203 protein-coding genes and 1 pseudogene (1 of these 204 cut by a window edge) are annotated in these 230686 nt (G+C 45.4%); 96 read left to right on the forward strand and 108 right to left on the reverse strand.

Annotated elements, in window-relative coordinates:
* From ACJJI8_RS17310 to ACJJI8_RS17320, 3 genes are all read left to right on the forward strand, one after another.
* On the forward strand, positions 1-104 hold the end of the coding sequence (locus ACJJI8_RS17310) for a carboxymuconolactone decarboxylase family protein (RefSeq protein ID WP_444933140.1). 463 nt of this gene lie to the left of the window's left edge; only the last 104 of its 567 coding nucleotides appear in the window; its start codon lies beyond the left edge, outside the window; its stop codon occupies positions 102-104.
* A gap of 140 nt (positions 105-244) precedes the next feature.
* A complete protein-coding gene (locus ACJJI8_RS17315) occupies positions 245-1015 on the forward strand; it encodes an SDR family oxidoreductase (protein ID WP_444933141.1) in 771 nt (256 codons plus the stop codon).
* Positions 1006-1563, forward strand: a complete 558-nt coding sequence (locus ACJJI8_RS17320) for a thioredoxin family protein (RefSeq protein ID WP_444933142.1) — start codon at positions 1006-1008, stop codon at positions 1561-1563. Before ACJJI8_RS17315 ends, ACJJI8_RS17320 begins: the two co-directional genes overlap by 10 nt.
* Positions 1564-1729: 166 nt before the next feature.
* Here ACJJI8_RS17320 and ACJJI8_RS17325 read toward each other — a convergent pair whose 3' ends face one another.
* The gene (locus tag ACJJI8_RS17325) at positions 1730-2266 is read right to left on the reverse strand and encodes a lipocalin family protein (protein WP_413665728.1); all 537 of its coding nucleotides are present in this window, start codon (positions 2264-2266) and stop codon (positions 1730-1732) included.
* 217 nt (positions 2267-2483) lie between these two features.
* Here ACJJI8_RS17325 and ACJJI8_RS17330 point away from each other — a divergent pair, with 217 nt between their 5' ends.
* The 12 genes from ACJJI8_RS17330 (at position 2484) to ACJJI8_RS17385 (ending at position 17965) form a co-directional block, all read left to right on the forward strand.
* Positions 2484-3743, forward strand: coding sequence for an FAD-dependent oxidoreductase (locus ACJJI8_RS17330; protein ID WP_444933143.1), 1260 nt, complete (start codon positions 2484-2486; stop codon positions 3741-3743).
* A 253-nt stretch (positions 3744-3996) separates the two neighbouring features.
* On the forward strand, positions 3997-5166 hold the full coding sequence (locus ACJJI8_RS17335; protein WP_444933144.1) for a Gfo/Idh/MocA family protein: 1170 nt from the start codon (positions 3997-3999) through the stop codon (positions 5164-5166).
* A 198-nt stretch (positions 5167-5364) separates the two neighbouring features.
* The gene (locus ACJJI8_RS17340) at positions 5365-6426 is read left to right on the forward strand and encodes a sugar phosphate isomerase/epimerase family protein (RefSeq protein ID WP_444908366.1); all 1062 of its coding nucleotides are present in this window, start codon (positions 5365-5367) and stop codon (positions 6424-6426) included.
* 56 nt (positions 6427-6482) lie between these two features.
* Positions 6483-7805 carry an MFS transporter gene (locus ACJJI8_RS17345; RefSeq protein WP_444933145.1) on the forward strand — a complete coding sequence of 441 codons (1323 nt, stop codon included), beginning with the start codon at positions 6483-6485 and terminating at the stop codon, positions 7803-7805.
* A gap of 56 nt (positions 7806-7861) precedes the next feature.
* Positions 7862-8869, forward strand: a complete 1008-nt coding sequence (locus ACJJI8_RS17350) for a LacI family DNA-binding transcriptional regulator (RefSeq protein WP_444897240.1) — start codon at positions 7862-7864, stop codon at positions 8867-8869.
* 70 nt (positions 8870-8939) lie between these two features.
* Positions 8940-9650: a 3-keto-disaccharide hydrolase gene (locus ACJJI8_RS17355; protein ID WP_444933146.1), complete on the forward strand. Its 711-nt coding sequence runs from the start codon at positions 8940-8942 to the stop codon at positions 9648-9650.
* Positions 9651-9653: 3 nt separating this feature from the next.
* Positions 9654-9872, forward strand: a complete 219-nt coding sequence (locus tag ACJJI8_RS17360) for a twin-arginine translocase TatA/TatE family subunit (RefSeq protein WP_108733294.1) — start codon at positions 9654-9656, stop codon at positions 9870-9872.
* Complete coding sequence (locus ACJJI8_RS17365; protein ID WP_444933147.1) at positions 9869-10780, forward strand: sugar phosphate isomerase/epimerase family protein; 912 nt, start codon at positions 9869-9871, stop codon at positions 10778-10780. Before ACJJI8_RS17360 ends, ACJJI8_RS17365 begins: the two co-directional genes overlap by 4 nt.
* A gap of 251 nt (positions 10781-11031) precedes the next feature.
* Complete coding sequence (locus tag ACJJI8_RS17370; RefSeq protein WP_444933148.1) at positions 11032-12828, forward strand: GMC oxidoreductase; 1797 nt, start codon at positions 11032-11034, stop codon at positions 12826-12828.
* 1 nt (position 12829) lies between these two features.
* On the forward strand, positions 12830-13525 hold the full coding sequence (locus tag ACJJI8_RS17375; protein ID WP_413665737.1) for a gluconate 2-dehydrogenase subunit 3 family protein: 696 nt from the start codon (positions 12830-12832) through the stop codon (positions 13523-13525).
* A gap of 159 nt (positions 13526-13684) precedes the next feature.
* A complete protein-coding gene (locus ACJJI8_RS17380) occupies positions 13685-16441 on the forward strand; it encodes a TonB-dependent receptor (protein WP_444933149.1) in 2757 nt (918 codons plus the stop codon).
* Between the two features lie 423 nt (positions 16442-16864).
* Positions 16865-17965 (forward strand): SagB/ThcOx family dehydrogenase, encoded by a 1101-nt coding sequence (locus ACJJI8_RS17385; RefSeq protein WP_444933150.1) that lies wholly within the window; start codon positions 16865-16867, stop codon positions 17963-17965.
* Between the two features lie 179 nt (positions 17966-18144).
* Here ACJJI8_RS17385 and ACJJI8_RS17390 read toward each other — a convergent pair whose 3' ends face one another.
* Positions 18145-18807 carry a TetR family transcriptional regulator gene (locus tag ACJJI8_RS17390; protein ID WP_444927753.1) on the reverse strand — a complete coding sequence of 221 codons (663 nt, stop codon included), beginning with the start codon at positions 18805-18807 and terminating at the stop codon, positions 18145-18147.
* A gap of 272 nt (positions 18808-19079) precedes the next feature.
* On the opposite strand from ACJJI8_RS17390, the gene ACJJI8_RS17395 reads away from it, so the two are divergent.
* The 3 genes from ACJJI8_RS17395 (at position 19080) to ACJJI8_RS17405 (ending at position 24250) form a co-directional block, all read left to right on the forward strand.
* A complete protein-coding gene (locus ACJJI8_RS17395; protein ID WP_444933151.1) occupies positions 19080-20264 on the forward strand; it encodes an efflux RND transporter periplasmic adaptor subunit in 1185 nt (394 codons plus the stop codon).
* An 11-nt stretch (positions 20265-20275) separates the two neighbouring features.
* Positions 20276-23458, forward strand: a complete 3183-nt coding sequence (locus ACJJI8_RS17400) for an efflux RND transporter permease subunit (protein WP_444933152.1) — start codon at positions 20276-20278, stop codon at positions 23456-23458.
* A 423-nt stretch (positions 23459-23881) separates the two neighbouring features.
* On the forward strand, positions 23882-24250 hold the full coding sequence (locus ACJJI8_RS17405; protein ID WP_444933153.1) for a hypothetical protein: 369 nt from the start codon (positions 23882-23884) through the stop codon (positions 24248-24250).
* Positions 24251-24675: 425 nt separating this feature from the next.
* Here ACJJI8_RS17405 and ACJJI8_RS17410 read toward each other — a convergent pair whose 3' ends face one another.
* Positions 24676-25269 carry an FMN-dependent NADH-azoreductase gene (locus ACJJI8_RS17410; protein WP_444933154.1) on the reverse strand — a complete coding sequence of 198 codons (594 nt, stop codon included), beginning with the start codon at positions 25267-25269 and terminating at the stop codon, positions 24676-24678.
* Between the two features lie 101 nt (positions 25270-25370).
* Between ACJJI8_RS17410 and ACJJI8_RS17415 the strand changes: the two genes are divergently transcribed.
* On the forward strand, positions 25371-26303 hold the full coding sequence (locus ACJJI8_RS17415; protein ID WP_444933155.1) for a LysR family transcriptional regulator: 933 nt from the start codon (positions 25371-25373) through the stop codon (positions 26301-26303).
* Between the two features lie 37 nt (positions 26304-26340).
* Here ACJJI8_RS17415 and ACJJI8_RS17420 read toward each other — a convergent pair whose 3' ends face one another.
* Entirely contained in the window at positions 26341-27222 is an 882-nt protein-coding gene (locus ACJJI8_RS17420) for a putative selenate ABC transporter substrate-binding protein (RefSeq protein ID WP_444933156.1), read from the reverse strand.
* A 372-nt stretch (positions 27223-27594) separates the two neighbouring features.
* Here ACJJI8_RS17420 and ACJJI8_RS17425 point away from each other — a divergent pair, with 372 nt between their 5' ends.
* The gene (locus ACJJI8_RS17425; RefSeq protein WP_444933157.1) at positions 27595-28422 is read left to right on the forward strand and encodes an alpha/beta hydrolase; all 828 of its coding nucleotides are present in this window, start codon (positions 27595-27597) and stop codon (positions 28420-28422) included.
* Between the two features lie 122 nt (positions 28423-28544).
* On the opposite strand, the gene ACJJI8_RS17430 is transcribed toward ACJJI8_RS17425, so the two are convergent.
* Together ACJJI8_RS17430 and ACJJI8_RS17435 are read right to left on the reverse strand one after the other, a co-directional pair.
* The gene (locus ACJJI8_RS17430; RefSeq protein WP_444917111.1) at positions 28545-28964 is read right to left on the reverse strand and encodes a DUF1097 domain-containing protein; all 420 of its coding nucleotides are present in this window, start codon (positions 28962-28964) and stop codon (positions 28545-28547) included.
* An 81-nt stretch (positions 28965-29045) separates the two neighbouring features.
* Complete coding sequence (locus ACJJI8_RS17435) at positions 29046-29855, reverse strand: SDR family oxidoreductase (RefSeq protein WP_444933158.1); 810 nt, start codon at positions 29853-29855, stop codon at positions 29046-29048.
* A 58-nt stretch (positions 29856-29913) separates the two neighbouring features.
* Here ACJJI8_RS17435 and ACJJI8_RS17440 point away from each other — a divergent pair, with 58 nt between their 5' ends.
* Both ACJJI8_RS17440 and ACJJI8_RS17445 read left to right on the forward strand, forming a co-directional pair.
* The gene (locus ACJJI8_RS17440; protein WP_444913738.1) at positions 29914-30804 is read left to right on the forward strand and encodes a LysR family transcriptional regulator; all 891 of its coding nucleotides are present in this window, start codon (positions 29914-29916) and stop codon (positions 30802-30804) included.
* 436 nt (positions 30805-31240) lie between these two features.
* Entirely contained in the window at positions 31241-32272 is a 1032-nt protein-coding gene (locus ACJJI8_RS17445) for a M12 family metallo-peptidase (RefSeq protein WP_444933159.1), read from the forward strand.
* A 79-nt stretch (positions 32273-32351) separates the two neighbouring features.
* On the opposite strand, the gene ACJJI8_RS17450 is transcribed toward ACJJI8_RS17445, so the two are convergent.
* Positions 32352-33197, reverse strand: a complete 846-nt coding sequence (locus ACJJI8_RS17450; RefSeq protein WP_444933160.1) for a mechanosensitive ion channel family protein — start codon at positions 33195-33197, stop codon at positions 32352-32354.
* 240 nt (positions 33198-33437) lie between these two features.
* A complete protein-coding gene (locus ACJJI8_RS17455) occupies positions 33438-34187 on the reverse strand; it encodes a flavodoxin family protein (RefSeq protein ID WP_444933161.1) in 750 nt (249 codons plus the stop codon).
* Positions 34188-34440: 253 nt separating this feature from the next.
* Here ACJJI8_RS17455 and ACJJI8_RS17460 point away from each other — a divergent pair, with 253 nt between their 5' ends.
* Both ACJJI8_RS17460 and ACJJI8_RS17465 read left to right on the forward strand, forming a co-directional pair.
* On the forward strand, positions 34441-35031 hold the full coding sequence (locus tag ACJJI8_RS17460) for a hypothetical protein (RefSeq protein WP_444933162.1): 591 nt from the start codon (positions 34441-34443) through the stop codon (positions 35029-35031).
* 299 nt (positions 35032-35330) lie between these two features.
* Positions 35331-36011 carry a GlcG/HbpS family heme-binding protein gene (locus ACJJI8_RS17465; protein WP_444933163.1) on the forward strand — a complete coding sequence of 227 codons (681 nt, stop codon included), beginning with the start codon at positions 35331-35333 and terminating at the stop codon, positions 36009-36011.
* Between the two features lie 235 nt (positions 36012-36246).
* On the opposite strand, the gene ACJJI8_RS17470 is transcribed toward ACJJI8_RS17465, so the two are convergent.
* Positions 36247-36618 (reverse strand): VOC family protein, encoded by a 372-nt coding sequence (locus tag ACJJI8_RS17470; RefSeq protein WP_444897266.1) that lies wholly within the window; start codon positions 36616-36618, stop codon positions 36247-36249.
* A gap of 542 nt (positions 36619-37160) precedes the next feature.
* Here ACJJI8_RS17470 and ACJJI8_RS17475 point away from each other — a divergent pair.
* Complete coding sequence (locus ACJJI8_RS17475; RefSeq protein WP_444933164.1) at positions 37161-37343, forward strand: macro domain-containing protein; 183 nt, start codon at positions 37161-37163, stop codon at positions 37341-37343.
* Positions 37344-37423: 80 nt separating this feature from the next.
* Here ACJJI8_RS17475 and ACJJI8_RS17480 read toward each other — a convergent pair whose 3' ends face one another.
* Positions 37424-38419: a tyrosine-type recombinase/integrase gene (locus tag ACJJI8_RS17480; RefSeq protein WP_444933165.1), complete on the reverse strand. Its 996-nt coding sequence runs from the start codon at positions 38417-38419 to the stop codon at positions 37424-37426.
* Positions 38420-38626: 207 nt separating this feature from the next.
* On the opposite strand from ACJJI8_RS17480, the gene ACJJI8_RS17485 reads away from it, so the two are divergent.
* Positions 38627-39685, forward strand: coding sequence for a DNA-binding protein (locus ACJJI8_RS17485; RefSeq protein WP_444933166.1), 1059 nt, complete (start codon positions 38627-38629; stop codon positions 39683-39685).
* Between the two features lie 261 nt (positions 39686-39946).
* Positions 39947-41644 carry a BCCT family transporter gene (locus ACJJI8_RS17490; RefSeq protein ID WP_444933167.1) on the forward strand — a complete coding sequence of 566 codons (1698 nt, stop codon included), beginning with the start codon at positions 39947-39949 and terminating at the stop codon, positions 41642-41644.
* 30 nt (positions 41645-41674) lie between these two features.
* Here ACJJI8_RS17490 and ACJJI8_RS17495 read toward each other — a convergent pair whose 3' ends face one another.
* A complete protein-coding gene (locus ACJJI8_RS17495) occupies positions 41675-42586 on the reverse strand; it encodes a M15 family metallopeptidase (protein ID WP_444933168.1) in 912 nt (303 codons plus the stop codon).
* A gap of 287 nt (positions 42587-42873) precedes the next feature.
* Between ACJJI8_RS17495 and ACJJI8_RS17500 the strand changes: the two genes are divergently transcribed.
* Positions 42874-44541: a BCCT family transporter gene (locus ACJJI8_RS17500; protein WP_444933169.1), complete on the forward strand. Its 1668-nt coding sequence runs from the start codon at positions 42874-42876 to the stop codon at positions 44539-44541.
* Between the two features lie 55 nt (positions 44542-44596).
* Here ACJJI8_RS17500 and ACJJI8_RS17505 read toward each other — a convergent pair whose 3' ends face one another.
* The 11 genes from ACJJI8_RS17505 to ectA all read right to left on the reverse strand — a co-directional run bounded on the left by ACJJI8_RS17505 (position 44597) and on the right by ectA (position 57549).
* Positions 44597-45310 (reverse strand): TorF family putative porin, encoded by a 714-nt coding sequence (locus tag ACJJI8_RS17505; protein ID WP_444913749.1) that lies wholly within the window; start codon positions 45308-45310, stop codon positions 44597-44599.
* Between the two features lie 63 nt (positions 45311-45373).
* Positions 45374-46591 (reverse strand): BCCT family transporter, encoded by a 1218-nt coding sequence (locus ACJJI8_RS17510; protein ID WP_444933170.1) that lies wholly within the window; start codon positions 46589-46591, stop codon positions 45374-45376.
* Between the two features lie 123 nt (positions 46592-46714).
* Positions 46715-48388 carry a choline dehydrogenase gene (betA, locus tag ACJJI8_RS17515; protein ID WP_444908328.1) on the reverse strand — a complete coding sequence of 558 codons (1674 nt, stop codon included), beginning with the start codon at positions 48386-48388 and terminating at the stop codon, positions 46715-46717.
* Positions 48389-48400: 12 nt separating this feature from the next.
* Positions 48401-49864 (reverse strand): betaine-aldehyde dehydrogenase, encoded by a 1464-nt coding sequence (gene betB, locus ACJJI8_RS17520; RefSeq protein ID WP_444908327.1) that lies wholly within the window; start codon positions 49862-49864, stop codon positions 48401-48403.
* A 529-nt stretch (positions 49865-50393) separates the two neighbouring features.
* Positions 50394-51812: a sodium/proline symporter gene (locus ACJJI8_RS17525; protein WP_444908326.1), complete on the reverse strand. Its 1419-nt coding sequence runs from the start codon at positions 51810-51812 to the stop codon at positions 50394-50396.
* Positions 51813-51879: 67 nt separating this feature from the next.
* Positions 51880-52797: a TPR end-of-group domain-containing protein gene (locus tag ACJJI8_RS17530; protein WP_444908325.1), complete on the reverse strand. Its 918-nt coding sequence runs from the start codon at positions 52795-52797 to the stop codon at positions 51880-51882.
* Positions 52782-54212, reverse strand: coding sequence for an aspartate kinase (locus tag ACJJI8_RS17535; protein WP_444897279.1), 1431 nt, complete (start codon positions 54210-54212; stop codon positions 52782-52784). Before ACJJI8_RS17535 ends, ACJJI8_RS17530 begins: the two co-directional genes overlap by 16 nt.
* 62 nt (positions 54213-54274) lie before the next feature.
* Complete coding sequence (gene thpD, locus ACJJI8_RS17540) at positions 54275-55192, reverse strand: ectoine hydroxylase (RefSeq protein WP_444897280.1); 918 nt, start codon at positions 55190-55192, stop codon at positions 54275-54277.
* 24 nt (positions 55193-55216) lie between these two features.
* Positions 55217-55621 (reverse strand): ectoine synthase, encoded by a 405-nt coding sequence (locus ACJJI8_RS17545; protein ID WP_444933171.1) that lies wholly within the window; start codon positions 55619-55621, stop codon positions 55217-55219.
* Positions 55622-55732: 111 nt separating this feature from the next.
* Positions 55733-57028: a diaminobutyrate--2-oxoglutarate transaminase gene (gene ectB, locus ACJJI8_RS17550; protein WP_444933172.1), complete on the reverse strand. Its 1296-nt coding sequence runs from the start codon at positions 57026-57028 to the stop codon at positions 55733-55735.
* Positions 57029-57039: 11 nt separating this feature from the next.
* Positions 57040-57549: a diaminobutyrate acetyltransferase gene (gene ectA, locus ACJJI8_RS17555; protein ID WP_444893869.1), complete on the reverse strand. Its 510-nt coding sequence runs from the start codon at positions 57547-57549 to the stop codon at positions 57040-57042.
* Between the two features lie 449 nt (positions 57550-57998).
* On the opposite strand from ectA, the gene ACJJI8_RS17560 reads away from it, so the two are divergent.
* From ACJJI8_RS17560 to ACJJI8_RS17585, 6 genes are all read left to right on the forward strand, one after another.
* Entirely contained in the window at positions 57999-58550 is a 552-nt protein-coding gene (locus ACJJI8_RS17560) for a MarR family winged helix-turn-helix transcriptional regulator (protein WP_444933173.1), read from the forward strand.
* Positions 58551-58708: 158 nt separating this feature from the next.
* Positions 58709-59773, forward strand: coding sequence for an FAD-dependent oxidoreductase (locus ACJJI8_RS17565; RefSeq protein WP_444933174.1), 1065 nt, complete (start codon positions 58709-58711; stop codon positions 59771-59773).
* A gap of 210 nt (positions 59774-59983) precedes the next feature.
* Positions 59984-60193 carry a cold-shock protein gene (locus tag ACJJI8_RS17570; RefSeq protein ID WP_108733254.1) on the forward strand — a complete coding sequence of 70 codons (210 nt, stop codon included), beginning with the start codon at positions 59984-59986 and terminating at the stop codon, positions 60191-60193.
* A gap of 429 nt (positions 60194-60622) precedes the next feature.
* Positions 60623-61336, forward strand: coding sequence for a response regulator transcription factor (locus ACJJI8_RS17575; protein ID WP_444933175.1), 714 nt, complete (start codon positions 60623-60625; stop codon positions 61334-61336).
* Positions 61323-62576: a sensor histidine kinase gene (locus ACJJI8_RS17580; RefSeq protein WP_444913053.1), complete on the forward strand. Its 1254-nt coding sequence runs from the start codon at positions 61323-61325 to the stop codon at positions 62574-62576. The genes ACJJI8_RS17575 and ACJJI8_RS17580 overlap by 14 nt, the downstream gene beginning before the upstream one ends.
* Before the next feature lie 86 nt (positions 62577-62662).
* Positions 62663-63472, forward strand: coding sequence for a MipA/OmpV family protein (locus ACJJI8_RS17585; RefSeq protein WP_444933176.1), 810 nt, complete (start codon positions 62663-62665; stop codon positions 63470-63472).
* A 160-nt stretch (positions 63473-63632) separates the two neighbouring features.
* Here the strand turns inward: ACJJI8_RS17585 and ACJJI8_RS17590 are convergent, their stop codons facing one another.
* Genes ACJJI8_RS17590 through ACJJI8_RS17605 form a run of 4 tightly spaced genes read right to left on the reverse strand, consistent with a single transcriptional unit; the run spans position 63633 to position 64513 of the window.
* On the reverse strand, positions 63633-63782 hold the full coding sequence (locus ACJJI8_RS17590) for a hypothetical protein (protein ID WP_444913760.1): 150 nt from the start codon (positions 63780-63782) through the stop codon (positions 63633-63635).
* A gap of 8 nt (positions 63783-63790) precedes the next feature.
* The gene (locus tag ACJJI8_RS17595; RefSeq protein ID WP_444935174.1) at positions 63791-63958 is read right to left on the reverse strand and encodes a VOC family protein; all 168 of its coding nucleotides are present in this window, start codon (positions 63956-63958) and stop codon (positions 63791-63793) included.
* The gene (locus ACJJI8_RS17600; protein WP_444933177.1) at positions 63921-64205 is read right to left on the reverse strand and encodes a VOC family protein; all 285 of its coding nucleotides are present in this window, start codon (positions 64203-64205) and stop codon (positions 63921-63923) included. Before ACJJI8_RS17600 ends, ACJJI8_RS17595 begins: the two co-directional genes overlap by 38 nt.
* A complete protein-coding gene (locus ACJJI8_RS17605; protein WP_444933178.1) occupies positions 64205-64513 on the reverse strand; it encodes a carboxymuconolactone decarboxylase family protein in 309 nt (102 codons plus the stop codon). Before ACJJI8_RS17605 ends, ACJJI8_RS17600 begins: the two co-directional genes overlap by 1 nt.
* A 381-nt stretch (positions 64514-64894) precedes the next feature.
* On the opposite strand from ACJJI8_RS17605, the gene ACJJI8_RS17610 reads away from it, so the two are divergent.
* Positions 64895-65536, forward strand: a complete 642-nt coding sequence (locus ACJJI8_RS17610) for a CatA-like O-acetyltransferase (RefSeq protein ID WP_444933179.1) — start codon at positions 64895-64897, stop codon at positions 65534-65536.
* A gap of 144 nt (positions 65537-65680) precedes the next feature.
* Here the strand turns inward: ACJJI8_RS17610 and ACJJI8_RS17615 are convergent, their stop codons facing one another.
* The 7 genes from ACJJI8_RS17615 to ACJJI8_RS17645 form a co-directional block, all read right to left on the reverse strand.
* Complete coding sequence (locus ACJJI8_RS17615; RefSeq protein WP_444933180.1) at positions 65681-66238, reverse strand: PepSY-associated transmembrane domain-containing protein; 558 nt, start codon at positions 66236-66238, stop codon at positions 65681-65683.
* Between the two features lie 58 nt (positions 66239-66296).
* Positions 66297-68330 (reverse strand): TonB-dependent receptor, encoded by a 2034-nt coding sequence (locus ACJJI8_RS17620; protein ID WP_444933181.1) that lies wholly within the window; start codon positions 68328-68330, stop codon positions 66297-66299.
* Positions 68331-68448: 118 nt separating this feature from the next.
* Positions 68449-69807: a sensor histidine kinase gene (locus ACJJI8_RS17625; RefSeq protein WP_444933182.1), complete on the reverse strand. Its 1359-nt coding sequence runs from the start codon at positions 69805-69807 to the stop codon at positions 68449-68451.
* Complete coding sequence (locus ACJJI8_RS17630) at positions 69804-70502, reverse strand: response regulator transcription factor (RefSeq protein WP_444933183.1); 699 nt, start codon at positions 70500-70502, stop codon at positions 69804-69806. The genes ACJJI8_RS17625 and ACJJI8_RS17630 overlap by 4 nt, the downstream gene beginning before the upstream one ends.
* A 91-nt stretch (positions 70503-70593) precedes the next feature.
* Positions 70594-71016: a hypothetical protein gene (locus ACJJI8_RS17635; protein ID WP_444927801.1), complete on the reverse strand. Its 423-nt coding sequence runs from the start codon at positions 71014-71016 to the stop codon at positions 70594-70596.
* The gene (locus ACJJI8_RS17640) at positions 71000-71803 is read right to left on the reverse strand and encodes a CLCA_X family protein (protein ID WP_444933184.1); all 804 of its coding nucleotides are present in this window, start codon (positions 71801-71803) and stop codon (positions 71000-71002) included. The genes ACJJI8_RS17635 and ACJJI8_RS17640 overlap by 17 nt, the downstream gene beginning before the upstream one ends.
* Positions 71804-71908: 105 nt before the next feature.
* A complete protein-coding gene (locus ACJJI8_RS17645) occupies positions 71909-72790 on the reverse strand; it encodes a LysR family transcriptional regulator (protein ID WP_444933185.1) in 882 nt (293 codons plus the stop codon).
* A gap of 122 nt (positions 72791-72912) precedes the next feature.
* On the opposite strand from ACJJI8_RS17645, the gene ACJJI8_RS17650 reads away from it, so the two are divergent.
* Genes ACJJI8_RS17650 through ACJJI8_RS17660 form a run of 3 tightly spaced genes read left to right on the forward strand, consistent with a single transcriptional unit; the run spans position 72913 to position 74424 of the window.
* The gene (locus ACJJI8_RS17650) at positions 72913-73587 is read left to right on the forward strand and encodes a type 1 glutamine amidotransferase domain-containing protein (RefSeq protein WP_444933186.1); all 675 of its coding nucleotides are present in this window, start codon (positions 72913-72915) and stop codon (positions 73585-73587) included.
* A gap of 58 nt (positions 73588-73645) precedes the next feature.
* Positions 73646-74098 (forward strand): DMT family transporter, encoded by a 453-nt coding sequence (locus tag ACJJI8_RS17655; protein ID WP_444933187.1) that lies wholly within the window; start codon positions 73646-73648, stop codon positions 74096-74098.
* Positions 74099-74130: 32 nt separating this feature from the next.
* Complete coding sequence (locus tag ACJJI8_RS17660; RefSeq protein ID WP_444933188.1) at positions 74131-74424, forward strand: putative quinol monooxygenase; 294 nt, start codon at positions 74131-74133, stop codon at positions 74422-74424.
* A 139-nt stretch (positions 74425-74563) separates the two neighbouring features.
* Here ACJJI8_RS17660 and ACJJI8_RS17665 read toward each other — a convergent pair whose 3' ends face one another.
* From ACJJI8_RS17665 to ACJJI8_RS17675, 3 genes are all read right to left on the reverse strand, one after another.
* Entirely contained in the window at positions 74564-75085 is a 522-nt protein-coding gene (locus tag ACJJI8_RS17665; protein WP_444913061.1) for a MaoC/PaaZ C-terminal domain-containing protein, read from the reverse strand.
* 81 nt (positions 75086-75166) lie between these two features.
* On the reverse strand, positions 75167-76015 hold the full coding sequence (locus ACJJI8_RS17670; protein WP_444933189.1) for an HpcH/HpaI aldolase/citrate lyase family protein: 849 nt from the start codon (positions 76013-76015) through the stop codon (positions 75167-75169).
* A gap of 8 nt (positions 76016-76023) precedes the next feature.
* Positions 76024-77337 (reverse strand): acetyl-CoA hydrolase/transferase family protein, encoded by a 1314-nt coding sequence (locus ACJJI8_RS17675; RefSeq protein WP_444933190.1) that lies wholly within the window; start codon positions 77335-77337, stop codon positions 76024-76026.
* Between the two features lie 529 nt (positions 77338-77866).
* On the opposite strand from ACJJI8_RS17675, the gene ACJJI8_RS17680 reads away from it, so the two are divergent.
* Together ACJJI8_RS17680 and ACJJI8_RS17685 are read left to right on the forward strand one after the other, a co-directional pair.
* Positions 77867-79237 carry an NAD-dependent succinate-semialdehyde dehydrogenase gene (locus ACJJI8_RS17680; RefSeq protein WP_444933191.1) on the forward strand — a complete coding sequence of 457 codons (1371 nt, stop codon included), beginning with the start codon at positions 77867-77869 and terminating at the stop codon, positions 79235-79237.
* 28 nt (positions 79238-79265) lie between these two features.
* Positions 79266-79664: an NAD(P)H-binding protein gene (locus ACJJI8_RS17685; RefSeq protein ID WP_444933192.1), complete on the forward strand. Its 399-nt coding sequence runs from the start codon at positions 79266-79268 to the stop codon at positions 79662-79664.
* Between the two features lie 85 nt (positions 79665-79749).
* Here the strand turns inward: ACJJI8_RS17685 and ACJJI8_RS17690 are convergent, their stop codons facing one another.
* Positions 79750-80784, reverse strand: a complete 1035-nt coding sequence (locus ACJJI8_RS17690; RefSeq protein ID WP_444932638.1) for an IS481 family transposase — start codon at positions 80782-80784, stop codon at positions 79750-79752.
* Between the two features lie 971 nt (positions 80785-81755).
* On the opposite strand from ACJJI8_RS17690, the gene ACJJI8_RS17695 reads away from it, so the two are divergent.
* From ACJJI8_RS17695 to ACJJI8_RS17710, 4 genes are all read left to right on the forward strand, one after another.
* Entirely contained in the window at positions 81756-82067 is a 312-nt protein-coding gene (locus ACJJI8_RS17695) for a hypothetical protein (RefSeq protein ID WP_444933193.1), read from the forward strand.
* Positions 82068-83191: 1124 nt separating this feature from the next.
* Positions 83192-83731, forward strand: coding sequence for a hypothetical protein (locus tag ACJJI8_RS17700; RefSeq protein WP_444933194.1), 540 nt, complete (start codon positions 83192-83194; stop codon positions 83729-83731).
* Positions 83732-83836: 105 nt separating this feature from the next.
* Positions 83837-88723 carry an RHS repeat domain-containing protein gene (locus ACJJI8_RS17705; protein WP_444933195.1) on the forward strand — a complete coding sequence of 1629 codons (4887 nt, stop codon included), beginning with the start codon at positions 83837-83839 and terminating at the stop codon, positions 88721-88723.
* Positions 88724-88733: 10 nt separating this feature from the next.
* On the forward strand, positions 88734-89090 hold the full coding sequence (locus ACJJI8_RS17710) for a hypothetical protein (protein WP_444933196.1): 357 nt from the start codon (positions 88734-88736) through the stop codon (positions 89088-89090).
* Between the two features lie 531 nt (positions 89091-89621).
* On the opposite strand, the gene ACJJI8_RS17715 is transcribed toward ACJJI8_RS17710, so the two are convergent.
* The 3 genes and pseudogenes from ACJJI8_RS17715 to ACJJI8_RS17725 form a co-directional block, all read right to left on the reverse strand.
* Positions 89622-90248 (reverse strand): anaerobic ribonucleoside-triphosphate reductase activating protein, encoded by a 627-nt coding sequence (locus ACJJI8_RS17715; protein ID WP_444933197.1) that lies wholly within the window; start codon positions 90246-90248, stop codon positions 89622-89624.
* Positions 90241-92514, reverse strand: a pseudogene (locus ACJJI8_RS17720) (ribonucleoside triphosphate reductase). Before ACJJI8_RS17720 ends, ACJJI8_RS17715 begins: the two are co-directional and overlap by 8 nt.
* Before the next feature lie 188 nt (positions 92515-92702).
* Positions 92703-93593, reverse strand: a complete 891-nt coding sequence (locus ACJJI8_RS17725) for a LysR substrate-binding domain-containing protein (RefSeq protein ID WP_444933198.1) — start codon at positions 93591-93593, stop codon at positions 92703-92705.
* Positions 93594-93715: 122 nt separating this feature from the next.
* On the opposite strand from ACJJI8_RS17725, the gene ACJJI8_RS17730 reads away from it, so the two are divergent.
* The 3 genes from ACJJI8_RS17730 to ACJJI8_RS17740 all read left to right on the forward strand — a co-directional run bounded on the left by ACJJI8_RS17730 (position 93716) and on the right by ACJJI8_RS17740 (position 95972).
* Positions 93716-94408 (forward strand): FMN-dependent NADH-azoreductase, encoded by a 693-nt coding sequence (locus ACJJI8_RS17730; RefSeq protein ID WP_444933199.1) that lies wholly within the window; start codon positions 93716-93718, stop codon positions 94406-94408.
* 563 nt (positions 94409-94971) lie between these two features.
* Complete coding sequence (locus ACJJI8_RS17735) at positions 94972-95580, forward strand: HD domain-containing protein (protein WP_444917155.1); 609 nt, start codon at positions 94972-94974, stop codon at positions 95578-95580.
* Positions 95581-95600: 20 nt separating this feature from the next.
* Positions 95601-95972: a VanZ family protein gene (locus ACJJI8_RS17740; protein ID WP_444917156.1), complete on the forward strand. Its 372-nt coding sequence runs from the start codon at positions 95601-95603 to the stop codon at positions 95970-95972.
* A gap of 9 nt (positions 95973-95981) precedes the next feature.
* Here ACJJI8_RS17740 and ACJJI8_RS17745 read toward each other — a convergent pair whose 3' ends face one another.
* Positions 95982-98414, reverse strand: a complete 2433-nt coding sequence (locus ACJJI8_RS17745) for an ATP-dependent DNA helicase (RefSeq protein ID WP_444933200.1) — start codon at positions 98412-98414, stop codon at positions 95982-95984.
* On the reverse strand, positions 98405-100066 hold the full coding sequence (locus tag ACJJI8_RS17750; RefSeq protein ID WP_444933201.1) for a VRR-NUC domain-containing protein: 1662 nt from the start codon (positions 100064-100066) through the stop codon (positions 98405-98407). The genes ACJJI8_RS17745 and ACJJI8_RS17750 overlap by 10 nt, the downstream gene beginning before the upstream one ends.
* 269 nt (positions 100067-100335) lie before the next feature.
* Between ACJJI8_RS17750 and ACJJI8_RS17755 the strand changes: the two genes are divergently transcribed.
* Positions 100336-101481, forward strand: a complete 1146-nt coding sequence (locus ACJJI8_RS17755; protein ID WP_444933202.1) for a hypothetical protein — start codon at positions 100336-100338, stop codon at positions 101479-101481.
* 36 nt (positions 101482-101517) lie between these two features.
* On the opposite strand, the gene ACJJI8_RS17760 is transcribed toward ACJJI8_RS17755, so the two are convergent.
* Positions 101518-101949: a hypothetical protein gene (locus ACJJI8_RS17760; RefSeq protein WP_444913070.1), complete on the reverse strand. Its 432-nt coding sequence runs from the start codon at positions 101947-101949 to the stop codon at positions 101518-101520.
* A gap of 441 nt (positions 101950-102390) precedes the next feature.
* On the opposite strand from ACJJI8_RS17760, the gene ACJJI8_RS17765 reads away from it, so the two are divergent.
* The 14 genes from ACJJI8_RS17765 (at position 102391) to ACJJI8_RS17830 (ending at position 115697) form a co-directional block, all read left to right on the forward strand.
* On the forward strand, positions 102391-102822 hold the full coding sequence (locus ACJJI8_RS17765) for a hypothetical protein (protein ID WP_444913780.1): 432 nt from the start codon (positions 102391-102393) through the stop codon (positions 102820-102822).
* 166 nt (positions 102823-102988) lie between these two features.
* A complete protein-coding gene (locus tag ACJJI8_RS17770) occupies positions 102989-104104 on the forward strand; it encodes a 4Fe-4S dicluster domain-containing protein (protein WP_444933203.1) in 1116 nt (371 codons plus the stop codon).
* Positions 104101-104589 (forward strand): cyclic nucleotide-binding domain-containing protein, encoded by a 489-nt coding sequence (locus tag ACJJI8_RS17775; RefSeq protein WP_444893901.1) that lies wholly within the window; start codon positions 104101-104103, stop codon positions 104587-104589. The genes ACJJI8_RS17770 and ACJJI8_RS17775 overlap by 4 nt, the downstream gene beginning before the upstream one ends.
* Positions 104579-105388 carry an FAD/NAD(P)-binding protein gene (locus tag ACJJI8_RS17780; RefSeq protein ID WP_444933204.1) on the forward strand — a complete coding sequence of 270 codons (810 nt, stop codon included), beginning with the start codon at positions 104579-104581 and terminating at the stop codon, positions 105386-105388. Before ACJJI8_RS17775 ends, ACJJI8_RS17780 begins: the two co-directional genes overlap by 11 nt.
* Complete coding sequence (locus ACJJI8_RS17785) at positions 105364-106182, forward strand: NADH-quinone oxidoreductase subunit B family protein (RefSeq protein ID WP_444933205.1); 819 nt, start codon at positions 105364-105366, stop codon at positions 106180-106182. Before ACJJI8_RS17780 ends, ACJJI8_RS17785 begins: the two co-directional genes overlap by 25 nt.
* A 43-nt stretch (positions 106183-106225) precedes the next feature.
* Positions 106226-107590: a Ni/Fe hydrogenase subunit alpha gene (locus ACJJI8_RS17790; RefSeq protein WP_444933206.1), complete on the forward strand. Its 1365-nt coding sequence runs from the start codon at positions 106226-106228 to the stop codon at positions 107588-107590.
* Complete coding sequence (locus ACJJI8_RS17795) at positions 107526-108047, forward strand: hydrogenase maturation protease (RefSeq protein ID WP_444933207.1); 522 nt, start codon at positions 107526-107528, stop codon at positions 108045-108047. The genes ACJJI8_RS17790 and ACJJI8_RS17795 overlap by 65 nt, the downstream gene beginning before the upstream one ends.
* On the forward strand, positions 108010-108282 hold the full coding sequence (locus ACJJI8_RS17800; RefSeq protein ID WP_282932830.1) for a hydrogenase/urease maturation nickel metallochaperone HypA: 273 nt from the start codon (positions 108010-108012) through the stop codon (positions 108280-108282). Before ACJJI8_RS17795 ends, ACJJI8_RS17800 begins: the two co-directional genes overlap by 38 nt.
* The gene (gene hypF, locus ACJJI8_RS17805) at positions 108272-110587 is read left to right on the forward strand and encodes a carbamoyltransferase HypF (RefSeq protein ID WP_444933208.1); all 2316 of its coding nucleotides are present in this window, start codon (positions 108272-108274) and stop codon (positions 110585-110587) included. Before ACJJI8_RS17800 ends, hypF begins: the two co-directional genes overlap by 11 nt.
* Complete coding sequence (locus ACJJI8_RS17810) at positions 110587-110811, forward strand: HypC/HybG/HupF family hydrogenase formation chaperone (RefSeq protein WP_444893906.1); 225 nt, start codon at positions 110587-110589, stop codon at positions 110809-110811. Before hypF ends, ACJJI8_RS17810 begins: the two co-directional genes overlap by 1 nt.
* Before the next feature lie 11 nt (positions 110812-110822).
* Positions 110823-111950, forward strand: coding sequence for a hydrogenase formation protein HypD (gene hypD / locus ACJJI8_RS17815; RefSeq protein WP_444933209.1), 1128 nt, complete (start codon positions 110823-110825; stop codon positions 111948-111950).
* Entirely contained in the window at positions 111916-112953 is a 1038-nt protein-coding gene (gene hypE, locus ACJJI8_RS17820; RefSeq protein WP_444933210.1) for a hydrogenase expression/formation protein HypE, read from the forward strand. Before hypD ends, hypE begins: the two co-directional genes overlap by 35 nt.
* 176 nt (positions 112954-113129) lie before the next feature.
* On the forward strand, positions 113130-114941 hold the full coding sequence (locus ACJJI8_RS17825; RefSeq protein WP_444933211.1) for a hypothetical protein: 1812 nt from the start codon (positions 113130-113132) through the stop codon (positions 114939-114941).
* 129 nt (positions 114942-115070) lie between these two features.
* Positions 115071-115697 (forward strand): LysE family translocator, encoded by a 627-nt coding sequence (locus ACJJI8_RS17830; protein WP_444933212.1) that lies wholly within the window; start codon positions 115071-115073, stop codon positions 115695-115697.
* Between the two features lie 348 nt (positions 115698-116045).
* On the opposite strand, the gene ACJJI8_RS17835 is transcribed toward ACJJI8_RS17830, so the two are convergent.
* Positions 116046-116630 (reverse strand): hypothetical protein, encoded by a 585-nt coding sequence (locus ACJJI8_RS17835; protein ID WP_444933213.1) that lies wholly within the window; start codon positions 116628-116630, stop codon positions 116046-116048.
* A 196-nt stretch (positions 116631-116826) separates the two neighbouring features.
* Between ACJJI8_RS17835 and ACJJI8_RS17840 the strand changes: the two genes are divergently transcribed.
* From ACJJI8_RS17840 to ACJJI8_RS17850, 3 genes are read left to right on the forward strand one after another with little or no spacing between them, the layout of a single operon-like run.
* Positions 116827-117144, forward strand: a complete 318-nt coding sequence (locus tag ACJJI8_RS17840; RefSeq protein ID WP_413661967.1) for a hypothetical protein — start codon at positions 116827-116829, stop codon at positions 117142-117144.
* A 4-nt stretch (positions 117145-117148) separates the two neighbouring features.
* Complete coding sequence (locus ACJJI8_RS17845) at positions 117149-117421, forward strand: hypothetical protein (RefSeq protein ID WP_108733205.1); 273 nt, start codon at positions 117149-117151, stop codon at positions 117419-117421.
* Between the two features lie 21 nt (positions 117422-117442).
* A complete protein-coding gene (locus ACJJI8_RS17850) occupies positions 117443-119026 on the forward strand; it encodes a PepSY-associated TM helix domain-containing protein (protein WP_444933214.1) in 1584 nt (527 codons plus the stop codon).
* Positions 119027-119278: 252 nt separating this feature from the next.
* Here the strand turns inward: ACJJI8_RS17850 and ACJJI8_RS17855 are convergent, their stop codons facing one another.
* The 6 genes from ACJJI8_RS17855 to ACJJI8_RS17880 all read right to left on the reverse strand — a co-directional run bounded on the left by ACJJI8_RS17855 (position 119279) and on the right by ACJJI8_RS17880 (position 123647).
* Complete coding sequence (locus ACJJI8_RS17855) at positions 119279-119848, reverse strand: carboxymuconolactone decarboxylase family protein (protein WP_444927832.1); 570 nt, start codon at positions 119846-119848, stop codon at positions 119279-119281.
* A 112-nt stretch (positions 119849-119960) separates the two neighbouring features.
* Complete coding sequence (locus ACJJI8_RS17860; protein WP_444933215.1) at positions 119961-120875, reverse strand: SMP-30/gluconolactonase/LRE family protein; 915 nt, start codon at positions 120873-120875, stop codon at positions 119961-119963.
* Between the two features lie 159 nt (positions 120876-121034).
* Positions 121035-121736, reverse strand: coding sequence for a cytochrome c biogenesis CcdA family protein (locus ACJJI8_RS17865; protein WP_444933216.1), 702 nt, complete (start codon positions 121734-121736; stop codon positions 121035-121037).
* The gene (locus ACJJI8_RS17870; RefSeq protein ID WP_444913085.1) at positions 121729-122139 is read right to left on the reverse strand and encodes a thioredoxin family protein; all 411 of its coding nucleotides are present in this window, start codon (positions 122137-122139) and stop codon (positions 121729-121731) included. The genes ACJJI8_RS17865 and ACJJI8_RS17870 overlap by 8 nt, the downstream gene beginning before the upstream one ends.
* Positions 122140-122422: 283 nt before the next feature.
* On the reverse strand, positions 122423-122911 hold the full coding sequence (locus ACJJI8_RS17875; protein WP_444933217.1) for a hypothetical protein: 489 nt from the start codon (positions 122909-122911) through the stop codon (positions 122423-122425).
* 367 nt (positions 122912-123278) lie between these two features.
* On the reverse strand, positions 123279-123647 hold the full coding sequence (locus tag ACJJI8_RS17880) for a putative quinol monooxygenase (RefSeq protein ID WP_108733199.1): 369 nt from the start codon (positions 123645-123647) through the stop codon (positions 123279-123281).
* Between the two features lie 509 nt (positions 123648-124156).
* Between ACJJI8_RS17880 and ACJJI8_RS17885 the strand changes: the two genes are divergently transcribed.
* Positions 124157-125295, forward strand: a protein-coding gene (locus ACJJI8_RS17885) for an IS3 family transposase (RefSeq protein ID WP_444933218.1) whose coding sequence is annotated in 2 segments (ribosomal slippage) — positions 124157-124406 and positions 124406-125295 — 1140 coding nt in all. Because the reading frame shifts where the segments join, the coding sequence is not laid out codon by codon here.
* 35 nt (positions 125296-125330) lie between these two features.
* A complete protein-coding gene (locus tag ACJJI8_RS17890) occupies positions 125331-126188 on the forward strand; it encodes an urea transporter (RefSeq protein ID WP_444933219.1) in 858 nt (285 codons plus the stop codon).
* 21 nt (positions 126189-126209) lie between these two features.
* On the opposite strand, the gene ACJJI8_RS17895 is transcribed toward ACJJI8_RS17890, so the two are convergent.
* Positions 126210-126695 carry an SRPBCC family protein gene (locus ACJJI8_RS17895; RefSeq protein WP_444933220.1) on the reverse strand — a complete coding sequence of 162 codons (486 nt, stop codon included), beginning with the start codon at positions 126693-126695 and terminating at the stop codon, positions 126210-126212.
* 288 nt (positions 126696-126983) lie between these two features.
* Between ACJJI8_RS17895 and ACJJI8_RS17900 the strand changes: the two genes are divergently transcribed.
* The 5 genes from ACJJI8_RS17900 (at position 126984) to ACJJI8_RS17920 (ending at position 130208) form a co-directional block, all read left to right on the forward strand.
* Positions 126984-127343, forward strand: a complete 360-nt coding sequence (locus tag ACJJI8_RS17900) for an ArsR/SmtB family transcription factor (protein ID WP_444913089.1) — start codon at positions 126984-126986, stop codon at positions 127341-127343.
* A 206-nt stretch (positions 127344-127549) separates the two neighbouring features.
* Positions 127550-128023, forward strand: a complete 474-nt coding sequence (locus tag ACJJI8_RS17905) for an SRPBCC domain-containing protein (RefSeq protein ID WP_444933221.1) — start codon at positions 127550-127552, stop codon at positions 128021-128023.
* A gap of 105 nt (positions 128024-128128) precedes the next feature.
* Entirely contained in the window at positions 128129-128779 is a 651-nt protein-coding gene (locus tag ACJJI8_RS17910) for a dihydrofolate reductase family protein (protein WP_444917180.1), read from the forward strand.
* Between the two features lie 230 nt (positions 128780-129009).
* On the forward strand, positions 129010-129492 hold the full coding sequence (locus ACJJI8_RS17915) for a VOC family protein (RefSeq protein ID WP_444933222.1): 483 nt from the start codon (positions 129010-129012) through the stop codon (positions 129490-129492).
* A 164-nt stretch (positions 129493-129656) separates the two neighbouring features.
* Complete coding sequence (locus ACJJI8_RS17920) at positions 129657-130208, forward strand: dihydrofolate reductase family protein (RefSeq protein WP_444933223.1); 552 nt, start codon at positions 129657-129659, stop codon at positions 130206-130208.
* A gap of 76 nt (positions 130209-130284) precedes the next feature.
* On the opposite strand, the gene ACJJI8_RS17925 is transcribed toward ACJJI8_RS17920, so the two are convergent.
* The 4 genes from ACJJI8_RS17925 to ACJJI8_RS17940 form a co-directional block, all read right to left on the reverse strand.
* Complete coding sequence (locus ACJJI8_RS17925) at positions 130285-130692, reverse strand: DUF427 domain-containing protein (protein WP_444933224.1); 408 nt, start codon at positions 130690-130692, stop codon at positions 130285-130287.
* Between the two features lie 523 nt (positions 130693-131215).
* Positions 131216-132205 (reverse strand): hypothetical protein, encoded by a 990-nt coding sequence (locus tag ACJJI8_RS17930; RefSeq protein ID WP_444933225.1) that lies wholly within the window; start codon positions 132203-132205, stop codon positions 131216-131218.
* Between the two features lie 600 nt (positions 132206-132805).
* The gene (locus tag ACJJI8_RS17935; protein ID WP_444933226.1) at positions 132806-133699 is read right to left on the reverse strand and encodes a serine hydrolase domain-containing protein; all 894 of its coding nucleotides are present in this window, start codon (positions 133697-133699) and stop codon (positions 132806-132808) included.
* The gene (locus tag ACJJI8_RS17940; RefSeq protein WP_444933227.1) at positions 133681-134226 is read right to left on the reverse strand and encodes a serine hydrolase; all 546 of its coding nucleotides are present in this window, start codon (positions 134224-134226) and stop codon (positions 133681-133683) included. Before ACJJI8_RS17940 ends, ACJJI8_RS17935 begins: the two co-directional genes overlap by 19 nt.
* A 323-nt stretch (positions 134227-134549) precedes the next feature.
* On the opposite strand from ACJJI8_RS17940, the gene ACJJI8_RS17945 reads away from it, so the two are divergent.
* Positions 134550-135446: a TlpA family protein disulfide reductase gene (locus ACJJI8_RS17945; RefSeq protein ID WP_444933228.1), complete on the forward strand. Its 897-nt coding sequence runs from the start codon at positions 134550-134552 to the stop codon at positions 135444-135446.
* Between the two features lie 117 nt (positions 135447-135563).
* On the opposite strand, the gene ACJJI8_RS17950 is transcribed toward ACJJI8_RS17945, so the two are convergent.
* Entirely contained in the window at positions 135564-136457 is an 894-nt protein-coding gene (locus ACJJI8_RS17950) for a LysR family transcriptional regulator (protein WP_444886208.1), read from the reverse strand.
* Positions 136458-136659: 202 nt separating this feature from the next.
* Here ACJJI8_RS17950 and ACJJI8_RS17955 point away from each other — a divergent pair, with 202 nt between their 5' ends.
* Together ACJJI8_RS17955 and ACJJI8_RS17960 are read left to right on the forward strand one after the other, a co-directional pair.
* Positions 136660-137322: a peroxiredoxin-like family protein gene (locus ACJJI8_RS17955; protein ID WP_444933229.1), complete on the forward strand. Its 663-nt coding sequence runs from the start codon at positions 136660-136662 to the stop codon at positions 137320-137322.
* A gap of 108 nt (positions 137323-137430) precedes the next feature.
* Positions 137431-137997 (forward strand): carboxymuconolactone decarboxylase family protein, encoded by a 567-nt coding sequence (locus ACJJI8_RS17960; RefSeq protein ID WP_444933230.1) that lies wholly within the window; start codon positions 137431-137433, stop codon positions 137995-137997.
* Positions 137998-138235: 238 nt separating this feature from the next.
* On the opposite strand, the gene ACJJI8_RS17965 is transcribed toward ACJJI8_RS17960, so the two are convergent.
* Complete coding sequence (locus ACJJI8_RS17965; RefSeq protein WP_444908253.1) at positions 138236-139129, reverse strand: enoyl-CoA hydratase/isomerase family protein; 894 nt, start codon at positions 139127-139129, stop codon at positions 138236-138238.
* 290 nt (positions 139130-139419) lie between these two features.
* Between ACJJI8_RS17965 and ACJJI8_RS17970 the strand changes: the two genes are divergently transcribed.
* The 5 genes from ACJJI8_RS17970 to ACJJI8_RS17990 all read left to right on the forward strand — a co-directional run bounded on the left by ACJJI8_RS17970 (position 139420) and on the right by ACJJI8_RS17990 (position 143993).
* Complete coding sequence (locus ACJJI8_RS17970) at positions 139420-140829, forward strand: S41 family peptidase (protein ID WP_444908252.1); 1410 nt, start codon at positions 139420-139422, stop codon at positions 140827-140829.
* A 206-nt stretch (positions 140830-141035) separates the two neighbouring features.
* Positions 141036-141464 carry a hypothetical protein gene (locus ACJJI8_RS17975; RefSeq protein ID WP_444908251.1) on the forward strand — a complete coding sequence of 143 codons (429 nt, stop codon included), beginning with the start codon at positions 141036-141038 and terminating at the stop codon, positions 141462-141464.
* A gap of 96 nt (positions 141465-141560) precedes the next feature.
* A complete protein-coding gene (locus ACJJI8_RS17980; RefSeq protein WP_444908250.1) occupies positions 141561-141959 on the forward strand; it encodes a hypothetical protein in 399 nt (132 codons plus the stop codon).
* A gap of 54 nt (positions 141960-142013) precedes the next feature.
* A complete protein-coding gene (locus ACJJI8_RS17985; RefSeq protein ID WP_444908249.1) occupies positions 142014-142415 on the forward strand; it encodes a hypothetical protein in 402 nt (133 codons plus the stop codon).
* Positions 142416-142739: 324 nt separating this feature from the next.
* On the forward strand, positions 142740-143993 hold the full coding sequence (locus tag ACJJI8_RS17990) for a tyrosine-type recombinase/integrase (protein ID WP_444933231.1): 1254 nt from the start codon (positions 142740-142742) through the stop codon (positions 143991-143993).
* Between the two features lie 150 nt (positions 143994-144143).
* On the opposite strand, the gene ACJJI8_RS17995 is transcribed toward ACJJI8_RS17990, so the two are convergent.
* The 28 genes from ACJJI8_RS17995 to ACJJI8_RS18125 all read right to left on the reverse strand — a co-directional run bounded on the left by ACJJI8_RS17995 (position 144144) and on the right by ACJJI8_RS18125 (position 169255).
* Entirely contained in the window at positions 144144-146294 is a 2151-nt protein-coding gene (locus ACJJI8_RS17995) for a hypothetical protein (RefSeq protein ID WP_444933232.1), read from the reverse strand.
* Positions 146295-146459: 165 nt separating this feature from the next.
* Complete coding sequence (locus ACJJI8_RS18000; RefSeq protein WP_444933233.1) at positions 146460-146939, reverse strand: CesT family type III secretion system chaperone; 480 nt, start codon at positions 146937-146939, stop codon at positions 146460-146462.
* 282 nt (positions 146940-147221) lie between these two features.
* Positions 147222-147842, reverse strand: coding sequence for a type III secretion system stator protein SctL (gene sctL, locus ACJJI8_RS18005; RefSeq protein WP_444933234.1), 621 nt, complete (start codon positions 147840-147842; stop codon positions 147222-147224).
* On the reverse strand, positions 147821-148552 hold the full coding sequence (locus ACJJI8_RS18010; protein WP_444933235.1) for a SctK family type III secretion system sorting platform protein: 732 nt from the start codon (positions 148550-148552) through the stop codon (positions 147821-147823). Before ACJJI8_RS18010 ends, sctL begins: the two co-directional genes overlap by 22 nt.
* A gap of 12 nt (positions 148553-148564) precedes the next feature.
* Positions 148565-149167, reverse strand: a complete 603-nt coding sequence (sctJ, locus tag ACJJI8_RS18015) for a type III secretion system inner membrane ring lipoprotein SctJ (protein WP_444913821.1) — start codon at positions 149165-149167, stop codon at positions 148565-148567.
* Positions 149167-149490 carry a type III secretion system inner rod subunit SctI gene (gene sctI, locus ACJJI8_RS18020; protein WP_444933236.1) on the reverse strand — a complete coding sequence of 108 codons (324 nt, stop codon included), beginning with the start codon at positions 149488-149490 and terminating at the stop codon, positions 149167-149169. The genes sctJ and sctI overlap by 1 nt, the downstream gene beginning before the upstream one ends.
* A gap of 12 nt (positions 149491-149502) precedes the next feature.
* Positions 149503-149868, reverse strand: coding sequence for a tetratricopeptide repeat protein (locus ACJJI8_RS18025; RefSeq protein WP_444933237.1), 366 nt, complete (start codon positions 149866-149868; stop codon positions 149503-149505).
* 8 nt (positions 149869-149876) lie between these two features.
* The gene (locus ACJJI8_RS18030) at positions 149877-150125 is read right to left on the reverse strand and encodes an EscF/YscF/HrpA family type III secretion system needle major subunit (RefSeq protein WP_226648311.1); all 249 of its coding nucleotides are present in this window, start codon (positions 150123-150125) and stop codon (positions 149877-149879) included.
* Between the two features lie 283 nt (positions 150126-150408).
* A complete protein-coding gene (gene sctD, locus ACJJI8_RS18035) occupies positions 150409-151818 on the reverse strand; it encodes a type III secretion system inner membrane ring subunit SctD (RefSeq protein ID WP_444933238.1) in 1410 nt (469 codons plus the stop codon).
* Between the two features lie 27 nt (positions 151819-151845).
* On the reverse strand, positions 151846-153693 hold the full coding sequence (gene sctC, locus ACJJI8_RS18040) for a type III secretion system outer membrane ring subunit SctC (RefSeq protein WP_444933239.1): 1848 nt from the start codon (positions 153691-153693) through the stop codon (positions 151846-151848).
* Positions 153674-154051: a type III secretion system chaperone family protein gene (locus tag ACJJI8_RS18045; RefSeq protein ID WP_444933240.1), complete on the reverse strand. Its 378-nt coding sequence runs from the start codon at positions 154049-154051 to the stop codon at positions 153674-153676. Before ACJJI8_RS18045 ends, sctC begins: the two co-directional genes overlap by 20 nt.
* A gap of 298 nt (positions 154052-154349) precedes the next feature.
* The gene (locus ACJJI8_RS18050) at positions 154350-154817 is read right to left on the reverse strand and encodes a type III secretion system chaperone (RefSeq protein ID WP_413662007.1); all 468 of its coding nucleotides are present in this window, start codon (positions 154815-154817) and stop codon (positions 154350-154352) included.
* 31 nt (positions 154818-154848) lie between these two features.
* The gene (gene sctU, locus ACJJI8_RS18055; protein WP_413662008.1) at positions 154849-155898 is read right to left on the reverse strand and encodes a type III secretion system export apparatus subunit SctU; all 1050 of its coding nucleotides are present in this window, start codon (positions 155896-155898) and stop codon (positions 154849-154851) included.
* Positions 155898-156695 (reverse strand): type III secretion system export apparatus subunit SctT, encoded by a 798-nt coding sequence (gene sctT / locus ACJJI8_RS18060; protein ID WP_444913828.1) that lies wholly within the window; start codon positions 156693-156695, stop codon positions 155898-155900. Before sctT ends, sctU begins: the two co-directional genes overlap by 1 nt.
* Before the next feature lie 23 nt (positions 156696-156718).
* Positions 156719-156973, reverse strand: coding sequence for a type III secretion system export apparatus subunit SctS (gene sctS / locus ACJJI8_RS18065; RefSeq protein WP_226648317.1), 255 nt, complete (start codon positions 156971-156973; stop codon positions 156719-156721).
* Between the two features lie 51 nt (positions 156974-157024).
* Complete coding sequence (gene sctR / locus ACJJI8_RS18070; RefSeq protein ID WP_413662010.1) at positions 157025-157687, reverse strand: type III secretion system export apparatus subunit SctR; 663 nt, start codon at positions 157685-157687, stop codon at positions 157025-157027.
* The gene (sctQ, locus tag ACJJI8_RS18075) at positions 157677-158729 is read right to left on the reverse strand and encodes a type III secretion system cytoplasmic ring protein SctQ (RefSeq protein ID WP_444927866.1); all 1053 of its coding nucleotides are present in this window, start codon (positions 158727-158729) and stop codon (positions 157677-157679) included. Before sctQ ends, sctR begins: the two co-directional genes overlap by 11 nt.
* Positions 158726-159829: a hypothetical protein gene (locus tag ACJJI8_RS18080; RefSeq protein WP_444933241.1), complete on the reverse strand. Its 1104-nt coding sequence runs from the start codon at positions 159827-159829 to the stop codon at positions 158726-158728. The genes sctQ and ACJJI8_RS18080 overlap by 4 nt, the downstream gene beginning before the upstream one ends.
* Positions 159830-159837: 8 nt before the next feature.
* Entirely contained in the window at positions 159838-160305 is a 468-nt protein-coding gene (gene sctO, locus ACJJI8_RS18085; RefSeq protein ID WP_413662013.1) for a type III secretion system stalk subunit SctO, read from the reverse strand.
* 151 nt (positions 160306-160456) lie between these two features.
* Positions 160457-161863 (reverse strand): type III secretion system ATPase SctN, encoded by a 1407-nt coding sequence (sctN, locus tag ACJJI8_RS18090; RefSeq protein ID WP_444913832.1) that lies wholly within the window; start codon positions 161861-161863, stop codon positions 160457-160459.
* Positions 161864-161873: 10 nt separating this feature from the next.
* Positions 161874-163997: a type III secretion system export apparatus subunit SctV gene (gene sctV / locus ACJJI8_RS18095; RefSeq protein WP_444933242.1), complete on the reverse strand. Its 2124-nt coding sequence runs from the start codon at positions 163995-163997 to the stop codon at positions 161874-161876.
* Positions 163998-164371: 374 nt separating this feature from the next.
* Entirely contained in the window at positions 164372-164767 is a 396-nt protein-coding gene (locus ACJJI8_RS23155; RefSeq protein ID WP_507021827.1) for a hypothetical protein, read from the reverse strand.
* 3 nt (positions 164768-164770) lie between these two features.
* On the reverse strand, positions 164771-165148 hold the full coding sequence (locus ACJJI8_RS18100; RefSeq protein WP_444933243.1) for a hypothetical protein: 378 nt from the start codon (positions 165146-165148) through the stop codon (positions 164771-164773).
* Positions 165132-166259 (reverse strand): TyeA family type III secretion system gatekeeper subunit, encoded by a 1128-nt coding sequence (locus ACJJI8_RS18105; protein WP_444933244.1) that lies wholly within the window; start codon positions 166257-166259, stop codon positions 165132-165134. The genes ACJJI8_RS18100 and ACJJI8_RS18105 overlap by 17 nt, the downstream gene beginning before the upstream one ends.
* 35 nt (positions 166260-166294) lie before the next feature.
* Entirely contained in the window at positions 166295-167077 is a 783-nt protein-coding gene (locus ACJJI8_RS18110; protein WP_444933245.1) for a hypothetical protein, read from the reverse strand.
* On the reverse strand, positions 167068-167970 hold the full coding sequence (locus ACJJI8_RS18115) for a helix-turn-helix transcriptional regulator (RefSeq protein ID WP_444933246.1): 903 nt from the start codon (positions 167968-167970) through the stop codon (positions 167068-167070). Before ACJJI8_RS18115 ends, ACJJI8_RS18110 begins: the two co-directional genes overlap by 10 nt.
* A 74-nt stretch (positions 167971-168044) precedes the next feature.
* Complete coding sequence (locus ACJJI8_RS18120) at positions 168045-168785, reverse strand: hypothetical protein (protein WP_444933247.1); 741 nt, start codon at positions 168783-168785, stop codon at positions 168045-168047.
* A 275-nt stretch (positions 168786-169060) separates the two neighbouring features.
* Positions 169061-169255: a hypothetical protein gene (locus tag ACJJI8_RS18125; protein WP_444933248.1), complete on the reverse strand. Its 195-nt coding sequence runs from the start codon at positions 169253-169255 to the stop codon at positions 169061-169063.
* 2450 nt (positions 169256-171705) lie between these two features.
* On the opposite strand from ACJJI8_RS18125, the gene ACJJI8_RS18130 reads away from it, so the two are divergent.
* Positions 171706-172068: a hypothetical protein gene (locus tag ACJJI8_RS18130; RefSeq protein WP_444913839.1), complete on the forward strand. Its 363-nt coding sequence runs from the start codon at positions 171706-171708 to the stop codon at positions 172066-172068.
* Positions 172069-173212: 1144 nt separating this feature from the next.
* Here the strand turns inward: ACJJI8_RS18130 and ACJJI8_RS18135 are convergent.
* The 3 genes from ACJJI8_RS18135 to ispG all read right to left on the reverse strand — a co-directional run bounded on the left by ACJJI8_RS18135 (position 173213) and on the right by ispG (position 178287).
* Positions 173213-174802 carry a bifunctional AfsR/SARP family transcriptional regulator/alpha/beta hydrolase gene (locus ACJJI8_RS18135; protein WP_444933249.1) on the reverse strand — a complete coding sequence of 530 codons (1590 nt, stop codon included), beginning with the start codon at positions 174800-174802 and terminating at the stop codon, positions 173213-173215.
* A gap of 362 nt (positions 174803-175164) precedes the next feature.
* Positions 175165-176199, reverse strand: a complete 1035-nt coding sequence (locus ACJJI8_RS18140) for an IS481 family transposase (protein ID WP_444932638.1) — start codon at positions 176197-176199, stop codon at positions 175165-175167.
* 975 nt (positions 176200-177174) lie between these two features.
* Positions 177175-178287, reverse strand: coding sequence for a flavodoxin-dependent (E)-4-hydroxy-3-methylbut-2-enyl-diphosphate synthase (gene ispG / locus ACJJI8_RS18145; RefSeq protein WP_444933250.1), 1113 nt, complete (start codon positions 178285-178287; stop codon positions 177175-177177).
* 1111 nt (positions 178288-179398) lie between these two features.
* On the opposite strand from ispG, the gene ACJJI8_RS18150 reads away from it, so the two are divergent.
* Positions 179399-179824, forward strand: coding sequence for a hypothetical protein (locus ACJJI8_RS18150; protein WP_444933251.1), 426 nt, complete (start codon positions 179399-179401; stop codon positions 179822-179824).
* 553 nt (positions 179825-180377) lie between these two features.
* Here the strand turns inward: ACJJI8_RS18150 and ACJJI8_RS18155 are convergent.
* The 5 genes from ACJJI8_RS18155 to ACJJI8_RS18175 form a co-directional block, all read right to left on the reverse strand.
* Positions 180378-181289 carry a helix-turn-helix transcriptional regulator gene (locus ACJJI8_RS18155; protein WP_444933252.1) on the reverse strand — a complete coding sequence of 304 codons (912 nt, stop codon included), beginning with the start codon at positions 181287-181289 and terminating at the stop codon, positions 180378-180380.
* Between the two features lie 329 nt (positions 181290-181618).
* A complete protein-coding gene (gene sctE, locus ACJJI8_RS18160) occupies positions 181619-182854 on the reverse strand; it encodes a type III secretion system translocon subunit SseC family protein (protein WP_444933253.1) in 1236 nt (411 codons plus the stop codon).
* On the reverse strand, positions 182841-183371 hold the full coding sequence (locus tag ACJJI8_RS18165) for a SycD/LcrH family type III secretion system chaperone (protein WP_444933254.1): 531 nt from the start codon (positions 183369-183371) through the stop codon (positions 182841-182843). Before ACJJI8_RS18165 ends, sctE begins: the two co-directional genes overlap by 14 nt.
* 13 nt (positions 183372-183384) lie before the next feature.
* Entirely contained in the window at positions 183385-183693 is a 309-nt protein-coding gene (locus ACJJI8_RS18170; RefSeq protein ID WP_444933255.1) for a hypothetical protein, read from the reverse strand.
* A 36-nt stretch (positions 183694-183729) separates the two neighbouring features.
* The gene (locus ACJJI8_RS18175; protein ID WP_444933256.1) at positions 183730-185001 is read right to left on the reverse strand and encodes a hypothetical protein; all 1272 of its coding nucleotides are present in this window, start codon (positions 184999-185001) and stop codon (positions 183730-183732) included.
* 1293 nt (positions 185002-186294) lie between these two features.
* On the opposite strand from ACJJI8_RS18175, the gene ACJJI8_RS18180 reads away from it, so the two are divergent.
* From ACJJI8_RS18180 to ACJJI8_RS18195, 4 genes are all read left to right on the forward strand, one after another.
* Entirely contained in the window at positions 186295-187368 is a 1074-nt protein-coding gene (locus tag ACJJI8_RS18180) for a hypothetical protein (RefSeq protein WP_444933257.1), read from the forward strand.
* Between the two features lie 539 nt (positions 187369-187907).
* The gene (locus ACJJI8_RS18185) at positions 187908-188594 is read left to right on the forward strand and encodes a hypothetical protein (RefSeq protein WP_444933258.1); all 687 of its coding nucleotides are present in this window, start codon (positions 187908-187910) and stop codon (positions 188592-188594) included.
* 1088 nt (positions 188595-189682) lie between these two features.
* Complete coding sequence (locus ACJJI8_RS18190) at positions 189683-190036, forward strand: hypothetical protein (protein WP_444933259.1); 354 nt, start codon at positions 189683-189685, stop codon at positions 190034-190036.
* Between the two features lie 135 nt (positions 190037-190171).
* Positions 190172-190972: an OTU domain-containing protein gene (locus ACJJI8_RS18195; RefSeq protein WP_444933260.1), complete on the forward strand. Its 801-nt coding sequence runs from the start codon at positions 190172-190174 to the stop codon at positions 190970-190972.
* A 173-nt stretch (positions 190973-191145) separates the two neighbouring features.
* Here ACJJI8_RS18195 and ACJJI8_RS18200 read toward each other — a convergent pair whose 3' ends face one another.
* Positions 191146-193167 carry a hypothetical protein gene (locus tag ACJJI8_RS18200; protein ID WP_444933261.1) on the reverse strand — a complete coding sequence of 674 codons (2022 nt, stop codon included), beginning with the start codon at positions 193165-193167 and terminating at the stop codon, positions 191146-191148.
* A 1174-nt stretch (positions 193168-194341) separates the two neighbouring features.
* Here ACJJI8_RS18200 and ACJJI8_RS18205 point away from each other — a divergent pair.
* From ACJJI8_RS18205 to ACJJI8_RS18215, 3 genes are all read left to right on the forward strand, one after another.
* Positions 194342-196252 carry a histidine kinase gene (locus ACJJI8_RS18205; RefSeq protein WP_444933262.1) on the forward strand — a complete coding sequence of 637 codons (1911 nt, stop codon included), beginning with the start codon at positions 194342-194344 and terminating at the stop codon, positions 196250-196252.
* 228 nt (positions 196253-196480) lie between these two features.
* Positions 196481-197542 (forward strand): hypothetical protein, encoded by a 1062-nt coding sequence (locus tag ACJJI8_RS18210; RefSeq protein WP_444933263.1) that lies wholly within the window; start codon positions 196481-196483, stop codon positions 197540-197542.
* Positions 197543-198485: 943 nt separating this feature from the next.
* The gene (locus tag ACJJI8_RS18215) at positions 198486-199166 is read left to right on the forward strand and encodes a hypothetical protein (protein ID WP_444933264.1); all 681 of its coding nucleotides are present in this window, start codon (positions 198486-198488) and stop codon (positions 199164-199166) included.
* Between the two features lie 155 nt (positions 199167-199321).
* On the opposite strand, the gene ACJJI8_RS18220 is transcribed toward ACJJI8_RS18215, so the two are convergent.
* The 3 genes from ACJJI8_RS18220 to ACJJI8_RS18230 form a co-directional block, all read right to left on the reverse strand.
* On the reverse strand, positions 199322-199939 hold the full coding sequence (locus ACJJI8_RS18220) for a hypothetical protein (RefSeq protein ID WP_444933265.1): 618 nt from the start codon (positions 199937-199939) through the stop codon (positions 199322-199324).
* Positions 199940-200122: 183 nt separating this feature from the next.
* Positions 200123-201337: a hypothetical protein gene (locus ACJJI8_RS18225; protein ID WP_444933266.1), complete on the reverse strand. Its 1215-nt coding sequence runs from the start codon at positions 201335-201337 to the stop codon at positions 200123-200125.
* 1712 nt (positions 201338-203049) lie between these two features.
* Positions 203050-203772, reverse strand: coding sequence for a hypothetical protein (locus ACJJI8_RS18230; RefSeq protein ID WP_444933267.1), 723 nt, complete (start codon positions 203770-203772; stop codon positions 203050-203052).
* 1116 nt (positions 203773-204888) lie between these two features.
* Here ACJJI8_RS18230 and ACJJI8_RS18235 point away from each other — a divergent pair.
* On the forward strand, positions 204889-205959 hold the full coding sequence (locus ACJJI8_RS18235) for a hypothetical protein (protein ID WP_444933268.1): 1071 nt from the start codon (positions 204889-204891) through the stop codon (positions 205957-205959).
* A 252-nt stretch (positions 205960-206211) separates the two neighbouring features.
* On the opposite strand, the gene ACJJI8_RS18240 is transcribed toward ACJJI8_RS18235, so the two are convergent.
* From ACJJI8_RS18240 to ACJJI8_RS18250, 3 genes are all read right to left on the reverse strand, one after another.
* Entirely contained in the window at positions 206212-207852 is a 1641-nt protein-coding gene (locus ACJJI8_RS18240; RefSeq protein WP_444933269.1) for an OTU domain-containing protein, read from the reverse strand.
* A gap of 704 nt (positions 207853-208556) precedes the next feature.
* Positions 208557-208787, reverse strand: a complete 231-nt coding sequence (locus ACJJI8_RS18245) for a hypothetical protein (protein ID WP_444913867.1) — start codon at positions 208785-208787, stop codon at positions 208557-208559.
* 87 nt (positions 208788-208874) lie between these two features.
* Positions 208875-210803 carry a VCBS domain-containing protein gene (locus ACJJI8_RS18250; protein ID WP_444933270.1) on the reverse strand — a complete coding sequence of 643 codons (1929 nt, stop codon included), beginning with the start codon at positions 210801-210803 and terminating at the stop codon, positions 208875-208877.
* 879 nt (positions 210804-211682) lie between these two features.
* Here ACJJI8_RS18250 and zigA point away from each other — a divergent pair.
* A complete protein-coding gene (zigA, locus tag ACJJI8_RS18255; protein ID WP_444933271.1) occupies positions 211683-212888 on the forward strand; it encodes a zinc metallochaperone GTPase ZigA in 1206 nt (401 codons plus the stop codon).
* Between the two features lie 100 nt (positions 212889-212988).
* On the opposite strand, the gene ACJJI8_RS18260 is transcribed toward zigA, so the two are convergent.
* From ACJJI8_RS18260 to ACJJI8_RS18270, 3 genes are all read right to left on the reverse strand, one after another.
* Positions 212989-214215: a S8 family peptidase gene (locus ACJJI8_RS18260; RefSeq protein ID WP_444933272.1), complete on the reverse strand. Its 1227-nt coding sequence runs from the start codon at positions 214213-214215 to the stop codon at positions 212989-212991.
* A 746-nt stretch (positions 214216-214961) separates the two neighbouring features.
* Positions 214962-217007 carry a S8 family peptidase gene (locus ACJJI8_RS18265; RefSeq protein ID WP_444933273.1) on the reverse strand — a complete coding sequence of 682 codons (2046 nt, stop codon included), beginning with the start codon at positions 217005-217007 and terminating at the stop codon, positions 214962-214964.
* A gap of 615 nt (positions 217008-217622) precedes the next feature.
* Positions 217623-218111 carry a hypothetical protein gene (locus tag ACJJI8_RS18270; RefSeq protein ID WP_444933274.1) on the reverse strand — a complete coding sequence of 163 codons (489 nt, stop codon included), beginning with the start codon at positions 218109-218111 and terminating at the stop codon, positions 217623-217625.
* Positions 218112-218372: 261 nt separating this feature from the next.
* Here ACJJI8_RS18270 and ACJJI8_RS18275 point away from each other — a divergent pair, with 261 nt between their 5' ends.
* Complete coding sequence (locus ACJJI8_RS18275) at positions 218373-218906, forward strand: Dps family protein (RefSeq protein ID WP_444933275.1); 534 nt, start codon at positions 218373-218375, stop codon at positions 218904-218906.
* A gap of 66 nt (positions 218907-218972) precedes the next feature.
* On the opposite strand, the gene ACJJI8_RS18280 is transcribed toward ACJJI8_RS18275, so the two are convergent.
* From ACJJI8_RS18280 to ACJJI8_RS18295, 4 genes are all read right to left on the reverse strand, one after another.
* Positions 218973-220007: an IS481 family transposase gene (locus ACJJI8_RS18280; protein ID WP_444913809.1), complete on the reverse strand. Its 1035-nt coding sequence runs from the start codon at positions 220005-220007 to the stop codon at positions 218973-218975.
* A 228-nt stretch (positions 220008-220235) separates the two neighbouring features.
* Positions 220236-220538: a GNAT family N-acetyltransferase gene (locus ACJJI8_RS18285; RefSeq protein ID WP_444935175.1), complete on the reverse strand. Its 303-nt coding sequence runs from the start codon at positions 220536-220538 to the stop codon at positions 220236-220238.
* Positions 220448-220693 carry a hypothetical protein gene (locus ACJJI8_RS18290; protein WP_444933276.1) on the reverse strand — a complete coding sequence of 82 codons (246 nt, stop codon included), beginning with the start codon at positions 220691-220693 and terminating at the stop codon, positions 220448-220450. Before ACJJI8_RS18290 ends, ACJJI8_RS18285 begins: the two co-directional genes overlap by 91 nt.
* 394 nt (positions 220694-221087) lie before the next feature.
* A complete protein-coding gene (locus ACJJI8_RS18295) occupies positions 221088-224051 on the reverse strand; it encodes a DUF3857 domain-containing transglutaminase family protein (protein ID WP_444933277.1) in 2964 nt (987 codons plus the stop codon).
* An 829-nt stretch (positions 224052-224880) separates the two neighbouring features.
* On the opposite strand from ACJJI8_RS18295, the gene ACJJI8_RS18300 reads away from it, so the two are divergent.
* From ACJJI8_RS18300 to ACJJI8_RS18315, 4 genes are all read left to right on the forward strand, one after another.
* Complete coding sequence (locus ACJJI8_RS18300; protein ID WP_282932855.1) at positions 224881-225237, forward strand: helix-turn-helix transcriptional regulator; 357 nt, start codon at positions 224881-224883, stop codon at positions 225235-225237.
* A complete protein-coding gene (locus tag ACJJI8_RS18305; RefSeq protein WP_444933278.1) occupies positions 225231-226529 on the forward strand; it encodes a type II toxin-antitoxin system HipA family toxin in 1299 nt (432 codons plus the stop codon). The genes ACJJI8_RS18300 and ACJJI8_RS18305 overlap by 7 nt, the downstream gene beginning before the upstream one ends.
* Positions 226530-226847: 318 nt before the next feature.
* Entirely contained in the window at positions 226848-227459 is a 612-nt protein-coding gene (locus ACJJI8_RS18310; protein WP_444893936.1) for a hypothetical protein, read from the forward strand.
* Positions 227460-227750: 291 nt separating this feature from the next.
* Positions 227751-228434: a VOC family protein gene (locus ACJJI8_RS18315; protein WP_444933279.1), complete on the forward strand. Its 684-nt coding sequence runs from the start codon at positions 227751-227753 to the stop codon at positions 228432-228434.
* Positions 228435-228526: 92 nt separating this feature from the next.
* Here ACJJI8_RS18315 and ACJJI8_RS18320 read toward each other — a convergent pair whose 3' ends face one another.
* Positions 228527-230671 carry a TonB-dependent receptor gene (locus tag ACJJI8_RS18320; RefSeq protein ID WP_444933280.1) on the reverse strand — a complete coding sequence of 715 codons (2145 nt, stop codon included), beginning with the start codon at positions 230669-230671 and terminating at the stop codon, positions 228527-228529.
* Positions 230672-230686 lie beyond the last annotated feature (15 nt).

Here is a 230686-nt window from a genome sequence, read left to right on the forward strand (position 1 = left end):
CTTTAAAAGTTATGTCCAATTATACAAATCACATTGCCGAGACCGCCCTAGATAGTGCCTTTGCAGTTAATGAGTGGACTCCCGAAGGAGAGACAGTGGCCTGATTTCTGGCCTGGGCTTGATTGGCCATCCAGCCCTCACTGAGGAGACTTGGGGTGGCCATCAACAATTCGTAGCGGAGCCCGCAACTGTGTTGCGAATTGAAATTTGAATTTATTCGACTTAAGTAACTGAGGTATACGAAATGACTCTTCAAGCTAGCAATATCACTGCATTAATCACAGGGGCAAATCGGGGGATCGGCAAGGCCATTACAGAGGGACTGTTGGATGCGGGCGCGGTCAAAGTGTATACCGCTGTTCGCGATCTAGCCTCGGTACGGCAGCTCGTCCAAAAATATGGCGAAAGGGTCGTCCCCATTGAATTTGATCTTTCACGTGAAGAAACCATTCAAAGCGCTGTAAAGGTTGCCGGTGATGTTAATTTGGTTGTCTCAAATGCGGGCGTAGTGAAGCTATCGACCCCCTTGGACGATGATGCTGTGGAAAGCTTCAAGTATCAAATGGAGGGCAATGTTTACCCACTGATAAACCTGGCCAAAGCGTTTGGCCCTGTTTTGAAATCTAATGGTGGGGGTGTCTTTGTCCAAATGAACTCACTGGCATCCATCAAAAATTTTCTCCCATTTACCGGTTACTCCGGCTCAAAGGCGGCTGCCTTTGCAGTAACTCAGGGTTTGAGGGAAGTCTGGGCGGAGCAGGGGACTCAAGTTATCAGTGTTATTGCTGGTCCAATCAAGACGGATGTGGCCGACTCCGCAGGCATGGGAGAGGGCGCCCCTCCAGCGAGCATCGTGTTCGATGGCATTATGAAGGCACTAACAACGGGTGATTTTTTTGTTTATCCAGATGAGATGGCTCAAGAGGTCGCAAAAATTTACGCTCCCTTTGCCAAGAGCGTACTTGAGATCGAAAGCCAACTTAGAACCCAAGAGAGGATCGGGCAATGTTACTAGATACACCAGTATGTGATTTCGGATGGAAAGCCCCAGACTTTACCTTGAAAGACCCTGACGGCAAGAGCTTTCGAATGTCGGACCATCTGGGAAGCAAGGGGCTGTTGATTGCATTTATCTGCAATCACTGCCCCTATGTTCAGGCGATTGCAAATCGTTTAGCTGAGGATGTGCGAGAACTACAAGGGCTGGGAATTAATGTTCTGGCCGTTATGTCAAACGATTATCGCGATTACCAGATTGACAGTCCTCCTTATATGGCGAAGTTTGCCCGAGACCATGGGTTTACTTTCCCCTATTTGGTTGATGAAGATCAGTCCGTAGGGAGAGCTTACCAGGCGGTATGTACACCGGACTTCTTCGGGCTGAATAAGGATGGAGAGCTCCAATATCGAGGCAGAATCGATGATGCGGGAATGGGAAACCCGGCAGGCCGAACCAGGGAGCTGGTCAATGCAATGAAGTTGATCGCAGAGACTGGGGCAGGGCCGGAAAAGCAGCTGCCAAGTATGGGGTGCTCTATTAAATGGAGTGGTAACTATAACTGATATGGGTTGTTAGCTGACGGGAATGCTCTGGCGAACATAAAGCACACAAAAATATAAGAAAATACATTAATATAATGAGTTAACCTATTGATTATAAAGAATTAATGAAAAGTTAATGTAGCTTGTTAAGTGGCGGGTGCCAGAAGTGTGACACCCGCTTTCTTGTTTACTCAGTAAGCTGGCGGGTCATGATGATGTGGTCAATGTTGTAACCATGCTTTGTAACTGCCAGGTCTAGTAGATAATCTGTAATAGCTTCATCCAGCTGGGGAGTGCGGCTTAACAGGTAGAGGCTGGAGCGGTCCGGATCACCAACGAGTGACCACTGATAGCCAGGATCTAGCTCTAGTATCCAGTAGTCGCCGGCAGCTTTACCCTCAAAGAAGGTGATAGCGAGTTTACTGTTCGTCTCATCAATGGGGACTCCAGTACCCTGAACACTGATCGGGAACCCATATTTTGGGTGTAAGATTCGACAAAAATTGAAAACGCTGATAGATCCATCATCATTAAGGCCGTAGTCCGCTGTTACCGCAGTACAAGCCGGCTGGAAAATTTGCGGTAGCCGGGCAATCTCATACCACTTGCCGAGATACTGATTCACATCGACATAGGGAACCGTTTCCAGTTCATCATCTGCCAGAACGGCCTGGGTACTGAGTGCAAACAGTACAATTCCTATACCTCTCAATAAGCTCTTCATTTCCTTGCTCCTTGTGTTCGCAGTTTTTTAGGCCGCCAGCTTCATAGCTGAGCGACAATCTCTTTACGAGGATATAACTGGAACGGATTAACCAAGTTCTGTGTTTAATCTGAATTTCAAAAAAGTGTCACCTAGGTGAATGAGCTGAGGTCTCAAAAGTTGACAGAAGGCCAGCCTTTGCTAAGTGGTGATAGATAGGATTTGTTTGAGGCTGACCATGGCTAAAACGGTAGACGTAGACGTCCTGGTATTAGGGGGCGGAATTCAAGCGATTTCATTGTTGCGAGAGCTATCAACAGATTTTTCTGTGCTGGCAATAGATCAGGGGTTAGACAATGCTGAGTCGTTACACTTTCATGGCTATTTCTCCTCAGGCTGGAATGCGGCACACCCAAGTGCGGCCAAGGCTTACTTAAAGGCCGCACAGTTTTGGCGCACACAACTGGAGAGAGATGGTGTTGATAGCCACATAACAGATTTCTATGCCGCGCTTCCCCGAGAATTTTTAGATACTGTCGAGCCCAACTGGATTGCGGCGGGTATTCCAGTGGAAGAGGTGCCGATACCAGCTCCACTGGTAACAACTAGCTTGCCATCGCATCAATGCTTTCGATTTGCTGATGACCTCATGTTTGACGGCGCTGAAGCCTATCGTCGTTTTAGTGCTCCTGTTAGCGAGAAGTTGGTGAAAGGGAGTATCCGAAAATTCGACAAAGATAGTGGTGGCGTGACTGAGGTCTCTGCCGATATCGGTGGTAGTTCCCACCAAATAAAACCCCAGTTGGTTCTCTCAGCATGCGGGGCGGGCAATGCAGCAATACTCGAAAGTCTTGGAGTGCCAGCTCAAGGTGTGCGTGATAGCCAAGTTGTTCGGCCCCTACATATGTTGCTGGCTAAGGGTGCTAATACCCCTCCAATCTCAGCCTTCCTGATGGACATGGTAGTGGCATATCACCCGCTGGAAAGTGGAGAGGGACTTTGGATACTCACCCTCAATCCAGAGCACCCCAGATTTCGCTCTGGTGTGGTTGACATGAGGGTGGCCCCGCCCATAGAGAGGGCGTTAATCCGGGATACCCTGGATAGATTGGCAAATTGTATGACCGGGTTTGAGGATTGGGCAGCCGGCTGCCATTGGGGTGTTTACGCAGGTTGGAAAACTGACGCTCCAGGGCCGGATGGGGATGCTCTTGTGCAGTTAAACTATCCGCGTCCATACCACATCCACAGCTTTGATATAGCCAATTTCTTGGCGGTTTGGCCGAATCACTGGGGGCTCGCCGTGGAAGCTGCAAAGGAAGCCGGGAAATGGGTTCGCTCAAAAGCTAAGTCTCGGCATCCTCAACCTGAAGCGATAGGTAGCTTGCTGTCGCAGTCAGTTGGTCATCAAGCTATTTGTAATAAATGGCAAAGCGACGAGCTGAAGTGGCACTCTTGGGCTGAGTTTGTCCAGAAAATGGGCTTGCCAATCAGGTGATTTGCTTAGTATTTCAGCGTCGAGCCATCAGTCTATGAGTCCAATAAGGCGATATTAACAGCGTATTTCACTTGCAAAGACATTTTTTTTCTGTATCTTAAATTGAAATGTAACCGGTTACATTCTGTTTCAAACGGTGGAGTGCTACGAAAACTGCGATCTGGAAACAGCGTGTCCGCTTACAAAACACGGAAATAAAAATAAATAGGCTGTTTATTCAACTGGTTCTTTGAGTGGCCCGAGGGGATGGGGTTTGGTTAAAAAAATAAGAATGGGCATGGTTGGCGGTGGAGAGGGTGCTTTTATTGGTGCAATCCATCGGATGGCAGCAGCTCTCGACGGTGAGATAGAGCTAGTCGCCGGCTGCTTTAGTAGCGATTCCGAACGCAGTCGTAAAACTGGTGACAAGCTGGGGCTTCACCCGGACCGGATTTACCAAAGCTATCAACAGATGTTCCAAGAGGAATCCCGTCGCAGTACTGATGATCGAGTTGAATTTGTATCTGTAGTAACTCCCAACCATCTCCATTTACCCGTTTCTATTGCTGCGTTGCGGGCGGGATTCCATGTCCTCTCCGACAAGCCAGCCGCCTCCACTTTGGAAGAAACACTTGAGCTTAAAAAGGAGGTGGAGCAAAGCGGGCATCTTTATGGTTTGACCCACACTTATGCTGCTTACCCTCTGGTTATGCAAGCGAGAGCAATCCTGGGCAGGAGAGAGTTGGGGTCTATTCGACGAGTTACCGTTGCCTATCCGCAGGGGTGGCTGGCACTAGCCGGTGATTCCACGGGAAGTAAGCAGGCGAGTTGGCGAACAGATCCTGCACGTTCGGGAGAAAGTGGCTGCTTTGCGGATATAGGCACCCATGCTCATCATCTGGTGGAGTTTTTTACTGGTCAGCATATCTCTGAAGTCTGCGCAGACGTGCAAGCGGTAGTTGATGAAAGAGCGTTGGATGATGACGGTGCAGCGCTATTTAAATTAGATCAGGGCGCCCGAGGAACACTTACAGCCAGTCAAGTCTGTGGAGGAGAGGGGAACAACCTGAATATCAGCGTTTACTGTGAAGACGGTTCGCTGTTTTGGGAGCAGGAAGCCCCAAACCAATTGCTAGTAAAGCGCAGGGGGCAGCCTGTGGCGATTTGGAAAGCCGGTGCGGATTGTGAGTATCTGGATGGAGATGTCAGGTCTTTCTGCCGGACACCTCAAGGACACCCGGAGGGCTATATAGAGGCCTTCGCCAATATCTATCGCGATTTTGCTGGTCAAGTCCGAGGCCGCCGGAAGGGGTTAGTTTCAAAGAACAGTCCCGCCGTTGGGAACATTGATGCAGGTGTTCGCGCGATGGCATTTGTGCGCGGTGTGCTGGAGAGCAGTCGCGCAAAATCCTCATGGGTTTCCCTGGCGCCTTATTGGAAGTGAGTGGCTAGGTCTAACCTCACAGAATTTAGGTATCTCTGGCAGGGTGGGCGTCCGGCAGCTAGTACGGCACAGGGAGGTGCCGGTGTCGGCCTGCGGCCAGTTACCTTTTGAAGAGTTTTCTCAAAAGGTGCAAACCAATCGCTTGGAAAGGGTTGGTTACAGAATTAATAAGTACAGCAGTAAAAAGGATAACAATAAATGAAGGCACCCAGAATTCAGGGGCCCGGAATTTTTCTCGCCCAGTTTCTCCCATCGAGCGAACAGCCAGCTTCGCTTGAATCTATGGCTCGTTGGGCATCAGACCTGGGGTACAAAGCCATCCAGGTTCCCACTTGGGACAAGCGGATTTTCGACCTTGAGCTGGCCAGTAAAAGCCAAGCTTACTGTGATGATGTACTGGGAATCTGTGAGGAGGTTGGGGTACAGATTTCTGAATTGTCTACGCATTTGCAGGGGCAGTTGGTCGCAGCTCACCCAGCCTATAAGGAAATGCTGGATATTTTTTCTCCAGAGGCAGTACGCGGAAACTTGCAAGCCCGTGCAGAGTGGGCGAGCAATCAGTTAGTTCTTGCAGCTCGGGCCAGTGCCAACCTGAAGCTCAAATCTCATGCAACTTTCTCCGGCGCTTTACTCTGGCACACTTTTTATCCATGGCCCCAGCGCCCAGCGATGTTGGTTGAAGAAGGTTTTCGCGAACTGGCCCGTTTGTGGCGTCCGATATTGGATGCGTTTGACAGCGCGGGGGTCGATGTCTGCTATGAGCTGCACCCCGGTGAAGACCTGCATGATGGCTTGACCTTCGAGCGGTTTCTTTACGAGGTGGAAGATCACCCTAGAGCCAACATCTTGTATGACCCAAGCCATTTGCTTTTGCAGCAAATGGATTACCTGGCCTTTATCGATATCTATCACGAGCGAATCAAGGCTTTCCATGTGAAAGATGCGGAGTTTCACCCGAGTGGAAGGGCTGGAGTATACGGCGGTTACGCCCCCTGGATTGACCGCCCCGGTCGCTTTCGCTCCCTGGGGGATGGTCAGGTAGATTTTCGTGGGATTTTTAGCCGACTGACCCAGTACGGTTACGATCGCTGGGCGGTATTGGAATGGGAGTGTTGCATTAAGGATCAACAGCAGGGGGCCAGCGAGGGTGCACCATTTATTCGAGAGCACCTGATAACCGTGGCTGACAAAGCTTTTGATGATTTTGCCGGTGCTGAAACAGATCGCGCTCGCAATCGTAGGATTTTAGGGCTGGACTAATTTTTGCCAATCCCAGTGAACAACGAATAACAATAAATCATGCGGAGACTGGATAGATGAGTACACAGACAAAGGCTTTGCACAGGAACGTCTTCCTGGTAGGAAATCTGTCAATCTTTATGATTGGTCTTGGGTTTGCTGTGAGGGCTTCGATCGCCGGCAACTTACAGTCGGACATTTATGATCATATTGATCTTGCCAACTCCACCGCAATGGTTGGAGAAGCGCTTGGATTTACCTTTACAGGGTTTGCCCTAACCCTGCTATTTGGCAGCGCATTGGTAGACTTGGTCGGTATCAAACGGATGTTAATGCTCTCATCAATAGGCTACGTGTTGGGCAGTCTGCTTATTATTGCAGCATCCTTAGTAACCCCCGGGGAGGGCGTTGAGAACTTGGTTCTTGCGGGGCTGTTACTTACCGGTTTGGGCTGGGGGGCAGTGGAGGCTGCCAGTAACCCAATGGTTGCAGCGGTTGACCCTGAAAATAAAACTCAGCGGCTAAATGTACTACATGCCTGGTGGCCTGCCGGGATTGTGGTGGGCGGATTACTAGGGTTAGCCATTTCTGCGTTTGAACTTCCCTGGCAGTTGAACCTGATTGTTTTGGCCCTACCGGCTGTGGTCATGGCGTGGCTTGTGTCCAGAACGGAATTCCCGGTAACTGAACGGGTTTCCTCTGGCATCAGTTATGGCGAGATGTTTAAAGAAGTTTTCAGGCAGCCGATGTTTATCGTGCTATGGATCTGTATGTGGCTAACCGCTGCAACAGAGCTGGCTCCAGGGCAGTGGGTTGACCTGACGCTCTCTCGAGTAGTCGGTATGAAGGGCATTCTCATTCTGGTTTATGTCAGCATGTTGATGTTTGTAATGCGCCACTTTGCCGGACGGCTGGCCAAAAAACTCTCTCCCATTGGACTCTTGTGGCTGAGTAGTTTACTTGCAGCTGTTGGCCTCTATTGCTTAGGAATGGCGAGAACCCCGGTAACTGCATTCTTAGCGGCAACAGTTTGGGGCATCGGCGTCTGCTATATGTGGCCTACCATGCTCGCTACGGTATCCGAGCGTTTTGTGCGCGGTGGCGCACTGTTTTTGGGGCTGCTGGGGTTTGCTGGGGGAATGTCTATTCAGTTCGTACTGCCGAGACTTGGAGAAATTTTCGACAACGCCAAGATTGAGGCTGCCGGTGGTTTGGAAGCCTTTGAAAAGTTAACGGGCGATGAACTGGATGCTGTGTTGGCAACTGCCTCTATCGAATCATTCCAGTCATTGGCCGTGGTTCCCCTTATCTTGCTGCCGATTTTTGCGTTTATCTGGATTTGGGATCGTAGGCAGGCTGCGAGCAAAGTGCAAGGTGTCACTGCAGTAGGCAACCAGTAGGCGTTTTCCATTTGTGCGAAAATAGTCGACTACTAACAACAAAGTAACGGAAAAGTATGTCAAATATTCGCGAAGTTGCACGTCGCTCCGGTGTTTCCGTCGCGACCGTGTCCAGAGCCCTGAAAGACCCGCAAATGGTTTCTCCGCGGACCAGGGAGCGGGTGCTGAAGGCGGTGGAAGAGGCCGGTTATCGGCCCAATATGTTGGCGAGAAACTTTAGTTCCGGTAAGTCATTTGCAGTGATGGTTCTGGTTCCAAATATCGCCAATCCATTTTTTTCCAAAGTCATCCGAGGGATAGAAAAGGCAGCTCAAGACCAGGGTTACTCCGTTTTACTGGGAGATACCAAGGGCGAACCAGCTCATGAGCAGTTCTATGCGGGAATGGCGCTGACGAATCAGGCAGATGGGCTTATTCAACTGGATAGCCGCTATCCATTTGCAGAGAAAGATGCAGCTTTAGCAGCGTCGATTCCAATGGTAAATGCGTGTGAGCGCATTGCTGAAGACGACCGCTATCCGGTTGTTGAACTGGATAATTCCGGCGCGGCGCAAGCCATGGCTCGCCATTTGATCGAGCTGGGTCACCGCCGGATCGGCATAGTGACAGGCCCACTTAATAGTCCGATTGTGCGTGATCGCCTGGCCGGTTTTGAGGAGGAGATGCAACGGCACGGTCTCGAGTTGAATTCTGACCTGGTTGTAAACGGAGAATTCACTATGCCGTCTGGTGCGGAGGGTGCAAAAAAACTGCTCTCTTTAGCCTCTGCGCCTACCGCCATTTTTTGTATGAATGATGAAATGGCTATTGGCGCTGTTCATCAAGCGAAGGAAATGGGTTTGCAGGTGCCTGCGGATGTGTCGGTGGCGGGCTTCGATAATATTGAGTTTTCGCAATTTACGGACCCACCCTTGACAACAATTGACCAGCCCGCAGAGAAGCTGGGCAGATATGCGATGGAAACCTTGCGCCGCATTATTGACGGAAAACCGTTAAAAGCGAGTCGAACTATTTTGCCCTTTGATTTAGTGGCAAGGGGAAGTACTGCCCGCTATCAGGATTAATAAAGTACGGATGTAAAACCATCTCGGCGAACTGATTAGATAAACACCAATTCATGTGGAGATAACAACGATGAAAAAATTCACTGAGACAAAATTTTGCACATCTATATTGGCCTCTGCAGCACTACTAGTCACACTAGGGGGTTGTGAACGGATGCCGGAAAAGTCCGGTATACAAGCGGATAAGGACTGGAGGCATTTATTCGACGGTAAAACGTTGCAGGGTTGGACCGGTACCAATGGCTCTCATGTAGGAGAGGCCTGGCAGGTCGTTGATGGCAACCTGGTGCTCACTGCTGGTGGAGCAGGGGATATCGTCACTGCAGAGAAGTTTTCTGATTTTGAGCTGGAACTGGAATGGAAGATATCTGAAGGCGGCAACAGCGGCATTATTTATCGGGTAGCTGGTGGCAATGCACCAGTCTGGATGTCAGGTATGGAATACCAGGTACTTGATAACAGTGCTTTTCCCGAACTGGAAAAACTGAGCCACAGCGCGGGATCAGTCTTCGACTTGTATGCACCCAGCGAAGATGAGGTAAAGCCGGCGGGAGAATTCAATAAAACGCGTATTCGAGTGGAGAATGGTCGGGTTGAACATTGGCTGAATGGAAGCATGATTGTCAGCTATGAACTCTGGTCTGAAGATTGGGATACACGTCTTGCCAACAGTAAGTTTTCCTCTTACCCCGATTTTGCCCGTAGTGAGAGCGGCTTTATTGCTTTACAAGACCACGGCGACAAAGTGTGGTACCGCAATATCAGAATTCGGGAGCTGTAAATCATGGGTATTTCAGGCGTGGGTATTTGGCAGGTACTTATTGTTCTTGTGTTAGCGGTTCTACTATTTGGTAGTGGCAAGATCCGCCGCCTGGGAGAAGACCTTGGAGGAGCGATTAGTGGTTTCCGCCGCTCATTGCATCAAAGCGATAAGGATGGCACTAGAGAAGATTCCCCTGGTAACTTGTCTGGTAATCTACTCCAAGCTGGGGAGCGGGAATGAAGCGTAGAAATTTGCTACAGGTTGGTGCCGGCTTGGCTGCAGCTGCTTTTACCGCACCCTTGTTTGGCAATAGTGGACGAATCATTACCAATACCCCGGGCGGCCCTGTGAAAATTTCCCTGGCCCAATGGTCCCTGCATCGGCAATTGCGAAGTGGCGCCCTCAAGGTATTGGATTTCCCCATTAAGGCAAGAAAGGCATTTGCAATTGACGCGGTAGAGTATGTCAATCAGTTTTTTGCCGATAAGGCCAGGGATCAGAATTTTCTTTCAGCGTTGAAAGTGCGTGCAATAGATCACGGGGTTAAAAGCCTTTTGATTATGGTTGATGCAGAAGGTGATCTTGGCAACCCAAATACTAGCGAAAGACAACAAACGGTAGAAAATCATTTCCAGTGGGTTGAAGCTGCTAAATATTTGGGTTGCCACTCTATCAGAGTGAATGCTGGCGGACAGGGTAGTAGCAGGGAGGTTAGTTCTGCTTGTAGAGATGGGCTGAGAGCCCTCTCAGAGTTTGCCTTGGACTTCGGCATCAATATCGTGGTGGAGAACCACGGTGGCTATTCCTCAAACGGACTTTGGTTATCCCAGTTATTACAGTCAGTGGATATGCCGAACTGTGGAAGTTTGCCAGACTTTGGAAACTTTGGTGACTACGACCGCTACTTGGGAGTAGAGCAGTTGATGCCCTTTGCCCGCGGAATCAGTGCAAAGAGCTTTTCATTTGATAAGCAGGGAAATGAGACCAATACGGATTTTGCCCGGATGCTGCGGATAATTCAAAAGGCGGGTTATAAGGGGTATATCGGTATTGAGTATGAAGGCGCCGGCGATGAAGACTGGGGGATCAAAGCAACGAAAGAGCTTTTGCTGCGCTTGTCGCGACAGGGTGAGCTATATGGTAAGTAAGTAATAATTATTTGGTTAAAATGTAACCGGTTACTCTCATTTTTTGATCAAAGTGTTTAGGGATTTCTAGGTTCGTTAAAAATATTCATAAAAATTAATCTTTTTGGTTAAAAAAACATAAGTTAGACATTAGATGTAACGGATAAGTAAAAATTTTTGAAAAAAAATGTAACCGGTTACAGATTTATCTTATAAGTTATTTAAAATTAAACGAGTAAAACAAAAATAATTGATGAAGTAGGAGAGAGGCGATGCCGAATGATGACTTCGAGAAGAAAGAGTATGACGCACTGATTGTTGGGTCTGGTGCTGGCGGCGGTATGGCTGCCTATGTACTAGCCACTGCAGGGCTAAAGGTTCTACTGCTGGAGGCGGGGAGATCCTATGACCCGGTTAAGGAAACCCCAATGTTTAACCTCCCAAAAGATGCGCCTTTGCGTGGGGGGAGCACACCGGAAAAGCCGTTCGGTTTCTATGATGCAACGGTTGACGGAGGTTGGCAGGTACCCGGCGAACCCTACACTCAGGGCTCCAGAGAAAGAGGCCGCCGTTTTGACTGGTGGCGTGCTCGTATGCTGGGTGGCCGTACGAACCATTGGGGACGGATTTCCCTGCGAATGGGTGAGTATGATTTTAAACCCTACTCAAGGGATGGGCTCGGTTTTGATTGGCCGATCAGTTACAACGATCTCGCTCCCTACTACGATAAAACCGAGATGCTCATTGGTGTTTATGGCACTAACGAGGGGTTAGAAAACACTCCTGACTCCTCCGAAGGAGTGCTGCTGCCACCCCCGAAGCCCCGTGCCTATGAACTTCTGGCCAAAAAAGCGTGCGATAGGCTGGGGATCCCTGTAATTCCCTCTCACCTGGCTATTCTCAGTGAGCGTCTGGATCACGAAAATATTCCGCAGAAATTATTCCCAAACAATAAATTGGCTCAGGACGTCACCCGGGAATCAATGAAATCTCGCGCAGCCTGTTTTTGGGCCACGCCCTGTGGGCGCGGTTGCTCAATTAAGGCGAATTTCCAGTCCACGACTGTACTACTGCCACCGGCATTAGCGACGGGCAACCTGGATATCATTACTGATGCCATGGTGCGTGAAGTTACCATTGATAAAAAAGGTAAGGCAAACGGGGTTATTTATATTGATAAAGATACCCGTCAGGAAAGATTTGCCAGTGCCCGCGCTGTGGTTGTTGCAGCCAGTGCAGCTGAAACTTCGCGCATTCTCCTTAATTCCAAAAGCACTTTATTCCCCGATGGTATCGCCAATGGCAGCGGTGCCGTAGGGAAATACCTGATGGATACAGTGGGAGCTGGTATCGGCGGGCAGATTCCCGCTTTGGAAAGTATGCCTGCCCACAACGAGGACGGCGCATCGGCGATGCACATGTATATGCCCTGGTGGTTGTACAAGGAACAATTACGTGGTGACTTGGATTTTGCCCGTGGTTACCACATTGAATTCGGCGGTGGTCGCAGTATGCCGGGCGCAGGTGCTTTCGGCGGTATGGGTGATTTTACCAGTGGCGCTTATGGCAAAGACTTGAAAGAAGCCTGCCGGCGTTACTACGGCTCCTTTGTGTGGTTTGACGGTCGCGGGGAAATGATTCCCAATGAGGACAGCTACTGTGAAATTGATAAGGACCAGGTAGACCAATGGGGCATCCCGGTGTTGAAGTTCCATTGGAAATGGAGTGACCAGGAATTGAACCAGGCCGCTCACATGCACAAAACCTTTGCTGAAATCATTGAAGGCATGGGCGGTAAGGTCACCTCTACCGTGCAAACCGACGGTGCCAAGGCAATTATCAACGGCGGTGCGATTATTCACGAAGTCGGCACCGCGCGCATGGGCTCAAATCCGAATGATTCCGTGCTCAATCCTTACTGCCAGTCCTGGGAAGTACCGAATCTCTTCCTTACTGACGGCGCACCCTTTGTCTCCAATGCTGATAAGAATCCAACCCTGACCATTATGGCGCTGGCCTGGCGCACCTGCGACTACATCGTGGACCAGTTCAAGAAGAGGAATATCTGATATGAGCGAGGAAAAAACCAATCTGGGTCGGCGCAACGCCCTGCGTTTGATTGCTACCACCGCTGCTGCAGTTCCAGTCATTGGCTGTTCTGAGAAAGTAGCGCAAAAAGTTGTAGTGAAAGAGGAGGTGCCCGCGGCTGAACCGGTAGTAAAGAACCTGGATGCCCCGAAGCAGACTCTGGCCAGGGGCACGCCGACAGATCCGGATCTCCTTAATCCCGTTGTGCCTTGGGAGATGCAGCTTGAAATGGGTGAGTTAGCGGTATTGGCAGCACTTTGCGACGTCATTATTCCCGCGGATGAAACTTCTCCGAGTGCCTCTTCAGTAGGGGCCCATCACTACATCAACGAATATGTCAGCGCCCCATATTCCAATAACAAAGCAGATCTTGTCACGATTCGGGGAGGGGTTGTTTGGCTGGAGGGTGAGTCCAAGCGCAGATTTGGAGGTTCCTTTGTCGATCTGAATGAACCTCAAAAAGTAGCCATCTGTGAGGATATCAAGTGGACTCGCACGGCGAAGCCAGAGTTCCAGGCTGGTGCTCGTTTCTTTGCCAAAGTTCGAGTTCTCGTGTCCACCGCTTTCTATACCACCGAGGAAGGTATGGCGGATATCGGTTATGTGGGTAACCGACCAATGGCGAGTTTCCCTGGAGCACCCCCTGAAGTCCTCAAGCGACTTGGCTTGGATAGCTAAAGACGCTTTTTGCTTTAGCGCTATACGCACATATAAAAATATCGAGACAGAACTGGATCGATAAGAGTAGGGCATATTCCGGTGGCCCGGCAAATGATATGTCGGGCTTTTAGGGTGAACGGAAAGCTAGAAAAAAATAATAAAAGAGAAATTTGAGCAATGAGAGAAATACCCTTAAATACAAATCGCCAGCTAGATCTATTGCGGACCTCCGTAAGTGTTCTAGTGTTGTGCAGTGTTGTCGGTATGGCAAATGCCCAGAGCACCAGTGAATCTGATACAGAGAGTCTGGTGCTGGAGGAGGTAGAGGTATTGGGTATTCGCCGGAGCATGGAGAAAAATCTCGATGTAAAGCGTTTTTCCAATGCGGTGGTAGACTCAATCACCGCTGAAGATATGGGTAAATTCCCCGATAAGAATGTTGCAGACTCTTTGCAGAGGGTTCCGGGAGTATCCATCGTTCGAAGCGGCGGCGAGGGTGCCGAGGTAAGTATCCGAGGAACTGCACCTGAGCTCACTTTTACCCAGCTAAACGGAAACTATATAGCCACTCCCGGCGATGATCCATCCCGATCATTTTCCTACGCATTGCTACCTTCAGCGATGATCTCCCGAGCGGATGTGTATAAAAGTCCAGAAGCAAAACTGGATGAAGGCGGGATAGGTGGTACTGTAATTTTACACACCCGCAAGCCACTGGACCTGGATTCCGGGGAGGGCATGTTATCCATTGAGAGTACTTATGCTGATGTTACTGGGGAGTACGAACCTCAGTACACCGGTTTTTACTCATGGAAAAATGATCAGGAAACCTTTGGCGTATTGTTTGGATACTCAAAGCAGGATCGTCAGAACCGGGTAATTAGCACCTCGGTAGAAAACTGGGGTTGGCAGGGAGATGAGTCCCCCCAGACTGGCGTAGAGGCCAGGGGGCCGATGGTGGATATCGACGGTAATGAATACCGGGATTTCTATGCGCCGCGAGCCGTTGTCGGTAGTGTCTTGGAAGAGGAGCGGACCCGGGATGGCATGCAGCTAAGTGCCCAATGGCGTCCGGTAGAACAGCTGGAATTTGGTGTCAATTATTTCCGCTTTGAGCTAGGCGGCAACTCAGAGAATTATCGTATCGTATTTCCTGAGTGGAACTACGGGGATGCAATAGCGCCGGGCAGTCTCAAGTTTGATGAAGATGGTGATACTCTTCTCGGCATTGGTATGCTCGATCGGGGCCAGGCAGAGTTACAGTCTCCACAGGTAGCTGGTGACTACACTCGAGCGGAATATGTTTCGGATACGCTGGATTTCAATATCAGTTACGAGGGAGATGGATATAGTGCTCGGTTGGTAGTCGGTAATACCAATGCAGAGGGCGGCCCCTCTGAGAAATTGTTTGCATCAGTCAATTCCCGTTATGGCACTGCAACCGATTGGAGCTGGGATCTCAGCAGTGGTACTGCTGAAATTGATACCAGTGCAGATCTGGGAGATCCCAACACTTATCCTTTATATGACTGGTTCTCATCCCATTGGACCAGCAGCGAGGACGAGGAGAGTTACTACCAGCTGGACGTTTCCATCGATATGGATTATGCCTGGCTTACCTCCCTGGATGTTGGGGTTAAGTACCGGGACCATGAGATAAACCGCCGCATCACCAAACAATCCTGGGATGATGATAATCCTCCCTGTCCAACGATTAACTGGGGTGATGTTGATGGAGCTTGTTACCCCTGGTGGCCAAGTGATTCATTCCACACTGACCCCGATGGTGTGCCCGACACAATCGATATCCTTTCAAACGGCCCTCTCGATAATATTATCGGCGGTGTGAATGTGCCAAATTTCGCTTATCTGGAGTTTGATAAGTTAAAAGAGTTTCTATACGCAACCTATGGTGACCCTAGGGTAATCGTCGAGAAAAATCAGGTTTACCGGGTTGGTGAGGAAATTACGGCTGCTTATGTACAGCAGAATTTTGCCTCGGCAGTCCTGCGCGGAAACTTTGGTATTCGAGCAGTCCAGACCAAGCAGTATGCGAGCACCTACGACAATATTGATGGGGTGTTACAGGACGAACCCAATATTCGTGACAGCAGCAATACTGATATTTTACCTAGTGCTAATATCGCTTGGGATATCTCCGATGAACTGGTTATGCGCGCAGCTCTCGCTAGAGTCGTAGCGAGAGTGGAATACGATAATCTCGGTGGTTCTGAAGTGATCCACGCTCCTTTGCCCGGCTCAACAGTCAGTCAAGGGTATGCAGGCAACTCTGAATTGGAGCCTTATAAAGCTGATCAGTTTGATTTGGGGCTGGAGTGGTATTTCGATGATGCCTCTGCTGCAGGACTGACCTTGTTCAGAAAAGATATTGCTTCGTTTGTAATCAACGGCAGTTCTATGGTGACAAGGGATATCGATGGTGTTACCCGGGCAGTGTCTATGTCTATGCCGGTCAATGGCACTGATGCTACCGCACAAGGTGTAGAACTGTTTGTTCAGTATGCCTTTGATAATGGCTTTGGAGTCTATGCAAACTATACCTTCACAGATACGGAGCTAGCTGAGATTGACTCTGAAGGTATCAAAACCAAAACAGAAATTGCCGGCACTTCAAAGGACCAGTACAACCTATCCCTTTACTATGAAAATATCGACTTTAGCATTCGCGCTTCTTACAATTATCGCAGTGACTATGCAGACGGATTCCACAATGGCATGAACACTTTCACTGATGAATACGATCAGTTGGATGTTAATGCATCTTATCGCTTGATGGATAACCTGACGTTGACCGCCTCAATAATCAACCTTACCGAAGAGAAGGTGGATAGATATTGGGGTGAGGAAAACAGGGTCTGGGGCTCCTCATATTCAGGCCGACGAGCTTATATGGGGCTGACATATAGTTTCTAACCTCATTGCTACCCAGTCACGCGGACACAGGGACGTGTCCGCACCTTTCTGTAAATTTTTAATTTCATATCAGCGTACTCAGTTTAGGCGCAATTGAGTATTTTATTAGCTCTCATATATCAATTCGATCTAGGAAATGTGTGCATTTTATACTAGTACTCAGTTAAAGGAGTAATTTAAAGTAGTTTGAATGGAGGGAAATATCATGAAAAGGGTATATATAGAAGACGCAACACCCTATGCTCTGGGAGTTTGTGTCACAGTCTACACTACCTGTTAATAGAAGGTAGTTTTTCACAAAAAGTGAGATGGCCCTTGAAAATGAGGGACGTCTCACTCAGGGCTAATACAGACAAATCAAGAATTTAGCGATTCTGCCTTTCTAGTTTTTTTACTACTTCTAGTAAATATGATGGTTAAGCGATGATGAAAGGCGCTGCTTTATTAGATAATTTCTTTCTCTATTTCAGTGAAAATGAAGTCATCTTGTGGGATGTTGTTCATCACGATCAGTGGGCTTTGGATAAAGAAACCCTCATAAATATTCTGGATAAATTTTATTCCGATGTGCAGACAGGAGAAACTAAGGCAGCAGATTTCCTTCAAAGTAATGGAGCCTTCATCAGTGGTGATTTAGCTCGGAAACAATGGGGTTGGGATGTACTATCCTGGTTTTACCATTATGGCACCAAGCTTTCGTTACCGCCCTCGACTGAGGGCAAAGAGGGGGCTAGTGAAGATCCCAGGGTATCTTGGGTAGGACAGTATGTTGACTACTGTAAACAGGTGCCGGAAAAGGCTAAAGGCAAGTACAATTATCCAGAAGTGGATATTCCACTGAATAGCTTTCCTACCACCAATCAGTTGGAGTCTGTGTTTGGGACCCGGTTTTCTTCACGAAAATTTGTACCGGGTACCACTTTAAAACGTGAGCTTTTGGAAAAAATACTCTTTCATTGTGTAAAATTTCGTACTTCTCCGTTTGTTGAAAAATTTTATAAGGCCCACTCAGAAAAAATAAATTATTTTGGATATTTTCGCAGCAGCCCTGCTGGCGGCGCCTTACAAGCTACAGATATATACCTGATAGTGCACTCGGTACAGGGGATTGATCCCGGTATTTACCTCTATAATCCGATTGATCATGGATTAACCAAAGTCGGCGATGCTGTTAGCCATGATAAGATACGTCGTTTGTTGGTAGGTCAACCCTATGCCGAGGGTGCCGCAGTTAATATTTGCTTTGTATGCAAATTTAATCGTTTCTGGTCTAAGTATCGTCATTCTCGTATCTATCGGATGGCTTACCTTGAAGCGGGTCATTTATCTGAGAATATATTTCTCTACGCTCATTCCCTAAAACAAGACGTGTTTATAGCCGGCGCTTTTTATGATGAAGAGTTTGAGAGCCTATTGAAGCTGGATAAGGATAGCGCCATGGTCTTTTTTATGGCTATTGGGGAAGGAGAGCATGCCTGTTTCCCGGTAGAGTACTTGCCTTCTGATTCAACAAAATTGGATTAATGAGTAATAGTTAAATGTTTTGCCTGAAAAAAGAAGTTTGACATTGCGGTAATCGATGATTTCAGGGCCAAAATAACCAGTTTGGGACTTCCAATGAGCATAAAAGAGAAAAGGTACTTATGGTGAGGTGAAAACTGCAAAGCAGTATGCCCCACCGAAGTAGATAAGGATAGGGTGCGTTAGTGCAGGGTGTGGACCAACCGTGAACTTAAGCGCATGGTGGGGGAGAAGCGGATCATATCGATTAGAGAGTCGATATAGCGTTCACCGAGTTCGCCGATATCTTCAATTCTTGAGGATAAGAGCCAAGTTTCAATCACACCGAACAGGCCACCGTGTAACATCTGCATCGCGAGGTCTGTATCAAGATCTTCGGGCAGTTGGCGCTCGGATACTGCGAGGGCAATCAGTTGTGCCATTCGCTCAAGCCCGCGGGTGCGCCCTTGCTTCATACGCAAGTGGGCTTCATTGTTCTCGGTAACCTTTTCTTCACAGGGATGGAAGATAATCTCAAGTACCTGCTGCCACTCTGGGTTACAAGCAATTTCCTGAAACAGCCACACCCAGCGGGTTCGCAGTGTACCGAGGGGATTGGCGTTGAGTTGCTCGCCGGCGTTATTACAAAGTTGTTCGCCGGGTAGTACCATGCGTTCTGTCAGAGCGAGCAGCAAACCGGTTTTGCTGTGAAAGTGGTCGGCAACAGCACCGCAACTAACTCCAGCCAGCTTTGCGACTTCGGAAAGGGAAGGGCGACACACTCCATATTCATGAAACACATTGAGCGCGGCGTTTAATATACGCTCACGGGTGGTCAAAATTTGCTCATCTCTGCGTTTGGTCATAAGGAACAGCGGCTTCTTTAATCAATTATTAGTTTCACTCTGGCTCATTTTTGCAGCGTTTAACCGCAAGTGTGCAAAGGGGTTTTATGTGCAAACCCTTGAATATACTGGGTGAAAGTGCATGTTAGATGAAAATTGCACGATTATGAACAGTTGATCCTGTTTCCTACGTACTCATAAAATGCCACGCTACTTTACTCAGATTTCCTTGTCACTTAAAAATTCCGCTAACTGCCAATATTTTGTCCGCGCAGTCATTTTTAGAGGTAACCATGTTAAAAGCCCGAGCTCTCACCAGCCTTTTGGTCGCTTCCGCATTGTTGGCGGGGTGTAACGAGGAAGCTTCGGCTCCACCGGGAATGGCCCCCCAAGTGACCGTAGTCACACTTCAGCCGGAATCCGTCACTCTTACCAGGGAGCTGCCGGGGCGGACTTCCCCCTTTAAAGTGGCTGAGGTTCGTCCGCAGGTTAATGGCATCATAAAACGCCAGTTGTTCCGTGAAGGTGGCCAAGTTAGTGCAAATCAGCCACTTTACCAGCTAGATGACGCTCTTTATCGTGCTGACGTCGATAGTGCCAGAGCAAATTTTCAAGGCGCAAAGGCGGCTATGAACATCGCTCGCCTCAAAGCCGAGCGTACTGCGAACCTGGTGGGTAATGGTGCTGTTAGCACGCAGGAAAATGATGCTGCGGAAGCCGATCTTCAGGAGGCCCGAGCCGATGTAGCCGCAGCTCAGGCGGAGCTGCACAGGGCGGAAATCCAGTTGGAATATGCAAGGGTCACCTCTCCGATTACAGGCCGAATTGGCAAATCTACAGTTACTCAAGGTGCTCTGGTAACGGCCAATCAAGCCGGAACTTTGGCTACTGTGCAGCAACTAGATCCGATCTATGTTGAGGTTACCCAGTCGGCAGCTGAGCTTGTTAGCCTTCGCCGAGCGCTTCAAGCGGGCACATTGGCCGACGCCACTCATCTACCTGTGACAATCCTATTAGAAGATGGCAGCGAATTTGAACACCAGGGCAAGCTGGAGTTTGCCGAAGCCAGTGTCAACCCCTCAACGGGCAGTGTGTTGTTGCGAGTAGTTGTTCCAAACCCGGATACCATGCTGTTGCCGGGTATGTATGTACGCGCAATTGTCGGTAGTGGTGTCCGTAAAGACGCAATTCTGGTACCTCAGCAAGGAATTGCGCGGGACCCTAAAGGCAATACCTCAGCCATGGTTGTTAATGAGGAAAATGTGGTTGCCCAGCGATCTGTGCGGGTTAGTCGTACGATTGGCAATCGCTGGCTAGTGGAAGATGGGCTCGAGGCCGGGGACCGGGTCGTAGTCGCCGGGCTTCAGAAAATTCGCCCGGGAGCCCCGGTACAGGCCAGCGAGCGCGAAAATGAGCAGCTGCCGGCGGCTGAAGGTGATCAACAGGCTGGCGAAGCGCCTGCACAGCAGGGGTCTTAAGGGTAGGGGTTATGGCAAGTTTTTTTATCAATCGGCCCATCTTTGCCTGGGTGCTGGCAATTATCACGATGCTGGCAGGTGTACTATCCATCGGCAAGTTAGCAGTAGAGCGCTACCCGGATATTGCCCCTCCATCGGTGAATATTGAAGCAAATTATCCAGGGGCTTCAGCCAAGGTGGTTGAGGACTCGGTGACCCAAATTCTTGAGCGTAATATGAAGGGGCTGGATGGCCTCCTTTATATGTCTGCCACCAGTCAGTCTAATGGCGGCGTTTCCATTTCACTGACCTTCGAGAATGGAACTGATCCAGACACGGCCCAGGTCCAGGTACAAAACAAAGTACAACTGGCAATGCCGCTGTTACCCCAGGAAGTTCAGCTGCAAGGTGTGAATGTTAGTAAGTCTCGGGGCGGCTTCATGATGGTTGCCGGTTTTGTTTCTGAAGACGGCAGCATGAATCGCAATGACATTGCAGACTATATCAACTCGGCCATCGTTGACCCGATAAGTCGAGTACCGGGAGTCGGTAATGTTCGAGTGTTTGGCTCCAAGTACGCCATGCGGATTTGGCTTGATCCCAATAAGCTCAACACTTATGGCCTCGCGCCTAGTGATATCGCTGACACAGTACGAGCGCAAAATGCTCAGGTTACAGTGGGGAGCCTTGGCGCTGCGCCAGCAATCCCGGGACAGCAGTTGAATGCAGCGATTACTTCCCAGGGACGCTTGCAAACCCCTGAGCAGTTCAGAGATATTATCGTCCGAGCCAATGGGGACGGTTCTCTGCTTCGGCTTGGAGATATTGCCCGTGTTGAGCTGGGAGCTGAGAGCTATGAGTTCATTTCCCGCTATAACCGTCAGCCCGCTTCAGGTATCGCTATTAGCTTGGCGACCGGGGCTAATGCTTTAGAAACTGCGGATGCAGTAAAGTCCAAGCTGAAGGAGCTGGAAGTTTACTTCCCGCGTGGCCTCACTTCGGTAGTTCCATTTGATACGACGCCATTTGTCGAGGTCTCGATTAAGGGGGTTATCAGTACCTTGATTGAGGCGATCGTGTTGGTATTCCTGGTGATGTACTTATTCCTCCAGAATTTCCGCGCCACTTTAATCCCAACGATTGCAGTGCCAGTAGTGTTGATGGGCACTTTTGCCGTACTGGCTGCGCTGGGCTTTTCGGTGAATATGCTCACCATGTTTGCCATGGTGCTTGCTATCGGCCTCCTCGTAGATGACGCCATCGTAGTAGTGGAGAATGTCGAGCGCGTGATGCAGGAGGAAGGGCTATCACCGAAAGAGGCTACCAAGAAGTCGATGCGGCAGATTACTGCGGCTCTGATCGGAATTGGCGTGGTGCTATCGGCAGTGTTTGTACCTATGGCATTTATGGATGGTGCTACCGGTGTGATCTATCGTCAGTTCTCCGCTACCATTGTTGCAGCTATGACGCTGTCAGTGTTGGTGGCGATTATCTTGACACCAGCGCTGTGTGCAACCTTGCTCAAACCGATTTCTAAGGGTGAGAGTCACGGAGAAAAAGGATTTTTTGGTTGGTTCAACCGAAACTTTGAAAAGGGTAGTCAGCGTTACCAGACCGGGGTACAAGGTATTCTTAAACGCAGCGGCCGATTTCTGTTGTTGTTTGCAGTGCTCTCCGCCGCAATGGCCTTTCTGTTTCTGCGTCTACCGAGCTCTTTCCTGCCGGATGAGGACCAAGGCGTGCTCTTTTCTATGGTGCAGGCGCCGGTGGGCGCAACCCAGGAGCGTACTATGGGCTCCATAAAGAAAGTGGAAGACCAATTTCTGGATAACGAACAGGGCACCGTTAAGTCTGTATATTCCGTGCAAGGCTTTAGTTTTGCCGGTAGCGGACAGAATACCGGTATTGTTTTCGTCAATATGGAAGATTGGTCCCAGCGGGAAGAGGAAACGCAAAGCACCGTTTCGGTCGCTATGCGCGCGATGGGCGCCCTGATGCAAATTAAAGATGCGATGGCTTTCGCTTTTGCACCTCCGCCACTCCCTGAGTTGGGTTCTTCTGGTGGTTTCAACTTCTACCTTCAGGATAATGGCAGTTTGGGCCATGAGGCATTAACTGCAGCCAGGAACCAGTTTCTGGGAATGGCCGGACAAAGTGAACTTCTGGCGAATGTTCGCCCCAATGGCCAGGAGGATACTCCGCAATTTCGTGTGAAAATTGATAATGCGAAAGCAGCAGCGCTTGGCTTGTCTATCGACGATATTAACAGCGCTTTGAGTACAGCATGGGGCGGTTCATATATTGATGACTTTATCGATCGCGGGCGGGTAAAACGCGTGTATATGCAGGCTGATGCTCCCTTTAGGATGGTCCCGGAAGACTTCCAATTGTGGTCAGTGCGTAACGATAAAGGCGATATGGTACCGCTATCATCCTTTGCCAGTTTTGGCTGGGAATACGGTTCCCCCCGCTTGGAGCGCTATAACGGCGTTCCCTCAATGCAGGTTAATGGGCAGGCTGCAGCCGGAGTCAGCTCTGGTGAAGCAATGGAAGAGGTTGAGCGCCTAGTGGCGCAGCTACCCGCTGGTTTTGGTATGGAGTGGAGTGGTCTCTCATATCAAGAGCGCTCTGCTGGAGCACAAACCCCATTGCTGTATACCTTGTCCCTTTTGATCGTGTTCTTGTGTTTGGCTGCTCTCTATGAAAGCTGGACAGTACCGACGGCAGTACTATTGATGGCTCCGCTGGGAATCCTGGGTGCGGTACTTGCAAATAGCCTAAGGGGTATGGAACGCGACATTTACTTTCAAGTCGCGATGCTGACAACAGTGGGGCTAACCAGTAAAAATGCCATCCTGATTGTGGAGTTTGCCAAACAGAACCTGGAAGACGGTATGGAGTTGGTAGATGCCACGATGCGAGCTGTACGGGACAGGTTACGCCCGATCTTAATGACATCTCTCGCTTTTGGTTTGGGGGTGTTGCCCTTAGCCATAGCAACCGGAGCTGGCTCAGGTGCCCAACGGGCAATCGGTACCGGTGTGTTCGGCGGCATGATTGTTGGAACTCTACTGGGAATCTTCTTTATCCCACTGTTCTTTGTTGTGGTGCAGCGATTGTTTGGCAAGAGAGTCCATAAGCAGGAAGTGGAGCTGGCTAAACAAGGTATCTCGTCGGAAAAGAACGAGAGAGCAGAAGCGGCCGAAGCGCTTTAACAGAGCTTTAACTATAAAGTAAATAAAGCCAGGCCAGGTTAAAGGGCCTGGCTTTTTGCTTTATGGCCCCCCGTTGACCACAAAATCCCTGAATAGGGTGCTGCTGCGAGTCTCAAGATACAAAGTGAACCTCTTTTAGTTCCAGCACCGCCAAGAAGTCATTGTTTTAAATTATTCGCTGAAGTAATGAAACATCAGCAATGATTTAAATCAAGAAGCCGAATAGTGTTTGGAGTCAAAATGCTAATCCCTGGCAAGGTGAGTAGCTATCCATACGTGATTGAACCTCACTTCTAAGCTAGATAGAGCGCAGTATAGAAGCCTGATATGGACGTTCATAGACTATTACGTCTATGGAGCATGCGAGGAAGCACCGATATTGCATAAATGTTATTAACAGCTAATTTAAGGTGAAGAGTCGGGATGGATTTAAAAGTTAAAGAAGGTCAAGTGTGGAAATATGATAATCGAGAGGGCGAGGAAGATTCGCGGGCTATCATATTAAAAATTGAAGAGTCTAAGGACGATTCAATGGTGGTACATGTTCAGATTTCAGGCATTAAAATTAATAACCCTAATAGTGGAGAGGTCATTGAGGAAATTACCCATATGCCGTTTTCAATTGAGGCGCTAGGGGCAAGCATATCTGAACTAATGGGGGAGTGTGAGATACCTGATTATGAGGACGGCTATAATTCATGGAAACGTGAATATATTAATGGCAATGCTGGCGTGTTCTCTATTTCTATTGGAGAGTCAGTGAAGTATATGGATGATGCGGTGAACAGCTAAGCAATAGTCTTTTTACTACATATCAATGACAAACATTCTTTTCATGTTAACCGCCTCAGACTTAGAGTCCCTATTCAGAACCGAGGGAGATTGACGCTTTGGGGCGTTTCGAGATAGTTGCTTTCCACTTGTTCATTAAATGTCCACTGTTTCTAATAGTACCGTTGACAGATTCATATGAATACTAGTGCTGGGGTAGGTTGAATATGCTTGCTTATCGCTTCATATGTTATGAGTGATCGCATTGCTATCAGGGTGTAGCTATCTATAAATAAATACACTTGCCGAGATTTTTATTAAGATCTCTAGTTTTGCTAGTCGGGCAATGTATATTTTAACTGACTGCCTATTTGGCCTGATTGTGGCAGGAGGAGCGGATACTCCCCCCAAAAGCCACGTATTAAATGTTTCGTAAATCCATTATTTCACACAATTTCAGCAATACGCTTCTTTGCAGCTGCTAACGCCTTCTCTTTTGCTTCATTTCCCATTGCCAAGCCTTCAGCATAGACAAACTCCACATCAGTAATACCAATAAACCCCAAGAACTGTCGAAGGTAATTACTTTGGGGATGATCGTCACCATAAACACCACCCCGTGAAATGAAGATGATGGCCTTTTTGTTCCTTAATAAGCCCTCAGGGCCGTTTTCGGTATATCGGAATGTTACCCCGGCACGTGCAATAAAGTCGAAGTAGGTGTGCAAATTAGACGGGACGTTGAAGTTATACATCGGGATACCTAGCACCAGCAGATCTGCCGATGATATCTCCTCTATCAGCTTGTCCGAAAGTTCTGCAATTTCACTTTGCTTGTTTGAACGGCTATCAGCTGGCGTGTTGTGGGCTTGAAAGTGCTCCAGGCTCAGATGAGGTACAGGCTCGGATACCAAGTCACGATGGATGATTTCATCATCCGGGTTATTAGCCTTCCAGCTCGCTATGAAATTGTCCGTAAGTTGAGATGACTGGCCGTTCTCTTGAAAGAGGCTGGACTTAATGTTGAGTACCTTTGCCATGACTGCTTCCTCGTAACTAACTTTGTATGAAGCTATTGAAACATTCATTAAATTGATTAAAAATTAGAATTATTTGCTTATTTCTATCTAAAAATTCGATCATGAGCCAACAGTTGACACAATTAGCAAACCCAAAGATCACTCTTGAGCAGTGGCGTTGCTTGATAGCGGTAGTTGAAGGGGGAGGGTATGCAAAGGCCGCCGAGCTTCTGCACAAGAGTCAGTCCTCGGTAAGCTATTCAGTGCAGAAGTTGGAATCACTACTGGCTGTAGCGGTTTTCACTATTAGTGGGCGCAAGGCGATTCTGACTCCCGCAGGTGAGATGCTTTACCGGCATGCAAAGCAATTGCTGGAGGATGCCTCTGCAATAGAGCAGGCCGCTGGCCGGGCGTCTGCTGGGTGGGAGTCCCAGATTGCGATTTCTGTAGAGGTGCTATTCCCAATATGGTTGCTACTGGACTGCCTTGCGCTATTTGGTGAAGAGAGCCCCCAGACCCGTATTGAAGTCCATGAAATGGTGATCAGTGGTGCTTTGGAGGCTTTAAATGAAGGGCGGGTCGATTTTGCGATCAGTCCTAGAATCCCCCAGGGCTACAACGGTGAGTTACTACCGGCTCCTGCCCGGCTTGTTCCCGTGGCGCACCCCAGCCATCCCCTACATAAGTTGGATCGCCCGTTGACAATGAAAGATCTCCGTAATCACCGGCATTTGGTGGTTCGGGATACTAACCCCCAGCGCGGAAGTAAAACGCTTACGGTTGACGTCGCTAAGCGATGGACGCTAAGCAGCATGTCTTCTTTGATCAGAGCCGCCTGTCAGGGGTACGGTTTCTCTTGGTTACCGGAAGATAAAATTCTTAATGAGCTTATTGAGGGAAGTCTTAAACCGTTGCCCCTTGAAGGAGGAGGTAAAAGAGAGGTCCCTATGTATCTGATCTTTCCTAACCGGGATGATATCGGCCCCGGCGCACTGAGATTGGCAACTATTATCAGGGAGCGTTTGCAGGATCTGTCTTCCCCGGAGAGTTCTTAAGTAAGAACCAGGTCGGTCGGCAGGGCCAACAGCTCGCTTACTCATTATTCAACAAGCTAATTTCGTGAGCGGTCTCGACGATTGGCTGGTACATTGAGTTGTCGGCTTTGATAAACCCTTTGCGGGGAAATGCGGCAAGTAGTTTAGGGTCCCGCATATTCAAAATCGCCTGCTGGACCTTGTCTAAGAAGCCGTTGCCCCAGGTTTCATCGACATCCCCACGAATTGTCCAGTTGTAATCTGGGTATCCTGGGGTTTTCCAGATTACTTGCACCTTGCTTTCATCCACTTTGCCGGCTTTCTTTTCATTTTCCCACACCTTGTGATTTAGGGCGCCAACCTGATACTTCCCAGATTGCACAAGATCCAGGGTATTGGAGTGGTCACCTCCAAAGCCCACACGGCTGAACACCTCGGCAGGGGGCTTACCAAACGCTTTTCGAATAAAGTATTCCGGCATTAGACGTCCAGAAGTGGAGTGCTCTGAGCCAAAAGTAAATGTCATACCTTCAATACCACGGGGGAAGTCTTTTGAGGGAGTGAGTTCAGTACTTTTATTCGCAATAAAATAGGAGGTGAATTTTTGATCTCCTTCTCCCTGGGCAATGGCCTTAGCGCCAGGCTCTGCAATACGGGCTTGCACCCCGGTAAATCCGCCAAACCAGGCCAATTGGACCTTGTTATTTTTAAAGGCTTCAACCGTATCGCTGTAGGACTTCACCGGTAAGTACTTAACTTCAACCCCAAGCGCGTCGGACAAATACTTTGCAACTTTGCCAAAGCGTTTTTGTAAGCGCTCCGGGTCCTGGTCTGGAATGGCAGTGAAAACAAAAGGTTTTGGGTTTTCTTGAGATGATACGAAGGGTACGCCGCACAATATAACGAGGCTTAGAATAAACACGGTTAAACGCTTTAACATTCTTTTGGTCCTCTGCGGATCTGTAGTTCAAAATTTGTAGGATAAAACTAAAAGTTTAACTATAGGCGTTATATATAGATCAGAATGTTTGGAAGAAACTGTATTTCTCTGTTTGGGCTAGCAAAATTGAGATGGCTTTCTACCATTTATCCGCAATATCTGAGTTGTTGAAATAATTGACACATATTTAGGCCTCTACAGGTGTTTATTATTATAGGGTCTCTTCCTTTGTAGGATGCTTTCTGTGCTAAATAGGCCCGCCACACAAGCCAGGGGAGTTACGGGGTTGTTTGGAGGCTCCTTAGGCTCTAGAAAGAACCTTTAGTGTAAAATAGGCAGTTTATGCCAGCACTTGCGGAGTCGAAACATAGAATGAGTGAGTATGATGATCAGTTTAATCTGCGCAAGCGGCACCCATTTGGTAGAGTCCATCTGCTAATCAATGAGCTACAAAGCTATTTGGCCACGCAAACCCTGAGAAACTCACTGGATATCAGCTACGGAGATAGCCCCGGTGAAAAGGTTGATATATTCCCTGCTAAATCTCCTAATGCACCGGTTTTTGTGTTCATCCACGGTGGGTATTTCCGGGCGCTAGATAAAAAGCAATACCGGTACATTGCCAAGCCCTTTGTAGAGGCCGGGTGTACAGTTGCTTTGGTCAACTATGATTTGGCGCCCGCCGTCAGTGTTAAAGAAATTAATGAGCAAAATATAAAGGCATTCTTATGGATATATAAGAATATTGATCGCTGGAATGGCAACCCCAGTAATATAGTGGTCTGTGGTCACTCTGTTGGGGCCTTTCTTGTCGCTAAAATTTTAGAATTTGAGTGGACACCTGAAGTCCGTAGCTCTATTAGCGGCGCTATTATGTTAAGCGGGCTCTATGATTTAACAAAGATGAGGCAATCTTATCTCAATGAATCTCTGCGTTTATCAGAAGATGACGTTACTAATTTGAGTCCCATTTTTGGCGATATTAGATGTTTCACCAAAACGATTGTTGCAGTAGGTGATGATGAGACTGCGGAATTTATTGATCAGTCAAAAAGATACTGTGGGAAGCTACAGCAAACGAAAAGCCCGTGCGAATATATACTTTTGAAAAATAAAAACCACTATACTGTATCGCGTATGTTAAGCAGTAGAAATAATGATCTAATGAATAAGATACTGGATATCTGCGGTGTGAATTGAGAGAGGGTATGACTTAGCGCTCAATTTATCTAGTTTTGAATATATGTTGGGATTAGTTCTAATCAGGGAGCCTCTTAAGGCCCTCAGGGATAATGCTGAATTATGCCGAGACTCCCTGACTATCAACTAGCTTTAGTTTCTCCAGCAAGAGATTGTAGGTAGGAGCAGCAATAGCCAGCGATTAACCCTAAAAACCAGGCAATGATATTACCTACAAGTGGCAGTCCTCTTAGCGATACCACCACAAATGCAACGGAGAAAACTGTAACTACAAAGGCAATGCCGCCTACCACTGGCTGCAAAAGGGTATTGACTATAGCTGCTGTCATTCCCATCAATATCCCTAGAGCAATACAAACCCCGCTGGAGATTGCACTTGAGGCAGAATTTGGTTGGGTAAAGAAAGCAACCCATCCAACAAACATGGCCCAGGGAGGAAGTTCTAGCATATAGCAAGTAAATGCTGCTGCACTGGCTACGGTCGCAGCGATAAGGGTGTCCCTGATGTATTTACCCCATAGTACCGGTGATTGAGCGGTCATTGGCTTTTTAGTCCTAAATCATCCCAGCTCGCATAACGCTTAGCTGAGGAATGTTAAATAGAAGGGTGATTGCTTGTGAGGCTAGACAAGTCCACCATTGGCTCGTATGACCTGTCCATTGATCCAGCCACCTTGCTCACTGACTAAAAAGGCAATGGTATTTGCAATATCTTCAGGCCTGCCCAAGCGCTCAAGTGGCGACATTTTGGCAAGAGTATTCACCATTTCATCGGTCTTCCCCGACAGGAATAGCTCGGTAGCGGTGGGCCCTGGGGCGACGGCATTCACAGTGATATCTCTCTCCCGCATTTCCTTGGCGACTACCTGGGTCAGAGCTTCAACAGCTGCTTTGGTCGCCGCATATACGCTGTAATTCGGCATACACAAGTCGACGACACTCGAGGATAAGTTGATAATGCGGCCGCCTTCTTGAAGCCTTGCGGTGGCTTCACGCATGACATTGAAGGTGCCCTTAAGGTTTACAGCTACCTGACGATCGAAATCATCTTCTTCACATTCTGCCAGAGGGGCTAGCTTCATAATGCCCGCATTATTGATGACACTATTGATTCCGCCAAAAGTGACTTCTGCCGAGTTGAATAGGCGCGAAACCGCCTGTTGATCACTGATATCGGCTTGGGCAGTAACCGCCTTGCCACCCTCGGTTTCAATGCGGTTTACCAACTTTTCGGCAGCTGAAATATTACTTTCAAAGTTCACCAGAATGGTAAAGCCATCCTTTGCCAGGCGAGAGGCGATCGCCGCGCCTATGCCACGGGAAGCTCCTGTTACCAGTGCCACTTTCTCCATAATGATCTCCGTAGTGATTACTGGAGCCGCCCTTGCAGCTCCCTGATTTGGCTGTATTTCCATACTATTCGTGTTATTCATGTAGATAATCCGGCTAAAATGGAATCTATTGTTCCAAATAAACAAACAATAGGGCGATATGGATAAGCTGGATGCGATGCGCTTGTACGTGCGGATTGTGGAGCGGGGCAGTTTTACAGCCGCTTCTACTGATCTTGGTATTCCGAGGTCGACATCGACTCAGGTCATCAACCGGCTGGAGAAGCGGCTGGGAGTCAGGTTGTTGCAGCGATCGACTCGCAAGGTCAGGGCAACACTGGATGGGGAACTGTATTATCAGCGCTGTATTTCAATACTTGCGGACGTAGAGGAAGCAGAAGGGGCATTTACAGGTTTATTGCCAGGCGGTGAGGTGCGGGTAGATGTACAAGGGACTATTGCCCGTCATTTTGTTATGCCGCAACTCCCCCAATTTTTTGCCCAGTTTCCTGACATTTCTTTGGTAATGAGTGAGGGGGATCGATGGGTGGACTTAGTCCAAGAAGGGGTCGACTGTGCTATTCGCTATGGACACTTGGCAGATAGTGAGCTGATTGCCAGGCGTTTAACCATGCTGGAACGGCTTACATGCGCATCGCCGCAATACCTGGAACACTACGGCCACCCAAGCTCTTTGGAACAACTGAATGGTCACCGTGTTGTAGCGCTTCGTTCTATAACGACTGGGAAGTCTACGCCGCTCTCTTTTTGTCTTGGCGATAGGGTAGAGACGTTGCAAGTTCCGGCGCAATTGACGGTAACTGGGACAGAGAGTTACTTAGATGGCGTTAAGCGGGGGCTCGGATTAGCTCAGTTTCCAAAGTTTCATGTAGAAAAAGAGTTGGATGCAGGAAATTTAGTTGAAATATTGCCCAATTTTCGCCCGCCCAGCGAGCCGGTATCGGTTGTGTTCACCCAGAATCGCTTTTTATCTCCCAGGGTTAGGGCATTTATTGAGTGGCTAAGTAAAATATTTTCAGTTTCCATTTAAAGGATTGTGATTAAGCTTTCATTTGAATTTAATTTTCCAAAAAGTTATCTGCTCTTCAGATAGTAACTTGTCAAAAATTTGCGAAATTAAATTATCGGTAGGCGTAAGAATATTTTTTTAGTTAAGAATCATATAGAGTAGCCGCGCACTGTGGATTTCAATAAGTATTTCTATTCAGTCTTTTAAAGGCTGCATTAATAGATTTATTTTTATCTTTAGTGCGGATCTTTCTAAATTGATTTTCCGAGAAGCAGATACAGGGAGTATGTCTGTGAAAAGTTTTAAAATTCTTGCGCCTTTCGTGTTGCTATTTTCTACATTTGGCGCTCATTCAGAAGAAAATGTGCATGTTGTTTTTGAAGCTTCCATGAGTAAAAGTAGATCAAATATAATCTCACATAAAACTAAAAAAAGTTTAAATAATAAGATTTTTAGCTTGAAGCCCGGTAGTACCCTTGAGGTTCCCAGTGAGTTCGGCAAGCAACGGTTTACCTTGCAAAATATTCGCTCAACAAAAAATAGGGCTTCACTATCTGCATTTTCTGAGGATGGAAAAGGGTTTATCACCTTAGCCGAGAACAACGGTAGAATTGTTGGCTCAATACAATCTGAAGGTAGGCTCTACAAAGTGAGACCTGCCGGAAACGGTGCGGTTACAATCGCTGAGGTTCCAGACAATTCACTTGTCGACCATGATAGTAACTACTTTGAAGAAATGGATTTTACTTCCAAGGTTGGTGCGCTAAACACAACCTCAGGAATTGCGACTACTGACTCTGGTGGAAAAATAACCGTTATAGTTGCTTATACCGATGCCTTTGAGGCAGACGCCGGTGATGTACCCGCCTACATGGATTTATTGGAAGAGGAAACCAATGTTTCATTTGCCAATAGTGAAGTCAATACCTCGGTAGAAATTGTTCACGCTTATAGAACCAGCTATGCAGAAAGCGGTAGCTTCTATGTGGACCGCGAGTACTTTTCGAATGACGCATATCCAGAAACTAAAGAACTATACGAACTTAGAGACTTGTATAGTGCAGATGTAATGATTGTTTTAACCGGCAATGATTTGTACAGCGGATCATGTGGACTGGCTAAGACGATCTACGCATCGGAATCAACAGCCTTTGCTTTCGCAAGGGAAGGGTGCGCAACGGGGTACTTCAGCTTTGCCCATGAAATTGGCCACCTACTGGGAGCCCGACATATTATCTACAGTGATTCGAATATGGAGCCGTTTGAATATGGCCACGGCTACTGCAATACCACCCCTTCAACTTGGAGGAGTGTGATGGCCTACAATTGCCCGTCGGATCGAGGCGGCCCCAGAATTCAGCAGTGGTCCAACCCGGATATCACAATAGATGGAGACCCTACAGGCACCTCCAACCTTGAAGATAATGCCCGGGTTATCCGTGAGCGCGCCTGGGAGGTTGCCAACTTCCGGGTCGATGGGGAAAGTTAACGGCAAATTTATAAAGTAGCCGCTAGCAATGCAGAACTGCTAGCGGCTTCAATCGGCGATACCTTTTAATACGACTGCGTTAAGCTTTAGACTCTACATCCCTGGTCTTCTCGAACCAAAAGTTATAGAAGTCTTCAGTCACCAGCTGTTCGATATTGGTGGCTTCCTCTCGGGGGCAAAAGACGGTTACCGTGGTTACATCGTGGCCAAGTTCATTCGTTGTGATACAGACTTTGGCATCAGGCCCCGACAGCTCAACGCCCATGCGATTCTCAATCAGGTTGCAGTAGCGTTCGGCAACTTCACGGAAGGACTCGCAGTGTTCTTTAAGTCGCTCAGAGATAAACTTCTTGGCCTCAAATGGATTCATTCCTTTGCTTTCCCGGGTAATCGAAAAGGTATGCTCGATATACCGGCGCATAAAGTTCAGGTTCTTTACCGGTTGGGTAAAGAAGGCATTGTTAGGGATATACAGAGTTGTTCCTGTATAGCCATTGCCCAAACCGTGCGGATCGATTTCCAAAAGGGTGGTGCTTAGCCAGTCACTATCGGTGACTTCACCAAATTGATTGCCGACTTTAATCCAGTCTCCCACAGTAAACGAGCGCATGTTTGCCTGATACAAGCCACCAACGAGGCACTGCACCCCCTCTCTAAGTGCCAATACAATTGCCACAGAGAAAGCGGCAATGGATAGGGCAAAGTCCCGGAGTTCGCTTACCCAAATTGCCATCAGGCCAACAACCAACAACAAGTTGCCAAGGTTATGTACGGTATTTATACGGCGGCGCTTATCCGCTTTTTGCCAACTACTTCGTGCTATTACTAGCGTGAGCAGACCACGTAATAACATCACTACTGAGATCAGGCATATAGTGATAAATAATTTGCTATCCAGGATATGCGCTAAGAACTCTGGTTTCATTCGGGACAGGGACCTCACAGGAATTACTGGACCACCAATTCATATGGCAACGCCTAGCACCCCTTTATGGAGGTAAGAGTGCTATGCCGGTCAGGTGGGTGTTAATGGGAGCAAAGAAGGCGGGAATTTATCCCTGGTGCTACACCTTGTAAATAGGATTTTGTAAATACGGATAGACTTGGCCAAACAGCAACAAATTTAGGCTGCTTAGCTCTATAAAGTTAAAAATGCAGGATGTTTCTATCGATAATCAGGGTTAGGGAAGTCGGGCTTACAGCCGGCATCCCAGGCGGAGCGCTGGTTGCCATGGGCGGGAATGCCCCCAGCTTCTTTTATCATTCGCGCCATATGCATCAGATTCCAAGTCATAAAAGTGGTGTTGCGATTGGTAAAGTCGTTTTGTGGACCACCGGAACCGGGGTCAAGATACGAGGGGCCGGGGCCAGCTTCTCCCACCCATGCCGCATCTGCCTGGGGAGGGATAATATAGCCAAGGTGTTGCAGAGAGTAGAGAATATTCATGGCGCAGTGCTTTGCGCCATCTTCATTGCCGGTGATAAGGCAACCGCCCACCCGGCCGTAGTATGCGTACTGGCCTTTAGAGTTCAGGTCAGCTGAGTTCGCATAGAGCCTTTCTATAGTTTGGGTGCAGATAGAGGATTTCTCTCCCAACCAGATCGGCGTGGTTATAACCAGGATATCTGCGTCTTCAACCCGGCGATAGAGCAGTGGCCACTCATCAGTGTCCCAGCCATGCTCCGTCATATCCGGGTAAACACCAAAAGCGATGTCGTGATCAACAGGGCGTAAAACCTCAACTGAGACTTTGTTGCGCTCCATGATTTCCCTGGATATGCGAATTAGACCGTCTGTATGGGAGAGTTCAGGCGTAGGCTTTAGAGTGCAGTTGAGGAATAGCGCCTTGAGGTCGGAGAAGTCCGACTTGCTAGACTTGCAGTCTTCAATTTGTTTCTGATTTAGCTTCGTCATTTAAGGCCTCCTTGCCACAATTTAGATAATAGCCTGAGTTCTAATCCCGTGATTTCAACGAGGATACGTTGAACTTTACCCAAATAGATCTGCGACACGGTGTTAGTCCATATAACTTACGGGGATCAGGCTTCGACTTATCCATCCAGGGTCCGCTAGGGAGCGTTACTATTGGCGTGATTCGGCTTGCCCCGGGATTATCTAACCGTAAAGCTGCGCCTATATTTGACTGACTACTATCTTGGAAGTCACCATGAAAATAATCAATCAGCTATTACTCCTGTTTCCCTCAGTGCTTCTGACTCTTGTTGCTACTCACGCCAATGCCCAATCGGAAGCTAAAGATTCCTTGGAAGGAGTCTGGTGTGCAATTGAAGGTGAGTCGTTTATTTTTTACGAGCACAGTCCAGACGCCTTTACCTTAGAAAAGGAGCAGATTTGCCGAACTTTTAAAGTTCTCAAGCAAACAGGGGTGGGTGGTGGTGGTCGCTATCTTGAGGTAACGAAGAAGCCGGATGTTAAACACCAACTAACTGCAGTTGAAGAGAAGGTGAATGAGACCACTATAGCTAAAGATATCGGCATCTTTGCCTATATGAAGAGTGGCAATAGAATTCAAGTGGTAGCTGTTGATGTGTCCGATGAGAGCGTTACAAATTTGACCCTCGATGGCAGTGGCACTATGCGAGGTTTTATCGAGGAGGTTACTGCTGATAGTACCGCTAAGAAGGGTCATGAAGCTCATGTTGGTGTGTTGTTCTTTCGGAGGACTTCCTCGTCAATACCCGAGACCTTTGATCAGGACTGGGAATCAATCTTCAATGAGACCCATATCAAGCAATAAGTGCTTGGGCCTAATGATACTGCCGGGGATACGATGTCATTACCACAACTAAACAATTCAGCAAATTAGCTAAAGATCGTAATTCTATTAAGGCGGTATCGTCGATACCTTTGCGAAAGGCGACCTAGTGCGATTTTTCATGCCTACTCTAGCCAACCATTAAAGACATTTATTAGGAGTGTTAAAAATATAGCTAAAACCCAAGGGCATAATTGATTCTATATTAATCTAACCTAGTATTATCAACGGCCCATCACTCTCAGCAAGAAATGAAGATATAGATTATGCAGGTTAATTCAATGGAGTTACCAAAATATTCCGAACTTAAGGCGGTGCTAAAAGATGTCGTAAAAGAACAGAATGGCGGTTTTAGCTTAAATATGTGGGCAACGGTAGTTGATAGAGATGGAATTGTTAGAGCTGTTGTATTTTCCGGCGAAGATAGAGGCGACCAATGGCCCGGTAGCCGCGTCATTTCAGCGCAAAAAGCAAATACAGCAAATGCTTTCAGTCTGCCAGGCCTACCCTTATCGACAGCAAACCTTTTTACAGCTGTTCAGCCTGGTGGAAGTTTGTATAGTTTACAACATAGCAATCCAGTTGATACCAATGTTGCTTATGGCGGGCTACCCAATGATATTGGTACAGAACACGACCCAATGATTGGTGAGAAAATTGGAGGCGTTAATGTTTTTGGTGGTGGTTTAGCGCTGTACAAAGACGACGGCAAGCTTCTTGGAGCAGTTGGGGTAAGTGGTGATAGTTCATGTGCGGACCATAATGTTGCGTGGAAAGTTCGTCATATGCTCAAGATGGACTACATACCTGAAGGGGTGAGTCCTAGCAAGGACGATAACATCGCCAATGACATTGTGGGTGGTGTTAGCGCTGGTGGTTGGGGGCACCCTGCCTGCTCGCCTGAAGCAAGTGACATTGCCAAAAAACTACCTAAGACACATCCGACTAGATCTAAAAACTAAATTACTTTAGAGCAATTCAGGTAATGAACTGACTTGGCTCTCCATATGTACTTAAGTTGATCGGCTAGTCGCCGATATCTACTAGTGTAAACTGATGAAAAAATCTAGCTGTAAGGGTGATAAATAGGCTACCGATCCAATCAATACTAATAAACAAGAGCCTCTTTTATTGCAACTGTAAACGGGAGATAAGATGGTGGCGACGCCTATAGGCGCCGCAAACGGGTAGGGGGATCTATTTATTAGTCGTACTATTAGTGAACTCCCGAAGCTGAATATGATTGCCTTCAGGGTCAGCTATATTGCAGGCTTTGAATATTGGATTTGACCACTCTCCGTCAAGGGATTTGCCACCTAACTCTATTGCTTGGTGCCGTGCCTTTGTAAGGCTTTGTACTGCTATAAATACTTTGACTGTATTAAAATTTTCTTCGGGAAGTTCAATAGGGGGAGTATGCACAACAATATTGAAACCCTCTCCGCCCAAACTAACCAGTTCGTTTGTTTTATGAAGTACAGACAAGCTGAACATATTTATATAGAATTTTGACAATTCATTGATATCATTTGCGTATACAACGACACCAAATTTTGCGGGTCCGCTCATGTTTCCTCTTTACTCATACTTAAATTCTTCGTAGCGATAACTTCTATGTTAAGTTATCAATAGTTATTTTTAGCAACAACAAATTAGATAAGGCTTTTCAGTGTGGCTCAGCTCAGGGCAGCTTGGTGCATATTATATTGATCTAGTGTCAATTAGTTGAGAGTTGTTAATCAATCAAGAAAGTTGAAACTGCGCTAGAGCGTTTGCCTTTCGTTCCACTGTATACGCGTTGAAGACTGCTAAGGCGTTTTGGATTTCTGGAGGTCGAGGATGAATGTAGTAGAAGGTGATTTAATCAAAATGGCACTTGAGGGCCATTTTGATGTCATTGTTCATGGGTGCAATTGCTAGTGCCAAATGGGAAAGGGGATAGCCTTAACTATTAAGAAGCTTTTCCCTGAAGCCTACAAGGCGGACTTGGGTACAGAAAAAGGCTCACGATTTAAGCTGGGTACGTATTCAAGTGCTTACATATCACAGTTAGAGGCCAGCTTTACGGTCGTCAATGCTTACACTCAGTTTCACTGGAGAGGAAAGGGGTAATGGCGGATTATGAGGCTATACGCAGTGTATTCACCAAAGTTAAGAAAGATTTTCCGGGGAAGAGGATTGGGTATCCTCTAATAGGTGCGGGGCTTGCCGGTGGAGATTGGGAGGTAATTTCCAGCATCATAGAAAATGAACTTGAAGGCGAAAATCACACACTTGTTAAGTTTGTGCCGTAACAAGCCCCCAGGCTGATTACTTCCGCACATATACCGCCCGCCTGAAAGGCGGGACTTGCCAGCAGGTCAATAACAACTTCTTAAGATAATAGTTCCGACATCTTCTTCATCAAGATAGCTGAGGCGTTGTCGGTAAACTGTTGCCCCTCCTCAATATACTCCCAGACAGTGGCGTCACTCTTCCAGCCACCTTGCTTCTTGATTAGCTCAAAGCCAACTTTTTCTCGCGCAGCAGAAGTAGACAGGCCTCGGCGAAAGCTGTGGCTGCTGAGTTCGGCAACAAAGTCAAAACCGCAGGCTTCCCCGAGATTTTTCAGTAGATCGTTGATAGCTGTGGGGTTTAGCTGTCGACTTTGCACCGTATCCCAGCGATTGACTGACCGAAATACAGGCCCAGCTCTAATGCCACTAACATCCAGCCAGGACTTAAGTGCTCGTGCGGGACAGATTTCAGGGGTGCCGTAGGGAAGGGCGCGCATCATACCCTGACCACTTTGATCCGTTTTTGATTTGGGCAGGCGAATGATCAAGCCTTCCTCCTCCCATATCAGGTCTTCAACCTGGATCGCCACCAACTCACTACGCCGGAAGGCACCGAAGAAACCTACCAGCACCAATGCCAAGTCACGGGTCTTCTTCTTGGAATCTGGTTGAGAGCGCAACTGTCGGGTGAGGGTGGCAATGTGTTCGAGGCTCAGCGCCTTGGCTTTTTGCTTGGGTTTTCCGTGGGTGCGGCGAATGCCGCGCATGGTTTTCTGTACCAGTGGTTCAGCGACTGGGTTGGCAATGCCTTGATAAAGGTGCCACTGGCCTATGGCGGTTAGGTGCAAATCCAGGGTGCGCGGGTTCAATTGCTCGGCTCGACTCAATAGATAGCTAACCAGTGAATGGCTATCGACGGGGAGTCGGCCTCCCCATTTCTCGAACTGGCGAATGGCAGACCGATAGGCTTTGCGAGTGCTGTCTGAAGTCGCTGCTCGCAGGTACTTCTGAATGTCACCCTCAGTCAGAAGTGCTCCAGCCCCGCTAGATGTACTACCGAGCGGGGATTGAGCTTGGATTTTGGTTGAAGCCATAGGCTATTTTCTCATGAATTCTGCGTCACCCGGAAACCACTATTTGTACTGAGGGTACGTTAAAGGGGGATTCCCTTACTTTTATAACCTTCGATAAGAATCATTATCGAAGGTTAGTTAGGTTAATTCAAGAATTGGTTTATTTTTATATGTTATGTATTATTACGTAATACGTAATTTGGTACAAAATAATCTGAGGGAAGGTTAATGGCGCGCACAGGGGTCACCTATCTGGACATTTTTGAGGCAGCAAAGGCGATTAAGGCCCGGGGCGAGGAGCCGACAGTTGATAGGGTGCGCGCTCATCTGGGGACAGGGAGTAAAAGTACAATTGCGCCGCTTCTAAAGCGGTGGAAAAGCGAGAGTTCCAGCAGCATTGATGTCAGCGGCTTACCTAAAGATTTGGTGGAGGCGCTGAAAGGGCTTCATCAGCGTATCCAGGGGGATGCGGACCAGAGAGTGGAGCAGGTTCAGCAGGAATTTGAAGCTAAAGAGCTGGAGATAACAGAGAGACTAAATGAAGCTCAAGAGACCAGTAGCAAGCAAACCGCATTGATTCGCGAGCTGGAGCAGAAGCTTTCAGCTTCTGAAAGTGAGAAGCGCCGCCTCAAAGTTACCCTGGGTGAAGCTCAGTCAGAACTGGAAAAAAGTGAGTTTCAATTGGAGCAGGCCTCGGTTCGAGTTGAGGAGCAGAAGGCCTCAATTGAAGAGATGAAGCAGGAGAATCGCGATGTGCGCGAGCACTTTGAGCACTTCCAGCAGCGAACAGCTACAGACCGGCAGCACGAGCGAGATCAGTTTCGATCTTCCAGTGAGCAACTTAAGGGGCAGGTGGCTTCACTGGCGGAGCAGCTCGGGCTAGCGGAACAGAAGCTTTCTGAGCAGGGCCTTCTGTATAAGCAGGGGCAGGCATTAATTACTGAACTCAATCGGGAAAAGCAGGAGTTGCGTGAAAATATAGGCGCCGCTCAAGCCGAAGCAGCAAACTATAAGCGGCAGGCTGAAGAGCAGGCAGCAAGCGCTGAATCCCAATCTTCTGAAATTACACGATTACAGGATGAGGTTACCCGCCTCCAGAGCAGCGGTGTAGGACAAGCTAAAGAGATTCAGCTTCAGCAAGTATCTTTGGAAAGACTGGATGCGGAACTGGGCGCTACAAAAGACCGGATAGAGGTCTTGTCAGACGAGAATCGTATCCTTCTTCAGGAGAAGGCAATGCTGCAAGGACAGTTTGCTCAACTGGAAAAATCTTTGGGTAAGCAGTAGTTCAGAACCCGGCAGGCTGGGGCGGTCGTCAGTTGATAGCCCCAGTTCAATTGGTTGTCGCACCTAAACAGATGTGACAGCAGTAAAATTGAAATACGTTGACTAGCTGGTACTATTGGAGATAAGTAAAAGCAAATTTAGCTGTAGTTAACCTACCTATCCTTATATAAGCTCTATTCACTAACGCCGCATAATAAAGTTCCTTATATAAAGTCCCACTTGCTTTTATTTGCCGCGGTTTGCAAGGCATTTGGGAGGCAAGTGTTGTCCAGTCATTTTAGAGAGATCATCGATAAACCCACTTTTTTTGGTTCATTGGCGCTGCTTCTGGCAGTGACAATCCCTTTGGTACTGTTCCCGGAAGTGGGTGCCGCCTGGGTTTTAGCCGCTAAAGGTTTTGTTACTGACAAGCTAGGGGTTTTCTATCTCGCACTGGGTGTCGGGGCAATCCTCTTTATGGTCTATATCGTGTTTAGCGATATCGGCCAGATCAAGCTGGGGACGCCTGAAGAGGACCCAGAGTTCTCCACGATATCCTGGGCGTCAATGCTTTTTTGTGCGGGTATCGGTGCTTCGATTCTCTACTGGTCTATGGTTGAGTGGATCTACTACTACCAGACTCCACCGTTCCAGGTTGAAGGAGGCACTCCCGAGGCTGCACGCTGGGCTGTTGCCTACGGTATTTTCCACTGGGGTCCGCTGGCATGGTCGATCTACCTGATTCCCGCTTTGCCGATCGCTTACTTCTACTACGTTCGAAACCATAGCGTGCTGAAAATTAGTGAGGCGCTGATGCCCGTTTTGGGGGAGCAGCGCGCCCAGGGCGGACTCGGCAAGCTGATCGACGTGCTGTTTATCTTTGGTATGTTGGGCGGCGGTGCTACGACCTTGGGAATTGCTGCGCCGCTGATCACTCAGGGGGCTCATGAACTCTTGGGCGTGCCCACCGGGCTGGGAACCCAGGTTGTAGTGCTGATGATATGCACGGCAATCTTCGGCTATAGCGCTTTTGTTGGGCTTAAGAAGGGTATCCGCGCACTTTCCAACCTAAATATGTGGTTGTCTATTGTACTCCTTCTGTTTGTTTTCCTGGTTGGCCCCACCTTATTTATGTTGAACACCGGCTTGGATGCCCTAGGTCGTGTCTTGGATAACATCTTCCATATGGCTGCCTGGACTGAGCCATTTGCAGAGTTTGAGCAGTTCCCGGATACCCATTTTCCCCAAGACTGGACCATCTTCTATTGGGCGTGGTGGTTGGTTTTCGCTCCCAGTGTCGGCTTGTTTATTGCGCGTATCTCGCGGGGGAGAACCATTAAGACCATGGTGGTTGGCTCCATTTTTTATGGCACCTTAGGCTGTTTCCTGTTCTTTATGGTGCTGGGGAATTACGGCGTCTACTTACAGTTTTCCGGTGAGCTGGATGTGGTTGGGATGCTAAATGAGCAGGGCGCAACTGCCGCAATTTTTGCCACACTCAAGACACTTCCCGGCAGTAAACTGGTGATTCTGGTATATACGGTGCTCGCCCTCATCTTTACTGCAACTACATTCGATTCCATCTCATACATTCTTGCTGCTGTTGTGCAGAAAGAGGTCGATGAAGAGCCGGCTAGATGGAACCGCCTGTTTTGGGCATTTGCGCTTTCACTGATGCCGATAACGCTGCTGTTTTTGGGCGGCCTGGATACACTGCAAACTGCCAGCGTGATCGGTGGTGTGCCGCTTTTAGTTGTTGCTTTGCTGCTGTGCATATCGATTGTGAAAGCCGCTCACTTTGACCTGCGCTACCAGCCGAGCTACGAAGAGAAGGAAATCTATATTGAAGAGTTTCCAGAGGATGATCCCTGGACAGAAGAGGGCAACTGGGAGGTTCCAGCCCAGGCAGAGCACGGCGTATCCCACGATGACAAACCCCATATAGAGGGCGATCCTGGAAGCCATCCATCTCGACTTTAATAGTTGGGCAGCAGGAGGAGGCCGAAGCCTTCACTCCTGCTCCCCATCAAATTCTGATACCACTTTATCGACACAATGTTTTCTGAGGAGAGTAGCGTTTTTTATCGAGTTGCTCTCCTCAAAACAGCGATTCAATTGCTGGGTATATCGGTTAAATAGTTGTTTTGCACTCTCCTTTGGCAAAGTTACAAGGCGGTTAATGAACTGACGGGAGCCAACCTGGAAGTGCATATAATCAATCGGGACATTCCAGTCTCCACCCCAGACAGCGAAGCCATGCCTGGCAAAGATTGTGGTTACATCTTCAGACATCCCCATGCGGGTTGGCTTTCCCGGACGAAACTTTGCCCGGTTTAAATATCCCTCTGTTGCATCCTTAGGGATTACTTTGGCCCGGGTGTGTTTATCAATATACAGGTAGGGGTTTTGTAGGGGGTTAATATCAATAGCGACACCATAAGCGTGCTCAGACCATCTACTCCCACCTGTAATGGGACGCGAATCAAAGGCCAGCGTGTTGTTTCGATCATCTGCCATTCGCTCTTGCAGGGTAAAATATTCGACAGGAATGGCTGACTGTATTGGAAAGCGAGATCGGGAGATCTCACCAAATAAAGACAGGACGTTCTCGGCAACGATATCAAGCACAACAACGGCGCCTCTGCGGTATAGATCAGCTTCGATGCCAACATTATCCTGAGCAGGGGGATCTAAGAGAGGCGTATAGTTGAAGACGACTCTTTTCAGCCTTTCACAGCCAATAGGGGAATTGTTCCGAAGAACCTGCCGGAGCTTCATCAGCTCACAGTCTTCTTGGGAAATGTCGTAAATCCCTACCTTTGCTTCAGGTTCAAAATCATTAACATTGATATTCCTATCTTGGTCCTTGGTGCATGCAAATAGCACCAGGCCCGCAATGGCGGCGATAGCCTTCTTATACATATCGCTTCTCGGTATTCCTTTGGGAAAGCCCCGTTTCAAATAGTATTTGAGTATGCACATCCTGTTCACTCTTGAATTGCATTTGGCCTGTTAAATCAGCACTCAAAAGGATGCTAATCACGTCATGCTAGCGGTTGGTAAATGGCAGTGCAGTGCTCGCCTTAAAGATTGGCGTCTTTAGTTTCAGCAACTTTGTTCCGGCTGGTCAAAAAATAGCCAGACTGTAATTGATTTAGCTCCCAACTCCTTCCCGTTTTGTAAGAACATCTTTTCAGAAGGAACCCTTGTTGAATAAGGGAACAAAGGATCTCATAGACAAGCCCACCTTTTGGGGCTCTTTTGCATTGCTACTAGTGGCGACAGTGCCCTTGATCCTCTTTCCCGAGGAGGGTTCTTTATGGTTATTGGCAGCTAAAGATCTGGTAACAGAGAAGTTGGGGGTCTTTTATCTCCTGCTTGGCCTAGGTGCGATGTTATTTGTGCTGTATATCGCCTTCAGTGATATCGGCAGGATAAAGTTGGGAGGGGGGAAAGAGGGCCCCGAATTCTCAACTCTATCCTGGGCTGCCATGTTGTTTTCTTCCGGTATTGGCGCGTCGATTTTATACTGGTCGATGGTTGAATGGATCTATTACTACCAGCAGCCACCGTTTCAGGTTAAAGCGAGCTCAGCGGAAGCCGCACGCTGGGCAGTCTCCTACGGTATCTTTCACTGGGGACCGCTGGCTTGGTCTATCTATCTGATCCCCGCACTGCCAATTGCCTATTACTACTATGTGCGTAAACGCAAGGTTCTAAAGTTAAGCCAAGCGCTCGCGCCAGTATTGGGTGATCGTAGCGTGGGCGGGCCCATTGGTAAGCTTATCGATACTTCCCTGGTATTTGGCATGTTAGGGGGCGCGGCTACACGGCTTGGTATTGCGGCGCCGCTGATTACTTTGGGATTGCATAAGCTATTTGGGGTTCCTACTGGGGTGGGATTTCAGGTTGGGGCACTGATATTTTGTGCGCTATTGTTTGGTTACTGTGCTCTTGTCGGCGTAAAGCGCGGCCTTAGTGTCCTATCAAACTTTACAATTTTTCTCTCACTCGTCTTGCTGCTCTTCGTGTTTATCGCGGGACCAACACTATTTATGCTCAATAGTGGGTTGGATTCCCTGGGTAGAGCGCTGCATAACTTCTTGCAAATGGCCACTTGGACTGAGTCCTTCTCTCATTTTAAACAGTTCCCCAATACTCGCTTCCCCCAGGACTGGACCGTCTTCTATTGGGCTTGGTGGTTGGTTTTTGCTCCGAGTATTGGCTTATTTATTGCGCGTATCTCCGGAGGGCGGACTATCAAGGCGATGATTCTTGGGGCACTATTTTTTGGAACTTTTGGCTGCTTCTTGTTTTTTATGGTGCTAGGCAACTACGGCGTTTACTTGCATTTTTCGGGCGAGCTGGACTTGGTGCAAATACTGAATCAGCAGGGGGCCAATACCGTGATCTTTGCCGTTTTGGATATGTTGCCCGCGAGCCAGTTAGTTGTGTTGCTGTATACGCTGATTGCACTGGTTTTCACGGTCATTACTTTTGACTCCATATCTCATATTCTTGCCGCAGTTGTGCAGAAAGAGATCCATGGTGAGCCGCTTCGGTGGAATCGAATTTTCTGGGCCTTCGCGCTGGCAGTAATGCCTATTGCTTTGTTGCTTATTGGAGGGTTGGAAGCATTGCAGGCGGCAAGCATTATCGCTGGTGTCCCTTTGCTGCTAATTGCCCTCTTGCTTTGTATCTCAATGGTTAAAGTTGCCCGACATGATTTGAGTTTGCACCCAGTAATCCTTGAAAGGGAAATTGTTTTGGAGGGGGTGGTTGAGAAAGGTGCCTGGAGTGGGAATACTGAATCAGGACAAGTTGTGTTGAGATCTGCAGAGAAGACTGGCCAGGACGGAAAAGAAGAAACACCCTAAGAGCAGACCAGTAAGATATGTCGGGGCTATCTAAAGCCCCGGCTGCACTCATAGTTTAAAGGCTAAAAGTGCGGGCAACAGAGAAGACAATTCGCTCGTCAGCAGTGCCCGAGTCGAGATTGGTATTCTCAGCGGCAACATTGAAATCAAAACCTTCCAGGGAAGTCATATACTCCACTCGATAGTGGTTGTAAGATTTTTTGCCTTCCCAGGTCCATTTGTCTTTATTGACGCTGGTAGAGCGGTCAACACTGAAGCGAACATTATGCCCCTCGGCAAACTCAAAGGTATGCGCCAGCATCATAATGTAATGACCACCGCCCGTGCCAAAGTAATCCCAGCTATACCAGCCATTGACTTCTGATTCGCCTAGAGTAGAGCTGTAGCCAAGCTTGGCATAAGCTTCCGGATAGGCGTAGTCATCAGAGAGATCATCATCGCCGTGATAGGTGTAATAGGCGATGCCGGTATCCAGGCTCACTTTTTCATTGAGCTGCATAAATTTACCGGCATAGAAGTCCCACTCCAGGTTGGTGTCGTCATCGCCACCGAAGTCTACGTTGGAAGCCCAGGTGCCGATATACCAGCCGCTATCAAAACCGTAGTCCAGACTGGCTTGCAGTGCTGGGTCGTTTTGAGTCTGGCTGACACCGTTAAAGGTGTAGTCAGTAGTCAGGTTTACAGTAGAGGACAGCTCCGCTTGGGATTGTTGGGCAAGCACCAGCAGGGAAGCGCAGGTCAGTGCAGAAAGTTTCAAAGTTGATTTCATTGTTCAATTACCACTTATTTATATTTTGTAGCCCCCGCCAAACCAGGCGGGGGATTTCAACAGTTAGCTCGCCAGTTCGATCTTGCTAAAGTCGATCTTGTTTTCTTTAGGCGAGGAGTCGATAGCTGCTACTGCCCTGAAGCGTTTCACCAGGATGTAACCCAGGCAGCAGAAGAAAATGCCAATTACCAGAGCGCCGATCCACTGGATTTGCAGGAAGTTGAGCTTGAACAGCAGGGTGAGCAGGCTCATCGCAACCAGGTTCAGGACGAAGTATTTCCACTTGCCCAGACGCTCAACGGTCATGCCCAGGTTGTCGGTGTAGAGGCGAATCAGGGAATCCAGCGAGTTGATCACGAAGGTAACACCCACAATCACCATAGCTAGGTTGTAGAAGCCACTGGTATCCAGGCCTTGGCTGGAGTAGTAGTAGAGCACGGTGAACCAGAGCGCGATGGGGATGGATGGGAATATCAGCATCGCCGCCAGTACTTGGTAAGTGCGCAGGCCGCCCACAAAGCGGGAGGTAAACTGGCCAATCATAATGCTCCAGGCAAACCACCAGAACAGGTAGAACTCGTGGTAGTCATTCAGCGGCAGCACGAACTGGTGGATATTACCGAAGTAACCGCCGAGCAGCGCAAAGGTGGAAGCGAAGTCGCCAACGCTACCGTTCTCACCGGTAAAGGCGCCTACCCACATTACCGCGATCAGGCCAATAAACATCCAGGTAGTCGCCAAGCTGAGGAAGCGCACATAGCGCAGGCTGGTGGATGAGTAGACCGCAGCGGCGATCACGGCAAATACGATCAGGTAGAAGGTACCAACAATGGTTTCACCATCGCCAACCTGTGGCAGATACCAGGGCAGGTTGCTAAGCAGCAGGTAGGCGGTAAACGCGCAGGTACCGATAATCACTACATTGTTGATCAGCTTTACCAGGCCGATCTCAAAGAATTTAACTTTGGGCTCGATAATGCAGAAGTAAAAACAGGTGAGGAAGTAGAAACCCCAGATCAGGAAGGCCCAAAAACCAAACTCAATCGCGAGTGCGTTGGTGAAGCCGTATTCTGGGTTTGCGGTTAGGTCTGCGTAGCCACCGAACTCGGTGAGGGGGAACATGATAAGGCCTACATCGAGGCCGGAGGTGAAAAGGATCGCTATAAAAGTGAAGGTTTTGACCGGGGTCACCCCGACCATCTTCACATTTCCCCATTTAATCAGCGAGAAAATTATTGCCGTGAAGGTAAATAATAATCCCGCAGAAAGCCAAGCTGTCATGCTGAGTCTCCAGCTAGTTATTGGTATGCCGGCGCCCCTCAAGGGCGTTGCTGTGCGAGATTTGAGTATCCCCGTCGTGTTTGAAGGGGGCAGTCAAATCTCTGCCAGAGCGCCGACGAAAAATCAGCTAACTGAGCGCGCAGGGCGGCCAGGTCGCTGAGTGCTGGTAGCTTTGGTCGCTACCGGTGCCTCGGAGGGCGCCAATACTGGGCGCCCTAAAATCAGGTCAGCAGCCCGCTCCGCCACCATAATGGTGGGCGCATTCAGGTTGCCGTTGGGAATGGTCGGAAAGATGGAGGAATCTACAACTCTCAAGCCCTGCAATCCGTGTACACGGGTTTCCGGGTCTACCACTGCCATTGCATCAGTTCCCATCTTGCAGGAGCAGGATGGGTGGTATGCACTCTCGACGGATTCCCGTACGAAAGCGTCAATTTGTTCATCAGTCTGGATATCGGTGCCGGGCTGGATTTCATCGCCCCGGTACTCGTCGAAAGCCGGCTGATTGATAATCTCGCGAGTTAGTCGCACACAAGCACGGAAACCCTCAATATCCTCTTTCTCCTGTAAATAATTAAACAGGATGGAAGGGGATTGCTTGGGATCACTGCTCACCACTTTGACTCTGCCGCGACTCTTGGGCTTGTTGTGCCCGATATGCACCTGGAAGCCGTGGCCGTCGAAAGCTTCGCGGCCGTCATAGCGCATGGCTGCTGGCAGGAAGTGATATTGCAGGTCCGGCCACTCCACATTTTCTTTGGAGCGAATAAAACCGCATGACTCGAAATGGTTGGTGGCTCCGAGACCATCCTTCTTCAGTATCCAACGAGCGCCGATCAGGAATTTATTCCACGGATCGAGCTTGCCATTCAGGGAAATCGGTTGGTTGCAGCGGAACTGGAAATAGAACTCCAGGTGGTCCTGCAAGTTTTGGCCGACGCCGGGGAGTTCGTGTTGGAGTTCGATACCAGCTTCTGCCAGTGTGTCGGGATCTCCGATTCCGGAGAGCTGAAGAAGGTGAGGGGAGCCGATGGGACCTGCGCTGAGGATGACTTCCTGCCGCGCCTTGAATTCCAGGATCTTTCCCTTGCGTTCAAGTTTGATTCCGACTGCCCGTTTACCTTCCAGAATCACCTTATGCACAGTGGCGTGGGTCAATACCGTCAAATTGGGGCGCTGCATTGCCGGCTTCAGGTAAGCGTTGGCGGTAGACCAGCGCTTACCATCTTTTACCGTCATATGCATGGGGCCAAAGCCCTCTTGCTGCTCACCATTGTAATCTGCGGTGTAGTCGTAGCCAGCTTCTTTGCCAGCTTCGATAAAGGCTCCATAAAGGGGGTTGGCCATTTCATTGCCGTTATTGACCCCCAGAGGACCTTCGTCGCCACGGTAATCGTCACCGCCGAAAGCCCAGGTCTCAGAGCGTTTGAAGTAGGGTAGGCAGTGCGCATAGTCCCAGCCTTCGGCGCCGTGCTGTGCCCACTCATCAAAGTCTTTGGCGTGCCCGCGCACGTAAACCATCCCGTTAATCGAGGATGAACCCCCGAGCACCTTGCCTCTGGGGCAATGCATGCTGCGGTTGTCCAGGTAAGGCTCTGGCTCGGTCATAAACTGCCAGGCGTACTTCTCAGTATTCATGGGGATGGACAGCGCGGTGGGCATCTGGATAAAGATGCTGCGATCGCTGCCTCCTGTCTCTACCAGGAGGACTTTTTTATCTTCCTGGGCAGACAGGCGGTTGGCCAGAACGCAACCGGCAGAGCCGGCGCCGACAATGATGTAGTCAAACTCACTCATACAGGGTACCGCTTAAAATGGACTTTCCAGTGGTGCCAGGCCCACATACACCGCTTTTAGCTGGGTATAGTGCTTCAGGGTCGCAAGTCCATTTTCGCGTCCGATTCCGGATAACTTGTATCCGCCCACCGGCATTTCTGCCGGGGAAGCGCCGTAGGCATTAATCCAGCAGATACCCGCTTGCATCTGGTGGATCACACGGTGGGCGCGAGTGATATCACGGGTAAATACGCCGGCGGCCAAGCCCAATCGGGTATCGTTAGCGCGGCGGATCACTTCGTCTTCATCATCAAAAACCAGTACCGACATTACCGGGCCGAAGATCTCTTCGCGGCAGATGGTCATATCGTCATGACAGTCGGTGAATACGGTGGGAGCAACGAAGTAACCGTTAGGTGAATTTTCTGGTGAAAGGGTGTGACCGCCGCAGAACAGGGTCGCGCCTTCCTCTTTACCCTTGCTGATGTAGTCCATTACCAGTTGCTGGTGCTTGGCAGAAATCAGGGCGCCGAAGTTGGTGTCCGGATTCATCGGATCACCGGCAATAATATTTTGCTCAACACGGTCTTTCAGACGAGCGAGGAACTGATCGTGGATGCTGCGGTGTACAAATACCCGGGTACCGTTGGTGCAGATTTCGCCCTGGGTGTAGAAGTTGCCCAGCATGGCAGCAGAAACGGCTTGCTCCAGGTCGGCATCATCAAAGATCACCAGCGGGGACTTGCCACCCAGCTCCATGGTAACTTCTTTCAGGTTGGAAGCTGCTGCGGCCATCACTTTCTTGCCGGTACCCACTTCGCCGGTAAAGGAAACCTTGGCGATATCCGGGTGGTTAGTCAGCCAGGCACCCACGGCGCCATCACCCTGGATTACGTTGAACACACCAGGAGGCATGCCCGCTTCAATAAAGATTTCAGCCAACTTCAAAGCACCTTTGGGGGTCTCTTCGGAAGGCTTGAAGATCATGGCGTTACCGCAGGCCAGGGCCGGGGCGGCTTTCCAGCAAGCGATTTGTAAGGGGTAGTTCCAGGCACCGATTCCGGCGCAGATGCCCAGGGGCTCGCGGCGGGTGTAGTAGAAGTCCTCACCGACTTGCTGCTGATTGCCTTCAATGCCTGCAGCCAGGCCGGCAAAGAATTCGATGGAGTCGGCCCCAGTCACTACGTCCACAACACTGGCTTCCTGCCAGGGCTTGCCGGTATCAGCCACTTCGATAGCTGCCAGTTCGTCGTTGCGCTCGCGCAACAGTGCTACTGCTTTCAGCAGGATGCGACTGCGCTCGACCGGCATCATCGCTGACCACTGGGCAAAACCGCGCTTGGCGCTCTCAATAGTTTCTGCCAGTACCTTTTCGTCGGCAACCTCAACCTGATAGCTGACTTCGTTGGTCGCCGGGTTATATACATCAAAGCACTCGCCGCTCTCATTCGACAGGTAGCGGCCGTCTACAAAATTCCGTTGTTTGTCCAGTGACATCTGTCTCTCCATACTGCTTTAACAGAGGGTCAGTCGGTTGTTCGTTGGCGATGGACTTGAAGGGCGCAATGGGCCGATCGTGAAGGTCCAGTCATCATAAAAAAGGGCCGGTCTGACGAAGACATTTGTCCCTAATCGTCAGATTCCAGCCCGGGCTCGATAGTCGTTTATCGAGCGATATGACACAAAATGTAACATATTTTTAATTTGAACTCTAATTGTTAGCACTCAATGCAACAAAGCTGGCGGATTCGTAGGAGGATTTATTTTTCAGCGACTACAGAGTTAATCCGTATTTTCAAGGGTTAAAAGTGGGCTGGGTTGGGCCAAAAATCTCATTTGAACTCTATAAAAAGCACTGTATGAATTTTGCTCAACCCGGCTATCTCGGGGTCAAGTCAGGTGCCCGAAAGGCGGGGACTTCGGGCGGCAGGAGATAGGATTTGTCGCTTTTGGGGGAGGAGGCTCTAGCTGGTGAAGGTCTGGCAGGTGGGGAGGCACTACCTCCCCAGAATTACGTTGAGTGAATTTAACTGTTTGCCTCGCGTAAAGTGGAGGTTTGGCGGTTCAGGCTGGCCAGATATAGCACTGCTAACCCAGCTGCAATACCCGGCAATCCCTCATAGATCACGCCGTGATACCCCAGTAGCCGCCAGGTAATCGCTGCTGTAAAGCCGATAATCACTGCTGCGATAGCGGTTGCCTGGGATGGCTTACCCCCAAAACACAATACCAGGAGTAGGGGGCCAAATGCGCTGGCAAGTCCCGACCAAGCAAAAATAACCAGGCTGAACACACTTTGGCTGTTGGCGAGCGCCAACAGCAATGCGCCGCCAGTTATCGCAACTGTGACAAGCTTGAGAAACCAGGTTTTTTCAATCTTGTGCGGAAGAATATCGTGGGTAATGGCTGCGGAGCAGCTGAGAAGCAGGGAGTCTGCGGTGGACATGGTTGCGGCAAAGATACCAGCCAGGATCAGCCCAACAAAAACAGGGGGCAACAAATCCATAGCCATGGTGGGAAGAGCAAGCTCCGCATCAAAGCTCCCTGTGTCAGCAATAAACACTCTGGATAGCAGGCCGACCCCGGTGGCCATACAATAGAAAAGGATGAACCACAGATAGTACCAGGCCCTTGCCCGGTTCATCTTGCTGGAATCCTTCAGGGTCATAAATCGAACCATAACGTGGGGTTGTCCAATCACAGACAATCCAGCAAACCCCCAACTGATCACAAAGAGTATAACCCCGCCCCAGCCCGCAAAGGCGAGCCCCTCGGGAAACCAATGGGTAAAACCTTCAATAGCCTGCATTTGTATCGCCGCACTGGTGATGCCACCCAAGTTGGCAAGGGCGACGGCTAGAAGTGCTGCCATAGCCCCCATCATAACGATGGATTGGGCCGCATCAGTCCAAATGGACGCGCGGATGCCGCCAGCTAAACAATAGAGGCATACAAGCACAGCTCCAACTACAGCACCGGACCAGAGAGGCCAATCCAGCAGTACGTGCAGGGCTTTGCTGCCGGCAACCATTTGGGCAGAGGCATAAGTTAGTAAAAACAGCAGGGAAATGATGCCGATCAGGCGCTGCAGGGCTGAGTACTTCTGTCCGTGCCAGTTACTGAGAACACCTGCGTAGCTGACTTCACCACTTGAACTGGTAGCGGTCCTCAATCGCTTGTGTACATAGAGGGAAGCCAGAAAATCACCGGCAATCCACCCCACCATCAACCAGATTGAGGCCAACCCAGTGGTGTAGGTATAGCCGATAACCCCGATAAACATATAGCCGCTATTGTTCGTTGCCACGGCAGACAACCCCACCAGCCAGGGGGAGACACCACTGCTGGCAAGGTAATAGTCGGCTTTGGTTTGACGGCTGAACATCGCAGAAGAGAGGCCGACCAGAGTGAACAAAAGTAAAAAACCAAGAAATGAATAGATCATCGGCAATCCTAATATTTTTATCCCGTATTATTTTATGGGTTGGTCTTCAGAGGTTATCCGAATATTTCTAGCTCCCCTTGCCACCACTTTGCGGCGAGGGAGTATTGGCAATAACCTGGTCGAGTTCCTCAAATACTTCACTTTCCGCTAGAGGCTGTAAGGCACTATCAACCAGAATTTCATCGCGGTAGCTTTCCCGCCTTTTAATGGCTTCCGCCAGATAACGCAGCGCTTCATCAAATTGACCCATGGCAGTATGGGCGCATGCCAGTTGGTAGAAGGCATGGCTGTTATCTGGATCAATACCCAGGGCCTGGTGACAAAGATTGGCGGCCCACTGGGGTTCATTAAGCTCCAGCACTGCATCAGCTTTATAGGTAAGGGCTTCTACATCCTCGTGGCGGAGGCGCAAAATCTCGTCGTAAATGGCAATTTTATTGGCCACTGAGGATTCCTGTTGAGCGCGCAGCCACAGGGACTGTACTTCCTGGGTTAGCTCGATTTCCTCGCGGTTTTCTTCAATATGTTGTGTTTTCTGTTGAAGCTGCTTCTCTATAACTTCCAAGCGCTTTTCGTATTCCTGGACCAGCTTTGAGATCTCCTCATCGGCCAGGGAGTGTACCCGCTCTTTAATGTCCTGGAATGACCGCCAGCCAACTAAAACCAAAATTGAAGTGGCGGCGGCTATCAAGTAGAAAAAGTAGGTAACCGTATCGGTTGCGTAGGCTACGGCTCGATCGACAGAGTTGTGTTCACGATCGACAATTTGCTGAATCAATTCCTGCTTGGCATTAGCCTGATCGATTCGCAGCTGCTTAATTTCGTCGAGCATATAGCGCTCGACGAAGGGTGTGTATAAGGGCTTCTCAAGGGTGTCGACCTCGCTTTGCGCACTGTCTTTTTTCTTTTCTTCCGCTTCCTGGGAAATAGAGGTGGCGGAAGTAAATAAAAAGAGCAGGGCACAAAGGCTCAGGATGCGAGGCATATCGCCGTCCCGTGATTGTAAATTTCTACCAGTGCCTCGTGTAGTGTCCGAACGGCTGCGTCATAGTCTGGCTCGTTAACGATGAACTGCATATCCACATGACGCAGGGACTGGTGCATGGCGAGCACGCGGATATTGCTTTTGGACATCGACTGCACCGCTTTGGCCAGCACGCCGGGGATTTGCATATCGCTACCGATGGCTGAAACTATGGCGACTTTGCGCTGGTTCAGTTCGGCTTCGGGAAAATGCTCTTCCAATGCAGCCTGAATCCGCTTGATTGTTTTCAAGTTGGTGGAGAGGAAATGGGTAAGGGTATTGGCATTAGTGTTTTTGGAAATAATATGAGCTTTGAAGCGCTTGATCACCAGTAGCACTTCGCGATCATAATCGTGGATGCTGCCCGCCATATCCTGGTCAAACAATTCCAGGGCGTAAACCCCTTTACAGCCTGCAATAATTTCCACTCGTGGAGAGTCGCTGATGTAGTCACCAGTAATCAGGGTGCCGGCGTGTTCGGGCTCGAAGGTATTTTTCACCCTGAGAGGGATATTTTGTTGGCGCAGCCCCTTGGCGGCTTTGGGGTGAATCGCTTCCATCCCCAGGTTTGCCAGTTGGTCGGCCACATCGTAGTTGGTGCGGCCGATGGGCACTGCATTTCCCTCTCCCACCAGACGGGGATCTGCACTGCTCAGGTGAAACTCTTTGTGAATCACCGCCTCTTTTGCCCCGGTGAGGACGGCGAGACGACTGAAAGTCATCTCGCTATAGCCCCGATCAAACGAGATCAGCAGACCCTTATCGCTATGGGCATAGCCGGTAACAATAGGCAGCTGTTTGCTTAAGTCGATAGTGGCAAAGGCATCCCGGATACGCTCATCCAGGGGAATGTGCTTGTTGGTGCGCCAACCAGTCAGATCGACAAAGCAGGCATTTACACCATCCCGCTGCAACAGTTTTGAAGTGTTCCATGCGCTGTGGGCCTCACCGAGGCTGGCTAACATCTCCCTTACCGTGCCCAAGTGGGCGTCGAGGGAGAAGTGGCCGTGCTGACAAAGGCTTTGCAGGTCTCTCAGGCATTTTTTCGCGCTCTCCAGCCTTTCATCCAAAAACAGGTTCGCTTCCGCGAGAAGATCGCCATGCCCGAAAAGACGTTCGTTGATTTGCCGCAGTGCTGCCCGAAGCTCATCAAACTTAACCAGCCAGCTATCGTCCTCAATACTGCTGGAGAAGAGGGCATAGATACCTGGTTGACCACTTTTCTTGTGCTCTAGAAGCAAGTCAGTAATGCCGCCGTAGGCAGAGACTACAAAAACACGATTGTAGATCCCCTTGGAGTCACCTTTGATAATATTGTCCCGGACCGCTTCGTAGTCCGTCATAGAGGTGCCGCCAATTTTTTCTATCGTATGCATCGTCTCTTACTGGTCCTTCTTTCTCTTAAAAACTGGGTGAGTGCTTTGAATTGAGATTTGCTTCAGATAGTAGAAATTGATTTCCTCGCGCAGATGTATTCCGGCCTGGGAGGCAAGCCGCAAAACGGAGCCTCCACCTTGTTGCTCAGGGCATTAAAAACAAAAAACAAATTAGACCTCGGGTCGGGGCTGATATTGCTGCTGGAGCCATGCATTAAGTTACAGTCAAACACAACAATGCTTCCTGGCTTGCCTGTAACAGCTGATATTCCGCCATTGGATACCAGGGACCTCAAATGGCTATCTGAGGGAATACCAAGTTCTTGCTTTTTCAGTGAGCTGAGGTAGTTCCGTTTTGGTGTTTCCCCATCGCAAGCAATGTAATGGTGGTGGGACTTGGGAATCAGCATCAATGGGCCATTAAAATGATGATTCTCTGTTAAGGTAATGGAGATGCTGAGTGCCCGCATACGGGGCATGCCGTCCTCGACATGCCAGGTTTCAAAATCGGAGTGCCAATAAAAATCTTTCCCGCGAAAACCAGGTTTGTAGTTCGCGCGAGACTGATGGATATAAACCTCATCACCCAAAATACATTTCGCAATACTTGATAGCCGTTGATCCCTGGAAAGCCGGTTAAAAATTTGGCTGCTTTTGTGGATACGAAAGACTGAGCGCACTTCGTTACTTTCAGGCTCGGTGATAATTTCTTCCGACTTGTCAGTGTGTCTGCGCTGTTTAATCTCCGCCAGCTCTTGCGTAAAAAGGTTAATCTCCGCCTGGGAAAACATATTCTCCAGTACAACAAAGCCCTGTTCTGCATAGCGCTTGAGTTGCGATGGTGCCAGTGGGGAGAGGGACTGGCAGTCCCCATACACAATTGGATCTTTGCGCACCCTGGTACCACCCAGAAGGCCCGGTTTTCGGGAGGGGTAGCAATCTTCCCTGGTAACACTTGAGCTATCTGGAAGGTACTTCATGGATACTGCCCTATGACTGACTAATTATTCATCAATCTTGTCAGCCTCAAGTTCGTAGGCTCCCTCAGCATTGTGTACTTCCTTGCCATTCAAAGGGGGGTTAAATACACAGGCCATAGTCATTTCTTCAAAGGCTCTTAAAATGTGCCGGTCATGCTTATCGAGAATATAGATAGTTCCAGGTTCGATAGGGTGCTTCTTGCCATCCTCAAGAGTTTCTACCTCACCTCTGCCGGAAATGCAGTAAACCGCTTCCAAATGGTTTTGATAGTGCATTTGGAAATCAGCATCTGCATAAATAGTGGTGATATGGAAAGAAAAGCCCATTTCATCATCTTTAAGCAGGAGTCGGGTGCTCTCCCAGTTGCCATCCGGTGAAACAACCCGGCGGCCGGATTTTTTAGCTTCCTGTAAACTTCTGACAATCATTGGTATTTCGCTGTTTCGTGTGTGTTCGAGTCTGGCTGGTCAGCAATATTCTTAGTTTGCAGCCTGCACAGTTGGGTCTTTTACGTGAACCTTTTCAGAGGCCCTTAAAGTCTAGCAGGCTTCAAAAAAGACTCTTTCCTCAGGCATATCCCGCTCTCCGGCACAGACTTCCCGGATAGCGGATTCAATAATGTCGATCCCTTTTTTAAGGTTTTGATCAGTGATAATCAGTGGGCAAAGGAGCTTAACGATCTGGTCATCGGCTCCGCTGGTTTCAATAATCAGCCCCTGCTTGAATGCCAGTTTAGTGATCTTTCCTGCAAGTTCGCCGCTGATGCAGTCGATACCCTGAAACATCCCCCGGCCTTTGGTGGTGAAGTTACCCTCACCATACCGGCTGACAATTTCATTCAAACGCTCGGAAATGTATTTGCCCTTGCGTTTAATCTCCCGTGAGAAGTTTTCGTCAGACCAGTAATGATCGATAGCGGCTTTCGCAGTTACAAAAGCCAGATTGTTGCCACGGAAAGTGCCGTTGTGCTCACCGGGCTTCCACTGGTCCAGTTCTGGTTTCATTAGCACCAGCGCAAATGGCAGCCCATAGCCGCTGAGGGATTTGGATAGCGTAATGATATCGGGTTCGATACCGGCCTCTTCAAAGCTGAAAAAGTTGCCCGTGCGGCCGCAGCCAGCCTGGATATCATCGACAATAAAAAGTAAGCCGTGTTTTTTACAGACGGACTGAAGGTTTCTTAGCCACTCGATACTGGCCGCATTGATACCGCCTTCCCCTTGAACTGTCTCAACAATCACTGCTGCGGGGGAGTTAATGCCGCTGCTGGAATCTGAGAGCACTTTATCGAGGTATTCGGTGGTATCGATATTTTTGCCCAGGTAGTCGTCAAAGGGCATGCGGTGTGTACCATTGAGGCTGACACCGGCAGCATCCCTGTGATGCGAGTTGCCGGTGGCAGCCAGCGAGCCAAGGCTTACGCCATGGAAACCGTTGGTAAAGGTGACGATGTTCTGCTGCCCGGTTACATTGCGGGCAATTTTCATCGCAGCCTCTACCGCATTCGTCCCTGTCGGACCGGTAAACTGCACCACGTACTCCATATTCCGCGGCTTGAGAATTTTCTCATTCAGTACCTGTAGGAATTCACCCTTGGCCCTGGTGTGCATGTCGAGGCCGTGAGTAATTCCATCGGCCTCGATGTAATCTTGCAGTGCCTGCTTGAACAGCGGGTTGTTGTGCCCGTAGTTGAGCGTGCCGGCACCCGCCAGGAAATCCAGATACTGATTTCCCTCCTCATCCCACATCAGCTCGCCTTTTGCGCGATTGAAGACTCGCGGAAAGGAGCGGGCATAGCTTTGCACTTCTGATTCAATCTCATCAAAGATCTTCATGATTTTCTCTTTTATGGTGTTTCTTCGAGGGCGAAAGGCCCGATGCGGACAAGGGTTTCGGAGTCGTGCAGCCCATCAAAGTGGGCTTGAGAGTCCATCCAGGGTGAGGAGTGAAGATCGACCGATAATTTATCGGCGACACTGTGGAAGAGCGCCCAAGAGGGCAGGTTGTGTTCTGTAATGGTGGTCTCGATAAATCTGACCGAACCACAGTGAGGGCGCTCAAGGATGTGACTTATCATCCGGGAGGCCAGTCCAAGCCCCCGGGCTTTCTCGTCGACGGCCACCTGCCAGACAAAGAGGGTGTCTGTACGGTCGGGGATGATATACCCGGAAATAAAGCCCAGCAGCTCTCCATCAACCTCTGCGGCGACTGAGGTGTTGGCGAAATGGCTGCAGTGGAGGAGGTTGCAGTAGCTGGAGTTTGTATCCAGGGGAGGGCAACGCTTGATCAATCGGTAAGTGGCCATCCCATCTTCAATCAATGGACTGCGCAACAAAATATTTTCTGAGCTAGACAAAAAACCTTCCCAACCGACTAAATATTTTTTCACCTCTAAATATTTACCTGCACAAGTGTTGAGCAAATGGCGTAAATATAGCTTCTAAGAGGCATTTTTATGTCGGGTTACTAGTAAAAATGCTTTGAACGCTAAATATCGTACACAAATTAAATTCAAAGTCCAGGATGCTTGAGGCGAATCAAGTCACAATATTTGACCTAGAAATGCCTGGATATGTGGGATATACAGCCTATAGGCAGGTAAAAATAATATTTTGAGGTCTATAAATTTTTCTGTTGAGCATATCTGCTGAACGATCGCCTGGGTATAAAATAGACAGTTTTGTGGTGAAGCCTGGCGCTCTTGTGGGGGTGATGTTTCGCAGTCGAGTTATAAGCGCTTAGTGATTGAGGGGTAGGGCGATATAATTCCGGCAATCACCCTGACTCCATGATTGAGAGGTAACTTTGAACAGTATCGAACAAGTGCTAGTGGCCCTGCGGCGGGTAATAAGAGCCACGGACCTGCACTCCAAGCACCTGGCTAAAACCACCGGCTTAACCGCCCCGCAGGTGTTGTTGCTACAGGCTATTCGCAATAAGGGTGAAGTGACTATTGGCGAACTTGCAAATGAGGTTAGCCTGAGCCAGGCAACAGTAACCAATATTTTGGATCGCCTAGAGAAGAGGGGGTTTGTTTACCGCCAGCGCTCCCAAACCGATAAGCGCAAGGTGCACGCCTACCTCACGGAAGAGGCTACTGAAACGCTGCGCGACGCTCCCATCCCGCTTCAGGACCAGTTTGCTCGCCAGTTTGGCGATCTAAAAGACTGGGAGCAAAGCATGATTATTGCTTCACTACAGCGCGTTGCCCAAATGATGGACGCTCAGCATATCGATGCCTCCCCAGTACTGGATATCGGTGTTCTGGATCGCCAGGGTGCCTCAATGGATAAGCCCGCAACGGCACTGGGCTACAGTGACATCCCCGACTCCTCCGACAGAGATAAAAGTACTTAAGTAGCGACACCGGAGAAGAGGGGCTATGCACACATTTAGCGTGTATAACCCCCCTCTACAGCGGTAGAAATTTGTCTAAGCTTGCAGCAGCAAGCTCCCTGTAGCGATCGAGGCATTCTGTGTCGACCGGTTGAGCTTTCAGGCTACAAATTGTATCGATGGACATCCTTGTGATTGGTGCCGGTCCGACCGGATTGACTGCTGCAGTCGCCCTCACTTCCGTGGGGCTGAAGTGCCGTATTGTTGAGCGCAAAAACAGCCCCTCTGAACTCTCTCGCGCTGTTGGCATTATGCCAGCCACCATTGATACCCTTCGGGAGCTGGGCGCCGCAGCCCCCTTTCTTGCAGAGGCAATGCCCCTGAGGAAAATGCACATATTGCGCGATGAGAGAACCCTGGTTTATATCGACAACAGCGGGAATGAGTTTCGCGATAGGGTGCCTCTCGGGTTGCCGCAAAATCGGACCGAGGGAATCCTCAGGGACATTCTTGCCGAGAGGGGCGTCGAAGTTGAGTACGGGGTCTCAGTCACTAACATCACAACCACCCCAGACAAGGCGGCCGTCAATTTCTCAGACAATACCAGCGCCTCTTTTGATTGGGTGATTGCCGCAGACGGTATACAGTCCGCCGTGCGACAGCAGCTGAAAATACAGTACCCTGGCATTGATCTGCCCAATAAGTGGTCAATTGCGGATGTGGATTTGAGAGGAAGCTTCGATCCGGAAGAGATTGCCTTGGACCTGTACGGCGGGGAAGGTGAGTTCACCTTGGTACTCCCTATCGAACGGCGACGCGCTCGCATCGCATCATCAACCGAAGATGCCCTGGCAACCCTCAGGCTGCCGATAGAAATCGCCGACATCCGAAGGACAGCAGCCTTTAAAATCTCCATCCGACAGGCAGAAACTTACCGAAAGCACCGGGTGTTGTTGGCTGGAGACGCAGCCCATTGCCACTCTCCAGTGGGAGGGAAGGGGATGAATCTGGGCATGGCTGATGCCATAGCCGCAGCATCTGCTATCGCTAACGGTGCGGTCGATAGCTACTCTACCTCCCGGCATGAGGCAGGGGAGTCCGTGGTTAAGAAAACAGAGCTGGCGAGAAAGCTGATCTCCTCGAGCAATCCTTTGGCAAAATCGGCATTGTGGCTATCGGCCCACTGCATCGCCTCAGTGCCTCCGGTTCATCGCGCCTTTATGCGGCAGTGGACGGCGGTCTGAGTATCAATTTCGAGGGTGAGTTGAGGCAAAAGTGGACATAGGTGACAGGCTAGTGCTACTATTCGTCCGCCGGTTTAAAAGCCATTTTTTATTGCAGTTTACCTCGTAGTTTTAGTCATAATCCTTCGTTCGGTCTCGTTTAAAATAATACTTTTTGCCCGCACAACTCCATTCAATTGGAGCGCAATTGTTCAATCAAGGATATCTATTATGTCTAATACAGTTACTGGTACCGTTAAGTGGTTTGACGAAGGGAAAGGTTTTGGCTTCATCGCCCAGGAATCCGGTCCCGACGTTTTTGCTCACTTCAGCGCAATTTCCGGTGGCGGTTTTAAAACCTTGGCCGAAGGCCAGAAGGTAGAGTTTACCGTGACTCAGGGCGCTAAAGGCCCACAAGCAGAAAACATTGTCTGCCTGTAAACTTTAGGCTTCGCCCCCAATAAGGGGCGAGACCGTCCACTTCCCCAGCCAGGCAAGTGCTGGGGAGGTATCCCCCTTGGTACAACCTCTCTTTCTTTGTAGTGACAGCCGAGCTTTTTAGGTCTATCACGCATTTTCGAATCCCTCCCAGCTTTCTTAACTCGACGACAGATCTACCTGGATCAACTCAATCCAAATGAAGGGTGTAGTACCAATAAGGGTCGCCAGAGGGCAACTTTTTGCAAGAGCCTCTGAAGATTTGATAGGGTCATTTCTTGTCAAGCGCGATGGCCCCGACATTTTTAGATATGGCAGTAGCTGTCACAGGCAAGCTTCCCATAGGTGATCAGTAAGTGGGCAATCTTACACTTATTTACTTTCCGTTTACCCAGTGGCTTTTATTATTCCAGGTCTATCAAGAACTTTTGAGTGACTAGATCAATGGGGCCTGACTGCAAAACGCCATTATTGGTACTCTTAGCTGAAGACAATCACGCACTGGCGGCCAATGTTATCGAGAGCCTCGAAGAGTACAATATTCGATGTGACTACGCCGATAATGGGATAATGGCCACTGAGCTGACCTTAAAGCATGACTTCGATGTGATCGTACTTGATGTCATGATGCCGGGTAGAAGTGGTTTCGAAGTGAGCTCTAAGTTGCGCAATGCAGGAAGCTCGACACCAATATTGATGCTGACCGCGCTGGACCAATTGGACGATAAACTTGCCGGTTTCCAATCTGGAGGGGATGACTACCTGGTTAAACCCTTCGAAATGCTTGAGCTGGTCGCACGGATTCGGTCTCTATCAATAAAACGACGCGTTACCCAAACCCGGTATAAAGTTGAGGACCTGGAAGTTAATTTAGAGACCCATGAAGTCACCAGGCAGGGGAAATCTATAAATCTGCCCCCAATCTGTTGGGAATTGCTCGTGTTTTTGATGCAACAGAGTCCAAAGCTGGTTACTAAAGAAAAAATTGAACAGCATTTATGGCAGTTTCTTTCCCCCGAATCCGACGTAATCAAAGTACATCTGTATCGGTTGCGGCAGGGAATTGATAAGGGGTTCAGTTTTCCACTACTGCACACGATCAGAGGGAAGGGCGTTATCCTGGGGAAGCGTGATGAAAGCCTTTGATCGCTCCATTCGCAGAAAATTTTTCTTTCACTATATTTGGATTCTTGCCGCAATTGTGGCGTGCAGTGCAGTTGTCGTCGAGAGATCCAAAGTGAAAATGGTTAAGCACGCTTTAGGTGCGACACTGATATCTGTAGCTGAAAAACGTATCATTGAGGCCGGAGGGGTTATTGATGACCCTTTTTTTGCCCAGTTACAAACATATGATGAGTACAGTTCACTGCCAAATACGGCAAAGCGCGTGTTAGAGGAAGCTGACGGCGAAGAAAAAAGGGTGCACTTTAGCAAAGACTTAATTGATGATCGCTACTATTTAGCAATTATGCCTTATGCTGAAAGCGCACTTAAGACAACTTACTACGTGCTAGAAATAGAAGAAGCTGCAATACCCAGCAAGTACAAAAAGGTAGAAATTGAAGTTCTTATCGGTATCTTACTAGCCCTTACTTTAGCATTAAGTGTGCCTCTTATTCTTGCAAGACAAGTGATATCGCCATTAAAAGACCTGGAGAAATTTGCGCAAAAGAGCCGGCATAAGTTGACTCCGATCCCGGAATCTTTAAAGCAAAGGAAGGATGAATTTGGTCGTGTAGGACGAGTACTGCAAGAGTCGCTACAGCAGGTATGGAATCATCAAGAGCAGGAAAGGCAATTTCTACAGAATGCGAGCCATGAATTGAGAACCCCCTTGGCAACCATTGGCAGTGCCTTGCATGTGGTGAAGGTAAGGCAAAAAAAAGGTAAGCCAATCGATACTCAACTGGAGCAGATTGAGCGCTCCTATGAGCAGATGACCCAGCTAACACAGGCACTTCTACTGCTATCTCAAAGCAAGGTAAATCTGGAATCAACAGAATTTGATTTCAGTAATATGATTCAAACTCGAGTTGAGCAGCTCAAATACCTCTTGGGTCAGCGAGATGTACAGGTTCATCTCAATTCGGATAGTTTGGTCAACTTGAAGCAAGTACAAGTGCTATTGGATATCGCCATAACCAATCTGCTCAGAAATGCCTTTGAGCATACCCTTGAGGGAATTATCGATATTGATTTTGATGCAAATGGAATCCGGGTTCAGAACCCCATACTGCCGGAACAGCAGGTGCATTTTGACAGGGGGGAAGGGCAGGGTTTTGGTTTAGGCCTTCATATCCTGAAGCAAGTGGCCGATCAGCAGCAATGGGTCTTTTCTTACAACAAAAATGAACAATACTTAACCGTTAACCTGGCCTGGGCATGAGTTTATTTACCTGGCGTTTACCTTTACCGGCATAGAATCCACTCCAGAAATAACGGAACTTCAACCAGTTCAAATTGGGATTCAATATGTCTAGTTTGCGAGATCAAAACCATAAGAGTTCTCTGCCATTAACTTTGAGTATGTGCACCGCGCTGGTGAGTTCGGCATTAACCAGCCTAGCTTTTGCAGATGAAGTTACCCAGAAGCCGCCAAAGCAGGATGAGACGGCACTTTCTGTAGGTATTGGGACCTTTAGCGTTGAGTCAATCTACGTTGATGGAGAGGACCAAAACAACATATTTCCATTGATCTCAGCCCGCTACAAGCGCTTTTACTTTCAGGGTTTTGAGTTGGGTGCTGACCTGTACCACGACGATAAACTTCGAGTGAAGTTTGGCATTGGCGGTGACCTGGCGGGCGATAGAGACAGAGGGGACAGTGATAAGCTCAGCGATATGGAAGAGCTTGACCTGGCGATTCTTGCCAACTTATCAATGAACTATAAAAGCCCTGTAGGCCTTTGGAAGGTTGGCATCTCACAAGATATCAGTGATACCCACGACGGATACAGTCTATCGGCTGGATATAGTCTGCCTTACAAGCACCAAAAGTGGATCATCAAACCCGACTTCACTATTAGCTGGCAAAGTGATAGTGCGTTGGATTACTACTATGGCGTGGACCTAAATGAAGTAACTCAAGATAGGGCAGCGTATGAAGCAAATGCAGATATCATTACCCGGTTAGGTATACAAGTGGGATACAACATTAGCCCAAACCTTATTCTTATGGGGGGCGTATATCAAACCTGGTATGGCGATGAGATTAGTAATAGCCCAATCGTGGACACTGATAGCTCAAGACGTACGTCATTAATGGTGAGTTATAAATTTTAACTCTTCTTACGATATTTGATGAGTGTAGATTATTTAGACTAGCCGGCTTATCAATACCAAGTAGAAGTTACAGGCCGAGGCAAGAGCCCCTGCCTGTAACCAAAACCTGTTTGCAGTACAATGTACACGATACCCACCGAGTCATAGCAAGAAGGCCTCTCTATTTAGCATCCCAATAGCAGGGACTACCGTATTTCTCCTTAAGGAAATCAATAACAACACGTACTTTGGGAGCCAGGTTATCCGTAGGTAAGTAGAGTGCATTGATAGTCTGGTTTTCTGCCGATGAAGATGCGCGGTAGTCAGTCAAAATAGGAACTAGCTTGCCCCAAGGGCCACGAAATATACCCAGGTCTCTCCTTCAGTTGGCCCTTCAGTCATCACTGTAGGAGCACCGAGTACCTCTATATTCTGTTTCTTGAGGTATTCAACCGCAGCATCAATATCTTCAACATAGAATGCTAAATGATGCCCCCTTATTTCGATCTATGTTGTCGGCATACTCGAATATTTCTAGATTGATGCTGTTAGCATTCATAACAGCAATTTGCTTGATCTCTACACGAGGATTTACATTAAGGTGATCCGTCATCCAGGTATCGCCTGAGGCAAATGGCCCAAACGTATAAGCCAACTCAAAGCCAAAGTGTGTACTAAAGAGCTCAACGGCCAATTCAACATCGGGGACGGTTAATCCTATATGATCTACTTTTTTAAGTCCGGGGATCCCCATTAGATATCTCCTCGATCATGGCGAAGCTTATTCAGTCCGCCCATGGTGGTAGCCCCTTTATTGAAGCCCGTATACATTGAGGCAAAAACAATCAATTCCTCAATCTCTTCATACGTTGCCCCTTGTTTGAGCGCCATTTGGTCAATAGCGATAGTGATTAGTGCTTTGGTTTTCTGATCTAGAAGTGGCTTTCCCCATACCTCACCCGCGACTCGTACAGCTAGATCTCCCCATACCGGGTTGATAGACTTAAGTCCCTCGATCAATGCTTGATCATCCAAAACGGCATTTTCGTATTTGGTAGTCATAGTTAATAGTCCTGGTTATCTAGATGATATTTCGCTGTAGAAACTGGAAGTTATTATAGAGAGTCGTATCCTTCTTAAAACTTATAAGCAGGAACATCACTTTTGCAAATTATGCACAGATGATCGCTGTTTATGGGGTGGCACAGTCTGTTGTTGGGACCTATTTTAGTGCCCTAGCAGGGGCGAAAGAGGTATATGGTAGCGTTGCTAAAATGGTATTAGCCTGAAGGGAAGAGCGTTTTGATATGGCGATTACAGCATGTTATCTAATATCTTTAAATATATTCCAGGTATCCCAACTAGATAAAATCTACTAGCAACACAAGTACTGCTTATAATCTACCCTAAACTATGAATATCCATTGAAGGCTCGATATTCATATGTCCATGACTCCTATAGATATCGAACGCTGGAATAGAAAGGCCCACTTTGATTTTTTTATGAGCAGTGCAGGGTCAACTCGGATAGGCTTAACCCAGCCGGTCGATGTGACAAATCTGGTATCTTTCTGTAAAAAGAATACACTTCCTTTTTATTACAGCCTTATTTTTCTTGTCACTCAGGTGGGAAATGAAATAGCGGGTTTCAGGCATCGTATCGTCAATGGCCAGCCCATTGAGCATGACATGCTGCACCCTTTATTTTCTGATTTAGGGGATAATGAGTTATTCAAGCTCGTTATGGCAAGAATGGAAACAAATCTGACAAAGTTCGTCCACAAGGCAAGGAAACTTTCACAGGCACAATCTGAGTACCTCCCCGTAGAAAATTTCATCAGCCGCCATGATATCTTGAATATCAGCTGCTACCCCTGGGGTGACTTCTCTGGTCTACAGGTAAAGCCTGTACAGAAAGAAGATTGTGATCCAGGAATACCGTTTATTTTCTGGGGTAAATACCATCGCCAGGAGGGCCGCCTTGTCACCTCGATGTATATTGAAGTTAATCATTGCTTTCTGGATGGCATCCATCTTTATCAATTTAAACAGCAGTTGGAGGATAAGATTCGTCAACTAGCTTAAAATTTTTAAACTGGATCTAGGAGGCTCTGAGTAATTCCGTGAACCCGCTCTTAAAGTTGCTTGTCGCGGACCTTTAAAAGCTATAGAGATACTACATAGTTACTCAGAGGCTACCTAGCTAAAATTCCTTCAAACGGTGAAGTTTCAGCCCCCAATAAAAAAGGCAACTACCAGTGCAATAAGCCCGAGAGAAGTAAATTGTATAGAAGTCTTCCTGAATTTTGGCACCGCAAAAGCAACCACTAATCCACTAATCAAGCTAAATAGCAGGCTCGCACCAAGCATAATGGATGAGAACCAGAAGAGGGGACCGGCATGACCTTTATGAATCAGCAGAAATTGATGCCATAGATCATGTTCTTTTACATGAAGTATCGCTGATTGCTTATCCTGGCTTGGCTCCAAATAGACTTGGCGTTTGTAGCCATACCAGCCAATCCACTCATCCTCCAAATAGAAATCTGCCGGCAATGATACTTCTGTGGGCTGAACAATCGGAGAGATGGTATCCAGAGTCTCTTGCTCATTGCTGGGTAAGCCCTTGGGTAGAGAAACTGTGTACTCAAATTGTTCGTCGACGCCCCCCTCTATATCAAATAGGTAGAGCACGCCCGTGGCGATATACAAAATGGCAATGGGTAGAAAAAAGCAGGAAAAATAGGTGTGGAGCTTGATCCACAGTAAACGGTATCTGGATTTCATAGGCAACAAAGGGCGCAATGCAAGTGCATTGCGCCCTGATAGTAAATCAAGTAAAAAATTAGAAGCGGTAGTCTACGGATAGACGGATGTCCCGGCCTGCTTCATAAATTCCGGATACGATACCCCAGCCAGAAATATTTCTATAATCGGCTACGCTGGAGTGATCACGGTACTGCTCGTTAAATACGTTTTGAACAGCTAAATTCACATTCAGTCGATCGTCTGCCAAAGGTTCCCAGTGCAAGTAAAGGTCATGCACATCGTAACCAGACTTATCTACGGTTTGAGTGCTATCGATCCAGCCAAGTTCCACTGCGCGGTGTAAAACCTCAATATTACTCAGGTCATCAACACGAGTGTAGTTCCAGCCCAGTTCTAACTTAGGCGTAATTGCATAGTTAGCGTTCAGGTTATAGGTGTCGCCACGGGCATTCGCCAAGCCATTGTGTTCATAGGCCTCTACAGTATTCCCATTAAGCTCTGAATCATTATGGCTAAAAGCCGCGCTCAGCGTTAAATTATCCCATGCGTAAGAAGCACTGAGTTCAAAGCCGTCGGTTTCCAACTCACCGACATTTTCGTAGTAAGTACCACCTCCGAGCTGATCGAGAATAACGTCATCGATCGTACTGCGGTAGACAGCGGCTTTTAACTCAAGTCCATCCTGGCTGTATTCCAATCCCAGCTCAGTATTGTCGACGGTTTCTGTATCCAGATCAGGGGCAAGTTCTGCCGATTCCAGCGTAAACCCATCTCCAACTTCCTTACCGCGCATCGCTGTTGCGTGGCCTAGGGTGATGGTGATCGCATCGGTCAAAGAATAACTCATACCAATATTGGGGCTGAAACCCTGGCTATCAGTCTTTTCGTCGTAGTTAATCTGCTCCAGCTGGTATTCATCGTAGCGCAGGCCAAAACTCAGTAACAGTGCGTCTGTTGCCTGCCAATGATCCTGAATATAAGCCCCAAGAACCTGGCCTTCCTCACGGAAGGTGCGTGTATCTGGATAGTAATCCCAAGTATCAAGCTCTTCGAGGTAACGGCTCTCCACTTCATCCTCTCGTGCCTCTACGCCGTAAGTGATGGTATGCTGGCCGATACTGCTGGTATTGCGCAAATCAAAGCCGACGGATTCCACCGAGGCGCCGTACTTGCCCCATCGATCGAATATACTCTGCACCATCTCTGATTTGGTGTGATAAACCGTTGTTTCCAGATTAATCAGCGCAGAGGGGGAAAACTGATGATTGACGACAAATGTCTGGCGTTCAGCGTCCATTGGGTAGAGAGTTTGCTCCTGAGTGGCAGGCCAGTTGGGACGCTGTCCGAGCTCTCCAGATTCATCACGCTGTTCGAAGCTGAAGCTCAGCTTTTGATTTTCAGACAAGTCGCCACTCAATTTTATAAAGGCGAAATCCTGTTCGGAAGCTGAGCCATTGATGGTATCACCGTCGCCATCTTCCATATTGTCGCGATCAACCGTCACAAATGACCCAAGCAGCCCCCAGTTGTCAGTGATCTTTCCATAAACTGAAGCACTGGCTTTCTCGCCATCATTACTAAAGAAGGAGCCTTTCACTATTGCGCCAAACTGCTCATCCTCATCGAGTAGGTCATCCGCGTCTTTGGTCTCAAAGCGGATAGCACCGCCAATGGCGCCAGCACCACTGGTAGCTTCGCCGGCTCCAGATTGCACTTCAACTTTCTGCAGCAACTCAGGTTCTATGGAGACTCGGCCAATATGATGGAAGAGAGTACCGGTCTGTGGAGCGCCATCAACGGTAATGTTAAGGAGCGTGTCTTCCATGCCACGGATATAAACTTTTTGCGCAATACCCACCGATCCACCAACAGATACGGACGGAATCTGACGGAAGACATCACTAAGATCATTTGCCTGCTGCTTATCGAGTTCTTCAGGCGTAATCTCAGTATCAGTCGCCACGCCGACAACTACTACAGTTTCCATCGCGGCTTCAGCGTTATCTTCTTGCTTTTGTACTTCTTGTGCCTGGCTGATGCCAGAGGCCAGGGCACTGGATACCATCAAGGGGAGTAACGCGTATTTATTGTGGGAAATATTGCGGGCCATTGGCTGTCCTTCACAGAGTTACCTATTTGCTAATGCGAATTATTCCTATTGGCAACTGTGAAGTACAGCAGTGTTGCATTTGTTACATTTAGTTGCATCAGTGTGTTGGAGAGTTACCTTATGCAGGCTCCAAAGATTGAGTGGGGAGAGTGACTCTCATACACAATCCTCCTACAGAGCGGTTGGAGGCTTCTATGGTTCCGCCCACGCTATGTAGCTGGCGTCGCGCCAACGCCAGGCCCAGCCCAAAATTTTTCGATTTTGATGTGCGAGACTGATCTGCTCGGAAGAAAGGCTTAAAGATACTGTCCAGTAGTGCTTCGGGAACTCCGGGGCCAGAGTCTTCAATATCAATAACAAATCTATTTTTCGTATTTCCCTCCAGAAGGACATGAACGGCTTGTCCCTTCGGGGTATAGCGCATGGCGTTACGCAAGATATTTTCCAAGGCTTGTCCCACTGCCTTGTGATTAGACTGTCTTATTTCAGCCGAGTCTGGCAAATGAGTGCAGATAGTGCGATCGGGAAATTCGAAACGGGCATCCTCGACAATCACATCGATAAGGTCGACCAGATCCAAGTCTTCGATACCTATAGAAGGCTGTTCGTTATCCAGCCAGGCTAGGGTGAGTGTATCGTCTACCAAACGCCTGATATGAGTAGACTCCCGCTGAATCCTCTGGATATTTTTATCATCAGCGTGACTTGCACCAGCTCCCTCTATCGCAATATCCAGTCGGGTGAGTGGAGTTCTCAGTTCGTGAGATAGATCCGCGATTAGCTGGCGCTGGTTGACGATTTGCTCGCCTATTCGAGTTGCCATTTGATCAAAAGTTTTGGCTAATTCAGAAATCTCATCGTCACGATTTCCCAATTGGCGGTGCACTCGAACATCAAAGTTTCCCCGACTAAACTCACGTGTTGCCTGCTCTAGTTTGCGCAGCGGGTGCATAATATGGCGATAGAGCATCACGGAAACTAAAGCTAAGATTCCCATTGGTAGGAGTATTTGCAGCAAGAGTCGCGTTGTTTTCCAGTAGCTGCCAGGGCGCATCCTATCGGGAAGAAGTACTAAGAGGCTGGTTTGCTCGGTTGCAAAAGGAATTTCCATCACCGGGTTTTCTTCAAAATACAGGTGGACCTTCCAATCCACATCCCGGCCGAGGTTATAGCCGATGTAACGATGTTCATTTCCCGTCGCACCAGCTACATGGATTAACTCATACTGGGTAACTGTGGCCCAGGTGTTTTCCTTCTCCTGTAATTCTTTTAACCACTGTTCCAATTCCCCCTCGTTGCCGGAGAGAAACCGCGCTTCCGCCTCCTTTCCCCACTCTTTCAATTCCTCTCGATGAGATGCCTCCAGCATACTCATCTGCTCCTCGGTGCGAATAGTCAGGGAGTTGATCAGGTAAAAGAGAGAGACAATGCCCGCAGTAATCAGAAGGCATAGTTTCCAAAAAAGTTTGCGGTTCATTTCAAACAGTACCCTCTGCCATGCACTGTTTGTAATCGGTCTCCACGCCATCCTGCTCCAGTCAGCTTGCGCCTGATTCGACTCAAGTGCATGTCCAAACTGCGGTCATAGGCACCCAGAGTACGGTTGAGAACTTGCTGTGAGAGATAGGCTTTGCTCAATACCTCTCCCCGGTGAACCGCTAACTCCCACAACAATTTAAACTGGGTAGCGGTAAAATCAATTGCAAGATCGCCGGTGAATGCTTGCTGAGCATTCAAATCGAGTTGCAGGTTGTCGATTTCTGTATGGTGGACGGTCTCCATCATCGCTGGTTGACTGCGGCGCAATAGCGCCTCAACTCTCAGTAACAGTTCGGTCTTGTTAAATGGCTTCGCCACATAATCATCCGCTCCGTGACGAAAACCGGCGATTCTCTCCTCTTCAGCGCCCTTGGCAGTTAGGATGATGACCGGAACCTGACTGGTTTTGCGTAAAATTTTGAGTAGAGAAATACCGTCCATTTCCGGCAGCATCAAATCGAGCAAAACTAATTGAGGTTGTTGCCTGGCAGCTTCCAGCAATGCGGTATTGCCATCAAAGCAAGCGTTGACCTGGTATCCTGCGCTTTGGATCATTTCGCAAAGTTGGTCGTTGAGACCGCGATCGTCTTCAACGATAAGGATGTTGGATTGTGTGGAAGGTTTTTGGCTCATGAAGACATTGGCTGTATGCAAACTGGTTGTGGAGCAAATTACCACAATGAGCAAAGCCTAAATATAGTTAGTTGAAGAGATGAGTATTTGTTCAATCATAGCGCTGGGCTGAACTGCTGATGAGCTCCAATAACTTGGCATTGTATGCTTGAGCATAAAATTTATTGTGTTCGTGCTGCTCGCTATCCAAAGCGTAATCTTCAATATGGAAGCCGGTTCCACATAAGAAAAAAGTTTCCTGAGGTCTGAACTCAGCATACTTACCTTGCAAGTCTTCTTCTAGTATCCCGGGCGCTACATGACCAACCCCTGGAGAATAAACATCCACGAACTTAGCCCGTTTATGAATAAAATCATCTTCCGCATCAATGAATCCACGCTCCGCTGACAGCACGGGATCGCTGGCTATTGCAATCAATTCATAGCTTTTTGAAAGTTCAGCCCATCCCCAAGCGACTACACCAGCGAGAAGGCCCGTGCCCAGAAGAAAGGTATTTCTAAGAGTTGACGTCAATGTCTCCACCTGTGGAAGCCCTAAGGCTTCGTCCTAAATAGGAAAAATAGGCTGTGAAAGCCTGGTTAATTCTTTTGCGTTGCTGCCCCTGTGGATACAGTCCCAACTTTGCCTCTTGACTAGCCTTTGAGCCAGCAACCAAAAAATTATTGTTGATACTGGCATCCTGAATAAATGCTTCGAAAGCCCGAGCACTCAGCTCTACAGGCTCACTGTAATAGACAGAACCATTAGCTTTATCGGCACTGACGGAAGCAGTCACCATGTCACTGGGGTTATTACCACTCTCATCCAGCATCACAGTTTTAAAGCACGCAAAAAGTAAGTCATTGAGCGGGTGGGGTACTGGAGTTGCATTCCGCAACCAGGCCTCTGAGGCATACATGGTACTGGGCGTATCACTGAACGCTTTTTGCGCCAAGTAATGATCAAATGCATGAAACCATTCATGGGCAATGGAGCCAGGCCCCGCATTCTTGGCAAGAGAAAAGCTCCGGGCAGTAGGGTCATAAAAGGCAGCCATCCCCGGGCGCCCGCCGATTCCATATTGAAAAGACAATGTACCTCGGAGGGATACCAACGCTTCCGGTCCTTGAAGAATGGTCATTAGATCAACAAGTGCATCATAAAAAAGTCCTGCGGCCCGATCGCGCTCCTCGCGAGTGACCCATCGGCCAACAGCAATCGAGCGAAAGCCGAATCGCTTCCTGACATCCACAAACGAAACGGGTTGTCGTTGCTGGGTTGCAGTGTGACCACTGCGATAAAATGCCCTGGTCAGGACCATAATCAATGCCAGTCGATTGGAGGAGGGTGGATATTAATCCTCTGGATTGAAGGCTTGCAAGAAACGGGGAGTGCTTCTATTCCTGTCAACGAATCCAACTGCTTTCTATTCCACCCAGTCAGAAAAGTAATCAACCAAATAGTCAATCGCCATTCGCGCTCGCATCGGCAAAAAGCGACGATTCTGATACACGATCCAGCTACTGGCGCCGCGCCCACAAAAAGATTCCAAGATGGGCTCCAGTAAGCCCTGTTGAATTGAACCACTGAAACTGCTTTTGGGCATATAAGCTATACCCAGGCCTTGTTCGCAAGCTTTAACGATCGCATGGGCATTATTCGTTCTCCAGCGCCCACTAACCTTTACGCTTACAGGCTCCCCATTCAGGTCAAAAACCCATTCATCATTGTTAGCTACCAAGCAACTCTGCGTTTTTAGTTGATCGGGGTGATTGGGAATACCATTTTCTTTCAGGTAACTCGGGCTTGCGACGGCCATCATTTGGCGGTCGGCCAGTTTACGAGCAACTAAGCCGGAATCCTCAAGGCGACCATAGCGTATGGCAAAATCAATCCCATCCTCGACGAAATTGACCATCCTGCTATTGAAGTCCATGTCGATTTTCAACCCCGGGTGTTTCAAGCCAAACTCCATCAGGGCAGGGGCAACATATTGCTCAGCAAAGATACCAGCACCGCTAACTCTTAGTGTTCCATTGAGCTGAAACTGTTGCTGGCTAACCTGCTCATTCGCCTGTTGCAGGCAAATCACTAATTCTTTACACCGCTGGTAATAGGCGGTCCCGGCCTGGGTCAGACTTACCTGACGTGTTGAGCGGGCCAAAAGAGATGAGCCCAAGCGCTCCTCCAGGCGGGAGACCTGCCTACTCACATGGCTAGTACTGCAGCCGAGTTGCTTGGCAGCCGCTGAGAAACCTTGGCTTTCTGCCACCGCTACAAACTCGACTATACCGTCAAAATTTTCCATGTTTCTCAATCTCGATTATTGCCACTCTGCAAAGGTATTTAACAGATTTCACGTATTATCAGCAAAAGAGGGACAATCTACAATCCCTCCCCAATGAATACTGACCAACAGAGGAAAGAAACATGAAGAAAGTACTTATTCCAGTGACAAACCACGCCACCCTTGGTGAAACTGACCAGGCAAATGGCACCTACTCACCTGAGTTGACTCACGCGATTCATGTATTTATGGAGAGTGGAGTCGACTATGACATCGCCTCCATTGAAGGGGGTAAAGCACCAATCTATGGCACCGATATCGAGGGTGACGATGTCAATCAAAAAGTACTAAATGATTCTGAATTCCAAAATCGTATCAATAACACCATTCCTGTGAGTCAATTGAATATTTCTGACTATGATGCGGTCTTTTATCCGGGCGGATTTGGTCTGCTTTCTGACTTGGTAACTAATGAAGATTTCGCAAAGTTGAGTGCCAAGCACTACGAAGAGGGCGGTATCTTAGCAGCAGTATGCCATGGCCCTGCCGGTTTCCTGCCTATCACTCTCAGTAATGGTGAGAAGCTTCTGGCCAGCAAATCCGTAACTGGTTTCACCCGTGAGGAGGAGATCGACTTCGGCACTATTAATGATATTCCGTTTTTGCTGGAAGAATCTCTGGCAAGGGGAGCTGCACTTTATAGCAAAGTACAGCCATGGCAGGAATTTGTTATTGAAGATGGGCGGGTGATTAGTGGCCAGAACCCAGCGAGTGCCCACGGTGTTGGCGTTGCCATTGTCAAGCAACTGGCTAACTAAGTGACCTTCGCAGCCGACCCTCCTGGGTCGGCTGCGATTCTGAGTAGAGGTATCCCAAGTGCAAAATGCGATTATCTACCCATCTCTAATGCTTATTGCAGGCATCGGCATACCGGTAATGGCAACACTAAATAACGGACTGGGTATCAAGCTTGGTAGTTCAGCCCTGGCAACTACACTGCTATTTCTCGTTGGACTTGTAATCTCCGCAGCCTATCTCTTGAAAACGGAGGGGTTACCCAGTGCTGTTTTTAGCAAAGATATTGCCTGGTACTTTTACTTGGGTGGGATTCTGGTGGCTTTCTATATATTGAGTGTGACTTGGGTGTCGCCAAGGTATGGTGTGGGTAATGCAGTATCTTTCGTTCTTCTGGGGCAGCTGCTCGCCATCAGCGTTATCGACCATTTTGGGTTACTGGGTGCGCAGCAAACCAGCTTGGATACCAAGCGCCTTATCGGTCTTGCCATGATGGTTGTTGGCGTACTGTTGGTAGTGAAACGCACTTCTTAATTTCAGAAAAAATGGTTATGTACTGAGAGCATATGGCAAATTTAATCGTTATGGCAAAAGTCACAGTCCGCCCACAATATACTTCTCAGGCATCAGCACTGTTGATCGAGCTGGCATGTAAGTCAGAACAAGAGTCTGGCTGTTTATCATATAAAATTTTACCCTCACTGGATGAAGACAATGTTTTCACTACACTAGAAGTTTGGGAGTCTTCTGAAGCTGAAATGCAGCATTGGAATACAGACCACTTAAAAACCATCATTGCAAAGCTGAATCCACTTCTTGCTGCGGAGGCAAGAATCGAAAAATATTCAGAGGTTCCCTAGCACAGCCGTTATTTTATGTTGCGACTTTTTGTATTCTCACTTTTATAATATCCATATCTTCTTTTTCATTGAAGTGAGTCTAATCGGACATCGGCTTAAAGAAGCGCATATACACCTATGAGATAACCTATCCACTAGTCTACTTTTTGATCTCATAATTAGGAGCGTGGCCTTTCTTATAAACCAGAACTGTTCGCTGAAAGCTCATAAAAGTATCTCCTCGCTGATTAATACCACGGGTTTCTACGCTAACAATACCCTGTGTTGGCCTAGACTTGGATTCACGCTTAGAAATGACCTCACTTTCTGCATAAACCGTGTCACCTTCAAAAACAGGTTTAAGCAGTTTAACTTTGTCCCACTCAAGATTGGCAACAACTTTCTTGCTAATAGTATTTACTGTCATACCCGTGACAATAGCCAATGTCAGAGTACTATCTACTAATGGAAGGTTCCATTCAGTGCTCTCTGCGTAATGGGCATCAAAATGGAGTTGCGCCGTATTCATAGTTAACAGGGTCATCCAGGTATTGTCTGTTCGCGTCAATGTCCTACCTGGACGGTGCTCGATAATGATACCTTCTACAAAGTCCTCGAAGTAGAAGCCAAAATCTTCGCGATATCGATTGTTGTCAATCTGTTTATAGGGGTTAAATTCCATCAATATTGCCTCCTTGATTGAGTGGCTGTAAGTTCGCCTGGTTATGCCCACAGCACTTGTGGATTTTTGCTGGAGTATCCTTTAGCTAAGATTATTAAAGTTTGAGATTATTTGCTGGGCCTTAGAGTAGATCGGGATATCTATCATTCGGCCTTCATATTGGCAGGCTTTACCTGAGGATTCATTGTAGATACGAACGATTTCCTTTGCTTCCTTATACTGATCTAGTGTGGGTCTAAAAGATATCTTGATAGTTTTTACTTGTTTAGGGTGAATAGCTGCCTTGCCACTAAAGCCAAGCGATTGAGCCTCATTGAGTTCATTAACTAGTCCACCTTCATCCTTAAAGTTAAAACAAGGGGAGTCATAGCAAGCTATCTGTTTGAGTGCGGCAGCTTCGACCAATTTCATGCGCGCCCATATCAGTGCTTGTGGGGTGCATTCACAATTCAGATCGGCTGCATAATCAGCGGCCCCAAACATCAAACCTTGCAACTTTTCAGAGCTACAGTTAACGATATCATATAAATTGGATGCTCCCTGAGCGGTTTCAATTAAGGCTATAATCGAAATATCCTTATAGGCTTCGCTCAAGAGCTCACTGATAAGGTTGATATCATGTTGAGATTCTGTTTTCGGATAAAGCACCACATCTATAAATGGCTTTTTATCAATAATTTCAGCCATATCTTTTATTCCATTGATCGTTGACAAACTATTTATCCGAATTGCACTTATAACACCATTCGAGCTTGGCCTTGAATAAAAATCGATCGCGATATCCCTGGCACTATCTTTGTCCTCCACTGGTACGCTATCTTCGAGATCAATGATTATTCCATTCGCCCCAACTTCAGACGCCTTAGCAAATCGTTCCGGTTGGTTTCCAGGGGTGAATAACAATGCGGGGAAAAGCTTTAAGTTGTTCATTTTATCGCTCAAATAAAGTTCTGCTCTTTGGCCTGCTCCAATAAGCTCTTACGGAATTTAGGGTGTGCGATTTCAATCAAGGCGAGGGTCCGCTCTGTGGTTGATTTTCCCATAAGTCTGCAAGCTCCGTACTCGGTTACCACGTAATCGATATCTAACCGAGAGTCTGTGGTTATAGAATTCAAACGTGGAACTATCCTGGAGGTATTACCACGCTGTGCCGTTGAGCTACTGGCCAGAATAGTCTTCCCATTTTTTGAGTAGTAAACTCCCCTCACGAAATCCAGTTGCCCACCAACACCGGAGAATTGATGTCCAATGAATTCCGCATTGACCTGTCCACTGAAATCAATCTCAATAAATGAGTTGACTGAGATCATATTATCGATCTGGGCTATTATTTGGGGTTCATTCACATATGACACGGGCAGACAGAACATAGATGGATTGCCATCTATAAAGTCAAATAGTTCTTTGTCTCCAGCTGCAAAAGTGAATACGCTCACATGAGGGTTAATTGTCTTTCGGGCATTAGTTACTGCTCCAGACTTAATAAGCTTAATCATACCCGGTGTTATTACCTCGGTATGAATGCCCAAATCTTTCTTTTTAGTTAGTTGTTCACACACTGCATTCGGAATAGCGCCAATACCCATTTGGATAGTTGCGCCATCAGGTATTAACAGAACAATGTAGTCACCAATTTTTCTATCTAAATCGGTAATCTCTTTTGGAGATTCCTCCGCTAATTCCATATTGTTTTCAACAATGGCATCCACTTCACTAATGTGCAACAAGGTGGCCCCCGCTGTACGTGGCATATTTTCATTCACTTCCACAATTAATCGATTTGCGTGGCGCGACAACTCAATAGCATAATCACCATTAGTGCCAAAGTTGAAATAACCATGCTTATCCATCGGCGCCACAGTTACCAGGAAAGCATCTATTTTAACTTGCTCTCTGATTATTTGAGGATATCGACTAAAAGATATAGGGACATAGTTAATATATTTTTCCCCTTTTGAAAATCCAGCATTTGCTAATTTAACTTCGTCTTTAGTTAGCATTGAAGAGTAAGGCCTAACCCGGTCCATTAGATCTTCTTGAAAGATGGTTTCCGTTGCGACCTTTCCACAACGCATATAATAGACTTTTAAATGTGTAATAAATCCATTTCGAATATGCTTCTCTAGTGCTGAAAGTAGGGCTGGTGGGCTAGCGGTGCGCATACCGATAGAAATAACGCTATCGTCTGGGATTAAATTAACTGCTTCTTCAGGTGTTAGCTGTTTCTTTTTATACAGGGCGTTGTTATCCATAGCAGATTAACCGATTATTTGGCCACACTGTGATCCTTGAAGCGGCTGCTGTCGCTCTTATGGTCCTATTACAAAGGCGTTAATAAGCAAAAAACTTCATAGAGCTGCAATTAAGCACTCATAAGGAAGTAAGAGCTACTAAGCCCTGCGATTATAGTTTGCAAATCAAAACTTGTTTCAAAAGGGCTAGTGACTTAACGATGAATATCATGCAGCTTGTTTGAGCAGATTCGATTTTATGCAGTCGGTATGCTCTAAAAGCTCCGCAGTTGATCTTTATGCCAAGGTGGTATTCGTAAAAGCACCTAAATCTCTTAATGGTTTTCCATTAGCTTTATAGTGCTGTTCACCAAAGATTACTGCTTATCAGCTGTCTTTAAGAAAGAATGATATGACTTTAGCTGATTCATCAAGCAGTGGTATGCCAAACCTCAGCAACTACACTTTTGCAAACACTCGTAGATGCCGCACTGGTACTATTCCAAATAGTTCTTTAGCGGTTCCCAAAGCAACCGTTGGAAGTCTATTTATGACAAAATCAAAACGTCCACTGATTTCCGTCAACCCCTTGAACGGTAAAACTCTGAAGACTTATCACGAAATGTCACAAGAGGATCTCGACAAGGCGATCGGTCTCGCAGACAAAGCCTTTGTAAGCTGGAGAAACCGAAGTTTTAGTGATCGAGCAGCGATACTAAAGCGTGCAAGTAATCTATTTGAGGAGCGATCCGAAGAACTTGCCCGCCTAATGGCGTTAGAGATGGGTAAGAAGCTCAGTGATGGTCAAGGTGAATTGGCACTTTGTGCTGAAATTTTTGACTACTACGCCGAAGAGGGCGAAAAAATCTTAGCTCCACAGCAGCTTTCCACCCGCGAAGGGGAGGGCACTTTAGTCTTCCAGCCCTTAGGAGTGGTCTACGGCATCCAACCATGGAACTTTCCCTTCTACCAACCGGCTCGCTTTACCGCCGCCAACTTGATCGCCGGCAATGTTGTACTTACTAAACATGCCTCTAATGTTCCCCAGTGTGCCGAAGCCTTCGCACAGCTGTTGTTTGATGCAGGGGTACCGGAAGGAGTCTATACCAATCTACCGATTACATCCGGTGGAGCAGCCTCCATTATTGATGACGATAGGGTCAAAGGAATCTCTTTTACTGGCAGCAATGCCGCCGGGGCAATGGTTGCAGAGCAAGCCGGCCGCAATGTAAAGAAAACTGTTATGGAGCTGGGTGGTGTTGATCCATTTATCGTGCTCGAAGATGCGGATATGGATTTAACGATACAGCGATTTGCGGAGGGAAAGCTGGGCAATTGCGGGCAGATATGTTTGGCTGCGAAGAGAATCATTCTAACGGAGCCCATTGCTGAAGAATTCCTAGACCGCGCTACCAAGCTGTTCCAAGCGCTGAAACCCGGTGATCCTCTTGTAGAAAGCACAGATTACGGTCCGTTATGTACCGAGAAGGCTGCTGAGCAACTGGAGGATCAAGTCAGCAAGTCCGTTAAGGCTGGCGCCCAACTGCTAGTGGGAGGTAAGCGCAATGGCGCATTTATCGAGCCGGGTATATTAACTGAAATACCCGCTGGTTCCCCGGCAGCAGTAGAGGAGTTGTTCGGCCCCATCGCTTGTGTTTGGGTGGTTCCCGATGAGGAGGCAGCGGTTAAGCTGGCCAATGATAGCCCCTTTGGTCTGGGTGGTTCTGTCTATACCCAGGACCATGAAAGGGGGCGCCGTGTCGCGGAACAATTGGAATGTGGTACTGCCTTCGTGAACCATGCCGCTTCAAGCTACGCCAGTATGCCTATGGGAGGAGTGAAGAAATCCGGCTATGGCCGGGAGCTGGGAGAACTAGGTATTAAAGAGTTTGTCAATCAAAAGCTGATACGGTACTTCTAAGTAGCGCAATATAGACATGGGCAGAGCAATGAAAGTACTTGTGGCGGGTGCTAACGGTGCAATCGGTCAAATCCTTGTGGGTAAACTTGTCGGTAAGGGGCACGAGGTAACCGCTATGGTCCGCACGGAATCCCAGCAAGATAATTTGCGTAGTACAGGTGCGCGCCCCATTCTTGGAGATCTGACAAAGAAGGAGTCCCTAAACAATGTGGTAAAGGGGCAAGATGCAGTCATTTTTGTTGCGGGCTCCAAGGGTAAAGCATTGGAGTCTGTGGATCGGGATGGTGCTATCCATCTTTGTGATGCAACGAAAAGCGCGGGTATATCGCGCTTTATTCTATTGAGTTCCATTTTTGCCGGGCGAAAGGAGCAAGGGCCTAAAGAGCTTCAACTCTACCTCAAAGCCAAACAGATTGCGGGTGAGTAAATCGGAAAGAGTAACTTTATATGTAGTAGTTCAGACTTGATCTGACAGTTACCGGTTTTTCAGGAGGTGCTCTGTCAGGTCAAATTCAGTTTACGAGCTTTTCCTTCCAGATGCTTTTTCCATCTTCAAGAGTGGCTAACGGTGTTCGACCGCAACACTTCTTACCCTGATGGGTTCTCTCATTATTGTAATATGTGAGCCACTCGTCCAGATCCTTTTGTAACTCTTCTATTGATCCATAGATCTTGCGGCGTAATGAAGGTTGGTAGAACTCTTGTAGAATAGTTTTATGGAAGCGCTCACAGATCCCGTTAGTTTGTGGATGTCTGGCTTTTGTCTTGGTGTGTTCTATTTCGTTCACACTTAGATATAACTGGTAGTCGTGCTGTTCCAATTTGCCACAATACTCTGTACCGCGATCAGTTAGGATACGCAGCACCGGTAGATCATGTAAGGCATAAAACGGTAGTACACGGTCATTCAGGAGGTCTGCCGCAGTGATTGGCGTTTTGGTGGTGTACAGCTTGCAATGAGCCACCTTCGCATAGGTATCGATATAGGTTTGTTGGTAGACACGTCCGACGCCCTTAAAGGTTCCTACATAGAAGGTATCCTGCGAGCCCAGATAACCAGGGTGTTGAGTATCAATTTCACCACAGGCTTCATCATCATGCCGTTTTCTCTCCAAAGCCTGAACCTGTGACTCCGTGAGGATCAGTCCCTCCTCAGCGACCTTGGCCTCAAGTGCCTTTAATCGCAATTTGAAGTTAGCTAGGTCATGCCGTAACCAGATACTCCGAACGCCACTAGGGGACACAAATACACCGCGTTTACGCAGTTCATTGGAAACTCGAACCTGCCCATGGGCAGGCTCTTGGAGGGCATAAGTTAACACTGCCTCTTCAATGACTGTGTCAACACGGTTCTTGTGGTTGGGTACACGCCGGTTCTTCTCAAGAAGGGCGTCCACGCCACCACTTGAAACGGCTTCCTTGTACCGATAGAAAGTGTCTCTCGATACACCCAGCATCTTACATGCTTTGGAGATATTTCCGAGTTCTTCTGCCAGATTTAGCAATCCGGTCTTGTGTTTGATGATGCGATCATTAGTATGGATCATGGGGTTTATCCTTGGTTTTGCTTTTAGGTTTAGGCACCTTCATCAAAACCGGTAAACCCCTCTTTTTCAAGAGGATGTGTCAGATTTGGTCTGAACTAATACACTTTATATATGTTCAGGTGCTCACTTGAGTAAGTCACCAGTATTCTCTTCGCTACCGACCCCCGCCAACGCTCCGTGTCTCTATCACCAGAAACACCCTTTGAGTAAAATTTAAGATGCTCTAGTTAAGGGTTATGAGGTCTTTAATCGCAATCGAGGTTTCAAATTCTAAACTCATGTGAAGTCAGAATCATTGATATTAAATGGATTTTAAGGCCAATAGTTTTATAAATATGGTGTGCCTCAATCATTACCGCACAATACTCATTATGAGCCACCTTTGGTCCCGCATAGATGAATTAACAATATTTTTCAGTGCATTCATAGTGAAAGTATTACATAAGCTGTTCTGATCATTTCTATGGCTTTTGCTCACTTAAGGAGCCTCTGAATAACTACGTGTTACCTCTGGCTTGCAGAGCGGTTCACAATCAAGGCGCTGCTTTGCAGGAATCTATACCTTTCAAGAAGTCGTAGCGCGGAGTGTGAATCGCTCTGCAAGACCAGCAGAGATATTACGGAGTTATTCAGAGACTCCTTAGATTAACAAAAGTCCAGACGAATATGAAAGAATGACCACATAAGATGAATATAAGATAACGTCTACTTAAAAAAAGGGGTGCTGCCGCAATGCTCCCATTTTGCACAAAATGCGGACAGCTTAGCGGGTCTTCTAGCTGTAGAAAGTTGAAGTTCAGCCTCCCCCCTAGATGACTGGTTAAATATTAGGCACAAATGAGTATCCTGCGTGAATCTAAGTTAGTTTTCACTACTTAATATGTGCTGTTTTAATGTAAGATTACAATGTGAAAAGGTGCGCGAGTTTTTCTACCACCCCAGCAATCTAAATAGTATTTGGAGGAGTAATAATGAAATATGCAATATCAATAATTTTTTCCTGTTTTTTGGCAGTCTCAGCAGTAGCGGAACCAGCTTACACAGGTGATGCAGTCCCATCATTTCTTCATATTTTTAGTGAAAGCGGTCATGCTTACGTGGATCACCAGTCAGGCTACTGTAATACAGATAGATTTGTCTTGTATACAAGCCATGAAAAATATGATGCCGTTTTTTCTATGTTACTTTCGGCTCAAATGGCTGAGAAAGAAGTTATGATTCGATTTGATGGTTGTGTTAATGATGGAGATTTTGGGAAAATAATTGGTGTATATTTGAAGTAGAATATACGAATTCGAGAAGCTGGTAGTTTCTAGTGGTCCATCCGGTTAATTCTATAGCGATTGTTTTGCACGCTCTACAAAAGCGATGGTTTGACCGGAGGGCTTTGTCCATTTAAATGGTTTTACAGCTTCAGCATTGTGAGCCTCGATGAAGCAAAACTAGGATACCCACAGATTAAAAGATGACGTCGGAAATAGTACAGGCCTTTCACTTTAAAGGCCATTTCTCCTGGTCTAGTTCGGACGATGTGAAATGCTGAAAATTAAGCTTTAGGTTTAATTGCGTAACTTTAGTTAAACCGGAAGGAATAGCATCGAAGCTTGGGAGGGAATTAGTAGGGTGTTGCCGAATGGAAACCTTGGCAATTACCTATGCCATGTACCCAGCGTTTATTGAGCTGAATACATGCCTGTCGCACAGCCCCTGCTGATCCCATCAGGCTTTTAAAGCGGCTTTCAAAGTTCCAATTTTAATAGAGCCCATGTTTGGTTGAGGTGCCCAGCCGTTCAAGGACAGGGAGCGTGTTTTGAGAAGTGGCACCGCGCTTTTTGGGGGCAAAATGTCGGCTAGCCCAATCTACTAGCGCCAAATACTGATCTAGCTGAAAGGGTAGCCCTCTCAGTATATTCAAACGCTCAGCGCCGACAAATGGAAGTAGATTTTTGGGTTGCTCAACTTAGGCTGCCACAAGAATACGCTGTTGAACTGAAGTGTAATCAGACTCTTGAAGCATCTTCGCGATATTCGCATGGATCAGGTCGAGGTCTACATGGGCCAGATATTGGGTATCTAGAATCGGTAGCTAGTGGATTGGGCCTACTTTTAAGTCAGCGGCCACACTGAAAACTTCACAGCAGCAAGCTAACCAGAGCTTCCATAATTTTCTTATCAGTGCGTATATCTAAATGGATACCAAAAGTGGAATAGATCTCTTCGTCTTTAATTTTCGTGTCCTTATTATTGTCCGAACCTAATGAAAGGCTACAAATATAATTCTTAACTAAGGGGGCAAGACAGGTTTGACAAGTACTCCTATTCCTAATCCAGACGTTTTGGTTGCTGTGCATCTTTGGAGTGTGTTCTAATTGCGCGTTTTTTTGTATTATTCAAGGAATGACTCTGTATGTTAACTGTTTTTAAGAATAAAGTTTTTGGCTCATTTTTAAGGTTGAAGTATTTCAGCCTTATAAACTTAGTTTTTTTACTCCATGCAGCACCTAGCTTTTCTTACAGCCTCGATCAATCCTATCAGCTATACGCAGACGGTAGCACATATTATTTGAAAACAGATTCCATATGGGTGCCAATTGGGGTGGAGATTATGGTGATTATACCTGCCTATAAGGATGGGCAGGTACTTAAACTAGAAAAAGTGAATGGAAACTGGGTCGTCGAGTCTATTTCAATTTCTATCTTTAATGCCGTCGCCCCATCGCTATTGAGCGGGAATCGAATTCAATATGTTGATACAAACACTGATGGCCATTTAGATATACAGGTCTCCTTGGGGGGGGCGGATGGAACAGTCATTCTGCTTAATGACGGTACATCATCGGTTTTCACTGCCTCTAAACCAGAACGGCGCGTAATATTTATTCATACCGACTTGTTGGGCTCTCCCGCAGCAGAAACTGATGTTAATGGTCAGGTTTTGAGTCGTTAAATACTCTATAGAATAACTTTTATTTGAGCCTAATGTTTTACAGATGGCCTCACAGTAATTGGGGTTACTATCGAGAATATTATGAATTTAATGGGAATACTTTGAATGAAGAAATCTGGAAAACTGATCAGTAATACTGTACCACTGACACTATATATTTACTGTTCTTTGTTTTTGTCAGGGGTTATTATTAGCCTAAATACTTACGCCATGACCGAAGATGAGCTGGCGACGGTGCTTTTCCCTGTGGGTGATAATGTTGAGCCCTTGACTTCTGAGGTTTTTAACGAGCAACTAGATTTACAATCGGGAGCTGTCACTTTTACAAGAAGTGATGTAAAACTCCAGCCTTTAGGAGATTTATCAGTCGCTTACAATATCTCCTTTGGTGTTAGCTATGGAGCCGCGTACGGCTGGGCCGAAGATATACCCAGAATAGAGTCCAGTGTTGCAGAATGGGTGGTAGGCTTATCAGCAGATGCTAAACCCGATGCTGTAACTAATGGGAATTTTTGTTCAACAAGCTTCCGCAATCCATACGAATTAGCATACGATCTTAATGAAGATAGTAACCTCCCGTTTGCCACGCCTCCTACCTTACATATTCCGGGATTGCTGCGAGAGCGTCTTTTAATTAATGACAACCCCAAGAGCCCTACCGACTCTCCTTTTATCACTAATAGTGGCTGGCGTGTAGAGTGCTACGACTCCCCCAACTCAAATATCAATGGTTTTTTAGCGACTTCCCCTAAAGGCACAAAATACTATTTCGACATTTATAGCCAAAGGCCGGCCTTGATTAAAATGAATGATGAGCTTAGGCCATATATTCAGCATCCTGACTTTCTAGATGCGGGAAACGGTATTTACTCAAGAAAAATGTACCATATGCTCTACATCAGCAAGATAGAAGATCGATTTGGTAATAACGCAATATACGATTATGACATCCGCTACCGCAAAGATTTTGATGCAGATCGAAATTACTTTCAGGTAAACCAGTTAAGCAGTATCACACAGAACGATGGTCAGAAAATTGACGTCAATCTTGTAAACGGACGAAAGACTGTTTCCGCTAACAATAGGCAGTGGCAATATTATTACTCTAGTAATAGTTCAATCTCTAATTCAGCATTTAAAGTGCTTTTGCCGAATGGGCAAGAGTGGACCTATCGTACAGCAGGACCGGAGAATCCCTATCTATATTTTTGGCTAACGGGTATATCTGGGCGATATAGAGGTTGTAATGCAATAACCGAAGATAAATATATTAACGTCGAGATTGAAGCCCCTGGAAATCTGATCGGATTATTTTCCTTCAAACCAACAATCATATCGTTAGCAAACTATAAGCGGCGCCCATTTATTGATGACGAGCTTGACCGATGCCATATGTCGATGGCACTAGATAAGAAAGAGATTAATTACGATACAAATAAAAGCTACACATGGTCCTATCAGTACTCAAACCATAAAGGCGAGTTTCAGGAGATGTTTAATTATGTGCCAACGATAACAGAAGCGGAAAAATTACAGGGAGATGTCCCTGATAATGTTGATCGATATCTCAGCGGTCGAACAACGGTAACAATGCCTGATCTTAGCTATGTAAACTATTATACCAACCGTGATAGGTTATCTAACAATTTTGGTTCAGTTATTGCCCTTCAAAATTATTCTGCGCCAAATAACGGCTCATCAAAACTGCTTCGCGAGGTGCAGCTTGACTATCAGTTAATCCCGGCTTCTGGTTCTAGATGGTGGTTGCAACAAAATCCCGATGAAAACGGATACCGCTTAAAATCCAGAAGAACTATCGAAGGTGATGAATATTTAACAGAGTTTGAAGATTTTAGCTTTTTTGGCACACCACTAATTCGTTATGAGCAACATAAAAATCAATCAGGCTCGACCGTTCGAGAAAAACATACTAAATATAGCTATTTAAATGACTATAACAACTGGGTACTGGATCAATTCGTAAGCAGCTCTGTAAGTAGTAATGGAAATTCTTACACCGAGACAGATAAGCTAATCTATAGCACCTTTAGCTATGCTAATCGCTATACCAGCCAAAAGCTGCCAAGCAAGCAGTACAAATTTGGACAACTCGTCAAAACCTATAAATCTTATGATGCCCAGGGAAATTCAAACCGTGTTGAGTTTAACGCGCCGCTAGCTTTTGGTACTGGCAATCGTTTTATAGAATACAGCAATTATAAACGCGGCATCCCACAAACAATTACCCTACCTCGCCGAGAGGCGACAGGTGAAATGACATTATCGAGAACGGTTAACGATAATGGTTTATTTACTAGCATTACAGATTTTAATGGCGTTACCACACAATATAAATATGACGAAATAGGGCGCCTATTAGCTAAGGATTTAGACGATGATACCGATTACAATTACAGCTGGGCGGACACGCTATATCAGTGGGATGATGATACCAATACGAGAACTGTAACACGTTGTAAATTGAATGCTTCGCAGAACGGATGCATTAATGGAACCACCGCATTAGTAACACAGCAGGATTATGATGGCTTGATGCGTTTGACAAATACAGAAGCGGAAAATAGACGTCAGACTAAGGCAAGTGAAAATACTATTTATAAAAGCTACACTTACGATTTTAATAATCACGTATTATTTTCTTCGTTTGACAGTTATGGCAGCGTCGAAACTGGAGGCACGACAAATACTTTCGACGCCTTAGGTCGCCTTAAATCCACATCTAATACAGGCCTGGGAACCATTACATATGTTTACCCATCTGGAAATATTGTTGAAATAACAGATGCGGAAAATAATACCACAACAACGACCTTCTCTGCTTATGGAGAGCCGTCCTATGAGAGAGCAATAAAAATTGAATCTCCGGAAAGTGTCGTAACTGATATCAATATTGATATCTTTGACTTGGTAAAATCTATTACTCAGTCTGGACCGGGTAAAACCTCAAACACTATAATAAGCCAAACCGAGAATCATTATTATGACACCTATAAACAGCTGTGCCTGGTTACTAGAAAAGATATTGGAAGTACAGCATATAGCAAAAACGCACTTGGCGAGAATCTCTGGACGGCTCAGAATATCGACTCAAATCACAGTAACTGTTTAAGTAGTCAACCTAGTGATGCAACTCTTTATGGTTATGATAATTTAGGAAAACTTCATTCAGTTGATTACTCTGATAACTCACCAGACATGCTTTACCAACGCGATAATAATGGAAATGTAACGTTAATTGCTGCTGGAGCGGTAGGCCATATTTATAGCTACAATAACCTCAATTTTCCTGAAGATGAAGTTATAGATATAGAAGGCGATGTAAGTTTTAATATTGATTACACCTATGATTCCTTAGCTCACCTTTCTTCAATAACTTATCCTGATGCCAGTCAAGTGAGTTTCTCACCCAATGGCTTTGGGCAAGCAACTCACGCAGTTCGGCAAGCAGCAAACGGCTACAGTGCATTTACCTATGTAGACGATGCAGTGTATTATGCGAATGGATCGATCAATAGCTTTGATTTTAGCAATGGCCTTAGCCATAAAACCACACTTAATAGCGCTCAAATTCCAAGTAATATTGAAGACTCTAGTGGCAATATTAAAGCGCTTGATTATAGTTACTTCTATGACAACAACCTTAATGTTACTCGTTTGTTAGATAATATCGATACTGCTTATAGTCTAACTGACTTAAACTATGACGGGCTTGACCGACTGACAAAGACTTATGGGAATAGTGGCATCGGCAATAGTACTATACGCTATGATGGCCTAGGAAATATCACCTATTATCAAAGTAAAAACAGTACTCTAGATTATACTTATAATACTAGCCTGAATCGCCTGAGTTCAGTCATTGGCAGTGGCTCAGCTTCTAAGAGTTACAGCAGCTTTCAATATGATTCACGCGGTAATATCGTCAACAATAGTCACCGAAACTTCACATATAATCTAGCCGGTCAAATGACTACATCTGATTCTAATAGTTATCTTTACGATGCTTACAATCGACGTGTTAGAACGGTAGATAGTGAAGGCACAGGTTATAGTATTTACAATAGGAGTGGTGTACTACTTCACCGATACACGCCTGCAGGTGGTATCAATTACATTTATCTTGGAGACAGACTCGTCGCAAAAGATGGTGCTATTGCCGATAATTCTGGTAAGCAACATTACCGGCCTTATGGAAAAAGTATTGAAGGTGAAGTGGATGATGTCGGCTACACAGCTCACAAATTTGATGCCGATCTCGATTTGTCTTATATGCAAGCTCGATATTATGACCCCAATCTAGGTAGGTTTTATTCGAATGATCCGGTAAATGCTTTAACGTTTATTCAACAAGGAAATATTCATGGATTTAATCGTTACGCTTATGCAAACAGTAACCCCTATAAATATACTGATCCGGATGGGATGGCACCTAATAGAGCGGGTGTTACCACGATAGCCAATCTAAAATCTGAAATAATAGGGTATGAAATAGCAGGTTTGAAAGGTGCTGCTGTCATGAAGGCATTGTCGAAAAACCATGGAGGTAACGTAAATCGTTATATATTTACTGATAAACATGGGTGGGTCGACTTGCGACATTTTGGTAAGGCTGCTGAAATGGCTTCGTCTATTGGAAGCATAGCAACAGAGACTTTAGGCTTTGGCAACGAAATGGCTCAGTGGGCTACCGAGTGGGGAGATGATTACCGAAGCGGTTTTTCCCCTGAAGATATTTCTAGTAACGCAGCGGGTGCGGCATTTGGTGACGACTACATGAACGATTCTAGTAGTGTCTCGAATAGCCTTGATACGTGGTTAAAGGATGCTGGGGCTAGAGATCCTAGCGACCCTGCCTCAGGAGCATCTAGTTTGCCTGCAACAGACCCTGCTGTAAAAGGCGGTGCAAATAGAGGCTCATCAAATATTAGTAATAGTAATCATTGCCCATCTTCTAAATCTAGTTGCTCGTAAAAGACTCAATATGAGAAAATCACTAATTTTGTTGTGTATGTTTTTCATTACCGGCTGTATCCAGCAGCCGGAGCTTAGTGAGAAACAGCTTGTGCTCATTAGGGCTGAGGCAGAAGAACTCCTTCTTCTGTCACCTAACCCTAAATTTTATATTGATTACTCAGGGCAATCTAACATCAAAAAATTGAAGCCTGAAAGGGTCTATGTTACTAAAGATGGTTTGTATATTGAATTGCACTCAAGTTTCTCGACTGAAACTGGCTTATTTGTCCCTAGAGATGGAGTTAATATTGATACTGGTGAAGGGCTAGATCCAGCATATAGAGAATTGAAAAATAAAGTTTACAGCTACGAAATTAAAGGTTAGGTCTACAGTATAACTTGTCAATTGAGTACAGCCACTAATTAAATAAAAGCCTTGGTGATGAAAATCCCCAAGGCTTTTTTCATTTTTTAGTATCTTTCGCTTGATTTTAAACAATTAACGCTACGCCTTATATTTAATAATCATCCCCATCTGCAGTGCTTCAGTATTCAAGTGATGTTCTGATGAGATGGCGACAGTCCTGCCATTTCAAGTGGTGGTGTGATTAATTTTTTAGTAAAGAATCGACAAGTCACTAACCACAAGAAAGTCCAAGCTTGTCTTAGCAAACACGTGACAGATTAAGGTGCAGCCATATACGTAGTCGGGCATCAGTTTAGATGGTAAATTTGCCACTAAAAAAGGAGGAGTTCAAGTTGGATTCAGCTCGCTTTTTAGTAGATTAAACGCGTTTAATATCTGGAGCGCCCCGCTCAATTGGTGAACCCACAACCATCAGTACGGTGTTTGAATTTATTGAAAGAGATGCACCGATTTCTTATGCATTAGAGCAGCTGCATTAGTTACTATCATTCAAGTTAAGATCCTCAACGTCTGATCAATCGCTTGCTCACTATTGCAGCGCTGGATCTCCAACTTTTCAATGCCAACACCGTTAAGTTTCTCCCGTATTTGGTTCAGTTCAGCATCAGTTGTGAGGCTCGGATGCCTGGTAAGGCGCACTTGCAGTGGTACATTGGATTGAGCGAGAAGCTCCGCACACTGCCAAGGGGCCTCGCCACTGCCATCAACACCCGTAATGGAAGGGTAGTTTTCCGGCATTGCTTTGATATCCAACCCCACCCAATCAAGACATTGGATCAGGCGTTCCAGCCTGCGGGGGTAAATTCCCGCAGTATGAAGCCCAACCTTGAATCCCAGCTCCCTGACTTGGGCAATCGCCGGTTCCAGGGCACTCTGGGCAGTGGGCTCTCCACCAGAAAACACAACGGCGTCCAGCAAGCCCCGACGACTGTCTAAAAATGTGAGGATCTGATCCCAGTCATAGGCACTGGGTGCTCGCGCAGGTAGTAGATCACCGTTATGGCAGTAGCGGCAGCGCCAGGGGCATCCCTGGCAAAAAACCACCGCTGCCAACTCGCCGGGGAAGTCGATTGCCGTAAACGACGTGAATCCACCGACACGTAACTTATTACTCATAAGTTTTTAGTGCATTCCTGCTGTTGTCCGCCACAAAGAATTGGCGCTCCCGGTGCTCTGATTGTTTTCCCGGATTCCAAAATGAAACTGGGCGGTGGTACCCCATTACCCGGCTCCATACCTCGCAGCGGGTCCGATCTTCTTCTCTCAATAAAGTATCTTGTTGGCTCATGGTCTTTCTCCTTGCAAGTATGGTTTAGTCGCTACAACAGGAATGCTCACGGGCCAGGAGAGCTTCGTCGCAGCGTGGGCAGAATTCGTGTTCGCCACTCAGATATCCATGGACCGGGCAAATAGAAAAGCTCGGGGTCACGGTGATATAGGGCAGGCGGTAGTTTTCCAGAGCACGCCGCAATAAGCGGCGGCAACTATCGGCATCAGGCAACTGTTCGCCCAAATAAAGATGAAGCACAGTGCCACCGGTGTAACGGGATTGGAGGGATTCCTGTCGGGCCAGGGCCTCGAAGGGATCATCGGTAAAGCCCACCGGCAGCTGGGATGAATTGGTGTAGTAGGGCGCTTCACTACTACCTGCCTGCATAATATCTGGGTAACGTTTGCGATCTTCGCGGGCAAACCGATAAGTAGTGCCCTCTGCCGGGGTTGCCTCCAGGTTGTAGAGATGTCCGGTTTGTTCCTGGAATTCAGTCATGCGCATACGGATATGATCGAGTAATTGCTCGGCCAGTGCTTTCCCATCTTCCGTAACTACACTTTCGTTATCCCCACTGAAGTTTCTCAGCATCTCATTGATGCCGTTCACCCCGATCGTGGAGAAGTGGTTGCGCAGAGTCCCCAGGTAGCGGCGAGTGTAGGGAAATAGACCTGCATCCATATGCCGTTGGATGACTTTCCGTTTCACTTCAAGTGAATCACGGGCAAGTATCAGCAGTTTGTCCAGCTGGGAGAGCAGAAGCTGCCAGTTTCCTTTATAGAGATATCCAAGGCGGGCACAGTTGATAGTTACTACGCCGAGCGAACCTGTCTGTTCGGCGGAGCCAAAGAGGCCGTTGCCACGCTTTAACAATTCGCGCAGATCAAGCTGTAAGCGGCAGCACATGGAACGAACCATGTTTGGGCTCAGGTCTGAATTTATAAAGTTTTGGAAATAGGGCAGACCGTAGCGAGCGGTCATGGCAAACAGCCGCTCAGCATTTTCGCTCTCCCAAGGGAAATCCTCACTGATGTTGTATGTGGGAATAGGGAAGGTGAATACCCTACCGCGTGCATCCCCCTCGCTCATGACTTCGATATAGGTGCGGTTGATTAGATCCATTTCTTCTTGCAGGTCGCCATAGGTGAAGGGCATTTCCTGACCGGCAATCACAGGCACCTGCTCGCGCAAATCCTGGGGGCAAACCCAGTCGAAAGTGAGATTAGTAAAGGGGGTCTGGGTACCCCAGCGGGATGGCACATTCAGGTTAAAGATCAGCTCCTGAATGCACTGGCGTACGGTCGCGTAGTCCAGCTGGTCCTTGCGCACAAAAGGCGCAAGATAGGTATCGAAAGAGCTAAATGCTTGCGCGCCCGCCCATTCGTTTTGAAGTGTTCCAAGAAAGTTAACAATCTGTCCGACCGCGCTGGTCAAGTGGGCCGGCGGTGCCGATTCGACTTTTCCCGGAACACCATTCAACCCTTCATGTAATAGGGTGCGCAGCGACCAACCTGCACAATATCCAGCCAACATATCCAAGTCGTGGATGTGTAAATCGCCATCCCGATGTGCTGCGCCGATCTCAGGGGAATAAACATGATTTAACCAATAGTTGGCAATCATTTTACCTGCGCTGTTCAGGATCAATCCCCCAAGGGAATATCCCTGGTTCGCATTGGCTGCAACTCGCCAATCCGCTTGCTCTAAATACTCTTCAATAGAAGCACCGACATCCACCAGTGTTTGCCGATCAGTGCGCATTTGCGCATGCCGCCCCCGATAAGCGATATAGGCGCGGGCAGTATCAATGTAATCGTTATTGATCAATACCTGTTCAGCAATATTCTGAATCTCTTCAATATCAATGGGCTCACCACTATCAAAGCGGTGCTTGATCACTTTAAGGACAGATTCGGTAAGTTGTTCCGCTTCCTGTTGATCAAAAGATTCCGTTGCCTGGCCAGCACTGAGAAGAGCCAAAGTGATTCTGCGAGCATCAAAAGCCAGTGTCCTGCCATCTCGCTTACGCACCAACAGTTGATCTGAACTTACCTGCGAAATCTGTTCTGAAGCTGGTGCGGCTTCGCTGTCGGGTATAGCGGTACTGGTCATCGGACTTCCTCACAATTTGTGGGGAGAGCATATCGAAGAGACAGGAACACCAATTGATCCAGATCACTATATATGGCGCATTGCTTAATAGATGGACACAATATGTTGTGCTCTTGGTATGGGCTTAGATTAGGTACATACCTACTCTCGGCAAGTCCGAAGGCGAGTTCAGTGCCAGTCGGATGTACCTAACTATAGGGAGAATCGCGAAGTGCTTCCTTCAGCCAGGTTACGAAAGCCAACACATTTCCATTTCTTGAATGGCGGCTAGGTATTAATGCGGAATAGGTAAATCCCTCAATCCCTGAAAGCTTGGAGTCTCCTCTGTAGGGGACCAGCCATTGATTGCGCAAAGGATTTTGAACAAGAAGCGAACTTACTAGCGCAATACCCTGGCCAGCCAAGGCGGCCTGGATTACATGATGCTCCTGGTCAAACTGCCGCACGCGAATGCCATCAAGTTTTCTTTTGAGGAGAGTTTGCCAGTTCAGCGGTGGAAGTGATGAGTTAACCCATTTTGTTTCCAGAAGTTGAGCTTCAGAAATATCCCTAATCTGAGTCAGGTAGCTTGGTGCAGCGTAGACACCGATTGTTTCGGTGGCCAAGTGGAGAGCATTTTTTGTACTTCCATCATATTTCCCGTACCGAATAGCGATGTCGATGCGTCTATCTCGCTCGATATCACTCACTTCTTCCCCGGTCACTACTGAAACAATGATATCTGGAAATTTCTGATAAAAATTCTCCAGATGGGGCACAAGCCACATAGCAGCAAAGCTTGAAGTCGTACTAACGGTCAGTGTTTTCTTTGAACACGTTATTTCACTCACCGTTTCAGTGAGCTGCTGAAAAATTTGAGAGGTAGTTTGAGCGAGCATCTGCCCTTCACTGGTCAACTGCACGGCACGGGTTTTGCGCTCGAATAATGTTGTACCCAGGGACTCCTCCAAACCCTTTATCTGATGTGATACGGCTGTCGGCGTTATAAAGAGTTCTTCCGCAGTTCTCTTGAAACTGCCCAGCCTGGCGGCTGCATCGAATACTTTGAGGGCGTTGAGGGAGGGCAGGTTTGGGTACACCGATCAGAATCTCTTATAGATGAGTTTTCCTCATCTATAAGAAGAAATAACTCGTTTGTCAAGGATACTCCCCAGCATCACCATAGATGAACCTTCAGGCGGTTTAGTAAAGGTTCCAGACTATGAAAACACTATTACATATTGACGCTAGTGCCCAGAAGTGGAGCGGCTTAGCAGCACCACATGAAAGTGCGAATATCCCCAGGCATACCTCAATCTCCAAAGCAGTTGCCGCAAGTTTTGTAAGCAGCTGGCTAGAAAAGAGGCCTAAAGATAAAGTTATCCATAGAGATGTCGGTTTAAATCCACCAGGTTTTATTAATCAAGATTGGATTGCCTCGGTTTTTACGCCTGAAGCGGATCGCACCAAGGAGCAACAGTCCTTGGTCGCGCTTTCTGACACCTTAATTGATGAGCTATCCCAGGCGGATATCATTGTTATGTCCACTTCGATGTATAACTACGGCATGCCTGCCGCACTTAAAGCCTGGTTCGATCAAGTTGTTCGTATCAACAAGACGTTCACCTTTGATTTAGACCGCGGTGACTTCCCCTTAGAGCCTATTATGTCTGGCAAAAAGCTGGTGCTAATCACCTCTGCCGGGGAGTTTGGCTTTGGACAAGGAGGAATCCGTGAGCAAATGAATCACCTGGGGCCACATATCCGAACCTTAAGCCACTATTTGGGGGTTGAGGAGTTTCATGAAATCAATGCGGAGTACCAGGAATTTGCTGATGAAAGGCATCGGGATTCGATTAAACGAGCTTTCCTCAAAACCCAGGAGTTAACCGCAACGTTGGCTAACTGCCTTTAAAGTTTGCCTGCCAAAGCAGCTTGTCTACCCAATGAAGTGGCCAGCGACTTGTCAGAGTGGCCTCCCGATACTTACTATGCGGAATAGGCGCAAATAGCGTCTTTGTCAGCTCTCAATTTGTACTCTGGTACAAAAAAGTAAATAAGTATCTGAGGATTCATGAAGCAGCGGGTATTTGGCAATTCATCGAACGACAACGCGAATGTTACTTTAGCCTCTGGAAACAATTGCCGGTTGATCAGGGTTCGTAGAGACCTAATACCGAATTACCACCTCTTGGTTTTTCCAAAATCCCAGGGAGAACCAAGTAAGGAGGAGGTTAGTGAGATGGTTTCACTTGGCATTGAGCATGCAAGAAGCATTGCCGAATCAATAGTCGATGACCCAGAAGCCTATACTCTCCTTTACAGTGGTTATAGTGCTCGACGGGAAAAAAGCTGGCATATTCATATCGTATTATTGGGGAATCGATGGAGAAAGGCATGGCTTTATTTGGTATTGGCAGGGAAAAACATTTTACAAGCTACGGGTTTTCGGAAAGATGACGCTCCGAGGATTAGCCAATGAACCAAAATAGATGGCTCAACCTAATGGGGGCACTCAATCTTCCTGAATCCCTTCAGTGCTTCGAAAAGTTAGTTTCTTCGTATGCAGAGAATCACAGGCATTATCATACAGGGCATCACATTGATGCGATGCTGAAGCACTTTGATAAAGTTGCAGAGCTTGCCGAGCACCCCCATGAGGTCGAGTTGGCTATCTGGTTTCACGATGCGATTTACAAGCCATTTTCCTCTAAGAATGAAGAAAACAGTGCTCTATGGGCAAAAAAGTTCCTGATCAATTCCGGGTATTGTCCCGCAGGAGTGGATAGGGTGTACCAATTGATTATGGCAACCTGCCACAATTACACGCCAGTTAGTATTGATGAAAAGCTAATTATCGACATTGACCTAACGATCCTGGGTGCCAGCACAAGCGTTTTCGAAGCTTATGAAAAACAAGTCCGTAAAGAGTATCGGCTGGTACCGATTATGATTTACAAAAAGAAACGCAGGGAACTATTAAGGGAATTTTTGTCTCAGAAAAGGCTTTATCACACCGATTACTTTCACAGTCACTTTGATGCTCAAGCTCGAAGTAATATTAAAAGAAGTTTACAGGCCTTTTGACGTACTCTTGCGTGGTTTAAATGATAATTCAACTTCCCTTAAGGCTCGTCTACAACTACTGGATTCTGCTAACAGTGGTGTTTTTGTGCATTATTACGAGCCTATCCCTGTTTCCGCTTCCCGAAGTACCCAATATACCCGGCACCGACAAAACCAATCACTTAATTGCCTATAGTGCACTGATGTTCCCCGTCGCTCTGCGCAGGCCTAGTTACTGGTGGCTAATAGGGTTATTTTTTGTGCTGTGGAGCGGTGGCATAGAGTTACTTCAACCTTACGTGAATCGCACAGGTGAGTGGTTGGATTTCGCGGCTAATACGGCAGGGATATTGAGCGGCACACTTATCGCTTGGGTGCTGGGAAAATTTGGGCTGAGGGAGTACAAATCCTAAAAACCTGGATTAGCTCAAGCTCCAGAACTGCTCCAACTTGCCCGTTAACTGATCGGTATTGCGACAAATCACCGGTTGCCAGTGCTCGGGGAAAAGCTGCCAATAAAAAGGTTCTGAAAAGCGGCTATCTACCAGAATGATCACACCTTTATCAGATTCGGAACGTATAACCCGACCGGCAGTTTGCAGTACGCGAGTCATCCCTGGATAGCGGTAGGCGATGTCAAATCCATGGATGCCAGTAGTTTCCGCAGCATCGCGCTGTAGCTCCCGCTCAACATTAACTTGCGGGAGCCCAGTACCGACGATAATAGTGCCAACCAGCTTCTCCCCAACATAGTCAATGCCTTCACCAAAGGTGCCCCCCATAATGGCAAACCCAAGGCTCTTGTTACCTTCGTTGAATCCAGACAAAAACTCAGCGCGCTCTGTCTCTCCCTGCCCCGGCAGCTGTTGTAACAAGAACACTTCCGGGAATCTCGCCTTAAAACTCTCAGCAACTTGCTCCAGGTAACGATAAGAGGGAAAAAATACCAGGTAATTTCCTGCGCGGCTGTAAAAGGTACGGGAAATAATGTCGACGAGATTCTCTATTGAGCGGTCGCGGGCTTGGTAGCGCGTATCTATATATGGACACAGGAAAACGCCCTGTTGCTGCGGCTGAAAAGGCGAGGGCAGTCTTAAGTAGGGCGACTCATGCTCTACACCCAGTTGACTATATATATAGCTGGCTGGGCGCAAAGTCGCAGAGAAGAGTATAGCGGCTTGGTTTTGCTGGTAGGATCGCTGTAAGAACTGTGCAGTATTTAAACAAAGTAGCTTAATTTCCTGCTCCTGCCAGGGAGCATCCCGGTCAATCACCCGAGTGACGACTTTATGCTGATCGGAAAGCTCCTGCTCAATAACAGCGTAACGATAGACAGACCTTAACCACTCCGCTATTTCTTCCGGGGGCGACTGAGAGCTTTCTATAAGTTGGCTGACCGTGGAGAGAACTTTTTGCACTGCTCGGGAAACCGATTCTGGATTCTCTGCTTCACCTGTTGCTGCAGTGACCCAAACTTCACCCCCTTCAAAAGTACTGCGGCGTTGAGCTACACCAACTTCTCGCAATCGCTTGATCCAATTTTCAATTGCCCGAACCAGAGACTGGATACTTCTCCGCAATGTAGGAGAGTGCCCTTTGCAAGCATTAGCTGCGCGGCGACTATCACGGCGGGATAACTTTGCACTGTACATTTCCTGGGCGCGGTCGATCAAATTATGAGCTTCATCGACTAACAATGCGCGGCGATTGCGCTGGTCCTGAAAACTGGTCAGGCGTACCAAAGGGTCAAATACATAGTTGAAATCACATACCACCAAGTCTACCCAAGGCAATATTTGAAGGGAGAGTTCAAAGGGGCAGATTTGCTGCTGATCCGCCACATCAGCAATTTCTTTGGGAGTTAACTGGGGCCGGCCGAGCAGGGCATCCATTGCAACTGGAAGTCGATCATAAAACCCTCTTGTTCTCGGACAGATGCCGTCATCATCACGGGTACAAAGCCCCAGGTTACAGGCACAGGTTTTTTCTCTTGCTTGAATTTCAAGTAAAGATAACTGCAAACCACTCGCCTGAAGTGCCTCAATGGTTTCCCGCACCATTTGCCGACCGGAATTCTTTGCGGTCAGGTAAACCAGCTGATCCAGTTTTTCCTCGCCAATTGCCTTTATGGCTGGGAATAGGGTGCTGATTGTCTTACCGGTTCCCGTTGGAGCTTCGGCCACCAGCTCGCCACCGTCCCGGAAACACCGGTAGGCTTCCACTGCCAGTTGGCGCTGGCCGGGGCGGTATTGCGGAAAAGGGAAAGCGAGCTGTTTCGCAGTATCAATAAGCTGTTGCCGATGTTCCTGCCAAGCCCTGTGCCAACACAAATATTTTGTGAGAGCCTCAAGAGTGAAGGCCTCTAACTCACTAAAGGGGTACTCTATGCACTCTGTATAGGCCTTGCGCTCCTTGAGGTTATACCAGACAACTTGCAGGGCAACTGTATCTGTACCATCTGTGGCGCCTTCATTGACCAAGTGGCAATAGCCGTAAATTTTTAGCTGGGCCCAATGCAATTTCTTGGCGGCTTCGGGCAACTTCGATGGGGGTAAATAAGTGGTCTTAATTTCATCCAGCTGAGCCGGTTTATGCAAATCACTTTTCGGGTGAAAAATGTCAACCCGGCCGCTCAAAGTAACCTGCTGTTCCATCCAATCTATTTGGGTCTTGAGCTTGTATTCTGCCGGCCGCTGATTTTGTAGCTTCTGATGAGCCCGAATCCCTTCCTGGGCAGAGGGCCCAGAAGTTGGCTCCCGAATCAAATCCCCGCTGCGGCAGGAGAAAGCGACTAGCTCTCCCACAGAAAGATTCAAAGTCTCAGCCGGCTCTAAGCTATCCAAAGCTAGTGCCATTCCACATGAATTACCCGATGAGGGATCGCCTCTTCAGCAAAAAACGCCAGCCAGCGTTCTTGGTTTTTTTGTAAGCGATCCCCAGGACCTTTAACCTCCACGAGTTCATAGTGACCGGAGGGAGTAAAGCAAATGAGGTCTGGCAGCCCATTTCTATTCTGTGTGATATCACTGAGCATGCGAGTAAAAATTGAACGCCAATGACTTAGGGGGATTCTATCCAGCGCCTTCTCAAGTAGTTCTGTAGACAAAGCCTCCCAAGTAACCAAAGGGTTGGCAATACCTTGTTTCTCAGCAAAGGTAGCGAGGACACGGGACTTCAAGGGCTCATGCTCTATTTCAGCCAATCGCTGGGTGAATAGCGCTTGTCGGGAATAGTAAAAATCCGCGGTGCGAAAATCGGCTGGGGCTACCTGGAAGGGGTTGAAAAAAGCACCAGGCACAGGTGCAAACAGTATGTCCCAAATATAGAGGCCCAACACACCAGTGAATAGGGTGTTCTCTACATAAAAACACTCACCACCGCTAGAACCTTCAAGGTGCTCTGCCACCTGTAGCTCAACACAGATTTCCCCCTGCGCCAAACTTATCACTTCAGTGGGTGCTTGGATTTTATGAGGTGCCTGCCAATTGTTGAGGCCTCCACTTCGTTTGGCTGTGCGGTAACCAAAGCTAAGAGCAAACTCTCTTTCTGCCTGGTCCATAGGGAAGGCTATTATTTCCTCGCATATTTCCAATGCTAGAGTGTCGTACCCTTGCTTTATGGCAATTCGTGCGCGGCGCTCACGGGCGGGAGGGGTTTTACAAAGTTGATATAGTGAATCGGCCTGCTCAAGAGCATTGAGCCGCTCAAGCTGCCGTGCCAATTTAAGACGTATTCTGTCCAGCCGACGAGCCAGGGTTGAGTCACCATCGATACCTTCTGGCAGTTGAGCAGATAGGGCCAATATGGCTTCCGCATCTTCCAGTAAAGGCTCTTCTAACAGCTCCAAGCATTGGTAGTAAAGCAGATACTGATCAATTTGCGAGCGGCTTTGAAAGGGGAGATTTTCCTTGTCCAGTGGATAGGATTCATACCGATAAAGCCCAAGATCCCGCAATACATAGTCGGTAAGATCCTGATTCAAGTTGCCAAAGTAACACAGTTTAAAAGTCTGGAAATGTTCGGCACCCTGGACAGCTAGTATCCTGTGCTGAGAAAGCAACTTCACAAACCAGTCACTCGAACTGGAGTCTTCAAGCAATAGTTGCTCGAGGGAAGGCCGGCTGAGAGACTTGGATATACCCAAGGGGCCTGCCGCAAGCAATTCAGCTTTGGTAAATAGTGGTAGATATTCTTGTGCCGTTAACACCGGATTAAAACAAAGTAGTCCAGCGCGATCCAAAACAGCTGCAGCACTTTCAATGCTCTCTATCTCACCATAGCTAAGCTTCTCCAGGCGGAAAAGCGATCCTCTAGAGGAGGGTACTCCTTTACGGGACAGCAAACGCACATAGAGCCGCTGGCTATAAATATCCAACTCTTGGAAGGTTTTAAAAAAATTTTGCTCAGATGTGGTGATAAGCCGGGAATAATGTTGGCTAACAAATTCAATCAACGCTTTGAAGTTGTCCAGGTAGTAGCCAGTTGGCAATTCTATCGGTTGGGTCATGGCACAAGCGCTAGTTTTTCGATCTATCTATCGTCGATGCCGCACACCAGTTCCTTATGACGTGATATGCAAACAATGAGGCAGAGGTTACTCTGGGGCTGTATGGTTATACAGCAAGTTAGCCCCGTGAACAAACAACAATCCCAAGCTTTCTTCTTAGTTATTCAGCCATTTTTTCCTATGGCAACTCCCTTGATGCTCATCCAGGCTTGCAGTCGAGGCTTATAAGCGGTCGCCCCATAAGATTTAACCAATAAGGGATTACCTCTATGAAAGTGACAAATTCTGTGACTGCAGTCGCGCTATTTGCCGCCAGCGTATCTGCTCTAGCTGATAATAATGTCACCCTGGTATTCCAGGAAGGTACTGGCAATAGTGCAACTTCTGATCAGTCCGATGGTACTGTGCATAACAACTTGATTGTTCAGACCCAAATCGGCGATTTCAATGACTCGGATGCATCCCAAACTACGGGCACTTCTGAAAGCACTATTGAACTAGTGCAGACGGGAAATTTGAATCAGGCCTCAGCAGTGCAACAGAATGCAACGCAGCTTACTACTTCCTCCCTAACCCAGAGTGGCAGTGATAATACAGCGACCTTGCTGCAGGACGATGCTCAATTCAGCGCCTTCACCGGCATGCAATCTGGAGACTTGAACGACATCCAAGTCCTGCAGCAGGAAGATGTTACTTCCACCACACTTGTTGCATCTCAACAAGGAATGTCTAACACATTGGTTTTAGATCAGCGTATAAGGGTGGATAGCACTAGTGCCATGTTCACCCAAGTTGGTGACTCCAACTTCGCCAATATAGATCAGGATAGAGATGTAACCTTTACCTTTGCTATGGCCAGCCAGACTGGCTCTTCCAACTTTTTAGATATCGAGCAGGATGAAGTCACGACGACGAGCACTGCAATAATAACGCAGATAGGTGATTCGAATACTGGAAGAATAGAACAAGAAACTGATGTTTCAGCTGCTACTGGGATAGTCACCCAGATTGGTGACAACAACATTGCAAATGTAGATCAGGAGAATATTACCTCAAGCAGCGGTGAGGTAATGCAAACCGGCTCTTCTAATACGGTAAATCTTGATCAAGGGAACGAAAATATTGCCGCTATTGAACTTATTTCCTGCACCACTCTAGTAATCCAAGATGGTTCAAACAATACAGCACAAATAGATCAGGGGCAGGACGGGTCTTTGCTCACCAGTTCATTGATACTAAATCAGTTTGGCGATTCTAATTCTTCCCAGATTAATCAACATAGCGGTATTAGCAGCAGCATTCTTGCGACACAAAACGGCACTTCCAATACTCAAACAATCTCTCAGGTTGGCAGTGGTGAAATCGCATTAACCACGCAAACTGGCACAGGTAATGTAGGCAATACCTTCCAATAAACCACTAACTGAAAGAGGTTAAGGCTAGCTTAGATATTATTTAAAATATCGCATCACCTTTTGATATCGGTACACAACGTACCAAGTAAAAAATATCACTGAAATCCAAATCATAGTAATGATTTGGATTTCCAGTACCGACATATTGAACTCATGGATGACGGAGAAAAATTCAAATACGTCAGTGCAGATTAAAATAGGCAAATAGATACGCCAAGCATTTGAGAAGGCAATCCTTTTCGAGAAGGCCAATCCAAACAAAGCAACAAAAAATACAATATAAACTACCAGACTAAAAATCATCCACCAAATAGGGAGGTCCCACTCATCGGCGGCGAAACCAAGATATTGGGAATAGACTTCCAGCGGAGCGAGAATAAAAAGGAGCACCTTCCAACCCGCACTGGGTTTGTAGTGTGGAATAGAGTCTGTAAGGGGGCTATCTGGTGTCTGATACATATCCTGCATCTCGAAACGTCCTTATTATTTACCACTATTCCAGATAGGCACCAATTACCAATCCGAAAGTTACTTCTCGCCATTCCCTGAGCTAAATAGAGGTCATCATTACTTACCAGTTAGGCTCTCTGACTATCAAAATTTGAACAGCGAGGATATTGTCTGCAGTTTCAAAGTCAATAGTTGCTACATATAGTTTATCGATAGTGTGAGGCAGCTCATCGCATAAATGTGACAACATAGCCTGCTTTTTCGTAGTGTTAGCAAGGTAAAGCCATGATGTCAATCTTTAAGCTCTGAATGCAAAAGACTAAACGATAATCGGCAAACTACTTCTACATTTGGTCTGCAGTAATTAATAGCCGGCAAAAATTGCTTATAAATGCACTTACCCATAGGATTGAAGTCGCCGACAGTTTTTAATTTCAAAGGCCAATAAAAGGGCAGAGCGTGCAAAATCCTTATCAAGCACCTGAGAGCGAACTCGATAATCGCCCCGCCGTCTATAGCCCTAGTGTAGGCTGGAAAATTGTCTTTTTTATCCTTCTACCACTGGAGCTGTATTCCCAATATACGGTCTTGACCGATGGCTCCACAGGCATCCCCTTTTGGTGGTTGGTAATCAGCTTGGTTGTTTCCTCCCTTTTCTACGTCGTACTGTTTGGATTAGCGTTTGCCAAGAGAATAGGATTCGAACAACTTTGGATCTTTTTTATTCCAGTTATAGTGCTTATCGATATTTTTGAATTTTCTTTACTCGCCATCAACTTAAACAAGCTCGGGGCAGGTGTAGCCCTTGTGATGGCAAGCACTGCGCCAATCATCTTGCTTAGATGGTATGTCGTATATAAGTATCAGAAGGTTATGAAATACTTTGCCTAAAGGATGTACCCCACCTCAATAAGTAGTCGGAGCTATAGCTTTTCTCTAAACTTTATTCTTAGCATTTTGGCACTTTTGTCTTAGTGCAATTCGCCGGTACAGACCTAAAAATCAGTAGGTCACCAACTACTGCTCTTTCGGAGCCGGCTCTCGGCTATTCGTGGAAATGCTTAAACTGGCAGCGAATGACCTGGATCGTTTGATTCAGACAATTCGCAGTGAAGGTTACCAGCTCTTTGGCCCGATACTGCATAACGGGGCTATTACCTATGGTGAGATTGAAACTCCCACAGATCTACCCCAAGGATGGACGGATCAGCAAGAGGCGGGGCAATACCGGGTGGAGCGCCGCAATGACAAGGCTTATTTTGGCTACGCCGTTGGACCCCATTCCTGGAAGCAGTTTCTTCAGCTGCCCCAACGCCAGCTCTGGAGCGCTAGCCGCTATGGAGAGGATGTCCAGATTCTGGAAATTGAAGAGCCTCCGGTCAAGTTAGCGTTTCTCGGTGTTCGCAGTTGCGAGCTACACGCCATTGCTATCCAGGACCGTGTCCTCGCACAGGGGGATTACGCCAACAGCAGCTATAAGGCACGTCGAGCTCAGCTGTTCACTATCGCTGTGGAGTGCACAACAGCAGCAAATACCTGCTTCTGTACCTCAATGAACACAGGCCCGCAGGTGCAACTGCCCAGTGATCTGGTAATCACCGAAGTTCTGACCTCCGATGCCCACTTCTTCCTCATACGCAGCGGCAGCCCTCAAGGCAACAGAGTGTTAAAGCAATTACCCACTGTTGACGCATCAGAAACGGAGAAACAAGAGGGGCAAGCTGCCGTTCAGCAAGCCGAAAATCAAGTGGGTAACGGTAGCCGCAGCTTTGACAGCTCTGACCTGAAGACACTGCTTTATCGCAATTATGACAACCCAAACTGGGATAAAGTCGCGGAGCGCTGCCTCTCCTGCGCCAATTGCACTATGGCTTGCCCCACGTGCTTCTGCTCAACCGTTGAGGACACAACAGATTTAACCGGAAATGAAGCTCAGCGCTGGGAGCGTTGGGATTCCTGCTTTACGGCTGAGTTGAGCTATTTGTCTGGCGGCCCGGTAAGGGCGGATACCCGCAGCCGCTATCGGCAGTGGATGACTCACAAACTGGCCACTTGGTATGACCAATTTGACAGCTCTGGCTGTGTCGGCTGTGGACGTTGTATTACCTGGTGTCCAGTAGGCATCGATATCACGGAAGAGATACAGAATATTCGCGCCCAGGAACAAAAATGAAAGTTGTCACCACCTTACTCAAGGAGCACCCTTTCTTTACCGGGTTGGCAGACAAGGACCTGGCATTCCTCTCCGGGTGTACAAGCAATAGTCACTATAAAGAAGGCGAATACCTTGCCAGGGAAAACACTCCGGCTAGCCATTTCTTCTTAATTCGATCTGGACGTGTCGCCGTAGAAACCTTTGTCCCCAACTATGGGCCCCTTTGCCTGATGACACTGCATGGTGGAGATATATTCGGCTGGTCCTGGCTGTATCCTCCCTACTTGAGTGCCTTCGATGCCCGGGCCCTGACCTCAGTTCGCAGCCTTAAACTCGGCGGGCAGTGCCTCCGAGATAAGTGCGAAAAAGAACCGAGACTCGGTTTCGAATTGATGAAACGGTTTACCAAAGTTGCTACAGAACGATTGCAAGCAGCACGAATACAGTTGTTGGACCTTTACGGGCCACATCCGTCACAGGGAATCCCTCGCTGTGATCCCTGAATTATGGCGTGTTGCCCATCGACGCGAAGAATTTCCTGGCACTGTCACTCTATCCCTGACACGAGAGGCTAGGGGCCCATCACCCATTCAGCCCGGGCAATTCAATATGCTTTATGCCTTTGGTGCCGGGGAGGCTGCTATCTCCTTAAGTGGCCCCAGCACGTCATCGGCTGACCCACTTACCCATACGATTAAAGGCCAGGGGCTTGCTACCCAAGCGCTTTGCAAACTGGAAGTTGGAACGCAACTGGGCATCCGGGGACCATTCGGGCAGGGGTGGCCAACTCACCTGGCGGCAAATCGTCCCTTAGTGATTATCGCCGGCGGACTTGGGCTAGCGCCTTTACGCCCCCTGATCTACAGCTTTCTTAAGGGGCACTTGCCGGCCAGGAGCCTACAAGTTTTCTATGGGGCTCGTCGCCCCGAAGAAATGCTTTACCAGCCAGAGCTTGGTCACTGGCGCAGCTCATTTGAACTGGTGACATCTGTGGACCACGCCAGCACAGACTGGAACGGGCATATTGGTGTGATTACCGACCCTCTGCGTGTCACTCATTTGGAGTGCAATGATGCTTTAGTGTTTGTGTGTGGACCCGAGATCATGATGCGCTTTTGCATACAGGTTCTTCTCCATAAAGGTGTGACTGAATCCAATATCTATCTATCCATGGAGCGCAACATGAAGTGTGCCATTGGAATCTGCGGCCACTGCCAGTGGGGACCTAACTTTGTTTGTAAAGATGGCCCTGTCTTTTGCTACCGGGATATTCGCTCATGGTTTCAAATCAACAGCCTATAGCTAGTAGTAATCCTACCCCCAAGCTTGCTGTCTGGAAGTTCACCTCCTGTGATGGTTGCCAATTGAGCCTATTGGATTGCGAGGATGAGCTTCTCTCTTTGGCAGCCCAGGTAGATATCGCCTATTTCCTGGAGGCTTCCAGTGAGGTGAAAGAGGGTCCTTTTGATATCTCTCTCGTTGAAGGCTCCATTACCACGCCAGCAGATGAAGAGAGAATCCTAGAGGTCAGACGTCAGTCCCGCTTTCTAATCAGTATTGGCGCCTGTGCAACAGCTGGAGGGATTCAGGCACTTCGCAACTTTGCCGATGTGCAGGAGTTCACCGATGTGGTCTATGCCCACCCGGAATATATCGCCACTCTCAAGGAATCCACACCAATATCAGGGAGGGTAGCAGTGGACTTTGAGTTGCAGGGGTGTCCTATCAACAAGCATCAACTGCTCGAAGTAATCAGTGCATTCCTGCACCGGCGAGCACCCCAGGTTGCCAATCACTCGGTGTGTATTGACTGTAAATTGCGCGGCAATGTTTGCATCTGGGTTGCCCATGGCACCCCCTGTATGGGGCCTGTTACACACGCGGGATGTGGCGCTATTTGCCCCAGTTACAACCGCGGTTGCTACGCTTGCTACGGTCCCAAGGAAAATCCCAACACCGAATCACTTTGCCACTGGTGGGATGAAAAACTAAATGTAGAAAATACTTTAATTGTTGAAAACCTTAGGAATTTCAATCCACTAGCGTCTTCTTTTAAAGTACAAAGTGAAGATAGGCAAGAAGATGGGGAGCGTTAATCCCCCCAAACATTGGTGATAAATCTGCCCCCAGGTGAGCTTTATGGCGGATCGCAGCAAAACGATTAAGGTAGATTATCTCGCTCGGGTCGAAGGGGAGGGAGCCCTCCATATCGACTACGACGATAGCGGCGTACAAAATGTACAGCTCAAGATTTTTGAGCCCCCCAGGTTCTTCGAAGCCCTTCTCAGAGGGCGCGATTACTTGGAAGCCCCAGATATCACCGCACGCATATGTGGGATCTGCCCGGTGGCCTACCAGATGAGTGCTGTGCATGCCATGGAGAATGCCCTGAACCTAAAGCCCGACGGCGCTTTGCGTATGCTTCGTCGATTGCTTTACTGCGGTGAATGGATCGAGAGCCATATGCTGCATATCAGCATGCTCCATGCACCAGATTTCCTCGGCTACCCCAATGCAGTCGCAATGGCTAAGGATCATCCAGAGATTGTTAAGAACGCGCTGGAGATTAAAAAGGCGGGCAATGCCCTCGTTCGCCTTATTGGTGGCAGGGAAGTACACCCGATTAATGTGAGGGTAGGGGGTTTCTACAAGGTTCCGGAAGCTCGTGAACTCACAGCCTTGGTAGCGCAGCTGGAAATGGCCCGGGATCTCACCGAGCGACTGGTGCGCTGGTCCGCAGCTTTGCCTTTCCCCAGCTACGAATGGCGAAGGGATAATCACTACGAATTTGTCGCTCTAACCCACCCGTCAGAATACCCAATGAACGAGGGCAGGATCACCTCCAGTGCGGGACTCAATATTAGCGCCCAAGACTATGAGAACCACTTTGAAGAAGAGCACGTCGCTCACAGCACCGCGCTGCACTGTACTTTACGGGAGCGGGGTGCCTATCTGGTGGGCCCCATCGCACGCTACAACCTTAATCGCGACAAGCTGTCGCCTCGAGCATTGCAATTAGCGGAGGAGATCAACTTTACCGCCCCCTGTTTAAATCCCTTCCAAAGCATCCTCGTTAGGAGCCTGGAGGTACTACATGCCTTTGAAGAAGCCCTGCATATTATTGATAGATACCAACCCCCAGCCGAGCCTCATTTAAAGACCGAGCCGAGAACCGCAAGCGGCTGTGCAGCCACCGAAGCACCCCGTGGGCTTCTATATCATCGCTACGATATTGATGAGAAAGGCAAGATTACGACAGCAAAAATTGTCGCTCCCACCTCCCAAAACCAGAAGACCATCGAAGATGACCTCCGCTTGATGTTGCCGAGCTTTATGCACTTTCCTGAGGATAAATTACAGGGGCTATGTGAACGGGCGATAAGGAATTACGACCCTTGCATTTCCTGCTCCACTCACTTCCTACAGCTACATTTGAATTATGGGCAAGCGGAAAGTAAGCAATCCATGGTTACTGGTAAGCCTGGGCAACCCCCTGCGCGGTGATGATGGAGTAGGGCCACATATCATCGCTCGACTTCGCCAAAAACTTGGAGGGGCGGTGGAATACCTCGAAAGCGGCGGCGATATTTTACATTTGCTCGCGCAATGGAAAGGTCGATGGGTTTGCCTTGTAGACGCCATGATAAGCGATCAGCACCCTATCGGGGAGGTTGTCACCATTGATGGGCTTGAGAGTGCTCTTGCTCCATCGATGTGCAATACATCAAGCCATGGATTTGGGCTGACCGAAGCGCTGACCATGGGAAAGCACATTAATTCGCTGCCGGCACATCTGGATGTTTTTGCGATCAACTCAGAAAGTCTGGCAAAAGGGCAAGGGTTATCGCCCAAAGTGGCCAGTGCAGCCCATCGAGCAGAGCAAATGATTATCGCGCACCTAACGCTATACAGCGGAGACCACTATGCACGAACAGAATCTCATCAAAAACCTGATCGATAAAATCCAGGAACTGGCCTCTGATGAACCCGGCAGGCCGATCGGCGTTCGCTTACGCTTGGGTGCCCTGGCGCATATGTCTGCAGCGCATCTGAGGGAGCATTTTGACAGGGAGATACTCGGGACTTCTCTCGAGGGGATTAAGCTGGAAATTGATGAGCTTAAGGATATTAATCACAAGGAAGCCCAGGATGTAATCCTGGAGAGCTTAAAGTTTGAGGAGACTGATGGCCACTGAACGCCGCCGGATTGAAATCGCCGGATTGGTGCAGGGAGTAGGATTCCGGCCCTTTATCTATCGCCTGGCCGATAGCTTTCAATTGAAAGGCTGGGTGGCCAACTATAGCGGCGGCCTGAGAATTGAAGTCCAGGGCAAAAGCCGGGAAATCGAAAAGTTTATCGATAAGTTATCTTCAGAGAAACCTCCCTACAGTCGCATCACTCACATTGAATCCTATCCGGTGGCTCTTCAGGCAGAATACGGTTTTCGAATCTTACCCAGTGTCCGTGATGCCAGTAGTTCAACCATCGTTTTACCAGACCTGGCTCCCTGTGATGATTGCCTCAGGGAATTGTCAGACCCTAACAATCGCCGCTATGACTACCCGTTTATCAGCTGTACTCTTTGCGGCCCCCGCTACAGCATCATTTACAAACTGCCCTACGATCGTGTCAACACCTCCATGCACCACTTCCCTTTGTGCGGAAAATGCTCGGGGGAGTACCGGGACCCCCTCAATCGGCGCTTTCATGCGGAGCCCAATGCCTGCCCCCAGTGCGGCCCTCAATTGCTTTTCTGTAATACTGCCGGCGTTACAATTGCGAAGAAGAGTCGGGCACTATCTAAAGCCCTTGATGCCCTTGCCCAGGGGAAAATTATTGCCCTTAAAGGGGTAGGCGGCTTTCAACTGTTAGCCGACGCCTCCAATGGTAAGGCGCTCGCCAACTTGCGCCAGCGCAAACAACGTCCGCATAAGCCGTTCGCGCTTCTATATGACGAGCTGAAAAGTGTCTGCCAGGATTGCTGCGTCTCGGAGCAAGAGGCGCAGCTATTATCGACCCGAGAAAGACCGATTGTTCTACTGGAAGCGAAGGATGACAGTCACTCCAGGATACATCCGCTGGTCGCTCCAAATCTTGCCGACTTGGGGGTGATGCTGCCTGCATCACCTTTACATTACTTGCTTGCGCAAAAGTATCGAGCTCCTCTTGTCGCAACTAGCGGCAATCTCGCAGAAGAGCCTATTTGTACAGAAAATGATGAGGCATTTGAGCGCCTGGGTAAAATCGCTGACTACTTTCTGGTTCACAATCGTCGAATTTTGCGCCCGCTGGATGACTCTGTACTCAGGGTGGTCAATAACCGTCCGCTGATGTTGCGTCGAGCCCGGGGCTACGCGCCACTTCCCATCACCTTGCCTGTTCCAGGCACAAAGGGCGAAGGTGAACGAGAGAGCTTCCTGGCCCTGGGCGCGGACCTGAAAAACACAGTTGCACTGTCTCACGCCGGGTGGGCTTATCCGAGCCAACATATTGGCGACTTAGGTAGTGCCAATACCCTGAAGCACTTCAACCAAACTATTGGCGATCTCACCAAACTACAGCAGTGCCGCCCGAAAAAATTAATCCACGACCTCCATCCAGGCTATACCTCTCACCGCTGGGCTATGAAGCAAAGAGCTGTGCGTATTGGCGTTCAACACCATATTGCCCATCTATTCTCCTGCATGGCAGAACACGCTCACTCAGGACCTGCACTGGGAATCTGCTGGGATGGAACTGGTTACGACCGCAGTGGCATTGTTCGCGGTGGAGAATTCTTTCACTGGAATGGACAGTCTCCTGTCAAACACATCGCCAGCTTTCGCACATTCCCGCTGCCAGGCGGTGAAAAGGCCGTACGAGAGCCCAGACGCTCTGCGGCCGGGCTTCTGTATGAAATCTCAGGGTTTGTCGCCCTGGAAAATCGACAATTGAAGCGCTGCTTCACCCGCTGCGAGCGTCAAAACCTGGTCACCATGTTAAAAGGTGAGATTAACAGTCCACCATGTAGCTCTGTCGGCCGCCTTTTCGATGCGGTATCCGCACTCCTGGGACTGACTACGCATACCAGCTTTGAAGGGCAGGCCGCCATGGCTCTTGAGCAGTGCTCCCGTGGCGTCAGCTCTAAAGACTGCTACCCATTTACTCTTATTCAAAAAGGGGATCTGCTGGAACTGGATTGGACACCCTGTATTAGTGCTTTGATCTACGATGAAAACCGATCACTGCCACAAAGGGCCGCTGCATTTCACAACACCCTCGCGCAGATGGCGCTGGCAGTAGCAACGCAACAAGGTGAAAAGAATATCTTTCTGTCCGGCGGTGTATTCCAGAACAAGCGGCTTACCGAAACCGTCACTGCGCTCCTGGAAAGCCAGGGCTTTTCCGTTCACAGCCACAGCGAGGTCCCCCCAAATGATGGCGGAATATCGCTGGGCCAGATCCACTACGCACAATGTATGGATGCTGCTGGGCAATCATTGGGAGAGGAGAGTTCCTAGTGTGCCTGGGAGTTCCCGGAAGAATCGAATTAATAGAGCAAGAATCAGCCATGGAGCGCACTGGAAAAGTTTCCTTCGGCGGTATCAGTAAAGCTGTAAATTTATCACTGGTACCCGAGGCTGAAGTAGGAGACTACGTGATCGTTCATGCTGGAGTCGCGATCAGCAAGTTGAGAGCAAAAGAAGCAAATAAGGTTTTCGAGTACCTCAAAACATTGGGTTGAGTCAGCCTGTAATGAAATACCTCAAGGAATACCGCAACTGCGAGAACATCAAGCTAATTGCGGCAGAGATTCAGAAAGTCACTACTCGCCCATGGACTCTAATGGAGATCTGTGGAGGGCAAACCCATGCCATCGCAAAATACAACTTGCAGCAATTACTGCCCGAGGAGATTCAATTAGTACACGGACCCGGTTGCCCGGTTTGTGTCACACCTCAGGAAATCATCGATAGAGCTATTGCGATTGCTGCAATACCGAATGTTATCTTCTGCTCCTTTGGCGACATGTTGCGAGTCCCCGGTTCAGATCGAGATTTACTAGAGGTCAAAGCTGCCGGAGGCGATGTCCGTATTGTTTACTCGCCGCTGCAAGCGCTCAATGTGGCAGAGCAGAACCCCACCAAGCAGGTCGTATTCTTTGCAGTGGGTTTTGAAACGACTGCTACCGCCAATGCCCTGGCGCTGTCCCTCGCCAAGCAAAAGCAAATCGACAACTTTTACGCATTGATATCCCAGTTTTTGGTTACACCGGCGATTCAATCGATATGTGCCCGTGAAGACTGCCGGATTCAAGGTTTCCTAGCTGCCGGTCACGTCTGTGCAATAACCGGATATCGTCAGTACCGCAGCTTGGTGAAAAAACACCAGATTCCAATAGTGATCACGGGCTTTGAACCTCTGGATATTCTTGAAGGCGTACTCCGGTGTGTCCGTCAATTAGAAAGTGGTCGCAGTGAAGTAGAAAACCAATATCAGCGCGCGGTTACTAAAACAGGTAATACCGTTGCCCAGGACTTGATTAAACAGGTTTTTAAAGTAGCAACACAACAGTGGCGCGGCATAGGTGAAATTCCCGCTAGCGGTCTGGTATTGAGCGATGATTACTCAGGATTTAATGCAGAACAAACATTCAATCTGCCAACATTGAGCATTTCTGAAAACAGGGGCTGTATCAGTGGGGATATTATGCTGGGGCTAAAGAAGCCTGGGGATTGCCCTCACTTCGCTAAGACCTGCCAACCCCAGCAACCGCTGGGGGCGCCAATGGTTTCCACTGAAGGCGCTTGCGCGGCCTACTATCGCTACCAGAATCAGGTGGAATCGAATGAATCTGCAGTGTCCAATTCCACCAACCGCTGACGAGGTCGTACGCCTTGGCCATGGCAGCGGTGGGGAGATGACCCAACGCTTGATCGATCAATATATTCAACCTGTATTCTCTAACCCCTGGCTATCCCAGGCCCATGACAGTGCAACACTTCCATGGAAACCTGATCAGCTCGTATTTACCACCGACTCCTTTGTCATCTCACCACTTTTCTTTCCCGGAGGAAATATCGGTGAGCTCGCCGTTTATGGCACCGTCAACGATTTGGCCATGGCAGGCGCGGAACCCAAGTTTCTAAGCTGCGGCTTGATTCTCGAAGAGGGGTTACCCCTGAAAACTCTCCAACGGGTTCTGATCTCGATGGCTGAGGCTGCCCGGAACTCAGGAATTACCTTAGTCACCGGCGATACCAAAGTGGTAGAGAAAGGGAAGGGGGATGGGCTCTATATCAATACCAGTGGCATCGGTACCCTGATAAGAGAACAACCCATTGATCCCAACCGCATTTGCCAGGGTGATTCTATTATTCTATCCGGCGATATTGGCCGCCACGGAATGGCGGTAATGGCCTGCCGCGAAGGACTCGAGTTTGAAAGTGATCTCCTCAGCGACTGTGCACCACTGAATGGTGTAGTTGCACAAATGATCAATGCCGGAATTGAAGTTCATTGTCTGCGAGATCTCACACGTGGTGGGCTTGCCACTGCACTGGTGGAGCTAGCAGAGAGCTGCGGAAAAACCTTCATTTTGGAAGAAAGCAAAATTCAAGTATCCGATGCCGTACAGGGCGCTTGTGAAATTTTGGGCCTCGACCCACTATATGTCGCAAACGAGGGACGTTTTGTCGCTATTGTCCCTGAAGGCGCCTCCAAGCAGGCAATTTCCATCCTTCAAGAAGCAGCAGCGGAAAGCGCCTGTGGTTTTATCGGTACAATTGAACAAAGAAATTGCGCCCAAGTCATTCTGAAGAACAGCTTGGGATGCGATCGGTTATTACAACGGTTACCAGGGGAACAACTACCGAGAATTTGCTAAGGATTTTATTGGCAGAATATTCATAGAATTAATCAGTTCCTCTCACCTTCAAGATCCTAACCTTTATTTAGTCTTGGATATTGCTGACCCATTTGGCCTGCGATTAATAAGACCCACAAGCCTTTTAACCGTTGATTTTTCCGCTGTAGCGGTAAGTAGTAGGGCAGGGAATATACATGAGAGCCACCGCATATTTTGCAATTTCGTTACTTTTAACCTCCACAATCCCAATTTTCGCTAACGCTCAATGGGCAATACCAGAAGTTGGGCCTCAAGGTCATCCAGACAAAAGGTGCAAACGGGTTAAGCCGCGTTTTGACAAACTATTTAAAGCACCGATCGACGAGTGCTTTAACGGTATTGGCCAACCCTACCCGGAATTGGTCGATGGGGTATGTTCTGCGGGGGAGCCTAAACGCAATAGTGCACAGATCTGGGGAATGGCTGAATCTCCCAAGTTTTTGTATTGGGGAACAGGTGCCAACGTTCCTTGTACCGCACAAGCGGCCCCGGATGCAGTTTTGACTCCAATATTTGCGCCAAACCAGGGATGGGTATGCGAATTCAATCAAGGGATACTGGCCCAGGAAAACCCCAACCTTAAAAACCTTGGCGATTGGCGGGCACCGACAGCTTACCGCATGGACACTTGTACCCTGGAAGTAACAGAAATAACCCCCACTTATGACCCACTTCTTCAAGACACATTGGGGTTCCGCTCGGGTGGCTATGCTGACGATGTTATTTTTCTTGCGGGACCCGGCGGTGTCCAAGAAGGTATAGCCGGCGAGGGCGGCGGTAACAGCATCATTATGATGGCTTGGCAGGCAAGTACCGGGCAGTACTTGGGATCGAAAAGATTCCCTGAGTATTCAAACATCCGTAAGTTTTTAAATTACAAAGGTGTGTTGTACACAGGTGTTCGATTACAAGAAGACCTGGGTGGATCAGGCCAAGTCCTTCGCTGGATGGGCGATCTGCATGATCCATTCAAGTTTGAAGCAGTGGGAACCATGGAAAGCACCCCTGCAAACCTGACTGTACATAGAGGGCGTATATTCTCCTCCACCTGGCCCAATGTTAATACTCAAACAGGAGAAGTTCTGGCCTATTCGGGAATTGTAATGAGCCCCAGGATACCTCCCGGAGGCTTTAAGCCCAGTGATGTTGAAGAGTGGGAAGAGGTCTGGAACATCACTGAGTACGAACCAGACCTCATCAGTGCTAGGGCCTATGCGGGCGGAGACATTACATCATGGCAAGGAAAGCTCTACTGGGGCACGATTAACTTTCCATTAGGTGGTTTCAGAAGCCATGTTCAAGCCTATGGCGAAACCTGGGATACGCCTATTGGTGAATTGGGAACCATAATCGCAACTCATCGTGCAACCACTGTGTTCAGTGGTGACCGATTCACCAGAAAAAGTAAGAGAGATAAAGGGAAGAAGAAACCGAGGGTTAATGTCCTATATGGGTATCAAAGTGTCCAGGTTTGGGACCCAGATAGTAATGAGTTTGTGGATACTCAGACACTGGCTGGGGCCCCAAAGCTAGGCAGAGCCGGATTGGGTTGGCCATTTAATGTATACACATGGCGCCTGGGTGTAACTGGAGACAATATGTATCTGGGTACCCTAGATGTCAGTAAGCAATTTGCAGCTCTAATAGAGAGTGGAACTGACCCCGCAGGTGAACTTCCAGCAGAACTACTTATGCTACTGGAAAACGCACTATCCAACCCGGTAACATCTGGCGCAAAGCTCTATCGATTTCTCTCGCCAAATCAGCGCGCTATTCCTGCAACTATAAATGGTGTGGGCAATTCAGCTAACTTCGGTTTTAGAACGATGATTAATCACCCAACCTTCATGTGGCTTGGAACAGCGAACCCATTTAATCTCAACCCTGATGGCGGTTGGGAGCTATATCGATTCGCTCCTATCGCCCCCAAGAAACCGAAATGGGTTGATGGTATGCAACAGGATTAATTCATCGCCATATCTATCTGACTAGCTGGGTCTGCTCCCCATTTTGGGGTACAGACCCAATTAGGTTGCGTTCAATATTTGAACATATAGAATCAATACTCAAAATAGTTAAAAATTACTGAGTACCTCATGACAATCTCCACATCCTTAGCTCTGTTCATTTCAATGCTAGTTCTAGCACTGATACCTGGGCCAGGAGTATTAGCTGTTGTTTCCCGGTCAGTGACACTCGGCTTGCGCCAGGGGTTAATTACAGTAGTGGGAATTGTTGTAGGTGATTATTTCTTTATTTTGTTAGCCCTGCTTGGCCTAGCAACGCTAGCCGAAACCTTGGGGAGCTTATTCATCGTTATTAAATATGCTGGAGCCGCCTATCTTATCTGGCTGGGAGTGAGTCTCTTTCTCTCAGCAAAGAAAAGACAAGTCGACCAAAACCAAATAGCAACAAGCCACTCCCATAGCAGCTTTTCAAGTTTTCTACTGGGCTTAGTCACCACGCTGGGTAATCCGAAAGCTATTCTTTTCTACGTAAGCTTCTTTCCAGCCTTCCTCGATCTAACTCGCGTTGCTTCTTTGGACATTGCAATTATATTTGCAATTGCAACGCTAGCCGTAGGCAGTGTGATGGCCGGTTATGCGTACCTTGCCTGCAAGGCACGGTCAACAATCAGCCAATCAGGAAAGACCCCGGCTCTAAAATACGGCTCTGGGGCTTTACTTATAGGAAGTGGTGTTTTTATTGCGGCAAAGAGTTAGTGCCTCCACTAGGTGCAGTAAGGAGCCTCTGAGTAACTCCGTAATGCCTCTGCGGGTCTTGAAGGCTGCAGATGTTAGGCGCAGCTCGCCGCGAATGGCCGTAGCTCTTTGCAAGAGCTGCAACGCAGCAGCTGTGGCCTTCAAGGCCCGCCCTTCGGGGCTTGCAGAGCGATTCACACTCCGCGTTGCGACTTCTTGAAAGGTCTAGACATTCCTGCGAAGCCGCGCCTTGATTGTGAACCGCTCTGCATGCCAGAGGTATCACGGAGTTACTCAGAGGCTCCCTAATTACTGCTCTCTGTTAGTTAGTCTAAGGAGGACGACCGTTTTACTTAGCTCTAAAGCTACTCACTCATGTCGGCCTGCTAATGCTACTTCTAGTGCCTTCCTGATTATTTTTGCATCATCCAGTGCTCGATGAACTGTGAATTTGTCAGAGTCCTCCAGCTTTTCGCGCTCATTAATGAATGCTCTTAGGTGATTTTCAGAGCCACCAATTAGCTCCTGAATATCCCTGAGTTCAAACTCCTGATGAATGCCAGTATCAGAAAAAAGGGCATTGCACCAAAAACTGTCCCAGTGCAGGGCATCACAATAGACAACTTGGCCTGAAAGAATCCTGTTTAGGCTATAAGCCACTGTAGTTGGATAAATACCCTTGGATTCCAGCTTTGATTGGGAAATGTTATGTATCGATTCAGCATCATCGGACCAATAAGACCAGTGTGGCATTGGTTTTATTAGCGCCTGGTATTCCACTGTTTCAGAGCAGAGGCCAACTTCTATAGGGTAACTCTGCTTGGATAAGCCACTGGCTTCGAAGTCAATAATCCACATGATAAGAACGTTAAGATATGGAAGAAAGGTAAAAGAACTTAGCACCTCTTCCTTGCTACCTTCCAGTCTGTCTGCATTTTCAAGCCAATTGAACAAACATGTATCTTAAGATAGACTACAACTGATAATGATTATTATTTGTGACTTAAATTTAAACCCGGTAGATCGCTAAATACAAAGCTTCCCAGTATTGAAGGCAATATTTGCAACTACGAAACTCCATTTCTGTAAAGAATAAGCGCAATGTTCAAAAAATCCGCGACCTCTAAGCAAAGAAGGCTGGAAAACTTCAATGTCTAACCTGGTGGCTTTCCTACTTACTTATTTGGCTGTACTACTTATTTTTGTAACCAGACATAAAGATCTACAGCTCAGTAGTTTTAAGCGCTTACAAAGAATTGCCTGGTGGGTGCTTCCGGTGAGTTCAATTCCTTATGGATTCCTATATGGTTGGGAGGTAGGGATACCCATTTGGCTTTGTGTCGCGATGTTCTGCGCTTTATTACAAGCACTGCTCGCCCCAATCAAACCTAATTGGCTGCTTCGCCATTTTCCGCTGTCAGTAGTGGGCTTGTTGGTATTAGAGCAGGCTCTTCTGACTATCGGATAACTCTATGGCTGCTTCAATAAAAATCAGTTGGCAACAGGTCGCCCTGACCATTGTGCTGAGCATTATCTTGATGTTTTCCAGCACGGTGATGTTGTCGATTTACTGGCCGTCCGCCGAGCCAACAGAACGGATGGCAGCGGGATCTATGTTATCGACACTTTTATGGGTCGGGTATATGAGTATGGGGTTACTCGCCGCCTCCACTTGGCGCGCAGCGGCATACCTACTGTCCCTGTTGCTGGTCATGCTCGGACTAAGCGCTCTTTCTTTTTTATAATTTTCGGTCTAGCCAACTTAAATGCAACAGCGTAGCAATATCCTTTTTTACGAAATTCACTCCTGGATTGGGGTGTTATTTTCTATTCTGCTATTCGTAATTTCCTTTTCCGGCGTGGTCGCACTATTTGGCCACGAGCTGACCCAATGGGAACGCCCCGAGCATCGTATTGCCTTCGATGCTGAAGCGCCTGTGGATGTAGATCAACTGGTCGCTCCGGTGCTCGCCGAGGCAAATATCGGTGAGGACAGCTTTTTTATGATCTCAATGCCAGACTACTACCATCCTATGCTGGAGGTGCTCTGGACTGATGCTGAAAGTGAGGAAACCGAGGTACGCCATATAAACCCCAATACCGGTGAAGTGCTGCCGCCCAGCGGCTCTGATTTCGCTGAGCTATTGACGTATATGCACACTGACCTACTGTTTCCCAGGCCTTTCGGACGCTACCTGGTTGGACTGATGGGCTTGGTGATGCTGCTCTCCATATTAAGTGGCATCATCATTCACAAGAAAATTTTTAAAGAGATGTTTAAATTCCGTGTGGATCGCAGCAGGCGGCTCAAATGGACAGACCTGCACAAAGTATTAGGGGTCTGGCCGCTACCGTTCCATATAGTGATTGCTTTTACCGGCGCAATACTTGGCCTGAATGGCATTATGATCCAGGTTGCTGCATTTTCTGCTTTTGAAGGTAATGTGGAAGCTGCAGTCGCCTCGGTAGTGGGGGAACATCCTGAGATAACTGGCGAGCCTTTGCTGTCCAGTAGCTATAACCAAATACTGCTACGCTACCAGGACCAAGTGCCTAATGCGAAACCCAAAGCCATTTATGTGGAGGCCTACGGGGATCGCAATCAGGTTGTCCAAGTCTCGGGCCAAACAAACGAGGCGCTGGTGCGCTTTGTAGATGTCAAATACCGCAGTGAAGATGGCGAAGTAGTTAATATCAATAACCCAGTGAAGGATTCAGGTCCGTTTATGCGGGTATATTTTTCACTGACTCCACTTCACTACGCACTCTACGGTGGCTTCCTGATAAAAGCCCTGTACTTTGTGTTGGGATTGGCATTGTGTTTGATGATGGTAACGGGCACCGTTATCTGGCAGGTTCGCAAGGCACAGAGGCAAAAGCTCCCCTCTGGTGATATTAATACCCGAGGTTCCGGCTGGTTCCTCAGTTTGCTCACGGTAGGGGTTTGTGCCGGTTTGGTTGTCGCCACCGCGGCCACTTTCTATGCCAATAAGCTGTTACCTCCCGGTAGTGGTGGCGATCAGCGCTTTCACTGGATTGAAATGGTGTATCTATCTGTATGGGGAGTGGCCATAGCCTGGGCGATGTTGCGCCGCCAGATAAAACCTGCATTAGCAGATCTCTCACTTTGTGCAGGCTTGCTGCTGTGCGGCATCCCGCTGCTGAATGCGCTGGTAACTGGAAATGGTCTGCTGGTCCCCTGGAAGTCCGTCACTTTGCCAGTAGTCTTCACTGACCTGGGCGCCCTGGTAATGGGTGTCATTTGCCTCTATTCGAGCAGATATATCTATAGACAGGTATCCCAGTTAAAGCAGCCTGCAGATATACCCCAAGCTGTTGCCGCACAATAACGGGCTATTTCCTGCGAGATGGCGAATGCCATCTCGTAAACTTTATAGAATCAGTACAGCACTGGAATAGGGCGCTGCAACCTATCCCAACTACACACTTTACCTTCCACTCAATTACTCTCGAAGAGAGTGGTATTTACTTTCAAGCATTCAGAGGACGCTACTTTTTTCACAACTTACATATAGGATGAGTGTGTCGTTGGGCTGGATAAATCCAGAACATTCTTGCCCCCTCCCGAACCGAGACGCTCCCTAACTCCCGTCGCCAGGTATGGAAATATCAAAACCATTTAAAATGGCAGAGACCTGATGATAGCCAGCCACGAGAAAGACCAGTTCGGCGGCACCCTCGTTACCGAAAGCACTCACGGCCATCTCCCAAGTAGCCTTTGGCAGGCGGCCTCCAGCTGCAAGTGATGCGGCGACATCATAAGCAGCGGTTTCCTCAAAAGTTAGGTCTATCGGACGCTGGCCCGCTGCGATAGTGGCAATTTTGCTCCTTGCCAACTCACTTTTCTCACCAATAACCGTATGGGAGTACAGCTCATAACCCGCTTTAAAATGAGCTGCGGTGATTAGAATCGCAACCTCCCGAGCAGCCTTAGGAAGCGTGGGTTTATCTGCAATAGCCTTGATATTGTCCCACCAGGGCTTTCCAAACCTGGGATATTGCAGTGCTGGTGCCCAGGGCCCCAGTAAAGCGCCATCCTTACGCTTCTTGATGAAACCTGTGAAATACCCCTTCATCTCATTACTCATATCTTCGTAAAGAGGTTTCTGTTCTTCGCTAAGTTCTTCTGGTGGGATGGCAGGGATACGCAACTGACACCTCTCTTGTCCAATTGGCGATTCAGATTTATCACATACAAAGATTCTAGCCCGACAGAACGCAAGATTCGGGATGCCTGTTTGAAGAGTTGCATTCAACAGCAGATTAACTGCCGAACTTTGGCTCAGGGAGCCCCTGAACTCCAAGCCCGTGAACGGCTAAGATACAGCCCGGTTGAGGATGTCGAGCCAGTTCCTCTTTAGTAAGGAATGACTGCTGAGATGTGACAAACAGTGTCTCATAATTATTACCGCCAAAAGCGATGTAGGTAGGACTGCGAATCGGCAGGTCGATTTCTCTATCAAGCCTTCCTTTGGGATCTACTCGCAAGATTTTGCCCCCAAGATTCAACGCAAACCAGTAAAACCCCTCCGTATCTACCGTTGCACCGTCGACAATTCCTGGTTGTCGGTCTTCTATGGAAAAGAAAGGGCGCCGGTTGCTAATCCGGCCGTCACTGATATCCAGATCGAATACGTAAACCATATGTCCAAAGGTATCCCCGAAGTACATTCGCGTATCTTCAGGGTCAAAAGCAATGCCGTTGGCTACAACAAAGCGAAAATCCTTATCGGCCTTTCGGTAGGTTAGATCGGGCTCCAAACAATAGAGATAGGAAGATTTGTCTTTAAAACGAACATCCATACTGCCGCACCAGAAACGCCCATAACGGTCCACTTTGCCATCATTCAAACGACTGTGAGGCCTACCGGGTTCAGGATTAACGATTGTATCGACACGTCTGTTTTCCAAGTCGATCGCAAAGAAACCGGAGCATCCACCTCCGATCATTCCGCCTCCACGGCGGAAGCCAAAGGAGCCTATTTGTTCAGGCATCTCCCAGGTCTTGCGTTCGCCTGTTTCGATATTGAAACTTCTTATGGATGGAGGCCGGGCATCAGTGGGATCAGGTTCGGGGTTAACGTGATCAGCCCAATAAATAGACTTGTCTTCCGCTGACCAAATCGGTGTCTCACCCAATCCATCATTGCACTCCCATAGGCACTCGATTTCTACCACCGTAAATCCTCCAATATGAAAAGTGCGCATTCACGCTGATGAAGGGGGCGAGTACCTATTGAGTCGTAAGGCTAATTTTGTGATTCCAAGTTAAGAAGGCCGAATAAGAATACCCGGCCCATAAAAACCAATATGGCTTGGCTTGCCACTAAAAGACCATCAAAAACTGAAAGTCCACTCGGGAATCCAATTCAAAGCCCAGGCTTCCATTACCTTATCAAGCCCACTCAAGACCAGTACCCCGAGTAGTAATAGTATAAGACCTAGTACTGTTTTGCCTCCAATCGCGAAAGCCCCAACTGATGGTGACAGTCGAGTATAAATCTGCTTCGATAGCATCCCAGCCACTAAAAGCGCTGTACCGGTACCTAGTCCGAAAGCAAACATCACCATAAATGACTGCCCCAATTGTTGGCCCATGGAAGCCAGTGCTATAGCGGCACCCAGGGTAGGGCCAATACATGGCAGCCAGATGATTCCGGTAAGGAAGCCAATACCAAACTGCCCAGCCCAAGCTCCATCACCGGTAATGCTCGCCCCTGCGGTGATTTTTGATAAGCGTAAGGTAAGCCAATCGGAAAGTGGTTTGATCAACAAGACAAGTGCAACCGCCACTAACATTATCGCGGCAATATAGCGGAAGAGTTCTGGGTCTAATCCTAAGGAGACCAATAGAAAGCTCAGCACAGTACCAGCCAATGCAAATGACAAGCTCAGCCCAATAGCTAACGCGTACGGCCCCCAGCGCCCGGCACTATTAGAAGCCCCGACAACCATTGGCACCAATGGCCAAACGCAGGGAGAGAGAATACTGAGAGTACCCGCGATCAAAGCCAGGGGGATGGCGCTAAGCTCAAGCATTGTCAGTGCAAGCCTTAACTGAATCGAAGATATTCTGCTGAATTACATCGGCACGAGTTTCGGCAACACTGAACCACACCTGTTGCTCCCCATTAAACAGTAGTAGCGTTGATTGCCGAGGAGCGCGGAAGTGCTTAACCCACTTTTTCTGGGAGTCGAAATCCACATTCAGGATCGTAAGGCCACACTGGGCATTGTCCCTCTGAAACTGCGCCAGAATCTCGCCCTGCTTTTTACAGGTTGGGCACCAATCTGCTCTCACATCGATCAAAATGGATCGTTTGGCGGCTTGTAACTCCTTGAATCGTTCTTCGGAAAATGGCTCTGATGCTAGAGCGAATGGCATAGAAAAAACTAATGTAGCGGCGATCAAGGTGCGAAGAGCTAAGCGGATAAATTTCATACAATCCATATCCTTAGTGGCAGGGTATAAGCCCTAATTTGAAGACAATCTGTTTAGATACCCATCTTGGTCGTACTGGAGTGCAAATTCTTACAGTAAGGCTACGAGGATTTGTTCGACTAGGAACCCTGGGCCGACTCTCTGTGTATTCAGGAGCGAAGAAGGCTAGGCATCGAGATGGAGAAGGGTGATGGCCTCACTGTCATAAAGTAACAACCAGGTGAAGTTGGAGCCTCCAAAGAACTTATAAGATCTGTGGGAGTCCTACCTGTTATCGCACTAATCACAGAGTTTTTCGGAAAAGGATTTTGGCCAGGTCTATTGAGATATGGTCTACGAAGTAGATGGGTTTTAATACGGCGACACCTTCACTCTCCAACATCAAAACCACCCAAAATTGGCGCTTTGCAGTCTCAGTACTTATTGCTATTGGAACCCATATAGCACTGATAGTTGTTCCAGTATCAATCGCTCCAGGTCCAACTCCTAGGACCAACACGTCGCTAGAAGTCAATTTACTGGCCCCATTTACTCCTCTGCCTTCTACGTCTCCGCCAACTGCTGAAGAACCGAGCGTAGTATCAGAGCAGGATACCGCTCCGACAGATGCAGTAACCGTTACTAGCCCGCCAATACCTGATAGTTTGAATAAGGTGAAGCCAGCCAAAATAGAAGAGCCACCACCCAAATTGGAAGGAGCATTAGAGGCAAGGCCCCATTCCGGGGATTTCCCAACTGTGCCAAGGTCAGGGCGACAACCGACTGTATTCAATCCCGCTCTTGAGAGAAAAATAGCCAGGGAACGCAACAAAGTCCGTCGATATCAGCCTACAGAAAACAGAAACCAGACCTCGACAGGAACCTTTGTTCAAGTTGGAGACCGCTGTTTTGATGTTAAAGAGCTACCTGCTACAAATACAGACAGTGATCTAAACCCATGGTTTGGTGCGAAGTGTCCAGATAATTCCAGATCACAAGCAGAAATCGATCGATTGGCTGAGAAATATGGGATTCCATGAAGCTGCTGGAGTAACTTTTTATAAATGAAAGGGTACCCAACCTTCACCAGTTGTCTTGAAACATGTAGTAATCAACTCAACTGGTGAAAGTCTTACACCTTTACTTTCTTCGCTTAAAGGTTAGTGAGCCTTACCACCTGAACGTTCAAATCCAGCGTAAGGGTGGTATAGAGTTGATTGCAGGCCTGAGTGACGCTCCCGAAGATCTTGTGGCATATCTCCCAGGTGGACTAAGCGAGTCGGTTCAGCAGCCGCTATCCAACGATCGGCAAAGTTGTCCCACGAGTCAATATGCTTATGAGCGGACTTGGAATCCTTGAAATGCTCATAGATAAGCACGTTTCCATCATCGGTTACGTAATACTGGTAGTTCAGGGTTCCACCTTCTTTCTTAGTTGCTGCGACCATCTCATTCACAACAGCTTTGAACTCCGCTTCATGTCCCTTTCTTATCTTTCCCTCGATAATCCAACCTACATTGTTAAACATGCTTGCTACCTCACTACCGAAAGTATCGTTTAACCATATACACCGGAATAGCTTAAAGTACTACCCACGGCGCTTAAGTGGTGTGTTGAATTGTAGATGGTTTTTGGGGAAGCACATTCAATCACAGGTATGAAGAAAATTTAATAAGTTAAAGCAGACTACAGGCTTCTGGTCAGAACGTGACAGTCAACTAAGTAGCACTACAATATATCGAAAAAGATCCGCTTACCTGGTAACTGTTTATTGCTCATGGCTTATCCTGGATAACCTAAGTATATTTATGGCCGTGAATAAGTGAGCGGGCAGGGTCTATTACAACTTATTCAGGTTAAGAAAGATAATGGATAACCCCTTTGCTAATCTCATACACAATATATTCTAATTTCACTTGGCTCAAAATCTGGCATCCACACTAACTAATTCGAATTAAGGCTGTAATAGAGATATGTAGTGGTCTAATCCTTCCGGACACTTCGCTAAGATGGTAAAACTACCAAGCGAGGTGAAGTATGACAACAAAAGGTACACGTCGGTATTTCAAGCCGGAATTTAAGAAAGACGCCGTAGCGCTAGTCTCTGAGCAAGGGTATTCAATTTCTAAAGCAGCAGAGGCTGTAGGAACAACAGCCAATAACCTGCGACGCTGGATAAAGGAACAGGAGCAGGAAGAAGACGGTGTGAGGTTGGGTGTAGGCGAGCGCGCAGAATTAGAGCGATTACGACGTGAAAATAAGCAGTTGCGGATGGAGAAAGAAATCCTAAAAAAGGCCAGCGCCTTCTTTGCGAAAGAAATGAAATAAAGTACAGCTTTATTGAAAAACAGCAAGGCAGCTTTCCTGTTAGGGTGCTCTGCCGGGTAATGCAGGTAAGTAAGACTAGTTATTACGATTGGTGTTGCCGTGGTAATAGCTCAATAGATGCTCAAACATGGCAACTATGCCATCGTTTGAAGGCCCTATTTGCAGAATCTAGACAGAGTCTCGGAAGTCGTCGGTTAATGAAGCTGTTACGTAAAGAAGGCTTTGAAGTCGGGCGCTATCGAGTCCGCAAGCTCATGAAAAAGCTAGGCTTGGCAGTAAAGCGCAAGAAGCGATTTACACTGACGACAGACAGTAAACATCACCTGCCGGTCGCAGAGAACCTTCTAAATAGGGAGTTCTCACCGAGTGCTAAAAATCAAGTTTGGACGACTGATATTACATATATTTGGACTTCGCAGGGCTGGCTGTACTTGGCGGTAGTGATTGATCTCTATTCGCGCCGGATTGTTGGTTGGCATCTAGATCGCAAGATGGAAACGGCCCTGGTAACTCGTGCGTTGATGATGGCTGTCAATTTGCGTACGCCCCCAAAAGGTCTCCTGCATCACTCTGATCGTGGCAGTCAGTATGCCAGCCATACCTACCAAATGTTATTGAGTCAGCAGGGGATGGTGTGTTCAATGAGCCGTAAGGGAAATTGTTGGGACAACGCACCGACTGAACGTTTCTTCAGCAGCCTGAAGCGGGAGTGGTTAACGGGAAACCTCTATCCGACAAGGGAGGATGCGGTAGCAGATGTAAGAGCCTATATTGCTTATTACAACTCACGCAGAATACATACAACACTGGGAGATCTAGCCCCTATCGAATTTGAGGAATGTGCTTAAAGAAGTGTCCGGCTGGAGTTGACCACAACAATACTATGACAAAGCCAATAACTACAAAACTCAGAAATTGTCTTGTCAGTCTCTTCAGAGGAATTAGCCAGGTCATCCTGCAAAGAAACGCCTTGAGTGGCTTTCTATTCATACTCGGAGTAACAGTTAACTCTATTGCCATGTCTATAGGGGTCGCAATTGGGGTTATCACCTCAACTGCCTGTGCAAATATTCTTAATTATCCCGTAAAACAAATTGAGGATGGACTATTTGGGTACAATGGAGCTTTGATCGGTGTAGTCATATTCTTATTATATGCTCCATCCCTAATGACTTTTTTATTGATTGTCGGTGGAAGTGCTTTAACAGTCTTAATTATGCGCTTTATGCTGCTTCATTTTGTCCTTCCGCCTTATACTGCACCCTACATTCTGGTGATATGGGCTATATGGATATTGGCTCCAGCACTAGATCTAGCGCCAACTGCAGCATTCGTTAACGAAAACACCTCAACCTGGGGGATATTCGAAGGTATTGGTCAAATCATCTTTCAGAACAATGCCATTACAGGTATTTGTTTTTTAATTGGGATTTTTATCTCGAATAAATCTCATGCGTTTTGGAGTATTATTGGTGGAATGCTGGCCACATCACTGGCCATGTTCCTGGCATTATCACCCACATTAATTCTTGCCGGGCTCTTCGGTTACAATGCATCTTTGAGCGCTATTGCATTATCAAATGGTCGTAAGCGATGGCTAGCCCCAATTGCAGGGAGCATACTAACCGTTCCAATCGCAATGGCTTTTATGAGCGCTGATATTATTGTATTAACCGCACCATTTGTTATCGCTAGCTGGATTATATTGTTGATCCAAAGAAAACTTACATTAACTCATTAATCCAGCCCATTAGAGAAAACACTAGCTCGTGAAAGATTCGGTAAGTACAGCTTCCATTTGACGAATTGATTGAGTCCAACTGACTTTTGCCAGTTTTGCATAGTCAGTGTTGAGAAGCGTATGTGTCAGAGTAACGATGGTACCAAGCTCACTGCCCCTAAAAACAACTTCGACCAAAGATGCATTCTCTTGCGGCTCGGTGCTGTTTGGCAGATTAAGATTGCAATGCTCGTGGACTTCAAAAACTAATCGCTTTGGCCTGTCAACGCTGCGATACACACCAGACATAATGCAGGAACTGCCGTTTGGAGCAGTCATCTCAAAAGCAAAGCACCCACCAACCTTGGCGGTGAGGTTGAGTACACGTGTCGTGAAATTGTCAGGCCCCCACCATTTTTCAACCATGTTGGGTATGATCCAGGCATCAAAGACCTTCTCTGGCACTGCCCGGACTGTATAAGAGATCGGTTCGGTTCGAACATCCTTTTGATATGTAAAATCGATCACTGTTGCACCTTATTCTTTTAAGTAAGGGGGTTCCAGCAGCCTGTTAACACTGAAACATTTTATCTTTGTCCTATAACACCATTTAATCGACTCCACCTGATTCTATGATCATAGTAGGGAGCCAAACCATCGCTTGCAGACGCTCTAGAGCATATCCATTATCGTTGAGGCGGCAAGGCTAATCGAATGATTGAATGAGCGGTTTCCAAGCAACCTTAAGCTGCTTTTAATACGTAGCTACACCTAATAGCCATTGCCTAACAATTTTTCACCGATATACTTATTCAGATGGAAGAAAATCACGACAACCTGAATACTGTTTTCCAAGCTCTGGCTGATCCAACACGACGCGCTGTCATTCAGCATTTGATAAGCGGACCAGCGTCGGTCACCGAGCTCGCAGAACCATTTGAGATGGCACTCCCTTCGTTCATGAAGCATATTGGTGTGCTGGAGGATGCGGGCTTGATTCGCTCCAAGAAAACCGGTCGCGTGCGAACCTGTGAGATAAAACCCAAGCAACTGACAGCGGCACAAAAATGGATCAATACACAAACGGCCATATGGGAAAGCCGGATGGCTCGGATGGCGAGCTATGTCGAAACGCTTGATGCAGAAGAGCAGGATGACTTAGTACAAAAGGGGTAGATGCCCTAACAATACGGATCCCATAGGCATAAGCCAATTTCTCGCCCTCCATCCCACCTAGAGTTGAAGTTTTAACCGCACGGAGCCATTCGCCGGTTATCCATTGACCTAACAATTACTGTTAACTATAGTTATCCAAAAAGCTAACTATCGTTATTTTTTGCACTCGGCTGTTCACGCTTTGCAAACATCGCAGAGGGATTCGCATGAGCCAAGATTTATCCCACGACACCATATCGATCAGTAGAAGGATCAAAGCACCGAGAGAGCGGGTATTTTCCGTATGGGAAGACCCGCAAGCCCGCTCGATATGGGGGCCTCCCTCAGAAGATGAAACAATCGAATTTCTCGAAAATGACTTTCGCGAAGGAGGCATTGACGTATATCGATGCGGTCAAAGTAGCGATCTGCGATTCCGAGTTGAAACACACTATTACGAAATCAGAAGGCCGCACCGGTTGTTGTTCACCGAACGTGTAACTACGGATGGCTCTCCACTGAGTATCTCTTTGATTAGCGTGGAGATCGGCAATAGTGAAAGCGTGACAGAACTCAAGGTAACGATACAAATCACCTCCCTGGTCGGCTCGGGAATAATCGAGGAAACTCGCAATGGGTGGCAGTGCGCTCTTTCTAATCTGACTGCATACATGGAAGCAAGAAAAGTAGAAGCCGAATAGAAAAGGGCAATATTGCTTCTCTTCGGGCTTCAATAGCCATTGAGTAACAGTCCAAGTACAACCCGCAGCATCATTTGGGCCAATAGAACCAACAGGGAAGAACTTGTGCGGAAAATAATTGTAAACACGTTTATTAGCCTGGATGGTGTGATGCAGGCCCCTGGCGGCCCGGAAGAGGACTCTTCAGGGGGCTTTGAGCTTGGTGGATGGGTAGCTTCCTATTTTGATGAAGGTGTTGGTGAATTCATGGGCAATGTGTTCGCAGCGCCATTTGAGTTACTACTTGGCCATCGGACTCACAATATTTTCGCTGCGCATTGGCCAAAAGTTGCTGCTGACCCTCCGCCTGAGGGTGTTGATGAAAGTGAAATCCAGCTGGCCAAAAAAATCGACGGTACAACACGATACGTGGCTTCTCGCACGAAACCTGAGTTTACCTGGGAAGGCAGCGAGTGGCTGGGGGATGACCCAATCTCGAGGCTTCGTGTAATCAAGGCTAGTAATGGCCCTGATTTGTTGGTTCCAGGCAGTGCTGACTTTATTCAAACTCTACTCAAAGCGGACCTAATTGATCAGTTCAAATTACTGATTTTTCCTTTGGTCCTGGGTAACGGGAAACGTCTTTTCGGTTCAGGTGTGATCCCTACAGCGTTCCATGTACAGCAAGCCATGACGACAGATAGCGGTGTAATTTGTGTGACCTATGTTCGAGGCGGAAGTATCACGACTGGAGATTTCTCCCTGCAACGAGAGTAGGGCCGGCAGTCTAAGCGCAATTTGGGATAGATAAGCAGAGATAGGAACTCGAAAGTTATGGAGCCCATCACTGACTTGGTATTCAAGGGAAGCTGCACACATTATGCCGATACGTTCGGCAGTAAGATCTGATCTGGAACGCCCACCAGATGTCCCGACATAACTATCAATGCCAGAGCCTTTCAGCAGAGTAAGTATTCGACCCGTTCAAATCCCAGGGAGATATCAAAATGACAGAAATCGTTACCTGTCTTTGGTTCGACTACGGCGAAGCAAAGAAAGCGGCGGAATTCTATGCAGCAACTTTTCCTAACAGCCATGTCGACCGCGTTAATGCGGCCGCCGCCGACTACCCCGGCGGCCATGAGGGCAGTGAGCTAACCGTTGAATTGACTGTCCTCGGGCGCAAGTTTATAGGTCTGAATGGCGGTCCAAATCTAACTCCGAATGAATCGGTTAGTTTCATGGTTATCACCGAAAACCAGGAGGAAACTGACCGTTACTGGAATGCGATTGTGGATAACGGTGGACAAGAGAGCGCCTGCGGTTGGTGTAAGGATCGCTGGGGCCATTCGTGGCAAATTACGCCAAAACTGCTACTCGATCTTACAACGAACCCCGACCGTAACAAGGCAAAACGCGCTTTTACCGCGATGATGACCATGAGAAAGATCGATATTGCGACAATTCAAGCTGCTACAAATTCGGTTTGAAGTAACAGAGAGATATCGCGAAAGAGTATTTAAACTACGCATGGCCAAACCGCCTCGGAAGCCCAGAGCTACTAGCGCAAGGCCCTAACAAGCTGAGTGACACTGCCCTCATCAAGCTCAGTCCCAACAGACAATGCAAGAGACAAATATATGAGGATCAGATTGTGAGACGGTTAGTGGTTTGGAATGTGATGTCATTGGACGGCTGCTTTGAAGGCACCGCCCCATGGTCATTGGACCATCACGCAACAGTGTGGGGCGACGAATTAGAAGCCTTCTCTCTTCGACAGGGTGATGAAATCGGCACCTTGCTATTCGGATGTCGCACCTATAAAGGGATGGCCGATTATTGGCAAAACGAAACTGGGGCGATTGCGGACATGATGAACTCGCTTGAAAAAGCCGTCATCTCTCGCACGCTAGAAACCTCCAATTGGTCAAATACTCGTCTACTGAAAGGCGAGGCGGCCGAACATGTTCGCGCGCTGAAAAAAGAGACCGGGAAGAGGGATATCTTCGTATTTGGTAGTTCGAATCTTGTAGCTACTCTGCTCAGAGAAGGTCTAGTAGACGAGTACCGGATATGCCTAGCACCTATCGTACTAGGAGCTGGCTCACCTCTCTTCAAACCTGACGGTATCCAGAAAAATCTTGAGCTGATGCGGGCAGATACCCTTGAAACGGGCGGAGTAGTCCTTCGCTACAAGTGTCTATAAAAGGGCGGAGCGTTATTGCAGCCAGCTTCTAGGCATGGTTTGTATCATTAACCTAAAAGAGTCTATGGGAAGAGGGTCATGATGAAGTTCCAACCTCTTCGATTGCCACTTGATCTGGATAAAAGGCAATACGCCCGTTGATCACCCCGGCAAAGTCAAAAGCAGCTTCATAGGCCCATGCAATAGCTTCTCCGCTATCATCGATTGAGAAGTAGCTGGCATCGCCTTTCAGTGGGCAATAGCTTGTCTTTCCCTCTATAAGGAAGAGGGGAGCAAGAACATCTTCTCTTGGGAAATAGAATACGGGGTCGAGCATATCTTTTGCGAGTTCTGTAACTCTCAAAGCATTACTACTCTCGGCAATCACCTTGCCACCACGACGCACACGCACTGTCCTAGGCACAATCTTGGCGCGCATAAGGTGTCGGGGTTCTTTCGGGTTGTGGATTGTGTCACTAGACATCGTAACTTCTGGATAGGGCATTGATCTTTCCTTTCAAGGTATTAGCCTGAAGCGATAAGCGGGCCGTATTTATCCATATAGAGATACACACTTATAAGACTAAGCGAACAGCGAGCCTTCATGTCCCCTCACTTGGACTCAATAGTTAGCGCTGATACGACCTTCGATGCATAAATTGTGGACGATTGCCGCCGAATTACGAACTTTCCAGATCCCGTTGAAACAATAGGGTTGGCATGGTCACGACTGATTTCGATGGTATCACCTGCTTCACACGCGTTAGCTTACTCCCTAAAGTACCTCTCCAATTCCATCGATAAAATCCGAGGTAGTAACAGTGTAAATTGGTACCGTGTGATCGGCGTACGGGAAGTGGTGACCAATATCAACCAATCCTTCACCACTCACGCATTTGCCCGAGCATCTACACCCCAAACATAGAAATCCTTGGGCCCTGGGGACAGTTCTCTGATTTCGGGATAGGACCCCAAATTGCAGGAAACGTAATCGTCTCAATTAATTAGACTGCCCCCTGGGTTTTCCTCTAATGATTAAGTAGGCTTGGGTGCACTTTTCGTTTACCTACCATCCCGGTAACAATTCTCCCAACTTCCTGCTCAGAGGGTAATTGTGCTACGTCATACGCAAACCATGCCACTGAGTCCGCATTTTCCACCGCTTTCACCTCAGTGAGCTCTGCCATAAGAGTTGCCGCTGCATCTTGTCCGCGTAACTGATTGAATGCCTGCTGTACAACAAGCTTGAATGCTTGTTCATGGGTTTTACCACTGTCCTGATGGAACTTCATCCATATAGCGCCACCTTCACTAATAGCTTTATCCAATTTATCCGCGATGCCTTCATCATCGAAATATTTATGATCCACGGTTTGCGCATATTTATGTGTTCCTTCATGAATCAGAGTAACAATGCAGAATACCTCACCTTTCTCCCAAATTTTACTAAAACTCAAGCAGATAGGGTTTTGATTGGGCTCCATAAAGCTCCCCCCCTTAAGTTGCCCTCCACCAGCCCATGACAACTTACAGAAGTTTGAAATTGATCTGCCCCAACTTTCCGTAAAGGGCACAAACACAAACCCGGCCGCATTTTTCGAAGGGTCCTCAATACCAAATGGATATCCTATCGTCGATATGGTAGAGCATTGAACCTTGCACAAGGTGGGCATCATTTTTACATCCGCACACTCCACATCACCACTCAAGCCTATCTGGGTTTTACTGAGTTTTTGAAGTATCGCATTTACGCAATTTGAATATCTTTGTGGCGGGCAATCCATAGGAAGGCCGAAGTAGTAGGAGACTAAATTTTTAAACTTATCAGGAACCTTATCAGGGTATGTAATCGCTACAGTGCACATATCTATCGCTCGTTTTAAGATAGTCTGTGCTTCATCCAGCCAGTTTTCGAGTGATTTTTTGACCTTCGTTTGAAAAAGTATCGGCGAATTATCCTCTACCAACACAGTAAAACTCACTTCCCGGTTGATACTGCGGCTCACTATTTTTGTCATAATTATTCTCCTGCCTTTTCCTGCTACTTTCAGCGATGGAATCCACTGTTTTTGCTCTGATGCCAAACCAGAGCAAAATAGAATATATAATATTACTTAGCACGACTGTACATTAATATTCTTGAAATCATTCAGGAATAGCACTTCTTAACAATCCACCTCGGATTCAAGTATCTTGCAATAATTCTTCTGGAGATTACTCATAGATTAATATTGTGGAGGGATTGAGGTAGTTCGCAGTACTTTGAGTCACTTTAACTGATTTTTGCTGATTTTTAACTCGGCTAGTAATTACTTAGCGTCGGCCACTACGAAACCCGGCCAAATCCAGCCCAATTAAGATGTGGTATTGATAAATCAATTTGCAGCAATGACCTGACTGACATAAAAAATCTCAATTAATCAATAAGTTAAAACTGTTTCTTCCAATATTTCCCTAGGCTGCACTTACTAAAAAGGGAGAAGGGAAAAATACATCGCGCATGGGACCCTATGAGGCATCGATGCCGATTAGGAGCTTACAGGGATGTATTCTCAGCGGGTCTCGCGTGCGGTGTATTCTTTCCTTCCACCCCAGTAGTAACTAGCCGACCATTCAAGCTAGGGCAGTCGTTTATAGGAATAAGCTTTTCCACCTTGACGAAGAATAAACGAGCGGGCAGGGCTCATATCGCCCTCCTCAAACTCAATAGTCAACCCTGGGACCATCTTCGATGCATAGATTGTGGACGATTGCGGTCGAATTACGAACTCTCCATATTCCGCTGAAACTATAAGACCTGTATAGCCACGGCTGATTTCGACAATATCATCTGTTCCGTGCCCATAGCGCCCGACACCTCTCAAAAGCACCTCCTCTGGTAAAGTGATGAAGTCTGGGACAGGGACAATCTTGGTAGATACCGTCTGCTCGGGGTTCAAGAAGTGATGGCCAATATCATCCAGCCCTTCACCGCTGGCAGTATCTGCCAAGGCAACAACACCTGCTCCCCGCGCTGGGTTAAAGCCCATAAATGTACGCGATCCATCACTGCTGCCATTGGACCAATAATAAGTCTCTCCATTGGTGGTTGTCCTGCGCCAACCCAGGGCCATACGAGTGATATCACTGCCTCCCGGCCTATCAATTGACAGCATTAACCGCGATGCGGCAACCAAATCCTTAGGACCTCGACCGTTGATAAACAAGTCGAGAAGTGTGAGGAGGTCGCTGGCTGTAGATCGTAAACCGCCAGCCGGTGAGAGCACTCCATCGCTTGTTGGGCCGATCGGACTGAGATAAAAGTCATGGCCTTGAGCTCGCCGAGCAGACTTCTTGGGATCATCCTCTAAAGTGGTATCACTTAGCCCTAAAGGTCCCGTCACACGCTCTCGCAGTATCGTTGCAAAAGAGCGGCCTTCTTTCAAAGCAAGTCCTTGACCTAAGAGCCCAAAAGCCAGGTTTGAATAGCTGAATTGAGTACCCGGGGTAGCTTTCAGATGATAACTTGGCAAGCCACCATAGAGCTGCTCAAAGGAATAACCAGCGTACTATTGGGCGCATCGGGCGCCAATGCAGCAAGATTATTTGGTCTTAGAGGAAGAGAAGCAGCATGAGTAGCCAGGTCGGCGAGAGTGATTTGTTGCCCTTCAAAAGTTGGAGCTTTTACACCGGCTGGTACGTAATCCTGGAGAGGATCATCGAGTTTCACTCTCTTATGTACAACTTCAACAGCCAATAGCAAGGCCGTAAATATCTTAGTTAACGACGCAATTTCAAAAATCGTATCGCCCCCTAGTTGATAAGTATCCTTGGCTTCAGGCTCTCGAACAGTAATGATTCGACGACCAGAAGAATTTAGGGTACCTGCAACTGCTGCATGTGCTGCGTGTTGCTTAAGAATACGATGGCGAATCAGACGTTGAAACTCATCATCATTCACTGGGTGACTTGATAAAGCATCTAAAGCGATGAGTGGTTGAGGGACAGCAAATACAGAGGTAGCTCCAAGAAATAATTTTGTGAAATCACGTCGTTCCATGGCGACTAGTACCTATCCAAGAATCTTTACAATTGGCTAATCAAGTTTGACTATCGAAAAGAGTCAAAAGTTCTGATGCGGATACGCTGACTATGGGTTTAGTTAAACTCATTTAGGGTAAATAGAGCCTTATGAGGGGCAACCAGAGCTTCGGAGAGATTACGCCCAAGGTATTCAGCACAATCAAGAGATCTATCGAGGTAACTCAATTGTATCGATTTTCGACACACTGTTGCTCTATTTGAGTAGATTATTAAGTCAACAGCATGTACTAGGATAGATCGAAAGTTTTGGACATTAACCCAACGCTTCAGGAGCTTGAAATGAAAGCAAAACTTATTTTACCAATGATTCTATTAAACATGCTTGGCGGAGTAGGGTCCGGCATCATGATCTATATATCTGGTGGCGATCCGGTTTGGGTCGGCGCACTTTTAGCGACCCTGCCTTTACCATTTTTCTTGATGGTCTTAACAAATGTGTTCAGCATTTCAAGAACGTCAGAAAGATTACCAGTTATTCAAGCCGTTAACTTTATAGGAGTTGCACTGGTTGCTTATTCAACTTATTCGAACCAGGCTCCAATGTCCTTGCCTCAGTACATTCCTATTGCAGCTGCTGCCCTGGGCTTCGTATCCCTTCACTGGTATATCTGGTCATTCTCCGTCTACAACCGTAAAAAGAGTAAAGCTATATCAAAAGGCCAAAAACTGCCTGAAATGAACTTTAATCGATTAGATAAATCAGGTGTATCTTCCACCTCTTTTGACGAATCTAAAATACTATTAGTGTTCTTTAGAGCCAACTGGTGTCCATTCTGTGTGAACCAGTTAAAAGAAGTGAAGAAGTATGCTGAGACACTTAATCAATATGATGTGAAGGTAAAGTTTATCTCTAACCAAGGCTACGACAACTCAAGGAAGTTAGCCGACAAGCTTGATCTGCCTGGTCATTTTGAAATTCTTCAAGATGACAACCTAATGGGTGCTAAAGCTCTAGGCATCGAAGATATTGGCGGTTCACCTGCAGGAATGCCTGGATACCCTAAGGATACCGTTATGGCCACGGTGATAGCACTGGATGAAGGTGGCAAAGTTCTATTCGGGGATGAGACCGACAATTATCGCAGACGCCCAAATCCTACGACTTTCCTGCATGTTTTTGCTGACTCAGCACCACAGCTAGAAAAGGACAAACCAACCTTTAAAAGCATTGCTTAGCGAAAGGCCTAAACTTAGCAAGCAGAAGGTTTTCGTCAACCAATCTCCCCCTTTCTAGAACTAGAGAGGGGGTTCTCTTGGTGAAATTATTCTGCGATTTCACCTGACACCCAAATCCTAATCCAGCACGCTTTGTAGAAAATCGATAAAAACTCTCGTTTTCGCAGGCATCGCTCTACCACTGGGAATCAGTGCACTAACCGGTGGACCGGGTACTACTTTCTCAGGAAACAACTCAATAACTTCGCCGGTCTGAATAGAAGAACCAAGAGCAGTATCATATACCTGAGCAATACCCATACCAGCGACTACTGCATCTATCAGTGTTCGTCCATCTCTAAAAATTGCCAGCGGGGAAGGGGAGAATTCAGTAATTGAGTCATCATTTTCTCGAAATGACCAGGCTCTTACTTTTCCTGTAGGCGCTCTGAAAACAAGAGCATCATGCTCTCTCAGCTCCTCCAAATTCTTAGGTTTACCTTTCTGGGAAAGGTATTCAGGCGAAGCACACAAAATACGTCTAGATCCGCATAATGTTTTTGCGATAAAAGAACTATCCTCGAGTTCGCCAATTCTAACAACGACATCCCATTCACCTTTAATAGCGTCCTCCAGGCTATCTGAAAGAGAGACCTCGACCGTAACCTTGGGATGCAACTGCGTGAATCCCTTTAAAGCACTGACAATATTTCGGCCTATGCCTATTGGCAAATTGATACGCAATCGTCCGGCAGGCTCATCCTTCCTGGCATGCAGCAAAAGCCTGGCCTCATTGATTGTTTCTAACGCATGTTTTGCGGCATCCAGAAATATTTTGCCTTCTTCTGTCAGCCTGATACTTCGTGTGGTTCTGTTGAATAGCTTAAGACCCAACTCCTCCTCAAGCTTCTTAACTGCCTTACCAGCGCCTGATTTGGTTGAGTTCAATGATGCCGCCGCCTTTGTAAAGCTTCCGTGTTCGGCTACGGCAATAAATACGACTATTTCGTTCAAATGGGCTTGTTGAAACACAGATTGTGTCACTAATGGATACAATGAGTTTCAAAATAGCATGTTTATAGCACAAATCAAAGTAACTAACCTTCCCAATAGTGGTTTGGCGTAAGTACCTGCATAGAGGCCAATTGGAGAGTTAAGTACGTCGCCTCTTGGTCCATCGAAGGCTTACCCAAAGCTCGCGCTTCCAAACTTTAAACCATTAGAGGAATAGGTTATGTCTCTTCAAGACAAACTAGATGCTTTCAAAGAAGTATTTAAACAACAGGCCCCGGAAGGAGCATTTGAAGCCTTTGCCAGATCATCCAAGGAATTGGCTGCTAGTGGCCAAGTCAAACGTTCGATTAAAGTAGGGGAGAAAGTCCCATACTTTACATTGCCAGATTCAGAAGGTAACGACCTTGTCCTGGAAGAACTCCTAGCCAAAGGGCCCGTTATTCTAACGTTCTATCGAGGCGTGTGGTGCCCTTACTGCAATATTGAGCTGCAAGCGTTAGAAGAAGTTGCTGCAGAGATCAAAGCGCGTGGCGCAACCCTGGTTGCTATCTCTATGCAAGGGCCCGCTGAAAGCCGCAAATCTCAGAGGGATAACAAGCTAAGCTTCCCAATTCTGACTGATCAAAGTGGAAAGCTTGCTGAAGAGTTTGGTATCCGCTGGACATTACAACCTTATGTAATTGAGTTCCACAAGGTTTTCAAAGTCGAACTCCCGACCATCCATCGTGACGGCGCGTGGAACTTACCTATGCCTGCAAGATATGTCATAGATACCGATGGAACAATCGCATATGCGGAGGTGAATCCTGACTATACACGTCGCCCCGAACCCAGCGACTTATTTCCCGTACTTGAAAAGCTGAGTCAGTCTACAACTGCATAGTATGTAAACACCTCCACCTCTTTAGCGCTGACTAGCGCCAAAGAGGTGGAAGCACTCAATGTAAATCGATATCGAGCACCGTAAAACCCAACTTATATGGTAAGACTCATGGTCAATTTTACACGTTACACAATTAAAACAGCACCAGAAGCCTCTAAGCCCACTCTAGAAGCCGCTAAAAAGAAAATGGGATTTGTACCCAATCTAATGGCAACCATGGCCGAATCACCTGTAATGGTGGAGAGCTACCTAACACTTATGGGATTATTCGATAAATCTCGCTTGGGCGAAACGGAGCGAGAGATAATCCTGATGACAAACAGCCGCCTAAACGGTTGCACCTACTGCATGGCTGCGCATACCGCAGTTTGCAAAATGGCCGGTGTAGATGAAAATGTAATCAAGGCGCTGCGTAGCGGTAAAACACTCGATGACCCTAAACTCGAAGCGCTCCGAGCATTCAGTGTCATTATCAATGAGAAACGTGGATGGGCCACAGAAGAGGAGGTTGAGGCGTTTCTTGCAGCAGGTTATACGAAAGAGACAGTTCTAGAGGTGATAGTTGGAACCAGTCTAAAAGTACTCTCGAATTACTCTACCCACAATCTGAATGTCAGTCTCGATGATGCATTTTTGCCGATGGCTTGGAGTAAGGATATGGATTCGAATGATTGAGCGTAAAGGCAAATAAAAAACATGTATCCGATTCATGCGTCTAATAAAGAGTGGGCCTTGGGAAGAGGGCGCCTGTCCAAATCATAAAAGTGACGATAAGAACCCCACTGATTCACCAAAGTAATGAGGCCCATATAGCCACTATGGGCCTCTACTACATTGTCCGAGATATATTCGTGGTATCTAAGCCCTAAACAATATATTCTCTTAAATACAGCCTTCTTTTGGCTTATCGCAATTACTCCATTTCGCTACGAACAATGCCGGGTGTTTTGGCTTGTCCCCGTACTCGGTCAGGATGATCGCGCTCGTTAAAGCGCCTCAAGCCTTCGGATAGCTCTGCTCTGGATTCAGAGTCGCTGAATAATCGGTTAAAGCACTCAGCCTCAATTCGTAGACCTTCATCAAGATCCTTTCCATAACCACGGATGGCAGCTTCTTTATCAGAGTGAATCGCTGGCTGGGGAAGGGTAGAGATATACTGTGCTAACTCAATGGCACGGTCTAATGCGGTTCCCTTTGGCACCACTTCGTTGGCCAACCCAATGCGATAAGCTTCTTCAGCATTGATAACTTTTCCCGTGATGATTAACTCCAGCGCTCGCCCCATACCAACAATACGCGGCAAACGCTGAGTACCACCATCGGCTAGGCCGATATTCCAACGACGACAAGTCATTCCAAAGGATGCCTGCTCTTCTACAATCCGCATATCGGCAAAACATGCCCACTCAAAGCCACCCGCATAAGCAATTCCGTTCACAGCCGCAATGATAGGCTTATAAATATCGGTCCAGCGGGATGGACCTATAATACCTGGAGCTTCTCCTCGGTTATGCCGGGCAATATCAGCGGGCTCTACAGGACATAAAACAGCCACGTCAGGATCCGGGTGATTGGTGGGTTCAGTTGCAGCAAGATTGCTTTTCAAATCACCCCCTGCACAAAATGCAGAATCGCCAGCGCCGGTGATTACCGCAACTTTAGCTCCGTCATCGGTACGAAAGCGATCGAATGCATCCACCAGCTCGCGGTGAGCGCGAGTACCAATACAGTTCTTAACCTCTGGACGGTTAAAAGTAACGATGGCTACAGGGCCAATTTGCTCGTATTTAATATGATGATATTCCATGTCATAAGACCTTTATCATGTGGTGTCGAAGTAATATTTAAAATCCACCCTGATACATCAAATAAGAATTTAATCCAGGTGCCGATTAAGAATGGATCAATATATACCGCAATAAGTTAGTACGAATGAACCTTTTTCAGGTAATAAAAATTTATTTGCTACCGCAATAAAATCTTGTACTTTTCATCCTGCAATGATTAGATGGTTACACACCTATTCTAATATCCATTTCTTAAAACTTTAGCATCAATTTAACTTTACTTGAGGATGCGACAGGAAAGGCGGCGACCATGCACTTTAAAACAATAATTAATACTGCAGTTTTGACTTTTTTGGCTCTATCACAAAATGCTCTTTCAACATCTGTATCAGACTCGAAGACCTTACAAATTTCTGAGGAATGGAAATTTCAGACTAACAACGCTACTCGCAATATTGTTTCAACATCAGAAGGGGCTTTGGCGCATATAGTAGCTCAAGCTGACAGCCAACTATTTATGACTCTTGATATTGATCCATCAATTTTCCATAAGGGGCCAACAGAATTAAAATTCAAAATCAAGGCGAATGAAGTCACTAAAACTGGCCACTTTATCGTTAAGGTTGAAGGCAATGGATCACCCCTTTATCTATACGAAATGAGAAATGATCCAGTTAGTGGAACTCACGATTGGCGCACAGTTTCCGTGAGCATCCCACGCCTTAGTAAAGCGACAAATGCAATAGTCGGTTATCTTATGTTTTCATCTGGAGAAGTGTGGCTGGGAGATGTGCAATTATTACAAGATAAAACTGAGGCTGAATCGAACAAGTCTTACGACAAACTCAAAGAATATGCGCTTTCACTAATCAAAGATCACTACATTTTGCGCGACACGATCGATATTACAGAGTTCGAACAATTTGCAGACGACGTTTTTATGGGAATTCAAAACGATGATCAAGCAGATGCGGCTCTCACTGCATTATTTTCAAAACTCAATCATAAACATCTTACAATCTATAATCGGGCAGATACCTCCGCGTATGGAGAAACAAGACAACTGAAGAGTGAATTAAGTTTAGTTGGCAATAAAACTGCCTTAATTTCTCTCCCCAAGAAGTTTGGTTCTGAAACAGCTCGACAGGCGGAATTTACCCGCACAGGCGCACTAATCGAGAAATATAGTGAAAACGGGGTACAGAATTGGATTATTGATTTGCGCGATCAACCAGGGGGCAATCTGGTCCCGCTATTTTATCTCACCAGACAGTTTTTCTCAGATCAGCAGCTCTACTCAAGCCAATTGGTTGACGGATCGGAAGAATTTTTCTGGTTGAAAGACGGTAGTGTTGAGGCCGGTAATAGGACGTCAATGGAAAGATCTCTATCACGGAAAGATAATTCTACTGCTCATCATCCACTCTCAAAAGCAAGAGTAATTGTACTGATAAGTGATGATACTGGTAGTGCGCCAGAGATGCTCGCCCAAACTTTTTTAGATCGAGAAAATACTATTCTGATAGGATCAGAGACAGCAGGTCTAATGTCTACAAATTATACATTTGAATTTACAAACGGTACGACAATTGCGCTGCCAATAGGGCAGTCAGCCTCGATACGCGGCGAACCAGTATATAAAATTCAACCCCACATCAATACAGAGCCTGATGAAGCATTAAGTGTTGCGCTAAAGTACCTAGAGGACAATCGACTGTAACCCCGTGTCAGATAATTCATAACGAAATAGGGTGGGCACAACCCACCCAAACACATGTGACTCAAGTGCAAAGTGGCTCATTTGAATTTAAGTGTGCATTGCAGAGGGCCACTTATCTACCGAGAGGAGCGAAAATTTGATGGTGTATGCGTTACCATTTGGGGCAAGCCTTAAAGCTGGAAAGGGCGAGTAATCGAGGATAATAAATGGATTCGGTTATTACATTTCCTGTAGTGTGCTTTTTAAATGGAAAAATTACAGTGCACACAAAGAGTAGCTTCAAAGCATTAGGGGCTCGTTTTTTGGACGAGCAGACATTTGTCACTCTGGAGAATCGGCGATCAAAAGCAAAAGATGGTTGGATACTTGACTCTAGCGGGAAGTTTGTACCTTTATCTCATAGCGGCAATTTGAGAGAATGGGCTCGTCCTATTTCCTTCCTCTGGAATGCAGTGTTGACTAAGTACCAAGCTAATATCGAGGGGGCTGTGAAGGTAGGCTTTGTACTGAAAGACTTAGATTCGATGTCCAAATCCTCGCCGGGAAAGCTTGGGATGGATTTCAAAAGATTTCTAAGTAAGTATGAGCCTGACCAGTATATTACTAGTGATATGCTGAAAGAGTGGCCCCTTTAGTTTGACATTTTCTTGTAAGCCTCACACGCCAGATATACTCTGTTATTATATTTTGCCTCCTCCAAAGAAGCTTCCTCTAAAGTCGGCAAGACCGAAATGATTCAAATCAAGACCAAAGTTGATGATGGTCCAGGTTCTGTGAGGCTTTGTAGTACGTGCGCAGGGACAGGCATTGATCAACAATGGAGAGTTTGTGACGGATGTGCAGGAGCTGGAATTTTGGTAGATAATCCAGCCATGTCTGATTTGCAGCTAACGATATTTGCTAACGAAGTTCAGCCGCACCGGCAGTACCTCGCGAGCATAAACACCGACCTGGTTAACCAGGACCCAAAACAAACGGAGAGTGTCATGGCAGCAACCAGGCATTCCCACAGCAAGGGGACACGTGAATATCGGAAAAAAAACCGCCAAGAAAAAGTGGACTGCCAAGTAAAGCACTTAATCAGTATTCATAAAAGTCCGTTATTAATCAATAAGTTATCACAACCTTGATCAACTAAAGCTCTTCGCCGCACAAATTTTAACCGATCGGCTAGGATAATAACAATGAATTACAAATTAGGTTTCCGTTGGACTCTAATTACCCTAAATTTGGCAATGGTCTCATGGTTTGGCTTTTCTCAAGCCGGCACTGGTTATATTGATGAAAGTGGGCATTTAGATGTTATCTACATATTAATTAGATCACTGGCGGTCATTTTATTGTCTTTCACTGCCTCGGTTGTAATTGTTCGATCACGAGGAAAAGGTATAGCTATATCAATTATTACCTCTTTAATTTTTGGGGTGCTCCTTTTATGGTCGGGCTTGGTTACTAACTCGATGTCAGAATATGGCGGTAGCAGCGGTTTACTTTATGGAATTACAATCTTTTTGGTAGGGTTTACTCTAGCGTTGTTTTTTTGCTCAGTTGTATATGTTGGCTCAGCTAAGGTGATCAATAGGTAATTCTCTTGCACAAAAGGGGCCGAACGGTAATTTTTCTCCAGTGCCAGGAACCTATTTTGATGAAAATGGTGACCCAGTTACCGTTGGAGTAGGGCCGTTGGTAATACAGTCAGCGTAGATAGTACGACAGCCTATAATTTTAATTCTAATACCTGAACGTTAATAATCCTGTGGCTACAGGCTCATTAGTTGGACGTCCAAAAAATTCAAACCTAGGCTCCACCAGGAGCCCCATTATTTCCGATATTTGTGAATATCGGATATTTTATAAATGCCCGTTTTTCCGTATAATTTGCCGCATTCCAACAACAACTCCATATTTCTATGTCTGCTACCAACCGGCCACCAGCACCAATCATTGACAACCTGAGCAACCTTGAGAATCCATTCCGCTGTACCAGCTTTTCAGCTAGCCGTTATCTTAGCAAGCAGCTTCCTGGTGCTGATACCGATCTGGAGTTCACGCTTAAGTTTCTTTACAGCTATAACGGCAGCCAGGCAACGTTTAACAGCTACCGCCGTGAACTTGAGCGCTTGCTGCAATGGGCGTGGCGCATTGAAGAAGTTTCAATAATGACTCTGAAGCGCGAACACATTGAGGAGTTTGTGCAGTTTTGCATTGAGCCGCCAATTGCCTGGATCGGAACTAAGAATGTTGCCAGATTCAAAACACAGAATGGCGAGCGTGTTGTGAATGCCGATTGGCGGCCATTCGTAGTCAGTGTGTCCAAAGTTGAGTTTCGTGCTGGCAAGACGGCTTCTCCCAAGGAGTTCCGGCCATCCCAGGCAGCGATCAAATGCATCTTTACTGCATTGTCATCCTTCTTCGATTTTCTCTATCAAGAAGGCTTGGTTCCAGCCAACCCTGTGGCACTGATTCGCCAGAAAAGTAAGTTTGTTCGACGTGAGCAACAAAGCCAGGTTGTGCGCCGAATCAGCAACTTGCAGTGGGACTATGTCCTGGAGACTGCTGAGATCATGGCCGAGACATCACCAACAGATCACGAGCGAACTTTATTCATTATGAACGCCCTATTCGCTATGTATTTGCGAATCTCTGAATTGGTTGCGGATGAAAGATCGGCACCAGTTATGGGTGATTTCAAGAAAGATCGCGACGGAAACTGGTGGTTTCACGTTACGGGTAAAGGTAACAAAGGCCGGGCGATCACTGTTTGCGACCAAATGTTGAAGGCCTTGAAGCGCTACAGAAATTATTTGCAGCTCCCTGCTCTGCCCAGCATTAATGAGCAGACACCTCTGGTGCACAAGTCCCGTGGCAAGGGACCGGTTACCAGTACCCGACAGGTTCGCCTGATTGTTCAAAACTGCTTTGATGCTGCCCACCAACGGATGGTTGAAGAAGGCTTAGGGGAAGATGCTGAAGATCTTAAGGCTGCCACTGTGCACTGGCTCCGCCATACGGGTATTTCTGAAGATGTGAAGTACCGCCCCCGCGAGCATGTCCGTGATGATGCGGGCCATGCAAGTATGGCTACGACCGATCGCTACATTGATTCCGATATGCGAGAGCGACATGAGAGCGGGCGGAGTAAGCGGGTAAAGGAAGAGCGGTAATACTGCCGCCCTACCCTTATTTATTTAGCAGCGAAAAGCATTTTATAAGGTGCTTGACCGCTTCGGGGTTAATCGGTATTTTTTACCTGTACGGTTTTATTGGTCCGATATTCAAGAGAATATTTCAGGTTCTACATAAACTATTCAAAATCATTTGACATTGATAAGCTTCGCCAAAATACCCTTTGCCACATCGACCTGGCACACTCGAGCTGCCTCTAGAACACCTTCAATCGCCTGCTCGAAGGTGTCATTTTTCATTATGGGGCTCAATACCTCTTTCAAGAGTTTTACCGTCAAAGATTTTTGCCAAATTTCCTCATAGTCTTCATGCTGTTTAATTGGATTGTTAATCCTAATAGCTGCCAATCGATTATTTGGAATACCGATATCCGGTAGATATTTATCGTCATCGAGAATATCACTAAACTCTAAGCATAGCTGATCAAAAACTCTATCTAAAACACCCCTAGGTGAAGCCGATATTACCTTTGGTAACATGTTTGACTCAGTTATCGAGCTAAATAAGTCCTGATGGGCCAAACCATAGTCACTCTGAATAAGTCTTGCCTCTTTATCTGCGACTACTTCTTCAGCAGCGTTTTCCAGAACCTCACCTTTCGAAGAACGAGATACCTCTCCCGAATTAGAAGTACTCTGCGAGCCCCGTACAAAATTTTGAGTCTGTGACTTCTCTGGCACCCTTGCTTTTAACTTCTGCTTGATCTTTCTGCCTTTACCCACAAAATTATTGATAACAGCGGACACTCTTCTATTGTCCACAAATTGAATGGAAGAATTTAATCCTGTTATACCCAAAGCAGCCGCTGCGCCAGTTGCCGCAAACACAAGACCAACAGGTGAAGCAACGGCTACAACACCAACGGCTCCACCGGCCCCTAAAACCATTGCGAGAGAGGCAGAGCCTGCAACCGCACCTGACATATATCCAGCAGTAGTCATTACTTTCGAATAGGGCTTTAAAAGATTACTGGTAAAACCAGGCTGTTTTCTAAGAATTGCCTGCAGCAGTTCAATCTGTTCCTGCTTGCGCCCCATTGCTGTGAAAAAACACATCAAATCATTAAATAGATTTTTCACGGTATCGAAATCCGGGTCACTTAATAAATTATCAATCACCTGACTAGAGGATTCTGTAACAATACGGCCACTCAATAGCTGATAAATGGCCTTTTCAGTACTCGAGTCATCCTTCGAAAGCCGCTTCACAGCAGCCTCCAGTGCCTTCTTTTTAACAGAAATAGCTTGGCGTTCTTCCTTCAATCCATTATTAAGGTTACGTATCTTACTGGTTAAACTTGAATTCAGACGCTCAGAACGCATGGAAGATTTAAAAGCAGATTTCAAAGAAATTGCATCTAGAACACCCGCTAGTGTCTGTGCCCCTCCGGATACCCCAAACGCGGAAGCAGCAACCATAACAGCACTACCCTCAGGCGTGAGTTTTGCAGCAACAGATAGGGCGGCGCCGATAATACTGCAGCAATACCTAAATATTTTTACCCGAGCAATAGTCTCTTCTGTACTTCCTCCAAGTTCCACATCGGAGTTATCGATACTATTTTTAAGCGATATTATCCTTAGAGAAATATCCTTTATCTTTTCATCCAAGCCGTCCAATTGTTTTTTAATTAACTGATATTGCTGGGGCACCTGCTCATACGCGTCCAGCTCTTTAAGCAATTCCAGCTTTCGATTTAATAAGGCATTTGCTCGCTTAACCGATCTATCAAGAACCAGAACTGATTTGGACTTTCTTTCCTTCTCAGAGGCATTATTCATTAGTAGTTTAATACAACTTCCTATGCCGGCAAGATATTCAACAACCCCCACACTTGTAGTCGCGCTATCAAAGCCTGAGGGCACTACCTTTTCATTAAGAGTAGTATCAATCTGATCTTCAACTTTACCTTCAACCTCATTCTTTGACCCTGAAACTTTACTCGCGCGCATCATATTCTGACCAGTTTTAGCAGCATTCTTTAAAGTATCTGGTTTAAATACAGTAAAGCATTTTAAAACACGATTGCGAAGCTTCGAAATCTTAGTGCGGCGCGGGGTATTTGCCCGAACCTCTTGAGAGTTTATTTTTCCATCGTTAGCTATACTACTAATTGTATAATCCCTTAAATCAATACCACGCCCAGGTAATAGCGGTAATATTTCCGCCAATCTCTTGGAATTAACTCTGCCGCGCTCAGCCCAAAAAGAACCGTTAGTATCAACAGGCCTAAGCTGTCTAACCAGTGATCCATGGTGCTCTTTCAGAGTCTTGACCACTTTTTCAGACCGATATAAAGTCGACTTTGTTTTACTTGTATTGTTACCTAGGTTTCTCAAATTAGACGGAACAGGCTTTTCTGACACCTTATTAGGTCGAGAACTCTCATTGGTATTTTTATTGGATACAGACCCGGGACCGCACATAAAATGACACCTTAATTTTTAAGCCTTCAGTAAAAGTCCACTATCGATTAAGGCATAGTCATCTTGCTGCAAAGATGAATTACACATCGAATCAGTCAATAAGAGTTCACTACGACAATTTTCTGCAAGGTCAATATATCGACTTAACTCAGCCTCAAAGTTATTGTAATCTGCCCTAGAAAAATCAAATATTCCCACTAAATTTACAATCTCGGTAATTCCATTCACCAGTAGAACCGGATGACCCGGAGAAAAATTTACATAGTTCCACATACATATTTTAAGCAAATGATTTTCACGTGCTGTTCCAGGGGAATCCAAATTCATAATATCGACTTCAAAAATAACGATATCACTATCTTGATCAGCTGTAACGGTGATAAGCATGCCGTGAGGTGTAGCAAGTCCACACTGCAAGTTCTCATCTAACACAAGATCGTTAATACCTATCCTACGTCCCAGCTCAGATATATAATCAACGAAATTACTATGCATCATGCCACTCTTTAGATACAAAAATTAACATCGACTCCGCTCAATAGAGAGAAATCTCGACACTAAATATAGTATCTAATACTTATGTGAACATAATATTTCTGCCCAAGAGGAAATAGAATTTTTCCTTAATTTGGGCCGAAAACGGAGTATTAACTATCTGTTAACTCTCAACTTTAAACTAATGAACTACAACTTAAGATAGTAGTGGCATCAGAAAATTGACACCAACTCATCAAACCAGCATTGCAAACAGACATTAAAAAAAGAATCTAGGAATACAGCCTACATAAAGTCTACATGCCATCCAAGTGAGCGCTGAATCACAGATAGCTGAGATTCCAATGACAAGTTAAGTATTCCTATTGGCGTTTCAAGGATACAACTACCGAGAGCAATTTTTTCATCTGAAACTACTTCGAAGTTAGTCAGGGTTGGATAATCTTTTAAAAGTTCAATAATTTTCCGGTTTGCTTGCTCAAACTGGGCAGGTGCAACAAGCAACTTAGCGCTATCAACATTATAATAAACTGCTACAGAGCTTTCGATAAGCTTAATTAGCTGCGTATCATTATCCAGATCCCCAAGAACTTTCTGAAGTACAAGTTTAACAAGCTGCAGCATCTCATCTTGTTGAGAATCCAAAAACTTCCTACAAAGCTCAAGCGTTAATAACATTGCTTCGCTTTGCTCAGAAAGCGCCGCCTCAAATCCATCTCTATAACCTTGATCATACCCCGCTTTTATTGACGCCTCTGAATTGGCGATTATCTCAGAAGCAGATGCTTCAGCATGGGCAAGAATATCCTGAGACTTTTGATATACCGCATAATCCTCTTTTTTGATAATCCTATGATCCGCTTGAATACAGATAGAACCGGGGATTATTTTAACAAAGCTGTGCATTCAGGCTCCAAATGTTTCACTAACTTGCTTGTTAAAAGACATGTTTGACTATCGATTAACGGATTCAACTGCCACTCATCCACTAATTCGTGTGATTCTTGTTCTGGAAATCTCAATCTATAAAGAGTCTTCCATTTTTCCAAAAAATTGGTATCCGGCAGTCTATAAAAGTGAGATATCATGTATAGCAAGGTATTGAAAAAAATTACTTCACCCACCTCAATACAAACTTCAGATTTCGATCTGGAAATACTGGGCATGTCAACTTTTGATTTGACTTGATCAAAAACCGATGGACGACTGCGCAAGAGAAAAGGTGATAAATCTTCTAGATTCCGTAAAGTATTTTGAGATAATCGGGCGAATAAGTCATGCCTTGTTGCCCGATCAATAATATGATCCAACTTCATATCAAGACACAAATAGCCCATCATCAACATGATACGTTTCAGAGCCTCTGGCGAAGCAAATAAGAGCTTCGTAAGCGGGACGTTAAAAAATGACCAATCAAGGTTACTTATACCTAAATGACGCCTAATCAGTATCTGCGCGCATGGTCTATTTAGAAGCTCAGCAGGAGTTTCTTCAAACAAGCTTTCCAAGCGACTCGCATGCACCCACTTGACTGGGCAATAAGTCATTCTGAGCCACATCAAAAATATTGGATCTTGTAGTTCCTTCTTGTATTCTTTCTTACTTATAGTTTCCATCAAATATCAATATTAAATGTCGGAATAGTTGGAAATACCAGGAAATATAACAACTGCTACATTTTCATAATCAAGCTGATCTACAGAATTTGCAACCATTGCCTTTATCTGTGGAATGTAAGATTTCATTGCTACTCTACTATCATATTTGATGAATACAGAAGCTTTAACCAGAGTGTTTTTATTGCTAGCTTTTGAGTTTTTATTCCCTTCCTCAGTTGGAAGCACCAAATGAACCTTGGCAGTAAGGACACCATCAATATTCGATAAAGTCGAAGCAATATCCTGGGACATGGCAAATGTATAACGAGCACTATCCGCCATTGGCGACTGTATCAACCCCCCCTGAGGAAAAACTTCATTAATTGTTGCGTACTTCTTCCGAGGGTATGAGTGCCTGGACAATAACTCTACTGCTCGAGTAAGCTGAGACTCCTCAACTAGTAAAGTGATGCTCCCCCCCTTGCCCGCGGCCTTACTGGCTGACACTCCCTCAGACAATAACAAAGCAAGCATTTCATTACCCTCTTGCTCTTCCAGGCCGGTATATAAGTCTACTTTACATGCAGAGACTAAGACGCATACAACAATCAATAAAATTCGCAGATTAAACATTATTGTGCCTTGAGCAAGGTATCGACATTTTGCGTGCTTTTTGAGATACCTTTACTAATTAGCTCTTGCTGGATAGTAATTTCTGCAATCTCAAACTGTAACCTAAGTAAATCGACAGGCTTGATTTCATCAACTCTTAGAGCAGACTCAATTTCATTCGTCTTAGCTCCAATTTCCTGCTTAGTATCTGAAATAATCTGAAAAAACTTATCGCCAAGGGTGGCCTCAGAGGTCAAAACGTCATCATGATTTTGAGAAAATCCACCCGGATCTGAAAGGGGCGAGTCAAATACGACGGGCTGAACACCAGAAATTGCATCCATATTAATACCTTATTATTCTCCTATCTGTGTACAAATTTCTCTTGCTAATTTTTTGCTTGCGCAATCAGCAGAGGATTCTATCAATCGACGACAAAGCTTTTCAGCCTCCTCAACCCTGCCGGATCGCCACAAAGCTAGAGCAAGATAACTATGGGGTGTATCTAACTGATCGCTATGCTCTTCACACCAAGGCTCAAGTAGATCTATCGCTGACTTAATATTATCACTGTAAATAAACAATAATGAACGCAAGCTCAGCTTGGAAATATCACTGACGGACTCCGCCTCCAACATTTTAATAATGCTTTCAGCTTCGTCAATCATGCCTTCCAAGAGACCACTAATTGCGATCTCAGCCAGCGCTTTATTCAGTTCCATTTCTTTTTTCACATTTTTTGAACTATCGACATAGATGCATCTTTGACGACTTTATTGATAGTGGACACAACGTTCATAACGACTGACCACTTTGCCACAGATGCATTGAAATTCGCCAATGCTGCCGGATCATCGGGATTTGCGGCTAAAGTTGCCGATTGCGTATTCATTTCTGTGCTTACCTGACTGGCGGCTGGAGACAACACAGCTGAAGCAGATTCGATAGAGAAACTGGTATCGATTGGTGTATAAGCCATTATAACTTCCTCATTTAATTACGATTTACTATAAATTATAGCGTTACTATTAATTTTCTACTGCGCCAAATACTCGATACCCAGCCTTTTCACAATAATCTGGGCACTTTCTATTGCAGTTAGTCGACTTCGTACAGATTGAAAATCAGCTGGTGCTTGGGGTAATCTTAATTGGTTCTCCCAATAACAATGCTGATCATTTAAATAATCCAAAATACAGCTACTGGGTGCATTTGCATATCTGTGTCTATATATATCTGAATCTATCATCATTAAAACCAGATCAATTTGTTAAAAAGCTATATTCAGCACTTGGACTTTTTGTCATATAATCTTCATAACTTAACGTATAGGATCTTTGACCGCGGATCAATGTAACCTGGCCTTCGGAAAAAGATTGTAAGTTAACCCCATTAGGTAGCCTGGCTCCTACCAAATACCGCTTACCATTTTTATACACTAAATAAGGTGTGGAACCCGAACGAACGGCAGAAATTCCAAAGTCTGATAGTGTTCTTGATTGCTTCTGGGTTCCAGGACTAACATATGCCAGCCTAGGACTTTCACCCACTCTTGCGCGAAAGTCAGACATGACAGTTTCAAGCAGTCGCCTTTCCTCTGAGTTCAGCCTGCCAACAATTTTTATCTCATCACCTTTATCTTCATAAATTAATGAAGCAGAAAACGGGTAACTTGAAAGTAGTTTCTTAATACGTTCGAGAGGCTGAGATTCCCGAATTGAAATAGCTTCCCAATTTTTCAATCCTGGGATATCTGAGAGCAGTACTTTCTCGGCTTGCTCCCAAGATTTTGCGAAATCTCCATCGGTTATTGCTATCAAGTGTCCAGGTTTACTCCCTTGTTTAATATCTTCTGCAGCCAGCCCCAAATTCGAAAGTATCAAACGTGCTGAATGTTGCATCTTTTCGATACTAAAAACATCCATGGATATTGCTGAAGAAATCTGCTCAAGCTGAGAATGTAGCCTTGCTAAAAGGATATCATCTTTTACATATCCCGAAACCAATAAATTTCCAGATTTAATATTACCTTTAATCGAAAGTTCCTTGTACTCACTTAGTAAGAGGAGCTCAGATAACTTCCTACTTTCCTCAGATATAGGTCCAAAGTGTGGACTCGCCACAGCTATGTCTCTACCTTCGTCCGCTTGTCCCACGAAAAAATCTGCAGACATCACATTAGAGTCGACCCTTTTCTGGCCAACAAAATAATAAGCCCCAAAGGATATTAGGCCTACACCGATAGCCACTTGAGCCAACAATTTCCTTCCAGAAATCTTAGATGCCTCTTTGGCTAAATTCTTAATCTCCGATGTGGGGCTTAGAGTTTCGGAACCATCAACTTTAAACGTTAAGATCTTTTCTTCCCAATCATCTGACTCAGCTCTCACGGCAAAGCACAAATCACCAGCAAAGATAACCTTCTGTTCTGGCAGATAATCATCGAGAGAAAATATATTTTCATCAATTAAAACCGATATAGTAGCTTCGCAAACTTCTAATTTTACACCGGTGTCATCGGGCTTAAGGATAACAAACTGATCGGTTGCCAGATTAGGTTTAACAACCAAATCTGAGAGTTCTTCATCACTACCCACCACCATATTTTCATGAAGCGGTACTTCAGCACCATAATGCTCGCTATTTAAAAATCTTAGCTTCCACCGATTCATTATACTGCGCCATATTCCAGTTTAAGATTAATTTATCGTTACCACACGATAAGATTCCCCATCGGTATCCTCACATGGAACGATACGCGTGGATAACTTTACGGATCTAAAGCTGTTACGTCTTTGCCTTGCTTCTAAAGCTGATTCACAAAGCCCGGTCAAACCTAATTTGTGTATATCCGGGTTATAGTTAGATACGTTAGCAAATTTATTAAGCCTGTGATCGTCCTCAAGGTTCTCCTTTTTCTGCGAAAATGAGGAATCGAAAAGCGCATTTGGTAAAATTCTTGGACTCAACATAAAGAGCCTTACTAATTGAGACTGAGTATCATCGTTTCGCTTAAATAGCCCCCCAAGTAATGGTAACCCAGCCAAAAAAGGCACACCTTCAGTATTACTCGTTGTCGCTTCTCGGTAGTAACCACCAATAAGTAGAGATCCGCCATTTGGAACTGACGATCTTGTGTTAATTAGCGTATTTCTAATAGATGGTATCGAATCTACTCCACCATCCGCTAATCGATTAGCATCTTCAATTTGCACGTCAAGGCTAATCAGGGCCCTATCTCCCATTACGGACGCACCTTCAACCACACGAGGTACGACTTTTAATAGCGTACCAAAGGTAATTTGCTCAAGAGTCGCAACACGCTCACCTTGAATTCGAACAAAAAATGTCTCACTATTATCAAGTAGTGCTTCCGTACCATTTTCAGTTACCACTGCGGGCCGAGAAGTAACACGAGCTTTACCCTCAGATTCTAAAGCTCTTACCGTTGCCAAAAAGTCAGCATTTGTCTCAGTGAACAAGCTATCACCAGTTAGTGAATCCCCGGGCAAAATCAAATCTAAGAGGCCGCTCCCTTTACTAACGGCATCAACATTCCAATGAACACCCAGCTCTCGTAATGAATTGGTTGTAAGATCAATGATAACCAGGCTGATTTCCAGCTGTTCCCGAGGCCTGTCTAATTGAGTAATGAGATTTTCATATAAAAGAAGCCTTGACGCGTAATCCTGAACAATAACTGAATTGGTACTGGGGTCCGGGTAGACCGTTGCATGTGGGTGGGAAGCACCGCTAGAATAGCCTGATCGGCTTTCTTGTAAAATATCGCCCGCACGGAGATTTAAAGACTTACTAGCGGTTAATTCACTGTCGGTTAGTGTTTCATCACGTCGATGTGCAGAAGCGCTTCTACCAGTTGTAGCCTCTAGTGCCGAGTCGGAACCAATCAAACCTCTTAGAAGAGTTGCAACCCCAGGCAGCACAACTTCTTGATCTCTAGCGGTAACTTTTCGATCTATAGCGGATGCGTATTTTAATCCATAAATTTGAATGACTAATTCATCATTTATCTCAGCGGAAACTCGTTCATTTAGCATTTCCACTGTCTTATCGACCAATTCGAGATACCTAGGGGGACCGGATACCATAACAATCCCATTTGCGCCTAAAGAGCGCCATTCAAAGCGTTCATCCCAAATCGACAATTCCTGCATTGTCTTCTTTAAGAGGGATGAATCAACCTTCGATAGCAAGAAAAGCTTGCTTTCCATTTCATTAATTGGATCGATATACAACGTCGCACCATCAAAGTACCATACCAGATCAAATGCGCCGGCAAGGAAGTCTAATGCTTCCTTGCTGTTGGCCTTCATTAGGTACCCACTAAAATCACTATCGATCCCTTCATTTATCTCTACCCCCAGGCGCGAATGTGTAGCAATCGCCGTCAGAACATCTCTAAGTGGCTGCTCTTCACCATAGAATTCAAATGACTCCCCCATAAGGGTTTGGGCATTCGCACCACTAAACAGATGAGAAAAAAATATTGCCATCAGTAAAATAAAATTATGGCGTAATAAATTCACGATATTCAAACTTAGTTATTTGGTGAATAGGTATCAGTTTAACTAGCAGATCACAAAATCCGCAGTGATAGTTTGTAATGTCAAAAAAAACGTTAAATGAAACGTTATTTGGCATTATGCTTTGAATACCGAAGTCGCCATCTTCTCCAGAAATCAAAGATAGATTTAGCCCACTCCAAGCATAACTTTTTCTCATTGCCTCCATCAGAAACTGCTTACGTAAATGTTCTTCAACAACCAACCCAAATCCGTAGCTTAGCAACACATATCCACCTCGATGCTCAATAAATTGAATCGAAAACTTTGAATCAAAATTCAAAGTATAAGATTCATTATCGTCTATAGCGGGCATAGGCATATGAATCTCCGAGCACAATGTAGATATCTTATCCCGTAGTGACATGTCGCTTCCCATATATAGCAAGATCGCCATGGGTAATAACCATACCGATGATAAGACGAAGATTCTTTCAAAATTAGCCGATTATTTTTATAAAATAGACATTTGAAAATGTCCATTTACCAAAGGCGACATAAATACTTAGATTTATAAAATACTAATAATGCCGCCCACCCTCGCCTGTTCCACCTTTGCTTTCATCTCAATTTAAGATCAAGAACCTAAGGTACCGGAAATTACCCGAAAGCTGATACTTCTATACTTTTATGCCAAAGTTGTTTTCCATTCCAATAGCCCCAAGTGACTGATCAGTTTGTTCAACGTTGGGGCTACTAGAAAGGACCCCCTGCCAGTATATAGCAGCTTGATATAGCGACTTTACTCTCCTAGTGAATGATTCGATTTCTATAGACTCTGCTCTCTCTTTGTCGCATAGTACCACTTTTTGTGTTTCGGGATTCAGGGATAGGGTTGCGTATTCACTAGCAATCCATAGGTAATTCGCCTGCAACATTAATGTTGCAAAATGCTCATCTTGGCCATGGGGAATTTCACCAATGTCTATTGTTATAATAACAAGCTCACCCTGATCCTCCTCATGATAATATATATGCATATCGATATTATCCCATGATATTCGGCATGCATCTTCAATCTGGTCCATAAGCGGCTGCTGTAAATTTACCGCTAACTCTTGTATCAACTGCGAGAAATCTAATTTCATAATTCACACTCTTGTATTTATAAGTAGCAATCTAGGTCTGCCTTTCCTGAGATTGCAGCCAACGAATAATATCAGCTATAGGCTCTACAAACTCATTTGTTATTTTTTGATCTATGTCTATTTTTGCATAGAGAGATCTTGCTAAAGGCACATTTTCAACGATAGGGATTCCTTTCTTAATCGCGATATTTCGTAGCTTCTTAGCAAGAATCATTTCACCTTTTATTGTAACAAACGGCAATGGTGACAGCTGTTGGTCATAGCGTATACCTACAGCAAAATGCACTGGATTTGTAATCAAAACATCTGCTTGAGAAACCCTTTTATTAACAACTTCTTCACTCATCAATTCTCTATGTATCTCTTTCCTTCTACCCTTTATTTCAGGATTACCTTCCGTGTCTTTATATTCTCTTCTAACCTCATCGATAGACATTCGAAGCTTCCTAAAATATAGAAACCTTTCCAAGCCAAAATCAGCCGCCGCCAAGAACACAAATGCTGCCAAACAATACAATATCAACTTCATCATTAGTGAACCTGTGATATATATGGCGCATTCCGCACCGCAGACGGGTATCTGCATCAATAGCTGGATATTACCCTTTAATACATACCAGGCTACGTAAGTGAGAACTATAATTTTAATAAGGGACTTTAAAAACTCCATTGCATTCTGTGCGCTGAATATTTTCTTTGCACCATTGATCAGGCCTATCTTCTCAAACTTTGGCGCTATGGTCTCACCACTAAATATCCAACCAGTCTGCATAACATTCGATATGATGGCAAAAATAAATACGACAACTAATATCGGAGCCAGTACACTGAATGCGATGTAGAATGCCTCTATTGAAGCATTTAAAAATAGTTGCCTAAGAGGAAGGTCGATATATTTTGAAGGGTCCTGAAACAGACTTTTAATTCTCAGGAAAATATCTTCCCCAAAAAGCCAAAAATAGCCAGTAACAGAAACTAAAAGAACGAGCGAAACAACCTCTTTACTTTTTGCAACCTGCCCTTTCTCACGAGCATCTCTTATCTTCTTCGGCGTTGGCGGCTCTGACTTTGAAGATGTCATTAGACCTCTCCCAACACATGCTGCATAAAATACTGCATGTCTTCAAACGTGTCCGCAACCACATTATCTATATTACCTAAAAGCAAATGAATATATATAACCAAAACGAAGATCCCAACTGCACTCTTAATGGGCATAGCCATAAAGAAAACATTTAGCTGTGGTGAGAATCGATTTATTAGAGCCAAAGTGAATTCTGCTAAAAACATAGATATTACTATCGGAGCAGAAAAAACAACTATCGACTTCGTTAAAAAATCTAACTGAGAAAATATGTATACATCAGTACCAGTCAAATCCTCGGGAAACATTTTACCAATAGGCCAATATACGTAGCTCTGATAAATCACACCCATCATCAGCAAAAATGCACCACTCATAATAAAAAATGTATTTAACAAATGGCTAAGATAAACCCCTAAAGGCGAAGTTTCATCACCTAATAATGGATTTACCATATTTGACATGGTAGACCCCCTCTGATTATCTATAAGAAAACCTACTCCTTCTGCTATCCAAAATGGAATTGCTACCACTACACCAATAACCAGACCAATAGCCGATTCTTTCAGGAGTATTGAAATATAACCCACTTTTCCCAAGTCTTCGGACAAACTTCCTTCAGTTAGAGGAAAGATAAAGAGCGCCAGACTGAGCAATATACCATTACGAATCATTGAACTTCCCAGAAACCCTTTGCTCATCATAGGAAGAACAGTAAATACTAGGTATATACGTGGTAACGACAAAATATACGCCTGAATCATTCTCTCCAGGCTATTCAAGTCAAGATCCATATCAATTATGGTTTTTCACTTTGTCAAATACTCTTAAACGCGGTTGCCCCTAGATTAATTAACTCAGCACCCATCCAACTTCCTGTTGCCAGAAGCGCAAAAATCACAGCAACAAGCTTTAACACAAACCCAAGTGTTTGCTCCTGAATTTGTGTTAACGCCTGGATAAGACTAACTAAAGTTCCCACTAATGAAGCAGCTACGATCGTAGGAAGGGATAATATCAATACAAGCATCATCGCCTCCTGAGCCAGCATCATAAGATCGCTAATATCCATTATCAATTATCCACCGCTACGATGTTAATCATATCTAACTTTGGTAAGTTACTAATAGGCCATCACTAGACTATGAGTTAGAGTTGTCCAACCATCAAGAACCACAAACAACAATAATTTGAATGGGAGCGAGATCGTCATTGGAGACACCATCATCATCCCCATCGCCAGAAGAATATTCGATACAATTAAGTCTATCACCAGAAATGGAAGATAGATTAAGAATCCAATTTTGAATGCCTCTGTCACCTGGCTAACGGTAAATGCAGGCATTAGCACCAGTAAGCTATCTTCAGTAACCTTTTCGGCATGGCGCTCTGGCCAAATCTCCCTGGCTGTATCTAGGAAATAGGTTTTCTCAATTTCGGTGGTGTTTTTTTGTAAAAATGCAGCATACGGCTTTACCGCACCTGAAAATAATTCCTTATAGTTCTCTGATGACTCAGTTAGATGGGTATTTGCATCCAGATAATCCTGTATATCGTACCCTATGGGCGCCATAATATACAAAGTAAGAATAAGTGCCACACCATATAGTGCCATATTAGGGGGTGTTTGTTGAACACCTAAAGCATTGCGAAGTAGCGAAAAGACAATTACAATTTTTACAAAAGACGTTCCCATTACTGCAAGAAAAGGCACTAAAGCTAAAGCACCAAGGGCTAAAATTATTGATATGTGGTCTAATTGTCCACCTAAAAAACTAACCCCCATTTTTGCCCCACCCAATAATCTGCACGCCCAACCGCCCCTCTATATTAACCAACTTCCCCTTTCCTAATACTGAGTGGTTAAGGGATATTAGAATTTCGCTAGAGGCCGAATCATTTAATGTGAATGTATATCCTTCCGTGAGAGATTGAATCTCTTCAATGGTCATTTCCTTACCGGGCAATTCAAATTTTAGAGATAAAGATACATTATTTAATTGCGTTAAGTACGCTTCTGGACTTTCCGGATTATCTGCCTTGCTAATTGGTTTGGTAGAATCCTTCAATTGACTTTCCATCTGCACACTCCAGCGATCTATTAATTTAATACTTTTCTCATTTATTTGAGCCAACCAAGTTGCTTGTCGGCTCACCAGCAGGAGACATTCTTCCTTAAAGGAACTAGAGCTATCTACAAGCACTACATCACCCGACCTAAGAGTTCTTAGTTCTTCAATATCCAGGTGCACCTGACCCACCAAGAAGGAGGTTGGCACAGGAATTTGCATGCGCCCCTTCCTTTTTTTACCATATATTTCAAACAGAGTTGCCAAACTATCAATATTTGCCTTGCAAAAGGCACTAATTGATTTTCCTTCTTTATCTACTTCAAACAAATAGGTGTATTGATAGTCTTTATTACCTCCGTCAACATCTGCTATTTTAACGCTGGTTATCTGCCAACTTTTAAACTCCTCAAACTCATTTATAAGTTGCTCAAAAAAAAGCTCAGATGCGGCAAAAACCAATTCGATGGGCAGCTCTGATATCTGGCTTATATGGAGATAACTTGAGAGTAATAAGCTTGCATCTCCCAGACTAAAATAGAATTCCCAGTATGTGGAGGTGTTTTGCTGACACACCTCAAGGATTAAAGCTCTCTTAGGTAAACTATATGTAAAACAACGTGATCGCACATTAAGATTCGGTCGATTTGCGTTACTAGATAAATCTAGCTGAAAACCAATTTCACTACTAACAATGATGTTCTGTGCATCAATCACCTGGCTGGTAAATTTAGGCAAAGTAAGCTCGTCGATACTCATGTATTCAAACCGTCATCCAATAGAACTTCTATGTCTAACCCATCATCAGACTGATGCCGAGATTCACTGTTTTCACCCTGAGAATTATTTTCATCATTTTGTCTTGAACTACCATTTATATCCTCCTCAAGGTCAGAACTGACATTCCAAGAAGTTGTTACCGACACTTGAAGCTGTGAATACTTCTGCTCCAGCATACTTCGGAGCTCTGATAATGTTGACGAATCCGATAAATCAAATCCCTTATCGACACTATCAAAATTTACTGTCAGAGCACCCTCATGCAAGCTAATGCTAACTCTGGTATCATGCAGCGATCTAATCAGAATCTCTGCGCGCACCATTTCTTTATCAACCACAACAGTGTCAATTTCAGTATTTAGCGAATAGAGCAACGATGGAGTAGAGTTCGATTTCTGATCGCTTAGCTTATTTAACTGAGAAGCGAATATCCTATCGGTAGTCGGTAGTATGACTTGTTGGACTACGTCTATATCTGCATCTTCAATGCGATCTGAACTCCCCAAGTCTGACTGTAAACTATGTACGTGTTTAAATGGCTTAAAGTTTAAAGAAGCTGCTGTTAATTCAGTTCGCTGTAAACTGTCTCCATCGTGCAACACCTCATTGATTGGATTATCCAATACTTCGGCAAGTAGTGTATCAGGTCTAACAGTTTGCCCACTCATCCAATGTATCTGAGAGTTTGATGATCCATTAGCCGGCGGTTTGTTTATTGACTGCAAATAGTGCTGCAAGTAACTCTGATTTATTTTACTGTCCAATGATAGATTATTTGAAATAACAACCAATAAGTCAGTTATAACAATAAAATTGTTTGCGTCCTCCAAATTGATATTTAAATCATTTGCATTACCATCAATATGGTTAGCTAACTTACTACTCCAATTAGTTGGATCGGTATTACTTTGTAAATCACCTTTATTTATATCGATATATTTCTGAAAATCCAACCCACTACTATGTAATTGAGTTTCTGACGTTTCAATAGTTCTTTTATGACTTAAATGGGAGCATAGAGAGGATAACTCCATAAATGTCGAAATAGTATTTTTTTTAGAGGTAATTTCAGATGACATCGGTAATACTAGCTCTTCAAAGTACTTGAAAATTCATCCATCGTCTCTTCAGCAGCCCTCTCAACTGCAATATTTTTAGACGCGGAAATTTCGGCAGTGATATGTTCATATTTTTCAACATTTTTTAGACATTGCCGAACATGCTCATGGCAGCTATCCCTTCTTTTTTGTGCTTTTTCAAGCTGCTTTTGCGCTTCAAGGACTTTCATACTCAGGCTAGCTTCTTCTTCATACATTGAAGCTATTGATGAACGAATTTCATCTAACTGCTTAGATTGGACAACCTGGTCAATAATCGATTTGTACCTTTTCGCTTCCTCTGTAATACGCCACTCTCTGTGGCTCATATATTGCTTCTTAGCAGATGAGTACTCTCGCTCTCTAAGCTGTACCTCTTCAACAGCTAGCCTATATTCTCTTTTGGCTACGTCGAGCTTCCTCTTCTTAATCTCCATAACACGGGTTAGACTAGCCATGTGTGATTATTCACCATCTTGACGGATTGACATTGTATTGGCCGCTCAAAAACTTTCTTTATATTTTGGGTAATTTTTTTTAGAAGAAAGTCCTTTTTTATAGATTTTTGCAGCTAACTTCAGGTTATAGACTTTCTCGGTTCCTTATAAATTACGGAAACATCTTTAGGAGCTGGTTTACACTCGCATCAAATGGAATAGATTCATGGGTACCTTGCTTAAGAAAAGCATTTATCTCTTCAATCCTATCTACGGCTTCATCAGTCATCCGATCATTGCCGCGTTGGTATTCACCAATACGTACTAGGAGTTCAACGTCTTTATATTTACCTAGTAGATTTCTTAATTTCATTGCTGCTAATTTGTGCTCAGGTGTTACAAAATTGTTCATTACTCGACTTGCACTTAGCAATATATCCACAGCAGGGAAGTGAGCAGCGGCTGCTAACGACCGCGACAATATAATGTGCCCATCTAAAATTGATCTCGTTTCATCAGCAACCGGCTCTGTCATATCGTCACCCTCAACGAGGACGGTATAGCAAGCAGTAATTGATCCCCTGGCAGAATTTCCCGCGCGCTCCATCAATTGAGGTAAAGCAGCGAAAACTGATGGTGGATACCCCCTTCGGGTAGGCGGCTCTCCTGCAGCTAGTCCAATTTCGCGCAAAGATCGAGCATATCGTGTTACAGAGTCCATAAGTAATAGTACTTTCTTCCCCTGCTCCCGGAAATACTCTGAAATAGCAGTCGCTACTAATGCAGCTTTTGCACGCTCCATTGCCGGTCTATCGGATGTGGCGACTACCAATACAGCTTTTGTAAGACCTCCTGGGCCTAAATCGTGATCAATAAACTCCCGAACTTCCCGCCCACGCTCGCCAATTAATGCAATAACAATTACATCAACATCTGCATTGCGGATAATCATTGAAAGTAGCGTACTTTTTCCACCACCTGCAGCGGCGAAAATTCCAACTCTCTGACCTTCTCCACAAGTCAGAATACTATCAATAGCCTTTATGCCCATGGAAACTGGTCGACTGATTAGCTGTCGAGTCATTGCATCCGGAGCATCAGCAGTGACCGTCACCCGTGAACGTTCAGAGGGGTCTATGTCGTACCGTTCTCCTTTCCTTATGGGATTTCCCAAACCATCAAGGACACTTCCCAACAAAAAATCGCCGACTTCTATCTCATGGCTACGGCCAGTGGGAATAACTTCAGTTTTACTGGAAATCCCTTTCACATCTCCCAAAGGTGATAGTAATGCAATAGATTTGTCTAGCCCAACCACTTCAGCCAACAAGGTTTTATTAGTATCCGGTGAGACCAGTCGACATAGTTCTCCAATTTTGACATCAACAACTTGGGCTTTAATTATGGTTCCGGATACATTATTTACCCAACCTCGCATCCTCATGTTTTTACATTCAGCGATGAGCCCCCGGAGCTTATGTGTTTTATCTCTCCATTTTCTTTCAGTGTCTCTCAAGTTAGATTTCAGCGTTTCCTGAATATCATGCTTGGTTTTATATTTTGAATCTAAATCGTTCACAGCTGTATCTTCAACTTATAGATATACGCGCAATTGGTTGAACATTTATATCTTTTGTTAACTCCTGGAAAGATATAACAGGAAGCTCATAGAACTCTGTTTCTATTAGCTTTCTTACATAACGACGTATATCCATGGCAATAAGCAAAACAGGTTTTCTCTCCATCTGTAAACTATCTCTGGTGTATACAGCGAGCTTCTCGGTAAATCGTTTTGTTACCGAAGGATCTAGAGCTAAATAATAGCCTGCCGAAGTTTGTCTAATGGCACTACGAACACTATCTTCCAACTCCTGATCCAGTAGGTAGCAAGGAAGCGTGCTATTTCCCCCAGAATACTTAAAGCAAATCTGACGCTTTAAACTACTACGCACGTATTCAGTTAACTGCACAACATCCTTTTCTTTCTGTCCCCACTCAACTAGCGCTTCTAAAATAACCCTCAAATTTCGAATGGATATATCTTCTGACACCAGTCTCTGGAATACCTCACTAAGTCGCTGAATAGGCATTACTCGCTCAACTTCTTTGACTAACTCGCCAAAATGCGGCTCTACTCGCTCCAACAAGTAACGAGTTTCCTGTATCCCAATAAACTCCTCTGCATATCGGCGAAGGATGTAGGCCAAATGGTAAGTAATGATACGATTGAACGAAAAATAGGACAGATGATTAGTATCCAGTATTTCAATCTGCTGATTGCTTACCCACAAACTTTCGATGTCAGGCAAAAACTTTTCCTCTTCACTAAATTCAATACCCGACATCGATAGTTGATCTTTAGGTTCAGTTATCAAAACACAGTCCGGCATCAATCTTCCACGCCCAACAGGTACCTCCTGATTCAGGATGTAGTATTCATGCTCGCTAAGATTTTCATTAAATCGTAAGTGGACACCGGGAAATGGTACCCCTAAATCCAAGTAGAGTGCTTTTCGTACGCGACTTAGTTCTGCATTCAATTCTGTAGCATCTAAAACACCCTCAAGATCAACAGAGACATCAACTAAAAGAGGCACTGTAATAGAGAATTCATCTCTGCTGCTAGCAGCTGTTCGGGATGATATTCGTTTTGCTTCTGCCGTTGCAGCCGCTGCAGAGGCGCCATCTTTTGCCAAAATTTCTGGTAGATTCTCTTCATGGATTCTATTTTTAGTGGCCAACCGTGCTAAGAGGAACCCTCCTCCTCCAATCAATATTGCCAATACAATAAAGATTTCAGTAGGAAACCCTGGTATCAAAGCCAATCCCAATAGAAGTGCGGATGACATATAGAGAGCACGAGGGTGTGCTGTGATTTGAGAACCTATAACCGTGCCCAGGTTTATATCTTTACTCTCTAGCTCATCTTCTGTTGACGTCACGCGTGTGACAATCATGCCAGCGGTCATCGAAATAAAGAGCGCAGGAATTTGTGCTATTAACCCGTCACCTACGGTGAGAATAGAGTACATTTCCAGGGCTTCACCAGTAGACATTCCGTGCTGGGTAGTTCCGATTAAAATCCCACCTATGATATTGACACAGATGATAATAAGACCTGCTATTGCGTCTCCTTTAACAAATTTCATCGCGCCATCCATTGACCCAAATAGCTGGCTCTCACGATTTAATGATTCCCGCCGATCCCTTGCCTCTTCAATATCAAGCATCCCAGCTCGCATATCACCATCGATACTCATTTGCTTGCCGGGCAAGGCATCCAGGGAGAATCTAGCACTCACTTCAGCAACTCGTTCAGCACCTTTCGTAATCACTAAAAACTGTACAATAGTGATGATAAGGAAAATAACCAACCCAACCACCAAGTTGCCGCCAACTACGAAATTCCCGAATGTAGTAATAATATCTCCAGCATCTCCATTCATAAGAATTAATCGTGTCGTCGTGACCGATAACGCTAAACGAAATAGTGTACTAATAAGCAGTACTGCAGGGAATGCACTAAACTCCAATGCTGTTTTGATATAAACAGATAGCATCATTAGGAGTACCGCGATAGCAAAATTTATTGCTATTAACGTATCTACCACTCCTGTTGGCATTGGCAATATCATCATAAATATGATAGCGACCAACAATATAGCCAGGGCAAGGTCAGCTCGCCGACTAAACGCAACCAATACATTTTTCATTTACTAGAAGGGCCTTCATTAATAAAATTCAAATAACTTCTACGTGCTAATTTTGAGGCATCAGAGTTTCCGGATTTCCAATGTGCTTCACTCAAACAATAATATATTGCGGCTGACTGTTCCCGACTTAGATTGCACGTCTTCAGAAGCTCTCTGGATTTTGACTCCAGATTTTTAAGGTCATTTAAAGACATCCATGCTTTGCACAACATAAGCCCGGTTGGTAAACTTTTTCCGTACAAAGTTTCAATAAGTAACAGTAGAGCGACTGCCTTATTTACATCAGCATAGTCTAGTTGCAATTGCGCTTGCGTGAGTATCCAATCTCTCATAACGCTAACTTAGTCTAATAAAACTTGTAAACACTTTAAGACTCAAACTTTTTTAAGTAGATTTCTTTGAACTTGATTTTTCAATTCCAGCTCCGCTAGCTCAATGAATATCTGTTCACACTTCCCCCTTAGTTCTGTGTCTAGTTTGTCCTCTAAATTTCTTATCCATTCCACAGCCTCCATGGCCTGTCGTTCCCCCTGACAAACGTCAAATGATTTCAATTCAGACCTTTCAGGGCTACATACTTTATCCAATAGCCGTTTACCGTTTGAACGCTTGAACAGTTTAGACAGATGCGACGGAGCCGCGTGGTTGTTAAAGAATATGATACGTGTGGCTGACGGTGTTTTAAGATTTTCGGGCTCGTGCTCTAGGTATGAGACCTTAGAGATTCCACCTTGGAAATTTAGCGTGTGCTTAGTCTTGTCAGACAACATGACTTAATCCCCTAAGATGCTTTGATTTACTTGGCGGAAGTTATTTAGCGCCGCTTCAAAATTGATAAAATCCAGGTTTTCTCTAAGAATTACCAGCCTGAGAACAATTTTATCTTCATAAATATGCCCAGTAGGGGACAATGAATTCTGATTGCTATATTTGTTAGCTTCTAGAACATGCTCTATAGTATCATCATCTACTCGATGCTTTACCCCCAACGATATGAGCAATGACTCATCATGAGGAAAATAGTTTAACTCAAGATTTCCAATATTATTAAATTCCAGCTGGAGGTAATTCTGAGCAAGCTGTCGTTTGTCGATCTCGATACTATAAGCGGAGAATACACGTATCAGTATTGCTTCAATCCAGCCGGGCATATGCTGATTCCCTCCGAGCGAACAAATCTGTACATTTAAATATTGCTTCAATACATTGATTTTTTTGTTCAGCATTACCATAAATATGATTAGGCACAAGACTTATTATATATTTAATTTGCACTCCTAAGATATTAAGTTTCGCTAGGTTTTTTATTTTTAAATTACTCGCAATTTTACTAACATCGGAACTTTCCACCCAGCTTTTCTTTTGTAAAGATAGGACCTCATTTAGAAGCTTACTTGTTAAACTTCTCTGAGTATTTGCTCCAGTCATGGGTTGCTCGAGTATTCTCGCAGTCTCTCGGCAGGCATCAAGTAATGCTAACAAAGTCTTCAACTCGCTCATATTTCTCATTACAGAGATGAGCTCTGAGTTCTCAATATTCCGGCCGCCTCCATGATATTGTGAAGAAAGCTGCCTATATAGCTCTCCAGCTCCAAGATCAAGATAGTGATCTCCGAATTTTTCTCTAAGATCACAAAGTACATTGAAAATATTACCAAAGCTAATTGAGTGCTCCGGTTTGGTCAGATCACTTAATTGGTTTTCATCCAGTCCTCGTTGCTTCGCGGCATCCAAAGTACCATTGGCCAATACACCGGCTCTGAATTCCAAAGACGTTGATATCGGGGCTAGCTGCCTATCAAGCTCAATATATATTTCAGATATACTGGGAACAGTTCTATTAGAATTTTCAAGCTGCTCCCTGAGAGAAAGCAATGCAATCCCTTTCTCCGTTATATCTGATGAAATAAATTTAGAAAACGTTCTAATCTCTTCAATCACTTCCGACTTGTTATGACGATTTTGTTTAATTGCTGCTGCAATTTCACTAACTTTGTCGACTTGATGTTGGCTGAGCGCTGATTTCGATAGCTTTTTTACATCCAAGCCATCAAAGTCTCGACGGGACTCTCTAGCTCTGCTACGGTTTAAATTTTTATATTTATGTAAAAATGAAGAAAACTCCTCCAAACTATTACTTATAGTTTGAAACATCGTTTTACCTGTTTGAGCAGGCTGTATTTCTCTACTTACACTGTCAATAGCTGTGGGTTTTTCGACAATGCGATTTACTCCAATTGACTGACCGCCCTGAGAATTCATCAGAATACCTTATTTATCAAACAAGTAGGTGGTAGTTAGGCATTTGTATTATTTCCTGCATTGATTAGACTAGTAGAAACTCTATCACTAAATAGTTTCTTCAATGCTCTCTCTAGAAATCCTCTCTCTTTCAAAGTAAGACTTCGAGAATTCAAGCCAATAGAAAATTCCCCCAGCTCAAAAAAATTCACTTCAGATACATCTAAACTATAAGTCGTCAGGAAATAACTTGAGGCATGATCGATTTGTATACCAGAGATACATAGCGCATCAATTTTTCTACTACTAAGCATATCAAGGCATTGATTAACTGACTTGCAATTAATGAATGATTTCGAATAAGCATGTGAGCTTAACAAATTTGAATTGACAGCTAGCAGAGGATCTGGCCGTATATATCCAACCGATTTTACTTTAGAGAAAAATACATCCTTATTATATGTATCTATGAGACCTTTCCGCTCAGTTAGTGCCAGGTAATGAAGAGATAACTCTTCTATTGAAAATGATTTCCAGTTGGTGACTTGCGAATCGTACTCAATGGTGTTTGAAGCGCTAATCACTATATCGTAATTACCCAAAACCAACTCTTTTTTGAGTTCACGAACAGAAAGGAAATCGATAGAAAAAGGTGCTTCGTCTTGTAAAAATTTGTCACTTGGAAATAGAATTTCTGCAGCCTTTTGTGTCACGGCATTGTTGGCTTGCACACCTATACTTAGGGTTTGAAACAAGTCTTTCTCATTTACTGATTCACTTACGCAACCACATAACATAGAGATACTAAGTAAATGAACAAGGAAACCTCTTAAATACACTTCTGCCTTGCCTCTGAAGGTGATACGCCATACTTTGACTTATATAATTGCGTGAAATAGGACTGACTGGAAAATCCACTTTCCAGGGCAATATCTACTAACCGTTTACTTGTCGTACGTAATTGAATATTAGCGTGCCTGAGTCGTCTCTCATTAATCCATGATTTTGGGGAAGATTCACTAAATACCTGACTAAACATATTCTTAAACGAAGTCAAACTCATACCGATATTCTTCGCATAAGTAGCTATGCACCAGTTTTTTGTAACGTTAGCCTCCATGAATCGTCTAAATTTTTCCTGAACCGGGTTTACCCGATTCAGCAGTTCGTCAGCGAGTATTTGCCCCTGATCACTCTTTAATTTCAGCAATAATAACTCTTCTAACTTGAGGGCATTCAATCCCTCATCATCTAACCGGCTGAACAACCTAAAAGAATCTAATGTCAGCCGTGTCAACTCACAACTCGGAAAGACAATCGGATCTTTGCCTTTCGGTAAAACAGATTTAACCATTTTAAGCGCCTGCTCCTTACGAAACAGCGCGTTATCATACCTTTCATAGAACCTGGTCAGCATTGCTGCACGAATACCTACACATATTACAACAATATCCTGGTCTTTTAGGTTGTTGCTTAATTCAAAATCTTCATCAGATCCTGCAAGCCAAACCTGCCCTATTGTCAGCTCAAAATTCGATTGATGATATCTAATTCCAGCAGAACCGGTCACCATCATGACCAAATTCACAAAAGGTGAAAATGTGAGCACGATAGATTCTCCACGTGGAATTGAGAATGTTTTTAATTCAAAAAGATCGCCACAATGTTGGCAATCAATAGCCACTCTACTGTTTCTGAATCCATCTTGTCCCTTATAGGAGGGAGTATTCATGTCTTTCACTTCTCTTTATGAAATCTCTACCTATTTATGCTCACATTTGATTTTAATTACACCTCGGAAATCATCTAAACTATCGACTTTGATAGTGCGTTTATCGTTGAGCTATGATGAGAATGAAGCTCATTAATCATCGATGAGAATGTACTTGTCAGATTGTCAACTAAAGCAATATGCGCATTAGCTAACTCTCCATCTTGTTTATCGATATTCATTTCGGCATCCAACTCTACCTGCCTCGCCTGCAATAGTGCTTGAAGTTCCTCCGCTTCAGCATTGAGCCTATCTATTTTTGCTTCTAAATTTTTCTGTACGGCCGCTGCAAAATGTTGGCCGCTACCCGCCCCTCCTGAACCGCCACCAGCTAGGCTAGCGACCCCCATAACGCCGCTCATGATACCCATCCCCATTTTGAGGTCCGCTGCTTGAAATCGTAGATTTTTGACTTCCTCCGCTGCTTCGATAATTTCATCACGCTTCGCCAATGCAGTGTCAAATTGATCAATATATTTCTTGATACGAATCGAAGTCTCACTTTCCCTCATCTCTCGAAAGACAGACTTAAGATTATTATTAAGCGTATTTATCAGGCCGTAGATATGGTTGTTGTGAGAGAAAGCATTAAGAAACTTTTGTACATCATCTGATTCATCGAGCACCGGCCGGTAGATATCAATAGCATCTTCAGCTTTGGTTATTGACGCCTTTGCCTCTTGAGGGGGTCCCTCAACCTCTCCATTGGAGTCGATCTTTGTTGAGCGAAAAGTAATACCGGGACCGAAACTAACATTACCATCTACTGAACTCATAATTTTCCTCCTTAAACAACTGAAATATTTAAACCTATCAAATTTGCCGCTATTAGAAAGTTGACTTCCTGCTCTTTAGTATCTTCTTTGGTCCGATCATCCACTACCACTGCGGAACTTTTTATGGTAGCTTCAGTTATCACTATATATATTGTTTAACCTATTCCTTTTCCGCTAGTCCTGCGGAAACCAAACCAAATTTGGGGAAGAAAAATTTTTTGCTTTGTCTTAGAGTCTCCCTTGAGAAGCACTGTACATTCTTCCATTTTGCCTGATCAAAATCTTGAATAAGCAGATGTCTGTAATTCTCCGCCCACCAAAAAAATACTCGGTCTGATTTCCTTTGGCGAGGTCAATTCGGCTGTTGAAATATCAACTCTGACGCCGACTTTGAATCCAAACATATTGCCAGCCATATTTTTCTCTTTACTTAAATCCTTGTGATGTAATTCAACACAACTAACTTTCATTGTACTCATAGCTCTGAGAGGCTTCAGTAACTACAAAGACATTAGTCTCAATTATTAGGTTAGTGTTTTATTACTCATGTAAGCGCAATTATTTGGATTGCTCATTTTTCACCTATGGTACGTAGTCGTGAACTTGATGCTTTAGATTTCTTGCACATTTTTTAGATTTTAGGCATTTTTTTTGTCGGAAATATATTTCCCGAATGTGGTATCAGATTAGCCACAGAACTCTCTTACTACTTCATTATTGAACTTATAAGGCAACTCTTTTGATCAGCGCTTAAAGCCAAAAATATGAACGCTATCTAAGAGTAAATTCGAACTCATCCACAGCTGGAACCAGATCGCAAACGTGATAGCATACATACCTTTTTACCTTTGACTGCTGGCACCCTAAGAATATAATTCTGTCAATATCTTACTTCTTGTATTTTAGTTTCGTAATTTTCAGGTTTAAAGTTAAATATAGTACTACCCGTTAAATCGATTTATCATTGATCTTCGGTCGTTAACTATCCTCGGCCAGACCAGATTTTCGCTAGTAAAACTGATTACCGTTTGGGCTACCGTTTGAACTACCGTTGAAATTACCGTTTTCTCACCACCAAGCAGTGAAGTGAGGCCACTAACGTTCCAGTCGACAGAATAGGATTGTCACAATTCGAGCCCCGCACTGATTACATGCCTATGAACTCTTAACTGTCAGCCATGCCTCATACAAACCCACGTCCAGCGTTCTCTTTCTTTCGCCCCGAGTTGCTAGCGGCCCTCTGAATTATTCAGTGGTGAGGTAAGGTCTGCTTATGTACTCTGCTCAGGTATTTTCATCGTCTTGTAAAGTCTGATTCCGGAGTGACCACAGGTTGTTCAGGTATTAACCAGTGCATGTTTGAAACCAGTCTGATTCCTGTCTCTACCTACACTGGTAGGCAGATGTCAAAGTAGCGAGGAGCTCGCTTGATCTTAACCTGAGGTGACTGGCAACCAAACTACTTGATTTAGAACTGTTACTTGACACCTAAAAAGCCATTCATTCCTGAGCCCTCCCCAGAATCGACACTTGGTCGACTGTCTATCGCTGGCTGCAAGGGAAGTAGATAGGCACGGGTGATATCCCGGGTTGATCCATGTCACTGTCCGAGAGCCGGGTTCAAATTGAGGTGCTTCCCCTGTCTCAGGAGGGGCACGTCTCATGGTGGCATAGCTAGCGAGTGATGCCGCGGTAAGGTGCGCTCAGCGTGCAAAACAATCTTCAGCAGAACTGCGAGGCCATTTTCCATGAAATGTCAACACCAGGGATGAACAGGGCTCTATAGTAGAGCTCATCGCCAATTTCAGTGCACCACAAGAGGTGAGAAGCTCGCCAAACATATCTAGCTAGGGCGCCACAGAAAGACTGTAGTCAAACTCGTATGATTGAAGGAAAGGAATATTCGAAAGGGCATGAGGGTCTTCCTGCTACTTGAGGGTCAGTAGAGGCGATTACCCACGACCAACACTCCCAATAGCAGACAAAATTGTCGGATGAACATGGTAGTACTCCCCTCCAGTGGGGGGTCGCCCTTCCGGTCAAATTGCTGTAGCCCTGGAATTTACGGTGGATAAACAGATAGCTGTGAGGTATTTTACGATATGGAAGTCGACTATTTGCTAACTCAGAACTTTGAGAGTAAAGGCTGTTTTACCCTTATGCACTCCAGGTTACCGATTACTCCTCCACGATTATTTTCTATCTTTTTTGCATTTAGTAGGCATTTCTAACGCCACCATAAGTAGATTAATTTTCATACTGACATACAGTTTGGCTCAATTACAAATTGGCTCAAAATTATCGCTCAACTGAGTATTTAATCAGTTAAAGTGTTTACTGTGCTTGGCTTTACAGTTACTACCTGACACTATCTTTCCATATGTTATTGCTGGATAGTGAAGATTCTGCGGAAATTTAAGCGAATTTCACTTTATAATTTTAATTTACAATTACACTTCCTCAGATTTATTACAATAAGAAGTAAAGTGGTGCAATTATCATATCTTGCTGCCCTGTAAAGATATGCTTGAGTCCCAGAAAACCCCGATTGATATTAGCCATACAGAAACAATTGGGGTCTCAATTTAAAAGAAATAAGGCCTGAATTTATACCCTAAAGATAAAAATGACCAATACTTATAAAATTTCTTAAAAATCTAAAATTTAACACTTCCATATCAGCTAGCCTTATATAATACTACTAAGCCTACTCAATGAAGCAGTAAAAACTTACATGACAATTAAGTAGCAGTATAGTATCTAAAAAATTAGAGCTAGAGAGGATTGGTCTTTAAGAATGCGTTGATTCTGAGTTACATCCTATTAGATAGGAGAGCCTTGACCCGCATGACCAAATTAACAAATGGAAACAAAAGTTCGGTGATACCGCCGAAAAATACTATCAAGGGCTAATTCACATATGCCTAAAATTACTATGTTGAACGGTGCAAATACAACAGTAACGCCAAGTACCGATAATAAAGGGGCTTTACATTCAGACAAGAGTCCTCAAAAGACTACAAGCGAATTTGCTCAAATTCGAGAATCAGCGCGCTCTAATGTTGATGATGCCTTCAGAAAAAATTTTTTCCCTGCTCCTAAATCTATTGGCAATGTAGATTCTCGTTTAAATTTTGGCGACCCAAAGCAAACTTTTATTCATTTCCTACAGCAACTCAGTGTAACAGTAGCGGAAAATAATTCATCCTCTGCATCAGAAAAAATCGAGCAGATAAGCATGATGATTCAAATGGCCGAACGAAAGATAGGCGGCAGTGGGTGATCCCTCAGGTTTAGCATTCCTATTTAATGTATGCCAAATGCGTCAGACTAGCTTAACTGCCTATATCCCTTATAGACTTCACATAGCTATTAGGTGGCTATTATAGCGCCCCTGATATACACAAGCTATAATATCCTAGGTACACCCTTGAGGAGTCATTTTCCAGCTTGATTTCAGTTGACCTTTCTCTATCTAATTTCATATTTAAAATTAAACAACTGAAAATGCTGACTTTGATCCTTTAGGGTTTCAACAGGACAAAAGCCGATTGCTAGCTAAAAGAACTACCAGCCAACTAACAAAAGATATTAAGAAAGATAAACTTTGGGATAGGGATTTGAGTGACGCACGTTCAACTCAGCTAACCCATCAGTTGAAATACCAATACAAAGATAATTCTCTCATTGACTTTAATTCAAAATTTGAGTCGAAACCATTAGGGTAAGAATCCCAACAACCTCCATTCAGCAAGAGAACACCATATAGAAATTAATGATACTCAAATCTCAGATGCAATACTTGACGCCAAATAGTATAATATTTGCAAACATTTAACCCTGCTAAAATAGTTATTATGTAAAATATACTGGTATAAAGAACTTATAAAAGGTCGACTTCTCGCTAACCGGAGCCTTGAATTGCTTCTATGGTTTTAGACTATACATTGCTATTCTTAAATGGCATATCACTGCCAACGATCATACTCGATAGCTAAACTAGCTTGCTGAATTAATTCGAAAAGTAAGGCTGGTTTATTTTTCAAAGAAAAGAAAGCCTCTAGTCACCTCCCCCGGAAGTATTCCAGTGAAGTATTTTTGACCAAATGGAGCGGGCTCTACATCAGAAGAGTTGCCATATATCAAATAGACGAATATCAAATATACAGAAGCCAGAAAGACATCCTGATGAAGCATCCGCGCGATAGTAGCGCTAGATGCTACACGAAGGCAGCTATTCGCTACCTTCAAGCTCGGGAATTAGGTTCATACCTTTTATAGGTGGGCGCATTAATCCTCGAGCTACCTTTCTTTAATCAAAAATCTAGCCATGAGAAAGATAGCCTTCTTGGTTTTAGCACCAAATATTTGACATACTAGGGGCCAACAGTCTTTCTGGCCTCAGGTTTTTGATAGGAAAATGCCCTTTATTTATTATTCGAGATAAATTTACGCACTTCCTCAACAAACACCCTTGAGGCTGATTCACGTCCCAGCAATAAATGCCCATCACTCTCTAGACCAACAAAGCTGGCGTTAGGTATGCTGGATGCAATATCGCATGCTGACTTTACCGGAATCCTCTGATCTCCTAGAGAGTGAATAACCAATGTAGGAACTGTAACTCTCTTTAGCTGATCGCGAACATCAATGCTACCAAACACTGAAAGAAAGCGAACTGCATTTTCTGGAGAGGTTGTTAGGCGTTGAAACTCGTTGAACCAGGCCAGCTCGTTTGCATTAGCACTTGGCATAAATGTTGAGGAGAAAATCTGTCTGTATGCAGGGTTATCTTGTCCCCAGCCAACTTTCGTAAGGGTCATTACCGCTTCTCGCTCTTTAACAACAGACTCTGTAGCTCCAATACGCCAGCCGGCTGCGTAGCCACCAAACAGAATAAGTTGCTTTACCTTTTCAGGATACCTTACGGCATACTCGATAGATACAGCAGCCCCTTGAGAAATACCAAGCAACGTAAACTTATCAACGCCACAGGCATCAACAACCGTCTCAAGATCTGTTACGAATGACTCAAAAGTAATATTGTCAACATCCCAATCTGAGAGACCATTCCCACGCTCATCATAGCGTATAAATCTATGGTCTAAAGACAGCTCTCGAAACAAGGGGCTCCAAATGGGAGAGTCCCAATCATACTCCAAGTGGCTCAACCAATTAGCAGCCTTTACTATCGGGGCGCCCTTTCCTATCGTTGCATACGCGATTCGGGCACCATCTGCAGCGGTACAAAACTCAATTTTCTGACTAGTGAGAAGTTTGCGCTCGAGAAGCTGTTCATTGACAGGGGGCGGACCGGACTCTTCCTCTGCTGGCGCACAAGGTGACCAGGCAATTCCGGCCTTTCTAAACCTTTCCGCCAACTGTGATCTTATTCTGGCCAGTTCCTGTGCTAGCCCCATTCTCTCCAGCTTTGTCAATAGCTGAGTGGCAGCAAGAGAGTTGTATGGCTCAAGACTTTCCCAGTATCGCGCCCACCTCAATTGCTCGGGAGGTGATATCTCAGGGTGAGACGACAAGCGGGATAGTATTTTACCGCGCAAACGTCCCACTTCCTCCCGCTCAGCGAGCAGCCACTGCTGGAATAACTCTTGGTCAGGCAGATCTATCCCCTCAAGAAATGGCTCCTTTAGTTCAGAATTGATGGCCTTTAGGTCATCTACTGATAGGTCTGGGGTCTCAAGATGACAAGCTATGGATCTAATATCAATTAGAATGTCATCAGTATCCAAACTCACCCTCTCACGATCCGCAATCAGCCGGTTTATGTCGGGGGTGTTGACAATAGGACGTATTTTACTTAGTGACCACCTAAGAGATGCTCTTGGATCATCAGGCAACTCCCAGAAGATTTCACATAATCGATCACGACGATGCGGTCGTGCCGCCAACGCTAAGAACGCGAGAAGTGCGCGTGTCCTTTTAGACCGGGGAAGACTAACCCGATCTCCATCACGATAAGCGGTCAGTTCTCCAAGTAATTGGATTGTTATACCCATAACCTAAATACTTACTTATTAATACAATAGTGCTCTAAACCAAATGAGTGAAGTTTCAAGATCAATGTGAGTACACTCACTATAACTCCGAACACAGCAACCAAAACCCCTGGCGCAATTAACTATTTAAGTTCATTAAGCTAAAGGTATATGCATATTATATTCTCCATCACATTGGTTAGCCGCCGATAGGCAGGAGTATAGGTGAGAAGTATAGGTGAGAAGTAATAACGACATAAATATGGAGCACTGATCCGGGTGACAACCTACTAAAGATGAACCCATCTGGCACCTAATTTGTAGTAGTTCAGACTTGATCTGACAGTTACCGGTTTTTCAGGAGGTGCTCTGTCAGGTCAAATTCAGTTTACGAGCTTTTCCTTCCAGATGCTTTTTCCATCTTCAAGAGTGGCTAACGGTGTTCGACCGCAACACTTCTTACCCTGATGGGTTCTCTCATTATTGTAATATGTGAGCCACTCGTCCAGATCCTTTTGTAACTCTTCTATTGATCCATAGATCTTGCGGCGTAATGAAGGTTGGTAGAACTCTTGTAGAATAGTTTTATGGAAGCGCTCACAGATCCCGTTAGTTTGTGGATGTCTGGCTTTTGTCTTGGTGTGTTCTATTTCGTTCACACTTAGATATAACTGGTAGTCGTGCTGTTCCAATTTGCCACAATACTCTGTACCGCGATCAGTTAGGATACGCAGCACCGGTAGATCATGTAAGGCATAAAACGGTAGTACACGGTCATTCAGGAGGTCTGCCGCAGTGATTGGCGTTTTGGTGGTGTACAGCTTGCAATGAGCCACCTTCGCATAGGTATCGATATAGGTTTGTTGGTAGACACGTCCGACGCCCTTAAAGGTTCCTACATAGAAGGTATCCTGCGAGCCCAGATAACCTGGGTGTTGAGTATCAATTTCACCACAGGCTTCATCATCATGCCGTTTTCTCTCCAAAGCCTGAACCTGTGACTCCGTGAGGATCAGTCCCTCCTCAGCGACCTTGGCCTCAAGTGCCTTTAATCGCAATTTGAAGTTAGCTAGGTCATGCCGTAACCAGATACTCCGAACGCCACTAGGGGACACAAATACACCGCGTTTACGCAGTTCATTGGAAACTCGAACCTGCCCATGGGCAGGCTCTTGGAGGGCATAAGTTAACACTGCCTCTTCAATGACTGTGTCAACACGGTTCTTGTGGTTGGGTACACGCCGGTTCTTCTCAAGAAGGGCGTCCACGCCACCACTTGAAACGGCTTCCTTGTACCGATAGAAAGTGTCTCTCGATACACCCAGCATCTTACATGCTTTGGAGATATTTCCGAGTTCTTCTGCCAGATTTAGCAATCCGGTCTTGTGTTTGATGATGCGATCATTAGTATGGATCATGGGGTTTATCCTTGGTTTTGCTTTTAGGTTTAGGCACCTTCATCAAAACCGGTAAACCCCTCTTTTTCAAGAGGATGTGTCAGATTTGGTCTGAACTAATACACCTAATTCTAGCACTTGCCACACAAATATGATACGCGCCAATTAGATTGATATTTAGTCAATACTTCCGGCCAAGTGTTGCCAAACCCGTACTATCATGACTGTGAATATACGTCTCTCTATTATGGTGTGAATCCGTTCGGTCGCTGAATTTTGCCTAACGTTATTACCAGGCCAGAATGTCATCAAATATCAACTAAAACTTGGGTGTCCCGAAGACCTTCAACTAAAACTTGGGTGTCCCGAAGACCTAGAATTGGCAGATATAGTCAACCGCCTTATATCTCTTCGTTGCTTTTCCGTTTATTAATTAGCCACCACTGAAGAAATACATCAACCAGTACTGATTGCACCTTTAAGTTACCTATATTGCTTTAGCTCTGCCCGAAGCCGAGATAACTTCATAAAGCGGGCTCCTCTTAACGAGATTTCCTCACATCCACCCACCGGCCGAATCAGTGTCTGGTATACGAGTTGACGCGGGGCACAAATTATTTGTAATTTTGCACTATTATAAAGTTGACAATGAGCATAAATAACCAAAAAAATTGATTACTAATAGGAAAATAAATTCAGTTCAATATCGTCCCCATTGTATGGCCCATCGGGTAAGAGTTCTAAGGAACCTCTGAATGACTCCATAATATCCTTGGCTTCCACAACGACACTCATTGCCAAGGAATGTAGGCCTTTCAAGAGGCCCCATTGCAGAACATTAATACTTTTCTAACTCACGGGGTAGCCCTTGAAGGCTACAACTTCTTCATTTTAGTCTTGCTCGCGTTACGGCCGTTCGCGGTGAGCTGCACTTAGTATCTATAGACTTAGTGTTCACCATAGATGTTGTGAAATTATCAGAGACTCCCTAGGTATCTAGGATTTTGCGATAATACTGTCTTCCATTTCCGCCTTCATTTTTGCCTTATCACGAATTAAGTTCTCTAAATCGTCAACAAGATTTTCATTCTTGAATTTCCTACTTGGCAGTCCATCAATATAAATTGCATGGCTCGGAGTTCCACCAGCCAAGCCAATGTCTGCCTCCCTAGCCTCACCGGGCCCATTAACAATGCAGCCAATTACTGCAACATCCAATGGTGTCGTAATATCCTCCAATCGAGCTTCAAGCTCATTCATAGTTTTAACAACATCAAAATTTTGGCGTGAACAACTTGGACACGCAATAAAATTGATGCCTTTAGAGCGTAACCTTAGACTTTTTAACAAATCCCACCCAACTTTTACCTCTTCAACAGGATCTGCTGCCAACGACACTCTTAAGGTATCACCAATTCCATCTAATAATAGCGCTCCTAACCCGATCGCTGACTTGACCGTACCCGACCGTAATCCACCTGCTTCCGTAATACCAAGGTGAAGAGGTTGATCAATCAGTTGGGCCAGTTTTCTATAGGCAGCAGTGGCCATAAAAATATCAGATGCTTTGACGCTCACTTTAAAATTCTGAAAGTTAAGCCGATCGAGGATTTCAACATGACGAAGGGCTGACTCGACCATTGCATCCGGCGTTGGTTCCCCATACTTTTTCTGAAGATCTTTTTCCAATGACCCCGCGTTAACGCCTATACGAATCGGAATATTTAGGTCGCTCGCCTTATCAACTACCTCGCGGATACGTTTCTCTCGACCAATATTACCCGGATTAATGCGCAAGCAGTCGACACCTAAATCTGCCACTCGCAATGCAATTCGATAGTCAAAGTGAATATCTGCCACCAGTGGAATGGATACTTTCTTCCTGATTTCACCGAAAGCTTCAGCAGCTTCAAGACTTGGTACAGACACTCTTACGATATCTGCCCCAGCTTGTTGTAATCGAAGAATTTGTGCGGCAGTAGCTGTCACATCACAAGTTTCTGTGTTTGTCATACTTTGCACAGAAATCGGGGCTCCGCCACCAACAGGTACATTTCCCACCATAATTTGGCGTGATACACGTGGGACAATAGGTGATTCAAACTTCATCTTTCTAACCTGTATAAAAACATATAGATTAATATTAGCAATTAACCAATTTATAAACGAAGGTACTTTGGTACAGTAACATCAGCAAACATAATTGCTTCACATAAGAATAATTAGTCATCTATTACTCTAAACAATAAAAGTCAAATTAACTTTATATTTTAGGCATTTTTTTTTAGAAAAAAATAAAACAGTGATACCGCCGCATGCAAACATGTATTCATGTAACACCTAAACAACAGTATGGAAATCCTTATAGCTATCAGGTTATTCAGTCAGCCATAAGCTTCTTTTTAGCAAAAGTATCCTATATTCCAATCAAATTAACTTTGAATATAGTTGTAGTTTGCCAAGCAATAAGTTTTCTGCGAGTTATACCGCACCAACTCTAGCCTTAAGAAAAATTACAATCAGGGCGCAGTTTTTCAGGAATGTCTAGGTCCTCAAGAAGCCGAAATACGGAGCATTAATCGCTTTGAAAGCCCTGCAGAGCGGGCCTTGGAAGTTACACCTTTCACTTTGTAGTTCTTACAAAAAGCTAAGACCAATGAATACGAACTGTGACTAATGTTTGCAGCTTTCATGGACGCTTTGACATCGCGGAATCATTCGAGAACCCCAGATAAAGATATCCGCCATAATGAGCAACCGCGCTATAGGCTTCAACATTGATACCCAACAATCACCACAGAAATAAATTTATAAGAATATGACCAATAGTGATATATTCAACTCTCTCGTTCATAAAAAATCTCTATGCTAAAGGAGATTAATTATACCAAATTCAGTCACAGACAAATCAGGGTCGTTACCTTTCCCTTCCTCACAGGACGTTCACAACACTCAAGCAACACAGCTGATAGATTCAATTCATGCAGGCCTTTTTCTACGGCATGTGGAACATGCAAGATGCTTTTTTAAAATTATCCAACCCCTACTCAACCTAAAATATAAATTCTAGACCCAATAATATCCAATCAATTTCCAGCAACTCCAAAGCTGCAAGTTTAAACAAAGACACCCACAAAAAACTGAGTTTTACGCCTTCTCGACCTACCCCCACATAGGGAGCGGCATCAAATGGGCACAAAAAAATATAACTTAAGCAGATGTGATACAAACTCTTATTTCACCAATAGATGTGTATGAACAGGAAAAAATTGATCACCTTACAAGCTTCTATTTTCCCAATAGTTCTGAAGAAGTGTCATCAGACAAAAAAGATTCAACCAATCGCGAGGATCAGGCTCCACCAAACAAAAATTCAATTCACTATTTTATGACAAAACGCAGAAAACTTAAAAAAGAAACAAAAATAACTTTAACCGATTTACCTGCGAATATGTCACTTTCTACACAAAAAGCTATTCAAGAAATTGTGAATTACAGAAAATCTAAGGGGAACGTGCCCAGTATTCCTCTTAATGAGTACAAGGCAATATTTATCAGAAATGAATTACCATTATCTTTTGAAATCTATCCACACAAAAACGATGGCATAGACATAGTGATGCGCCCTATTCTTGAACCCAATTAGTTAAAACAGAAAAAATATACCAAAGTATTGTGCTGGATGACTCCCAATGAGCCTTGATAACCAAGAATTGATGTCGTAGCTAGGATTGAACCGCCCAAAGTCTATCCGACGAAACTCCGCATAGTTTCAATATCTTATAGTACATTAATTTGCACTCTGCTAAGACAAAAGTGAATTGGTGCATTATTTCTCGTAATGTTAATCACTATTTAAATACCACTAGCAAATGAGTTCGGCCTACCATCAATTTGCGTCTAGTTATCACTCTCGATAGAATTTAAAGAATTTTTGATGGTAGAGCGGATACACACCTTAATGGGTCTCTCAACAATTCCGCAGGTCAAAGTTGTAGGCTAAAGGTACAGTTAGTAGCGATTGACTTGGACTGCTCCATACATGAACTGGGGGCTTTAAGCCCCCGTAGTTAGGTTTTCAGAGTAATTTACCCTCGACCTTACAGTCCTTTGCAAAATCTAAATGCTCCCACGAACTGGTATACTGATTCTGGATCACCTCGAGTGTCGGAAGCACCTTGAAACTTTCAAGAAATCATCTAAATTCTCTTTTGCCTCGCTTCCGAAGGGGCAATTCCATATTTCGACTTATAAAGCTGTGTGAAATATGACTGGCTCGAAAAGCCGCTTTCTACAGCAATATCTATAAGTCGCCTACTTGATGTGCGTAACTGTATATCTGCATGGCGAAGTCGCCGTTCATTAATCCACATTTTTGGGGATGATTCTTTAAATACCTGCCCAAACATATCTTTAAAAGAAGTCAGACTCATACCCATATGTTCTGCATATGTAGCAATAGTCCAATTCTTAGTAACATTTGCCTCCATAAAACGTCTGAATTTTTCCTGAGCAGGATTAACCCGATTTAGGAGTTCGTTAGCAAGTATTTGTCCTTGATCACCTTTTAATTTCAGGAGAAGTATCTCTTCCAATTTCAAGGCATTTAACCGATCGTCTCCCAGTTGCCTAAATAATTGGAATGAATCTAAAGTTAGCTTAGTTAGTTCGCAACTAGGAAAGACGATTGGTGATTTTCCTCTTGGAAGCATGGATTTCACAACATTCAACGCTTGCGTCTTTCGAAGTAGTGCATTGTCGTGCCGTTCGTAAAATCGGGTTAGCATTGCCTCCCGAATTCCAACGCATATTAACACCGCTTCCTGATCGTCACCATTATTACTCAACTTATATTCTTCTTCTGAACCAACCAACCATACCTGGCCCATCGTCAATTCAAAACTCGATTGATACGATATAATGTTTACAGAACCCGTTATCATCATGACCAGATTAACAAACGGTGAAAATGTGAAGGAAATAGAGTGAGCAGATGGTATTAGCAGAGTCCTCAATTCAAATAAATCACCACAATGTTGGCACTCTACAACTGCTTCATTATATGTCAAGTTATTCTGCCTCCCATAAGAGGAAGTATTGTTGTTTTTCACTGTTTATTGCTAAACCACTATCAATTTATGCTCACACTTGCTTCCATTAATCCAGCGATCGTCTATCGCGCAAAAAACGCTTATAAACTAAGAATATGCAAGCCTGAAAAGAAACATATATTTAAACTGTAATCACTGGGTTAACAAACCCACAATTTATCATTTAACCACTGGTCTATTACTTTCTCCAAGAGGGGAGTAAAGCATGAGCAGTGGATCTTACTTAGGGTTACAGGAACACTTGGCTAATCTGTTTGTTACCTAATTTCACATTTTACTGAGTCTATGAATCAACTTAAAAACCCCACATGGTACGCACTTTTAATTTCTCAAACACCATGACTGGCAGAAATCCGCATGTTAACACCAGCGCGATCTTGAATTGCATTATTTAGAACTTTTACCGCATCCTGAACCGGGCTAATAATTGCCCTTGTCCATTGCTCCTGTAATAGTTGAACAAGCTTATTAATAAATTCTTGCTTCGCCTCAACAGCCTCCAAACGAGCTTGCAAAGCTTTTATTTCATTATCCAGTTCCGCCTCTCGCTTATCATAATCATTCTGTTTTATGGAGGTATAAATTTCTTTCGCTCCATTTCCAGCGACGGCAACAGAACCCGATGTAGCTGCTATTTTTATCCCTCTATCCACAAATTTCTTTGCTATTTTTTGGGCGGCCTCCTTGGTGGTGTCTTTCGCAACATCTTCCGCAACTTCTTCCGCGCCTTTTTCAGCACCTTCTTTACTTGCTTTTTCTGTTATCTCTTTCGCGCCTTTTTCAGCCCCTTCTTTCACACCCTTTTCAACTACTGATTCAACACCTTCCTCAACACCCTTTTTTACACCCTTTTTGGCGCCAACCATAGCACCAGCTGCCGGTGCAGCTGCGCCAAATGTTACAAAAGCAACACCTGCAACCAGTAGCCCTGTAGAAGCGTTTGAGAGGCGAGAAATCATCTCTTCGCTACCATTAGTTAGTCTTACCGCCCCTTCAGCGACTTCAACTGCACCCGCAGCTGCTAAACAAACACCTCCAGCTATCATGGCTGGGTTTAGGCTGACTGCTCCTGCCACAACCATACAGGCACCAGCAACCATTTCTGCAGCACCCATGAAGAAATTGCAAACAGCCCCGCATATTTTTTGTATTTTCTTTTGCTTTGCCAGTTCTTCTTCGTTTTTCTTTCGCTCCTGTTCAAGCTCGGCATTTTCTTGGATATCTCTCAGCTTATCCTTAAGAATTCTCTTTATTTCTTGCCGCTTAAACTGGAGTTCGAACTGGACGGTATCCGCCATATCTCCCATCAGCCCCGCTAATCTTGATAGCGCATCGGTTAATGTTGAATAAAAACTGCCCATGTTCTCATCTGTTTCTGGCATATCCAGTTCAACACGTTGGGCATTGCCTGCTACAGCACTTCTTGCAACAGGTGCTAAACTGCCCATTTCCTGCTTTAATTTTTCACGCTGAGCAATCTCTAAGCTCTGCTGTGACAAATCCTGAACACCAGCGCTGTGATTGTCATTTGTGAGAACTTTTTGTGGTATGCTATTTAATATCACTATTCTTTTCCTCAGTGCTATCTGCTATCCCTAATTTCTTCTTCACAGAAGAAAATTTGCTCATAGCCTTTTTATTCAATGTTTCAAACTCAGGCTTACCTTCACACCTCAACATTGTCATTTCAAAACCACTGCCTGCCTGCATCCAATTCTCTAGTGCCAAATGACATTCAGCCGCATGGAATGACGGTCTTGGATCGAATGGATTCACAATTGCAGCTAAACTATATGCCTCACCAGCTAGCTCAAACTGAGATAAAGCCTGTCTAGTGGCTCCAAGTCCTAGCAAATACTTAGACTCCATATGATTGCATTGGCACAGAAGCTGAAAGAGAGGCAGTGCCTCTTGGTAGTTACAGTTTTGATATTTTTGATAAGCCAGGGCATATATTGTTTTAAGCTCTTCAGGCTTCATATCAAGCAAATCTGCCAGAGTTCCACCCTGCTCCAAAAAATTATTCCAATCTTTCTCGGATATTTCGCCTAACACGGATGGAACTTCACTCTTTCGTAACATCTTCCTTCCCCACCTATATTGGATTAGTTACAAAAAAGTTTCTCTTCTTTGATGTTGTTGATCCAGACTTTTCCTTATAGATATACTCTTCCACTAACTTTCTTGCTCTAAACTTCTCGTCAAGACCTGGCTCGCCATAAGTATCCCGTATTCTCTGAACCCATTGATGGCGGGAGCAGCCCAGCGAACGTGTTAATCCTGCCTCCAGGAGGTCACTATAATTTAGCGCGCTCTTTGCCTCATTTAATACGTGCTGGCAGCGTTGTAGTGCCACTTCTGTATCAAATTTTATTGCTTTTTTTGGGTCATCTTTAAAAGACACTTTATTTCACTCTAAAAATACTATTACCAATAAGTGTTAAATTACAGAAAATCTCTTCAAGGAATCCAGTACGGATTTATTGTAGTTGTTCATTGCCTCTATCAGGTTGTTGAATCTGGTGTTATCAACAGTCATGTTTGTGCCGAGCTGTTCAGTTAAAGTTGACAGAGTTGACACTCGCGAATTGATATTTTCTTTAGCTACCGAAAATGAGGTGGAATTTAATGTTCGTCTATCAAAGGTCATGGTCTGCACCCAGCATCGGTACTTATATCCACCAGCTAGGCCGTCATCCCTCGTCTCCCAGTAAAGGTTTTTATTGGCAATATTTGCCTCGGCTAATAAATCCTCACCTCTTATCATATCACTAGAAAAAAATTCTGCGCCTTCTCCTTCAGTCCACCAGGCTGGTAGATTTAAATCTGAATCGGACATCAACTGCTCATAGTCGTACCATAGTCCATCCATCAAGGCTTCACCGGGTCTATCGGTGTGTAAGTTATCGAATATTTCTGGAAAGTTGTCGAGAGCAAATTCATCAAAATCAGTTCTGCCGTCTGCTACTTTGTAGAAACACATCGACTCCGATGCCATTTTTATTTCTGATTGCTTCCAATCACCAGCCCCCGGAACCTGTGTTCCATTCTTCCATGTCCGTTTTTCTTCAACATATATCCTTTGCATGAACTCATAGGTGGCTGTTATTTCATCTTCTCCACTTTCAGCAAGTGCCTCCTGAAGCCACCCATCGACAGATACAATCTGGCTTTTTAGCACAGAAAGCTCAGATACCTTGTTAGTGAGTGACTCAATGAGTAGCGCATTGAGTTCAAAGCCAACATTTTCTGGTGGTATCTCTACTCCTTTGTGGAATACCTGCCCGGAGTCATCAACCGAAAATACACCATATCTAATGTCTTCCCTCATCTTATTGCGCAAAGCTACCGTGGCATGCTGAACATCATTCGCAATTTCTTCGGGGGTTTTGTCCGATTGGGCATGCAATGCTGCAATTGCATCAACATCTTCCTGGTAATAGCCATTCGCATCAAAGCGCAACAAGTCCGCTCCAGTTGAGAGTATTTCGACCATCGCTGATGGAGAGTTTCTCGTCTCATCTAGAATCTCTGCTGTTGTGGCAGCCCTCACCTTTCCATTTGTATCTAAACGTAATTTGGAGGACCCAAACATCCATTGATCAGACTCAGCCAAATCCGCAGCCGATTTTACGTTGTTTTTCGTCAAAGGATTGTTCGGCAAATCACTGTTGGGGATGCTTGATTTTATAGTTACTAGACTATCAGCCATACCATTGTCCTTTTTTATTTAACCAATGCGATTATTCAGCATGATCTGTAAACGTAGATATCCGTTAAGCTTTATAGCTCTGAACCCTGTCAGAGGGGCGCTTTATCAGCTATCAATTGCCAGCTTAGCTAGCGCCTATATTACGTACCTCTGAACCTATCGCTTTAGATTTCTCACTGTTTTTTTTTGATTTCAGGCTTTTTTAAGCAGATTGTTAACTACGTAATCTTGATCTACAGCATTTCAATTGGCACTATGTTACAAATGTATTACAGGGCTTTTGTCATCGAGCGCAAAACTTTGTGTTTCATTGCACAATAAGTAATAGAGTAAAAAGGGTTTAATCTGCTTACAGTAGATGAATATATGCCCATTATATGAACTTTACGACTTCCCATAAGCAAAGGAGAAGCCTAAAATCCCCTGAGAAACTGAAAGGATAGAATATTGCTCTGCAGAATTTATCACCACCGACTCCGACCTTATCGAGTATTCGACGCCCCCTAAATGGACAGAGTGCTATTAAATACGATTACCGTTTGAACCACCGTTTGAATTTTTCTCAATCAAGATTTTTTGGTGAAATTTGATATATCTCAAGCAAGCATGAAATTGGCATGGGCTAAAGGCACCTACATCAATATAGTTACATGTGAAACTAGATATATGCTGAATTCCATATATGTATAGATATCGATCAAAAGACTTCTGGAAATGAATTCAGCATTCACTGCTCTTACCCTACACTTAACAAGAGTCGGTCACTCTACTCACACAATCTGCATGGTCGACAGTCAATAAATTGTCGCCACTTCGAATCTGGCTTTTTGAGCGGCCTACAACCCTCTTGCACCCCTAGAGCAACTGGATTTTCCTCCAAACAGTTATTAGCAAGCAAGCTATGAAAGCACTGAAAAATTGAGCATATTTTAACCTAAAGCTAAACTTTCATAGGCATACCTTTCGCATTTTTACGGTCAATATCCGATCAATACGGATTTCGGGCATACTCCCCTAAGTAAAGAGATATTTTTTTCCTATCATTAAGCTTGTAAAACCAGCAAGCAAGTATAAACGCTGAATGTTTTTGGCTAGCTCCTCGTAACGCACTTTGCCGCACCCAAACACTGCTTGGTATAGGGAAATGGGTGTTTCACTTTGGCGCGAAGAGTACTAAGTTGCCCCCAATCATTTATACATTTTCCTAAAAACAAAAACCCATATTTTTAAGACTTAGGTACAAGAGAAGAATATTCTTAAAAATACCTCTTAACAACTTATATGGTTTCACCGATGTGCAAAATAACAGGATCAAATTCTAGCGCGGCAGCTAGCGACGCCACAAAAAATAATGAGAGCCGGCATCGCCCCAATACATCTAAAAAATCTACCCTCAGGAATGCGCAAATAGACGCAATCGATAAAAACCCCACTATAAATAGACTTGTGCGTGACTCTAAAAATTTACTTAAGAAGATGAACGGTGCTCCTGTAGAGATAAGTAGCCGTATGAATAGTTCTCGCGCAAATACCGAAACAGAATATCTTCATACAACACGTGATGAACTTAGGGCCGACGAAGTCCCTACACCCATAGCGACTACTATTTCTGAATCTACTTTCAATAAGGATCATACTCCTACAGCAGAAATAGAAGAAAATCCACTGCTATATCTACCATTAGCTGAAAAAGTAGAACTGCAAAAGCCTAGCAGACCTAGCCCTTTAACTTTAAGAGAGATAGAACTGAGCCCTACTAATTTTATAAAGAGCAAAACAGATTTAGTGTACTTTTTAAAATCTTATTATGATGAAGACAGCCTTTTGGGCAAGGCCTGGCAGTTAATTCACAGATCTGAACGCATAGATACTCAGTGGAAGATTAAAGACTCTTTAAAATTCTTAAAAGATTTCGTGAGGGTGCTGGGTGTAGCGAGAGCTGAAGAAAATATTAAACTTGATGATTTGATAGATGAATACTGCAACAGAAAAACCGAAGCCTTTACGCGTAATGATAGTGCAGGTTTAGACACCCTTAGTAAGAGCCTTGAAGCTTGGAAACATCATATTGTTAGAAAACACTCAAAATATCATCATATGTCTGAATCTTATCTCAGTGATTCAAAGAGGGACAAGATAAACACTTTGACTTCAGAAGTGTGCGGTTATATTAAAGAGAGAAAAGATGGAGCACCACTAACAACTCAACGTGAAACAGAATTCAAACAGGCAGTAACTTCCCTTTTCAAGGAATATGCCGCCTTTGTTAAAGATATTCATAAGGGAGTTACAAATCATGAAGATAAAGTTATCCATAGTTTTGCTATTAAAATTTTTAATGGTTCAGTCAAGCAGGGAGACGCGTAAAAACAATAAGAGGTCTTTTTAGAACCACCCAAAAACTCTAAGGAACCTCCGAATAATTCCGCGATGCCTCTGTGGGTCTTAACTGAAGGCTGCAGAGGTTAGGTGCAGCTCACCGAGAATGGCTTTAGCCCTTTGCAAGAGCTGCAAGGATACTACGGAATTATCCAAGGGTTCCTAGCACCCTGAATCAGTACTTATACGTGGAAGATATTAAATCACCCCGCTTGCTGGATTTACCGGTAAGCAGATATACTTCGCTCCTATTTATCCTTTCTTGAAGGCTGCGGAGCTTTTATTCGCAACCTTCCAGTCATTAAGTGGTACGCAGGCCAACCAAAAGACAATACTTTAAAAATTACTAGCCATGTTTACTCATACCCTGCATTTTCTAAAAAGTTTAAGCCAAAATTAAAAGATTTTATTATTTGAAAGAATTAAGATTTAAATGAATGAATTTGAAATGATTTTTATATTTAAATAAATAGTGTGGCAATTGAGTTACCAAGTATTTTGTTAACGGTTCAATAGGAGAGCACAGGATGGGATCGGTAAGTGGGGCAAGCAGTCAAGAGCCGAAGTTTATCGCCAAGCGTGAAGATATTTCGAGAGCTCCGGAAAACAATTCAGAAGGGCAAGTCTCAAAAAAAAGGAGCGGTTTAAGAGCCATTTTTTTAAAAAAATTTGGGCTACCAAGTAGTGTGAAGTCCCTTTTTAGACGCCCGAATGAAGTAAAACCTACTAATAGCGAAGGTAATCGCACGGTTTGGAGTGGGAGTAACAACGTAGGTAGCCCCGCTTTTCTAGCAGAGCTTTCGGGGAAAGGTAATGACGGACACGTCTCCGGAGAGAGACACAAGAGTGAAGATCTATTTAATCAGCCATTTACTGAAGCTCTCTTTGATAATGATTCAGGCAATACCCCCAGTCCCATATATGAGGGACTGGATACCCATGAAATTGTAACCCTTTTTGGCTACGATTCGCCCGAAGCCCCTGAAAAAGTTGCATTGCGAGGTACCCCCCCCCTAAAGCCCCATATGCTTGATAAGCTGCGAAATGCTGGGAATGATTTAGGTTTGCCTCCCTTACCTCCTAGGCCGCCAATCCCTGATAAGCCTGATGATGTAGGGAGCGTTGATAGTTTTTTTGATGACCTACCAAATATAAATACTGAAGGAGCAAACGAGAGTAATAATGATGATATACCATCAATTTTTAAGTCTTAAATATCCCCGCGAGAAGAATGGATAGGCCTGCGCCCCTTGCCCTGAAATCTCCTTGTTAAGGAGATACCTTTCGCATTTACATGCCCAGTTTCGGTTAATATGATTTCTGGGCATACTCTTAATCAATGAAAGTAACTTCCCTGTCGATAGGTTTTCAAATTTTCCGACAAGAAAACACTGGAATCGCTTTGGGGCTTATGGTGCCTCAAGCACAGATCGTTACACTGATTCATTGATGTACAAGTTGGGGTAATAGTTGAGACTTGATGGGGATGGCTTTGAACCCTACATATATACACCAGCCTATAATGCCCCCTGCCCAGCTGTTTGGTATTTATCAATAGCGTCGATATTACAAGGGTAATTTGGCGCCCGGAAGAATTGACCAAAATATAAAAACAAAGGACCGAATTTGCAAGGCTGCAAGATTGCATTAAGGAACCCATTCTAGATGGGCTAAACTTCCACAATTATTCAGTGCCCCCTTGATTTGATCAGAATTGCTCTTCGACTCCCTAACCTGACAAACATAAAACTCCTTGCTTTATGATAATAAATTTACAGATATATAAATTCACAATAAAAATGACCAATAATCATAAAAACAAGTGAAAACCTAAAGCGACTCTCTTTTAAACCCGCTATTCTTAGATAAAAATATGGTCATTTAAATAAGAGTGTAAGGATGTTTATTGGCAGAAGGGCGCCTCTGGATACTTCCGTAATACCTCTGCAGGTATTGAAGGCTGCAGAGGTTAAGCACAGTTCGGCGCTAGCCCTTTGCAAGAGCTGCAACGCGGCAGATTTAGCCTTTAAGGCCCGCCCTACGGGGCTTGCAGAGCAATTCACACTCTGTGTTGCGACCTCTTCAAAGGTCTAGACATTCCTGCGATGCCGCGTCTTGATTGTGAATCTCTCTACAGGCCAGAGGCATCGCGGAATTATTCAGAGACTCCTTAGTTACAAATTACGATTTGGAATTTTGAGTGTGTTTTTTTGTTGCAACCCATTGAAATCAAGGTGCCATATCTTTAACAACCAGTTTTCATCAATATCCAATTTATGTAGCCAGGTTAAGAATTTTTAATATGTCTAAAGTTACTACCAAAAATTGTAATTTTATTAAGGGATTCAAAAATGTTCAAAGCATGCAAGCTTCGACGGAGCTACCTCAGCCCAACATAAAAACACATACTAGACTACAAGAATACTCTCATGCTTCCAATAACAATGGTATGAAAAATATTCCTGTAGGCACCCCGAAAGCCATCAAAAGTCTAGGCTCCACCATACAAATAGAACCCCTTAAACAGGCCTTAATTAACCTCATGGAGAACCTTACCCAAACCATGAGCGAGGATAGCTTTCCAAGTGCTGATCAAAAGATCGATGCTGTCAGGGCTAGCATACAAGAGATGGAAGAAGCAGTGTCTAAAGTATAAATACGCTGATTAAGCACCTCGATACTTTCACCCACGATTCCCAACTAAATATTTTTGATGGGACGAACTAAAGATAGCCTAACGAAACGAATAATCCTTTATTTCGAACAATCAATTTCCTGGAGTTTTTTTACCGTGGCTATATTCAATTTTAAACTACCTAAGATGCCACCGGTCAAGCCGATCAAGAAAGTTCAAGGACCGAACCTAAGCAAAACGAACCTGAGCGAAACAAGCATAAAGCCCACCTTTTTCGCAAAAATGAAAGCGAAAGGCTACAATGCTTTCATGTATACCCACAAGGCTTTCAATCATATAGCACTAGGAGATGGTCACAGAACTTCCGCCGCTCCCCAACCTAAGTCAATCAGTAAAAGTGCACCGCTTAACAGAGCAAAAGGTCTCGGTGAACCTAAAAAAGTTCAGCCGCCATTATCTGACACGAAGTGGTTTAATAATTCTGGATTAACTGACAAAGAGTGGACTGAAAATCTAGTGGGCTATATTAAAACGGACGGCGCTTGGGCAGGGCAAAGTGCTGACTGTTTTCCCGAACTTCTCTCCCACTACCTAAAGCGCCCAATCAATGTAGTCTCAGCCTCCGAGGGAGGGAAAGCTTATGCCAACCAGCTCGGTACAAAGTATGAAAATGATGATTCACAAGCGATTAACCTACTGCTGAAGGATGACCACTTCCAACTGATAACAAATAACACTTCCAATCCCAAAGAGCTTACTAAATCTTTTAATAACGACTCTTTAGTATTGGCTGATGTGGAAGGGGACGGAAACTGTTTATTTTCTGCTATATGTAAAGCGACAAACCAATCAACAGACAAGGCTTTGGAATTACGTACTAAGCTAGGAGACTGGATTCTTAAGAACCAGGATCACGAGGATGTGAAAAATACCATCAACTTTATGAGAGCCCTTTAGGAAGACTGGGGGCTACTGTAATGATTTTGCCAATGAGGATGTGCAGCGAGTCAATACACAGAGTTCATTTGTAAGCTCCATTTCAAAATAAGCCAGCTGGCTACACAAGTAGCCCTGAAAATCCCCCATTCCAATAAATATGATGGGGGATTTTTGCGGATGCCAGGCTTCAATCAGTACATGTAAACCGCACCAGAAATCTCAGCTTGATTGTTGTCCGGATCACTATTAATACCAGTAGAGCTACTGCTTTCATTGGGAGCCCCAATAACCAGGGCATCGCCATCGGCACTGAGGCTAGCGGAATAGCCAAAATTATCATTTGCATCAGTATTACTTGCTTTCAGATATGCTTTTTGTAACCAAGCCTCATCAACCAGAGTAAACACATAAGCTGCACCAGCATTTTCGACACTGTTATTATTTTGGTCTCCCCCTATACCCTTTGCGCTACTGCCCTCTTTAGGTGCCCCCACTACCAGCGTTCGACCATCGGCAGTCAAGCTAACAGACTCACCAAAAGCGTCAGAGGCATCTGAATTACTGGCCTTGAGGTAGGCCTGCTGCGTCCACTTATTATCTGTGCGAGTAAAGACATAAGCAGCACCAGAGTCTTTGGCTTCATCATTGCTTTGGTCGCCATCAGTGCCTATTGCATTACTGTCTTCACTGCTGGCACCAACGGCCAAAATATCACCACTATCGCTTAGGGTAACCGATTGACCGAAAGAATCCTCTGAATCAGTATTGCTGGCTTTGATATATGCCTGCTGTGCCCAATCACCATCTGTACGGGAGAAAACATAGCAAGCGCCAGCCTGTTGGGCATCATTATTACTTTGCTCACCATCAATACCGACAGCGCTACTGCCCTCTCCAATCGCGCCAACGGCCATCGTAGAACCATCGCCGCTCAGGCTGACGGAAATTCCGAATTCATCATTGGCGTCAGTATTGCTCGCCTTAACATACGCTTCCTGTATCCAGGTGCCATCTATATAGGAGAAAACATAGACCGCTCCTGAGTCCGAAGTATCACTGGTGCCCTGATCCTCATTATTACCATCACCATTAGCATCTACCAGCAAAGTACCACCTTCGCCAGGGAGTGTCAGAATAACAGTGGGATCAGTTTGGTCACCATTGATACCAGTAGCACCACTATCTTCATAAGGTGCACCTACCGCAAGAAGGCGGCCGTCATCACTGAGACTTAAAGAGCGACCAAAACTATCAAAGGAGCCTGTATTACTCGCTTTGATATATGCATCTTGTGTCCAGCTACCGTCTATACGTGTAAAGACATAAACCGCACCGGAACTTGTGGCATCAGTATTACCTTGATCGCCATTGATACCTGTTGTGTTACTGCTCTCAGAGGGTGCACCAACGGCTAAAGTATTTCCGTCTCCACTTAGAGTGACAACACCGAAAAAATTTCCTCTGTTGTTATTGCTGGCCTTGATATAGGCCTCTTGTACCCATCTATTATCTACCCGTACAAACACATAGACCGCACCGGCTGGGCCGATGCCGTCATCGTTGTCCTGGTCGCCATTGATACCGACCGCATCGCTTTGCTCTCTGATAGCGCCTACTGCCAAGGTGTGGCCATCAGCACTGATAGCGACTGATACTCCGAAGATATCGCCAGCACCAGTATTACTGGCCTTAAAGTAACCAATGCTCTCCACCAAGGTGTCGTTCACAGAAAGGGGGTCTGAATCAGTGCAAAGATCTTGCTCCCCCGCTTTGTTACAAGCTTGCAGAATATATTGCGCATTTGTTCGGGCGTGCAGAGGCACTTGCACCGTAAGGGTCTCACTACCCTGGGGAATATCCTCGACTAAACGTGTGAAACCGGAAACCCCGTCAGGATTTTCCAGCAAATGGTAATGGGTGGCCCCTTCCGCATCGGTCCAATCAAAGCGGAAAATCTTGGTCGCCTCGAAGCTTAGAGTGAAATCCTGAACTGCTCCAGGGGCAGCGGGCGGCTCTTCTGCGGGTGGCTCTTCTGCGGGTGGGTCTTCTGCAGGTGGGTCTTCTGCAGGTGAATCTTCCGCAGGCGACTCTGCTACAGCGGTATCTTCACCGTCAGTATCGCCATTATTAGCCCCACCGCCACTACAGCCTGCAAGGGTAAATAGAAGCATTGCCATAGTCATGGCCTTAAAGCACGAAACAGTCACTTTCATTAACTCTTATAGATTTCACGAGGTGCCAGCATTATCAGATTTCACCTATATCTCATCTTTAGTTTTTGGGCATAATTTTATTAATTTCTAAAGATTTCGGGGATGGAGAACCCGAAAGAGTCATCGGGAACATCTACTGCCGCATAAAGGTAAAAAAAGGCCCAGGAATGAGCCATAAAAGAGGAATGAAACACTCAGTCACCAAGAGCCTAGAAACTTCCGGGTGGTGAATTTAGTATGCCAGGAGCAGGGTCAATAACCAGCAGATCAATGCAAAAAGCACAATACACCGAAAGAACAAAATCACGGGAGCCTCTAAATAACTCCGTAATGCCTCTGCGGGTCTTGAAGGCTGCAGATGTTAGACGCAGCCCGCCGTGAATGGCCGCAGCCCTTTGCAAGAGCTGCAACGCAGCAGCTGTGGCCTTCAAGGCCCGCCCTTCGGAGCTTGCAGAGCGATGCACACTCCGCGTTGCGACTTCTTGAAAGGTCTAGACATTCCTGCGAAGCCGCGCCTTGATTGTGAACCGCTCTGCATGCCAGAGGTATCACGGAGTTATTCAGAGGCTCCTTAAGTTAATCCTAAACAATAGTACTTTATTCAAATTATATTTAAATTAGCCAGTTAATCTTTCAATTTTTGACTTGCAACTATAAGGTATGGACAATTTCGCTAATATATTTTCAGAAATGGCGACATACACTTATCTTCTTGCGACATAAAGGGATTGCAGTTATTACTTGAAATCAAGCCTAAGTGAAGTTGCCATAACCACGATTATGGCATTTAGTGACCGATATCTAACAGGCTAGGAAGGAGCCTATCTTACCCACCCTATCCTTAAATTTTAAAAACAAAATAATCGCAACTTTATAGGCTGCCTGGCTCCGAAACACCGTCCAACAGGAAGGCTTAAAAAGGACATTTCCACAAGGCTGCAAACCTATTACCGCAATAGCCTGATTCCACCCACCTCATCACGCAGCTTTATCAATTAGGCTCCTCTCGCGATAGCAGCACGAACCACTCGCTAATAATATCTAAAACCTAAAAATAAAAGCCCGAAAATAAAAGAAAATAAAAGAAAATAAATCGACTATTAGGATAATCATCTCTTTTTATCTATACCCAACAGCCAACAGCCAACAGCCAACAGCCAACAGCCAACAAAAAATGACCATTCAATATTACAAAGTTCTACTAATGCTGCTGCTTCTCTCGATCCTTTCTGGATGTAGCGGAGGCTCCAGTGATAAAGAGACTGTCGACGAAGAACCAGCTGCAACAGAGTCGACTGCAGAAGATCCACCTGTGGAAGAGCCACCCGCAGAAGAGCCACCTGCTACCCCTGGAGCAGCTCAGGATTTCACCCTTAGCTTCGAGGCGACCAAGATTTTCCGCTTTGATTGGACCGACGCGGAAGGGGCTACCCATTACCATCTGCTGGAAAACCCCGATGGGAACTCAGGCTTTAGCCCAGTCGCTGAGAATATCCCCCAGGGCAGCGGCACCCTGGCTTTGGAAGTTCCCCTCTTCGCCCGCACCAATGCACAATATCTACTGAGGGCTTGTAACAGCGACGGAGAGAAAGAACAGTGTAGTGACTCAGACCTGCTCTCTGTCAGCGACAGCCTAGCGGCGAGCATTGGCTACTTTAAAGCTAGCAATACCGATCCACGTGACGCTTTTGGATTCTCTATCAGCCTAAGCGCCGATGGCCTTATCCTGGCCGTAGGGGCTGATCGCGAAGACAGTGGCGCTACCGGTACCAATGGCAACCAATCCGACAATAGCGCCAAGGATTCGGGCGCAGTCTATGTGTTTACTCGAGTAAATGGCGCCTGGGAGCAACAGGCTTACCTCAAGGCCAGTAATACGAATGCTGGTGAACAGTTCGGTAGCTCCGTCAGCCTCAGTGACGACGGTCGCACCTTGGCTGTGGGGGCTAATGCCGGAGACTTTGCAGCTTTCGGTTTTGCTAGCGATCAATCGGAGAATGGCGCCGATTATGCAGGCACAGTTTATATATTCACCCAAGAGGACGGAGTCTGGACACAGCAGGCTTACCTCAAGGCCAGCAACGCCGATACTTTTGACCGTTTCGGTACCTCTGTAAGCCTCAGTGCCGATGGTGACACCCTGGCTGTAGGGGCTGATTCCGAAGACAGCGGCGCAACCGGTACTAACGGCGAACAGGATGATAGTAGCGCCGAAAATTCTGGCGCCGTCTATGTCTTTTCCCGTGAGGATGAAGCCTGGCTACAGCAGGCCTATGTCAAAGCCAGTAATACCGATCTTGGTGACTTCTTCGGCGCCACTGTAAGCCTCAGTGCCAATGGTCAAACCCTAGCTGTGGGGGCAAATCACGAGAGTAGCGGCTCTAGCGACATTAATGGCGATCAATCCGATAATAGCGCCAGCGCAGCAGGTGCGGTCTATGTTTTTAGCCAAAGAGAGGGGTCCTGGGTACAGCAGGCCTATGTTAAAGCGAGCAATACCGAAGCTCGTGATTTCTTCGGTACATCTGTAAGCCTCAGTGCCGATGGCCACACCCTGGCTGTGGGAGCTTTTTTCGAAGATAGCAACGCTATCGGTATTGATGGTGATCAGGCCGATAATAGTGCCATCGATAGCGGCGCGGTCTATGTGTTTGCCCGAGTGAATGACGCCTGGGAACAGCAAGCCTATCTTAAAGCCAGCAATACTGAGGAAACTAATTTAGGCTTTGGTGACTCCTTCGGTGGTTCCATCAGCATTAGCGCCGATGGAAACACCCTGGCTGTAGGAGCTGACCGTGAAGAGAGCAGCGCTACTGGAGTTAATGGCGATCAGCTCAATAATGAAGCCACCTTCGCAGGTGCTGCCTACGTGTTTATCCGTGTGAATGAAGCTTGGGTACAGCAGGCCTACCTAAAAGCGAGCAATACCGAAGCTCTTGATTTCTTTGGTAGCTTTGTCAGCCTCAGTGCCGATGGCAATACCCTGGCTGTAGTAGCTGACTCTGAGGACAGCAGTGCTACCGGTATTAATGGCAATCAAGCCGATAATAGCGCGGAATCATCCGGCGCAATCTATGTTTACTGAATCTCGTACATAAATTATTAAGGAAGGGGCTCAGATGCACCAAAGCTCAACGGATATAGGTTTCCAACCTTAGCGTTGAAAAGCGAACCAACAGGCCTGCCGCAGCAATTAGATGTCGGCCCCCTGAGCGCTGAGCGCTGAGCGCTGAGCTACCCACCTATACGCCTACATAACTGGGCGCGCCAGTGCCAAGTAATTTCAAAATACAGCGATAAGAGAGGAAGCTGCATGAGCATCCCCCCAACAGGAAGAACCAACACTACACAGTCCACTCGCCCCACTAACGAGCATAGAGATACCGATACCCGCGGTAGTCAGGGTGGACGTTCCTCCACTTATGCCACCGAGAGGGAAAGGCTCCAAGAAAATTGTAAACATGCTTTTTCTCGAGGGCTTAACAGATTTAAAGGTCCCAGTGAGAAGTCTTTTGACGAACTACGTGAAACATTGGGGGAAAGCTTAAGTACTCTTACTTTAAAATCCAGAAAATCTGAGGCCGAGACCGCCAAAGAAGTGGAGCGGATCCAGAGAATGGCCAGCGAAACAAAACCTGAAGCAATGAACAAACATGTCGAACTAAAATTGGCTGAAAAAGCAAAGCATACCAAGGAAGCGGGAAAGTATGATCACAGGGACTCCGAGAGGCGGAGGATTTTTAAAGACAAATTCCAGAATCTAATAGATAAAAAGTATAAGTTTGCTAGCAAAATACTCAACAGGCGACCTCGCCAGCAAGATCCCGACATTAAAGTTAAAACTGAACAACATAGCAAGCCTCTCAAGGATAAAATCGACATACTGTTGGCATCAACTTACAAAGACTCCATCGATGATATTAGAGCGCAATTAGATGATGAGAAGCCAATAAATTTTTCAGACCTGCGAAGCCATATTGTCAAACTCCAGCATACAATCATTGCTCACAGTGTAGCCCTTGAACAAATCGGCGAGATAGACAGCGACCTAGAGCATGAATCTGAAGAGGCACTCGCCACTCATAAAAACCTCGCAAAAGACATTGCCGCTAAGACAGAGAAGTTAATCGACGTTCTAGAAAATGAAGACGCCCGATCCAAAATGACGATTATCCAAGGGGGAAGGGCTTACGCCTATGAAGGCGAAGACAAGAATGCAGTGCAAGACGAACTCAAAACTTTACTCGCTGATGCGGAGTACTTCCTAGAGACTGCCCATGCAATGCTCCAAAGAAATGAGGAAACCATTAAAAGCTACGTTGCCCCCGAAATTGAGGATGGTGATAGCGTAGTCTATATAAACGATCAACCGTAGTCGTTCAAGCTTGATCTGACAGTGACCGATTTTTCCAGCAGGTGTTCTGTCAGGTCAAATTCAGTTGGTATATTTTTTCTTCCAGAAGCCTTTTCAGGCTTCAAGGGTTGCCATCGGAGTGCTGCCGCAACACATATTACCGTCGTGTTACCCTCGTGGTTGCGAGCATTATTATAATAACTGAGCCATGCAGGGTCCCCTGCGTATGGATCATGGGATTTATCCTTGGTGTTATTTTAGATTTAGGACCTCTGTGAAAACCGCCCCCTTTTCAACAGGCTATATCACATTTGGCCCGAACCAAGGAGCCTCTGAATAATTCGATAATAGCTATACGGTTCTTGATGGCTGCAGAGATTAGACACAGTTCACCGCGAATGCCCCTAGCCCTTTGCAAGATCTACAACGCAGCGGATAAAGCCCGTCCTTCTGTACCTTCAGAGCGATTCACGGAACTATTCAGAGGCTCCCTCTCCAATTAATCTCCGTTGCAATTTTATCCCCATGGAGGCTTCTATCGTCAATCTGCCACCATATTTTTTAATACTCATAGAAGCACCAAATAAACTTACCGTTTCAGTGGTTTTCAATTTAACAAAGATCTGCTGTATTCTGCCGTTAATTTTATCGAAAAAAACATGAACCTCCCCAAAATGTATTCGACCCACTCCCAGGTCAAGCATTGAAATTATATAATGCCGTTTATAGTTTCTATCTGACTAGTCCCTTATAAAAAATAAGAATTTTGGAATACTCACTAAGAATGATAGTGAGCAGGGAAGAAATATTTCAACGCTACTAAAATTTAAGCAGCTCGAAACTCATTAATTTTACCAGCAAAGTCTAGCTCACACTTTAAAAATTAATGTCCGATACTGAAAGCTTAATAGTTTTATTCCTAATACTTTACACCAACTCAAAATATCTTTAATGGATGAATTTTATGCCACGAATAGGTTCAACAATCAGTCAAGGAACAACAGAAAGCACAGCAAACAGACACCAAGAAAATCCAACTGCTGCAAACAGTGGAACAAATTCCACTGTTTCGCAAATGGCAGAGCATGCACGTTCAAGTGCAGGCCCAACAATAGCTGACGCTATCGATGTAATCGAAGACTTGAAAAAGGATCTAAATTCTGCTGGAGATACAGTTAAAATGCGAGAATTAGGAGTTAGAGAAGCTGAAAATGATGTGAAATCACTTAAATCAATGCGACACAGGTTCATTAGTATGTTCTCTCGTGAAGAGAGACATAAATTACCATTTGCCAAAGACATTCTTAAAAGTGAAAAACAAAAACTTATGTCTGACCGAGCTGACTATAATAGAATTCAGAAAAATTTTGAGCGAACTATTGCGCAACAAGAAAGCCTCCCCCTTGCGGCCACAGTTGAATTCCCAGTTGCGACAGTTATTTCTGAAGTGGGAGAAACTTCAGAAGCTACAGTGCGCAACAGACAAGAAAGTGAGGATAACAGGGAACATCAACAATTAATAGAAGAAATCGAACATCTGAACGCACCAAGAAATTCCGCCAATGTCCACTGCGAAAATGCAAGCAATAACGAAATTCAGAATAACGAAAATATTGAAGAGGACCCACTCCTCTCATCCCAATAAAAAAACCCTATTAGCTCACTAAAGGAATTCATACTTGATCTGCCAGATACCGGCTTGAGACGATATTCTGCCAGATCAAGTTCAGGCGAAAGGCTTTATCTACCCACCCGATAGATCTTTACCACTTTCATGATCTAAGGAGATAAGCTGGACCACTACAATTTATTCGGCCACTCAGCAATGACCTTACCAGTGCTCACATCCAGTTCTTGCCAGCCAGGCTTGCCAACTCTATCATTTGCCTCATGATTGGAGGGCGGCACCTCATCACTCCTAGGAGGATTTTCATTTAAACCCTTTATTTTTTCTTCTATATCCTCACCCAATGCACTCAAGCGACCCGATAACGATATTAAAGTATCTAATTTTTCATTGTAAACATTTTGCTTTTCTAATTCATAACCCATTTCTTGCACCACAGTTTCGTAACGATTAACTTCGCTCAACCACGACTCTAAAGTTTCTATATCAGAACAGCTCTCCAGCTTGGAACAGATAGTTTTATTAAGATTTTTGATCTTACCTTGAAGTTCTTCTATCCCCCCATAACTTTCCTGATAATCACAGTGAATTTTTGTTGGGACTGCAACCTCTCTGGACCGACTATTCCGAAAACCGGAAACTAATGCCTGAAAAGCTCCAGGGACACATCCACATAGACGCACAATGTTCCGACTGAAACTTGAACTATCTCTCTCCTCAACCTGAGGATCAAATAATGCCTCACTTGAACTTGTTCTGCTTATTGAAGCAGCTTCTGAAATACCAGTCATTTTATCACCCAAGCTAAATATTTTTTGTTTAAATCATTCATCTATATTAAAGAACCAGCTTTCAGCCGTAAAAGTTATAGAAAAGGAATTACACCCGAAAAAATGCACTGCCAACCTATAAACCCGCTAAAGATACAGTCCCGCAATATTGAGATGCGAAACTGCACAAAAACTAAAAACAGCCTAATTGCTGGCAGCAAGCCCTTTTTCCTCAAGAACGTCCTCAAGCGCCTGAGCAACCGACTCATTTTTAAAAAAAGTACTATAAATATTTTTTACCACTTCTTTATAACCTAACAATAAATCATCAATTACTCCGACGGCGGCGTCTTCAATAGAGGTAGAAGGTTCGCCAGTCTCAACTATTGAACCATCGGACAAACCAGCCTTATCATCCTCAATGGAAACAGAAATCTGGTTGTTTTGTGTTTTTTCTTGATATAAGTTTCTTAACTTCTCAAGATTATTAAGAACACCCTCCCTTTCCTTATCTGACACATTTAGACAATATTTATTTTCACTACCCGGCACTACTAGCCAGCTTTGACCTTGATCTTCATACTTTACAAACTTATCCCCAAGAGCTTCTAAGCTCTTAAGATTACTATCTTTTCCTGATCTAAAATCTTCCAACATCGCAGCTTTAAGATCTTTCAAGTAGCCATCAAGGGTCTCATGTTTTTGCGGCTCGGTAGTAACACCTACACTTATTGCGCGCCCAAACTCTCGTAGAAATTCAGTACTTTCATCGGTCGCGGAATTATCAGCGGTAATCGTAAAAATTTCATTTAACTGGCTATCGCGCGTAGATAAAACCCGCATAAAGTAGACATTATCTACTCTGGTCCGATCAAGAGTATGCTGGATCAAATCCTTCTCTGGAACTAAGTAAGCCTCATACTTCCTTGACAAATCTTTTAACGAATCCCCTACCCTTCCCATCTCACCAATGAGATATTTATCACCATCGCCATTTGAGCCTAAATTAATTACATTTAACTGGAGATATTCAATCTCTCTATCGACAATAGATTTAAAGTTTCTTAACTGTACTAAGTCGTTACTGCTGCTGCCAAGAGCCTCCTCAGCTTCTTTGTGAAGTTCAGATAGCTGTACTAACTGACCAAGATCAACTGGCAGCCCCCCAGCTTTACCAGCTGAATTTACTTCATTGGGAGTTGGTACCCGATTATTTTTATTACGATTCAGGCCGGACACTAGGAGCGCCAACCCCCCACGTAGCCTTTGCCCCACAACCTGCAATTTACGTTTAAAGCCGGATTGCTTCGTGGAGTTATCTTGATTTAAGGTTTGATCACCGCTCACTTCAACAAGCGACTGGAAACTGCTAGAAGAAGAACTAGCATCAACAGATTGAGAAGAATTAATTTTCGTCATTTTTTCCACACAAAGTTAAATAATTACAAACAAGTAAATATACTTTCCCAAAAGGTACTAACCCTGATTTATTCATCCATATCGAAATAGCAGCACTCCCCTTATGGATCGCATGTCCGATTGATTACACTCACAAAATCAGCCAGATTTAGTCAGCAGTCAACTACAACCAGCCTATTACTATAGCTGCAAATAAGTTACTCATTTTTTCCAAGCTATAAATTTAATCTTTATGGTTGTAGTGCGCATTTTCCTGACATTAATATTTCATTCCAACCAATCTTCGTATTGTTAATATTTTCACAGAAAGACGTAACCACTCTTTGAAATTAAAATCAATCGGTCAAACGTCCCCGCCGAGGAATTACATAGATACACTAGGAGATTCAGCGCCCTTCTCCCTAGTAGCTGTTCACTACAAACGATCACTTCATGATCGAAACTAGTTACTAACCGATGCGAGAACCTACCTAATGTAAATCGAAAGACATACAAGCGCTAATAGCTATCATCTGCTGACATTACTATTCTTCTATCTGCAATATCGAATTTTTTTACCGTAAACCTCAAAGCTCTACTCTTTGTTAGGATCTATACTTGAACGCACCCATATTTAGAACCCCATCGACTGCTTCACCAAGGGCAGCTGGGGTAGTGAAAATTGAGAAAGGCCGCGAGACTGAGCGTATACTCGATTCCGTATTTTGAACGGGTGGCTTCTAGCCAAGCTATACTTTTCTCTTTAAATATTTAGAATTTACATGATGAATTTTTTTGCCCTCCATTAACCAATACCGCAACTAAATCTACACCATCATAATCTCACATCTATTTTTTATGGTCTTATGAATTTAGCCAAACTATTTTATATTACAGCTACGTCACCAAATGACAATCTTATGTTTGTGTCGCCGATAACATTTATGTGAATCAGGCACCTTATCAGAATAACGATTGGCACTGGGGCATACGATTCAGTCAAACATGATTATGCGAGAATAGAAAATCATGACATCTTCAACTATTTCAGCAACAAACCCAATAAAAAAGCCAAAACTCCTGAGGCTCCCCAAAAAAATTAATCAGTATATCTATTAAATGAATAGACACGCTGACTCCTATGACTTAGGAGATCCCTTCGACAATGACACTGCGCCATAAATCTCCTAAATAACAATATTGAAGAAATTTTTGTTATATAGATTTAGGTAATCGACAATAACTATCAAATATAAATATGGATGCGCATATCATGAAAGAGCCAAGTACGCAAAACTCTCTGCCGATAAAAGATGTGGCCAGAATACTGGAAATATCGGAGTGGCGATCCGTGTAAAGATGAAACATCCAACTCGACATATAAAGTGAGCATTGATGTGTTGGGCAAGGTACGTCACCAGTGATCTCACTCAAAACATTCGATATTAAGCTTAACAGAATAGCTTGTAAATATTTTCAAAGGTGAAACATTTATTTAAGGGCAGCATGTCCAGAATTCCCATTAACCGAATTCTGGACATGAAAGTAGTAAAAGTATACCATTAAAATTCCTATTTTAGGCAAGGTATACTCAACCTTTCCATAATAGTGAATTCTCAACTTATTTTTTAATATTACTTTACTACATCCCTGAAACTAAAAGGTTGAACCTAGAATCAATTTAAATAAACCAATAGCTGTAGATTACCCTTCTAGGATTCTTATATTATATCTTAAATCGATTGGCTATCATATTCATTCACCTCCTCGATTCCGGAATCTAATTCACTTAAATCGATAGTGACATTCTGCTTGCATACTTTAACATCATCCCAATTAATGTCTGCGCAAGAAGATATAACATCATTTTCCTTTCTTAGATCCGATGAAAAGGGCTCATCATCAGTTTGAGGATTCTCGGTAGCCCTATTATCCAAGCTCTGCAAATTACCATCCTGATTCCTCATACTATCTCTGGGTGGCAAGGAGGGAGCATTTTTAATCGCTCCCGAGTCAACATCAGGAAGTTCCTTACTGGAAACAACTGGCTTACCATCGTGATAATGCGGCGCTTTAGGTGAATCAACAGTAATCTTACCGACTGGTTTGCTAGAGTTGACATCGGGCTTACGCAAAATCTCATCGACACTCTGACCATTGTATTGCCATTTTTCTGAATCACTAATTGTAGATTTATCGTTCAAATAGTCAAGATTTCGCTGTTTGGCAGTTTTTTCTACTGCATGATAAGGGGCAGCTAACACTTGATTTGGACTTCGGAAAAAGATCTTTTTAGGATTCAGCCACCCCATCCTTGAAAAAAAATTTCCTCTATGGTCAGCTCTTTTTTCTGAGACCTGCCCCTCTGGTTTGCTTACCTGATCTTGCGGACCATTTTCAAGTTTAGAGGTAGTACGCTGCGCTTGATTACTTGCCCCGTTTATGGAACCCGACATATCTTTCTCCACTAAGTGTTTGGAAAATTTCCTGACAATTCAGTAGCTGCTCTTTCCATAGTTAAACCCCAAAGCCAAAGCAAGCCAATCTACTAAAAGCTTAGTGAATATAAATCGATATATCTTTCAATTTTAGCCCAATTTTTTCAGAGTTGAGCCTCAATTTTTTGGAACTTTTGCCCCTCTGCGATCACTACCTTTTAAACTTGAAACCAACACCTACAATCTCCCAGCAATACACCCACCTAGACACCTAAGGTCTCGATTAAAACTTGAAATCTTATTTACCTCATACTGAGGTGCATATACTGCTTCAGATTTTCATCAACAGCAGATCAACATTTTTGCCCAGCTCAATGATAATTGAGCTTGCCATACCATAGACACACATTAAAATCTTGCAATTATAGGTATGATTTTTTGTGTTTTTCTTACCCACATGCATGGAAGGTGACCCAGAACAACGCCATGATACATCAGGCTATCAGTCAAGCTGCAGTTTTATGGGAATGTCTGGACCTCACAAGAAGAGGCAATACAGAGCATGAACCCTCTAAAATATCCTTAGAGTAGGACTCAAAAGCTACAGAGCTATTAATAAGTCTGCGAGTAAGACTTTCAAAACTCAGTAGCAGGCAATTCAGGCGCTTAACCTAGCTAGACTTTTCTATAATTTTAAACCACTTCGGAATCCACAAAAATAAATAGGTTCGGCACTCTGCGAATGACACCCATGTTTTTACCCCCCCTCCTGCCACCACACAAAAGTTAATTGCAACAAAGTGATGGATTACCCTATAAGCGTATAGAGCCTTGTAAGATAATCGCTGTAGAGCTGGCTCTATACCCTAATAGGTCGGCATATAGACCCTACCGAAGTACCGCATAAAGAATAAATGCTTTAGTGTCTTAATCTATCAAAAGATGCACTTCGTGCATTTAATTATCCTGTCATCATACAACTGAATAATGGCAGGTTGACATGAAACCACTTAAGATTCACCTAAGTATCATTAACACTTAATCCTAAAAATATTTGTCCAAAATAACAAGTCTATTGAGATACAAACCGGTATGCTACTCGGATTTTCACACGCATCAATAGAGGTGGCATTTATGCCGGGACCAGAAATAATATCAAATCGTTCGTCATCAAATTCAGTGACTGGAGCCAATGAGTCTCAGGGAAATACAGCCCGCAATCCCGAAGGGAACCAACGAGACTCATCATTTTCACAAGTACAAGCTAACGCACTTTCTCAGGCAAATCTTGCACCAATACATAATGAGGACAATAGAAACGAACCTCCAAATGGAATTTCTCACGTGCCGGCAATACCTTACGCCAAGGCAATATCTAATAAATCTATAACTAACCAACAAAAAAAAGTAGATGGTATCAAGAAGGTTATAAATGAGCGAAAGGAAGAAGCAAACACAAAACAATCAAATATCGACCAGATAACAAAAACCATTAATAAGTTGGAGAACGAAATTAAGATATCTGAAGCTGCTGTTGAAAAGCTGTCAGGATCGAGAAAGGAAAAAGATAAGGAGATTGCTGAGAGATATATGGAAATAATTGTGGACAACAAAAATGAATTAGAAGAGAAAAAAAATGAACTAGAAGATAATAAGAGGTTTAAGCTAAAACATGAACGATTCATAATAGCTGCGGAGAAACACCTTCTCTCTGCAGAAAATAAGCTTGCACGCATGAGATCTAAAACGGAATCCCTACCTATTGCATCTGAAGTAAAATATTCTTCTGGGCCTTTTGCACAAGCGATTGCACGAGACTCTGACAGTGTGTCGCAGCAAGAGGTCAATAGATCTGCATTAGAAAACGGCGGGTTGGATGTATCTACAGGGAATGAAGAGCTAGTTACATCGGGCGAAACATTAGAGGATCATGCCAGTACTTTACACGAATTTCCAATAGCTCCAGTTCTAGATTTCACTGCGTCCACTCTCAACGAGAATCCTGAGGAGCAAACGATATTACCTCAAGGCGAACCCAGCAGTAGTGGTGAAGTACCGATTGAAACTGGCACATCAGTAACTCAAAGTCAGGCAGACAGAGAGCATGCGGATCTCATTGAGCAAATTCAAAACTTAAATGTACCAGCTCCTACTCCGAACCTCAGAGAGGAATCAGTTGACGAAAGGGTGCCTTTGAGCAGTTAAACTTTAGTTGTTCGGGCACACAAATAATCAGCAACCCCCCCGCAGAGCGGGCGGCGCTGCTTGTCCCTTAAAAAGCATGGCGTAAAGGGGCTGCCCCATAAGTGCGCTAAGCGCACTTATATAGTGGTCTAATACTTCCTTATACTTCGCTAAGAAAGTAAGATTCCCAAACAAATGAGAACCGCAAGCTATTAAAGCTCGCGGCACGTTCTTTTAGCGCTCTATGTAACTAGATTGGGATCAATGGTACACCTAAGAATTGGTCGACGGTGTAAGTGAAGTAATAGCACTCTGAACTATTTTTGTACTTTGGTTTACTTCGACCCACAATGCAAGTTGCTGTCGAATAGACTTATAGTCATCATCCTTGGTATATGGCCTATTTCCGGATTGATCAGCGAATGCTTGAGCAAAGGCTCTATACAAGCAATTGCCATCACCTTCAACTTCTTGAGTTTTCAGTTGATCGTATTTCACCTTACCCTTAACATTGCCTGAACTTCTGTATCTTGCGAGGGACCCCGGATTATCTAGGACCTCGTAGTGATTTGTACGATCACCATCACCATGAATATGGACCAAGGTGATTCCGGGATTATTTGTACAGTCTTCATTATAGACTTGCACGTTTGTAACCACCTGCACACCTTGTTTATCCTGGCTCACCATTGCGATAGAAACAGGCACCTGGAACGCATGGGCCAGTAAATATGGGATAAGATCACCAGTATCTGAAAACCATTCCCCGTCTGTTTTAATGTCTTCTAATAATTGAGGAAGAATGTCGCCTCGATTCGTTCGCACAAGGGCTCTAGCTCCCATCTCTGCAGAGTTAACCTTTTTTTGAGCGCCCTCTTCCCTACTTTCCGACTTAGTGGAATATTCGTATGCATCTGAAGCCATATGACTTGGCGCATCTCTGACTGTTGTTTCATTTACCGATTCGCTCCAGTACTTCCTAAAGGAATCTTCCCATCCAACTTTTTTCGATGTAGTTGAAGAAGAACATCCTTTATCAACAAATTCCGGAAGTTTTGCAAGTGCCAGTTCCAGTTTTTTAAGATTTTCTATTCGCTGTTTTACAGCTTCACGCGCATTACTAACTTGATTTTCTGTCGGGCGATTTTCACCTGAAACATCTTTTAACAACATTATTGCTTGCTCACCCACATCTTCCAGACGATCGGATGCTTTCGGCAATTTTCCAATTTTATCAACAAAGTTCGCAATCTGCGCGACATCGCTTATCTCCTTGGATTTTTTATCATCGTCCCTCATGCCAGCGCTCGCATTTTTCGAGTCAAAGTTGATCAAACTGCAAACTTCAGCAACAGACTTATCTTTGATACCTCCATTAAAATTAACCAAGCTTTTATTGTTAGCAACAATTTCCTGGATTCCTTTCATACTACGGTAAAGAGTGTCATGCTTACGGTCAAGTTTCTTAACCTTGACTTGATTCCTTAAGACGCCAAGGTAAGCACTCAGTGCAAGATCAATCTCCCTAGCTCTATTTGCTACCCCCCCAGGGTTTGTTGACGCCGGGAAATCTTTAATAATTTCTACTAGCATCTCATTGAACGATAATTCAGGCTCTCTTCCCTCAGATAGCCCCATCAAAAACTTCACTTGCTTTTCATTAAGCTCTTTTATTTTTTTAACGTCTGCTCTTTCTGGATTTTTTGCTTTCGTCACACTATTAGGAGATAAGCTTCTAGCACTCGGCATGCTACGCATGCGATCTAGAAACCTCCCCGACCTTTGTCTTTGTAAAGTGCCAGCTGTCGCATTTTCACGCCTATTGGCGGCACCAGCAGCGTCACCCCCTCTTGTGGTATTATTTGCATTTGCCGTGCCAGCCTTATTTTTAGTGGCCGAGAGTCCACCTGACATATTATTTCTCCCGAGATTTTCTCTTATAATTAACTTAGAAAAACAAATTTTTCGCCATACACATTAGGAAAAGATATATGGCTTAGTGCTATCAATTACTCACCAATACCAATCTATTGTTATACCTCCAAGACTTGCCATTCAGTTGGAAAAAATATTTCAATATTGCGAATAATCAATCTTGAATATAAACGCATTACCCACCATAGTTTCAGCCCATCATTCCAGATACAAGCCAGATGAAAACCCTTCACGGGATTAAGCAGATCAAACCTTGCTGCAACCACCAACCCCATGGGGAAGCAACTTGGCTGATAAACTTTTTCATTTTCCCTCAGCCTTGATCTACTATTTAATTAATATATTTAAATTTTAACTTTAAGTGCTTTATAATTTAAAGTTCAGCATTCATAGAAAATAATACAGATGTAGATCTCTGGACACTTTTGCTACAAGTAACACATCAAAAAAGGACAGGCTGCCACCAAATATGGCGGAGATGAAATACTGAGGCGCTTAGGGTTCGGCTGTCAAAAAGAGTTGACCACAATTCTTGCACTAGCTTGTATTTCTATTTGGGCCCAGAAGCCACTATTAAGCAGATTCATGATCGAATTTAGTGATTATCTCACCGACTCCCAGGACCCAAGTTTCACCCGGTCATGTATACCCTCTTAAGGTACGTCTCACGCTCAGCAATATGTTTATAGCAGATTAATCTCACTAATTTTACTAATCAGAGAGCCTTCACATTCAGCTTTAATGCTGACACGATCTCCATGCTTTACATCAAGGCCTTTTGTTTCTTTCTTGCCAATGAAAAAATAATTTCCTGAAGCCTCATCCTTAACTGAAAAAACATACTCCATTTGACTAAACCCCTCACCTTCTAAAACAATTTCCTCTACCGTCCCGACTATAACGCTCTCAGCCAAGACAGTCGCCGACATAACAAACAAAATTATCAACAATAGCACTCTCAACACAATCTCCACCATACAAACACATTTATTTAAATATAATCAGTCACTATATTTTACGGAAATTTTTGCGTAACCACTTACAGCATCTATCGATTCAAACCTGATAACCAACCCATTCATAGGATCTACAAAAGACTCGCCTAACGACTTAAGTCTCGCCACATCATTATATGCACCATCATCGACATAACTAACAATCACCGAAGGAGCATTTTGGGTTGGATACATTATAGAATGGCGAGCATGGTAATTAATGTAGTAGTAATTTTTCCCATGGCTGCTACCCTCACTTTGTATTTTTATTTGCTGGGGAATATCCTTTGAAAGTTCCCCGGGGCCGAGGTAAATTGATTGCAATTCTGCCTCTTGAAAAACGCCCGCAGTCGGTGTAACTACTCCTGTATATTCCGGGAATAGCTCATACCAACCTAAGAATTCTCGCTGGCCACTACCAAATATTTTGGAATAGCCAAGTCCCATTATTCCTAGCCCCCCATACCTACCATCAGAAGCATCCCCATCATTATTGCCATCAAAATTTGCATGAGCTAATCCAAAATTATGACCCACTTCATGCTGAATAAAATCTAGGCCACGTGCTGGACCAAAATCCAACCCTACTAAGGACCACCCCCCCCATGTTGCAGCTATAGCACTTGCTCCAAAAATAGCTTTCGGATAAAGATAGACTCTATGATCCCATTTCCCTAGGTCTAAAGGTTCGTTATTCTCATCCACTAAGTTTTCTTTGGCCCACTTTGTAGCTTCGTCACGAAAACTCATCCCTCTGTCTGTGTATCGTCCACCAAGATGTACCCTATCAATTATCTCTTGGTAGCTAAGCATATCTCCATTTATTTCATCAGGGACATTGAAGATCACACAATCAATTGAAGAGGCATACTGTCCAGGCGAGCCATAGCAATAATTCCCTAGTGAACTATCTTCAACACGATGCCGTACAAAATTATGTTGTCCAAGCGAATTATTATAATACACGTTATTCATAGAGTCTGGGTTATTGAAAACTCTATTTGCAAGATCAGATACACCGAGAATATCTAACGACGAGTCACCATCGAATTCCATATATATGAATACAATACTACTCTCCTTAACCTTTATCGTATTAATAGAAAACGTTAATAGTTGAGAGCTATTATCGCTAAGTGACAGACTGATCGTCTCTGTAACTGAGCTTCCTGAGGGAATATCTTCAGCTTTCTCGTTAAGGTAGTACTCCCAATCACCATTTTTATTTATACTAAAATCGCCATACTCGCCTTCAATAGCTTCATCATTAAAGGTTGGTGCATTTCCATCGACATCACTGATAGTTAGCGCTCCGGTTAAGTACTCCGTGTCACCAACCACTAATGTGCCAATTGGTGTTTCTACATTAAATTCGTATGGATCATCAAACCCTACAATAGCAATCGCAATGGGAGTTGTTTCATTACTTGCCTGAATACCTATATCGAAATCATCGCTGACAACTTCTCCCCCTTTAATTGGATCTGAGAGAAGGTCATCAAGCACATACACCCAACTTCCATCTACACTGATTTCAAGCTCGCCATAAACCCCTTGAAAGCTACCTGGAGTAAATTGGATTTCACTATTTGTGTCACTGGAAAGTTTCCCTGAAACTCTTTCTTCGAGATTTTCTGAAATCCTACCAGAACCACCTGTTATTTGGTTCGAACTGCTGCCGCCAGAGTCATCACTATTTCCTGAGTCATCACTATTTCCTGAGTCATCACCATTTCCTGAGTCATTACCTCCTCCTGAGTCATTACCGCCTCCTGAGTCATTACCGCCTCCTGAGTTGCCGCCTCCTGAGCTACCGTTCCCAACAGAACTTTCATCCGTGTTTTGGTCAGAGTTTGAGTCTGCTCCGCCACCTCCGCATGAAGCTGCAAGAACAGATAACAAAATGGCGGCTGAGATCATACCTATATTATTCACACATTCTCCAAAGCACTATTTCTAAGATTATTTTTCCGTGTTTAACGTTTTGGCTACACAGACAATCTATTTGTTAAATTGATTGCTCAGCAACCATCAAAAAAACATTTTTTTAACAAAGCAATAAATCAACCAAATCATATGCATATATTGCCCTGCGCAAAACATAATCATTCACTAAACAAACGTGGATTAATTAGCCACAACTAAACCTAAACATTGGAGGCCTAATTATTGTATAAAACTCGTTAGCGTCATTAGATTTATGGCGCTAAATTTTAGAATTTAGTCTTTCTTGGTGTTTTTTCTCATTTTTGTGAACTTTATATAGATGCAGGCACAGCCCCATATGCTCACCACTTTCAATCTCTATGTATTATTTCGATATTATTCGACTATATTTTTTGCATCCCTAGTCCATAGGTAACCGCTGAATATTTCTGTGATTTCTCTGACCTTCAGAGCACCTTATAATCAGAGCGCGCCTTCCCAGGAGATTCTTGTGTAGAGGCCTACTAAACCCGGAAAACAATTTAGGTGGGGAAGTTGCTAACGAAGACAAAGTCATTCAATAAGTAGACAACATCAACCTTTGTCTCCTGACGGGTATTTCTGAAGATGTAAAGTACCGTCCTCGCGAGCATGTGCGCGATGATGCGGGCCATGCAAGTATGGCTACGACCGATCGCTATATTGATTCCGACATGCGGGAGCGGCATGAAAGTGGGCGAAGTAAGCGGGTAAAGGAGGAGCGGTAATACTACCGCCCTGCCCTCATCTAAATGAAATAGCTTGACCCGCCAAGGATACGATATATCATTTCACACCATCTGATTAACCTAGTACACATGGATGAATACTCAGAGTGCGGAGAGGCTAATGGCACATACAAACAAACTCCCAGTCACCGTCCTTTCAGGTTTTCTAGGTGCCGGTAAAACTACCGTACTTAGCCACATACTGAACAATCGCAAAGGCAAAAAAGTTGCTGTAATCGTCAATGATATGAGTGAAATCAATATTGATTCGACGAAAGTACAGAGCGAGGTTTCTCTTAACCCTAGTGAGGAGAAGCTTGTTGAAATGAGTAATGGCTGTATTTGCTGCACTCTGCGGGAGGACCTTCTGGAAGAAGTCACTAAGCTTGCGCAGGAAGGACGGTTTGATTATCTCGTTATTGAATCAACAGGGATTTCTGAACCCTTACCCATTGCAGAAACCTTCACTTTTGCCGACGAAAATGGTGTTTCTCTCTCTGATGTTGCCAATTTGGACACAATGGTGACGGTAGTCGATGCAGTCAATTTTTTAAAGGACTATGACGAGGCCGTATTTTTACAGGATGCTGGTGAATCATTAGGCGAAGAGGATGAACGCAGTGTAACTGATTTGCTGATCGACCAGGTCGAGTTTGCAGATGTCATTCTGATCAGTAAAACGGATTTAGCTGGCCCTTCTGATGTTGAGCGCCTAGAAGCCATTCTGCGAACTCTAAATACGCAGGCAAAAATAGTTCCGATCTCTCAAGGGCAAGTCAATATTGACGAGGTTCTAAGTACCGGCTTATTTGACTTCGAGCGCGCGCAGCAAGCACCTGGTTGGCTTAAAGAGATGCGAGGTGAGCATGTTCCTGAAACTGAAGAGTATGGCATTAGCAGTTTCAGCTACGAAGCACGTAGACCCTTCCATCCAGAAAAATTTCATCAATTTCTGCACAATACTGAGAGGCACGGCAAGTTAATTCGTTCCAAAGGGTATTTTTGGCTGGCGTCCCGTCCTGAGTTTGCAGGCGAATGGAGTCAAGCGGGAGGCATTGCCCACTATGGTTTCGCTGGGATGTTCTGGAAGGCTATACCCAAAGAAAACTGGCCCACTGACGAGAATTATCGCAGCTCCATTAAAAAGCAATGGGTAGAACCCTTTGGTGATATGCGGCAAGAACTAGTCTTTATTGGCCAGAGCTTGAATCAAATCAGCATGACAAAAGCGCTTGATGATTGCCTGCTAAGCGAGGACGAAGTGCTACAAGGCAAAGAATACTGGGCGACATTGAATGATCCATTTCCCGCATGGGAACAAGGATGAATATTAACCTCACCCCTGTACTTGGCTAGATCCTTTAGTGGAAAAGTGTAAAAGACCGGCAAAGTGCCGGTCTTTTATCAAACTTACTCCTATCTACAATTCAATCCTCTATAGCGGCCTCAACGGCTGCCGCCGCATCAACAATCCCTGATCCACAGCGCCGACATGAGCCTGTAAAACTTCGGGCTGTACTGGTGAGAATGGATTCAACCTCATCTGGTGTAACATCGGGCTTGACTGAATAGATAAGTGCGGCTGTACCGGCAACATGTGGAGCGGCCATGCTGGTGCCGGCGTAGTAAGCGAAGCTATCACTACCGGGAGTTCGCGCACCGCTGTTTAATGTAGAGAGAACGCCATCGGATTCCACCGAATTAGTTTCACCTCCGGGGGCGGCGACATCGACCACATTGCCGTAGTTGGAGTAGTAAGCAAGCCCACCGGAGCGGTTGGTTGCGGATACTGTAATAACTCCTGAACAGTTAGCTGGCGAAAACCAGAAGGCATTCCGCCCAGAGTTACCCGCAGCAACAACAACGGTGGCGCCCAGGCTACGGGCTGTATTGATGGCACTTTGAGTTGTGCTTCCACAGAGGCCAAAGCCCCCCAGGCTCAAGTTCAGTACTTGGGCCGGAGTTTCATTGGCTGGTGCACCACTAACCGAGCCGCCAGCACTCCACACAATGCCATCGGCAATATCAGAAGTGTAACCGCCGCAGCGGCCGAGTACTCGAACGGGGAGCACTTTTGCTTTATGGGCTATCCCAGCGATACCCATATTGTTGTTGGTGACGGCAGCAATGGTGCCGGCCACATGAGTGCCGTGCCAGCTGCTATCAAACTCAGGATACAGTGGGTTTCCGCAGTAACTATCGGTATACCAATCCCCGGGATCACTGGCATCACTATCACGGCCATCCCCATCTACAGCGATATCGGAATCCGAAATCATGTCGTAACCAGGCAGCAAGTTGTCCATGAGGTCTGAGTGAGCGAGATAACCGGTATCAATAACTGCTACTACCACGCCCTCCCCCTGAGTTATATCCCAGGCTGCGGGCAAATTCAGTCCGCCATCAGCTTCAAAGTAGTGCCACTGGTCGTAATAGCTGGGGTCATTTGGGACCGCCATAGGGTGCATCATCAAGTCGGGCTCAGCGTACTCAATATTGGGGTCTTGTTTTAGGCGGTTGATTATCAGGTTGATCTCGGCTTGGCTTTTTCGGCTCCCCAGGTGCATGACTTGTGCACCCGTCGCCATGCGCCGCAAGTGGCGCAAGTTGTGGCCCGCACGGCGAGAGGCTTTCTCCACAGTTTCCTGAGTCATGCTCGTTGACCGTCCGATCGTGGAATCCTGCTTGTATTTCACAATGATCCGGTCAGTTGTTGGGGAACTACTTAGGTTATCCATTTGGGTGGCGAAGGAGCCTGTACATAGAAGTGAAAACACACCTGCTAGAGTGGATTTTTTCAACAGTGACTTCATTATTGTTATCTCTCCATGATGATTTAGCCGACGGGGTGTAACATCCTAACCATTAGTACCACTGTCCCTGTTGTGACAGGGCACGTTAGGCTTTACGCAAGATATATGCCTGAGCAAGTCATGGCTGGATATTGAGACAAAATTAGTACCAGTGTTTCAATTTTGCCCACAGGGATAGTAGTGGCAACCGATGTATCCTTCTTAGGTGATTGCCGGCCTCTTTCTATTCTTGTGACAGCCTCCACCTAAACAAACTTATTTATCTGTCTTTGCACCGATATAGAGATAACTAAGGGCTTTCCAATCACTGTGCACAGAAAGGCTGCAAAATACTTTTCGAAATTTATCAACTTTAAAGAAAAGGCTGGAGCTTGAAGTTAATCCACTCTGATAAAACGAGCTTTAATCGAGCAGTGGAAATGATCATCACAGAATTGGTGATATTGCCGGCAATATAACTGGGAAAGGATTCTGCGGAGATCAACGTGTTAAATGAAAATGCCAGTCAGCTTAACTGACTGGCATTATTTGAGTAGAACAGCTATCTACCCACCCCACAGGAACCTGTGGAGTGGGAGTTGGCCCATTTACTCAGTACTAGCACTCAGAGAAACGCCAGAGTAGTCAGAGTAACCGCGGATACTGATATACCAGGTACCTGCGTCTGGATTGCTGATGCTGCAGCTTTCATCATTACCCCACTCGTAAGGGCGACAATCGTAGGCTGTGCGGGTGGGCTCTTGGCCGAAACGGACGTAGAGATCTGCATCCCCACTGCCACCAGACATTACGGCGCTCAGCGTTGAAGCTCCGCTATCAACCTCAATAGTGAAATGCTGCCAGCCGTTGCGGGAACCACTAAGATTTGTCTCTTCCCAGCTGTCACTACCGCCACCGCCGCCACCACCTGCGGTGTAGCTGCCTACGAGGCTAACGTTAGAGAAGGAGCTATACCCACGTACCATGACGTGATAGGTTCCTCTCTGTACGTTAGCAATATCACAGGTTTCATTATTGCCTGAAGTATAGGGGCGGCAGTCATAGGTACTGGTTGTGGGGGCGCTGCCATGTCGAACGTAGAGGTCAGCATCGCCGCTTCCACCGGACATTACAAAAGACAAGTCTGTAGCGTTGTTAGGCACTTCTAGGGTGAAGTTAATTTCATCACCACTGTTACCCTCGATACCAGTCTCAGCAACACCATTTTCAAGTTCACCGCCGTCGTTACCGCCACCACCGCCGCCACCATTGGCCGAGGCTACGGCCGCTGCTGCATCGACAATACCTGAGCCACAGCTGCTGCAAGAAGCCGGGAAGCTCCGTGCGGTACTGGTGAGGATTGATTCAACTTCATCTGGGGTCAAGGTAGGGTCTACAGAGTAGAGCAATGCTGCGGCACCGGCCACATGAGGCGCCGCCATACTGGTGCCCTGGATGTAATAGTAACTATCACTGCCTGGGTCAGTAGCACCATTGTTATAGGTAGAGAGGACGCCGTCGGAGTCATTGGCGAAGCTCTGTGCTCCGCCCGGCGCTGCAACATCTACTACATTGCCGTAGTTAGAGTAGTAAGCACGACCGCCACTGCGATTAGTCGCAGCCACTGAGATCACCCCATCACAACTGGCAGGAGTAAATTGGCTTGCATTAGCATTGCTATTGCCAGCAGCTACAACAACCGTCGCACCGAGACTGCGAGCAGTATCGATGGCATTTTGTGTAGTAGTACCACAGCTTCCGCTGCCGCCAAGGCTGAGATTGAGTACGTCGGCGGGATTCGCATTGGCTGGCAGTCCACTGACAGAACCACCAGCACCCCAAATGATGCCGTCAGCAATATCTGACGTATAGCCACCACAACGGCCGAGCACACGGACAGGAACAATCTTGGCCTCATAGGCAACACCTGCGATACCAAGATTATTGTTGGTAACGCCAGCGATAGTGCCGGCAACATGGGTACCGTGCCAGCTACTGTTGCTTGAGGAGCTATCTCCACAAGTACCAGAGCTATACCAATCACCCGGATCGGTGGCATCGCTATCGCGACCATCGCCATCTACGGAAACGAAGGTATCGTCGATCATGTCGTAGCCCGGCAAAATGTTGGCTGCCAGGTCTGCATGGGGTCGATAACCAGTATCGAGTACCGCGACCACAGCCCCATTACCCGCAGTGGTATCCCAGGCTGATGGAAGGTTCAAGCCACCGGTAGATTCATAGTAGTGCCACTGATTGAGGTAACTTGGGTCATTAGGTACAGCCACTGCTTTCAAGATCAGATCTGGTTCTGCGTACTCCACATCCGGGTCTTGCCTCAGGCGATCGATAATTGCATTTACTTCAGCTCTATTTTTTCGACCTTCCAGGCGCATTACCTGAGCGCCAGTAGCTATGCGGCGCAGATGGTGCATTTTATGGCCGGCGCGACGGGAAGCTTTTTCCACAGTTTCCTGAGCCATAGTAGCGGCCCGTCCAATTTTAGCGCTTTCTTTGTACTTAACGATGATGCGATCAGTTAGCAGCGTGTTATCCGCTTCTTCCGCATAGGCACCAAAAGGCGCAGTGCATAGCAATGAGAATGCACTTGCTAAAGCCGTCTTTTGTAAAAGAAATTTTAAAGATAATTTCATTATTGTGGTTTCTCCGAAGTTATATTTATTCCAATACCAAAAAATTATTCGATATCGGTTACTCCTAAACCGCCCCGCTTTGGCTAAATAAATTCTATGAAGGGAAAGCCCAAAAACTGCTGAATTTAGGATCATTTAGTTAGCTTGAGCGAAATTGGTACCATTGTTTCAGCTTGGTACAAATGTATAACGACTTGGAAATTGTTGTCCTCAATGGAGATCTCGAAACTCATGTGGACTGCGATGACAAGTTTTAAATCTCTACAAAAAACTTAAGTAATAAATATTTTTCCGCAAAAAAGTGTGGAATGGTTCACGGGAGATACAACCAAAGAGGATTAACAGATCACTTATGACAAAAAATACGGCCTTATCCCTCAAACATAAAGCAATGTTATATCACATCAAAAATATTTTATTTAACTATGACTTTTGATGACTGGTAAGTTGATTCAATGAGGGCTGGGCGCTCTTGCGAGTATGAAAGAAAAGAAAAAATCTACTACTTTAATCGGCGCTAGTTATCAGCCTCTTACTTGAGCTAACCATTCACCGTTTGATAAATCAGCAGCAAATCTAATTTCTCCGAGTTGTATAGCTGCTATATCTCGGCCTTTATAGGTGTTCTTTCGCCAGTGAAATTAAACGATCACACCTGGCTATAGCTTTATAGGCATAGGCCTCTTTGTTGCCCCGAGAAGTATCGAGCTCAGAAAGGACACTCTTTTTAAGAGCAGTAGCAACTTCAATGGCAAGAGCATACTTTTGGTGGTTTAAGCAGTGCCGACAAAAAATTGTTTCCAGAGTATCTTCGCTATCAATGTTTAAATACCCCAAGTCGTGCACATCCTTGTGAAGACCTTGAATAACTTCAAAAGATAAGCCTCTCTCAGAGAGCAATAAAAATTTCTGCTCAGCAATACGCCGCTTTGTTTCAAGCACTAAATCTGGATATTCTTGAATAAGCGGGTAGTGTATGCTTTCAACCTTATCAAACTCAGTAACTATCTCATCATAACCAAGGTCTTTTACTTTTAGATATGCATCCGTTAAAAGATTACACAACTTTCTAGACAACTCTTCCTTTTTGAAGCTATTGAACACTCAGCAATTCTCCGTAGCTGCATTACCTATCCTAAGAGCCTTTTAACAAATCAGATTGAGCCGCTTTATATCTCAAACAGACTCCTCCATATACGCTTGAGATATATCAACCAGTATAAGACTGATGGAAAAATAATGTGCTGGTTCTCTCTGGCTTCCAACCCTTTGTGAATGGCTAGTCGCCATATAGGTGTCTAATCTAGTGCCATGGAGACACCGACTGCCACACCTGTCCCTTTGTCATAACTTGTGAGGTTTGATATGAGAAAAGCAACTGGAGAAGCGGTAGGCACACAATCCAGGCTAGCCGCCCCTTCTGATTTAAGTGAGAGTGCGAGGGCCAGCATTACTATTGCCGTTAATACCCTGCTGGCAGATACTTTCAGCCTATATATGAAGACAAAGAACTTTCACTGGCATGTTAGCGGCCCCCACTTCAGGGACTATCATTTGCTTTTCGATGATCAAGCCGATGAAGTATTCGAGATGACCGATGCCCTGGCGGAGCGCGTGCGCAAACTAGGAGGCACTACGCTTCGCTCCATTGGCCATATCGCCAAGCTACAACGATCTTCAGACAATGATGCCGAGTATGTAGATCCGCAAGATATGTTGTTAGAGCTAGGCGAAGATAACCGGGAAATGATCTCAAGTATGCGTAAAGTCCACGAACTTTGTAATGAGCATAGAGATATTGCTACCGCAAGCTTGCTGGAAGAGTATATTGATCAGGCAGAAAAGCGGTCATGGTTTTTGTTTGAGGCTAGTCGCAGCTCTGGTTTGACACACCACTGAGCTGTAGTAGTTCAGACTTGATCTGACAGTTACCGGTTTTTCAGAAGGTACTCTGTCAGGTCAAATTCAGTTTACGAGTTTCTCCTTCCAGATACTTTTACCCTCTTCAAGGGTTACCATCGGTGTGCGACCACAACACTTTTTACCCTGATGAGTTCGATCATTATTGTAATATACGAGCCATTCGTCCAGATCCTTTTGTAGCTCTTCTATTGATCCATAGATCTTTCGTCGTAACGATGGCTGGTAGAACTCTTGTAATATAGTTTTATGGAAGCGCTCACAGATACCATTTGTTTGTGGGTGCCTGGCTTTTGTCTTGGTATGTTCTATCTCGTTGATATTCAAGTACAACTGATAATCATGCTGCTCCAGCTTGCCGCAATATTCAGTACCGCGGTCAGTCAAAATACGCAACACCGGCAGATCATGCATGGCGTAAAACGGTAATACACGATCATTCAGAAGATCTGCTGCTGTGATTGGCGTCTTAGTGGTGTACAACTTGCAATGGGCTACCTTTGCATAGGTGTCGACATAGGTTTGTTGGTAAACACGCCCAACCCCCTTAAATGTTCCTACATAGAAGGTGTCCTGAGAACCTAGATAGCCGGGGTGTTGAGTATCAATTTCCCCGCAGGCTTCATCATCATGTCGCTTTCTTTCCAAGGCCTGAACCTGCGACTCCGTGAGGATTAGCCCCTCCTTAGCCACCTTGGCTTCAAGTGCTTTTAATCGTAACTTGAAGTTAGCCAGGTCGTTCCGTAACCAGATACTCCGAACACCACTAGGGGACACGAATACGCCACGTTTACGTAGCTCATTGGAGACTCGAACCTGTCCATGGGCAGGCTCTTGGAGGGCATAAGTCAACACGGCCTCTTCAATTGCTGTGTCAACACGGTTCTTGTGGTTAGGCACCCGTCGACTCTTTTCAAGAAGGGCGTCCACACCGCCACTTGAAGCAGCTTCCTTGTACCGATAGAAAGTGTCTCTCGATACACCAAGCATCTTGCAAGCTTTTGAGATGTTGCCAAGCTCTTCTGCAAGATTGAGCAATCCGGTCTTGTGTTTGATGATACGATCATTAGTATGGATCATGGGGTTTATCCTTGGTTTTGTTTTTAGGTTTAGGCACCTTCATCAAAACCGGTAAACCCCTCTTTTTCAAGAGGATGTGTCAGATTTGGTCTGAACTAATACAACTGAGCCCTTTGGCTCAAGCTTGATCTGGCAGACAGCGCTACTTTTTGAATTACCCTGTCAGATCAAACTCAACCAATACGACTTTCATTTTCCAAAGCGGCCTGTTCCTTTTCAGGTTAAGAGCTACAGCTCCAGCTTCAACCTCTCCCCGACCGAATTCTCGAGGAAACCTTCTCGGAGGTAAAAATCAATTGTTCGTTGCCAGTTTTCTCTTTCTGGAGTACTAACTTCCAACCGTGGCCAGCCCTCCTCCTTCGCAAAGCTGATCGCCTCAGCCAAAAGAGCCTTGCCAATAAACTGCGAGCGGAACCCTGGTTCAACATACAGCTCCTCGATTACCCCGTAGTTGCCTCCGGCATAAATAGCGGCAGATCTGGATAGGGTAATACAGGAGCTCCATCGACATGATATAGGAAAGCATGGAATCCATTATCTTGTGATAACAGCTTCTTAGCCGTTACTGCCATCACCTCTGGATCGATGTTGCGCTTATGACCGACAAGGGCTTGCAGCAATTTTGTTACCAGTCCTGCGACTTCATTACTCTGCTCCACCCCGGCCCTTACAATCGGACTCACCATAAACTATCCCTTCCCTTTAACTTATTTACATTTTTGCCCAGCTGAAATGTGATCACATTTAGAATCTATCAGCAATTTTTACTGGCAGCAAGCTGGGTGCGTGGGAAAGAAAGCGGACAACTCTCTATTGAATAATGGTCACAAAGAGCCAATGGGTAGAAATCATTAGAGCCGAAGGGATTGATGAAGCCTCAACGCTCGCATAGCACCATAAGTTTGAAGAAATGGAACCTGAACAACATCAGAGGCTTTTTCAGTCTTTAGGTATGAAACCTGAAGACTGAAAAAGTACAAGAGGTATTTATGAATTTTACCTTATCCCAAGTCTAAAAAATTCAAGGTAGGACAGCTGGAGCAATTTTATAAATTTAAGCTCCAGCAGCTCCCAACCTACCTATAGAACAGCTTTCAATCGCTCTTTAAGGGAGGATATAAACACCTTATCCTTCCCCCCAAGATTGGAAACATAAAGTATAAAATCACTACCATCTTTTCTGACAACCGTTACCGTAGTGGTATCGCCTAAAGAACTGGACCAGTCTACCTGTAGATCCTCAATATCCTCGTAAGATGCCATTTCCTTTTCCAAAATATCCCCATCTTTCCAATAGGAAAATACATGGCGTTGTGTAAAACCATTGCCATCTTCACTCACGAATAGAAGCGCGTCACTATAGAAATATGCTACCTCATCAGTAGCCTTTAGGATCCCCTTTCTCTGCATAAACTTGAGGTCCCTATCTGATATCTCACTTCCTTCAACAACCTTGTCGCTAGCTAAAATACCAAACTCTCCACCGACCACCAGCCCACACACCGGCAAGCTCAACACCACTAACAAAGCATGCCTAGCATGCCATTTGGAACCCTCAATTACCGCTGGTGACTTATCACCATTCACAAACAGTAAATAGTTTGCCAATGGCAATACTGTTAGCACGGTTAGAAGCTGGAACACCAGGGGGTAGCCCGTATATCTACCCAAGACTGGTGAGATCAAAAAGGTAATGGCCAATACAACTGCAAATCCTTTGTTTGGCAAATATGATTTACCATATCGATTTTCACTATCTTCACGGAGTTTATTCCAAAGGGGGAAGTACCAGAACTTGTTAAAAATACCTCTAGCGAGCGGCATGATCGCACTACGTTCCTGCTCCCGGATATATTTGAAGTTTCTATAAAACCAATAAACACCAAAAATTCCGAATGTAAAAACCCACATCGCCGTCAGCTTACCCAGGGAGACAGGGTAAAAAATCGTATCTTCCTTTACAGGGTTCTTCCATCTATCAAAGCGCCACATAAAGACCAGGAAGACATACATGGCGGCATAGATATAGATATACGTGGCGAGCGATAACTGTGATAAGAAACCACTCTCAGTATCTCCTGAGGTATTTGCATAAGACTGATAGATACCGTAACTCAGTTGATTCTTGAGTTTGTTAATAGCTTCTACGTAGGCTTGATATTCACTCGGCTTAACATGATCAACTTTACTGCGGTATATGTATTTCAGTGAAAGTGTCTTACTGGTTTCCTGATAGGAAACCTCATTTTTGAAATAGAAAAAGCTGTTATCTTCCTCAAAATACTCACTATCAAAAAACCAATCGTCTCCTTCGAAGTGAATTTCAATAACCTGCTCTATATGCTCTGGATACGATAAAGCCAAGGGATGGTGCCTATCCTGATCATCCGGCTCAGATACCCATGGGCTAACAATGTTTGCATAAAAATCAACCTCCTGGCGCTTTCTATCTGGTTTATCTTCCCAGAAATTTTCCAGCTTATATTGCTCATGAGAGGTGAATATATTTCGCTCTGGGTTATCTTCGAGCTCAATTAGAGCAGCGACTTCAATCCCGGAATAATAATCCTCAAAGAACTCCAAGTATTCTGTCTGTATTTGATCTCGCCCATTGCTAGCTAAACGCTGTCTCTGCCTTTCAGCGTCCTTACCATAATTTACAGTAGTGGTTGTAAAGGTTGCAGGGCCGTCATCCAGTACTGTGAACTCATCTTTTACAAATACTCCATACTTTGCGACATCTGGCTCCATATTTACCAAGTCATCAATGCCCGGCCTGAGTATTAGTGCTTTTCCATAATCTGGCTGAAAAATACTGCTCAAGTCACCATGCTGATAGCTACGCGTTGGATCTACCCAATACTCTTTGTCTTCAAATTCAAAATAGCTGATAACATGGTCAAATGACCTTACGCTGGGGATTCTATCTTTAAGTCTTGTTTCGGTATTGACTAGAGCCGGGTAGCCAACAACTCCAAGTTCTTTCAATAGAGTTAGAAACAGTACGGTTTTATCTTTACAATCTCCATATCTATACCGCAAAGTCGTGCTGGCTGGTCTGGGCTTGTGTGAGTTTTCCCCCAACTCTATCCCTAAGTAACGTATCTCCCCCTGGACAAACCGAAGTGCGGCAGAGATTTGAGAACTCTTATCTTTGTGATTTAACTTGATGTCAGCGACTAATTTGGCTATCTCCGCATCAACATTAAAAACTCCTTGATATAACCCTAATCCCCAGACACCAACATCTTCCCAGGTTGCCAGTTCACTAAAGTAAATAGCGCCCCAAGGACTAAACCAGGAAGGAGTCCCATCGTCAGATTTAAGTGGATCAAGTTTATTGTCCTCGATGATATACTCTCTGGCACCCCCCAGATCTTTTTGTTTGAGTTCTAAATCGCTATTTAAAATTGAACTATAGAGAGGTGTTTGCTTCTCCCACAATATACGCAAATAGAGTCTCTCAAGTGGGACAGACCAATTCAGACTAGAGTTATATGCAAATATCCCGTGATAAACAGGGTTCACCCCTGAGCGAGTGTAGCTATACTCTACAACATCACCCACCCTGATATCGTCTAACAAAATATTGAGTGTTAATTGACCATGGTAGACTGACTCATCCATCTCCTCTTCGCGCCGAATATGATCTATTCGCGCAGTATTGAGTTTATTTAAAACCTGTCCATCGCGGATCACATTAAGAGTATGTAATGTAACCTTTTGATACTCTGGGTCATAATCAATACTTATCTGTGAGCTTTCATCAACCCCCTCTGGGTTAATAATGTATTCAGCCATTCGAAAGAAGTATTCAAATTCTGACTTATCCCCCGCTTTGATCTGCGAGTCCAGAAGAAGATAATGAACCCCATCCTGGATTTTATCGATCGGCCGCTCTTTTACTTCAGGAACTACTACCTTTGTTACCCAATCTGGTATGGGAGATGTAGCAACTTCTTCTCTTGCCCAAACCTTGCCTGCGGCCAAGAATGAACAAATCACTAAAACTATTGATATAGCCGCATCAATCTTTTTCTTCATTATCTACTTTTCTACAATACTTAGAGTGGCTTTCAAATACGATATGAATGCGCACCAGTGAAACTAGGCTGCGAATCCAATTAACTCAATACCTGCTTATACAAGGGGCTTAGTAAAGGCTTTTTTCACTCGAAAGTCCAATATGGAGTCACAATACGAGCTATCCCGATCTTTTTTGTACGATAGTCCATTTACTAAGAATCTAAGACAACGTAAATAGCAGAAGATATAAGATTTAGAAGAGCTGAGACTCTCTATACTAAAACTGGTATTCAGGCTTATAAAAATTTAATCACAACCAAACTTCCCCCACAAACTACAAGTAAGCTTATAAATAAGCTTTCCTATTAACTAGGAGTTAACAGGGATAAATTTTGTAACGGTCAGCTACTGTTGGTTTACCCATAGAACAATATAGGGAAACAATTTGCTTCTAGTTAATTTGCGGCCACTGTTCATGGCAGTAGCTAATGTAAATCTCCATAGAAACCTCTTAGTTGTTCCCATTTGGCAACGGCAAGAAATCTAATAGCAGCAGTGGAGCCTAATCATCCCCGAGGAAAGTAGTCGCCCGCCTATGGCATCAAATCTTATGTAGAACAGGTGTTTCTCTTATCGCCAGCAGAAGTTGAGCTTCCGGTAGAGGCGGCCTCCATAAATAATAGGATTAATACAAATAATAGCCTGAATAACACCTGTAAACGATCAATTTAAGCATTAATAGCTGCAACTCCAACTATTAACACTTTTAACCTTTGTAGACTATAATAGCTCAAAAAGCACCCTTTAGCTCGATAAAACCTAATCAAAGGGTGGAAAGGCAACTATTATGGGATTTCACGGTCAATCAGATAAGCAAATACTTGAGTCGCTGGGCAATCGTCTCAAAAACTACCGCTTACGAATGAACCTTACTCAGGATGACATGGCTGAGCGTGCAGGCCTATCCACCTCCACCATTAAAGGGCTGGAGGCTGGTCGTGGCAGGCTTGATAGCCTTGTTGCTGCGCTGAGAGTACTTCGCCAACTTGATTCATTGGATAGCTTCTTACCTGAACCGGCAGTAAGTCCGATGCAAATTGCTACTCAAGGTAAACAGCGGCAGAGAGCCAGCCGCAGCTCACAGAATCAGCGCGATACCCTGCCCTTGAACAGCAATAAGAAAAGGAGCAAGCCGGAATGGTAAACCAGACAAATGCCGCAACAGTTCACTTGTGGGGCGAGTTGGTAGGCGCTGTCCACTGGGGTGACAGTGGTTATGGTTCATTCGAGTATGCACCGGAGTTCTTGCGTCGGGGGCTGGATATAGCTCCGATAACCATGCCTATTGAAGCTTCAAATGTGCCATATACATTTCGCGGCCTCGGTCGGGAAACATTTAAAGGATTACCGGGACTCCTCGCCGATTGCCTGCCTGACAAGTTCGGCAATGCGGTGATTGATGCCTGGCTCGCACGCCAAGGGCGAACTCCAGAGAGCTTCAACCCTATTGAGCGACTCTGTTACACCGGTACTCGTGGCATGGGAGCGCTTGAATTTCAACCGGCGGTGGACGGCACCTTCAAAGACTCTGTCGACCTGAACGTTGAAGAATTAGTCAATCTAGCTGCCGCAATTACCAATAGGCAGACGGATCTCAATACGCAATTTGGACATAGTGATACTGAAAAATCAGGCTCCTTGCTGGACATTTTGCGCGTTGGCACCAGTGCCGGAGGCGCTCGAGCAAAAGCAGTTATTGCCATGAATGATAAGGGGGATATTCGCTCTGGTCAGGTCCCCGCCCCTAAAGGCTATGACTACTGGCTTTTAAAATTTGACGGCGCGGGAGATCTTGAATTCAGGGCAAGCGATGGCTATGGGCGGGTTGAATACGCCTATTATCATATGGCTCGCGAAGCGGGTATCAATATGGCGGAGTGCGGGCTACTGGAGGAAAATGGCCGAGCGCATTTTATGACGCGGCGCTTTGATCGGGTAAACGGGCAAAAGCTTCATATGCAGTCTCTATGTGGTATTGCGCACTTGGATTTCAACATGGCAGGCGCACACTCCTATGAGCAAGTATTCAGCATAATGCGTGAACTATATCTGCCTAAAAATGAAGCCGTTCAGCAATATCGCCGTATGGTCTTCAACGTATTGGCCAGGAATCAAGATGATCATACAAAGAATATTGCATTTCTTATGGACCCAGCCGGAGAATGGTCTCTTTCACCAGCCTTTGACCTGACTTATGCCCACAATCCTGGCGGAGCTTGGACAAGTCAACACCAGATAAGTATTAACGGAAAGCGTGATCACTTCAATTTAGATGACTTAATAACATTAGGGGAATCCATCAGTATTAAGCGCCCAATGGAGATAATTGATCAGGTCGCAAGTGCGGTAGCAAATTGGGAGCAGTTCGCTGAAGCCTCCGGTGTCTCTGAAAGCTGGACTATTGAAATTGGCCAAAACCACCGCAAGCTAACTTAAATTTTATCTATATGTCATTGACCTATCCGCTACCCACTTCTTTTGTGGCCCCAAGGATGGAGCCAGGGCTCGATCCCAAATTTTACCGCTAAAACCTTCAGCCTCCCAACCATACTCCCACGGCGGCCCCAGTGTATCTTTTAACTCCAAAGATCCCTTGTCGAATAGAACAGAGGCACCGTAAACGGGCTGATAGTCCATGAGATATCGAGGGGGATGAAGTCAAGTCCAATCGAAAAAACGACACTTCAATCGTCTTCATCTGAGAAATATCAGCTTACATTCTATTTTGGCGATTAACGTATTAAAGAGCTGCTCATGATGAAACTGTCACTTCTATTCACAATAATTTTGATTTCCCTTGCTTTTATGGGAGCTAAAACGGCAGCAGAAGAGAATAGTCATAACTCAATCAAGAATAGTGAGGGCATCATTTGTAATAATGAGTATGTTCTATGCACATCTGCCCCATGCATTCCAGATCCCAGTAATCCAGATTCAAATGCAATTTGCAGATGTGACGTTAATAAGGGGTTGAACTTCGGGTTTTCTGAATGTAAAAACCGGACTCCTGAGACTGACTCAAACGACGTCAAAAAAGCCTTATCGACATTTTCTTTCGCGCAGGCTTCCACCAAGCCTGTACTTTCCTGCCCCGAAGGTAAACCGTGGACTGATTGCCTGGATCAACCCTGCATTGTCGACCCGATGAATCCACTTAAAGCCATATGCACATGCAAGATTGTACGGGATAAGTCTTTTGTAACTTTTGGAGGCGATTGTGTTTCCCTGAGTTGTGATACGGGTTACTGGTCAGGTGCAACGGCAGAGTCCTATGTGGGAGCAAGCAGAAAACTGATGAAGGCATTTAGCTTAGATGAGGTTCCCGCCAAATATTGCGTGGGGATGAAACCTGAGGTTTCAGAATAATTTCTGCCCGATCCAAGTCACACCAATCTTTTGTGTTTTTTAGAAATAGATACCCGATTCGCAGTACGGGCCGTTGATCCCTACACTGTTTAGCGGCCCATACAATTTCTGAAAGAATCACCAAGTAGATTATATTACTTTCATAATTATTAAAATTTCGGCAAAAGTTAAATCACCCTTATCGTAATTTCTGGTATGGTTAAATCAACCACAAGAAATGATTAACTAACAACTGCCGCCTAAAAAATAAAAACCAAACAAACAACACTATTTTAGACAAAAGGCACTCTTATGAGAACACGCTGTAGCCACGTTTTACTCTGGGTGGAGGATATTCATCAAGCTGTACAAGATTTTCGTCAGCTCGGTTTTTCTGTGGATTACGCCACAAAAGAAAAGAACGCCCAGCACGCCCATATTTGGTTTAGTGAAGGGGCTATTATTGAGTTATTGACATCACCATCCAATGCTCAATACTTCAAATGGATTATTGATCTCTTTGCCGGCCGGGGCGCAGGACGTAGGATGATACGTTGGTCGCAAGAAGGGGAAGGTTTTTGTGATGTTGCCTTAGTCAGTGACGATTTTGATAATGATCTTTCAGCGATGAAGCGTGAGGGTGTTCAAACCGGGCGAGTGATTCCCTGGCAACGAACCAAGCCAAACGGACAAAAAACCAGCTTCCGCTTTTTTTATCCTCGCTCTGAGCGACTGCCATTTATTGTAAGTCCATATAACCCACCTCAGTACCCTCAAGAAACAAACCATAAAAATGGTGCTACTGGCCTGAGTAAAGTGCACATGGAAGTCAGTGAACAGGACTGGAAAACTGTACAACGTTTAATCGATAAAGATTCCACATTTAATATCAAACCCGGGCCTACAACCAAAGTTACGGGTATAGAGGTTAGTGGACTGAGAGAAAATTTAGACCCGACTCTATTGCATGGGAGTACAATCAACCCAGCAAGCTAAGGAGCCTGTGAGCTATTTAGTGGATCAATCTCTACAGAGATTGATCCACTCAGATAGATAAAACAGTCGTTAACTAAACTGTCGAAATCTCATTACAGACGGTATAGAACTCCAACTCCCGCACGACGTCCTTTTGCCGGCGCCCCTATTCTGGCATCAGGGGCAAATATCGCATTGGTGTAGCCATATAACTGATACTGCTCATCAAGCAGATTGTCAGCAAACAGATAAAGCTCCATAGAGTCCGTTTGCAGTGCTACACGAAGGTCCACCTTGCTGTAAGCATCCAGGTTAAAGTGGTTTTGTGCATCTGCCGGGCGCTCATCTACATGGCGTACAGTCAGGTTAGTATTGAGAGCCGGTGCGCTTAACCCCATAAAGTCTGGCAGAGGCTGGTAGTAATTCAATGCCAGGCTAGCACTCCAGCTGGGTACGTCAGGCACTTCATTACCCGCCAAAACGTCACCGCCGGAAACACCATACACATCTTTTGTAATTTCCGTATCCAGGAAGCTCAAGCCACCGGCAATACTAAACTGCTCGGTAATAAACCAATCGGCCTCAAGCTCTGCACCAAATGTCTCCGTATCTGCATTTACTGCAGCAGAGGAATAGGAAGCAAAATCAAAGCCTAACAAATGATCATCTTCCACTGAGCTAAAGAATACAGCACCACTGATATTCAGACTGTCTGACTCATTTTTAATGCCTAGCTCGAAGGTGTCGACAGTTGCGGGCTTGTAAGCAACGCTATCGGCAGACTGCAAAGCAAAGTCATTGAACCCACCGGATTTATAGCCTCGTGCGGCAACTGCATAGATATTTGTAGAATTGGACAGCGAATAACCAAGAGCCAATCGGCCAGTTGTATAACTATCGTCCAAATCTCTTTGATCTTGAGAAACGTAGAGATTGCCATCCGTACCGTAGCTGGAATACTCACCGGCGTACAACTTACTCTCTTGGGTGTAACGTAATCCAGCTGTAAAATTCAGGGAGTCAGTTACAGGTAATGTAGTCTCACCGTAAATAGCCTGGCTATCAGTATCGTAATCCCGGTATTGATTGGCGAAGGACACCAAATCAATTGAGTCAAAACTTCTTTCACCTTCTTGTAGATTGAGTCCAATCACCCAGAATGTAGATGCCTCAGGCAATGAGGACAAGCGTAGATCCTGGCTGATGGTCTGCTCGTCCTGGCTATCGCCACGAAGATACTCCATTGGGAAATTGAACACTGCTTGGGCAGTCTCTTGGTCAAAACCGGTTAGGTAACTAAAATCCGTGTTGACCAATGCAGTGATAGAAGTCAGTTGAGTATTAGCCCATTGGTGATTGATTTCAGTGGAAAATCGCTCAACGGTTTTTTCATTATCGTCAAAAGCTCCTGGTGTGTGTTCACTGCCAGGGTCATCACCGAAAGGTTGTAATAACTGAAGGTTTAGAAAGCCTTCCTGTTGTTGCTTCTCAGCAATAAATAAGGCTGATGTTTTCGCACCTAAATCCCATTCCAGGCTACCTCTGAAAGCCAGGTCTTTGGGTTCAGTCATTGGATCGCCGTTAGTCGTATTCTCAACCCAATGGTCCTCACTGATATGTCGGATGGCTACTCGGCCACGGAGTGATTCAGAGAATGGGCCGCTGATAACCGTTTGATATAAACTCTGGTTATCCTCTCCGAGCTCTACACGTCCGTAAGCTTCAAACTCTTCGGTTGGCTTGTTAGTGGTAATATTAATAGCGCCAGCTTCACTGTTGCGCCCGAATAAGGTCCCTTGAGAACCCTTTAATATTTCCAGTCTTTCGATATCAAGGGTCCCAAGGGACACATTTCCCGCAGGCATAGATACGCCATCAAGGTTCACTACAACGGAGCCATCATCCTTATTTACCTGAGTCAGTGAACCAACCCCGCGAATACGGATATTTGCATCCACCGCACCACTGGAAGAATAAACATCTACTCCAGGTGCACTGCGTAATGCATCTTCAAAATTGAGCAGCAATCGGTTTTTCAAATCCTCTTCGCTAACAACACTCAAGCTGAAGGGAACATCCTTGGCTTTCTCTTTTGTAAGCCGGGCAGTAACTTCAACGACTTCCATTTCTATTTCGGAAGAACTCTCCTTTTCCGCTCCTTCCGCCGTAGAGTAGGCTCCGGAAGCGTATAACAGACTTGCCGATATTAGCGAAATTTGTTTCGCAAGTACTTTCTTATCTAGGTTTAAGCTGAGCATAAATTGAATTTCCTT

The organism is Microbulbifer maximicatervae (SeqCode) (genome assembly GCF_052467695.1).

What these genes read in the sequence shown, in the direction of transcription:
- ACJJI8_RS17315 (WP_444933141.1), top strand. Translation starts at nt 245, where the DNA reads ATGACTCTTCAAGCTAGCAATATCACTGCATTAATCACAGGGGCAAAT.
- ACJJI8_RS17320 (WP_444933142.1), top strand. Translation starts at nt 1,006, where the DNA reads ATGTTACTAGATACACCAGTATGTGATTTCGGATGGAAAGCCCCAGAC.
- ACJJI8_RS17325 (WP_413665728.1), bottom strand. Translation starts at nt 2,266, where the DNA reads ATGAAGAGCTTATTGAGAGGTATAGGAATTGTACTGTTTGCACTCAGT.
- ACJJI8_RS17330 (WP_444933143.1), top strand. Translation starts at nt 2,484, where the DNA reads ATGGCTAAAACGGTAGACGTAGACGTCCTGGTATTAGGGGGCGGAATT.
- ACJJI8_RS17340 (WP_444908366.1), top strand. Translation starts at nt 5,365, where the DNA reads ATGAAGGCACCCAGAATTCAGGGGCCCGGAATTTTTCTCGCCCAGTTT.
- ACJJI8_RS17345 (WP_444933145.1), top strand. Translation starts at nt 6,483, where the DNA reads ATGAGTACACAGACAAAGGCTTTGCACAGGAACGTCTTCCTGGTAGGA.
- ACJJI8_RS17350 (WP_444897240.1), top strand. Translation starts at nt 7,862, where the DNA reads ATGTCAAATATTCGCGAAGTTGCACGTCGCTCCGGTGTTTCCGTCGCG.
- ACJJI8_RS17355 (WP_444933146.1), top strand. Translation starts at nt 8,940, where the DNA reads ATGAAAAAATTCACTGAGACAAAATTTTGCACATCTATATTGGCCTCT.
- ACJJI8_RS17360 (WP_108733294.1), top strand. Translation starts at nt 9,654, where the DNA reads ATGGGTATTTCAGGCGTGGGTATTTGGCAGGTACTTATTGTTCTTGTG.
- ACJJI8_RS17365 (WP_444933147.1), top strand. Translation starts at nt 9,869, where the DNA reads ATGAAGCGTAGAAATTTGCTACAGGTTGGTGCCGGCTTGGCTGCAGCT.
- ACJJI8_RS17370 (WP_444933148.1), top strand. Translation starts at nt 11,032, where the DNA reads ATGCCGAATGATGACTTCGAGAAGAAAGAGTATGACGCACTGATTGTT.
- ACJJI8_RS17375 (WP_413665737.1), top strand. Translation starts at nt 12,830, where the DNA reads ATGAGCGAGGAAAAAACCAATCTGGGTCGGCGCAACGCCCTGCGTTTG.
- ACJJI8_RS17380 (WP_444933149.1), top strand. Translation starts at nt 13,685, where the DNA reads ATGAGAGAAATACCCTTAAATACAAATCGCCAGCTAGATCTATTGCGG.
- ACJJI8_RS17385 (WP_444933150.1), top strand. Translation starts at nt 16,865, where the DNA reads ATGATGAAAGGCGCTGCTTTATTAGATAATTTCTTTCTCTATTTCAGT.
- ACJJI8_RS17390 (WP_444927753.1), bottom strand. Translation starts at nt 18,807, where the DNA reads ATGACCAAACGCAGAGATGAGCAAATTTTGACCACCCGTGAGCGTATA.
- ACJJI8_RS17395 (WP_444933151.1), top strand. Translation starts at nt 19,080, where the DNA reads ATGTTAAAAGCCCGAGCTCTCACCAGCCTTTTGGTCGCTTCCGCATTG.
- ACJJI8_RS17400 (WP_444933152.1), top strand. Translation starts at nt 20,276, where the DNA reads ATGGCAAGTTTTTTTATCAATCGGCCCATCTTTGCCTGGGTGCTGGCA.
- ACJJI8_RS17405 (WP_444933153.1), top strand. Translation starts at nt 23,882, where the DNA reads ATGGATTTAAAAGTTAAAGAAGGTCAAGTGTGGAAATATGATAATCGA.
- ACJJI8_RS17410 (WP_444933154.1), bottom strand. Translation starts at nt 25,269, where the DNA reads ATGGCAAAGGTACTCAACATTAAGTCCAGCCTCTTTCAAGAGAACGGC.
- ACJJI8_RS17415 (WP_444933155.1), top strand. Translation starts at nt 25,371, where the DNA reads ATGAGCCAACAGTTGACACAATTAGCAAACCCAAAGATCACTCTTGAG.
- ACJJI8_RS17420 (WP_444933156.1), bottom strand. Translation starts at nt 27,222, where the DNA reads ATGTTAAAGCGTTTAACCGTGTTTATTCTAAGCCTCGTTATATTGTGC.
- ACJJI8_RS17425 (WP_444933157.1), top strand. Translation starts at nt 27,595, where the DNA reads ATGAGTGAGTATGATGATCAGTTTAATCTGCGCAAGCGGCACCCATTT.
- ACJJI8_RS17430 (WP_444917111.1), bottom strand. Translation starts at nt 28,964, where the DNA reads ATGACCGCTCAATCACCGGTACTATGGGGTAAATACATCAGGGACACC.
- ACJJI8_RS17435 (WP_444933158.1), bottom strand. Translation starts at nt 29,855, where the DNA reads ATGAATAACACGAATAGTATGGAAATACAGCCAAATCAGGGAGCTGCA.
- ACJJI8_RS17440 (WP_444913738.1), top strand. Translation starts at nt 29,914, where the DNA reads ATGGATAAGCTGGATGCGATGCGCTTGTACGTGCGGATTGTGGAGCGG.
- ACJJI8_RS17450 (WP_444933160.1), bottom strand. Translation starts at nt 33,197, where the DNA reads ATGAAACCAGAGTTCTTAGCGCATATCCTGGATAGCAAATTATTTATC.
- ACJJI8_RS17455 (WP_444933161.1), bottom strand. Translation starts at nt 34,187, where the DNA reads ATGACGAAGCTAAATCAGAAACAAATTGAAGACTGCAAGTCTAGCAAG.
- ACJJI8_RS17460 (WP_444933162.1), top strand. Translation starts at nt 34,441, where the DNA reads ATGAAAATAATCAATCAGCTATTACTCCTGTTTCCCTCAGTGCTTCTG.
- ACJJI8_RS17465 (WP_444933163.1), top strand. Translation starts at nt 35,331, where the DNA reads ATGGAGTTACCAAAATATTCCGAACTTAAGGCGGTGCTAAAAGATGTC.
- ACJJI8_RS17470 (WP_444897266.1), bottom strand. Translation starts at nt 36,618, where the DNA reads ATGAGCGGACCCGCAAAATTTGGTGTCGTTGTATACGCAAATGATATC.
- ACJJI8_RS17475 (WP_444933164.1), top strand. Translation starts at nt 37,161, where the DNA reads ATGGCGGATTATGAGGCTATACGCAGTGTATTCACCAAAGTTAAGAAA.
- ACJJI8_RS17480 (WP_444933165.1), bottom strand. Translation starts at nt 38,419, where the DNA reads ATGGCTTCAACCAAAATCCAAGCTCAATCCCCGCTCGGTAGTACATCT.
- ACJJI8_RS17485 (WP_444933166.1), top strand. Translation starts at nt 38,627, where the DNA reads ATGGCGCGCACAGGGGTCACCTATCTGGACATTTTTGAGGCAGCAAAG.
- ACJJI8_RS17495 (WP_444933168.1), bottom strand. Translation starts at nt 42,586, where the DNA reads ATGTATAAGAAGGCTATCGCCGCCATTGCGGGCCTGGTGCTATTTGCA.
- ACJJI8_RS17505 (WP_444913749.1), bottom strand. Translation starts at nt 45,310, where the DNA reads ATGAAATCAACTTTGAAACTTTCTGCACTGACCTGCGCTTCCCTGCTG.
- ACJJI8_RS17510 (WP_444933170.1), bottom strand. Translation starts at nt 46,591, where the DNA reads ATGACAGCTTGGCTTTCTGCGGGATTATTATTTACCTTCACGGCAATA.
- betA (WP_444908328.1), bottom strand. Translation starts at nt 48,388, where the DNA reads ATGAGTGAGTTTGACTACATCATTGTCGGCGCCGGCTCTGCCGGTTGC.
- betB (WP_444908327.1), bottom strand. Translation starts at nt 49,864, where the DNA reads ATGTCACTGGACAAACAACGGAATTTTGTAGACGGCCGCTACCTGTCG.
- ACJJI8_RS17525 (WP_444908326.1), bottom strand. Translation starts at nt 51,812, where the DNA reads ATGATCTATTCATTTCTTGGTTTTTTACTTTTGTTCACTCTGGTCGGC.
- ACJJI8_RS17530 (WP_444908325.1), bottom strand. Translation starts at nt 52,797, where the DNA reads ATGCCTCGCATCCTGAGCCTTTGTGCCCTGCTCTTTTTATTTACTTCC.
- ACJJI8_RS17535 (WP_444897279.1), bottom strand. Translation starts at nt 54,212, where the DNA reads ATGCATACGATAGAAAAAATTGGCGGCACCTCTATGACGGACTACGAA.
- thpD (WP_444897280.1), bottom strand. Translation starts at nt 55,192, where the DNA reads ATGAAGTACCTTCCAGATAGCTCAAGTGTTACCAGGGAAGATTGCTAC.
- ACJJI8_RS17545 (WP_444933171.1), bottom strand. Translation starts at nt 55,621, where the DNA reads ATGATTGTCAGAAGTTTACAGGAAGCTAAAAAATCCGGCCGCCGGGTT.
- ectB (WP_444933172.1), bottom strand. Translation starts at nt 57,028, where the DNA reads ATGAAGATCTTTGATGAGATTGAATCAGAAGTGCAAAGCTATGCCCGC.
- ACJJI8_RS17565 (WP_444933174.1), top strand. Translation starts at nt 58,709, where the DNA reads ATGGACATCCTTGTGATTGGTGCCGGTCCGACCGGATTGACTGCTGCA.
- ACJJI8_RS17570 (WP_108733254.1), top strand. Translation starts at nt 59,984, where the DNA reads ATGTCTAATACAGTTACTGGTACCGTTAAGTGGTTTGACGAAGGGAAA.
- ACJJI8_RS17580 (WP_444913053.1), top strand. Translation starts at nt 61,323, where the DNA reads ATGAAAGCCTTTGATCGCTCCATTCGCAGAAAATTTTTCTTTCACTAT.
- ACJJI8_RS17585 (WP_444933176.1), top strand. Translation starts at nt 62,663, where the DNA reads ATGTCTAGTTTGCGAGATCAAAACCATAAGAGTTCTCTGCCATTAACT.
- ACJJI8_RS17600 (WP_444933177.1), bottom strand. Translation starts at nt 64,205, where the DNA reads ATGGGGATCCCCGGACTTAAAAAAGTAGATCATATAGGATTAACCGTC.
- ACJJI8_RS17605 (WP_444933178.1), bottom strand. Translation starts at nt 64,513, where the DNA reads ATGACTACCAAATACGAAAATGCCGTTTTGGATGATCAAGCATTGATC.
- ACJJI8_RS17610 (WP_444933179.1), top strand. Translation starts at nt 64,895, where the DNA reads ATGTCCATGACTCCTATAGATATCGAACGCTGGAATAGAAAGGCCCAC.
- ACJJI8_RS17615 (WP_444933180.1), bottom strand. Translation starts at nt 66,238, where the DNA reads ATGAAATCCAGATACCGTTTACTGTGGATCAAGCTCCACACCTATTTT.
- ACJJI8_RS17620 (WP_444933181.1), bottom strand. Translation starts at nt 68,330, where the DNA reads ATGGCCCGCAATATTTCCCACAATAAATACGCGTTACTCCCCTTGATG.
- ACJJI8_RS17625 (WP_444933182.1), bottom strand. Translation starts at nt 69,807, where the DNA reads ATGAACCGCAAACTTTTTTGGAAACTATGCCTTCTGATTACTGCGGGC.
- ACJJI8_RS17630 (WP_444933183.1), bottom strand. Translation starts at nt 70,502, where the DNA reads ATGAGCCAAAAACCTTCCACACAATCCAACATCCTTATCGTTGAAGAC.
- ACJJI8_RS17640 (WP_444933184.1), bottom strand. Translation starts at nt 71,803, where the DNA reads ATGGTCCTGACCAGGGCATTTTATCGCAGTGGTCACACTGCAACCCAG.
- ACJJI8_RS17645 (WP_444933185.1), bottom strand. Translation starts at nt 72,790, where the DNA reads ATGGAAAATTTTGACGGTATAGTCGAGTTTGTAGCGGTGGCAGAAAGC.
- ACJJI8_RS17650 (WP_444933186.1), top strand. Translation starts at nt 72,913, where the DNA reads ATGAAGAAAGTACTTATTCCAGTGACAAACCACGCCACCCTTGGTGAA.
- ACJJI8_RS17660 (WP_444933188.1), top strand. Translation starts at nt 74,131, where the DNA reads ATGGCAAATTTAATCGTTATGGCAAAAGTCACAGTCCGCCCACAATAT.
- ACJJI8_RS17665 (WP_444913061.1), bottom strand. Translation starts at nt 75,085, where the DNA reads ATGGAATTTAACCCCTATAAACAGATTGACAACAATCGATATCGCGAA.
- ACJJI8_RS17670 (WP_444933189.1), bottom strand. Translation starts at nt 76,015, where the DNA reads ATGAACAACTTAAAGCTTTTCCCCGCATTGTTATTCACCCCTGGAAAC.
- ACJJI8_RS17675 (WP_444933190.1), bottom strand. Translation starts at nt 77,337, where the DNA reads ATGGATAACAACGCCCTGTATAAAAAGAAACAGCTAACACCTGAAGAA.
- ACJJI8_RS17680 (WP_444933191.1), top strand. Translation starts at nt 77,867, where the DNA reads ATGACAAAATCAAAACGTCCACTGATTTCCGTCAACCCCTTGAACGGT.
- ACJJI8_RS17685 (WP_444933192.1), top strand. Translation starts at nt 79,266, where the DNA reads ATGAAAGTACTTGTGGCGGGTGCTAACGGTGCAATCGGTCAAATCCTT.
- ACJJI8_RS17690 (WP_444932638.1), bottom strand. Translation starts at nt 80,784, where the DNA reads ATGATCCATACTAATGATCGCATCATCAAACACAAGACCGGATTGCTA.
- ACJJI8_RS17695 (WP_444933193.1), top strand. Translation starts at nt 81,756, where the DNA reads ATGAAATATGCAATATCAATAATTTTTTCCTGTTTTTTGGCAGTCTCA.
- ACJJI8_RS17700 (WP_444933194.1), top strand. Translation starts at nt 83,192, where the DNA reads ATGTTAACTGTTTTTAAGAATAAAGTTTTTGGCTCATTTTTAAGGTTG.
- ACJJI8_RS17705 (WP_444933195.1), top strand. Translation starts at nt 83,837, where the DNA reads ATGAAGAAATCTGGAAAACTGATCAGTAATACTGTACCACTGACACTA.
- ACJJI8_RS17710 (WP_444933196.1), top strand. Translation starts at nt 88,734, where the DNA reads ATGAGAAAATCACTAATTTTGTTGTGTATGTTTTTCATTACCGGCTGT.
- ACJJI8_RS17715 (WP_444933197.1), bottom strand. Translation starts at nt 90,248, where the DNA reads ATGAGTAATAAGTTACGTGTCGGTGGATTCACGTCGTTTACGGCAATC.
- ACJJI8_RS17730 (WP_444933199.1), top strand. Translation starts at nt 93,716, where the DNA reads ATGAAAACACTATTACATATTGACGCTAGTGCCCAGAAGTGGAGCGGC.
- ACJJI8_RS17735 (WP_444917155.1), top strand. Translation starts at nt 94,972, where the DNA reads ATGAACCAAAATAGATGGCTCAACCTAATGGGGGCACTCAATCTTCCT.
- ACJJI8_RS17740 (WP_444917156.1), top strand. Translation starts at nt 95,601, where the DNA reads ATGATAATTCAACTTCCCTTAAGGCTCGTCTACAACTACTGGATTCTG.
- ACJJI8_RS17745 (WP_444933200.1), bottom strand. Translation starts at nt 98,414, where the DNA reads ATGGCACTAGCTTTGGATAGCTTAGAGCCGGCTGAGACTTTGAATCTT.
- ACJJI8_RS17750 (WP_444933201.1), bottom strand. Translation starts at nt 100,066, where the DNA reads ATGACCCAACCGATAGAATTGCCAACTGGCTACTACCTGGACAACTTC.
- ACJJI8_RS17755 (WP_444933202.1), top strand. Translation starts at nt 100,336, where the DNA reads ATGAAAGTGACAAATTCTGTGACTGCAGTCGCGCTATTTGCCGCCAGC.
- ACJJI8_RS17760 (WP_444913070.1), bottom strand. Translation starts at nt 101,949, where the DNA reads ATGCAGGATATGTATCAGACACCAGATAGCCCCCTTACAGACTCTATT.
- ACJJI8_RS17770 (WP_444933203.1), top strand. Translation starts at nt 102,989, where the DNA reads ATGCTTAAACTGGCAGCGAATGACCTGGATCGTTTGATTCAGACAATT.
- ACJJI8_RS17775 (WP_444893901.1), top strand. Translation starts at nt 104,101, where the DNA reads ATGAAAGTTGTCACCACCTTACTCAAGGAGCACCCTTTCTTTACCGGG.
- ACJJI8_RS17785 (WP_444933205.1), top strand. Translation starts at nt 105,364, where the DNA reads ATGGTTTCAAATCAACAGCCTATAGCTAGTAGTAATCCTACCCCCAAG.
- ACJJI8_RS17790 (WP_444933206.1), top strand. Translation starts at nt 106,226, where the DNA reads ATGGCGGATCGCAGCAAAACGATTAAGGTAGATTATCTCGCTCGGGTC.
- ACJJI8_RS17795 (WP_444933207.1), top strand. Translation starts at nt 107,526, where the DNA reads ATGGGCAAGCGGAAAGTAAGCAATCCATGGTTACTGGTAAGCCTGGGC.
- ACJJI8_RS17800 (WP_282932830.1), top strand. Translation starts at nt 108,010, where the DNA reads ATGCACGAACAGAATCTCATCAAAAACCTGATCGATAAAATCCAGGAA.
- hypF (WP_444933208.1), top strand. Translation starts at nt 108,272, where the DNA reads ATGGCCACTGAACGCCGCCGGATTGAAATCGCCGGATTGGTGCAGGGA.
- hypD (WP_444933209.1), top strand. Translation starts at nt 110,823, where the DNA reads ATGAAATACCTCAAGGAATACCGCAACTGCGAGAACATCAAGCTAATT.
- hypE (WP_444933210.1), top strand. Translation starts at nt 111,916, where the DNA reads ATGAATCTGCAGTGTCCAATTCCACCAACCGCTGACGAGGTCGTACGC.
- ACJJI8_RS17825 (WP_444933211.1), top strand. Translation starts at nt 113,130, where the DNA reads ATGAGAGCCACCGCATATTTTGCAATTTCGTTACTTTTAACCTCCACA.
- ACJJI8_RS17830 (WP_444933212.1), top strand. Translation starts at nt 115,071, where the DNA reads ATGACAATCTCCACATCCTTAGCTCTGTTCATTTCAATGCTAGTTCTA.
- ACJJI8_RS17840 (WP_413661967.1), top strand. Translation starts at nt 116,827, where the DNA reads ATGTCTAACCTGGTGGCTTTCCTACTTACTTATTTGGCTGTACTACTT.
- ACJJI8_RS17845 (WP_108733205.1), top strand. Translation starts at nt 117,149, where the DNA reads ATGGCTGCTTCAATAAAAATCAGTTGGCAACAGGTCGCCCTGACCATT.
- ACJJI8_RS17850 (WP_444933214.1), top strand. Translation starts at nt 117,443, where the DNA reads ATGCAACAGCGTAGCAATATCCTTTTTTACGAAATTCACTCCTGGATT.
- ACJJI8_RS17865 (WP_444933216.1), bottom strand. Translation starts at nt 121,736, where the DNA reads ATGCTTGAGCTTAGCGCCATCCCCCTGGCTTTGATCGCGGGTACTCTC.
- ACJJI8_RS17870 (WP_444913085.1), bottom strand. Translation starts at nt 122,139, where the DNA reads ATGAAATTTATCCGCTTAGCTCTTCGCACCTTGATCGCCGCTACATTA.
- ACJJI8_RS17880 (WP_108733199.1), bottom strand. Translation starts at nt 123,647, where the DNA reads ATGTTTAACAATGTAGGTTGGATTATCGAGGGAAAGATAAGAAAGGGA.
- ACJJI8_RS17890 (WP_444933219.1), top strand. Translation starts at nt 125,331, where the DNA reads ATGACAAAGCCAATAACTACAAAACTCAGAAATTGTCTTGTCAGTCTC.
- ACJJI8_RS17900 (WP_444913089.1), top strand. Translation starts at nt 126,984, where the DNA reads ATGGAAGAAAATCACGACAACCTGAATACTGTTTTCCAAGCTCTGGCT.
- ACJJI8_RS17905 (WP_444933221.1), top strand. Translation starts at nt 127,550, where the DNA reads ATGAGCCAAGATTTATCCCACGACACCATATCGATCAGTAGAAGGATC.
- ACJJI8_RS17915 (WP_444933222.1), top strand. Translation starts at nt 129,010, where the DNA reads ATGACAGAAATCGTTACCTGTCTTTGGTTCGACTACGGCGAAGCAAAG.
- ACJJI8_RS17925 (WP_444933224.1), bottom strand. Translation starts at nt 130,692, where the DNA reads ATGCCCTATCCAGAAGTTACGATGTCTAGTGACACAATCCACAACCCG.
- ACJJI8_RS17930 (WP_444933225.1), bottom strand. Translation starts at nt 132,205, where the DNA reads ATGACAAAAATAGTGAGCCGCAGTATCAACCGGGAAGTGAGTTTTACT.
- ACJJI8_RS17940 (WP_444933227.1), bottom strand. Translation starts at nt 134,226, where the DNA reads ATGGAACGACGTGATTTCACAAAATTATTTCTTGGAGCTACCTCTGTA.
- ACJJI8_RS17945 (WP_444933228.1), top strand. Translation starts at nt 134,550, where the DNA reads ATGAAAGCAAAACTTATTTTACCAATGATTCTATTAAACATGCTTGGC.
- ACJJI8_RS17955 (WP_444933229.1), top strand. Translation starts at nt 136,660, where the DNA reads ATGTCTCTTCAAGACAAACTAGATGCTTTCAAAGAAGTATTTAAACAA.
- ACJJI8_RS17960 (WP_444933230.1), top strand. Translation starts at nt 137,431, where the DNA reads ATGGTCAATTTTACACGTTACACAATTAAAACAGCACCAGAAGCCTCT.
- ACJJI8_RS17965 (WP_444908253.1), bottom strand. Translation starts at nt 139,129, where the DNA reads ATGGAATATCATCATATTAAATACGAGCAAATTGGCCCTGTAGCCATC.
- ACJJI8_RS17970 (WP_444908252.1), top strand. Translation starts at nt 139,420, where the DNA reads ATGCACTTTAAAACAATAATTAATACTGCAGTTTTGACTTTTTTGGCT.
- ACJJI8_RS17975 (WP_444908251.1), top strand. Translation starts at nt 141,036, where the DNA reads ATGGATTCGGTTATTACATTTCCTGTAGTGTGCTTTTTAAATGGAAAA.
- ACJJI8_RS17980 (WP_444908250.1), top strand. Translation starts at nt 141,561, where the DNA reads ATGATTCAAATCAAGACCAAAGTTGATGATGGTCCAGGTTCTGTGAGG.
- ACJJI8_RS17985 (WP_444908249.1), top strand. Translation starts at nt 142,014, where the DNA reads ATGAATTACAAATTAGGTTTCCGTTGGACTCTAATTACCCTAAATTTG.
- ACJJI8_RS17990 (WP_444933231.1), top strand. Translation starts at nt 142,740, where the DNA reads ATGTCTGCTACCAACCGGCCACCAGCACCAATCATTGACAACCTGAGC.
- ACJJI8_RS18000 (WP_444933233.1), bottom strand. Translation starts at nt 146,939, where the DNA reads ATGATGCATAGTAATTTCGTTGATTATATATCTGAGCTGGGACGTAGG.
- sctL (WP_444933234.1), bottom strand. Translation starts at nt 147,842, where the DNA reads ATGCACAGCTTTGTTAAAATAATCCCCGGTTCTATCTGTATTCAAGCG.
- ACJJI8_RS18010 (WP_444933235.1), bottom strand. Translation starts at nt 148,552, where the DNA reads ATGGAAACTATAAGTAAGAAAGAATACAAGAAGGAACTACAAGATCCA.
- sctJ (WP_444913821.1), bottom strand. Translation starts at nt 149,167, where the DNA reads ATGTTTAATCTGCGAATTTTATTGATTGTTGTATGCGTCTTAGTCTCT.
- sctI (WP_444933236.1), bottom strand. Translation starts at nt 149,490, where the DNA reads ATGGATGCAATTTCTGGTGTTCAGCCCGTCGTATTTGACTCGCCCCTT.
- ACJJI8_RS18025 (WP_444933237.1), bottom strand. Translation starts at nt 149,868, where the DNA reads ATGGAACTGAATAAAGCGCTGGCTGAGATCGCAATTAGTGGTCTCTTG.
- ACJJI8_RS18030 (WP_226648311.1), bottom strand. Translation starts at nt 150,125, where the DNA reads ATGGCTTATACACCAATCGATACCAGTTTCTCTATCGAATCTGCTTCA.
- sctD (WP_444933238.1), bottom strand. Translation starts at nt 151,818, where the DNA reads ATGAATCGGTGGAAGCTAAGATTTTTAAATAGCGAGCATTATGGTGCT.
- ACJJI8_RS18045 (WP_444933240.1), bottom strand. Translation starts at nt 154,051, where the DNA reads ATGCCTATGCCCGCTATAGACGATAATGAATCTTATACTTTGAATTTT.
- ACJJI8_RS18050 (WP_413662007.1), bottom strand. Translation starts at nt 154,817, where the DNA reads ATGAAATTAGATTTCTCGCAGTTGATACAAGAGTTAGCGGTAAATTTA.
- sctU (WP_413662008.1), bottom strand. Translation starts at nt 155,898, where the DNA reads ATGACATCTTCAAAGTCAGAGCCGCCAACGCCGAAGAAGATAAGAGAT.
- sctT (WP_444913828.1), bottom strand. Translation starts at nt 156,695, where the DNA reads ATGGATCTTGACTTGAATAGCCTGGAGAGAATGATTCAGGCGTATATT.
- sctS (WP_226648317.1), bottom strand. Translation starts at nt 156,973, where the DNA reads ATGGATATTAGCGATCTTATGATGCTGGCTCAGGAGGCGATGATGCTT.
- sctR (WP_413662010.1), bottom strand. Translation starts at nt 157,687, where the DNA reads ATGGGGGTTAGTTTTTTAGGTGGACAATTAGACCACATATCAATAATT.
- sctQ (WP_444927866.1), bottom strand. Translation starts at nt 158,729, where the DNA reads ATGAGTATCGACGAGCTTACTTTGCCTAAATTTACCAGCCAGGTGATT.
- ACJJI8_RS18080 (WP_444933241.1), bottom strand. Translation starts at nt 159,829, where the DNA reads ATGTCATCTGAAATTACCTCTAAAAAAAATACTATTTCGACATTTATG.
- sctO (WP_413662013.1), bottom strand. Translation starts at nt 160,305, where the DNA reads ATGGCTAGTCTAACCCGTGTTATGGAGATTAAGAAGAGGAAGCTCGAC.
- sctV (WP_444933242.1), bottom strand. Translation starts at nt 163,997, where the DNA reads ATGAAAAATGTATTGGTTGCGTTTAGTCGGCGAGCTGACCTTGCCCTG.
- ACJJI8_RS23155 (WP_507021827.1), bottom strand. Translation starts at nt 164,767, where the DNA reads ATGTTGTCTGACAAGACTAAGCACACGCTAAATTTCCAAGGTGGAATC.
- ACJJI8_RS18100 (WP_444933243.1), bottom strand. Translation starts at nt 165,148, where the DNA reads ATGCCCGGCTGGATTGAAGCAATACTGATACGTGTATTCTCCGCTTAT.
- ACJJI8_RS18105 (WP_444933244.1), bottom strand. Translation starts at nt 166,259, where the DNA reads ATGAATTCTCAGGGCGGTCAGTCAATTGGAGTAAATCGCATTGTCGAA.
- ACJJI8_RS18115 (WP_444933246.1), bottom strand. Translation starts at nt 167,970, where the DNA reads ATGAATACTCCCTCCTATAAGGGACAAGATGGATTCAGAAACAGTAGA.
- ACJJI8_RS18120 (WP_444933247.1), bottom strand. Translation starts at nt 168,785, where the DNA reads ATGAGTTCAGTAGATGGTAATGTTAGTTTCGGTCCCGGTATTACTTTT.
- ACJJI8_RS18125 (WP_444933248.1), bottom strand. Translation starts at nt 169,255, where the DNA reads ATGAAAGTTAGTTGTGTTGAATTACATCACAAGGATTTAAGTAAAGAG.
- ACJJI8_RS18130 (WP_444913839.1), top strand. Translation starts at nt 171,706, where the DNA reads ATGCCTAAAATTACTATGTTGAACGGTGCAAATACAACAGTAACGCCA.
- ACJJI8_RS18135 (WP_444933249.1), bottom strand. Translation starts at nt 174,802, where the DNA reads ATGGGTATAACAATCCAATTACTTGGAGAACTGACCGCTTATCGTGAT.
- ACJJI8_RS18140 (WP_444932638.1), bottom strand. Translation starts at nt 176,199, where the DNA reads ATGATCCATACTAATGATCGCATCATCAAACACAAGACCGGATTGCTA.
- ispG (WP_444933250.1), bottom strand. Translation starts at nt 178,287, where the DNA reads ATGAAGTTTGAATCACCTATTGTCCCACGTGTATCACGCCAAATTATG.
- ACJJI8_RS18165 (WP_444933254.1), bottom strand. Translation starts at nt 183,371, where the DNA reads ATGTTACGAAAGAGTGAAGTTCCATCCGTGTTAGGCGAAATATCCGAG.
- ACJJI8_RS18175 (WP_444933256.1), bottom strand. Translation starts at nt 185,001, where the DNA reads ATGGCTGATAGTCTAGTAACTATAAAATCAAGCATCCCCAACAGTGAT.
- ACJJI8_RS18180 (WP_444933257.1), top strand. Translation starts at nt 186,295, where the DNA reads ATGTGCAAAATAACAGGATCAAATTCTAGCGCGGCAGCTAGCGACGCC.
- ACJJI8_RS18185 (WP_444933258.1), top strand. Translation starts at nt 187,908, where the DNA reads ATGGGATCGGTAAGTGGGGCAAGCAGTCAAGAGCCGAAGTTTATCGCC.
- ACJJI8_RS18190 (WP_444933259.1), top strand. Translation starts at nt 189,683, where the DNA reads ATGTCTAAAGTTACTACCAAAAATTGTAATTTTATTAAGGGATTCAAA.
- ACJJI8_RS18200 (WP_444933261.1), bottom strand. Translation starts at nt 193,167, where the DNA reads ATGAAAGTGACTGTTTCGTGCTTTAAGGCCATGACTATGGCAATGCTT.
- ACJJI8_RS18205 (WP_444933262.1), top strand. Translation starts at nt 194,342, where the DNA reads ATGACCATTCAATATTACAAAGTTCTACTAATGCTGCTGCTTCTCTCG.
- ACJJI8_RS18210 (WP_444933263.1), top strand. Translation starts at nt 196,481, where the DNA reads ATGAGCATCCCCCCAACAGGAAGAACCAACACTACACAGTCCACTCGC.
- ACJJI8_RS18215 (WP_444933264.1), top strand. Translation starts at nt 198,486, where the DNA reads ATGCCACGAATAGGTTCAACAATCAGTCAAGGAACAACAGAAAGCACA.
- ACJJI8_RS18220 (WP_444933265.1), bottom strand. Translation starts at nt 199,939, where the DNA reads ATGACTGGTATTTCAGAAGCTGCTTCAATAAGCAGAACAAGTTCAAGT.
- ACJJI8_RS18225 (WP_444933266.1), bottom strand. Translation starts at nt 201,337, where the DNA reads ATGACGAAAATTAATTCTTCTCAATCTGTTGATGCTAGTTCTTCTTCT.
- ACJJI8_RS18230 (WP_444933267.1), bottom strand. Translation starts at nt 203,772, where the DNA reads ATGTCGGGTTCCATAAACGGGGCAAGTAATCAAGCGCAGCGTACTACC.
- ACJJI8_RS18235 (WP_444933268.1), top strand. Translation starts at nt 204,889, where the DNA reads ATGCCGGGACCAGAAATAATATCAAATCGTTCGTCATCAAATTCAGTG.
- ACJJI8_RS18240 (WP_444933269.1), bottom strand. Translation starts at nt 207,852, where the DNA reads ATGTCAGGTGGACTCTCGGCCACTAAAAATAAGGCTGGCACGGCAAAT.
- zigA (WP_444933271.1), top strand. Translation starts at nt 211,683, where the DNA reads ATGGCACATACAAACAAACTCCCAGTCACCGTCCTTTCAGGTTTTCTA.
- ACJJI8_RS18260 (WP_444933272.1), bottom strand. Translation starts at nt 214,215, where the DNA reads ATGACTCAGGAAACTGTGGAGAAAGCCTCTCGCCGTGCGGGCCACAAC.
- ACJJI8_RS18265 (WP_444933273.1), bottom strand. Translation starts at nt 217,007, where the DNA reads ATGAAATTATCTTTAAAATTTCTTTTACAAAAGACGGCTTTAGCAAGT.
- ACJJI8_RS18275 (WP_444933275.1), top strand. Translation starts at nt 218,373, where the DNA reads ATGAGAAAAGCAACTGGAGAAGCGGTAGGCACACAATCCAGGCTAGCC.
- ACJJI8_RS18280 (WP_444913809.1), bottom strand. Translation starts at nt 220,007, where the DNA reads ATGATCCATACTAATGATCGTATCATCAAACACAAGACCGGATTGCTC.
- ACJJI8_RS18290 (WP_444933276.1), bottom strand. Translation starts at nt 220,693, where the DNA reads ATGGTGAGTCCGATTGTAAGGGCCGGGGTGGAGCAGAGTAATGAAGTC.
- ACJJI8_RS18295 (WP_444933277.1), bottom strand. Translation starts at nt 224,051, where the DNA reads ATGAAGAAAAAGATTGATGCGGCTATATCAATAGTTTTAGTGATTTGT.
- ACJJI8_RS18300 (WP_282932855.1), top strand. Translation starts at nt 224,881, where the DNA reads ATGGGATTTCACGGTCAATCAGATAAGCAAATACTTGAGTCGCTGGGC.
- ACJJI8_RS18305 (WP_444933278.1), top strand. Translation starts at nt 225,231, where the DNA reads ATGGTAAACCAGACAAATGCCGCAACAGTTCACTTGTGGGGCGAGTTG.
- ACJJI8_RS18310 (WP_444893936.1), top strand. Translation starts at nt 226,848, where the DNA reads ATGATGAAACTGTCACTTCTATTCACAATAATTTTGATTTCCCTTGCT.
- ACJJI8_RS18315 (WP_444933279.1), top strand. Translation starts at nt 227,751, where the DNA reads ATGAGAACACGCTGTAGCCACGTTTTACTCTGGGTGGAGGATATTCAT.
- ACJJI8_RS18320 (WP_444933280.1), bottom strand. Translation starts at nt 230,671, where the DNA reads ATGCTCAGCTTAAACCTAGATAAGAAAGTACTTGCGAAACAAATTTCG.